Source organism: Neobacillus sp. S1115, assembly GCF_055385565.1.
The window spans coordinates 3,577,345-3,808,030 of record NZ_AP038275.1 but is presented as its reverse complement, the minus strand read 5'-3'; the positions used below and the strand labels follow the sequence as shown (position 1 = coordinate 3,808,030).

The following is a 230,686-nucleotide window of genomic DNA, read 5'->3' as shown; positions in this document are numbered from 1 at the left end:
CCATGTGGTGATACTCGATGAATACGGCAAGAAATTTCTCCATGTGCACCCGTCCAATGATACGGAACCGATTTTTGAAACTACATTTAGTAAGCCTGGTATTTATAAAATCTGGGCTGAGTTCCAACAAAATGGTAAAGTGAGAGCATTTCCGTTTGTGATTGAAGTGACGGAATAATAAATAGAATGTGAACCATGTGGAGGGGGAGGGCAGGCTAGACTAGACTCTCCCTTTCGTTAGTGCTGTGAAGAAAAAAACAAAAAATCTAGGAAGTGCACGAAAAGAGTCCAAACACGCAAGAATTTTGCGGTTCGCATAAAGAAATTCCAGTTAAACTAGGAGTAGAGGAGAAAACAGGTGGTGCTTTTATGGATAACAACCAGCAATTTTTTCAAACAATCCTCAATCATACAAGTGACGTAATCATGATTGTGGATCGGAATCGTCACATTTTATATATTACCCCAAATGTTTATGAGACTATGGGGTATCGACCTGAAGAATTACACAATCGAGACGGCTTTGACCTTCTTCATCCTGAGGATAGGGGACATATGCTGCAAAGGCATCATAACCTGCTGGTCTCAAAACAAAGTAATACCTCGGAATATCGAATGATTAGAAAGAATGGGGAAGTGCGTTATGGCGAATGTAAAACCACGCCGCTTCCCGACACAGAGAATTATCTTCAAGTTGTTTCGATTAGGGACATTACGGAACGAAAGCGGATGGAGCTAGAGCTTGCGTACCATAAGAACCGTCATGAAGTGTTGCAGAATAGCCTGAAGAACTTTTCGAATGATCTTTCTTTTGTGATGAAGCATGCTGACTTAGAAGAGAGACTAATCAAGGAACTCATAACCATTTTACCAAACTCAAATCCTACCATATTGAAAACTTTTCCAAAAGACATACAATTATCATTAGGAAAAATGGAGACGGCTTCTGACAAGGTCATGATTAAAATAGGCGGTCGGCAACAGAGCCCCTACATCCTGTCCATCAATGCAAGTGCCATTCGGGAAAAGATGGAATCCATTTGGCTGGAAACGTTGGCATATTATTCTATGATGGTTTTTGAAAATTTAAATATGATAGAGAATCTGATCCAGCAGCTGGAAACAGCCACCCGTAGTAAGGAAACGCCGCAATGGGTGCTGCGGTTAATGTTTAATCTGCAGGAACAGCAGCGATTGACGTTATCGAGTGATTTGCATGATACGGTTTTGCAGGATCAAATTGACTTATACCGCAGGCTGGAATCTCTTTTGAATCGTTATGAAATAGACAAGGAAGTCAAAACCAAACTTGTTGGGATCGAACAGGGTTTATTGGATATCATTCATGATATTCGGGTGACCTGCAATAACTTACGCCCACCGCTGCTAAGAGAGTTAGGATTAAAAAGATCATTGGAAAATTTGTTCGAGCATGTTCAAATTAGCTCCACCTATAAAATTACTTTTACGTCAGGAGATCTCTCCATGCTTCCGCTAAGCGAGGAGCAGACGATCGGGATTTACCGGATCGTGCAGGAACTCCTTAATCATGCAGAGGAACACTCTCGGGCGAATGAAATAAAATTTGATCTCTACTATGAGGATCATCAATTGAAGCTGGTGTACAGTGATGACGGAGTTGGGCAGAGTTCTTCTTCGGATCATTTGAGGTTAACAAATGTAGAACAAAGAGCGCAAAGTCTTGGAGGCAAGATGGATATCAGTTTGGAGCCGAGATGTGGGTTATTTGCTGCTTTACAGCTTCCGATTAACTTAGAAAGGAGTTTAGTATAATGGTGAATATTTTAATTGTAGATGACCATTTATCCATTATTGAAGGTACCAAAATGCTGTTGGAACAAGAACCGGATTTCAACATTACGGTTGAAAACAGTTCATTGAATGCGATGAATTTAATCAAGCTGCACCATTATGATGTATTGTTGTTCGATTTATACATGCCACACCTAAATGGGCTTGAGTTAGCAAAGCAAGCATTGGCATATAATCCGGATTTGACTGTATTGATTTATACAGGCTTCGATATCAAGCCTCATTTTAATTTGCTGGTTGAAGCAGGTGTTTCTGGTTTTCTTTCAAAAACTTCATCGCGGGATGAGTTAGTTGCAGGAATTAGGAGTGCCTTAAGGCAGCAGGTAGTTCTGCCGCTTTCATTGGTAAGAGAATTAAGAAGACCGGGGATAATATCGGATCAGTCCACTGCCAATGAAAAAGTGGTCCTAACCAGCAATGAAGAACAAATCCTGACAGAACTAGCTAAAGGGAAAAGTACCAGGGAAATCGCCTCGAATTTAGCGATGAGCCAGCGGTCATTAGAGTATAACTTGACCGCCCTTTACCAAAAGTTTGGCGTTCGAACAAGAGTCGATACCATTGCCAAGGCCAAGAAGCTTGGGTTGATTCCTGAGGAAGAATTGAAATAATAACATTCTTATTTGGCGTAACTATTGGAAAAAATAACTAAAAAGCAGTGGATTCACAATTAAAATCGCACTGATTTTAGCGTGTAATGGGGGTTCCTTCGGGAGCCTCTTTTTTGTGTATGAACGTAGCAAAAACAGAAAATACAAAAAGGTAAACAAAAAAGACATAAAATATTTTTTATGCGAATATTTAACATTGAATAGACAAAGGAACTATAAAGGGGGGAAACAGAATTGAATAATTTTTTAAGAGCAATACCATTGTCGTTACAACATTTGTTTGCGATGTTTGGTGCAACAGTCTTGGTGCCAGCTCTCACCGGCCTTGACCCAGGAAGTGCCCTTATTGCAAGTGGTGTAGGAACCTTGATTTTTCATCTTATTACAGGTGGAAAAGTTCCTACGTATCTAGGTTCGTCCTTTGCGTTTATTGCTCCACTTGCGTTATATGTGGGGAAGCTGCACTCGCCAGGTCAAGCCGTGGCAGGCCTTATCAGCGTATCCGTTGTTTATGCCATCGTATCGCTGATTATTGCCACAGTTGGCTTCGATAAAGTGCGAAAAGCCATTCCTCCAGTCGTCGTCGGTCCGGTTGTCAGCATTATCGGACTTTCCTTGGCAACAACTGCTGTCACCAATATGGCCGCGACACATTGGGACGCTGCCATTGTGAGCCTTCTTGCCGCTATCATCGCGACGCTTGCTGGCACGAAGGTGATCCGCCTCTTACCAATTATCATCGGTCTTATCGTCGGTTATGTTTATTCCGCTGTACGCGGGTATGTTGATTTTCAAAACATTGCAGATGCCCCTATTTTCGCGCTCCCTCATTTTGTGATGCCTGAATTCACATGGGTTGTCATCCTTGGTATGGCACCGATTGCACTTGTTACCATTATTGAAGACTTAGGTCATATGTTTGTATTAAACGAGATTACTGGAAAAGAAGTCACAAAAGATCCTGGCTTCGGGCGTATTCTATTGGGTAACGGTCTTGCAACACTTATCTCCGGATTCGTCGGCGGGCCCGCGCAAACAACTTATGCTGAAAACCTCGGTGTTCTAGCCATCACACGCCAGTTTTCCAGTAGGATCATACAAGGCGCTGCCGTCATTGCGATTCTCCTTGGCTTGTTCGGAAAAGTGGGAGCTCTCATCCAATCCATTCCAGTTGCAGTAATGGGCGGCATTTGTATCCTGTTATTTGGTATGATCGCCGCAATGGGGATCCGTCACCTCATTGAGGAAAAAGTAAGCCTGGCAAATATGAAAAATCTGGTCATCGTCGCTATCATCTTCATTATCGGAGTAGGATATGCTCATAACGGTATCGCCTACGCGACCATCGCCGGATTACTCATCCATTGGCTCGTACCCGATTTTACGACAAAGAATGAAGGTTAAAAAGAGACATAGGGACGGTTCTTGTGCATCAATTTTTAGTTCGCTCTTCTGTGAACCAAAATGAAACAAGAGAATCGTCCCCATGAACCATTAAAGCAGCGGCAGAACCGTTGCTTTTTTAATTCTACCTGTAAAATTAATCGCGCATGGCTCCTGCCTCACGGGAAGTCATTGCACCTTGTCCTGCACTGACATCTTTTTGAATTTGTTGTTTTACTTTTTGTGCATCAGTTCCGGCAAATTCTGGTTGCATCATGGAGCCCGCATTCCCTTTAGTTTGTTGATTCTGTTGCTGCATATTAATCCTCCTCGATTTTTATTTAACAATCGTATTATTTACATAAAGTACTCGGTAAATCCGCTCCAATTAAGGAGTAGAAAATAAATGCAACAAAATTGGCTGTTTCGACAGCTTTTTTCTTATGACTGGCATGTGAAAAATAGGTATAAGAAATGGCGCAGTTTAGTGAACTGCGCCATTTCTTTTTGCGATAATTAATCTTTAGCGGTTAGGACTGCGGTGTCACACGGAAAAAATGCGGCGGTCTTCAAAAAGAGTGCGGTTAGGGAAGCGGCTGAACTGAGTAATATGTGAATATAGAAAACAACAAACAGTGGGATTGACTAAATCCCATTAAGGAGGAAAATGACAATGACATTAAATCTATTATTCTTTACCGTTAGCATAAAAAAAAGATTAATCGCACCTGAAGAAGCCCTTCACGATGAAATGGTTGAAAAACTATATGAAGAGCATAAAGATCGGCTAATCTCGAATCATTATATGATGCATTAACAACTGCCAGGGGTTAATCCTGGCAGTTGTTTTTGCCTCATTATGGTAATGCGACAGTAGCAGCGGCGTATCCGCCAGTAAGAGCCCGTCATGCGACAGTAACGCAAGACTATTCGCCAGTAATGTTGGTTAACACGAGAGTATTATCTCGCTATCCGAGAGTAAACGTGCATTATCCGAGAGTAACGTCCCGCTATCCGAGAGAAACACAACCTTATCCAAGAGTAACCGCTCTCCTCACCCCAAAAACTTGCGGGCTGCCGCAAAATCCTGCGGAGGCACCTTAAAAAGAGTGCGGTGACCTCCAAAAAGACTGCGGTTTGGCAACATGCATTCATTACTACAATGAAAGTATAGAAAAACACAACATGCCATTAAATGGAGGGAAAAAATATGATATCAGTTTCAAATGTTTCGAAAATGTATACTTTGGAGTCGGGTGATTTTTTTGCACTAAAGGACACAGCAATGCAAGTCCGTAAAGGGGAATTTGTGGCCATCATGGGGCCCAGTGGTTCTGGGAAAAGCACATTGCTGCAGTTACTAGGGGGACTTGATCAGCCTACAACAGGAAATATCGTCGTAGATGGAATTGACTTAACCAAATTGAATGAAAAAGAACGCACATTATTCCGTCGTAAAAAGGTGGGCTTTGTTTTTCAAAATTATCAGCTCCTGCCGATGATGACGGTCGGAGAAAATATTGCCCTTTCTCTTACTGCCAACAACACTCCAAAAAATCAAATCAAAACGGTTGTGCAAAAATTGCTGTCAGAAGTAAACCTGCAAGGTAAAGAGTCAGCATTCCCTTCCCAACTAAGCGGAGGCCAACAGCAGAGAGTAGCCATTGCGCGGGCGTTAGCGATGAAGCCAAGTTTAATTCTAGCCGATGAACCTACCGGTAATCTTGACCAAAAAAATGGTGAAGATATTTTAAAGCTTTTATCAAAGCTTAACAAAGAGGAAAAGATTACGGTCGTCATGGTGACACACGACCAACAGGCAGCACAAGTGGCAGATCGAATCATTGTGGTAAGAGATGGAATGATCGTAGAGGAAGGAGGATATCGAAATGAAAAAGTGGCAAATCGCATGGCGTAATTTAATGCGGCGGAAGATGCGGACTTTTCTTACGATGTTATCAATCATAATAGGGGTTGCCTCCACATTTGGTGTGATTGCAGCTGTCAATACGGCAGAAAAAGCCTTTCCTATTTACTTAAAGGAGGCTATAGCAAAAGCGGATTTTAATATTGCCGGAACGGAAGCCTATTTTTCCGAAGATGTTCATAAGCAAATGTCTTCGGGTAAGGATTATGAATCCGTAGCAATGTTAAAGGAAAATACCAAGTTGATTACAAAAGAAAAAGGGATCTCTTCCATCCAGAAACGAGTCGTTCTCACCGGCTATAGCCAGCTTGATACCACAGTTACTGGTTTCAAAGTAATTGACGGTGATTTAAAAGCCAAGGGGGCCGTCATTACGGATCGAACAGCAAAGGTTTGGGGCTCTAAGATTGGCGACACGGTTTCATTTGATACAGACAAAGGTGTCAAAACAATTAAGATAACGGCCATTGTTAGATACACAAAAGACTTAATGGGCCCTTCCAGCTGGAATATGGCGAAATATCACCACTGGGCGGTCGCAGTTCCACTCCCAACAGTCCAAAACTGGTTTGATTTAAATGGAAAAATTCAAGCAATCCAGGTAAAAGCATCAAGCCCTAATCAGCTTGATGCCGTAGAGAATGAGCTGGATCAATTTGTGAAAAACAATACCGGTATTTATATGCAGCCTATGATTATTAACTTTGATACTGCCTTTAAAGATCTGAATACTTTCTTCTTAGCCCTGTATATTGCTGGTTTTCTGGGAATTGCACTGAGTGCCTTCATCATTTTTAATTCGCTCTATGTAAGCATTAAAGAAAGAAAAAGTGAATTTGCCGTGATGAAAACGATTGGGTATACACCTGTACAATTACAGGGTATGGTCCTGACCGAGGTATTATTGGTTGCCATTATCGGAACGGTGTTTGGGCTTACGGTAGGATATGGCCTTGCCCATGGATTGAAACTGCTCATCTTCATGGTATATGGCGTACAAAGCAACAGTTCCATGGAATTAGCAACCGGGTTGATCGTGTCAATCCTTGCCGGTCTGCTCGTTCCGATTCTTGCCTCCTGGTACCCGATTCAACAGGTTGGTAAGACTAGTGTGATTGACGTGTTAAAAGAGAACAAGGCAAAGCCTAGTGGTAATTCTAAGTGGTTAGGAATCGTCGGGGTCTTACTTATTCTATCAAGTTTCTTTATCAAGCATTTGATTTTAGTCCTGCCGCTTATGATTGGCATCACCCTAGTGTTTCCTTATCTTTTTAAACTGTTTAGTTTTGTTCTGAAAGCGTTCTATCGACTTGTATTCAAATTTTCCGGAGACGTCGCAATCCGTAATTTAAATCGAAATATTGGCCGCACTTCCATGACTTCCGTGATTCTATCTCTTGGGATTGCCATGATTGTGTTAATGAGTTCTCTAAATTCTGCCCTACTACAGTCGTATGAGAAAATGATTAACCAATCTTACGGCGGAAATCTCGACATCATGTTCCACCATATTGAGAAAGAGGATCTCGACATTATTAAAAATACAGACGGCGTCAAAGATGCAGCTACGTATTCGATGCAGGGAATCGTTTGGAATTTGGATGGCGAGAAGCGAATGCTCCCTGTATACGGAGTCGGGGCTGAATGGATTGACCGGTTCCCGTTGTTTACCGTAGCAAATGGTTCACACAGTGCATTAATTAAGAGCTTAAAAGACGATGAAATTATCCTTGATCAGGCCGCCTTTGCAACTTGGGGAGGAAAAATTGGCGAAAGCATTACGTTAGCTACTATTGATGGTGAAAAAAACTTTAAAGTGGCCGCCATGGTACACACAATGAAAAATAGTGGTTACGGGGCGTTTATGGGTGATGAGAACTTCAAGGAAAACTTCGGTGTGAAATATGAAAGAAATGCCTTAGTCATCAAGGAAGCACAAATGAGCCCACTCCAATTGAGAGAGAATATTTACTCCAAATTCGGAGGTAGAATTGAGGAAATGTGGGGTCCTGAGGATTGGGTTTCCATGATTGGCGGTACCATCACAGCATCTTTCAGTATGGTGAACGCACTTGTCATCCTTGGGATTATCGTCTCTGGTATCGGGATAGCGAATACATTGCTGATTAATATTATGGAACGGGTCCGGGAAATAGCGATGATGCGGGCCGTTGGTGTTACGCACCGTCAGATTATCGGGATGATTTTATTAGAGGGGTTTGGAATAGGGCTTGCTGCAACTGTCATCGGAATCCTGTTTGGCATTCTGCTAATCTATTTGACGTCTACGTTTATGCAAGTAAACTCACTAACCTTTGAATTCGGCGTCTCTTGGTTAATTATTGCGATAATAGCTTTGTTTGGGATTATTGTCAGCATCATTTCCAGCATCGCTCCAGCAACCAAAGCAGCAAAAATCAAGTTAAGTGAGGCGCTTCGATATGAGTAGAATCTTGTTGGTGCTGTTATTGCCGTTGTTATTGCTGTCTGCCTGCGGGGGATCGAATGAATCGTGGGAGAATGAGAAAGTTGCGGAAGTTAGTACCCGAATTGTCGCTGATGATGTTAAGGCGGAATGGAAGATTGAAAGTGTAGCGGGTGACGAGAAACGGATACAACTAAAGATTTTGCAGAATGACGGGAAACCGATTGATGATTTTGAAATTACACACGAAAAATTGTTGCACTTGATAATAGTCAGCAAGGATTTATCCTATTTCAATCACATCCACCCAGAGTATAAAGGGAACGGTTTGTTTGAGATCACAAATGAATTTCCAGCTGGCGGTCAGTATAAGCTTATTGCAGACTTCAAGCCAGCTGACGGCGATTCAATGACCAAAATGGCGTGGGTTGACGTTGAGGGAAGTGAAAAGGCTTCTGTTTCTGTCGTGGTTGATGATGCCCTTGTGAAAACCGTGGATGGCAATCGAGTAGCCTTAACATTGGATGCTTTCGAGGCAAACAAGGAGCTTACTCTTAAGTTTACATTAACGGACGAAGCAACAAATCAGCCGATTACTAACCTCGAGCCTTACCTAGGGGCGATTGGTCACGTGGTTGTTTTATCGGAGGACGGGGAACGTTACTTGCATGTTCACGCAGTTGAAGGGCAGGGAAGTGGTCCGGAGGCTCTTTTTGAAACAGAATTTCCAAAAAGTGGAGTTTATAAGATTTGGATGCAGTTTCAGAGAGATAACAAAGTATTTACAGTTCCTTATGTGATAAAGGTTCAGTAAGGGTGAAATAAGATTGAGAGGCAGATCGAGTTGGATCTGCCTCTTTTTATTTATTGGTCCATTCGTTAGGGATTATTGGTGATTTTTAAATAATCTACCATGGATTAATTGTTTAACGTCCCAATACTACGAGGGCGTTTATGTTTGGTAGTTAAGAACGGTTCATAACTCCCCAATTATTTGGAAGCGCCATAGTTCGGTAGATAAGAAGCGTTCATAACTCCCCAATTTCTTGGCCGCACCATAGTTCGGTAGATTAGAAGCGGTTCATAACTCCCCAATGGTTCGGCCGCGACTTAGATCGGTAGATAAGAAGTGTTTATAACTCCCCAATGACTTGGAAGCGCCATAGTTCGGTAGATAAGAAGCGTTCATAACTCCCCAATGACTTGGTTGTGACATAGTTCGGTAGATAAGAAGCGTTCATAACTCCCCAATGACTTGGTTGTGACATAGTTCGGTAGATAAGAAGCGTTCATAACTCCCCGATGGCTTGACAGCGCCATGGTTCGGTAGATAAAGAACGGTTCATAACTCCCCAATTACTTGGCAGCGACATAGTTCGGTAGATAAGAAGAGTTTATAACTCCCCAATTGTTCGGCAACGACATAGTTCGGTAGATAAGAACGGTTCATAACCCCCCAATGGCTTTACAGCGCCATGGTTCGGTAGATAAGAAGCGTTCATAACTCCCTTATGGATTGACTGCCCCATAGTTCGGTAGATAAGAAGCGGTTCATAACCCCACAATGGCTTGGCAGCGACAGAATCCTACTAAACAAACAATAACAAATAAGATGGCCTAAATGTTTGCTTGAAAGTCCGCGAAAGCGGTTTTTTTTTTGCATAAAAAGCATCCGCAATTATTTGCGGAAGCACTCAAAAAACCTGCGGTGTAGGTTCAGAAACTATGCGGTTAGGAGACTATTAAAACAACGTAGAATGAAACCATCCAATACATTAGAAAACTTCACTCGATAAGGCCGATGGATCAATTTTGAAAGGAGTATGATAAAATGAAAGATTTCAAGTTGTTTTTACCATATGTGAAACCGGTAAGGGGATTATACTTGCTTGGATTTGTCGGGAGCATCTTTCGGTTCCTGGTACCGCTGTTTGTTCCATTAATTTTAAAATATATTTTTGATTCTCTGCTGCAAAATGAGCAATTGTCGCGCACAGATATGCTTGAACAGCTCTTGACTATTGGGCTCGGCATGCTGGCCGTATTCCTGTTCATCCGAACACCGATGGAATACGTAAGGCAATTTTGTATTCACAAGGCCAATAATAATATTATGAAACACCTTCGCAAAGATGCCTTTAAGAAAGTTCATTCTCTTGATGCGAAATATTTTGTTGATAACAAAAGTGGAGAAATCGCTACACGATTTTTCGATGATATAGAAAAGGTAAAAGGTTTCTTGACAGCCTTCTTTGGGAACATCTGGATAGAAATGATTGTGCTCGTGTTCGTAGTGGCGGTCATGTTGACACTCAATGTAAAATTAACGCTCCTGTCCGTTTTCCTAGTTGGCTTACAGTTTATTCTTGCTCATATCCTGTCAAAAAGATTAAAAAAATCAACCCGCAACATGATGCAATATCGATCGGTAATGAGCGGGTTTATTTTTGAAAAAATCCAAGGTGCCTTCCTTTCGAAGTTGTTTGCTTCGGAAAAAAGAGACAAAGAGGAACTCGATCAACACTTAACTCAATTTGACAAATTAACAGATCGGCACGCCAAAATTAATGCGATCATGCTAGCGTTCGTCAATGTTTTAAGTGATATGACACCATTTATCGTCGCGATCATTGCCAGTTTGTTTGTGATTGATGGTAGGTTATCGATGGGAAGCCTAATTGCCTTCTTTGCCTATGTCGATAAAATGAGAAGTCCTGTTGCCGCTCTAGTGAATGCCTATCCGGCCATTACCGAAGGAAGTGTTGCTTTAAAAAGGATCTTTGATTTCTTTGGAACCCCTAAGGCAATTAAAGAAGTAGTTAACCCTGTTCAATTGAAAGAATTTAACGATTGCATCGAGCTTAATAACGTGACATTCTCCTATGATGGAAAGAAGAACATAATAGATAATGTTTCGTTGACCCTTGAAAAAGGAAAAACGTATGCGTTTGTTGGTGAAAGCGGCGGCGGTAAGAGTACCATCCTGCAGCTTTTGCTGAGAATGTATGATGTAACGAAAGGCGAAGTGTTAATTGATGGGGTCAATATCAAAGATTACTCAATTGATAATCTTAGAGAGCATATGGGGATTGTCACGCAGGATAACTTTTTATTCAGTACTTCGATTAAGGACAATATTAAGATGGCAAAGCTTGATGCGACAGATGAAGAAATAATCGCTGCCGCCAAAAAGGCCTTTGCACATGATTTTATCTCAGCAATGCCAAACGGCTATGATACAGAAATTGGGGAGAGAGGGGTTAAGCTATCTGGCGGCCAAAAACAGCGGGTGGCACTTGCCCGTATTTTCTTAAAGAATCCTTCGTTGATTTTCTTGGATGAAGCGACCAGCGCTCTTGATAATGAAAGTGAAAAGCTTGTTCAAGAGTCTATTAACCAATTTGATCAAGATAAGACCATCATTATGGTTGCGCACAGGCTATCAACGATTTTGAATGCTGATACAATATTTGTTTTGAAAAACGGTAGAATTGTAGAAAGCGGTAACCATAAGAGCCTGCTAAAAAGAAACGGTTATTACAAAGAACTTTATTCAAAGCAAAATACGACTGCCGAAGAAGAAATGAAATTGGCAGCGGGCTGAAAACAGATTGGGTAGCGAAATTGGTTGCTTATGTGCAGCCATTTCTTTTCGAAAAAGGTATTTATTACTTGGTTTGCTGGTTCGAGAGGATAAAGACCTTTATATGCGCCCGAACAATTCAAGGGTTTGCAAGTTCGGGAGTATATATCCTCTATATGAGCCATAATGCTTTAAGGGATTGCAAGTTTGGGAGGATATAAATTTTATATGCACCCGAATGATTCAAGTATTAGCTGGTTCGGGAGAATAAAGCCTCTATAAAGTTAAACGCTTGGATTTTCTTGGAAAGCCCAAGCGTTTTTGTGTATTATTTACATTGTGATTCAGCCGGAATAGGAATAAAAACCTTAAAAATTCATCTTCGATTGTCCGCCATCGACATTTATGCTGGCTCCAACAATCCAGGATGCTTTTTCAGAAGCAAGGAATACCGCAACATTGGCGATTTCCTCCGGGGTACCGAAGCGGCCTGCAGGAATTTCTTTATTCACAAACTCTTTAATGCCCTCAGGATCCTCGTTCATGCGTTTGATCCAATTGCCAGTCTCGTGCAAAATACTACCAGGAGCAATACTGTTCACACGGATACCATATGGAATCACTTCGTCAGCCAAAGACTTCGTAAAGCTGATAAGCGCCGCTTTTGCATTATTGTAGGTAACTTTACCGCCGCTTTCCCTACCATAAACAGAAGTAATATTAATAATGGATCCCGACCGCTGATTTTTCATAGGAAGGGCAGCTAGTTTACTCAGATGTACTGCGGAAAAATAGTTCAGTTCCATTGCCTGATAAAAAAGTTCCATATCGGTTTCAATTACTTTACTGCCATTACTGCCGCCGGCATTATTGATAAGTATATCAATTGATCCATTTTCCTCGGTATAAGTATGAATCAATTTCTCCCGTTCCTCAGGATTGGTAATATCGGTTTGAATTATAGCCACGCTGCCGCCAAGTTCTGCTTGTGTCTCTTCTAAGTAACCTAAGCCTCTGGCGGTAATCGTAACATTTGCTCCTTCATCAACAAATGCCTTGGCAATTGCCTTTCCGATTCCTTTTGAACCGCCGGTAATGAGTATGTTTTTGCCTTGTAATTGCAAGTCCATGTTCAAAGCTCCTTTATTTGGTTCATTTTTTGTTATGTATATAAATATTATAATGCAAACAACTAATAAAACTGAATGAGTAATTTTCCATTGGAACCATCTCGAGTTACCAACGTATATTAGTTCAAATAATTCGGTACATTGGAGAGGGAAATAAGCACGTCTGAAAAAGCTGTATAAAATGTGGAAGCATAGATGCAGGAACATAAGGGATGGTCTGTCTCAATGGCTTAAAATAAATAGAAGCAGAGGTTGTTAACAATGATACAAAAAAGAACAATACATATTCTAAATGGACTAGCTATGTATAATTATTACAAAAAGACAAATTTTCTTAATCAAGAATTGATGGTTCCTTTTAACGAGGCAATGTGTTATGGAAACACGTGTCCTAATCTATTTTCCGATGAATTCATCGAAATACGTGCAAAGGTTCATCATGTAACCCCGAAACAATATACTGAACACACACTAACATCATTGCAGCCGCTTTTCAGCGAGAATTTTACACATATTGCATTATGGTTTGATGCAGATATGTTTTGTCAAATCAATATTCTGACCATTCTAGCTTGGCTAGACCATGCAGAGTATACAGGTCCAATTGATCTTCATTTAGTTGGTGATCAGTTTGAGCTTGTGAGCCATTTTTCCCTAAAGGCGAAGGGATATTATGAAGTTTACAAACAAGTGTTGATTGATAAAACAATGCCTGAAAATATCAATCCTGAACCATTAAAGAAGGGGATAGAGCTATATTTGAATTACCTAAATAATTACAGCGATCTTATGCAGTATATTCAGAAGCACAGTAATGTACCAGAAGAAGAACTTATGTTGGTTTTACTGGAGAAATTTAAAGATTATGGGTTAGGTGATACCCAATATTTAGAAATTATAAAAACTCAACGGCAAAATCATTAATAAGAAACTATCTCCTTTATTTCAGGAGCAGAAGATTAATTCGTTTATTTTTCAGAAAATATAGAATACAATAACTTTAATCAGATTATTTACATACAACCCTAATTGGAAGGAGGACCAAAAAAATAACAAACAGGGATCGTAAGTGGACGTTCGTATCAGACGCACCGTGCGAATTAGCGAAACTGGAAGAGATTTATGAAACGTATCAGCAAATGTTTCAGCATTCCATTACAGGAGTGGTCATCACTGATCAAGACGGCAGGATTACCGAAGTAAATCCGGCATTTAAGGAACAAACAGGATTATCGGTAAGTGATGTGGTTGGCCGCAGGCATCGGGATTTAATAATCGAGGAAATCATCGACCAAACCGCCGAACTGCAGGTTTTTAAAGAAGGAAAACCTATTACCCAACTGACAAAACTCTATAATGGCAAGGAAGTTTTAGTAACCGCCATCCCTATTAAAAATAAACAAGGACAAATCATTAAAGTTGTCAGTCAGATGTTGGACGTAACGGTATTAAACCAGCTCAAGCATGAAATTTTTCAATTAGAGCAGGAGCATGAGGAAATCACTCAGCAGCTGGAAGAACTAAAATCCAATAAAACGGCCATTCATTCCATTGTCGCCTACGACTTGAAAATGAAGAAAGTCATCGACCGCGCCTTAAGAGTCGCGCAGCATGATTCAACTGTCATTTTATATGGGGAATCAGGAGTAGGTAAAGAGGTTGTTGTAAAATTAATTCATGAAAATAGCAATCGAAGCAGCCAGCCGCTTATCAAAGTGAATTGCGGGGCGATTCCCAATGATCTGTTAGAATCTGAATTGTTCGGCTATGAACCTGGTGCCTTTACTGGAGCCAGTCCTAAGGGTAAAGTTGGTTTATTTGAACAGGCCGCTAAGGGGACGATTCTCTTAGATGAAATTGGCGAAATCCCCTTACATTTACAGGTCAAATTACTAAGGGTGCTGCAGGAATTTGAACTTACCAGGGTCGGAGGAACAAAGCCAATCAAAATTGACACCAGGGTGATCGCTGCAACCAATCAAAATCTGGAAGATTTAATCAAAAAAGGAGGATTTCGAAAGGACCTTTATTATCGATTAAATATCATTCCGATTCATATTCCTCCGCTAAGGGAAAGACCCAATGATATCGTCCCGTTAACCTATCACTTTATCCATAACATAAGACAAAAATATGGCGTGAATAAGATTTTTTCAAAAGAAGTTTTGGATAGTTTTCAACGTTATCATTGGCCAGGTAACGTGCGAGAACTTCAAAACATAGTAGAGCGGCTGTGCATTATGATTGAAAAACCGATCATTACTGCTGAGGACATCAGAAATGAATTGTTTATACAGCAACATAACGAAAAAACGCAGACTGAACCAGTTAAGGAAAGTGACGAAATCAATCCAGCAACTGACAATGTAAGGTCCCTGAAAGAGCAAATGGAACATTATGAAAAAAAGCTCATCGATCGTGCCTTGAAAAATTACCCCAGCATTCGCGCGGCAGCAAAAGCACTAGACGTCGATGCATCCACGTTATCAAGGAAAGTACAAAAATATTCTAATTTCTAAAAACAGTGCGGAAATGCAACGTGTTGCAATTTTGCACTGTTTTTTTGTTGTGTTTTTGCATTATCGAAGGAATGGAGCCTAAATAACCTGTCAATTTAGTTTGGCACAGAAATTGCATTATAAAAGAATAATGACCAGGGGAGGGGCAATGGAATTGATTCAGGAAGAGATTCATATGGTTCGTCATTTTATCCGGTCTATTGCTGAAGATTGCTTTCTTCCTGTAGCAAAAGATGTGGACCAACTTCAAAGAATACCGGACACCCACGTCAGGAAGTTAGCAGAAAATAGATTATTCGGAACAAGTGTACCTACCAGTTTTGGCGGTGGCGGCTTATCGCACTTGAACCAGTTGATTATGATTGAAGAGATTGCTCGCTGCTGCGGTTCGACATCCATGCTGTTGACGAATCAGGAAATGGTGATGAACCCCATTCTTCTAGGTGGTACGGAGGAGCAAAAAATGAAGTATTTACCTCCTCTCACATCAGGTGACTTAATAGGGGCGATTGGTATTACGGAAGTGGGAATCACCAGCGATCTGGAAACGGTTAATACGACAGCTGAGCAAATGGGCGATTATTATGTTTTGAATGGCAAAAAGTTATTTGTGTTTAACGCTGGGGTAGCTGACACTTACATGATTGTGGCTACAATGGACCCCAGAATAAAAAATGCTGGAATCACCTATTTTATTGTCGAGCAAGGAACACCCGGACTAATAGTTGGAAGAGAAGCAGGAAAAATGGGTGTAAAAGGGATTCCAGCAAGAGAGGTTATTTTAGAAAATGTAAAAATTCATCATTCACAGCTAATTGGAGGGGAGGGCAAAGGATTTAAAATTTTAAAAGAAACGCTTAATCGGACGAGATTAAATGTGGCGGCTCTAGCTTTGGGGATTGCACAAGGCGCTTATGAAGAGGCAATAAAGTATGCCCATAAATTTATGCGCTCTTCGAGGGAGAGTTTGAGATTTCATAATACCCAGCTAATGCTGGCTGATATGGCAACAGAGATTGAAGCTGCAAGAAGATTGCTTTACTACGGTGGAGAATTACTGGACAGCGGATCAGGTGAAGTGGCAGGTACTGCCTCTATGGCAAAGCTATTCTGCTCGAATGTCGCCATGAAGGTGACTACGGATGCCGTTCAAATCTTGGAGGGCAACGGCTACACCGATGATTACCCTGTTGAACGAATGATGCGGGATGCGAAAATCACACAGATTCATGAAGGTTCAAATTTGACACAAAAGCTTGTCATTGCAAAACGGGTTTTAATGTAAATTTTTGAATTAAGGAGTTGTAAAATTGGTATCCGAGAATATGAGATGGCTGAAATTTTATCCTAAAGAAGTGAATCCAGATGTTGTGATAAAAGAAAAGTCTTTATATGAAATGCTCAACGATGCTGTTTACCGTTTCGATTCTGATACTTCACTAGAATACAATGAGGAACAATGGTCCTATAGGGATGTTCGGCAAATTGCCAATAGATTAGCTGGTGCTTTATATCAGCGTGGTTTTAAAAAGGGAGACCGTTTATCGATCATGCTTCCCAATTGCCCACAGTATATTTTTTCCGCCTTTGCTGTCTTTCGGCTTGGAGGAATTGTTGTACAGACAAACCCGATGTATGTAGAAAGAGAATTGGAATATCAGCTAAATGATGCAAATGCTGAAGTTATCATTTGTCATGCTTCCGTGTATGAAAGAGTAAAAAGAGTTCAAAGCAAAACACCCATAAAAAAAATTATCGTCGTGTCATTAGACGTTGTGGAGAATGGTTCTATAAGTGAGGAGGATTTCTATTTTGAGGATTTCCTAGCAACCTATCTGGAAGATGCACCATCTATTTCGATTAATCCAAAGGAAGATATTGCGGTATTACAATATACAGGCGGTACAACAGGCGTTTCAAAGGGAGTAATGCTTACCCATCAAAACTTTATTTCTCAGATTGAACAATGTTACGAGTATGTATTTAAGCGTTTTGATACACCCAGCATCAAAAACAGGACGGTTATAAGTTTTCTGCCTTTATTTCATATTTTTGGCTTTGCAAATGTGACGTTATCAGGCTTTCGCTTCGGATATAAGCAAATTATCATTCCTAAATTTGAAACGAAAACTGTGTTGGAATTGATCCGAAAAGATCCTCCATTTATTTTCTTTGGGGTACCAACGATGTTTACTGCCATGTTGCATTTTCCAAACGTAGAATCCTACGGTATTGAAAATATAAAAGGTTTTTTCTGTGGCAGTTCGCCATTGCCTAAGGAAATTTATGAAAGCTTTCAAAAGTTAATAGGAGAAGGCACCTATATTTCCGACGGTTATGGTTTGTCAGAAGCTACCTCAGGTACCCTGAGCAATCCGTACACAAGAAATAAAATAGGAAGTGTTGGAATCCCTTTTCCAAATACCAGGGTCATAATTGGCATTGATAATGATCAAGGAGAAATAGTAGAAGCACCTGTTGGAGTTAAAGGTGAAATACTGGTACGCGGTCCTCAAGTCATGAAAGGGTATTGGAAAAAGTGCGAGGAAACAGCCTCAGCAATGAGAGAAGGATGGCTCCATACAGGTGACATTGGTTACATGGACGAAGATGGTTATTTTTATGTTGTGGATCGAAAAAAAGACATGATTATTGCAAGCGGATACAATGTTTATCCCCGTGAAGTAGAAGAGGTAATCTATCAAATTCCAGAAGTAAGGGAAGTCATGGTGATTGGAATACCTGATGAATATCGCGGTGAGACAGTAAAGGCCTATATTTCATTAAAAAGCGGCAAAACAGCAGCAAAAGAGGACATTATCCAATTTTGCAAAGAAAAATTAGCTGCATATAAAGTACCTAAGCTGATTGAATTTAGAGATGAACTGCCTAAATCTGCGGTGGGGAAATTATTAAAAAGAGAGCTGCGGGAACAGGAATTGGCAACAATGCAAGGAAGGGTTTAAAAGGGACGAAAGAAATTCGAATAAATGATTAAAAAGACAAATATATTAGTGGGAGGATTATATGGATAAGCTGCCCAAAAGATTAATTGCTATTTTAATCATGGCCTTATTGCTTGTAGCTGGGTGTTCAAATAATAATTCGAGCTCCGGAAAATCACATGAAAACACAGCAGAAAAACAAACAGCCTCGACACCGAAAAAAGGTGGAAGTTTAACGATTGCTTTTGATACCGATATTAGCAACTACGACCCTCTTCTTGGAAACTCAGGTAATGACCATGCGTTACTGTATCCAATATATGATACCCTCGTTAATTTTAATGCACAGCTAGAACCACAGCCGGGATTAGCTGAATCCTGGGATATTCCGGATGACAAGACGATTATTCTTCATCTGCGAAAGGGCGTTACCTTTCATGATGGAACTCCATTTGATGCGGAAGCTGTAAAATTTAACATCGAACGGGCAATTTCTCCAGATTCTATGGTATCAGATTTAGGCAATGTTGAGTCTGTAGATGTGGTGGATTCCCATACAGCTAAACTAAACCTAAAACAGCCAGATTCCTCTATCATACTAGCATTATCAGACCGGTCCGGAATGATGGTATCCCCAACAGCAGTAAAGAAATTCGGTACCGATTTTGGTCAAAATCCAGTAGGTACAGGCCCGTTTAAACTGGAAAAATGGGTGAAAAATGCAGAAATCCAGCTGAAAGCAAATGAAAACTACTGGCAGGAAGGGCTTCCATATCTTGATCAAATGACATTAAAGGTCATGCCTGATGAAAATACAAGATTGAATGCACTGAAATCTGGACAAGTACAGCTCTACTGGAATGTATCTCCTAATAACATCCCGACCTTGAAACAAGATAAAAATATTGTCCTTAATTCAAAAATGAAGGTTGCTTTCCAAAATATGTACATTAATACGAAGCTGCCTCCATTAGACAAGAAAGAGGTTCGTCAAGCACTACAATACGCCATCGATCGAGAGACACTAGTTAAAGTATTAACGTTCGGAGAAGGTGAGCCAGCTTATCAAACATTCCCGAAGGAATATTGGGCTTCCAATCAGGATATTAAAATTCCATACGACATCGAGAAAGCAAAATCGTTATTGAAGGAAGCAGGGGTAGAAAGTGTTAGTTTTGATGTGTATGTTCCAAATCTGCCATTCTATCAAAGGATAGCCGAGGCGGTAAAAGGACAGGTCAAGGAAGCGGGAATCACGATGAATATTCAAACCACGGAAGCCAACAAAGGGAACACAATATATTTTAATGAGAAACGGGGGCAAGCCTGGTTTACGTTTTGGAGCGGCCGGCCTGATCCGCAGCAGACCATGAATTCTTTAATCAGCGGTAAAGCTTTTTATAATGCGGGCGGTGAATCAACACCGGAAAAAGAAGAGTTAATTGCAAAGGCTGCCGCCACCTATGACCAGAAAGAACGCGCAAAGCTATATGCCCAGATTAATAAGATTGCTATTTTAGATGAGGCAATGACCATACCTGTTTTCTTTGCGCCTGCAGCTGCCGCCATGTCTCCGCAGGTAAAAGGATTCGAAGGAACTTTATTAGGGAAACCAAAGTTTTCATTCCTATGGCTGGACAAATAGAATAGCTTTGAAATGGTTAGCTGAGCGAATGCTATTTGGCAAACCGGACGATAGGTTAAAAAATATAAAAGTTAATAGATGAATAGGGAGGAAAAAAGAATGTCAAAAAGAGATGCAGTAATCGTATCAGCAGTAAGAACCCCAATAGGAAGACAAGGCGGCGCCTTAGCCAGCCTGAATGCCCATGAATTTGGTGCAGTCGTGATAAAGGAAGCGCTAAATCGAGCAGGTGTTAACGCGAATCAGATTGATGATGTTATTTTTGGAAATGTGTTAAGCGGCGGCGGAAACATTGCCAGATTAACAGCTCTGCAAACCGGACTTTCTCTTGAAATACCTGGTTTAACCATTGACCGTCAGTGCGGATCTGGTATCAATGCCGTCGTTTTAGCTGCCCAGGCGATTAATGCCGGAGCAGGTGATATTTATGTGGCGGGTGGGACCGAAAGCATGAGCCGTGCTCCTTATTTAATGGATCGCGCAACAAAAGCGTACAGTGCAGCGCCGCCAAGTTTTCGCAAATCGCAGCTTTCACCAAAGGAAATCGGTGATCCGCCAATGGGAATCACCGCTGAAAATCTAGTAAAAAAATATAATATTTCTAGAGAAGAACAGGATGCCTATTCATTAAGAAGCCAGCAAAGAATGGCAGCCGCTATGGAACAAGAATTTTTCAAACAACAAATTGTGCCTATTGAAATTCCTGTTAGAAAAGGGCAGCCTATTCCCTTTGCAGTGGATGAACATCCGAGACCATCAACGACGCTTGAAGGATTAGCTAAATTACCGCCAGCGTTCCTTGAAGGAGGAACCGTTACAGCCGGAAGCAGTTCAGGGCTCAATGATGCAGCCAGCGCATTAGTGATCATGTCCCGTGAAAAGGCTGAAGAATTAGGCGTAAAGCCGCTGGCAGTTGTACGTGACTCTGCGGTAAGCGGTGTGGATCCTAATATTATGGGAATCGGTCCGGTACCGGCAACTAGAAAGCTATTACAACGGACAGGATTGAAGATCGATGATTTTGATTTAGTAGAATTGAACGAAGCGTTTGCTGCTCAGGTTCTTGCCTGTAACCGCGAGCTGGAAATCGACGAGGCTAAGCTCAATGTAAACGGCGGGGCAATTGCACACGGCCATCCACTTGGAGCAACAGGTGCCATTTTGATGACGAAAGCCGTTTACGAATTACAAAGAACAAATAAAATGCGGGCATTGATTACAGCTTGTATTGGCGGAGGCCAAGGCATTGCAGCGCTGATTGAGCGAGAAGGATAAGAATTATTTTAAGGCTGTTTTCGCAAATATTGGTGCTTCTTTCATAGAATTGACGTGGTGAAGAGTAATATTACATTTTTATGGAGGGTTTTCAGGTTTTATATGTGAACCCAGCACCTTTATTTGTGACTTTACGAGTTTTATTTGCGAATTTAGCAGTTTTATTTGCGAATTCAACTCTTTTATTGCGAATCCTTAATAGCAACAATCTTTAAGAAAGTATCGGAAGGAGTGAAATCATTGAATATACAGGATGTAAAACATATTTCGGTGTTAGGTGCAGGGTCGATGGGACACCAAATTGCCATGTTATGCGCGTTAGGCGGGTTTTCAACAACCATCTACGATATCCAGGAGAAGGCCTTGGAAAAGGCAAAGGAAGCCCTTGATTTTCAAATGGGAAAATGGGTTCAAAAAGGGAAAATCAGTAAGGAAGGCTTGGATCAGGCCTTCGCCCGGTTGTCTTATACTACTAATTTAGAAGTGGCAGTAGGGAATACAGACTTTGTCATTGAGGCTGTGGTTGAAAAGCTAGATGTCAAACGAGAGCTTTTCGCTGTTGTTGATCGTTTGGCACCTCCTCATGCCATTTTAGCATCCAATAGCTCCACAATTGCTAGTTCAAAAATTGCCGATGTTACCAGAAGGCCGGAGAAAGTCTGTAATATGCACTTCTTTTTTCCAGCTTTAGTGATGGATTGTGTCGAGGTCGTCATGAGTGAGACCACGTCTGAAGAAACGGCTGCAGTCACAATGGCTGTTTGTGAAAAAATCAATCGTACAGGCGTGTTGCTGCGCAAGGAAACATGGGGCTTTATAGCCAACCGGCTGTTGTTTGCCCTAAATAACGAGGCGCTCAAGCTGTATGAAGAAGGCATCTGCGATTATAAAGACATTGATACGATTGTGAAAAAAGCATTAAACCACCCGATGGGCCCTTTTGAACTGATGGATTTATCCGGCATTGATGTCGGCTACTATGCACTGGCGGAAAAATATAAAGAAACAGGAAATGAAGAGGATAAGCCGTCTGCAAGCCTGGAAGAAAAAGTGAAGGCTGGGACTCTTGGCCGTAAAACCGGCAAGGGCTGGTATGAATATGAAAAAACAGGAGTGAAGGCAAAGTGAATACGCAATTAGTAAAACTGGAAAAAAGTGATCATATTGCGGTTGTGACGATTGATAATCCGCCGCTAAATGTTTTAAGCGGGCAGGTAACCAGTGAGTTAAAGACTGTCTTTGATGATATTGCCAGCGATCACGACATTGTGGTGGTCATCTTGACGGGGGCAGGAAGCCGGGCGTTTATGGCGGGAGCAGATATTAAAGAGTTTCCTCAATCCATTGGCAAAGCAGGCATGAAGGACCGAGTATTGGAGCAGCATGCCGTCTTTAACCAAATCGATTTCCTGCCGAAGCCGACGATTGCCGTCTTAAATGGCCTGACCTTCGGCGGCGGCTGTGAGCTTGCCATCACTTGTGACATCCGGATTGCCGAAGAACACGCGCAGCTTGGCCTGCCGGAAATCAAATTGGGAATCTTCCCTGGCGGAGGGGGCACCCAGCGTCTTCCGAGAATAGTAGGAGAAGCAAAAGCAAAAGAGCTCATGTTTGTCGGTGACCCCATTTCGGCACATGAAGCGGTGAAGCTTGGACTCGTGAACAAAGTTGTCGCAACAGGACAAGGAATGAACGCGGCACTGGCAATGGCCAAGAAAATCAGCGGGTATTCTCTGCAGGCTCTTTCTCGGATTAAAAAAGCGGTAGATGAAGGAACAAATATGGAATTCCATGCCGGAATTGAAAGAGAAGCTGAACTGTTTGGAGAGGTCTTTTTAACAGAAGATGTGAAAGAGGGAGTTTCAGCATTTATCGAAAAAAGAAAGCCCGTTTTTGCCCATAAATAACTGGGTAACAGTGAACATGCCAACACTCGATTCAGGTCTATTGTACAATCTTAAATTTATCTAAAAACATGAAAAGGGGATGGATAGGATGAATTTTTCATATTCTGAAAAGGTTGTTAACTTGCAAAAGAGAGTAATTAATTTTATGGAGGAGTATGTTTACCCAAATGAAAAGTTGTATAAGGAGCAGCTGAATCAACAGGAAACACGCTGGTCTGATATTCCTCCGATTATGCAGGAATTGAAACAAAAGGCAAAAGCGGAAGGGCTATGGAATTTGTTCTTGCCGGAAAGTGAATATGGGGCTGGATTAACCAATCTGGAATATGCACCCCTTTGTGAGATTATGGGGAGATCCATGATTGGTCCAGAAGTATTTAATTGCAGCGCACCAGATACAGGAAACATGGAAGTTCTTGTCCGATATGGTACGGAAGCCCAAAAGAAACAATGGCTTGAACCGCTTTTGGCCGGCGAAATTCGTTCCTGTTTTTCAATGACAGAGCCAGATGTAGCTTCCAGTGACGCAACCAATATTGAAACAAGCATTGTCAGAGATGGCGATGAATATGTCATCAATGGCAGAAAATGGTGGTCCTCAGGAGCAGGGGATCCGCGCTGCAAGATTGCGATTGTAATGGGGAAAAATGATCCAACCGCAAAGCTGCATGAACAGCAGTCTATGATTCTCGTCCCATTAAACACACCAGGTGTGAAGATTGAACGAACCCTTTCAGTGTTTGGGTATGATGATGCCCCGCATGGTCACGCGGAAATTGTTTATGAAAATGTCCGGGTGCCTGCCGAGAATATGCTATGGGAAGAAGGAAAAGGATTCGCGATTGCCCAAGGGCGGCTTGGACCGGGACGGATTCATCACTGCATGAGATTAATCGGTCTTGCAGAACGTGCACTCGAAGACCTCACTAAGCGAGTGCTAAACCGGACTGCCTTTGGTAAAAAAATTGCCGAGCAAGGTGTTGTTCAAGAGTGGATTGCAGAATCAAGAATTGAAATCGAGCAAGCCCGTTTATTGACATTGAAAGCGGCCTATATGATGGACACAGTTGGAAATAAAGAGGCGAAAGCCGAAATCGCAATGATTAAAGTGGTTGCACCAAATATGGCACTTAAAGTGCTTGATCGTGCGATTCAAGCATTTGGTGCTGCCGGCGTAAGTGATGATTTCACTCTTGCCAATCATTGGGCGCAGGCACGTACATTAAGACTCGCCGATGGTCCTGATGAAGTGCATCGCCGTCAGATTGCCAGATTGGAACTTAAAAAATATCAAACTCCAGAATTATCAGCAGTACGGAGTTAAAATTAATATCCGAGTTCAGGTAATGGGGGGCAGTATTCCATTGCCTGAACTTTTTTTAAAAAGGGAGTGATTAAAGAAATGAAGGAAACCTTTCGTGACACGATTGATGTGAGAAAAGGGGAGGAACTCGATTATGAGAAGCTCCAAAAGTTTATTCAGGAACATATAGAGGAGGCCCCTGCAGGCAAATTGGAGATTGAACAATTTGGTGCAGGTAAATCCAATCTGACCTATTTAATAAGAGTTGGGGAATGGGAGGCGGTGCTGCGCCGGCCGCCGCACGGACCAGTTGCGCCAAAAGCCCATGATATGGGGCGGGAGTATACGATTTTATCGAATGTGCACCCGATCTTTCCAACTGCGCCTAAACCGTATATTTTTTCCAATGATGACTCCATTGTCGGCAGTTCTTTTTTTATGATGGAAAGAAGAAAAGGGTTAGTGCTAGATAATGAGTTCCCTGCACATGTTCCCTATCATCCTAGTTTAGGGTTAAAAATATCGGAAATCATGGTCGATCAATTAGTAGAACTTCATCAGGTCGATTACACAAAAACGGAATTACTAAAGATTTCAAGGCCCGATGGATTTATGGAGAGGCAAACAGGCGGCTGGATTAAACGGTATGAAAATGCCAAAACGGAAGAGGTTCCCGGTGTTGAAGAGTTAACATCCTGGCTGCAAAAAAATATCCCAGTTTCACCAAAACCCGCTATCATTCAATATGATTATAAATTGAATAATGCGATGTTTTCAGAGGATTTTTGCCAGATGACCGGTTTGTTTGATTGGGAAATGGCCACAATCGGCGATCCGCTGGCAGACGTTGGGGTGGCCTTATGTTACTGGCTGGAATCCGGCGACCCTGATGAATTAAAAGGCGGGCCAGGGAACCAACCCATCACAGCAAAAGAAGGCTTCTTTACTCGCAGAGAATTTTTAGAAAGGTATGCAAAGAAAAGCGGCCTGGACGTTTCAACTATCCCTTATTATCTTACCTTCTCGTACTTTAAATTGGCTGTCATAGCCCAGCAAATTTATTACCGGTATTTCAAAGGGCAGACCCATGACGAGAGATTCGCACGGATGAATCAAGCAGCTGCCAGCTATATTGAATACGCCTTGTTGTCGACCAAGGGGCTATAAATGATGCATGGAATAATGCATGGGGACGGTTCTCTTGCCTCAAAATGATTTGTTGAATTTGGGACGGTCATGGGGGATGGGTTTGGTGTCCCAAAGGTACCAAGAAATCCGTCCCTATGGCATTTTTTTAGGATCTTTTCTAAAGGCTGTTTTCGCATAGATTGTTGTTTTTTTACCGATTCTGATAGGACCTTGCTATAATTGCGTTTTAGGAGGCGGAAAAATGTTGGAAAGTATATTTCAAGGGTTTCCAGAATTAAGAGTAAGATTCTATTGGGGTACTCATAAACAAATATGGTAAAATGAGGATATGAATCCAGATGAATATTAAGGGAGGTTGAGTAATGACAATGAAGAAAAATGAAACGTTTGAATGGTTTAAAACAATATTGGGTGCTCTTGTTATCGCATTTATTATTCGCTCTTTTTTCTTTGCTCCTATTGTTGTTGACGGTGAATCAATGAACCCCACTCTCCAGGACAAGGACCGTATGGTAGTAACCAAAATTGGGGAACCGAAAAGATTTGATATTGTTGTTTTTCACGCCCCAGAAGGTAAGGATTACATAAAACGTGTAATCGGACTCCCGGGTGACAGTATTGAGTATAAAAATGATGTTTTATATATAAATGGGAAGGCTTACAACGAGCCTTACTTAGAAAAATACAAGAAATCATTAAAAGATGGAGGAACCTTAACAGACTCCTTCACTTTAAAGGAAACCGCTGTAGGGAGTGATACTGTCCCTAAAGATAGTTTGTTTGTAATGGGAGATAACAGAAGGCGAAGCAAAGACAGCCGTGATATTGGAGCGATACCAATGGAAAAGGTAGTAGGGACAACAAATGTTGTTTACTATCCAATAAAAGATATTAAAATGGTAAATAACTAATTGCAACTTGTGTATATTGTAGGACCGGTCTCTTCTTCAAAACCATCGGGTGCGTTGGTCCAGGACCACCTTATTTATTGAATTCCTTAATTAACAAAAGGGATGCATTCCTGTATTAGAGCTGAGATTGTGAAAAAAGGCACTTAAACTGATTAGCGCTTTAGTTGAATAACTACTTCCATATATAACATAGAAAACTCGCAAACGTAATGCGAGTTTTTTATTAGAGTAATTATATCTCTATGGGATAGCAACAATATTTACGAAAACAGCCTTTTTTTAAAAAGCCCTTTCAATAAACCAAACAAGTCCAAATGCTAAAATCGCTGCTGAGGTTCCGGGAATAACCCATTTAATTGGTTTCAACGTTAATTTTTTTATCCATAAAATAAGCGGGTATACCAACGATACAATGATAAGTTGGCCGATTTCGATCCCGATATTAAAAGATAAGAGGGACGCAGCCATATGGTTCGTATCTAATCTCATTTCTGATAAAATTCCTGCAAAACCGAATCCATGGATTAAACCAAAAGCAAAGGCAAGCCATGGCTGGTGTTTGGAGTCCTTATTAAAAATATTCATAAGTGCAACGTAGACGATGCTTAAAGCAATAGCGGATTCCACAAATCTGCTTGGCAGCTGAATAATGTCGAAAGTAGCAAGAGCCAATGTGATACTATGGGCAATCGTAAAGGCCGTGACTAAAGAAAGAATATGACGAAAGGTTTTTGCCCCAAAAAGTAAACTAATGATAAACAGGATATGGTCATAGCCTGTAAAAATATGTTCTAAGCCAAGAACGACAAACTGTTTAACATTTTGCAAAAGGCTTACCTCACCAATTTCTAATTCCCTCGATTCAAATGTAAGAATCTTTTCCTGTTGTTTCCCGTCCATTTTAATGGTTGCGAAATTGGCATGACTTGGATCGGAGTCGTCCATAAACATATTATATTCCATTACTAGTTTTTGGGGTTTATGTTCCATAGTATATGTCAAGTTAATGACCGCAAATGGTGTCTCGTTAATCATCTCTATATCTGATTTTTCCAAGCTTCCTTCAATAAGTTGACTATCCGCATAAAGTTTTATATGGGAATTTATATATTGCTCCACAATCTTATTGTTAATCAGTTCCTTTTCTTCTGTTCCCTTATTAAGGGCATGGCCTAGTTCTTCGAGATCAAGTTTCAACTTGTAATCTAGTGACTTTTCTTTGACTTCTATGGTAGAAAAACCTTCACTATTATTGGTATGGGCAGAGGATGGGGCAGGCAAAAGGGAACCAAATAAAAGTAAAAAGAATAAAGTAGGCAGCCATAGCTTTTTCATTCATTCCACGTCCATTTCAAATGTTTTCTCGCAATGTTGTTGATGATTAAAGATAACGGAAAGACGAGGAGTATAAAATGCCCCTCGTCAAAATCTCCTTGAATTCCTAATTATTTACTTGCTTTCATGAAAATTGGGTTTGAGTAGAACCAAAGATCATTCCATGGGTTTTCACCTTTAGGATCTTTTTCTGGTTCTAATTGATCAGTGTTAGTACCACGTAAACGAATGTAGCTATCTTTATCTACACCTTTTAAAGTATAAGTAATAGTGATGTATTCACCGTCTTGTTTCCAATCATTTTCAGTGAAACGCTTCACAACTTTTGTTGTCGGATTAGAAGCAGTTGAGCGGTCTTCCACTTTTCCATTAACTTCTCCCATAATTAAGTCAACACGTTGAACATTTGGCTTATCTCCATGAGAGTTCGCAGCGTTTGGATCTTTGATGCGAACTGTTACGGTTACATCAGATTTCTTACTAGGAAGTGTAAGTGTTTCACCGATTGATGCTGTATTTCCTTTTGCCTCTGCATGCAATGGTGTTTTCCCTACTGCTTGCACTTTAACATCAAGTTCAGAGATAAGGTCTCCCGTTGTAACAAATACATTACCTTTACGCAGGTTTTCCATTACATCCTTATAATTTTTCACTGCTTTTACGTATGTTTTAGAATATTCACCAGGCCAGAAGTCACTTCCTCCATCACGCCAGTTAACATGTGAGTCAGAGGTAGCAGTAATCCACCAATGTCTTCCTTCACCTAACATCGAATCCCATAAACCGCCAACGATAGCTGACATTTGGTCAAATCCACCCATTGTTGGAGCGTTTACGTTTCCATACGAACCACGGGATCCTTTAGGATCAAGAGAGCCATCTGGGTTAATAGCAGCCGCCTGGTGTCCAGGCGCACCTTCCATACCGATAGAAATGTTAGGTGCGATATCGTTCCAATTACGGAACTCTTGTGGAGTATCTTGTCCCCATACACCGACACCAGTAGCTGAGCGGGATGGATGGTGTGCGATAGAAATTGGAAGTTCATCCATTTGTTTCATATAGTTAAGAGCATCCATCATAGTTGATTCTGTATCCCTGCTTCCATCGTTTGGAAAAGGATCACGTTTATTGAATTTACTTTCAATATCGTAAAGCACTTGCGATTCATTTTCACCTTTTGGAATCATGAGAGTGCTGTGGTCAGCTGCTGGTGTGTCAAACTCCATTCCGTAGAATTGAAGAACTTCAGGAACAGCTGCACGGGATTTTAATAATTCAGGATAGGCTTGTTCTAAGTTAACCTTGGAATGATTAGGACCCCCATGATCTGTTGTCATCATCCAATCCAGTCCATACTTTTTACCATTTTCTGCATTTTTAGAGATTGGATAGATAGCATCCCCACCTCTAATAGCAGTCGGAGGATTTGTAGAATTGTCCCAGCCAACACTCCATTCACTATGCACGTGGTGGTCACCTGCAAGCCATGTAGCATCCTTCTTTTTCACATCTTCATTTGAGACTGACTGTGCTTCTGCTTTTTGATTACCACCCTCATTAAATAATGTTTGGGTTGTAAGTGCAGTTGTTGCAAGAACTGTTGTTGCAATGAAAGGAATAGCCTTCTTAAAACGAGTTTTCATTTTTCCTTTGCCCCCTTATTAATAAGCTTGCTCAACAGCTTAAATATTAAATAAGTTTTATTAGGGGAGAATGAATATTCTGTAAATGTTGTGTAAATTAGGAAAAATAATACAAAAGAACTATCTTTATCGAAATAAATAATAAAAAAATGGAAGGATGGCGGTTGATGCAGGTATAAAGGCTTAAGGTAAATGGAAGGATTTACTTTCCGTTACCATTTCATAAAAATAAAGAGAGGAAGGCAGAAAAAATTATTTTTAATGAAAAAATTTTAGGAAGGGAAGTGGTCGATAAAATGCTTTATATATGGGATATTGAGGAAATCATTAGTAAAACTCTAGAAGAGCACAAATTAGATATTAATTATGAGATGAACAATAAATTACCTGCACCGATGAGTTATAACGTATCAACGAATACTCTTAAGTTTAACTACCTGCAAATAAATGGATACATAGCGAATATTAACTTTAAAATTAAACAGACAGATGAAGACTGTGTCAGACTTATTCTTTATCGTCAACTCGGTTATTATTTAGATTTTAAGAAAAATAAACATGATTTAAGGACTATACATTATGGTGAGGATGAAGAAAAAGCACAGCTTCTGTCTCTAATAGAAAGGAATGCCTGGGAATATGGCCGAACCTTGGTACCTGAGAAACTATTAAATTCATATGATCAAGTACGTGAAATTGATAAAATGCTGATAAAAAATTATTAAGAAACGACGGGGATGGTTCTGCAGGCTTTTTTTAATTTGTAATCAATTTAAATTGCCATGAGAACCGTCCCTATGTTTCATTTTTGTTTAGCCTTTAACCGCTTTAATTTTCTTTTATGGGTTCTTATAGCGGTATCCTTATCTTTTAAACTCGTGGTAACCACTCCATTGCTTTCTATAACGACTAAATTATTATTTCCGCCTTGATAGTTTTTATAGGAAAAATTCATATATCATCCTTCTTTTATGAATAATATTTTTTGGTGCCATTCCATCTAGTTAGTAACGTTAATTGTAGACTTTCTTTTTTAAGGCTAGATTAAAAAGCCGTAATGTTTTCTTAAATTATTTCTAACGAATTGACCACTTTGGTGAAAGAAGGACAAAATGAAGGAGTTCCGGGGTGGAAATGTCCTTCATTCATTAGCGGGAATCCTATTAGCGAACTTTTTGAATCCGGCCATCAATGAAAGAGCGAATAGGTTGATTAAACTGTTTCAGGTATTCTTTAAAACTATCAACATCAATAGGTCCAATCTCTTTATTCGTCCCACTCCTAAAAGCAGTGAAATGATCACCGCCATTGGCCAGATAGCTGGTTACAGTCACGGAGTAGGTTTTATCAGGCACAACCAAGGTTCCGTCATCCGTATATAAATCGACGATTTTGTCGCTACCAGTTTTCCTCTCATCCCAAGTGTATTTCAAACCGGAAACCTGCAGCATCCGCACTTGGTCAAGTTGCCACTGCTGATTTAAAACCTGGCGGATTTGGTCGCCAGTCAACTGCATCTTCACCAAATGATGATGAAATGGCAATATCGTTAACAGCTTTTCATAACTGACAGGACCAGCTTGAAGTTCTGCCCGGATTCCACCTGGGTTCATAAAAGCAAAATCCGTATTCATCATGGAACGCTCAGAATCAGCAATCAGATTGCCCAAAGCGGATTCACCATTTTCGTTCCGTTTGCTAGTAATATCAAAAGCAGCCGTTCCAACAAATTCATCCACCACAGAGGAAACTTCTGTTTCGTATTTTTCAATCAATGCTTTCATCACTGGATCTGGCTTGATAGCGTCATGATAGGTAACAACAATCTCCGCTTTTTTACTCACAATGTCTTTCGTTGCTAGGTCAATCTCCAAATCCACATCGGAGAAGGCAGTCCCGTAGGATTCAGCCTGGACTAGCAGTTTTCCATCAACCTCCGTATTAAGGTAAGAATGGCTGTGGCCAGCAAACATGACGTCTACTTCATCATCCACCAGTTTTGCCATTTCAACGATCTCACCGGATGCGGCAGCGTTACGGGAAGCCTGTTTGCCTGCATTGTGGGCCAGAACTACGATTGCTTTTACGCCTTGGTCCTTTAATTCGGTAACAGCTTGATTAATGGCAGTTACCTCATCGATGAATATGACTCCTTCAATCGCGTTTGAATCCACCATGCTGGGTGTATCATCCGTTACCACACCAATAAATCCAATTGGAACGCCTGCTACTTTCATAATTTTATAGGGAGGGAAAAGGGGGTAATTTGTCTTTGAGTTAAGAACATTGGCACATAGATAGGGGAACCCAGCACCTATAAAATATTCGGACCTTTGGTTGAAGCCTCCGCGAATCAATCTGAGCATTTCCTTCGTGCCTCGGTCGAACTCGTGATTCCCTAACGTTCCGATATCAAAGCCGATTTTGTTTAACACATGGATTGCGGGCTCCTCTTGTAAAAGCGAAGAGGCGGGTGCGCTTGCGCCAACCATGTCACCTGCGTGAACTAACAGGGTGTTTTTGTTTTCCGCTTTTCTTTCTTTTAGATAGGCTGCGAGATAATCCCCGCGGCCAACTGGCCTTCCGTTTACTTCACGGGTTACATTTAATTGGCCGTGAAAATCATTAACCCCAAGCAATTGAACGTGAATGCGCGACTGACCAGTCTCGATGCTGCGAGAAATGCCTGTCGTTTCAGGTCTCCCTGAGTCTAAAACAAAAGCCGCTGAAAACACAGTCGTAAGGATCAAAGCAGGTACAGCTTTTCTGATGGCATTCCCATTCAATGCGCCTTTCACTTTTTTCCCTCCTAAACTATTTTTTAGGGTGCGGATAAAAATTTATGGTGGAATTTTTATGTAGAAAAGAGTGTGAGGATGGGTGAGAAGTATTGTGCTATGAACATAACTTGTCATTTTGTTAGTAATCATCCATAATGTTTTTTTCATTAAATCACCCTTTTTTATATTTTTAGTTTTCGAACAACCTGTTTGTATTGCTTCAAGGAATGCAATGTACCGATAAAGCAATTTTTTATTTTAAAATCAGACGAAATAAATAGGATGGCTAGAGTGGGAAAAAATTTTCTAGTCCGAAAACGAAGGTCCTTCCAATAGATGAGGTATCCATTTTTCCAAGAACGAACAAACGGAAAGGCATATTGGGTGCTAGAAAGAAAATCGGAAACGGTCGGGTGGTTTTGGCTATCTGAAACGAGTTCTGGAAAGTCTATTTCCTTTGAAAAAGTATGCTCAATGTGTAGACTTCCTTCGGAATAGACGCCAAATAAAAAGTCTGTTTTGGTCTCGATTAAGACGTCCCATTGAAACAAGAACGTACGTGGGATCAATTTTATTCGAAGGGAACGGATAAAGTGGTGCTCTAATTTTCTTTTTATCATAACTGCATAAATAGTCCGGACAACAACATATAGGAAGATAAAAAGATAGATAATCAGAAAGGTTTTTCCAGGTTTATAGAAAGGCAGCAGGCAAAATCCTAGGATATGTACGAATGAAATCGTTGGGTCAAATAATGGGAGGGAATCAAAGGCAATCCATTTGTTTGAAAAAGGAAGCAAAACTTGAGTACCATGCACATTAAACAAATCAAAGAAGACATGCAGCATAACGGCTAAGAAGGTCCAAAAGAATAGGTGGGATAAAGAAGGGACTGTTAATATAGAGTAAATAATACCGGAAACGGCAGCACTCCATAAAGGTAAAGCAAGTAGGGAATGGGACCATGCTCTGTGGTTTCGAAAGTAGCTGCCTTTTCCTTTCAAAAGATACATAAAGTCAAAATCAGGAGCATTGGAACCAATGACTGTACCCAAAACAACAGCTTGTGTCAGGGCAGCATCATTAGCGATCACAGGATCCATTTGAGCAAGAGCACTCAGTCCCAACCCCATTAAGATGTGAGAAGTTGTATCCATTTCATCACTCCTCTTAAAATGTCAGCCTCTACTTTATTATATTTGAAGTTGGAGTCTACTTTATTAAACTGATGTAAAAAGTATATATTGTTTTTGTAATGATGCACGGGGACGGTTCTTCTGCTTCAAAAGGAGAAGAGTAGTTATCAGGCAGCAGGGGCGTACTAAAAATCAAAGAAAAGCCCGGAAACGCATGTTTTCGGGCTTTTAGATTGTGCGCCCGGCATGGGTGCAGTCTCTAGGGTGAAAGTCCCGAGCCATGAAGGCAGTAGTAGTGGTTAGCTTAACGCAAGGGTGTCCGTGGTGACGCGGAATCTGAAGGAAGCGAACGGCAAACCTCCGGTCTGAGGAACACGAACTTCATATAAGGCTAGGTATCATTGGATGAGTTTGCAATCCAAAACAAAGTCCATACTGCCGAAGGTGGTACAGAGTAAATGAAGCAGATAGATGGAGGGAAAGACTGCACTCTTACCCGGGGAGGTCTGATTGACAAGCCAAGTACACTTGGTAACCTGTCTAGCAATGGATAGCTGAACAATCAGAAGTCAGCAGAGGTCATAGTACCATTCTAACTCGAGAATGAATGGGAAGGACTGAATTATTAAGAGAGAATGAAGTCTGTACATTCGGCAATTGCATTGAACACAGACAATCCGAAAGGACCTACCTAAAGGAGGAAGCGGTGAATCCGCTGGGGACTCTAGGAGGGTGGAGCAAGAGTCGGCATAAACAGAGCCTTCATTCACGTGGAAAGGAATATCATCATGTTAATGGAACGAATCTTGTCACGAGAAAATCTCTTAACTGCCCTTAAACGGGTAGAGCAGAACAAAGGAATTCACGGCATAGATGGAATGTCCGTAAAATTCCTACGACGACATCTCTATGAAAACTGGGATTCCCTTCGGGAAGCTTTGAGAACAGGTAACTATCATCCTTCCCCTGTTCGCCGTGTCGAAATCCCGAAACCAAGCGGAGGAATAAGGCTTTTAGGCATACCAACTGTGACAGACCGTTTCATCCAACAGGCAATTGCCAAGTATTAACCCCAATCTTTGACCCAACCTTTTCTGAAAACAGCTATGGTTTCCGTCCTAATAGGAGTGCCCATAATGCGGTAAGAAAGGCAAAGGGATTTATCAAGGAGGGTTTCCGTTGGGTAATTGATATGGACTTAGAGAAATTCTTTGATAAGGTCAATCATGACAAATTGATGGGGATACTCGCTAAAAGAATCGAAGACCGCATACTTCTCAAACTAATCCGGAAATATCTTCAATCAGGTGTAATGCTCAACGGTGTCGTTCAATCAACGGAGGAAGGTACTCCGCAAGGAGGACCTCTGAGTCCTCTCCTTTCAAACATAATTCTTGATAAACTAGATAAAGAATTGGAAACCAGAGGACATAAGTTTGTCCGTTATGCGGACGACTGCAACATTTATGTTAAGTCATTAAAAGCAGGAAAACGTGTAATGGAATCCGTTTCGACGTTTATCGAGCAGAAACTGAAGTTGAAGGTAAACAGGGATAAGTCGGCAGTTGACCGCCCGTGGAAACGGAAATTTCTTGGTTTCAGCTTTACTTTAAATAAAGAACCGAAGGTACGAATTGCGAAAGAAAGTATTAAACGCTTTAAGACGAAGATCCGAGAAATTACCTCTCGGTCAAAATCTTTTCCAATGGAAGTAAGGATTGAAATGTTAAACCGTTATCTAACAGGATGGAGTGGGTACTTCGCCTTAGCTGACACACCAAGCAAATTTAAAGAATTCGATGAATGGATAAGAAGAAGACTCAGAATGTGCAAATGGAAACAGTGGAAGAAACCTAAAACCAGAGTCAGGAAACTAATGGGTTTAGGTGTCCCTGATTACAAAGCATATGAATGGGGCAATTCCCGAAAGAACTACTGGAGAATCGCATGTAGTCCAATATTACACAAAACCCTCGATAACTCATATTGGAGTCAACGAGGGTTGAGAAGTCTATATAATCGTTATGAATTTCTACGTCAATCTTAATGGAACCGCCGTATACCGAACGGTACGTACGGTGGTGTGAGAGGTCGGGGGTTAGTCACCCCCTCCTACTCGATTTTCCTTCTAGTATTTGCTTGCGGGCTTGGACAGCTGTCAATAATTTATAACCTCTTAACGTAGGTATCATATTTTCGAGCAGTACAACCGCCTCTTTCTTTTTTCCTTCAAAAACGGCTTGATCGACTTCTAACATCTTTAAAAGGAACCTGTCATTTATCTTCCCTCTGTATTTTTTGAGTGATTCGGAGTCCTCTTCCTGAATAGCGATATCCGACAAAGCGTACCACTTTGTCTTATGTCCACTCATGTTCGCAAGGAGTTCTTTTGCTTTTCCATATTCATTCCGCTCCATTAAGAGCATCAATTCAGAGCCTTGTTTCGCTTTTTTCATGCGTATCTTGCCCAACGTATTCTCCGCCGCCGATAGGTCCCCTTGAAGAAAATGGTACAGGAATCGTAAATGCGGGGCTTTTGATTTTTTTATGTACGCCATTATCTTTTCGGGATCTTTTCCAAATACAAGCGGGTTACGAATGAAAATGAAAATAATCAAGACCGCAAATACGCCATACATAATCCAAATCGGAACCTGAAAAAACCCCATCACTATTGCAATAACAAAAACAAGCAACAAAAACCAAACCATAACATCCTCCGTCAAAACAGGTTTTATACTTATTTTACCACATTGTTTTCAGGCCCCCCGAAAGTTAGTCGAAAAACAACTTGATGGGGGGGAGTTGCGTCATGTGGTAGGGTACTCAATTTTGTAGCATTGTTTTTTAAGATTAGATTAAAAAAATTTGTTTTATCTCCACTAGAAAATTGTAAAAAAATAAAAGCCATTTGTGATTACTTAAACATCACAAATGGCTTATTTTTTAAAAAAGACCTGCTTCCCTGGCAGCTGCAATACTGTTTTCGGCAACCGTAAATGGATCCCCGACGTTCTAGTTCTTTATCATTATTGATGGTTTCAAGTGTCGGACTTACAAACTGATAGGATGGATCAATCTTTGAAAGTTTTTCAGAAATATACTTAATATAGGTCTTATATATAGCTTTAATGGCTGGAGGATTGCGAGGAGTTTGTCTGATACTTAGTCGGTCACTAAAACCATGAATATCTGGAGTATTTGTTTTCCCATGAAAATGTTCTAATTGTTTAAAGTTTTTTATTGCTTGTTCTGGCGACCACGACGAACCTAAAAGCCTTTCCCATTCTCTTAAGACTGCTGAAGTAGGTCTGACATACTGTTCTCCATTAATAGAGGATCCCCCGCCGGATAGCCGCCCTGTTGTCCATTCAAAGGACCTGTCATCAACCCCTTCTTGAGGGACACCTTCTCCTCGCCAAAAATATTCAGGGAAAAAATGTTCTTCAAGTTCAGGGGCAAATCTTGAATCCCTTATAGGTTGATCGGTATCATTATTTTCTCCTGCTTCCAGGACTAGAACTGAAGTTTTTTTATCATCTGTAAGTGTTTTGGCGATCACTGCACCAGCTGGTCCAGTTCCTACCACAATATAGTCAAATCTATTTTGGACTGGCTAGAAACCATTTTAAATTCCCCTTTCTCAATTTATTTATCTTATGAAAAAACGAGGGGAGGAAATAGGTAAAGACATAGGGAAAAACAATAATAATAATTGAAAAGGGCCTCCATAAATTGTGTTTCTTTATCAACATTTTATAAAACCAAAACATGAAATAGGCTCTTTATTTAGGAACAGGGACCTAATAGGAAACATAATTTGTTGAAGAGAGTACAAAAGATTATCTAATGTTTTGACACAAAACTGACAATCCACTGTTTTATTCTCTTTTCGGGTTTAATCTGTTTAGAATAAAGGGGAGGTAAAAAATGCAAAATTTTCAAAATGGCCTTCAAGGTTTGGGAATCGATCCTTTTCAAGTTGGTGTGCTAGCTCCAATCAATCCACAGAGCATGGATCCGCGCCTGCATGGCGGGATGCATTGTGGGGGAATGCATTGTGGAGGAATGCATTGTGGAGGTTTTCGCTGCGGAGGTTTTCATTGCGGAGGTTTTCACTGCGGGGGCTTTCGTTGCGGAGGTTTTCGCTGCGGAGGTTTTAACTGCTATAACTGCTATAACTGTGTCGGCGTTGTTGTTATTTAATCATTTCCAGAAAAATTTTATGAAAAGGATATGTCCCTGCAAATCTCGCAGGGGCATCTCTTTACATTTTATTATATAGGACGAAAAATCGTACTTAAACTATAATTCGCTAGTAGTACCTTTAGTTGTTTCTAGTTGTCGTTGCCGATAGTTGTAGAATATTCGAAGAAAAAAGCACCCTTCCTACAAAGGATGCCTTCATCTAGTTATTTCGTTCGGCTTTAACTTTCTTCTTTTGAAATTAATAGCCTGCCACTCTATTTTTTTTCCATTATTAAAAGTAATCATCACTAATTCATGCCCATTTTTAATACAGACGGGCTCCAAGTTCCTCTCTGAGTGTAATATATATTGTAATGTCGTCTTACATTCGAAAGGAAGTGTAAAAAATGGATAATGCCTTACCGATTTCAAATGCCTTACCAAATGCCTTACCGATTACTCCTCTTCCACAGCCATTGTCCTACTCCTATGCAGCTCCTGTTTATGCAGGCTGTTTTCCTGCACATGGGTACGGTGAATTTATACTCATTGTAGTGTTGTTTATTTTATTAATCATAGTTGGTGCTGTTTGTTTCTGTGGTTAAAAGATGTGACTGTATCTATTAATAATCCTCATCTATACGCAGATGAGGATTATTTTTCCTAAAACTCTCCTCCACCATTTATTCCTAAACAAGCAGCTGCTTCACCATTTGCTGTTTATCAGGAGCAATTAGGTTGTGCCTGTTTCGTAATAATCTTATATGGCTCATTAATCGTTGAGTTTAAAAAGGATTGCAACGGCGGCGATCCTTTTATTAATTTCGAACTGACAGGTAAGCATAGTAGGAACAAGAATAAATGTATTCCTCAATTGGAAATATATTATAAATCCTTCCTGAAGGTGGTTGAGATGAACAACTATACAAATGATAATACTGCCAGACGGTATAAAGCCCATGTTAGTATTTTTGGGACAACCCAATTGCATTTAAGAAATCCTTATATCATTGCATGGTGGTCCGCTGCATTTCCTGGATTCGGGCATTTGCTATTATCTAAATATCTTAGAGGATATGCCTTATTTATTTGGGAAGTGGTTGTTAATATTAAAGGACATGTTAATTCTTCCATGATTTATTCCTTTCAAGGGAATATTGATATGGCAAAAGAGGTATTGGACACAAGATGGCTTCTTATGTATATCCCTGTTTACCTTTTTGGTATTTGGGACAGTTACCGAACAACAGTAGATATGAATAAGTTCTATCTTTTAGCCGAGCGAGAGGAACACCGATTTAATTCATTTTCATTAGGAGCGTTAGAAATCAACTACTTAGATAAGCGAAATCCCTTACTTTCCGTTATGTGGTCCTTGTTTATACCGGGTCTAGGGCAGCTTTATATACATAGGATATTAACTGCTTTCTTTGTCATCGTATGGTTAGTGATATTTTATTATAATTCTCATGTTCAAGAAGCAATTGTACTTTTATTCTTAGGTAAAGTTAAAGAAGCTACCTCTGTTATAAAACCTGAATGGCTTCTCTTTATCCCTTCACACTATGGGTTTGCAACTTATGATTCTTATATGAATACGATTGAAAATAACAAACTATTTGAAAAAGACTTAAGGAATCATTTAACCGAGAATTATCAATCGGAGGGTTTCAAAATACTAAAAGGGCAAAAAGTGAAGTGATAAATATGCAGTTATTTTCAACATTTGAAACCACTGGATTTTTAGAAATGGCCATTTCAACTTTAGAAAAAAAAGGGATTAAAAAGGATAGCATATTTGCTGTCCCTCTGGATAATCGAGCAGAAGAACGTAAAATTTTTGATACCCTTCATCGCTCAGACGGTACAAGTTTGATTGATATTGGAATGGGACTTGCAACTGCTTTTTCAGTTATTGGGGCAAGTATTGGGTTTAAATTGGCTTGGGGACCAATTTATTGGGGACTGATCGGTGCATTTGTTGGATTTGTTCTTGGATTTGCTATTCGGCTTTTTATGGAATTGGTTATAAAGAAGAAGAAAAAGGTTTTAAAAGGAAAACATTCTGAAGTAATCTTAATTGTGGATTGTGAAGAATCACAAGCTGAGTTAGTAGAAGATATACTTTGGAGCCATTTTGCCTTAGGAGTAGCAAAAGTAAAATGATTCGTTATTTGTTGAACATATTTTAAAGCTAAAGACTGTGAAAGATTACAATTAAACTATCTTTTGCAAAAGAAAAATATTTTTAATTAATCCAAATCAGATGGTCTTTAATAAACCTCAAATTAATATAATGGCTTAGTTAAACTTAAGCCAGAGGTGGTTAAATTGGAGATATTTGGTTTGTCGTTCACGGTTCTTTTGGAGGTTATTTTAATCAATATTGTATTGAGTGGCGATAACGCGGTTGTGATTGCTATGGCGGCTAGGAATGTTCCAAAGAAACAACAAAAGAAAGCAATCTTTTGGGGCACAGTTGGAGCCATTATTTTACGATTAATTTTTGCAGTAGCAATAGTGTACCTACTAGAGTTACCATTCTTAACCTTTACTGGCGGCCTTCTTCTCGTATATATAGCCATTAAACTTTTAGTTGATGAGGGTGACAATCATCAGAGAGATGGAGGGTCAAGTTTAATTTCCGCAGTGAAAACCATAATTACTGCTGATGCAGTGATGTCCCTTGATAATGTACTAGCTATTGCTGGTGCTGTTGAAGGAAATTTAGCTGGGATTATAATCGGTGTGATGGTTAGTATCCCGATCGTCGTTTTTGGAAGCCAATTCATATTGAATGCCATGGAAAAGTTCCCGATGATCACCTATGCCGGTGCTGGAATATTAGCTTGGACAGCAGGTGAAATGATGGTCGGGGAACCAAAATTCCAGCCGATTCTCCCAAACGATTTTCACGTATTGGTACCAACAGCTATTACAGTTCTTGTTATAGGTTTTGGATATGTTATTTCAAAGATTAATACTGCTAAAGAAGGCTAAATAAAATATAAGGTTAAAAAGGACAACATTAGGAATTAAACTGTTGTCCTTTTTTGCTTGGTGAAATTATTTTTTGGGCCATTGATTACATATGGAACCACTGCCGTCATTAGTCTTTTTTTGATAAAAAATGTGGCAGTAAAGAAATCGTACTCTATCTGTAACATTATTCTCCACTATGTAAATACCTTAATAGAATTAGTATAATTGTTACCGAACCTTATAATGAAATGCCAAACCTTAGTGTTATGATAATGCAAAGCCAAATTTTTCAGGAGGTATTTTTTTGAAACCGAAAATAAAGGCAATGTTTCTTACTATAGCGATGCTTTTCTCTATCCCTTCGATTTGCTTTGCAGACGCATCAGAAGGAGACGTTATTGTTACATTAGGAGAAAACCTAACACAACAGCAAAAAAATGATATTTTAGCAGAATTAGGGGTACCGGAAAACGTACAAAGTATTACTGTATCCAATCAAGAAGAGCATGAATATTTAGGGGAGTTTATTCCCAAAGCACAAATAGGGAACAGAGCAATTTCATCAGCAAGTATTACGATTGGTGCCCAGGGTTCCGGGTTAAATGTTCAAACGAACAATATTACATGGGTTACAGACGATATGTATAAAAATGCCTTGATGACAGCAGGTGTTAAGGATGCAACAATCCAGATTACGGCACCATATTCTGTATCAGGTACAGCAGCTTTGACTGGAATTATGAAGGCTTATGAGACGACTACGAATAAAGAAATTCCTGAAGAAGTCAAAAAAGCGGCTAATGAAGAAATGGTGAAAACCGCACAGCTTGGTGATTCCATTGGAGCAGATAATGCCGCTGCTCTAATGGAAAAGGTCAAGGATGAAATTGCTAAAAATGATCCAAAAACAGAAGCAGACATACGTGAAATCATTCAACAAGCTGCCACGGGGCTTGGGATTTCTTTAACAAATGAAGAGTTAAATATGTTAGTAGATTTCTTCAACAAACTAAAGGGTATGGACATTGATTGGAACCAAGTAAAGAACCAGGTAAGTGACACAGCAGAAAAAGTCTCCACCTTTTTACATTCAGATGAGGGGCAGTCATTTTTACAAAAGCTGCAGGATTTCTTAAATCGGACAATTGAAGTGATTCGTGCCCAATTTAATTAATGGTTAAAATTTATTCTAGCCTGTTTCTAATCAAAAAATGAAAATGTTTAAAAGAGAAAGGCCTTCATTTGAAGGTCTTTCAGATATATGTCGTTCATGAGGGCAATGAAGAAGAAGCGAATGCAAATGTCGATTTTTACAAAAAGAAGTCGGAATATTTTGATTCTATCATTTTTGAACTTTTGCTACAATGAAAAAAATAGTCATAGATTCAATTGTGAAAAAGCAAAACTGGTTAATTCAAAAGAATATGGGGAGGTTTTTTCATTATGTTGAGATTGATACGTAATAATCATCACTTGCAGCAAAACCCAATTCATGATGATGAATACATCGAGAAAATGGCGAACTTTTATACCAGTGAAGCCGCAAAAACAATTTATCCAAATCTACACAAAATCCCTTTTTATGAGTGGCTTTGTCAGCAGCAAGACGATTTAAATCTTGAAAAAAGCGGATAATCCATTGAAAATTTTCAGCTAAAATAATTAAAATATCTTTTACATCAAAAAAGTGATGGGAATAAAAATCCTATCACTTTTTTATTTGTATGATAACCGTTTGTAATTTACTGAGCAAACCTATCATTCTAAACAAACAAGGTGCTCTAAAATTTTCCGCCTGATCAAAACCCCTTATTTTTACAAGGGTTTATTAAATTTTTGAAAAAAATACATCAGTCAATTGATCCAAAATTCCGAAACGATAAATCAATGTTAAAAAGTACGACAGTTCAGAATTAACAAATTAAAAAGCGTAAGTTCTGAGTAATTATTACCGAGAACTTACGCTTTTTAAGGATTTTTTTCAAAATTGTAAATCTGCTTAATTCAATTAACAAAATAAGTCTTTTGATGATGGATTTTTCAATCCGAATAATGGGCGAATATATAAAGCTACGAAAGTTCCAAGCATCGCCATGACCATCCAAACCCATCCGTGTAGACTGAAGGAAGAAATCCCTCCGAAATAGGCACCAATGTTGCAGCCGAAAGCCAAACGAGAGCCGTATCCCATTAACAGCCCGCCGATGATGGCAGCCCCAGCAACACCAGGTTTGATTTTTTTAGGCTTAAATGTACCTTGGAAAGAGGCAGAAATGAATGCGCCTAAAATAATCCCGAAATTCATGACACTTGTGGAATCAGCTAAAACGGTATTCCTGAGTGCAGCACCATTTGGACCTGCAAAGAAACCCCAGCTTGTAACGTCAACTCCCATACCCATAAGTGCCTTTCCGCCCCAAAGAGCAAACGCAGAGGTAATTCCCCATGGAGTTCCTCTAACCGTTAGGGTTAACGCATTCAATACTGCTAAGACAATTGATGCAGTAAATAATGGCCATGAACCACGGAGTGCCTTTTTCCAGCCTGTGGTTGTAGGAAGTGGTTTCATCATTGGTGGATTTTTCTTTTTTGCAATTTGCACTGTAATCAAGTAAATAACGATAAATACAATCATTTGAACCAGCCATGCCCCAAAGTACCCCAGGTTAGTGGATTCTGCTAAAGAAATAGCAGGCAGTGTTGGTGTCTCTTGCATCCAGAATGCGAAATGATAAGCACCTAAGGTGGAACCTGTAATAAAGGCGATCAGAGTCAAGATCATCGATGATGAACCCCCGCCTAAATTATATAACGTACCGGAAGCACAGCCATTTCCAAGCTGCATGCCGATTCCAAACAAAAAGGCACCGAACAGAACAGGAACTCCGACAGGTGAAACATAACCTTTTGGCGCAATCCCTGTAAAACTAAAACCGGAACTTAAAATAAGCGCAAATAATGTTGTAGAGATGGCAAACATCAGCATATGGGCTTGAATACCTTGAACATTTCCGATGGAAGCGAGACGGCGAAATGCAGATGTAAATCCAAAACGGGCGTACAGCAATGCTGATCCAAGCAACATTCCGATGATAAAAAGGATGCCTTGTGTCCAATTAGCCATTTGGACAATTGCTATTAACAGAATAACAGCTGCAAGAATTCCGATTGATACGAATTTCTTTTGCATCGGATTAAGATTTGTGACCATAGTGGTCGGTTTAAAATGCCATGCTTTATGATTCAACTGTGTTGTTTGGTCTATTGTTGTATGTGACAAGTTTTTTCACCTCTATAACCGATAGGATTAATGTGATTTATCAACAAAATTATACTAATATAATTTCGTTGGATAGTCAAGGGATAACTCCCTCCAATTATGGGTCAGTGCAATTGTTCCTAATTTTTCTCAAATTTTTGTATAAAAAACAAATATGTATCCACATTTACATGAATAAAAAATAATAGTCCACTAGTACTGAATAGTAGAATTTTTATCGTAAAATCTTCTTTTTGAGAAAAACAGTTAAGTTTTATAGGGAAATATATCTAATTTTATTTACTCTCTGTTTAAAAAAAGCTATCTGGCATTTAAACTTTATTTACCTATCTTCAATAAAATTATATATGGAATAATACAAATCCAAAATATAGATTATGAGATTAAAGGTGTGAATATCCTTGAAAAAAATGGTAACTCAGTTCATTGTACTTTTGTGCTTTATTACATTAATGTTTCCTTCGATTAACGCGTCAGCGCACACGGATAATAGTGAAGGATATTCGAAGATTACCAGGGACGGGGGGAACCTGAGAGTGGAAGTGCTTCTTGATTTCTTCGAACTGGGAAGGCTGATTGATTTCGGTGTTAAACCGGGTGCGCCGACTGAACAGCTGAAAACAGCATTAGAAAATCATCGTGGAGAGGTGAGTTCATACCTTTCATCCCATTACGAGGTATTCACAGATGGTGCGAAAGCGGACGGGAAGGTTATCGCTACAGACATTAAACGGAGAGTGGACCGGGATTATGCCAAGCTGGTCATGGAATATCCGGCAGTCACCTCCAATTCGTCAGTACAGGTACATTATAGTGTCTTCTTCGAAGATAATGACCCGATGCATCGAAATATCGCATCCTACGACCTTGATAAAAAACAGGGCCAATTTGTTTTCAATATCGAAGATCGTGAATTGAACATAGGTAAAGAAACATTAGGGGGCCAGGTTATCCGGTTTGTTCAACTTGGTTTCCATCATATCATGATCGGTTTTGATCATATCCTGTTTGTCATTGCTCTGGTATTAGGATCACGTCGGATCTCAGATGTTCTAAAGGTGATTTCTGTATTTACTATTGCTCACAGTATTTCCCTGGGCCTAGCAGCAATGAAGCTGGTCAATCTACCTGCCCAAATTATCGAACCGCTCATTGCATTAAGCATTGCGTATGCTGCGGTTGACAATTATTTTGGCTTTTCTTCCAAATACCGGTTCGCAGTCGTCTTTGGATTTGGACTTATTCACGGAATGGGATTTGCCGGCGCGTTGCAGCTGTCGGACGACGTAACCTGGAGATCTATTTTATCCATTGGTTCATTTAATCTCGGTGTAGAAGGTGGACAAGCTTTAATCATATTGCTGCTGTTTCCTATGCTGCTTTACATCCAACGATTTAAATGGTCGACTTTCGTCTACGGATCAGCAACCGCAGGGATTTTTGGGATTGGATTAGTTTGGTATTTTCAGAGGTTTCTCGGCTTATAAAATCTCACAGAATTCGTAACTAAAGGAGGTGGTGCGGTCGTCCTTACGCTCTATTAAATTTTTAAAAAAATGTATGTTAATTGGGGAGGAGAAAGCATGCAACCATTAAAAAACAAAGACAAGGGTATGAAACAAAAACTGAAACCCGTTGCTGCTGCAGCGATGGCCAGCCTTGCTCTGGCATCGATTGTGCAGCCAGCAGTTGCCGACAATACTACTGCTACTATTAAGGGTACGGTCTTCGCTGATAAAAACGGCAACGGGACCCGCGACGGGAACGAACAGGGAATTCCTAATGTTCGAGTGTCGGACGGTAAAAAAATCACCGTTACGGACGATTTGGGTAATTATAGCTTGGAAATAGACACTGATAGACGTCAGGAGGATATTGTTTTTGTAACGTCTCCAAGCGGATACAGCGTTCTGACTGACCAATACAAAACCCCGCAGTTTTACAAGCAGTTAGGGAATGTTCAGGCTGGAGAAACAAAAGAACAAAACTTTGGATTAGTACATACACCGGAAAGCAGCAATCCGAACTTTAGCTTTGTCAACATCGCCGATGTACACGTACAAGAGGGTACTGCCAATAATCGTGAGCGTTTTACAGACCAGTTGGCGCAAATTAATCAATCGACAGGAAATCCTGCCTTCATTGCCGTGAGCGGCGATTTAACGAACCGGGCAGATGATACGGAATATCGGGATTATAAGGCTAGTACGGCAACATCTTCACTTCCGGTTTACCCAGCGGTTGGAAACCATGATTTTGCCCCGGGCTCAAATTATCAAACAAGAATTGACAAATACCGTAAAAATCTTGGACCTGAGTGGTATTCCTTCGATTATGGCACTCGTCACTTTGTCGTATTGGAAAATACGTATGGATTCAGTGAGGCGGACCAGTATGAGTGGCTAAAGCAGGATCTTGCCCTTAATGCACAGGACGGTAAGGAAGTGGTTGTTTTTGTTCATAGACCTATGAATACACCACAAACGCCGTCACCGGATAAAACAAAACAATTTATAGACCTACTAAGTCAATATCATACCCGTTTGGTAATGGTGGGACATACACACGTTAACGATGTAGCAACGGATACGATTCCAGGCGCTGACCATGTAACAACTGTTTCGAGTGCGTACACAATTGACCAGATGCCGAATGGTTTCCGGATGGTTACATTCCTGGGTGACAAGCAGGAAGAGAAATTTAAAATGTATGACGTGAAGCAAAGTGGTGCAATCGTTCATCCGGCTGCCGGCAGTGAAGTTCCGCAAGACAAAATGGACATATTGGTAAACGCCTATAACACATCTAGTAATGTGGTGAAGGTTGAATACCGAATTGATGGGGGATCTTGGAGAAACCTTACTCAAAGCAGCGGAATGGCTTGGCATGACCAATGGGATGCCAGAAAATCTGTGAAAGGCCAGCATACCATCGAAGTCAAAGTAACGGATGATGGTGGAAAGGTTTGGGTTAAAAACAACTCCTTTACCATCGTAGATAGTGATCAGAGAATTAAACCAAGGAAAGGAAACGACTGGACGATGTTCCACGGCAATGCCCAGCACACTGGGGCAGCACAGGATACACTAGATGCTGGCCTTCGTCTTGGATGGACCTATAGAACACCTGGTACCATTCTTACCTCGTCTCCTGCGATTGCAAATGGAATCGTTTATATTGGTACACGTGATGAAGACGGCGGAAAGAATCATGCTATCCATGCTGTCGCCCTTGAGACTGGCAGCAAGCTTTGGGAAGTGAAAGCGGATGCCCAAGTACAAGCCTCACCTGCTGTGGCTGACGGGATTGTCTATGCATCTTCGATTCGCGGCACTCTTTATGCGATGAATGCCCAAACTGGAGAAATTGTTTGGACAAAAACGGTCGGACAAGATGAAGTACAAAGAGCCTGGATGTACTATTCTCCGACTGTAAAGGATGGAGTCGTCTACCAAGCATACAGCACAGGCAGCGGTGGTAAAATGATGGCCCTTGATGCCCATACGGGTGAAGAATTATGGAATGTTCCATTAGCAGGCGGCTGGATTGTTGAATCGACTCCTATCGTTCAGGACGGCAAGATTTATGTAGGAGGAGATGGCGGCTATCTTATTTCTCTAGATGCTTCAACAGGTAAGGAATTGTGGAGGAAAAAACCTGCAGGCGGCTGGATGCACTCCATGCCTTCTATCGCAGATGGTCGTGTATATATGGGATATGGCGGCGGCTTGGTTGTGGCTCTTGATGCTGCCACTGGCAAAGAGCTATGGCGTTACAAGAGCCAGGATAAATCCTATATTGCTGGTGATACCACGGGTTCCTCACCTGCGGTAGTGGATGGAGTTGTCTATATGGGATTCCCGGATGGAAACATTGCTGCATTGGATGCAGTCACCGGTACAAAGAAATGGAGCTATCGCACCAAGGGCGGAGTTATCTCTTCTGCTACGGTCAGCGGAGAAACAGTATTTATCGGATCGAACGACGGAAATCTTTATGCAATTGATAGGCTAACTGGACAACCTCTATGGCAGCACGAAATTGGAGCTTGGGTAGCTTCTTCTCCGGCCATTTCTGGAAATACGTTAGTAGTTGGAGCCCTAGATGGAAATCTATATGGTTTTACTCCTGGGGGTAAGGCTGCACAACGCTGGCCTCGTTTAACTGGTCAGGTGACTGACAGCTTAACAGGACAACCCGTTGGGAGTGCGAAGATTATAGTGAAGGACAGTGAGGGAAATCGTCAAATTTCCACTACCAATGCCGAGGGTAAATATCTTCTCGGACTGAATCCTGGCACTTATACTGTGACAGTACAGAGCAGGGGTTATCTTGGCGGTTCACCAGTTTCTGTAGAACTGGAGGAAGGAAAAAACCAAACAGTTGCTTTGCAAGTAAGTAAAGTTACAGAACCTGTTGCGGGATTATCACAGGAAGCACCGGACTTTAATTTTGGAAGCCCTAGATTGGACGCTGTCACCAGTAAAACGTTCCACTATGTTATGAATAACCGGATTCAAGCAACGATTTCCTCTGAGACTGCTGCCAACAACCAGCCAGGAACATTCCAGCCGGGATGGCTTGGGGACATCACCTTGCTTGACAACAATGCTCTGGAGACTCTCGATTGGAGCGAATGGATCCTGTCACCAGTCATGAACGATCCAAAACGTCCATGGGGACGTGATGGTGAGTGGTTATCTCTTCCAAATATCAAAGTGGAGGGTAATACAATTCAAGCATCCGGACAAGCGCAGATTGATCCAAATATCAAAACTTCAGTAACGTATCGTGCACTACCTAATGCACCGGTAGTCAAGTTTACACTTGAATTGGAGAATACGGGAACCACAGATTTTAATGGATATTTCCAATACCTGCTGGACCCAGATAGTTCAGATGATACGTCCATTGTTCCAGGAATCACGAAAATGAATCCAGGCTTCATGACCACAGGATGGACCGGAAACTATATTTATGACGGTCCGAAAACAGCGATTTCCAGCCCGGCCCATGGAATTGCCTGGTTAAATGACAAGCCTGCCGGATTAACGGCTTCCGGCTATATCTTTGGAGCCTCGTTTGATGCAAGTTTAAAAGTGGGAGAAAAACGGACTATCAGCTGGTACCATATTACTGATTATCCTGCTGAAGGAAGCAGTCCTGCAGCAAATATTGCTCGGTGGGCTTCCCAGCTTAATACCCTTGATCCGGATGCAATAAACTGATAGATTTTGAGAATGATTATTAAGGAAAATACCCATTAAAAAGCTTTTTAATGGGTATTTTCCGTTGAAGGCACCCTCAGAAAGACGGAATATTTATTCCATAAAAAACATCATTGATAGCATAGATCAATACGATAGGCGAAAGGACAAACAAGACGGCGGCAGCCGTCTTGTTCAATTTTGCCTGCTACTTTTCCTTATTGACCAGAATTGTCATCTTCACTTTGTGAACTGTTGTCTTGCTGTGAACCATCATCTTGTTGAGAGCCATCATCTTGTTGAGAGCCATCATCTTGTTGAGAACCATCATCCTGTTGAGATCCATCATTTTGTAAACTATCGTCGTTTTGTTCCGTGTTCGGGTCATCCGTTTTTGAACTGGCATTTGAGCATGCCGTTGCAGCTCCCAGTAACAACAATGCGGACATCAAAGCAAATAACCATTTTTTAAAAGTTTTCATCTTTCTTCCTCCTTGAGTTCCATATTGTCTTACAGTCCTATCATACAAGCCTTCAAGGAAAAAAGAAGGCATTTTTCCAATTCTTTACACAACTTAATCCTATCGAAAAATCTCTTTAATTTTTTGAATGGAAAATTAATAGACAATTAACGAAACCTACAACTTCTTTCACTTTACATGAGCCTTTATCAATTCCAAGTGTGAAGAAATAACTATGGGCAAAAAAAAGCTGGAAACTTTGGATTATCATGTTTCCAGCTTTATCACTTATTGAGTAATTGTTATAGAAGTTACACGGTTTAATGCTGGCGGTTCAATGACCTTCTGCTCCTTTAAATAGTTTAGGAGGGCCCAATAATCCACTTCAGTGCGAACTGGTTCGCGATATTGTGTAAATGTTTGGTACCCATCAGCTCCGATGACCATATACGCCAGTGCAGCTACCCTGTAGGAGCGGTTCAAATCTAGGGATTCCCCATTAATGATAACCGTCTTTGGATCGATTCTAACATTTATTGGTTTGCTTTTATCGTAACTATAATGGACGTTATAGGAAACAGCTAGCGGGTAAAAGCTTTCAGTACCGTTTGCATTTTTTCTCCACTGTTCTTCAATGATTTGTTTAATTTGCTGGCCAGTTAACGTTACGACTAATAATGGATTTTGGTATCCATGGGCTTGCCAGGCTTCTCCAAATAGAATCTGCCCGTCACTATCAGCAGCATTTGTTCCTTTTTTGTACAGTAAATCACCACGTAATGGACTGGCCGCAGTCAAAGCGAATTCGGCTGGATTTTCCGCTTTTTTACCAGAATAATAGTGAGCATCTGCAACAAAATCAGCAAGTGTACTTTCACCATTTGCATTACGTACTCGTGTCAAATCGCCTGTGAGTTTGGCAACTGGCTCCGCCCAGCGCTCCTTTCCCCGATCAACCCAGTAAGAAACCATCTTCTCAACCTCTGGGTCAGCTGGAATATCACGTGTAACCGGGTGGTTTGTAGATGTAGTTAAATTGCGAACAACATCCTTGGTTTTTGGATCAATCGACAAGTTGATTTCATTAAGAAGGCGTCCATGATTGGCGGCTTCTACAATGGGACGCGGGTTACCGGCGGGATCTTCGATAAAGGCATTAAACTTTGCATGCCAGTGTCCGGATACAATCGCATCAATTGCAGGTGAAGCTTCTTTTGCAAAATCGAAGATAGGACCAAAAGGACTGTCAGAGCCGTTAATGTCAGAGCCATCGCTTTTGGTCGACCCACCTTCATGGACGACAGCGATAATGGTTTCAACACCTTTTTCCTGCAATTCCTTTGCATACCGATTGGCGGCTTCTACGAGAGGATCTGCTGTTAGAACCCCTTCTTGAAACGAAGTGGACCCTGTTATGGTTGTCGGTGTGGTAAGAGCTATGAAACCGACGGGGATCGCACGACCCTTGCCATCATGAATCATTTTGATGGTGTAAGGTTTTAACACCAGTTCCCCAGTTTTTGCATCACGAATATTTGCAGAAAGATAGTCATAATCAGCTCCTTTGAATTTCTTTCCCGTAGAGTCAGTAAATGAACTATCAACACCCGGGACTCCAAAGCTTTTTCCCTTCATGATATGCTCCGTCAAGAACTCCTTGGAAGCATCAAATTCATGGTTGCCAGCCGCAGAAAATTCTAATCCAATCGCGTTAAGGAATTCGATTGTTGGCTCATTATGATGTGATGCCACTTCAAAAGGCCAACCGCTAAAATCGTCCCCAGCGGAAAAAAGGATTGAATTTTCGTGACCTGCTTTTAGGTTTTTGATATGGGCGGCCAAATACGCTGCACCTCCGACTGTAAGCGGCCCGTTTGTAGTCATGATTTGACCATTAGACTTGTCATTGAAGGCCTGAAGGTAGCCATGCAAGTCTGTCAAACTTAATAATTGCAAATTGACAAGGTCTTTGTTGCCCAGACCTTGATTGGACCCTGCTTGCCCAGCAGTATTGGATGCTAGAGTCTGTGAAGAGTTCATTAGAATTCCACCGCCAAGGACCGCGGCAGTAGTGACAGCAAATAGACGTTTGAACGACTTTTTCAATTTCATTCCCCCTAAATGATAAGTTACAAGAAAATGGTAGCAAATAATTGTTAAATGATAGTTAAGGAGGGATAAAGATATTGAAAATTCAATCTTTTTTTAATTTATTTATAGAATGCGAATGGAAGTACGCTGTTCATGGTTGTTCATAAAATCTTGGGGAACAAAACTGATTACTTTACCAGTTCTTAACAATTTTTAATGCGCTTTTTACGCGTCAGAAATCAATACTTCAAATTAATCAAGTAATATTTAATAGAAAGAGAACAAACAGGGAGAGATGAGAGAATGAAAATCGGCACAAAGAAAAGAGGGAAATGGATGCTAGGCCTTCTGTCTATGGCATTTTTTATGGTTACTTTAACAGGGGTGCAGACAAAAGCGGCAGGGATTGAAATGGAGTTTCCTAGAGGACAATCAGTCAACGTAAAGGTAATGTCTTATAACATCCATCACGCTGAAGGTGTTGACCGAATATTGGATCTGGAGCGAATTGCAAAGGTCATTGAGGATGAAGATGCAGATATTATCGGACTTCAGGAAGTAGACAACCACTGGTCGGAACGTAGTGATTTACAAGACCAGGCAAAGTGGCTTGCAGATCGTCTAGGAATGTTTTATGTTTATGCAGCTAACTTGGACAGAGATCCATTACATGAAGGTGAGCCACGCCGGCAGTATGGGACAGCGATTTTAAGCAAATATCCTATATTGTATTCTGAAAACCATCCCCTTACAAAAATAGGAAACACTGAACAGCGTGGTCTCCTTGAAGCGACTATTAATGTAAAAGGAAATCATCTTCATTTTTATAATACACACTTGGCCTTGACAACTGCAGAACGACAAATACAGATTAAGGAAATTATTTCTATAGCAGGTGAATCTGATGGACCAAAAGTGATAATGGGAGACTTAAATGCTGTTCCAGATAGCATTGAAATGCAGCCAATGTATGGTCAGTATCTTGACGTTTTTTATGATAAGCCTGAAGCATATACGTATTCCGCTGTAAATCCTACCAAACGAATCGATTTTATTTTTACATCAGCTGAAATTAAAACAGTAAAAAAAGAAGTTATAAAAACGTTAGCATCGGATCACCTACCCATAACTGCAGAAATTGTTTTGGAGAGAACAGAGCCATATGAAAATGGTGGAAACTAAATGCTTCCGAAGGAATCAGAAAATCCCGCTGAGCTGTAATGGCTTGGCGGTTATTTTTTTATATGAGGGGTTCAAATAGTTAGTTGAATGAAGTGAAGAAAGCCGCGGAACTTGTTATAAATGCCAAGTCCTCGTAAAATAAACATAGAATACATACAATAAACCAATAGAACAGTATGAAAGTTTAAATGGGAATTGGGGATTATCTGGGGAAGGAATGAATCGGTATATGCAACAAATTTATTTGGACTACAACGCCAGTACACCTCTGGCTCCTGAAGTAATTGATGCCATGATGCCGCTCCTACATGACTATTATGGAAATCCATCAGCGCTGCACTGGGCTGGGACACCAGTGAAAGAATTGTTACAGAAGGCAAGGGAACAGGTTGCCGGCTTAATTGGCTGTTCTCCCAGAGAAGTCATTTTTACTAGCGGGGGAAGTGAAGCCAATAACCAGGCATTAAAAGGCTATTATTTTAAGAATAAAAGTAAAGGGAACCATATTATTACATCAAAAATAGAACATCCAGCTGTGAAAAATCCATGCCAATTTCTCGAACAAATCGGGGCGAGGGTTACCTACGTAGGCGTGGATCAATTCGGGAGAGTGTCAGCCGAAGAAATTGAACAAGCCATCACGAAGGACACCATACTAATTTCGATTATGCACTCCAATAATGAAACGGGGACTTTACAGCCGATTCAAGAGATTGGGAATCTTGCTGAAAGGCACGGGATTGCCTTCCATACGGATGCTTCTCAATCAGTCGGGAAAGTGCCTGTTAATGTGAACGAGTTAAAGGTCGATATGTTGACCATCGCCGGCCATAAGCTATATGCTCCTAAAGGAATTGGAGCGCTTTATATAAAAGATGGTATCAAACTGGAACCGCTGATTCATGGGGCTGGCCATGAATTCGGGCTGCGGGCAGGAACGGAAAATACCTTGTTGGCAGTCGGATTAGGAAAAGCATGTGAAATCGCTGAAACCCACGTAGGAAATAGCGTACTAAAGGAACTTACCGATTATTTTTGGAGCCGATTAAAAGTAGAGTTTGGGGACCGCGTTCAGTTAAATGGACATCCTGAGGAGCGTCTGCCAAATACATTGAACGTAAGCTTTGTCGAAAAAATAGGACAAGATCTGCTGGCGGCAATCCCACAGTTAGCGGCCTCAACCGGTTCGGCTTGCCATGCCGGCAGCATCGAATTATCACCGGTATTAAAGGAGATGGCTGTCCCTGAAAAGGTTGGAATGGGGGCCATCCGCTTTAGTTTGGGCAGGTACACGACGAAGGATGAAATCGATCAGGTATTGAAATGGTTAAGGGGAACGATAGATTAAAGTTATCAGGGACAACAGTGAGATTCACTGTTGTCCTTTTATTTAATTCAGAATGAGACAAAAGCACCGTCCGAGACCACTGAAAAACAATTGTTTCGTTTTATTAAAGACAAAATCAGCCTTGCGAATAGGCAAAATGTCTTTTATACACCTTATTAAAGACAAAATCTCCCCAGCGGATGGCCAAAATGTCTTTTATACACCTTATCAAAGACAATTCTGCATTAACAGAAGGTAAAAATGTCTTCAATCTTCCTCTTAGTAAGTGTTTTTCAGTGCTCTCGATATCCGTCCCCATGCCTCACTCGTGAATAAGTTACACCTTTTCTAATCAAGTTAAGAAATATACTAAATTGGAAGAAGGTGTATTATGGCGAAGTATTGTTATCGGTCATTCACCATTATTTCGTTAAGCTTGGTCTTATTACTAATGTCATCGTGTAGTCAGTTACAAACAAAAGTGGAGGACAAAAAGGATAAAAATAAAACTCCTCGTGAAGTTTTAGGTTTTTACACTGAACAAGAAGGAACGTATCCAGGGTCACAGCCTACAGTAGACTCACAATTCAAAAGTTTAAGCAGCATCGCACCCTTTTGGTATAAGCTTGACGATAAAAGTCCGGGAAGTCTTATAAGCTCCGTTCCAGCAGATCATAAGACAAAGGTTATTCAGAGTGCTAATGAAAAAAACTTGAAGGTATATATGGTTATACATAATCTCTTCTATGAAACCGTGGAGAAGGGCAAGCAGGTAGCGAGTAATGTACTCGATAATGAAAAAAACCGCAATGTTTTTATTCAGAACCTACGCAATGAAGTAAGTCAGTTTAACTATGACGGTATTAATATTGACATGGAAAATTTGAATTTGACTGACCGAGAACCCTTTAGCCAGATGATAAAAGAACTGTCTGATACGCTGCATCGTGATGGAAAAGTAGTGACGGTTTCAGTCCCGGCAAACACAGGTGATTCCCGTGCTAATCCCTGGTCACCATGGTTTGATTACGAAAAGCTTGGACAATATTCTGATGGATTAATGATTATGACATACGATGAACACAACCCAAGAACAAAACCAGGCTCAACCGCGTCAGTCGATTGGACAGAATCAACGATTCGTTATGCTTTGAAACATAAAGTACCACCGGCAAAAATTTTACTCGGTATCGCTGGTTATGGATGGGACTGGGATACAACAACAGCAGGCAAAGCCGGGTATAGCTCCTATGAAGAGTTAATGGGTCAGAAAACAAAATATAAAGCTAAAGTTAAATGGGACTCCCGTTCACAAACACCTCATTTTAGTTACATCGACGAAGAACAGCATAGCCACCAGGTTTGGTTTGAGAATAGCGATAGCCTGCGGTATAAGCTAGACCTTGTAGAAAAATATAACCTACAGGGAATCGGGATTTGGCGGCTTGGTTTAGAGGACCCAGAGTACTGGAAGACGATACCCGAGAAAATAAAAGTAAAAAAAGTCAATGAAGAAAGTTGAAATCAAATTAACTTGATAATATTTAATAATTTTGAAAAAAATAGTCATAGGAAAGGAGGGATTACGAATGTCAGTGAATAAGTGGCTAACTGGATTGGCCGTTTTGCTTGCAATGATAGTGGTTCTGACACCTCTAGGCTCATACAGCGTTTATGCCGAAACCGGCGTCCTAACACAGCCTATTCAGTCAGCCAAAGCAATTGAGGTCGAGTTAAACGATGATTACTTTAAACCGAAAGACATCACTATTCCGAATGGAAGTACCACAACGTTACTATTGAAAAACAAAGGAAAGAAAAAGCACACCTTTACTGTAGAAAAGCTCAAAATTGATGTTGAAATCCTGCCAGGAACAGAAAAAACCATTACTGTGAAACCGACTATGTCCGGTACATATGATTTGATTTGTCGGTACCATTTACAGGAAGGAATGGCTGGAAAAGTAATAGTCAAATAGCAAGCAGGGCCAAATCGGGCCTTGCTTTTTTTATAGGTAACTTATTTTTTTCAACCCAATCATTTTCATAAATCTAACTCTCCATCACAAACAATATTTCTTTAAAAGGGGAATTTCATCGAAAATGGCGCAAATCAGGCTTGAATAGGAAAAATATATAAAAGGGGATAATAAAACCATCTGATACGAGAGAGTGAAGAAATTGAAAGCAAACTATCCAAGTTATGATGAAATTCGAAAAATAGAATATAAATTAACTGAAATGAAAAATGAATATTGGCTCCATCACGATTTGTTTACATTTCAATGGTGGCTGCTTTTGATTATTTTTATTCTTCCATGGATTGTATGGTGGAGGTACGTTGATAAAGGTAGATTAAAGGAAATTGTACTTTTTGGCACTTTATTAATGCTTTTGGTTGGACTGTTGGATGATATAGGTGCTAATGCTCACCTTTGGTCCTATCCCTATAAATTGTTACAGTTGTTACCAAGATTAGTCGCAGTTGATTACGGAATACTTATCGTGGCTCATATGACTGTTTATCAATTCTGCAAAACATGGAAATCATTTATCATTGTTAATTTAATCATGGCCACTATATTTACCTATATATTTGAACCTTTATCAGTTTGGCTAAACATTTATAAATTAGATAACTGGAAATACATCTATTCGCTTCCAATCTATGTTGCAAAGGCTGTACTTATAAAATGGTTAGTTCAAGTAATAAATCGAAAATCTAAATCTATGTGATAGGGTGGAAAATTCATGGTTAAACACATACCCAACATAACATCTGCCGAAATTTCAATGTTATGGAGTACCTATATTGGTGACACCATGTCTATGTGTATTCTAAAACATTTTTTTCAGACATGCGAAGATCCGGACGTTAAACCTATTATTAAACTTGCTCTAAAGTTTTCCCATGACCATGTGGCACAAATATCGGATTTATTTACAAAAGAAGGCATTCCTATTCCTAATGGATTTGGAGAACAGGACGTTAACCTGCAAGCAAAGAAGCTTTTTTCGGATATCACGTATTTGCGTTACCTACAGCATATGGGTAGAACGGGATTGAATTCCTATAGTTTGGCTAAGTCAATTTCTGCCCGTAAAGATGTCCGTGACTTATTCAAACAGTTTTACTCTCAGACCGAAATGTTATATGACCGAAATGCAGAACTGATGCAGGAAAAAGGGGTTTTTATCCGGTCTCCTTATATTTCTTATCCTGATAAAGTTGAGTATATAACAGAGAGAAAATTCCTCGGCGGTCTAATAGGTCATCGGCGACCACTCCTTGGAATAGAAATTGCCCATTTAGGAGTTAATATCGAAGTGGCAAATGTGGCGAAAACAATGCTTTTAGGATTTAGCCAAGTCGCTCAATCCAAAAAAATTAGTGACTACTTTAAAGATGGATATGAATTGGGAAAGAAAATGGTGGAAGATTTTATGATAAAACTAAAAGAAGATGATAATTCATATCCCTCTACATGGGATTCTACCATTACCAATAGCACTGACCCACCTTTTTCTGATAAACTAATGTTATTTCATACATGTGCACAAAGTGCCATTGGTATTGGAGATTTTGGACTTGCCATAGCTGCATCATTTCGAAAGGACTTAACGGTTAATTATGAAGGCTACATTATTAGAGTCGGGGCCTTTGCTGAGGACGGTGCAAAACTCTTAATTGATCATGGGTGGTTTGAAAAACCCCCCCAATCGATTGATAGAGAATCACTTAGAAATCAAAATATAATGAAAAGGTAGAATACTTCATTTTAAAAAAGAGCGTAAAAAAAAGAGCATTATGTTCAAATTAATGGTACAGTTTAGTAAGAAAATTTTAAAGATGAATAGGAGAACAACATGATTGAGATAAAAAAATCTCCACTAAGTGATGGAGAATTCGATAGAGGAGTATTTGCTACATGTGATATCAAAAAGGGAGAGCTTTTACACGAAGCACCTGTCATTGCTTATCCAAATGAGGAGCATCAACATATAGAGAAAACCCTACTTGCTGATTACGCTTTTGAGTATGGGATTAATCATTCTGCTATCCTCCTTGGTTATGGAATGTTGTTTAACCATTCTTATGAACCTAATGCCTTTTACGAGATTAATTTTGACAATCACACCTTTGAATTTTATGCTTACACAGATATAAAAGCAGGAGATGAGATTTTAATTAATTATAATGGTGAGGTTGATAACAAGGATCCACTGTGGTTTAATCAGGACTAGTTATTTTGATTCATTATTTTTTGGAAGAAATAAATAGGATAGAGATGCACAAATAAAAAAGAAATGGCTCTATTTTAATGAGTCATTTCTTTTTTATTCACAAAATCGCTGATAAATTAGATGCAATTATAACTGAATTTTAAAAAAACCTTAAACTTTCTAATTACAAACTTTTTCCAATTTCACGTATTGGTGCTTGCAATGGAACAGACGGTGGTGCCAAAAGTGGAGCGACAGTCTCTCCGATTGTCGTATATCCGACTGGAGTAGTTTTTGGAATCGTTGCAGCTGACCCCGTACCAATTTGCAAAATTCCCGCATTGGCGATAATCCCGATTTTCAAAAACCTGATTTCAAATGCTTGTTCGAGATAACGATCCATATCCATCACCCGAAATCATTATATGCTGAGAATTTAACTTTACGATTCCTTTTGGTTAAATTTTATTGATTTTGACCTATTTTATTAATGAAATAAACTACTTTTCAATAAATTGTCACTTATTTCTGTAAATTCAATATTAGTAATTATCTGAAAAAGGTTATAATGGACATGTGATGTTACTAAATTTTGTAAACCTCTGTTAATAGTAAAAAAGGAAGGTGAAATGAAATGAGTAAGTTACATGATCGAGTTGCGCTCATTACAGGTGGGGCAGGCGGAATTGGTAAGGAAACAGCCAAACGTTTTTTACAAGAAGGTGCAAAGGTTGTTTTAGTTGATTTGCTGTTAGAATCCCTAGAGCAGACAAAAGCAGAACTAAGTCAATTTGGCGATGTACTTATTGTTCAGGCAGACGTATCAAAAGAAACAGACGTACAAAACTATGTGAAACAAACAGTTGACCGTTTCAGGAAAATCGATATTTTCTTTAATAATGCAGGAATTGAAGGAAAAGTTCAGCCGATTATCGAAACGTCCCTTGAGGATTTTGAAAAAGTCCAGCGTGTTAACGTGAATGGTATTTTCTTAGGATTGAAACACGTGCTTCCTGTTATGACCAAACAGGGTTACGGCAGTATCATTAACACATCTTCTGTAGCGGGACTTGGCGGCACACCAGGTGTTGCTCCGTATGTCACAAGCAAACATGCGGTAATTGGCTTAACCAAAGTTGCCGCACTTGAGGCGGCGGGAGCGAACGTACGAGTGAATTCCATTCATCCATCGCCTGTTAATACGAGAATGATGCGTTCTTTAGAATCTGGATTTAGTCCGGAAAACCCGGAAGGTGCAAAAGACCAATTTGCCAAAAGTATCCCTCTTCAACGGTACGGAGAAGTAGCTGACATTGCTAATTTAGTTTTGTTCCTAGCTTCAGATGAGAGTGCTTTCATCACAGGTGCCCAATATCGCATTGATGGTGGGATGGGGGCACTTTAAACGAAAACAAAACCTCAAACTCAACTTGAAGTTTGAGGTTTGTTTTTTGAAAAGGAGAATTGGTGCCCGGAAAAGAGAAAAGTGGGCCGGTGCGGCTGCCAATAAAACCGAACAAACGAAGTACAGATTAAGTATCAAACAACGTTCCACTTAACGCATCAATATACCTGTCCGCTGACTTCTGAACGGCTATTTTGGCATCTTTTTTGATTATGCCATGAAAAGCATTATACAATCGGTCAAATTCCAATTCTTTTACGATATTGGCCATCTCACGCACTTTTGGTGCAGGCAGTGGGATCAGATTAGGGTAACTATACATAAAGCTGACCCAATTTTTATCGGCGACCACTTGGATGATATCACCTGACAGTAAAATTCCCTTTTGCTCATTCCCATTCTTCCATTCTAAAACTGATCCACCTTTAAAATGTCCGCCTAGACGGTGAATAATGACCCCTTTATGTAATTCGAGGGATTCACCTGACCAGAAAAGAATCTTATCGCTAGGCCTCATGACCCATTCTTTATCATCCTCATGTATATAAATCGGCACATCGAATAGCTCTGCCCATTCAACTTGTGCAGAGTAATAATGCGGATGGGATAGGGCAATTCCCTGCAGTCCACGCAAATCCTTCATCTTTTTAATGGTACTTTCGTCAATAAAAGTGATACAATCCCATAATAAATTGAAACCCGCACTTTGGACCAAATAAGCAGTTTGACCAATTCCGAACTTTGGAATAGTGGTTATGCTGAATAGACCTTCTTCCTCAAAAGTAAACCTATTTTGATAGCCTTCATTAGCCATTTTCTCCAACGTGGTCCACGACTGCCCATTCGGATTTACATACTGCCTTTCCTCATTACAAATCGTACATTGCTCTGGTTCTTTCATTAAACTTTCATACTGAACACCACAAGTCTCGCAAATATAATTTTTCAGAGGTATCCCCAACCTTTCCAAAAAAAGGATATACACAAAATTATATTTAAAGGATTTTTCGAATAGACATACACTTAAAAATCTTTACAAAATATTCCAGTTACTTTACTTTACTAGATAAACTTATCAATAAATTTATTATGTAAACTATAATAAATAACGAGAAAAATACCATGAAATGAATCTGTAACATAATTAAAATATGAATGTTCCAATTTTCAGAATATAATGTAACTACAATAGTTGCTAAAAGAAGTTGGTGGTTTTTAAGGACAAAACAGTGGAAAGGGGGCATGATCAATGGATATTTGTATTTCATGTGGTGAGGAATTGTCAGTAATGGAGAGAAATCGTGCGGAATGCTGGGAGTGCAAAGATAAAACATCGGAAGCATATACAGAAGGAGAATGACATGGTAATGGATATTTGTGTGATACTCTAAAAAGCCAGCTAGCCTTTTAAAGGTGCTGGCTTTTGCTTTTCACACCTGTAATAAAGTAACTATATTGTAAAAATAAAAACTCTATTTTTCCTCCTAAACTCCTTATTCACTCATACACATGAGATAAGGAGGTATTTCCAATGAATCCGCTAAAAATCATCCCACTAAAATTTATTTATCGTTCTGTCCTAGTTGTTCTATTAATGTTCTTCACTATTTCATTGGTTATTGTGTTAAAAGTAAATATTACTTCCCTAAAAATGAGTAATTCAATCGGAATCTTAAATGGACAGAAACTCTTTGTTGAATTTTTTAAATCGGAGAATCATTCCTTTTTCCGAAAATTGAATACTCCTGTTTTTACTATACCAAAAATAACAGATGTTGCATTCCAGATAGCAACCACCATCAAACCAACAGATATAAGAACGTACTTAGGCAATGAAATACCTGGATTAAGAATGCATGAAACAGAAATCGTCGTAGCAGGGGAGGGAACGAACCTAAGGAACCTTCCAAAAGAATCGGCTCCTCCAAATAGGGCTTTATTGAAGGAGAGACAAGCATCTGAAGAGAAATTAAAAGAAAATCAACGAACCGATGATGGCCGGCTTAAAAATCCCGAAAACAAAACCGTATTTATTTATCAATCCCACAGCTGGGAGTCATTCCTTCCGGTTTTAAAAGATGCAAAAACACCTGACGATGCCATTAGCTCAGATGAAAGGGTAAATGTCATTGGGTTAGGCAATCGATTAGCTCAAGATTTAATGAGTAAAGGTATCGGCGTGAAGCATGACAAAACCAATATGACTCAAGAATTGTTGAAAAAGGGATGGGAATCAACAAAAGCATATGTAGAATCTCGAGAGATTGTCGAAGCAGCCGCAGCCAATAACAATCAATTTAAATATTTTATTGACATTCATCGTGATTCACTAGGGAAAGAGACCACTACTAAAACGATTAATGGTACAAGCTATGCAAGGCTCTATTTTGTAGTAGGAAAAGAAAACAAAAATTACCTCGAAAATCTGGAGGTGGCGAAAGCACTGAACGGAGAGTTAGAAAAAAAATATCCTGGGATCAGTAGAGGGGTATTTCTAAAAACGTATAAGGATGGGAACGGTGTATACAATCAAGATCTATCAAATAACGCAATGCTGCTGGAAATTGGTGGTGTAGATAATAATTTGAATGAACTTCATAATACGATTGATGTATTTGCGGAGATACTTGCTGACTATTATTGGAAAACAAATGGATCAAACGAAGTGAATGGGAATGGCTAATTTAAGAGAAGTAGTTAATAAGAATGCCAGAAAACAGATCATCAAAATGATGGTCTGTTTTTTATCAACTTTTTACCTGAGATTGCTCTTTTCGTTCCTGTAAAATTCCCTGGATGATTTCGATATGAACGGAAGCCCAAGATTTTTCATGAAAGTGAAGAATCACGCTCATGGTAAGGATGAATATATAGGCGAAAGCGAAGTAAATCCAAAGTACACTTCCTTCTTTGAAGAGAAATTTTTGTAATTGCTCTGAAAAAAGAAGTAGCAGCCACGGGCCAGAAGATACAAGAATAGGTATGATTCCGGAGCCATTTTTCTCTTTTATCATGCAAAAATATATTTTTTTTAATGTAGGACTATCAAAAGTAATGTAAAAGCTCTGAATTTGTTCAATTTGGTCAATTTCCTTTACTGATTTAAATGATTGTTCATTGTTCAATGCCCTTTTTAGCTTCAGGTAAATTTTATGAGCATCTCCTCGAAATGAAAACATATGAAAACATTTTCCTCCATTAACATCAATACTAGAAGGCTTTACAAATATCGTTTCGTCTATTCATGTTCAATTACAACTATTATTTGAAGTAAAAACGGTGTATCAACTAATTCACCGTTTTTTTATTTAGAAAATACTTTTACTAAAAAAGGGAATTCTAACAAAAAGTTCGTGGAGTGAGACGGATGTCGTTTTTTTCAAAATTGAAAGGGTTGCAGCAAACCCAAAAGGAAAATAAAAAAGTTTTTTTAGGTGCGGATTTTGATGTGCGAATGGAATGGTTTAAAGAAACCTTCCAACAAAGTATTGACATCACCTTTCACGAATTAACAGCCAATCAAACGCGCTGCGGCATTGTATTTTTGCAGTGTATGGTGGATCAGCAAACATTTGATGAACAAGTGTTAAAATATATTGTTTCACCGCATTTTGCTTCCTCATCAAGTGAATTGATTCATAAAATACTTGATTTACAGTCCATTAGTACAATGTGTACCAGCATTCTTTCAGATATGGAGGAAGCAGCAGAAAACATTTTAGATGGAAAAATTATTGTTTTTTTCGAAGGTGACAGTCGGATGATCGCTTTTCCTTTAACAAACTTCGAAAAGCGAACCGGTAGTGAAACCACGAACGAAAATGTCATCAGGGGGCCAAGAGAGGCGTTTTTGGAGGATATCCATACGAATGTCACCATGGTTCGCAGAAGAATAAAATCCCCTGCCTTAAAAATGGAACAACTTGTCATCGGAAAGTATACAAAAACAAAGGTCATTATTAGCTATATTGAGGGGCTTTGTCGAGATGATTTAATAGCAGAAGTGAAACAAAGAATAAACAGGATTAAAATCGATGGTGTTTTAGCGAGCAGCTATATTGAGGAGTGTATTGACGATCGGCCATTATCACCGTTTCCTCAATCACAAAAGACAGAACGGCCGGATGTGGCGGCAGCAGCCTTACTGGAAGGCAGGGTGGTTATTTTTGTGGATGGTGACCCCATTCCGCTTATAGCACCTGTAAATTTTTACATGTTTCTCCAAGCTGCTGAAGATTATTATCAACGGTATTTCCTTACCAGTTTTATTCGCCTGCTTCGCTATGGCTGGTTAATCGTTTCGCTAACCTTTCCATCCTTTTATATAGCGATTACCACCTTTCATCCGGAAATGATTCCTACCAGTTTATTATTAAGTGTTGCTGCATCACGGGAAAATGTCCCGTTTCCAAGCATAGTGGAAGCCTTATTGATGGAACTGGCTTTTGAAGGTTTACGGGAAGCAGGGATTCGCACTCCAAAAGCGGTAGGGCAGGCGATTGGGATCCTAGGTGCAATTATCATCGGCCAAGCAGCCGTGCAGGCAGGGATTGTTTCGGCCATTATGGTGATCATTGTTTCGATTACCGGGATTGCCTCCTTCGTCATACCTGGTTATGATTTAGGATTTTCCGTCCGATTGCTTCGCTTTCCACTTATGTTTTTAGCTGGCACCTTTGGAATATTCGGTTTAATGATTGGTACCATTTTAATTTATATTCATGTCGTAAGCTTACGTTCGTTTGGCATGCCCTATCTTTCACCAACAGCACCGCTTAGAACTAGCGATTTAAAGGATATCTTCATCCGCGCTCCTTGGTGGAAGATGCAGCGCCGTCCCTCCTTTTCCGGGTCAAATGATCGTATTCGCTCCAATATCGAGAAATCCGCACTCGGGGATGATGAAGATTAATGAAAAGACTTAAAATGCTCATCTTGTTATGCCCATTGCTATTAACCGGCTGCTGGTCACAATATGAACTTAATGAGCGCGCTTTTGTCGCCGGCATTTACGTTGATAAGGCCGCAAATGGCCACATGGAGATAAGCCTATCTTTTTCCCTGCCTAATCGCCTTGTCCCTAGTGATCTCGGCGGTGCCGGTACAACCGGAAAACCATATTCGCTACAATCTGCAACTGGAAAAACTTTTACAGAAGCCTATAAGAAAATACAAGCCACCCTGACCAGAAATATTAGCTGGGGGCATACGCGGATCATTATCATCAGCGAAGAAATGGCGAGGGACGGTATCAGGGATATATTGGAATTTGTTCTCCGCGAACCAAATTTGAATATCAATCAAACTTTATTAATTGCACCAGGAAAAGCAAAAGATATCGAAGAATTGACTCCGATATTTGAACGATTTCCAACCACCATTCCCATATCATTTGCCCAAAGAAAGGTGACAGTCGATACAACACCAAAAGACTTTCTTGAAACATCTAACGGCGATATGATTGTCGGCATTTTAACAAAGAAAACAATAAAAATGCTTAGTGAGGGAGGGAAAAAAGGGCTTTTTGTCAGTCCTGGGGAGATGGCATTGTTTCATAATTATAAAATGGTCGGGAAATTAGACGCGAAAGTGGGCCGAGGGGCGTTCTGGCTTCGCAACCTGATAAAAGGTGCCGAAGTAACTATAAAAGCCCCGGCCGATCAACAGTTAATCAGTTTATTAGTCATGGACGCACATACAAAGATCCGACCTTCTAAAAAAGATCCGTTCACTTTTAATGTGGATATAAAAGCGGAAGGGAATATTTCTGAATCTCAATCCGATATGAGTTTAACAAATGAAAAACAAATGGCGCAACTTGAGCATGTAGCTGAAAAGCAAATCCGGAATAGAATTAAAGCCACTTTAAAGGCTTCTCAAGAGGTTAAAGCGGATGTTTTCCAATTCAGTGAATACTTATCCTGGCACAAACCAAAAATATGGAAAATGGTTAAAAAAGATTGGCCTGAATCTTATCATGAAAAAGTAAAAATGAATGTTCAGGTTGATTTGCATATTAAACGACTAGGTGCTGAAAACAATTCATTCTGGGAAAAGGAAAAAAGTTTATGATTTTAATTATTATCGGATTTCTCATTATCTTTGGATATGAGTGGACATATTTAAAAAGTAAAAAACGGAAAAAAAGAACCTATTGGATTGTCCTTTGTACCCTAGGGGTTTCTTGTATTTATTGCATTTCTACTGTATTATTCGAGCATATGCCCAGTCCAAGTGATTTGATTCAGTTCATTTTTGAACCGATTCAACAGAAAATTTTAGGTTAGGTGGACTCCTTTGAAGACAGAACAGATCACTCAAAATCAATTAATGCTTTTTTTCATTCTTTATTATTACTCCACATTGGTTGGATTTGCAGCGAGTCGCCTGATTTACCTATCTCAATACGATTCAGTGCTCGTTATTTTTATAAGTGGTTTAGCAGGAATTATTCTTGCCTATTTTGTCATAAAACTTGCGACCCGAAGACCAAACGAATTTTTCGTCCACTATGGTAGTGAGATACTTCCCAAATGGATTCATATTCCAATTATGGTGTTTTTTTTCGTCTCCTTCCTGCAAATTAGTGGAATCATTTTAAGAGAATATGAAGATTTCATCGTGCAGACCTATCTCCCTAGAACACCTAATTGGGCGGTTGGCTGCATGTTTGGAATGGTTGTAGCGGTCACAGCACGTTTAGGGTTTGAAAATTTATTCCGGATTGCCCAAGGGCTATTTTATCTTGTGATTCTAGGGAATATTGGAAATGCGATTTTTATTGGTAAGGAATTACAATGGGACCGCTGGATCGCTTTTGTTACGAACCATAGCGGACAAGGAATCTTTAACGGCAGCTTCCAGATTGCTCCAACTTTTGGAGAAGTCGTTATTTTACTCTTTTTATTTCCATATTTAACTCAAAAGCATAAAACACTAAAGTCAATCATGTGGGCGACTTTTTTTTCTGCTATATTTATTGGACAAAATATTATTTGGCTATTATTACTTTTTGGTCCGAATTTATCCAGTCATCTTACCTATCCGATGTTAGAGATGATTCGCTACATTCGAATCGCGGATTTCATTCAAAACTTGGATCATTTATTAATTTCGATTTGGGCAACAATGGTTTTTTTGAAAGTGACCGTTTTTTTTACGATTTCAGTTCAAATTCTTGCCCATCTATTTCGTTTAAAAGATCACCGCCCTCTGACGTTTTCGTTAGCAGCAGTTATGGTCGCTTTATCTATAAACACGTCAAGCGGATCTGCAGAAATATCTAGCTTTCTTTACTACGCATGGCCTACTTTTTTATACTTTTTAGAGTTCATACCTATCCTCTACTTAATGGTGGACACAATAAAACAATCCAATAAGAAAAAAACAAAGTTGGAAACAAATTGAAGACTTAAAAGTGGAAGGAAACCGAAACTAATACGGACGGTGGTCAATGGCTCACTTCTTAAAGAATTTTTTCAGGTAAGTTGAAACGTCCTTAAACATGGGTTGATATAGTTTATAGGTTTTAACTGCCTCATCAACCGTTTCCATGAGCAATATGATATCTACTTGGTTAAGAAGATGTTCAATTTGGTTGTACTGATTGTGAACCTGTGTGGGGGTCTCGGTACTGTTTGCCCCAAACAACCAAGGATCCCTTTGAGGTGCATGGGGAGGTTCATGGTGGTCTGGGAATTCTTCTGTTTGATTCGTAATATCTTCTTCGATGACTCTTCGTTTCTTCCCGAACATTAGATTTGTAAAGGGATCGCCATTATCCTGTGGAGGCTTATGTTCTTTCTCAAACTCCATAATGCTTTTATCTTCCTTTCTACCGTTTTCTCCTACAATAAAATATGATTTGTTTTTAATCAGGGTGTGGACAAATATCTGGGCCTTTCATTTGTGGCTATATTACTGGTGAAAAAACAAGATATCAATTGTTGGAATTTTCGAATTTATCTATACTGATATTAGTATTAAATTCGAGGAGGAGACCAGATTGGCAACAAAAGTAGGAGACATCATTAAGTTTGAACGGACATTCAAACAAGAAGATGTTGAAATGTTTACAAAAGTATCTATGGATGAAGGGAATCATCATATTACTCCAGATGAACAGGGGAGACTTGTAGTTCAAGGGTTGTTAACTGCTACATTACCGACAAAGGTTGGCGGAGATTACAACGTACTCGCTCGTACGATGAATTTTGAATTTTTAAGACCAGTTTTTACGGGAGATACGATAATTTGTGAAGTAACAATTGAGCAGTTTGAAAAGCAAGAGAATAATAGAACCGCCATTATGGCAACTTTCTTGTGCACAAATCAGAATGAGAAACTAGTGCTGAGAGGAAACTTTGCGGGCGTGATATTATAGAATTAATCTTTCTTCGAATAAACGGCCTAAGGCCATTGGAATTTGCGGAATGATATTTAAGATTATTTAAACTAGAAAAAAAGGATGGAGTCCTGTCTAGTGTACAGGATTCAATCCTTTTTTATTTTAACCAATCTGCGGTTAGGAAACGACCAACGTAGCTTCGAAAGGAGTATCTTCGCTGGAGGTACCAAGGTATACCGTGTATTCGCCAGGCTTCACTACAAAGTCATGTTCGCAGTAGTCCCACACACTCATCGGATGATTCGTCGCGGACGGATCAATCGTAATGCTAACCTCTTGTGACTGCTCCGGCTCAAGAAACACCTTCTGGAACCCGACCAGGCGCTTAGGCGGCTGCCCTGTGACGGGAATGCCCAAATAAACCTGGACGACCTCGGCACCTGCAACCTTCCCTGTATTGGTTACGGTTACCTTCACTGTGATCGGTGCTTTGCCATCCGATTGGGTCGCGGTTACCGAGAATCCAGAAAGCTCAAATGATGTGTAGGACAAGCCAAAGCCGAACGGAAATAGTGGCTTGATACCCTGAGACTGGAACCAGCGGTACCCCATGTTGAGCCCCTCGGAATAACGGATAACCGGGAAGCCATTGCCTTCGTCGGTGCCAGGATAGCGTTCAGGGTGGCCGGTGTATAAAAGATCGTCCTCGGATGCCGCATAGGTAGTAGGAACCTTGCCAGATGGATTGACAACACCGAAAAGCAGATCGGCAACGACGTGACCATCTTCAGTACCTTGATTCCATGCTTCCAGAATCACCGGAGCTTTGTTGATCCATGGCATCATCACGGGGCTGCTGTCTTTCATGACCAGAACTGTTTGCGGGTTGACTTCCAGAAGTTCGTCAAGCATGCGATTCTGATCGTTTAGCATGTTTGGACTTGGCAAATCGGCACCCTCGGATGCAACCAAGCCAGCCATCAGGATAACCAGGTCGGCTTCTTTGGCGGCAGACTTCGCCTCTTCCAGGTTCGACAGGTCTTTGGCGACGGTCACCTTGCTGACCTTCGCTTCCGAACCAAGGCCGTGCAAGACTTCCTGCATTCCCTCTACCGGTGGAACGGTGTAAAGCGGGTCAACCTTGGACGAGCCGCCGCCGCCATTGCAGGCATCGTCGACAAATTCGGATTGGCCGATGATCACGATGGTGCCGTAAGCTTTCGGGTCGAGCGGCAGCATTCCGCCTTCGTTTTTCAGAAGAACGGCTGTCTGGGAGCCGATTTTCCGGGAGATGGCACCATGGCCTTTAGCGTCGATGACGCCCGGGTTGTAAGGACGTTCGAACTGTCCAAAACGGAACATCTGGGTAAAGCGGCGAACCAACGCCCGGTCGACGGTTTGAATCTCGAGACTCGTGTCCTCGAGCGCATTCTTTACGTTGGTCTCGTTGCACCACTTGGCATCTGGCATTTCATGGTCCATGCCTGCGGTCAGCGACGCGGCAGTGGAGCGGCAGGACCAGAAATCGGACTGCACGTAGCCTTGGAAACCCCACTCATCCCGGAGAATGTCATTGAGTAAGTAACGGTTCTCGGTGGCGTAAGTGCCACGAACCCGGTTGTATGCGCTCATGATCGCTGCAAGGTCCGCGTCCTTGACCAGCATTTCAAATGGCAGCAGGTAGAGCTCGCGGAGCACGTGCTCATCCACTTCGACACTGGCACGGAAGCGCTCATACTCCTGATCGTTGACCACATAATGCTTGCCCATGGCAATAACGTTGTGCGCCTGGATTGCTTTGGCTACCTCAACACCCATCACTCCTGAAAGGTATGGATCTTCAGAGAAGTACTCAAAGTTGCGGCCGGCAATCGGGGTTCGGTGCAGACAAACACCCGGTCCTTCAAGCACGTGCTGACCCAGTGCCGCAGTCTCCGAACCGATTATGTCCCCGTAATCGCGGGCAAGCTTAGGATCAAAACCGGCAGCAAGACCAATGGTCATCGGCAATGCGGTAGCAGGTGGGCTCGGGTGCCCGTCACCCATCCCCACACCCACTGGGCCGTTGGTAATCCGAAAACGCGGGATACCAAGTTCCTCGATACCCTTTACATGGCGCTGCACTTGGATCTGGGCCATGAGCTTGTCATATTCCTCAGGGCTCATCGCATTCATTTCTTCCATTGACGGTAAGGCGTAGATGTTAATCGTCTCCATTGCTCCGTGAAGCTGGGCAATCTTCTGCTCCAAGGTCATGGCTGCTACGAGCTTCTCAGCACGTTCCCTAGGCGAAAGCGACTGATCCATCCACGGAAACGGACCATTGCCGTGAGAGCTGTGTACCGCCGCATCCAGTTCGGGCTCAAGAGTATGTTCGTTATTCATGGAAGAACTCTCCTTAAACAATATTTTTGATGCATGGGGACGGTTCTTGTGCATCATCTTTTTCTAGTTCTTAAAGAGAAGTGCTTTTGTAGGAACCAGAATGAAACAAAAGAACCGTCCGAGATCACTGAAAAAACCCTTAACAAGGTTCGGACACTTCTGACCTTTTTTCGAGCGATTTTGTCCGAAGGCTGTACAGGTTCGGACACTTCTGACCTTTTTTCGAGCGATTTTGTACGAAGGCTATACAGGTTAGGACACTTCTGACCTTTTTTCGAGCGATTTTGTCCGAAGACTGTACAGGTTCGGACACTTCTGACCTTTTTTCGAGCGATTTTGTCCGAAGGCTGTACAGGTTCGTATACTTCTGACCCTTTTTCGAGCGATTTTGTCCGAAGGCTGCACAGGTTCGGACATTTCCGTCTCTTTAAGAAGCCATGGTAGAGAGAGTTTCGCAGTGTTCTTGAACTGTCCCCATGAACCTACATAAACCTCGCACGTCTCCATAATCTTTACCATTTTCCAATTGATATATGTATGAGGCAAAACGACCACTGATGGACTTTTTACTCACCATTCCAACACTTAATACTCATTATTTACCATGTTCTGAAGCAAATTAAAGGATCAATACATCTGAAAAGAAGGGAAAAATAAAAAGGGTCCCTCTAATGATGAGATTGGAATGAAAGAAGGGATGAAAAATTAGATCTGATACTGGAATCTTTGAATTCGTTGGCATTGAGCCAGTAGGCCATTTGCTATTTGGAAGTGTTGGTTCACTCAATGAGGAAGCATATAGAGGGATGTTAAAAGAAGTTGAAGAAAAGATTGTTTCTTTATTCTCACAGCACGCTTTAGTTAAATAAATATATTGGCTCCCAAATAGGGAGCCGTCTTATTATCTTATAAGAAGAAATTCACTCACGAATCGTTACTAATTCTTTATTTCATTGTAAAGTGCAACAATAATATCAATGTTATTATCAATAAAATTCAGTCGCTCTCTTGAAACCTGTGACCACTCGCTAGATAAATGGCTTGCCGATAAAATATGTCTGATGCTAAATGTATAGGTGTGATGCAATTCTGAAATGAGATAGCTGATGCCTGCATGAGGGTCCTTACTCACAATGCTTTCGACATCCTTCTTTAACCAGTCTGGAGCTACCTCAACAGATTTCTTTAAAAGCAATTCATACTCTTCATTAAACATGACTTTTCTCCTTATATAAGTTTTCATCATGCATTTTATCATACAATATCTAGAGTCATATTGCTAATGGCGTGTCAGTAAGGGTTATTGGTCCCTTTTCAGAGAAAAACCTTGAGGGAACTGTCGCCAAGGGGAGGATTGGTTACACTTTCGAAGGATATTTGATTACGGCAACTGCTGCATTAAGGGAACCGGATATGTAAGTATTTTTGTTAAAGGGGATAGATACCTATGAAAAGACAACTATTTTAGGTTGTCTTTTTTGGCTGACCTTTAAGGCTAAAATGATGCATGAGAACCGTCCCCATGCCTCATCTTAAGAATAATAAATTTGTACGAGGTTTATTGGAGGAAATATTTTATGAAAAAAATACTATCAGTTTTCTTAACAATAGGATTATTAACTGGTTGTGGTAAAACAGCAACAGAAGAGGAGAGCTCAGAGCAACCAAAGAAAGAAAAAGTAGAAATGAAAAATGAAAAGATAAACGTGGTTAAAGAGGAAAAACCAGGAGAACCAGTAGAACAAAATAAACAAACACCTAATAATAATCAAACTAAACAACCAGAGCAAGAAGAAAATAAGAAAATTGAACAAACACCACAAATAACTCAAAAACCTAAAAATCAACCTGTAGAACAGCCAAAACCACAAGTAGAACAAACTCGACAAACAGAACAAAAACCGAATGTAGAACAGCCGCAGCCACAGGTAATAGAACAACACCCCGAACAACCTGCTCCAATTGAAAAGCCAGTAGAACAAGAGCCAGTAGTTCCTCAAAAGACCCAACAACAACTATTTAAAGAATATGTAGATAGTGGTCACTGGACATTAACAATTAATACAGACTATCTCAATAGTCATAAACTTTATGTATACGGTGTAGAAAGCGCCGAAGAAAACTTCGTAGGAAACTATGTAAAAAGGTATATCGAGCAAAACATTGCAGACAAACCAGTCACAGTAACAATCTATCAGGTAGGAAACGGAATAAAAACCTATAAATTCTCTTGGTGATGCATGGGGACGGTTCTCGTGCATCAAAAAAATTTAGATCCAGCGTTGCTCAAAATACAGGGTAGAATTTTGTTGGAATTAAATGATTTTTCAATGGAAATCATAAGTGAAAATGCGGGAAAAGGAGATTAGTGATGACCACGGATAAAGATTTAAATCCAATGAATGTAATGAAACCACTAAATTTAAATCCCAAAATATTAGATAAGACAAATCCTTTAACGACTTTTGAAGTTGGTAAACTTTGGGCTACCTATATGGGTAACAGTATGTCCATTCAAATCTTAAGTTATTTCCATCAACATTGTGACGATGAAGATATTAGGGTGCTATTGGAAAATGGTTTAGCTTTATCAAAGGATTTCATGCAGAGGATAGAAGGATTTTTTAATAACGAAAATTTTCCGATCCCAAATGGATTTACTAAAGATGATGTAAATCTTGGTGCCCCCCGTTTATACGCAGATGAATTTTATGTTCACTATTTAAAATATGCTGCTAAGGCAGGTTTGAGCCTTTATGCAGTTGCAGTTCCATTAGTAATGAGGGAGGATATAAGGGAGTTTTTTGTTTATTGTAATCAATGTACTACCGTCCTATTAGGGCAAGTTAATGATGTTTTAATGGGAAAAAAGTTCATTGCAGAACCTCCCATCATTCCTACACCGGTTGGTATAGAAAAAATTGATAAACAAAGTTACTTAAATGGCTTTATTGGTGATGTCCGACCATTACAGGCATTAGAAATCATCCATCTTTGGGATAACATTGAGAATAACACAACAAGTTTGGCATTATTATTGGGATTTCATCAGATAGTTCAAGATGAAAAGATAAAGGCTTTATTTAAACGAGGTTTAAACATGACTGATAAAGCGGTAAAGCAATATCAGGAAAAACTTCACGTTGAACACTTACCATCACCTGCGTACCTAAATCATTTGGTAACATCATCTACATATCCTCCTTTTTCCGATAAAATAATGCTGTTTCATAAAGTGGACATGTTTGCAATGAAGATTAGGTCATTCGGAAACTCACTGGCGGTAACGGCAAGAAGAGATATAGATGTGTTGTATGCAAGAACTCTAATAAACATAGGCTTATTTGTTGACGACGGTATGAATATCTTAATTGATAAGGGTTGGTTGGAATCACCGCCAACAGCGTATGACAGGGTTTAGCTGCTATTTCATCAAGCACTCTTTCATTTTTGGTGCATCGTGAGGTAACTTTATTTTACTTTATCCATCCCACGGCCAACCGCTCAAACCCGATATTTATGAATGACAAACAGGAATGTAAACTAGTAAGTACTGTTGTTTGATATGCCATTTATCATATTGATACATGAACAAATAATAATGAAAGGAGAGAAAGGGTGGATTCAATATGGTTAGAATACGCTTGGGCATTGTTAATTCTAATAGGATTAGAAGGATTGTTATCAGCTGACAATGCTCTAGTGCTCGCAGTTATAGCTAGACATTTACCCGAAAATCAGAAAAAAAGAGCTATAAATTACGGAATCATCTTAGCATTCGCTTTTCGATTTGCTGCACTTTTTGCAATTTCATTTATTGCAAATGTCTGGCAGATACAGGCAATAGGTGCAATTTATCTTCTTTACCTAGGATTAAAGCACATCATTCAAGCACGATTCGGCAAAGAAAATGAGAATATCCACAAGGACGATGCAAAGGAATCCGCAGGCAAAGGTTTTGGGCCAACAGTAGCGAAGATTGCAATAGCTGACCTCGCTTTTGCTATAGATTCGATTCTAGCTGCGGTGGCTCTTGCACTGGGTCTACCAGATTCACCTCTAGACAATTTCGGAGGGATGGATGGAGGACAGTTCTTAGTTGTTCTTATTGGAGGTGTTGCTGGCCTGATCTTGATTAAGTTTGCAGCAACCTGGTTTGTGCAACTTCTTGAAAAACGTCCAGCCTTGGAAACCACAGCCTATGCAATTGTTGCCTGGGTTGGTGTCAAACTGGCTGTAATCACTCTAGCTCATGAGGATATTGGTATCCTAAATCATGACTTTCCACATAGTACAGCTTGGACTCTGATTTTTTATGGAGTATTAGTCGCTATAGCCTTAATTGGTTGGTTTGCTTCTGGAAAAAAATCATTACAGGCGACGAACGCGCGCAACGAACCAGAACGTTGATAAAGAGGAGGAAGCGTCCGAAATCAGTGTAACCTTAGGACAAAACCGCTTGAAAAAGAGGGGAAAATGTCCGAAGCAGAGCAACCTTCGGACAAAACCGCTTGAAAAAGAGAAGGAAGTGTCCGAAGTAGAGTAACCTTCGGACAAAACCGCTTGAAAAAGAGGGGAAAATGTCCGAAGTAGAGCAACCTTAGAACAAAACCATCTAGTGAGTTGTAGGACGTCTAAGTTGATACTGAGGGGCACGGGGACGGTTCGAGACCACTGAAAAAGTTAGATAAAAGACATTTTTGCCATCAACCGGTGCGGTTTTGTCTTTAAGAAGCTGGATAAAAGACATTTTTGCCAACAGCCGACTCAGTTTTGTCTTTAAGAAGCCGGATAAAAGACATTTTTGCCATCAACCGGTGCAGTTTTGTCTTTAAGAAGCCGGATAAAAGACATTTTCTCCCTCGTACGAGGCAGTCTAGTCTTAACATGCCAAGTTAGGGGTGTTTTTCTGTAATCTTGGACGGTTCTGGTGAGACATTTTTTAACCTTCAGAATCGCTCGCTGGCTTCTTGGCTTTATTTATTTCTTCAAGAATCTGCTGAATGTAATAGGAGGGAACGGCTGCACCAATGATTTCTTTGGTGTCAATTTCCGGGTTTTGCAATGTCGCAAAAATGACTCCGATAACTTTGCCATCCTGATTAATTAATGGACTACCGCTATTTCCTTTATAGATCGGCGCCTCAATCATCATAACTGGAATATCCAATCCGTTCACGAGAACCGGGCTTATGAAGGTTCCTTCATTGGCAATCTGTGTAAAAGCTAACGGGTTGCCGATAAAAAGTATTTTCTCGCCTGCCCATTTCTCCCAATGCTCATTAGCAGCAACCGCTAGGACGGGTAGGTTTTTCGCCTTCTCAATGCTTACAATGGCAAGATCCCATTCCGGCCGCTTTGCAACTACCTTGCCTGGATAAGAGTCCCCGTTGCTAAAATGCACATTCACTCGATTTGTTTTATCAACAACATGTTCATTGGTGACAATTAACCCATCTTGATTGACATTAAAGCCTGTTCCTTTGACACCGTCCCATTCCAGTGTAACGACTGCTTTTTTGTATTCTTTCACTTCCGGTTTCTTCGAAAGCTGATTGGACACCTTGACAAAGCGAATGGCAGGCAGATTAAAAACATCAAACCACATCCCTAATCCGCTGATTAACATGGCGAAAACAACTAGTAAACTTACGATTTTAGCAGCAATTTTTTTTCGCTTTTTCCGCTTTACTTTATCCTTTTCCCATTCCTTTGCTTCTTCCTCAGTTAAAAAAGCTTCCCAATCCAGCTGTTCTTCATGAAAATCCTGATTTTCCTTGTCCATGTGGATCCTCCAAAAAAAGGTTCGGTATATTCCTATTATAGCGGTTTGCATATGAAAAATGGCATTAAGAATGGTTTCACGATACAATAGATTGGAATGTAAAGAACAAGGAGAATGAACATGAATAGGAAAGAAATCGAAGACGTAAAAGTCGATTTAAACCGTGTAAAGGAACAAAATCAGGAGTTATTCCAAACCATTGTTGAACCTGGGTTACACAGCAAGGTTCAGGAATTTTTAGATAGCTTTGAGGATTATTTTCGTGAAAGGGGCTTTGTGATTCGAAAAAAGAACGATAAGGTTAGAGTTTCTTTCGATGACCTTCATCTAAAAGCTTTTTCGGACGGCGGCCGGGATATTTTTATCATGAGAGGAAAAGAGCAGATTGCCTCTGTAACCGTGAAGTTAATTGGCGAAAGAAAGCCAGGTGGTATTGGCCAAATGGTAGATTCGTTGGACCAGCTGGAAAAGGAATTGGAAAAAGAAAAATCATTAACCAATGACCTAAAAAAACCTGTATTTTATTACACCGGAAGGGATTTTGGCCATAAATACGAAACTCCATTATCCGTTCTTGATAGCATTTTTGGGATATGACCAGCTGAAAACTTGAAATAATGGAACAAATGTGAAAGGACAACAGTCGTAATGAAACTGTTGTCCTTTCACGGATGGTTCCTTAATATTGTGAAATCACATTTTTAAAAAGCACTCTAAATTTCTCTCGATCTTCAGATGTAAAAGGTTTTGGCCCCTTTGTACGCTTTCCGCTTTTTCGAGCCATTGCACTTAAATAACGTGCTTGAAGTAATTGGTCAATATTTTCATTTGTATAGCTATACCCAGTATGGTGAAGGACTGTACACTCTTTTGCTAAACCTAGTGAAGCAAGACCATAATCTTGCGTAACAATGATATCTCCTTTTTCTGCTAACTTCATAATCCGATAATCCGCAGCGTCTGCTCCAGAATCAACATAAATGGTTTCCACACCTGCAGGTTGTTCCGCATTAGAATAATGTGAAAAGCTCGTAACAAGGATCACAGGAATATCAGCCTTCGTACCTTCTGAAATAATAATATCTTTTACCGGACAAGCATCTGCATCAACATAAATTTTCATCATATCCTCCAGAGTTTTGTTCCACTTGTACCATAATTTTGGTCACATAATGTTCCTTATGATTCATGACAACTGTATCATAAATATACTCTTCAAAAACATACTCTCCTAAGGCTAAATTTAAACGCTCCATTTCTGAAAAAAGCCGCTTATAGGTTTTATGTAATGTTTTCTCATCCCCAATATGATACCCAATAAGAAAATCACCTTTCACAGCCTGGAAATAGGGATATCCAACCTTTGGATGGGGCTGCTCAATATATAAGTAGCTATAATTAGAGAATTCTCCCTTCATTACATGCTCCCGTTTTGTTATACCACCAATTGGATACCCTGAATCAAGATGAGCTATGTTCAATTCATTTATAAAATCTGAAATAACCTCTACAAATTCTTCATCCGTTATATTTTCAATGTTTCTACTTAGATAAAGTGTTGCTTCTGGTAATTGTTTAAGCGTCATTTGTTGAAAATCAAGGTGCGACGCTTCTTCCATGATGGCTATTTTTGCATCGATCATTTTTTCCTTCATTTCAATCTCTTGACGCTTTTTAACAATCTCTTGTTTTTGTTGATACATTAACGATAAAAAACTTTCAGGCGATTTATGATTCATGTATTGTTGTATATCATTTAGCGACATGCCAAGATCCTTTAATAAATCAATAACAAAGAATAGCTCTATCTGGTGTATTGAATAATAACGATAGCCTTTTTCATTTTTCCATAGGGGAGACAAAAGTCCAATTTGATCATAATAAAAGAGTGTCTGTTTGTTTACTTTACAAAGCTTCGCAAATTCCCCACTAGTTAAATACTTGCCATTTTTTTTATCCATTTTTTACACACCGCCCTTGACTATATAGTAACTATATACACTAGGATGGAAATTGTAAACAAATGATAAACAAAATGAAGTGGATTGCAGTAGGTAGTTTTGTTAAGGAGAATGTAAAAAATGAAGAATAATAAAGTCACCTTAGGATTATTATTAATGAATTTATTCATCGCCTTTTTGGGAATTGGTCTTGTCATTCCAGTCTTACCGAAGTTGATGAATGAATTAGACATAACTGGAACAACAGTTGGATATTTAACAGCGGCATTTGCCATTGCTCAATTGATTGTTTCGCCATTTGCAGGGAAAGCAGCAGACATTTGGGGACGGAAAATGATGATTGTAAGTGGCTTATTTATTTTTGGCGTTTCGGAATTTTTATTTGGGATCGGCAAAGACATTCAAATGCTAATGATTTCTCGTCTTTTAGGCGGAATTAGTGCTGCGTTCATCATGCCAGCTGTGACAGCTTTTATTGCTGATATTACAAATTTGGATACCCGCCCAAAGGCACTAGGTTATATGTCTGCTGCAATTAGTACAGGATTTATTATTGGGCCCGGCATTGGTGGATTTTTAGCGGAATTTGGAACACGTATTCCATTCTTCTTTGCAGGAGCACTTGGTACAATTGCGGCTATACTCTCTATCCTTTTATTATCTGAGCCGAATCGTAATGAAGATAATCAAAAACACGTCACAGAGGGTAAGGTTGGTTTCAAACGTATGATTGACCCAAAATATTTCCTTGCTTTTCTGTTAATTTTTATTGCCTCATTTGGTTTAGCGGCTTTTGAATCGTTCTTTAGTCTATTTGTGGACCACAAATTTCAGTTTAAACCATCCGATATTGCAATAGTCATCACGGGCGGTGCTGTCCTTGGTGCAGTTTCACAAGTCGTATTATTTGATAGGCTAACACGAATCTGGGGTGAAATTAAACTGATTCAATATAGCCTCATTTTATCAGCCATACTTGTCTTTTTAATGACGGTTGTTCATTCCTATTTCTCTATATTACTTGTTACATTTCTGGTTTTTGTAGGATTCGATTTATTCCGTCCAGCAGTTACTTCATACCTTTCAAATATCGCCGGGAACGAACAAGGTTTTGTTGGTGGAATGAACTCTATGTATACAAGTTTAGCGAACATAAGTGGACCTATTCTAGGGGGGATCTTATTTGATATAGATATCAACTACCCATACTATTTTGCGACGTTGATCTTATCACTGGGAATAGTTCTTACATTATTTTGGAAGAAGCAAGCCAATAATTCTTCAAAAGAAGTGAAGGCTAGGGTGGCTAATTAATCATGTGTAAATTATTTTGTTTTCGGTTGTAGCTATATAGAATTGAGGCATTCATCATGAAAGACAAAGTTCAAAAAACTTATACATCATGATAAAAATTGTGGCTGGGTAGGGGCGAATGATATAATAAAAGTGTACAGCTGCATAGCGGGGTGAGCAGTGGCCGTGAACTTTCTTTTGTGGAAGGTGGTGGTATTAACCGACTTCCTCTGAAGGGGGGTGAGGCCGCTGATGGTTACTTTTGTTGAAGCAATGACTCTGATGTTTGGATTTGGAATGTTTATTCTAACATTTATCTCAGTGTTAATCGCTCTCTTCAAAAAGAAGTAACCTTCCCCCCGCATCTGCCAGTGTAAAAGGGTAATGGTTACTTCTTTGCTCATAATATAGCTTGGCGGTCACTGCACTTCATGCAGTGTGGCTGTATATTAGGGATGCTAGTTGGCGCTAGTATCCCTTTTTTATGCTATGCTTTATACCCTTATTATATGCAATAAATTGGTATTTTACAAATAAAAAGAGGATCTGTGGGGGTTCCCGGATTTGGAAAGGCAAAGCCTCTATGCTAATTCCGTATCCAGAATCAAGAGGGTCCTCACTTATCTTTTGGGGATTAGGTTAAGCAACCGAGCTGATAAATAGACGGAAAAATTCCGCTAAATTAGTAATTTATATTAAAAAAGGCTGAAATAGACGGAGAGATTCCGCCTATTGACTCGAAAAATTCAAAAATGGGGATTTTGCTACGCATAAACGGAAAAACTTCCCTTATTTCCCTCGAAACAAGCTTCATTCTGCATTTAACCGGAAATTCTCCGCTTAAGGTTGCTCACTGCTCACTCAACATTTTTTAGGTTATCGACTATTTTTACCGCATCCTTAATGGGACCTTTATAAAAAAATTTATAAACAAATCCATCACCTGAATCCCAAGCAATGTTTGTATATGCATCAAGCCTCGTGCCAATAACGTAGATATAGCCTTCACGAATGCCTTTGTTTTTTAGCCAATTGACTTTCTTCATCGCTTCAAACAAGTCATCTGCCTGCTGATACGGCTCATCTCCGTTATCCCCATCAAAATGCATAGCCCACGGTCCGCGCTTTGCGTAAATGACCGATCTAATCCAAGGCTGTATCCATAATTTGGCGCCGTCCTTCTTTTTGTAAAATACTAAACCACTCATTCGTTCGCCAGGTATCATAGTTCCAACATTTCCGGTTAATTCTCCGACTCGATTAGATTCAGGTGGATGATATATCGCCGGATCATTTGCTCGATAAGGTTTATCCGTGGATACAAAATAAATCGTGTACCCATTTTCATAAGCTTTAACAATAACAGACGTATGTTTTTTTGTCTTTTGCCCTTTCCAATAGGTGGGCAATAAGAGTGGGACATTAGTATGTTCTGAGAGTCCACTTACGATTGGTCGTAAAAATAGCACGACTTTTGGCGGCTTCTCCAATGCGGTAAGTAACATGATACAAATAAGAGATAGAAGCGTAAGCTTTTTCAATAAAAAACCCTCTTTGTACACATTTTTTATCATTATTCGCATTATGTGAATGATTTATTTATAGTAATATTGCAGCTTATTTCATTGCCAGTCGTGTTGGATGTATTTTCTTAATGATAAGTGATTGATCGCCTATTTCTTTGAGGAAAGGGGCATTCCCCATTTTTATTTTTCCTTAAAGAAGGCTTTCCGCTCAGTGGTAATCCAATTGTCCAGATCGTCTTGGCTGCGTCGGACAAGCCGGTTTACTAGCACATCGTGCCACACATAATCCTCTAATAAGTAAATATGGACAGGGTCATCTGTATAAAAAGCAACACTACGCTCCTCAATGGATGGTCCATAAATCATCTCTTTAGAATCTATGGATAAAATAAACCAACGCTCTGTAGAAGGAGTTTCAGTAAAAGTTGTGATGCGATGGACTTCTAGATTTTTAATAGGATTTTCAACATGTATGGTAATACCTTGCATAGTGACGTTATGAGACGCAGCCTCAGCCAGTTCCTCTTTCAACATCTCATACATATCGTCCCACATCGAAATAACAATACGGCTGTTTGCTTTTTTTATTAATGTCTGACAATAGCTAATAATGGTTTGATAGTCCTTTAAAGTAATGACTCGATTGTCTGTTTTTTCCGCAGAAGTTTCTAAATTTCTTAATGAATCACTTATTTCTGTATAAGTCGCTTGCCACTCTGATTGAGCTTTCTGCAAAAAAATTCCAACGGGCAATGGGGAATAACGAGTGGTATCATTAATTTCTTCCTTCAAGACAATCCCTTTTTCAACAAGATTACTTAACACTTCATAAATTCGTGCTCTTGGAACACCTGACTCTTTACTGACTTGGTAGGCTGTGACAGGGCCTTGTTTTACAAGAGATAAATAAGATTTAGCTTCGTATTCGTTAAAACCTAATTTTTTGAGCCGTTGCACAATGTCGTCCACTTTTTACGTCCTCCAATTTTCTTTCCTATATTTCAAATTTACAATACCTATTTACAATAAGCAATTGATTAGTTACTATTTTAGTAGTGACTATAAGGAAGGTTGAATGAAATGCATCTTGACTTAGACCCAACGTTATTAATTATTTTGATTCTTTTTGGATTTTTAGCATCTTTTATTGATTCGGTTGTCGGTGGCGGCGGCCTGATTGCATTACCTGCACTATTATTTACAGGGCTGAATCCGGCAGGAGCAGTAGCGACCAATAAACTAGCATCGACGATCGGTTCTTTAACGAGTACATTTATGTTTTATCGATCAGGTAAACTTGATATAAAGTCAGTTTATAAATTATTTCCGCTCACTTTTATTGGTTCGATGCTTGGAGCGTGGACGGTTCATTTGATAAATCCTGAAGTGCTTAAGCCATTAATGTTGGTCATGCTCGCCGCTGTTGCTATTTATACGATTTTCAAGAAAGATTGGGGCAGTATTTCAACCCCAAAGAAATTGTCCATTCAGCACTTCATTATTTTTACGATTGCCATTTTTTCAATTGGTTTCTATGATGGATTCCTAGGTCCTGGGACAGGCTCATTTTTAATTTTTTCTTTTTTATTGGTTGGTTTTGATTTTTTAAAAGCTGCGGGGAACGCAAAATTTTTAAACTTTGGCAGTAATATTGCCGCATTATTGATGTTCATGTTTCTAGGACAAGTAAATTACACGTATGGATTAATCATGGGAGTGGCACAGCTTGCAGGTGCCATTTGTGGCTCGAAATTTGCAATCAAAAAAGGAAGCAGCTATGTTCGTGCACTATTTATTGCCGTTACCTGCTTGTTGCTAGCGAAAAATATATATGATTATCTTCATTAACTTCAAAAATACTGTCTTCCTTAAAGGGGGACAGTATTTTTGGGCATCTTTTGTTATTGGTCGTGAATTTTTTAAAGAAAATTTAATTGATGAAATCCAATTAGCCATTGCACCGATTTTTTTGGGGAAAGGAATCTCTATTATTTCACAACTGGGGTTTAGTGAAAGATAAATAAAATTTAATCTCGAGAATTTAAAGGAAATGATAGAGTTTTATAGAAAATATTTAGAAAAATCCATTAGTTATTATAATCTACGAGGAGTATGAAGATGGAATTAGAGACAGAAAGACTAAAAATTGTTCCTTGCACAGATGAATTATTATCAACAATTTCACTAGAAGATTACAAAATAGGCCCTCATATAAAGATGTTTTTGGAGAAACTTAAAGAGGATTCTACTCAATTTGGTTGGGGTGTTTGGCTAGTTATCAATAAAGAAAACAATACGATTATTGGTGATATCGGATTTAAAGGTAAACCTAATTCAGAAAATACGGTCGAAGTAGGATATGGAATGATCCCCTCAGCACGAAACAAAGGTTATACAACTGAAGCCGTAAATGAAATTATTAAATGGGCATTTACGAATGATCATGTAGATAAAGTAGTTGCTGAGTGCCTACATGATAATATTCCATCCATTAGAGTGTTAGAGAAGTTGAAGATGAATAAAATTGGAACAGTGAATGATATGTTAAAATGGGAATTAAAAAGGCGAGATGAGATCATTGAATTGCGCTATAATTAAATTTTAAAGGGGGTGCGTACAAATGGAGAATCACGTTAGATTGTCTGGTACTTCTTTCACTCATGCAAAGCCAATTATTGGAAAGGCGATACTTTGCATGGGGCGAAACATTTAATTTTATCGCTGAATAAGCATTTCTAATATTTTGGCTTTGCACCTTATTTTAATCAAAATCAAATAAGGGGCGAGCAAAATTGAAGTATATTAATGCAAACAAAGTTTTACCCGGAAAGCTGATTGTGGAAATCCAAAAATATATTCAGGGGGAAACTCTTTATATTCCTAAACAGGAAACGGAGTATCGGAAATGGGGTACTTCAAGTGGAGGAAGACGGCTGCTTGACCGCCGAAATACCGCCATTAGAAATTCATTTATTAGTGGCAGCAGCATCCAGCAACTGGCTGAGGAGTATTATCTTTCACCTGAAACGATTAAGAAAATTGTTTATTCACATAAAAAGTAGGAGAACAGCACTGGTGATAATCCTTCATCAGTGCTGTTCTTATGTAAAAAACGTTTCTAAGTCATTTTATCCATTTTTGAAGTTCCATTTATTTTTTATAATAAGTGTAAAGAGACTTCAGCAAAATGAATGGAGATACGAGAAATGACCGAAAAATTTATTAAAAATGAACAATTAAATTTTATAAAAAAACAGATTGCTGTCATTAAGGACAGCACCAAAAAGAACGTACCTCAAAACGTTTTGACTGCTGTGATTGACTTAGCCAATGCCAAAATTTCCGACCTATTTCCAAATGCATCTTCGGAACAACAAGAAATGTTAGATCTTTCGAGACTAAAAACAGATAAAGAGTATGAGCAATATATCCAGCATCTTTCAGACTATTTGCTGCCCTTTCCAAGAATCACCGAACAGCAATTGAAAAAAATGTTTCCGAAACATAAAAAATTAAAAATGCCTGATTTATCAATTATCGACCACAACCAGCTGACCTATTTAAGCTGGAACGACCTAAGATCCAATAAAAAATTTATAGTATATGAACTTGAGGGGAAATTGGTCGGCATTGAATGCGAATTTGCACCGACTAGTAAAAAAAATCTTTGTTCCTTCTGCAATTGTTTTGGAGAGGTTGCCTATTTTTCCACCGTAACAAAAGCGAAAAAATCAAAGAACCCAGATTATTACAAGTCCATCGGAAATCTCATTTGTGCCGATAGCTTAGAATGCAATAAAAAAATAACCAATGTTGGATATTTAACAACTTTTCTAAAAGACTCACAAGGGATGTGAAACTTGACTATTAAATATTAGTTTCTTCACAAACAGATAAAGAGTAATACGATAAAAGTATACTACCGGGGTGGTCTAGTACGCTTCAGGTGGTATAAGGTCACCTCGATAACCTTCTCCTGCATCCCTATTGCAAAATGGCGAGATTGCCTCTATAACTAAAATATTTATGATTATATTCATAAATTCAAAAATACTGTCTTCCTTAAAGGGATACAGTATTTTTATTTTGCCTTCTATATATTGGAATAGGTATTATTTTAATATGATAGATAGTGGAGGATTTGAAACAGGATGCAATTTGACCAAAGGGGTTATATGAATGGTAAATGAAAATAAATTAACAAAAAAATTATATCGACGACTGATATTGCGATATTTATTTTTTGGAAATAAAAGCAGTTTGTTTATCCTTCTACTTTATGTCATGTGGTGGAGAATTCTGTACACCATTACAAAAATAGGACAATTGAAAACGAATATTCCGATTTTTTTAGGAATCAGCTTTCTGCTATTATTAATGTTTATCCATATTTTTGTTACCTATCGTAAGCTAGTGAAAAGAGAGATAAACGAATATTTTAAAATTTTTAAGCCTGTTCATCCAAACTTTTGGAAATGGACAGTTTTTCTCTATTCACTGGTTACGATGGTTGGAGGATATTATGTTGGATCAAACGCTGTCAATTTTAACGGGGCATTAGCCTGGAAAATCCAGGAGTTGAGAACAGAAACGCTTGTAAAGTTAGAGAATAATAATTTTTATACAACAAAGCTAGAGGGAATATTAGATTCTGTAAATACGAAGATGGAACTTGAACCGTATTTAATGACCAATGACTTAAAAATAGAATTTGATAAGGATGGGACGATCACAGAGATTTATATGTATCTTTACGGGTTTGACCAAAATCGGAAGCTACAATCAGGATATTTAATCTATTTTGATAAAACAAAGGACAATAAGGAAAAGATCCATAAACAAGATTGGAATGGGGAAGGAACAACGGTTTATGATCCGAACAATGATTTATCGATCGTCATCAATATGCTGAAATGGATACCCGTTAAAGAGGAAGTAAAACGGTGGAATGAAGGGCATTATGCTGTCCTGTATAAAGGAATAAGAAACTGGGGGATTACTAGGGATGGGATTCACTATATAGATGAAAAAGGCAAGGCTATTCCTTCCATAGCTGACCCAGGAAACTCAGGACCAACCATCTCCTTATACATTCCAGGCAAGGAGGATATGATTACTCCACAGCGTTATATATATAAACCATTTTTTCGTGAAGAATAAGTTTATATTTTGAATGAAGGATGAATTCCATTGAAAAAAACGAAAAGTAGGTTAATCCTTTTTAGTTCCATATTAATTGTTATCTTCATTATCTTTCAAATGTTTAATGGGATTCATGAAAATCCCAATAGGAAACCAGTTGAAGTAAAAAAGGTAGATATAAACAGTAAACTCCCTTACACAGTTCAGGTAGAAGAAAGTGATCAAAAACCAGAAACGATTGCTTACCGAATCTGGTTTGATTTCATGAATCAGTTAGTGAGTGAAGGAGCGATTACCAATAAGAGCTTTACTAGATTTACCAAGTTATCGGGAGATGAGAACTATTTTATTGCGGCCGTCGTTTTTCAAGTTCAGTTACCTGAAGGAACACAAAAAATTGATTACGGTTGGGGAAAGATGCAGGAGACCCGAGTCGTTCCTAATATCGTTTGGAAACTAAGCATTAAAAAGGAAGAAAATTTAACGTATACATTAACCAATATTGAAAGGACAACCGATACACAAATTGGGCTGCCACCTGTTGAAACGATGGAAGAATATCGAAAGAATGCCGGAGTTGAAGAGCCATCGAAAAAAATAAATTATGAGATTAAGGATGATAAGCTAAGGGTCACTTATAATAGCGGTAAAAGTTGGAAAGTAGTTCCTATTGCGGTTGAAGATTTATTAGGCAGTACGGATCAAAAATTGTTGGATGGCAGCTATGTGATTACACCGGAGATAACAGCATTTGTACTTAACAAAGGGTTGACGACGGTCCTGGTTAGTAGGGATAAAGGGAAATCCTGGGATGAGGTGTTGGTTTCGGACCAACTGCCTTCATTAAGGCTGCGAATACTGGGGTTCACATCGGACAAGGATGGTTATCTCATCGTGACAGGTGATAAAACGATGAGTTGGGAGGCACACTTTATTTTTAAAACCAACGATGGCGGAGAGAACTGGTATAACGTTGGACCGGTGAAAGACGTCTATTCCTTAGTAACGGACGGGGGTTTTATTAACGACCAATTAGGATTTATCTCCTTTGGTGAATTACGATATGAGTCACAACCCCCAATTCCCAATTTATATCGAACAATCGATGGCGGGGCAAACTGGGAACGTGTAGAGGTTCCGATACCGGAAGAATATCAGGGCTACTTCACAATAGCAGAGATTCCTACCTTCCAAGGAACGGAAGGAACTTTGTTGGTGAATCAAGGTCCACAAGGGGATTATTTGGGCGGCAAGGTATTGGCAAAGTTTACCTCACAGGATACTGGCAAAACATGGTCCTTTGCCGGTTTGGTCGATCCAGAGGGCGTGCTTCGTGCGAAATAAGTTTTCAAGAGCATTTCTTTGTATGGAGGAATGCTTTTTGTTTTGTCTGAAATTATTAATTAGACAATAAAAACATTATAAATTAAAATAAATATTTATTGAAAAACGATAAATGTTGTGTTAAATTCAAATTGACAATAAATAAGTGAGGTGCTTTTCATGAAAAGAGGATCAACTCTCTTTTTAAAGTTAACTGTTATTCTGATGGGAATCCCAGTTCTCGCTATATGCATCTTTTTGGTGCCTGAGTTAGGGGATTTTGCAGCCAAACTGCTTCCACAGTTTTCTTTTATTAAATACATCGTTTCCATCATTTTTTATGCATCAGCAATTCCTTTTTACTTTGCGTTGTATCAGGCTTTCAAACTTCTACGCTATATCGACAAAAATGAAGCCTTTTCGGAAATTTCTGTAATTGCATTAAAGAAAATTAAATACTGTGCCGTCATCATCAGTGCCTTGCATGTGCTGGTCCTGCCGCTCTTTTATATTTTTGCAGAGAAAGACGACGCCCCTGGTGTCATCTTTGTCGGATTACTTGTTCCCTTTGCTTCCATCGTGATTGCCGTTTTTGCTGCTGTTCTCCAAAAGCTTTTAAAAGAGGCGATTGATATAAAATCTGAAAATGATTTAACGGTCTGAGGTGAGAACAATGGCGATTATAATCAATATTGATGTGATGCTGGCTAAAAGGAAAATGAGTGTGACAGAACTTTCGGAGAGGGTTGGAATCACAATGGCGAACCTTTCTATATTGAAAAATGGAAAGGCAAAAGCGATTCGTTTTTCAACCTTAGAGGCAATTTGTAAGGCTTTAGATTGTCAGCCTGGAGATATTTTAGAATACCGAGCTGATGAAGACACCCAAGGTAAATAAAGTGGGACAATTTAACACTGTTAGGAAAAGAATTATTTCTATGACATCAAAAGGTTATATTTGGAGTGATTCAAATTGATTAAAAATATTAGCCTTATAAATGAGAAAATAAAAGATTTTTCATTACAAAAGATAGAGTTTATTGTCGGCTTCGTTTTGAACTTTCAAAATAGGTCTTTTAAAGACAATTGTTTACTCGACATCGATTTTATTATTAAGGATCAAGACAAGCAATATATTGCCTGCTTTCGCTTCAACAACCCTAATAGAATCAAATTTGAGAGTGGGGGTGTCTATCATCAAATGTCAATCGAGATTTTTGATATAAGGGATAGGGGCTGGGAGAATAAGAAATTTGAAGTGATCGACTATGAAGAAGATAGCTTGCATTTTTACTGTACAGACATTGAAGTTATGTCTATAAGAGAGATTCAAGATATAATTTAGACCTACGCTTTCCCAAAAGGATCGGCTGCAAAAGTGCAGCCTTTTTTTAATGGGCTAATTGGCGTAGGTTACAGTATGAGAATATTGTTAGTAGGCAATCCCTACACGTGATTTTATATAATCGCTGTTTTTGATCTGGCTAAATGCAAATTCGGCTGTATCAGGCACGGATATTTCTGCTCCACCCTCCGGCAAAAAATTACGTTCTACACGGCATTTACCTATACGTTCGCCATCAGGCAAATACGTAGGACAGACAATCGTCCAATCGAGAGAGGATTGTTGAAGCATCTCGTAAACCTTATGATGTTCAATCGCTGCACGGACTGATTTACGCTTTGATTCAGTTGACTGATAACGAAGTAAATGCGGGGTGGTTCTACTTTGCAGGATACCTGCAGTTCCTATAGTTATAATTCGTTGGATACCTTCGTTTTCCATTGCTTCGATCATTAGTGGCATGCTTTCTGTTAGAGTGGTTGTCCCATCAGTATTTAGTGCACTAATAACTACATCCATGCCATGCATTGCCCGTACGATATCATCTTTATTTAAAACGTTGCCTTGAAGTATTGTTAAACTTTCATTATTTATTTGAATCTTCTCTGGGGTGCGAACTAATACAGTAACATGATGTTTGTCATGAAGGGCATATGTAACTATTTTAATTCCAACTCATCCAGTTGCACCTAAAATTAAAATATTCATAAGAAGGAGCCTCCATTTTGCACAATATGAATATTTTACTATAAAATTATCAAAACGTGGCGTAAAACCCCTTGGATTTATCCATGGGGAGAAGTCAATTAGTGCACAAAATACAATTCCACTGTATTTAGGTTGAACGATGGTTTATGCAGTCGTTTTTTTTTGAGTGAAAGTATGTTTTAAAATTGATATCCCAGCTGATATGTCGATATAAGAAGATTGGTATGGGTATTAGTTCTCATTAATGAACAATCAATAAATATTATAATAGTTTAAAGTTAGAAAATTCCATAGTATGTAAAAAATGTTAATGTCTTGTATTGTGATGGTTAAATTTTCGTTAAACAAAAAGAATTAACTAGATGAAATGATAAGGTGTTGGTATACCCCTAGTACTTCCAACTAAGGGAAAGGAGGACAAATTCATAGATTTGGATGATTAATTGGAGGTACTACTTAATAGAGGGTAAAAATTAAAAAGATGAAAAGGAGGAACACACGTGGAGAGGCTTAGAAAACAGCTATTTGCGATAACGACAATGTTTGTCATGTTGATTAGCATGGTTCTCCCATTTCGAGCACAAGCGGCTGAACCTATAACGGTTGCTCAGGCAATTGCGAATAATTCAGGGACAGCCACTGTGACAGGTTATATTGTAGCTTATACGACAGGTGGCAGTGGTGGGAAAGCTACATATGATTTTGAGGCCCCATTTAGAGATGATTATAACTTCGCTATAGCAGATAGCCCAACCGAAAGAGACGCAACGAAAATATTACCCGTTCAAATCCCTAGTAGTTTCCGTGCAACCTTTGGATTATTTACAAATCCCTCGATCGTAGGTAAAAAGGTTTTTGTTACAGGTTCACTCGAAGTTTATTTTTCAGTACCTGGCCTAAAATCTCCAACAGCCATCTCGTTTGACGGCACTACAACACCACCTCCAGATGAACCTGGAGATGGCGAAACAGGCTTAAAAATTCGCAACATTCAAGGTCAATCACATACCTCACCCTATAAAGATAAAAATGTCGTAGATGTGCCTGGGATTGTAACCTATGTAGTAGACGGCAGCAATTTTTACATGCAAGATCCAAACCCAGACAACTACTCAAATACATCAGAAGGGGTCCTTGTCTACAAGCCATCCCATGGTGTGGCAGTGGGGGATAGCGTAACCGTTACGGGACTTGTAAAAGAGTGGGTGCTAGATGGATATGCAGAAAAGCTGCAAACCGATTTAGCGATGACCGAAATCAATGCCCAATCAGGTAAGGTTACTAAGGTTTCTAGTGGTAATCAGCTTCCGGCTCCAATCGTCATCGGTAAGGACGCGATACCGCCAACTTCTGTCATCGATAACGATCAATTTGGAACGTTTGACCCGGCAGAAGATGGCATTGATTTTTATGAAAGCCTTGAAGGTATGCTTGTTTCCATTGAAAATCCAACTATAACAGGACCACAGAAATATGGAGAAGTACCTGTCATTACGGGTCAAGTGGATGGAAAAGAATATACAAAAGAAGGAACTCCGCTTTTAACAAAAGAAAATCAAAATCCTGAGAAAATGCTTCTTCAGCTTGATGACCGCGAGTTTGTAACGAAAGCGGGAGACACTTTTGATGGAACTGTCACAGGAGTGGTCAGCTATACGTTTAGTAACTTTAAGATTCTAACAAAAGCAGCAGATTTGCCTAACCTAGTAGAGCGTCCAAGAACTAATGAAGTAACAACTATTCAAAAAGAAGAAGACAAACTAACCATCGCAGGCTACAATATCGAAAACTTTGTAGCAACAGACACTGCCAAGCGCGATAAGCTGGCAAAATCAATGGTCGAGAACTTAGGATCTCCCGATATCATTGGTCTTGTTGAGGTACTTGACGAAAGTGGGGAAACGAATAACGGTGTTGTCAAAGCTGATGCAAACTATAAGGCATTAAGTGATGCCATCAAAGGCTTTGGTGGACCAACCTATGCTTGGACAGAAATCGCTCCAGTGAACGGGAAAGACGGTGGGGTGCCGGGTGGAAATATTCGCGTAGGATATTTATACAATCCTGAGCGTGTGACGTTGAATAATGCACCAAAGGGAGATGCCACAACGGCTGTCGCTTACGAAAATGGTTCTCTTACATTAAACCCTGGCCGTATCGACCCAACAAATGCTGCATTTAACAGCAGCCGTAAGCCACTTGCAGCGGAGTTTACTTTCCACGGCGAAGAAGTAATTGTCATTAACAATCACTTCAACTCAAAAGGCGGAGATCAGCCGTTATTTGGAAAAAATCAACCACCATACCTTGAAAGTGAAGCACAGCGTGTGCAAATTGCAACGATCGTAAATAACTTTGTCTCGGACATCAAAGAAAAGAATGAAGACGCAAATGTAGTCGTATTAGGCGACTTAAACGATTTTGAGTTTTCTGCACCATTAGCGGTATTAAAAGGTGATGACTTAACGAACTTAGTGGAAACACTGCCTGCTTCTGAGAGATACACATACAACTATCAAGGAAATGCCCAAGTGTTGGATCATATTTTAGTATCCAATAATTTAGCTAAAACAGCTAAATTGGATATCGTGAACTTTAACTCACCGTATATGGAAGAACATGGACGCGCTAGTGATCATGATGCATTAGTTGCACAGTTAGTTTTAGCCGTAGAAAAAGGACCATTTTCGCTGTCACTTCTTCATACAAACGATACACATGCTTATGTAGAGCAATTTCCACGACTGATTACGGCTGTGAACGAAGTGCGTTCCGAGAAGGAAAATTCCCTGTTGCTTCATGCAGGGGATGTGTTCTCAGGAACATTATATTTTAGACAGTATCTAGGGCTGGCAGACTTGTATTTTATGAATCAACTAGGCTATGATGCTATGACTCTCGGTAATCATGAGTTTGATAAAGATTCGGCCACTCTTGCGAACTTTATCAAGCAGGCAGAGTTCCCAATTGTGTCTTCCAACGTAAACATGACAAAGGATCCTGAACTAGGGCCACTATTCAATAACTCAATTGGTGGAACGAATGAACAAGGAGAAATCTTCCCTGCCATTATTAAAGAAGTGGATGGAGAAGAGGTAGGGATCTTTGGATTAACAACAGAAGATACAACATTCCTGGCGAATCCTGGAGACGACATTGCTTTTGAAAATGCAGTAGAAAAAGCCAATGAGACGGTCGAAATGCTTGAAGCACAAGGTGTAAACAAAATTATTGCCTTATCCCACTTAGGCTATCAACCAGATTTGGATTTAGCCGAAAAGGTTGACGGGATTGACGTCATTGTTGGCGGGCATTCCCATACTAAGCTGGATACTCCAGTTGTTGTAGAAAAAGCGGAGCCGACACTAATTGTCCAAGCTAATGAGTATTTAAAATACCTTGGTGTTGTTGATGTAATATTCGACGAAAATGGTGTGATTTCTGATTACAGCGGTGAACTGAAGGATTTAAGTAAGTATACAGAGGATGCTGCTGCAAAAGCGAAGGTGGAGGAGTATAAAGCTCCGTTAACAGACCTACAAAAACACGTGGTAGGAAGTACATCTGTTGCATTAAATGGCGAACGTACTGATGTGCGCAGCAAGGAAACGAACCTAGGAAACTTAATTGCAGACGGAATGGCCGCTAAAGCAAATGAGTTCATCCCAACGTATATCGCTATGCAAAATGGCGGTGGAATCCGTGCCTCCATTGATCAAGGAGATATCACATTAGGAGAAGTGTTAACGGTATTACCATTCGGCAACAGCCTGGTCACTCTAGATCTAACAGGTAAAGAAATTCTTGCTGCATTAGAGCACAGTGTGAGCGCTCCTGGTGCAGGTGGATTCATGCAGGTATCAGGGTTAAAGTTCAAGTATGATCCAGCGAAACCAATTGGTGAACGAGTCTGGTATGTGGAGGCTTTAACAGCTGATGGCTATGAAGAACTCCAACTGGATAAAACGTATCGAATAGCGACGAATGCCTTCACTGCGGACGGCGGCGATGGATACGGCATGTTTAAAACCGCCAAGGACGAAGGACGTATCACAGAGTTATATATTGTGGACTTTGAAGTATTTACTTCCTATTTAGAAAAGTTCAATCCTGTTTCACCAATGATTGAAGGTAGAATCGTACAAGAAGTTGCGGACAGCGTAGCTCCAGAGGCTCCTTTTGTAAACGAAGTTTCTGACCAATCGACTAAAGTAACAGGTAAGGCAGAAGCAGGTTCAACTGTTGCAGTGTCTGCTGGTGGAACCGTTCTTGGATCAAGTACAGCATTAGAGGACGGCAGCTTTGTCATTGAGATTGCGAAACAAGCTGCTGGAACTGAATTAGCTGTTACGGCCACAGATGCGGCTGGCAATGTAAGTAAAGCGACAGTTGTGATAGTTAGGGATGTAACCGCACCTGATGCCCCACAGGTCGACCCTGTCATTCATAATGATACGATAATCACAGGAACAACAGAAGCGGGTGCAAGTGTTAAGGTAATAATGGGCACGGCGGAGATAGGTACAGCAATAGCAGATGCTAACGGTAAGTTTACGGTATATGTACCAAAACAAAAACACAAGAATGTTTTAACGGTGACGGCCACAGATGCGGCTGGCAATGTTAGTATGGAAACTGTTGTTGACGTATTAAAGAAAAACAAGAAGTAAGCGAGAAGGCAGGCTGCCCTTTGGGCAGCCTGCCTTAATTGATGCATGGGGACGGTTCTCGTGTTTCAAAAAGGATTACTGAAGTTAGTTATCAAAAAGGAAAGCTGTTTATCATGAATTGGGATAAGGAAATAAAAGAAAGGATAAAACCTCTCTCACGCTTCATAATAACAGGGAGGATGTGAATGGAATGAATAAAGACGAAATTGTCCTTGAGGAATTAAACACATTATTAAGAGGAACCTATATGGGAATCCATGCTTTTGAACACCATATTCAAAAGCTGAAGGATCAAGCCATAAAGCAGAAATTTCAATCTCTGCAGCAGGAGGCGAAGCAATCGGCTCAGGTGCTTGCCGAACGAATTCAAAATTTACAGGGAGTTCCTGCAGATAGTGAAGGGCTCAAAGGCAAGCTGCAAAGCTACATGCATAAGATGATAGTCCCTGACGAAACTGAAGGGATTATCCAGGATGCCTTAAAAGGGATGGATCAATATGGTGTTCAGTACTCGGAAGAACTTGTAAAAGGAGATCTGGACCCAGAAAGTAAACGAATCGTCGAAGAAATAATTGATACAAACCGCAGAATTGCACTAGAATTACGACAATTGCTGAATTGATGAGTGAGGCATGGGGACGGTTCTCATGCATCACTTTTGAGGCTAAATTGAGGCAAAAGAACCGTCCCCATGCCTCAGGAAACGGTAGTTGACGTATTAATGAAAAACGAAAAGTAAGAGAGATGGCAGGTGGCTGTTTGGGCTACCTGCTTTTTTGTACAAAAACATAATTTCAGAAACTGTATTTTCAAGTACCGAGAAGCTTAGTTTAAAAAAAACCCATCCGCATTTGTCATATATAATTTGAAGATTCAGGACGAATACCCAGGAATTTATTCCCAAAAAGCATATGCTCTAAGAAACACGAAATGAGGAGGATGAAAGTGAGTCCGTATAATCATATAAATTATATTGTCCATGTTCCAATTGATGAAAGAATAGGTTTGGGTGGACCAGGCTCGGGGGTAGGCTTTTCACCAGGACTTGGTTTAGGTGGACCAGGCTCAGGGTTAGGTTTTGGACCAGGACTTGGTTTTGGGGGACCAGGATTTGGACCTGGTTTTTATCCAGGTATGGGCTTAGGTGGTCCGGGTTCGGGCGTTGGTTTCGCACCAGGTCTAGGTTTAGGCGGACCAGGCTCAGGGTTAGGTTATTATCCTGGACTTGGGTTTGGCGGACCAGGCATTGGATATGGCCATCCGTACCCATATCCATATCACCAGCATTATTACCCCCATTATTAAAAATTGTTAATATAAAAAAATTAAACCCAATATGAAGTCTCTATAAATCAGGCGTTTCTACAATAAGTGGAGACGCTTGGTTTTTATTAAATTTAGACAAGAAGTCTTCATTGTATAAAGAAAATTTTTTAAACAGCAGGTCATACTAAAATTAAAAAGGAATCGAGTTATGACCAGAGCAGATATATCTATAAGCCTACATAGCAATCTAAAAGCTCTTTCAGAACGGTTTAATGGCTTATCAAGTTTGAAAATACGAAAATTAAACGTCGGAGATAAAACCAAAAGTGAAGCTGCCATTTTTTATTTGGATGGAATCACAAATACGCAAAACATCCAAGAAAATATTTTAACTCCATTATTGAACATGACAAAGATGATAAGTATTGAGTCTGTTATAAAAGATCATCTATCAATCATTGACGTTACAGTTGAGTCTTCAATCGATGAGATTGCAACCGCCTTAACAAAAGGAAAATGTTTGGTTTTAATTGATGGCTATAATCTGGGAATTCTTGCAGATGTCGCAAATTGGCAAACAAGATCCGTGTCAGGGCCTAATACGCAACAAACGATTAAAGGCAGCATGGTTGGATTTAATGAACAGCTGAAGGTTAATTTAAATCTGTTGCAGAATATGATTCAGACGCAGAAACTGAAAATTGAATCGTATCAAATTGGAAATGATTCAAAAACTGATGTGGCCATACTGTTTATGGAAGGATATGTCGATAAACAGGTACTTGAAAAAGTAAAAAAGAAAATTAATGGAATCGATGTAACATATTTATTGGAAGCTCGTGTCATTGAGGACGCATTAGAGGAGAAAAAAACGTTATTTCCCTTAGTTTTCACGACCGAGCGCCCTGATGTAACAGTATCGGCATTATTTGAGGGGCGAGTCGTACTTATTATAAATGGCTTACCTTTTGTATTGATTGTGCCTTGTCTCTTTATCCATTATTTTCAGCAGCCAGATGAATATAATTCAAAAGCTGGCCGTTTTGGCATTCGAATTTTTCGATTGTTCAGTTGGGTTTTGGCACTCCTATTACCTGCTATTTATATAGCCATTACTCGATTTCATACAAGTTGGTTTCCTTCTTCATTTGACAAAAAATTATTATCGAGTTCAGATACAATGCTACCGTTTGTATGGGAAGTGTTGTTTATCTTATTTATTTTTCATTCGCTTCTTGAAGCAACTTTACGAATTCCCAAAAATACCACCTTACTTGTTACTTTAATTGGAACAATCACGATCGGAGAGACTGCTGTTTTCGCCAAAGTCATTCACCCTTTAACAATGATCGTGGTCGGTGTAAACTTTTTGACAAGTATGCATATTGCAAGCGGCGGCTTATGGGGAGCTTTAAATTTACTGCGTCTTGCTTTTTTGTTAATTGGAAATTATTTAGGAATGACTGGAATACTGATCGGTTTTCTTCTATTAATTTTGTACATGGCATCGCTTAGGTCCATGGGTGTTCCCTATTTGTCTCCTTTCATCCCATTTAGCCTTCATGAAATGAAAGACTCCATTTTTAGGGGTGATTTAAGAAGACTGGTTAACAGTAAACATACCTATCCTCATAAAAATAAAAATGATAAGTGAACGATGTATAACACCATATTTACATAAAAAAGAGTATACGAGGGAGTTGCCAATTTGATTTTTAAGATCACTCCTGTTGAAATGTTTTGAACAGAAAAGTTATTTCGCATTGTCTATTTTTGTAACCCTTTTGATTAATTAAGGTTAAGTTACACCTGAATATGATTTGAATGGAGGAGAATACTAACTCAAAACTCGAAAAGGGAGATTTTTCTTAATGGAACCGCTAACGCCAATTAATATAAGTTCAGAAAAAACGGACCTAACTGAAAATCTTACTTCAGCAGAAATGGGCAAACTTTGGGCGACCTATATGGGTAACAGCATGTCAGGATGCATTATACGCTATTTCCTTCAACATGTTGAGGATCAAGATATTAAGACATTATTAGAGAACGCATTAAAATTAAGCACGGATTTTATGAAAAAAACTGAGGCAATATTCAATAAGGAAAATTTCCCGATTCCGAAAGGTTTTTCAGAAGAGGAAGATCTAAACGTTGGTGCTCCTCGTTTATTTGAAGATGAATACTATGTTCATTATCTTAAATATGCTGCCAAAGCGGGGTTGAGTATTTATCAAATTGCCATACCACTTGTTTATAGAAAGGATGTAGAAGAGTTTTTTATTTATTGTATGGATTCCACCATAGCTTTGATAGTCCAAATCAAAGAGATATTAATGGGTAAGGGCCTTATTATCAAACCCCCTATTATTCCTGTACCCGATAAAGTGGAATTTGTTCAAAAAGAATTTTTAAATGGTTTTTTAGGAGATGTACGGCCATTACACGCATTAGAGGTTACTCACCTTTACGACAATATTGAAAATAATGTAACAAGTAAAGCACTCATTATGGCTTTTAGCCAAGTGGTAAAATCGGAAAAGATTCGCGAGCTGTTTATTCGCGGGAAGAAAATGACGCATAAACATGTTGAAGCCTACATGGAAAAACTACATAAAGAAGATTTGCCTACGCCATCTTATCTTGACCATTTGGTTACAAAATCAACTTTTGCTCCATTTTCAGATAAATTAATGTTGTTTCATAAAATGGATATGTTCTCCATGAAACTTAGGGCATTTGGAAATTCTGAGGCAGTAAATGGTAGACATGATATTGGGCTTATGTACACAAAGTCATTATTGCGCCTCGCATCATTTGTTGAGGATGCAGCAGAGATTATGGTGGAGAACGGTTGGATGGAGCAGCCCCCGTATGCCATTGAAAGAAATAAGTTAGCAAAAAACGAGTAACCATCCCTTATTCCAAAAGCCTAACATCGTCAAAAATCTAAAAGAAAAAGGTTAGAAAGATTTGAATCCAAAAGAAAAATTGTTGTGGAGTATTGCACTCCCTGGATTTGGTCAATTACTGAATGGAAAATACCTTAAAGGAATCATATTTATATCATTAGAATTTCTTATTAATGGTCAATCTCATTTTAATGAATTAATCTTGCTTAGTTTTATCGGTGAAATTGAAAGAGCCATTGACAAGACAGAATACCAATGGCTAATGTTTTATCCGTGTGTCTATTTTTTTGCCATGTGGGATTCATTTAAAGATGCAGGTGGAGGTAAAGAACCTTATTCGTTCTTACCCTTTGTTCTATGTGCTTTTTTCGTTACTTTGGGCCTTATATATTCAGCAAAAGTAAGGTTATTTGGGGTTTCCTTGGGAACAGTTTGGTTTCCAATGGTATGCGTGATTCCAGGTGTTGTCATAGGTATAGTATTAAAAGCATTATTGAAAAAGGCAAAATTTCTTAGTAAAAGTGTACCTGATTAAGGTACACTTTTTTTGCGTTCCCTTTTTTAGTATTGGCGGCTTTTAATAGAAAGGATTTCATTCTGTTTCACAAATTCGCCATGTCAAAAAATTTTTTTCCTTCGACCCTTTCCTTTTTCGATTCATTTCACTAAATAAAGGGTGAAAACGGTTTATAAATTTGCCGGTGCGGGGAGGAGGGGAAGCTTAATGAAAAAGCAAATTGCCGGCATGACCCTTATCGCAGGAGCAGCCCTTCTGGCATTGCAGCCGGGATCACTAAAAAACGGAGGGAGCAGCGTTCAACAGAATAGGGAAACGACTCCAGCAATAGCCTCTGCGTTTTATACACAGAAGCGGGTACCGGCAGTTCTAGTAGAAACCATCGATGGAGATACAATCCGTGCAAGAGTAAACGGAAAAGTTGAAGCGGTTCGCTATTTATTGATTGATACCCCGGAATCAAAAAAGCCGGGAATGTGCACTCAGCCCTATGCGAAGGAAGCTTTTTCAAGGAATGACGAGCTGGTGAAGTCAGGCGGCTTGACTTTGGTATTGGAAGAGGGGAACACAAGGGATGCCTACGGTCGGTTGCTAGCCTATGTGTATGTTGATGGAAAGTCGGTTCAAGAAAGCCTGCTGAAGGAAGGATTCGCGAGGGTGGCTTACGTAATGAATCCTCCCTATAAATATCTTACTTTATTTAGGGACGATGAACGGCTAGCCATACGCAACAAAGCTAACATCTGGAGCAGTCCGGGGTTTGTAACAAAATGGGGATTTAATGGGTGTTTAGATGGATAAAATTTGGTTTCCGCTGCATTTTTTTCGAGTACATATCCATTTTTATTTACTTCGTTATATAAAATAAAGGAGCCCAATCCCCATAATTTGTTCAGCATGATTATTTACGAAAATATTAGATAAAGATTTTTGTATTTAAAGGAAACCATATAAAAAAAGGTCAACCAGAAAAATCTGGCTAACCTTATATTACGAAGGGGTGCTTTGCTTCAATATTGGAGCAAGGCACTTTTCTTATTGAAGTAACAATGCAGAATAGTTAAGGTAGAAAAGTAACCATTCATGAAAATGGTTACTTTATTTTTTGTGTATTGTTTTATAAAAAAATCTTGAAATAAATGTCATTACTAAATATCGAGAACTGGTAACTAAAAATTGGTTGATATTCATTTTTAAGATATTCATTTTAACCAAAGTTAGATCAATAAATATATGGCTTATTGGTAGTAGTATTCTATAAAGCAATCCAGTCTTTGAAGAAGTAATGGTAGCGATAAAGGAGAGTATCAAACTGTATAGAGGTACGATTTTAAAATGTTCAGTCCACGTATGTAAATTTCCTCGCCCAAATCGAATCAAACGTTTTATTGCAGAAATATACATAACAGTAATCCAAACTACTTCAATAGACAAGTAATGAGCAATGACCATTGCCCATCTTTTTTTGGTTGAAAGTGCCTTATAAAACCCATCGCTAATATAAAAAAATACATTGATTAAAACTAGAGTGTATATAGGTTTCCACCAATAATCTTTATAAATATTTAATTGTAAAAATAATTTTTCAATACAATAATAAAAAATGCTGAAATTTATTTTCCACTTCCAGTTTTTATTTAGTAGAGTTAGAAAAGTAGCTGTAATTGGTACATAAATTCCTTGAGAAAAGATTGCTCCCAAGACTGAGTCAAAAACACGCTTTTTCATTATTGAAGGTTTATATCTATAACCATTAAATAAGTTGAGAGTCGGATACTCAAATAAATAAGCAAATCCTATATTTGATAATAGTAAGATCCACACATCCTTTTGTTTTTTACGTTTTAACAATATCAATAACATTCCTAAGTGAATAACTACTAACAACAAAAAAGGAGTTGAGTTTTTATTGAAAAGTTTTTTCTTTTTTCTCATTCTTGACACCGTTTTACTTTTTGACATTTAGTTTTATTATTGTTCATTTGAAGGGAATTATTTATTAAACGAACGGATGCTTATGTTCAAAACGAGTTGGTACGATGAACCCGTTTTCTTATTAAACTAAAGGGCAGGATAGTTGAATAAGTGATAATAAAAAAGCTAAGCCTGAGGAATGATAAAAAAAACATTCTGGAGGAAGTTGGTTGAGATGAATAAAAAGAAAGCATTTTCGTTATATATGATAATCATTCCATGGCTTTCTGTTCTGTTTATGGATAAAAAATCACTTGTAAGGTATTTACCCGTAGCAAGTTTTATTAACTTATTTTTAAGTGTCTTTAGTGTCATCGGAAATAAGAGAAGATGGTGGATAAATAAAAATCCACTTTCCCCTGGTAATGTAGATTTCTCATACATATTAGGACCATATTTTGTAGCAACGCTATGGATTTTTAAACTAGCTTACGGTAATTTCCCAAAATACCTCGTTACCAATGCCATTGCGAATATTTTTAATGCTTTTCTACTTGGTTCTATGTGGGAAAAATTTGATATATTTAAATTTAAAAAAATAAATCATACCATTTGGTATTTTATTTGTGTATTATTATCAATTTTTATCTATGGCTATCAATACATTGTAGAAAAAATAATTACGAATGAAAATAAGATAAAATCAGTGTAATAATTGTTTTTCTACTTAGTTGTTCAAAGCAGTATTGTTAAATGTATTCTTTATTCAATTAACGGGTGCTTGTGTTTAACAAAAACTCGTAAGCTTCGACTCTTTTTCTTGTTCCACTAACGGAGCAGTTTAGTTGAAGAATGGAAATGGCTCTTTTATGTTTGTGCCAAGCAAGAATAGCCCCCTCCGAACAGATTGGAGGGGGGGTGTGCTATCTAAATTCATCCGTTATTTCCAAGCTCTTATTCTGACCAAGTAACCACTTGGGGACAGTTCAGACAAGTTGTATAGGAAAATTACCATTGGGGAATGATTTATAAGTTTGAAATAGCCTCCTGTGTCGTCCAAGTAGCACTGGCAAATGCTTTATAATTGGTAACGGCAGCTTGAAAATCCTCTTCACTAATTGTTGCGGTGGCATCGTATACAACAGCTGTTTCAAAACCAGTTTCGATTAGATGCCTCATATGGGACTCTACACAAACGTTGGAAAGCACCCCTGCAATAATTATCTTCTCTTTTCTATGTTGTCGTAACTGATATTCCAAGTCATTTGTTTGTGGGCTGGCAACTTTGTGAGGAGTTGCAATGACGGTTCTTCTATCAAAAATATAAGGTTTGAAAGAATGAACAAAATCAGCTCCAAATGAAGGTGGTGTGTACGCATTTGCCACTTGATACATTCTAAGACCTAATAGCATCTTTTGTTCATTTCCTGTAAATTGCCAGCCATAATCATGAGGGTATAAATAATGGGGCGATATGAAAAGTTGGTATCCCTTATTGAGGGCAGTTCTCATTAATAGTTCAAGTTTTTGTATGGTATTGTTTCGTTCAATAGTTCCTTTAGTCAGATGATAGCCTCTTCCCCCAGGACTCATAAAGTCATTTTGTGGGTCTGTGATTACAATAGCAGTATTATTGGGATGTGGTTTAAACGGCAAATTACTTACCTCCCTCGCAACATAAGTTTGCGGAAATGTTTGTTACCTGTTCAGGAAAGATAGAGAAGTTGTTTTTTAAAAAAATTCAGCATTGACACGACAGCCGCATCGAACAAGTTCATAGTCATTAAAAACTCTATAGGCATTTATATGTATTTGTAGTTTGTTTAGTTCACTTTGTTATAGAAAATTAGTGTGCAACTTTGACGAATGTTTCAAGAAGGTACTTGTTAAGCTAACGGGTGCAATAGTGAAAAGGCAGCGGAGTGTCCGTTGCCTTTTGCCAATCCATTTTAAAAATACTTTCTATAAAATTCTCTTCTTATGCTGCCACTTAATTGAGCATAAATCCTAGTAGTCTCACTTTTTTCGTGCCCAAGCAAACTTTGAATTACATCAATGGGAGCTCCGTTGTTCAATAGGTGTGTGGCATAGCTATGACGTAGTTGGTGTGGATGAATTTCTTTGTTGATCCCTGCACGGCTTGATATTCGTTTTATGATATACCTCATCTGACCAATACTCATTCTATGTGGGTGCCGTTCAGTAACAAAAATAGCTGGGTCATTATCTAGGCGAAGGTCTAAGTATCGCTTGAGCCAGATTTCACACCGTATATTAAAGTAGATCTCCCTTTCCTTGTCGCCTTTTCCACGCACAATGGCAGAATGATTTGACCAATTAATACTATTTTTATCTAGAGAAACAATTTCACCTATTCTACAACCTGTTGAAAACATAAATTCGAATAATGCCTTTTCCATTGGAGTAAAACACGATTCCCTCAAATGTTCAATTTCTCTCTCCGTTAAAAATTTTGGAATTCGTTTTCCTTGTTTAGGTTCTTTGATTTTGGCGGCTGGATTTTTGGATATATGCCCTTCCTCGTGTGACCACCGAAATACAGATTTAATAAATCGAATTCGATGAGCCAAACTTGATGGCTTCAGGTGTTCACTGGATTTTGCTAAGTATCCTTTCAGTTGATCAGTAGTCAATGTTTCAACATTCACATCGTTAAAGTATTGGATTAGTTGCTTAGATTGGAGCTTATACGCTTTTAATGTTTGATGAGAGAATCCTTCGATCCTTTTATCTGATTCATAAAGTTCCCAGGCTTTTGATAATAACAAAATAATTTTCTCCTTTTCATTTAAATAAGAGGAATTATTGCCTTGATTATTGAAATGGAAACGTGCAGATATTGAACTATCGGGGCAGGTTACTTTAAGAAGGAAAACATTTTCTTATAGCGAATTTACTATACATTCAATCAATTTTAGGGAGATAATTTTATGGTGGATATATTTAAAACAAGAGAAAAAATCATTGCTTTAGATGAATCAGATGCTAAAAGCATTGTAATGATGACCGCTGCTTATTTAGAAATGGCAACAGATGAAAAAAGTAATTTTACAAATGATAAATGTGTAGAAGCACTAATAAAGCTAATAAATAGAATCCCTGAACCAGATAAGCTAAAAGAGATGTATAAGAAAAAGCAAAAGGAAGATTAAACGAAAGTTCTTATTCAGCTAACGGGGTGCTTGAGTGCGGCGGTTTTTTGCTTGTTATGCTAACCTGGCAGTTTAATTTAAGCAACGTGGTACCTTTATAAATAGTCGGCTAGTAAAGGAGCATTATCCTGTGAATAGAGAAGAAAGAAAAAAGCGTTTAGAATATCTAATTCAAGAAAGAAAGAAACATGAAGAAAAATTGGAAAAAGAGCAACAAATTTCAGAGATGTTAGAGCTGTTCCCCGAAAAGGACAAAGTGGATATATTAGATGAGAGCGAAAGTGATAAGATTGAAAGTAATATGACAGATTGTTTTCCGATTGCATATTGGGGAAGAATTGATTGGGAAAAGGTGAGTAACAAAATTATTCTTACTAAAGAAGATATATTGAATATCCCAACCGTCCTATATAATCAATCTTTAGACACTTCAGTTCCTGTTTACCTTATTGTTGGGATATATAAATACCCATTGGTAAAGACCTCCTTATTTACAATACTAGAAAGCATTGAGGATATTATGGATATGGGACCGGACCAATGGATTTATAGTCCTTCGTTAAAATATGTAATTGAATTTTGTCATGATGATGAAATAACAATAGGTTGGATATGAGGTGCTTATTAAGCTAACGGGTACGTTACTGGAAGATCGGGCTGCTAATTGGCGGCTTTTTTTGTTATTCAACTAAAGGGGCAGTTGAAGATTTGTTGAAAAAATAATTAATTATTCGACAGATTCTACAAGTATTTATAGGAAAATTACGGTATACATTGAGTGATTTGTATTCTAACTATGCCTTAGTGGAAATTGTGATTTCGAGGCAATGATATTTGATACTAAGGGGGGAAACATGGGTAAATATAAAATGTCTAAAACGATTGGAATGATTTTAGGGACAATAATGATAATAGCTACCTTGGGGTATGGACTCCTATATTTACTAGGAACATCTTTAGGAAAAGCTCTCGGTTCCGAAATGGACACAACAGCCAGAAATCAGTTCACTTTAGTAATTTTATTTAGCATAGGCCTAGGTAGTGTAATAACAGGAGCAGGTTCTTTTGGAATCAAATTTAAAGGATGGAGATACTTTTACATTGGGTTTTGTATGTTAATTGGTGTCGTACTACTATTCACTTTTTTTATTTCAAGAGGTGCCATAGGAACAACGTATGAATTTCTGATTCTATGTTTAAGTATCTTGTATTTTTTATTAGGTTATTTAGTAAAAAAGGAGAAATGAAGTTCAAAAAAGTAACATTTCAGTCTTTATAGCCGTTCTGCTGCATGGGTGGCTAACGGGGGCAAGAGTTTAAGAGCCAGCTGCCATTTTTGGCGGCTTTTTTCTTATGCTAACTGGCAGGTTTGTTCAATAATTTCCCACAACAATTGGTATTTATTGTATAATGGTAATTAGGATACCTTGGGAGGGAAGTATATGATATTAAATACAATAACACCTATAGCAATATTAGCAGGACTTGTTATTCTTGGATTTCTAATGGTTAAGTTAGTTAAGGTGTTAAAAAAATAAGAGTGTACAAGTTAGATTATTCAAATATGAATAGTCTTTTTCTTATCCTTAACTTAAACTTTGTGAAGTATTACACTTAAACTAACGGGTGCGATTGTTCAATAAGAGCAATCGCTTTTCTCGTTCAGCTAAAGAGGGCAGGTTAATAGCAAAAAGAAAGCAAATCAGAACATGCAAAAAATAATTATTTATTTTTATAATTATTCTAAAATAATTTTGTAATGAGATTATCATATTGTTGTGATGAGTCTGTTATACCTTTCTAGTATAGTGAACCTATCAAATCACACTAGGAGGAAACAATCATGCTAAAGAAATTCATCGTAGCCTTTACCATTTTAGCTTCTTGTGGCTCTTTGTTCGCCGCCAAGGGTGATAACGCGGAAGCAGCAACTTATAATTATCATACAGCAGCAGTTTCGATTGCGAAATCTAATATCGGAGTTCCTTACCGATGGGGCGGGATGTCGCCAAGCGGATTTGACTGTTCAGGTCTTGTGAAGTATTCTTACGGAAAAGCGGGAAGAACACTAAATCGCACTGCTGCCCAAATGTATTATGGAAATGGATATCGACCATCTAATTTGCAGATCGGTGATTTACTGTTCTATGGACCATCCAAAGCAAGTGCCCCAACCCATGTTGCTATCTATATCGGATACGGGAAAATGATCATGGCATCCTCATCAAAAGGCGTCATTATCACCTACACAAGCAATCCATATTGGCATGCTAGATATATTGGAGTAAAGCGAGTATAAAGATCATCGGTGACGATGGTCTTTTTTCATTTAATAGTATTATTCTTAACTTACAAAACTACTCTAAAATAGGGTTCTTTGAAAGTAATTGAAAATCTTGAGGATTAAGCTCATATTAAACAAATGGGGTGCAAGTATGAAAATGAGCTAGCGATCTGTACTGCTTCCCAAAATTGAATTCTGACTTTTGGGGTGCTTACACGATTTGGGTTTTAAAGGTAACTAATACATACTATATGTAATTTATGGGGAAGGTATTTTTTAGTATATCTTTTTTGGAGGTTACTTATGGAGGAAAAAGGAAAACAGATCAGGCTAACAGCAGGTGAGATTGCCCAACTTTGGATTCAATACTTAAATGATAGCTCAAGCATATGTGTTCTTTCATATTTTTTAGAAAAAGCTGAGGATGATGAAATTAAGCCTATTATTAAATTTGCTTTAGAGTTATCTCAATCACATATTCAAAAAATTACAGCCATTTTAACAGAGGAAAAAAATGTTGTACCATGCGGTTTTAGTATAAAAGAGGATGTAGATTTATCCGCTCCTAGACTTTATTCTGACACTTTTGTACTTAATTTTATAAACCAAATGTCTAAGATTGGTCTTATTTCTTATGCTGGAAGTGTAGCGGCATCTGTAAGAAATGACATTAAAAGTTATTATATGGAATGCCTTACCGAAACAATGCAATTATATAAAAATTCAACGGAATTATTATTGTCAAAAGGATTATTTATCAGGTCTCCCAGCTTGCCAAATTTAGAAAAGGTTGAATTTGTGAAAAAGCAATGGTTTATGTTAGATGTGTTTGGAGAGAAAAGACCATTAACCGCTGCCGAAGTAGACGCTTTATTTGCCAATCTCCAAAGAAACGCTTTAGGAGTTGCGACACTTACTGGATTTAGCCAGGTTGCACAAAATAAAGATGTAAAACAATTCTTTTTAAAAGGTTTAGAAATTGGGAATAAACATATTAAATTATTTAGAGGAAAGTTAGAGGAAAGTAAACTCCCTGCACCTATGGCATGGGATTCAGAAATAACGAATAGTACAGCATATACATTTTCTGATAAACTTATGATGTTCTACACATCTGGTTTGGTTACTTTGAGCGTAGGGTATTACGGTACAGCTGTCAGCCAAAGTCCAAGAGGTGATATTAGTGCAATGTATAACAGGCTATCCTTAGAAGTGCAGTTGTTTGCTGAAGATGGAGCTAATATTATGATAAAAAATGGATGGTTGGAACAGCCTCCAATGGCACCGGATCGAGATGAACTAATTAGGAAAAAGAATCAATTATAAACATATTTAAAGTCCTTCTGTAAATAAGCCTAAGAACTTTAACAGCGAAAAAGGCTTCGGATTCATCGAACGTGAAGGTGGAGAAGACGTATTCGTTCATTTCTCAGCTATTCAAGGCGAAGGTTTCAAAACTTTAGAAGAAGGTCAAGCTGTGACTTTCGATGTTGAGCAAGGACAACGCGGCCCACAAGCAGCTAACGTTCGTAAGGCTTAAATATAATTCCAAACTTGAGCAGACTCTTTTTTAGAGTCTGTTATTTATTTTTCTTAGAAAAACAAATAGCCCCACTCAAAAATGAGTAGGGTACTTGAAAACAGTAAATCAAATGGTAAACCAAGTGTAGCACATACATTGTGGATCTCCTAATTTCTTTGTATTTTTTTACCAAGTGAAAAACTCTGTTGGCAACATAGAAACAGTCTGAAACAAATCAGGTGCGGTGCTTCAATAACCGTAGGATTACTTTTCTTATTCTATCGGGGCAATTTATTTCAACAAGGTCAATGATTTTACTAATATTACATGCATTTGAATAAATTTGGAATAATACTGTAAAGGAGGTGTGGTAATGTCTAATCCTTTTGAGGCGATTTGGAACACGCTTAAAATATCGATTGATACCACAAATGAGCCTAAATCACCGTTACATATCATTGAAGCTGGTGACTGTTGGACGTATTTAACATTAATGGAAGAGTTCATTCGTTATGAGGAAATGGGATTAAATACAACAACAGATGATGAAGTGAAAGAAATGTTAAAGGATGTTATTCAGGTATGTGAATCACAAGTGAAAAAATTAAGCAGTTTTATGAAAAAAGAGGGAATTCCCTTACCAGATGTCTCATCATCAAAACCAAATTCAGACCCAAATGATATTCCTTTAGGGGTAAAGCTGACGGATAACGAACTTGCAAATGGTATAGCATTCAAGGTAGTTACTTGTTTGCAAGCGTGTTCTAAGGGACAAGCTGATTCTGTTCGAAATGATGTCGGATTAATTTGGTTACAAAACTATCTAGAATGGGCAACGTTTGGAACAACCTTAAAAACACTTATGCGTAAACGAGGGTGGCTTAAAGTACCTCCATATTACTATCCTCCTGGTCTACCACGATAATAAAGACCAACTCAATCTTAAGGGTTGGTTTTTTAATTGTGTCTAAAATAGACCAGGATTTATAGTTTTCATATTCAACTATCGGGTGCCATTGTTAAATAAGAGTAGTCGTCTTTTTACTAAAATGGGAATTGAGTTTAATAAAATATTCAATGATAAAGGTGTTTGCCTCCAGAAAGCTAAAGGAGTTTTTTTCAGCATAAATAAATCTCTTTCTAAAATTATAATAGAAGAAATTACCGAAAGTTGGGTGTTAATATTATAACTTTTTATTTAAATAAGGTTCATTTGGCAATTCGAATTGGATAACACTCAAAAAGGATTGAACTGAAATATGTATTCATCGATTATTATTTCTTATGGGATTGTCATAACCTTAGAAATCTTACTCGTATTGATGTGTTCAATATTTATTTATAACAATATGGCATTCTTACTAACTTTAAATTATTCTCTAATAAATATCCCAGATCATAACAAAAATGGTTTGATGAAAGTGTTTTTTAAAACAAATAATCAAAATGCAACAAGTGAAAATTAACGTCTAAATTCTTAATAAAGGTAAGACGCTTAAGGAATGCGTCGTTTTTTTATTTACAAAATGAAAACAAGGGAGTAAGATTTGATTCATAAATTTAATTTGAAATCGCTGAGTTCCATAATGGGAACGGGGGAACCAAATTATAAAGGTTTTTGTATCGTAATGAAACAAAAACCTTTATGGGGTGAATCTTTTTAAATGCAAGTGTTAATTGCTTTAAAAGTAGGGCGACTCTTAGCACCCGAATCCGTCAGCTAACCTCGTAAGCGTTCTGAAGAGATTTTACAATTTCGTGCAGGCAGCATGTTTATTTCATGATGCATAAAAAGCCACGGAGAGATTTTATCTCTTTAGTGGCTTTTTATTATTATGGGTAAAATACCAATAAATAATTTGTACATTGAAAAGGTGAGGGGAATTGTGAATTCATCTGTTAAAAAGAATAATCTGATAAAATTGCACCCGGCACATATCCTAATTATTGGGTTTGGTAGCCTTATTTTAATTGGTACATTACTCTTGATGTTACCAATTGCTACACATGAAGAGGGAAAAGGTCTCCAATTTGTTGATGCCTTATTTGAGGCGACATCTGCTGTATGTGTTACAGGACTCGCTGTGGTGGATACGGGAACAACATTTACATTGTTTGGACAAATTGTTCTTTTAATTTTAATTCAAATTGGCGGATGGGGGTTTATGACCACTGGTATCTTAATGTTCATCATCCTTGGAAAGAAAATAGGTCTAAAAGAAAGATTGCTCTTACAGGATTCGTTGAACTTATTTTCACTTTCAGGAGTTGTTAATTTAGTTATTAAAATCATCAGTATTACATTGATTGTAGAAATGATTGGTGCAATCATTTTAGCGATAAGATGGTCATTTGAGATGCCATGGGAAAAAGCGATTTATTATGGTGTTTTTCATTCTATTTCTGCCTTTAATAACGCTGGCTTTGGACTTGAATCTGACAGCTTGAGTAAGTGGGTAGGCGACCCTACCGTAAATGTTGTCATTACTTTTTTATTTGTTACGGGTGGGATTGGCTTTACTGTAATAATGGATTTATGGAAAAAAGGAACCAATCGAAAATTGTCTCTCCATTCGAAAGTAGCTTTACTAATGACCTTAATTCTAAACGTAATTGGAACTTTGGTCATCTTGATTTCAGAGTATCATAATTCAGCTACAATTGGACACTTTGGGTTGGCAGATAAACTTTGGGCTTCTTACTTCCAGGGGGTTGTTCCTCGCACAGCAGGTTTTAATACGATTGATATTGGTCAGATGACTGTGTCTTCACAGGTTTTCATTATGGCGTTAATGTTTATTGGGGCTTCGTCAGGATCCACTGGTGGAGGAATAAAAGTAACCACTTTCGCCATCATTTTATTTGCTTTATGGTCTGTTCTTACAAATAGGGATGATGTCAATATTTTCAAAAGAAGGATTTCTTGGCGGTTGGTAAATAAATCATTGTCTATTAGTGTATCAGCGATGATATTTATTTTTACAATCTTCTTTTTACTTACCTATACAGAACATGTGGATACGAGGAAGCTCCTGTTTGAAACAATTTCAGCCTTTGGTACTGTTGGTTTATCCACTGGGATAACAGGAGATTTATCTCCTTTAGGAAAATTATTAATTACTATCATGATGTTTATCGGAAGACTTGGGCCTTTAACTATGGCCTTTGCTATCATGTTGAAACGAAAAGAATCCAAAGTAAGATATGCTGAAGAAAAAATACTGATTGGATAATTAAAGAAATGGACGAATTCTAAAGCATTTTAGAAAGAAAAAAGTTAAAAGAATTTTGACCTTTAATGGTAAAACTAAATAGACAGACGAAATTAAATGAAACACTGGGAGAGATAATTCTATGACAAAGCAAACGGCTGTAATCGGAATGGGGCGTTTCGGTTCAAGTGTGGCAATTGAGTTATTTAATGAGGGAGCAGAGGTTTTAGCAATAGATAAAAATGAAAAGAGAATTGATGAAGTTGCTAATGAAGTCACACATGCGGTTGTTGCAGATACAACGGATGAAATTGCGATAGGGGAACTGGGAATAAGGAACATGGAAGTAGTTGTTGTGGCCATAGGTGACGATATTCAAGCAAGTATAATGACCACCTTGCTCTTAAAAGAGGTAGGAATAAAAAAGGTTATTGCAAAAGCTGTTACAAAACAGCATGCAAAAGTTCTTACTCAAGTTGGAGCAGATCATGTTGTTTTTCCGGAGAGTGAAACGGGAATTCGTATTGCTAAAAACATTATGTCACCTAATGTGCTTGATTTTATTGAGCTATCCGAAGATTATAATATTGAAGAAATCATAGCTGCACCTTTTATGATTGGAAAGAGTCTTCGTGAACTAGATATTCGTGCTAAATATCAATTAAGCGTCATTGCGATTAACAGTAAAGGTAAAATGAACATTTCACCACTTCCAGATGATGTTATTCAGTCAAATGATATTCTTATCGTGCTTGGTGAAAAGAAAAATTTAAAAAAGTTTCAGACTGTAAACCACAAGATACTTTCTACACGTTAATTAATTTATGTATGATAATCTAATAAATATAAATAAACTTTGAACCCCAATACTGCAACCTAAAAATAAAAATACAAAATGAATTTGGAGGAGCCTGTCACCAAGGGATTATAATGCCCATTTTGAACAGGCTCTTTTCGTATTTTTGTCAGTTTAAATGCAAAGATAAGAATGAAATACATTTTGTATAAAAACTTATTTTAGAAAGGAAATCCAATTATGATAGAAGTTTGGATCATTCTTTTAGCAATAGCTGTTGGAGTTGCCTTCATAGCTGAAAAAATAAATCAACCTTACCCAACTCTGCTTGTAATTGCGGGTCTATTCATAGGTTTACTTCATATTCCTTTTTTGGAAGAAGTCAAACACCATGCAACAAACGATATTATATTTCAAACGGCAATTATTACGATTTTCCTTGCAGCCTTATTAGGAGATGCGACTTTAAAACTGCCATTTGAAGAACTAAAAAAGAACAAGAAACCAATTTTATTATTGTCACTTCTTGGAACGTTTCTAACTTTTTTATTGGTTTCTACATTCTCCCTTTACTTATTACGTTTGTCACTTCAAGAATCACTTATTTTTGGGGCTGTAATGTCAGCCACGGACCCAATTTCAGTGCTAACCATTTTTAAGTCAATGAAGTTAAACAAAAGATTATCCATTATTGTGGAAGGGGAAAGTCTAGGTAATGATGGTGTTGCCGTTGTACTTTTTAAAATTGCACTTGTTACCACTGTGTTGACTGCAGCGGGGGTTTTTAATGCTTCGGCTGAATTTTTAAAGGTTGTGGTAGGGGGAATAACTGTCGGGTCTTTACTAGGCTTTTTAGCTTCTCGGATAACTCGGCATATTGATCAGCATTTAATTGAAATTGGTTTATCCATTGTTCTTTTTTATGGTGCCTTCGAGCTTGCCGAGCATTTTCATTTCTCAGGTGTGATTTCAGTAGGTGTAGCTGGCTTAATTTTTGGAAACTACGGAAAGAGAATTGGGATGTCAGAGAAAACCCTACGGGAAATGGATTCGTTTTGGGAGACAATTGCATTTCTTGCGAATGCCATGATTTTTTTCATGGTCGGATTAGAGATTGCTCGGATTGGACTGGAAGGGAAGTGGGCAGTTGTTATCGGAAGTATTGTAATTGTAGTTATTTCACGGATTGTAGCTGTGTTTGTGAGCTTATCATTTGATAAAACAGTTCCACTAACATGGAGGACTGTTATTGGATGGGGAGGGCTGAAAGGCTCTTTATCCATTGCACTAATATTATCAATGACTCCAAATTTCAATGGGAAAGACCTATTATTAGCAATGACTTTTTGGAACGTTTTGTTCTCCTTACTAGTACAAGGAACAACTATAAAATTTCTTGTGAAAAAATTTAAAATTTAATCTTAAATTAAATCCAATTTTGCCAAAAAGCTTCAAGAGATATTGTTAAAAAGTTCAAAAAAAGGAAAAATCGAAACAATAATTATGATATAGTTTAAGTAATAAAATAGCGTGTTTTCTGGAGGAGCCTGTCACCATAGGATTTTTTATGTCCTTTTGTTACAGGCTTTTTTCTATAAAGTCGAAACAAAATAGTTATAAGAAAAGAGGGGTGCTAATGAAAACGAGAAACAAGTTATCTCGAACTAGAAAATTGCTTTTTATGGCCTTTATTATCTTCCTTCAAATCTATTGGTATAAAATTCGAAGAAAACCTAAAGACAAATGGGAAATACTATGGGGTGAAATTGGAGCACGATTTAGAAAAACCCTATTTGAATTAGAGGGACTGTTAATCAAAATCGGACAGTTTTTAAGTACCCGTGCTGATTTATTACCCAGTGCTTTTATTCATCAAATTGAAGATCTCACGGACCATGTTCCTCCTTCAAACTGGATTGAGATTAAGGAAATCCTTGAAAAGGAATGGGGGAATTCACTTAATAAAAATTTTATCTCAATCGAAAAAACGGCAATTGCTTCTGCATCGATAGGAGAGGTATATAAGGGGGTGCTGCAAGATGGAACAGAGGTTGCCATTAAAGTAAAACGCCCTAATATTGATTCGGTGATTCAAACAGATTTCCGTACATTAAGTATTATTATTTGGTTTGCTGATCACTTTGTTCCCATGCCAAAAGGGTTCATTAATTTTAAAGTTCTGTTTAAAGAACTTAAACAAGTGATTGAGCGTGAACTTGATTACTCAAAGGAATTAGACACAATTCTTTCTTTTAGAGAACGATTTAAGGATATGAATGTCGTGCAGATTCCTTCGGTATACCCAGAACTTAGCACCCCAAATGTCCTTGTAATGGAATGGGTTGAAGGTATAAAGCTCACTGATACGAAGGGGTTAGAGCTATTAACAGAAAGCCGAGAGGAGCTTGCCAAGAGGCTTTTCAAAGTATTCCTTCCTCAATGGCTTGAACCAGGTATTTTTCATGCAGATCCACATCCAGGTAATGTTTTAATATCAATGGAAGGTAAGATTATCTTGCTTGATTTTGGAATGGTGGGGGAGATTTCTAAACAGGATGCAGCTTATTTTCAAGGGTTAATCCAAAGCATACTTTCGAGAAATTATCCTAAAGCTGTTGATTGTTTGATCCATTTAGGATTTTTGCTACCTGATGCTGAGTCAAGAACAATTGAGCGTTTATTAGCTGAATTGATCGCCATACAGCCATCACAATTAAAAGAAATGGACCTATTTGCTTTAAAAATGGAAATGAATGATTTACTCCAAGCCTTGCCCATACAAGTCCCAACAAGATTTGTCTTTTTAGGCCGATCTTTTGTAACGATTGAAGGGATTATTCGAAATTTGACTCCAGATTCTGAACTTATTGATTTAATGAAACCTGTGTTTATTGAGTGGCTGGGGAAACAAGGGAATAAATGGTCCTTTGTTTGGCAATGGATTCAATCACAACCGATTTTTAAGATTTTCCATTCTGTTGTGGAATTTTTAGATGCACCTCAAAAATTAGAATTACTAAAAGAGATTGAACAAAGAAGACAGTTCCAGTTTACTATTTATGAAAATAATAAAAAGCAGTTATTTCAATTAACACTAATCGGATTCACAGGAATTGTACTAGGTATTTATACAGTTAGCTCTCTTATATGGCAGATCTCGTGTGGAGTAACCGTTGTGTCTTTTGTTGGGTATTTAATTTGTAGTTATAAACAGAGAAAATGGATGAAGTATATGCATGAAAAACGAAGATAGTAGAATAAATGATTTATGTTTTAAAAAAATTATTCTAAGTGATTGAACGAGATAAAACTTATTTGAATAGTTGGAACATGTAAATCAAGTCCACCAAAATGAGTGAGTTCCTGGTCATCAACCCCTTCACCAATTATTTTTAAATTATTTAGATCTTCTTGAGAATAATCACGTGTCTGGCTAAAGTCTTAGCTGTCAAATTTGATAAAAACACCTTTGACGTCGTAAAAACGGGCTTTTTTGACGAAAAGTTTTATTGACAAACGGCCCTACTCAGTAATACTATATACTAGTAGTCAGTAACACAAAATACCTGTGATACTGACTACTGAAAAAATATAAGTAAAATATACGCGGAGGTAAAAATTGGAAAATATAACAGAAATGCTGAAAGGGGTGCTTGAGGGGTGTGTGCTTGAAATCATCAGCCGTGGCGAAACTTACGGCTATGAAATCACGCAACAGCTGCGAGAACTTGGCTTCACTGATGTGGTTGAAGGCACAGTTTATACGATTACCATGCGGCTTGAGAAAAACAATCTGGTGGACATCGAGAAAAAGCCATCCACTATGGGACCGCCGAGAAAATTTTATACACTCAACGCAGCAGGTCAAGAACAACTTAAAATCTTTTGGAAAAAATGGGAATTCATCTCAGGTAAAATTAACGAACTCAAAACTAATAAAATCAAAAGGAGAGAAGTAAAATGAATATTTTTGAAAAAATTATCGGAAGTCTGGATGACAAGCGGGAATGGAGAGCGATGGAGGCACGTGCGAAGGCACTTCCAAGTGAATACCACAACGCTTACAAAGCTATCCAAAAATATATGTGGACTGCTGGTGGTGGTCCTATCGACTGGAAGGACAGCAGCCGTATCTTTTACGGCATTCTCGACCTCTTCGAGGAAGGTGCAGTGGAAGGCAAGAAAGTTACTGACCTCACGGGCGAGGACGTGGCTGCTTTCTGCGACGAGCTAGTGAAGGATGAGCAAACTTGGAAGGATAAGTTTCGCAAGAAGTTGAACGATACGATTGGTCGTGGCTAACGGCGAAATCCTAGTGGATTTTCGCCTAGCATCGATACTAACGGCGCAAACCACCACTGATGACGACTTGGCTTCCTTTGCCTACGAACTAGCGGCAAACGCTAAAACCTATGTTGAAAAGTATCGTGAAGATTTAAATCAGATTATCATGAAGGATTGGGAAAAAAGAAAATTCAATAGATCATACCGACTGAATAGCTGGTTACAAATGTAATGTGATCACCTTCACTATTCAGTTATATTTTTAACACGGTAGTAAGTAATACTGAATATCAGTCAGACTAAGTAGGGTAGTATTGGCAATCTAGCGCCTTGCTGCGCTTTTTATAAGGGGGAAAAAAGTATGAGCAATGGAGCGATTTCTGTAAAAGGGTTAAAAAAATCCTTTAAAGATAAGGAAGTCTTAAAGGGGGTGGATTTTGAGGTGCGGCGTGGCGAAATTTTCGCTCTGCTGGGCTCAAATGGAGCGGGCAAGACGACGACGGTCAACATCCTCTCGACGCTGATGAAGCCCGATAGCGGCGAAGTGGGAATCTGCGGCTTTGACATCCAGCGTCAACAGGATCATGTTCGCCAAAGTATCAGTCTGACAGGGCAGTTCTCTGCTTTAGACGGTATGCTCACCGGGAGGGAAAACTTGATGATGATTGCCAAGTTGCGGGGAGTTTCCAATCCCGCTCAAGTCGCCGACAACCTGCTTGCCAGATTCAGCCTCACCTATGCGGCCAACCGCCGGGCAGACCAGTATTCCGGCGGGATGAAGCGCCGCCTTGATATCGCCATGAGTCTGATTGGGAAGCCAGCAGTCATTTTTCTCGACGAACCGACCACAGGGCTTGACCCCGAAGCGCGGATTGAAGTATGGAATACCGTCAAGGAGCTTGCCGGCGGCGGCACGACCATCTTGCTGACAACCCAGTACCTGGAGGAAGCCGAACAACTGGCAGACCGTATCGCAATCCTGCATGGCGGAAAAATCATCACGACCGGTACCCTTACCGAACTTAAAGAAATGTTCCCGCCAGCGAAAGTGGAATACATCGAGAAGCAGCCGACATTGGAGGAAATTTTCCTCGCGATCATCGGCAAAAAGGAGGAGATGTAAATGAAAAGTAAAACATGGATATTACTAGGGCGCTTAATGCGCAACATCATGCGAAGCCCTGATACGATTATCACGGTGGCGATTACGCCGATTATGATGCTGCTGCTGTTTGTCTACGTATTTGGCGGCGCTATAGAGACAGGCACGGACAACTACGTCAATTATTTATTGCCGGGAATCTTGCTGATGGCTATAGCATCCGGCGTCGCTTACACTTCCTTGCGGCTGTTTACGGATGTAAAGAGCGGGCTGATGGCGCGTTTCATTACCATGCCCATCAAGCGCTCATCGGTATTGTGGGCCCACGTGTTGACCTCGCTTGTTTCCAATGCGCTTACTGTCGTGGTGGTTATCATCATAGCGCTTTTGATGGGCTTTCGTTCCAGCGCTGATATCCTACATTGGCTCGCAGTTGCTGGGATACTAGGGATTTTTACGCTGGCGCTGACATGGCTGGCGGTCATTCCCGGATTGAGAGCGGGGTCTATGGAAGGGGCGACAGCCTACTCGTACCCGCTGATTTTCCTGCCGTTTATCAGTTCGGCCTTTGTCCCCACCGAAACCATGCCTAAAATTGTCCGTGCGTTTGCTGAGAACCAGCCCGTGACTTCAATCGTGAATGCGATTCGTGCCCTCTTGTACGAAGGGTCTGTTGGCAACGACATCTGGATCGCGCTTGCCTGGTGCGTCGGCATCATGGTCATCGCTTACTTCTTCGCAAGTAAACAGTTTAAACGCCAATTAGGGTAAGTACACCATTATAGGATTAGTCAAATCAATAGTCAGCAGCTGCGATTAATGCATTTGCTATCACATGGAAGGCTGCTAAAATGCCGGGGAAACCATCGATTAAATCATGGAGAAACAGAGGTTTTTATACTCACTCATAACTTTATGTTCTACCCTGCCTACCGCTATAATAAAACTAAATAAAAATTGGTCAACCAGAAATATCTGGCTGAACTTATATTACGAAATGGGTGCTAGAGTGAAATAAAAGCACATTAGAATTAATAACGCTTGGGATTAGTTTGTTATTCGGTATGCTATTTCAAATGTGTATAATAAAACTTACTGTTATAGATTATCTGTATTAATTCTTGGGGTTTTTGGTTCAAAAGCCGCTGCTGCCCTAGCATTTTCATTATGTTGATGGTTTTTGTATATATCTAATTTACTGCATCTTTCTATGTGTTTGGAAGTTTTCTTTTTTGCCAGCCACCTTATCACCTCCTACGGATAATATGTCAAACGTTTAACTTGAAAATAAAAATGGTTGAAATTGGTTAAACTCTTAAACTGAATGTAATTTTTTCATTATTATCTCTACATTCTTAATGGAAGGATATAGATATTCATTATTATGAGACCTCAGGAAGGAGGGTTAGAAAAAGCCCGCCGAGGATGGTCCTAACATTTTGGGGCACGAGAACCGAACCAATGTTTCGTAATTCACAGTTGACAGGTAGGAATAATATGAATTATAATCCTGTTAATTAGAAAAATGGAAATGGTTGTTTAAGGAGGGGACGCGGGATGAAAGAACAATATCCTGTTTTGGCCGGAGCGGAGTCATTTTTTATTAAAGGGAACGATACGGGTATCTTAATTTCCCATGGATTTATGGGCACTCCTCAAAGTGTGCAATACTTGGGACAAGAATTTTCCAAACTGGGTTATACGGTTTATGCCCCAAGGTTAACAGGTCATGGAACGCATTATCGGAACCTAGAGAATACTACACATCATGACTGGTTTTCAGCTCTAGAAGCAGGTTACAAATTTTTAAAGGAACGATGCTCCACTATTTTTGTCATCGGTCAATCGATGGGAGGGGCATTAGCACTCTGGTTGGCAAATAAATATGCTGATATAGAGGGAATCGTTACCATAAACGCTGCTTTAAGTTTACCAGACTATGAATATTTGGTTGGAAAATCAAAACCAAGATTTCTTCCTGAAGGTACACCGGATATACGATTGGAGGGTGTTCATGAAATTACCTATAACAAAGTTCCAATTCAGTCCATTCATGAACTCCAAGCTCTGATGAAGAAAACGCCTGATTTCATCCCAACAATCACCCAGCCTATCCTTTGCTTTAAATCGCTGGAGGACCATGTAGTTCCTCACGAATGCACAGATTATATTTTCAATCGTGTTGGGTCTACTCAAAAAGAAGTGGTGACGCTTTACCATTCTTTCCATGTGGCATCCATGGATTATGACAGGGATGAAATCATTAAGAAAACACACACTTATATAAATAAAATTGCTGAGCAAAAAGAAGTACTAATTTAGACTAAAAGGCCCACTGTAGTTGGCAATAACAGTTTGGAACACGAGAATCGCTCGCGTGCATCCAACGGACAAAACCGGTGAAAAAGAAGAGAAAGTGTCCGAACTTAGGGGCAAAATAAACAAATACTCGCCGAACGTACCAAGGAAGGTCTGCCTTATACAAAATAAAAGGCAGGCCTTTTAATATAAAAATAATTTAAATAAGGGAAAGAATTGTATTGAATAATCAAAAGCGTCAAATGAGCATTTTTTTTATGGTTCCAGTCGATCAAGTATCATCTTGGAGACATCCTGATAGTCTTTCAGAAGAGTTCCCCGAAATTGGAGGGAGGTAGGCAGGATAATAATACTATCTCCATGTTTTCGCCTATTATGGATACTTTTATATTTGCTGATTTTATAAATATATAATATTATTATGTTAACCAATAAAATTTTACAATTTGATGAATTCGTTTAAAAAATATATATGTAAGCACTATAAATGGTTATAATAAATTTAAACTCGTTTCAATAATCTCCAATTTTCTCCAAAATCCTACACATCCACACTAGTACTCTTTCAATATGATTAGAAATGGCGTTACAAAAGAACTAAAATGAATCTATTTAAAGGTTTCGATTAAGCGGTAATTACCAAAGGTAAGAAAATGTAGTAGGAAGGGCAAAAATTATTATAATTTATTTATGGAAGGTGACCGGAATGGAACAGCAAATAGTTGAATTGTTAGTCAGAATGGATGAAAAACTTGAAGAGATGAATGAAAAACTTGGAGCCATGGATGAAAGACAGCAAAGAACGGAAAGTAAGCTTAACGAAATGGATGAAAGTCAGCAAAGAACGGAAAGTAAGCTTAATGCAATGGATAATAGACTGCATAGTACGGAAATTAAACTTACCGCAATTGATGATAAACTCGAAATGGTATATGCAACGGTAAAAAGGATTGAGACCTCCCAAACTGAAGATGTACTAGCTCTTTTGCAACTACAGAAAAAGAAACTCGATTTTGAAATGGAATAAATAATCAATAAGTGAACTGAAATGGACAAAAGAATAAATTTATCAAAACAAGTGCCAGAGATCCTCAAGAAAAAGTGGGGGAGCCTGGCATTTTGTGTTTATTTTAGCCTTAAATGCTTTAATATCCTATACACCTTGCTCCAATTAATTAGTAAATAGATTCAGTGAAGATTCAAAAAAGTCACACCTCTATTGGTGAAAAATGGTATATTAGTACTGGGTCATTATATCTAATATAAGGAGCGTGTTAATGTGTTTAATATGCTAGAAAATCAGATTGGTAATCGATTACTGCTGCCGGGTAATGAACGCTATGAGGAAACAAGAAAAGTTTGGAATACGGCAGTTGATAAACAGCCGGCAGCAATAGTCGTTTGTGAATCAGAGGACGACGTGATTGCAGGAGTACAGTTCGCAAAGGAAAATCAACTATCCATCTCCATTCGCGGTGGCGGACATCATGTTGGCGGCTTTGCGGTTTGTGAGGAAGGTTTGATGATTGATTTATCACAAATGCGGAACGTATCCGTGGATGAATCTAGACAAGTGGCACTCGTTGAAGGAGGCGCTAAACTTGGGGATATTGATCTTGAGACACAAAAATATGGGTTAGCGGTACCGACTGGCACTGTTTCTGAAACCGGTGTAGCTGGTCTCGCTTTGAATGGCGGACTTGGCTATTTAAGAGGAAAGCATGGTTTAACCTGTGATAATATCGTTGGTGCTAGAGTGGTAACAGCAGACGGGGCGGCCATTAATGTGAATGAAGAAAACCATCCTGACCTTTTTTGGGCGATCCGTGGAGGTGGCGGCAATTTTGGCGTCGTCACGAAGTTTGAATTTGCCTTACATAAAGTAGGACCAGAAGTATTTGCTCTAGACGTCATGTACGATTATAAGGATGCAAAAGTCATCATTCAAAAATTACAAGCATTCTTGGAACAAGCCCCTGATGAGGCAGTTTCTATTAATTTAACGGCAACCGTATTACCACCTGCTCCATTTTTACCAGAATTCTTACATTTTAAAAAGGTCATTATGTTTACAGGAATATACACTGGAGATGTATCAGAAGGGGAAACCATTCTACAGCCATTGCGCGAATTAGCTGAACCCATCATGGATCGTACAGGTGTGATGCCATTTGCAGAATACCAAAAGAAGCTTGACCCGATGGTACCTGAACACGTTCGTGTTTATGGAACCTCGTTGTACTTTGATCAACTAACGGACGAAATTATTGACCAGCTTCTATATAAAATCGATAATGCACCTGCTCCAAGTATTTTGGTACAGCTATGGGCACTTGGCGGAAAAATGAACCGAGTACCAGCAACGGCGACACCATATGCCATTAGGGATGCGAAATTTGTCCTGTTGGTTGATTGCATGGCTATGGCAGGGGATGACGACCTTTGTAAACAATGGATCGATTCTGTCTACGGTGGATTGCTGCCATTTTCACATAAAAAGGCATCCTATCTCAATGCAATTGGTTCAAATGAAGAGGCGACAACCAATGCATTCCAAGAAAACTATGCAAGATTGGTAGAGATTAAGGAAAAATACGATCCAGAAAATCTTTTCCGCCATAACCATAATATTAAGCCATCAAAGTAAGTAGCAAAATATGATTTGATAATAGTTTGAAAGGGATATAGGATTGATTTTCGAGGCTGCTTGCTACTCTTTGGCAACAAGGATTAACCGATTATGAGTTAATCCTTGTTGCATGTTAATAGGAGCATTTAAATATCATCGGAATATCTGAACGAAGTGAATCTTCGGACAAAACTGGTGAAAAAAACAGAGAAACTGTCCGAACCTGGGGCCCCTTCGGACAAAACTGGTGAAAAAAACAGAGAAACTGTCCGAACCTGGAGCCCCTTCGGACAAAACCGGTGAAAAAAGTAGAGGAACTGTCCGAACTAAGTAGAAATTCCGAAAAAATATCCGCGATTAGTGTTTTCGATAGTTTAATAGCCAAGGTGGGTGTTCCACGTGGGGAAATGGGTTAGAACAGGAACGATTGTATTAATTTTATTCGGACTCCTAATGATTTATCTGAAGGATATTTATTATCCTGCTCTTCCGATCGAATCAGTTTCAAAATCGGAAGTAATAAACAAGGTGAATAAATCGAATGGAAATATTGTTAAAATTACAGATGAAAACAGTTACCAGTGGTATATATCAGAAATGAAACAAGGAAGAGCGTATGAAAATTTAAAAAGATTGATGAAAGATAAAGGCTGGTTTTTTAAAGAACAACTAGGTTCGGGCTTTGTTTTTCAAAATGAACAAGGTGAAATAATGGTTTCAAGTGAAATGTGGACTAGAAAATATGTAATCTTGCATTTTCCAAAAGGTATTTAATGACCATGTTTCAAGATAGGTTAGCAACCAATAATTTTGTTATGTTAACTTAAAAACACCACTCAATAGTTTAAGTTTATTAGTTTACAATCTTACGAGGATAAAAAGAACACACTGAATCAGTGTGCTCTTTAACATTAATGACCCGCAACCTTCTCAAGTCCACCCGGCTTGTTATGAACGGCAATTTTATCAATAAGTTTATTGCTTTCTGTATTTAATCCTTTTAAATTCACTTTGACACCGTTTTGATGGTACTTAATGACTACTTTATCAATCGCTCCAACAGCCGAGTCATCCCAGAGGTGAGCATTTGATAAATCAATATCAATTTCATTAACAGCTTCTTTATAATCAAAACTGTTGACAAAGTCTGTTACAGAAGCAAAGAAGAGTTGACCAGAAACATGGTAAACCTTCTTATGAGAACCTTTTGCAGAAAGGCTGGTTACTTTTACTTTTGAAATTTTTGAGGCAAAGAAAATAGCACTTAATATAATTCCTACCAAAACGCCCAATGATAAGTTATGAGTTTTTACAACTGTCAATACAGTTACGATCATAACAATCGTGTCTGAAACCGGAATTTTTCTGATTGCTTTTAAGCTCGACCAATCAAATGTTCCGATTGAAACCATAAACATGACACCGACTAATGCAGCCATTGGAATCTGTACGAGGAACCCTTGCAGAGAAACAATAAGTGTTAATAAAAACGCACCCGCAACAAATGTAGATAAACGGCCTCTACCACCAGACTTAACATTAATGACTGTTTGTCCAATCATGGCACATCCAGCCATACCGCCGAACAATCCAGAGACAATGTTAGCAATCCCTTGACCACGCGCTTCTTTGTTTTTATCACTATCTGTATCCGTCATATCATCAACAATGGAAGCCGTAAGAAGGGTCTCCACTAATCCTACAACGGCGATGGATATGGAGTAGGGTAAAATAATTTGCAACGTCTCAAAGTTAAATGGAATGTCCGGAATTAAAAAAACAGGTAATTTAGACGCTAATTCACCCATGTCTCCAACAGTACGAACATCACTGCCCGTAAAAATAGCGATGGCTGTGATAACAATGATGGCTACTAACGGTGATGGAACAGCTTTCGTAAATCGAGGCAGGATATAAATAATCGCTAATGCTCCAGCAACCATCGCATACATTTGCCAAGATGCACCTTTGAACTGAACCAATTGAGCCATAAAAATTAAAATGGCAAGGGCGTTGACGAAACCCGTCATAACCGAACGGGGGACAAATTTCATTAAACGACCTAACTTCATAGCACCCATAATAATTTGGATGACACCCGTTAAAATGGTTGCTGCAAGCAAATACTGCAAACCATGGTCTTTCACCAATGTCGTCATCAATAATGCTGTTGCACCCGTAGCAGCTGAAATCATCCCAGGTCTGCCACCAACAAAAGCAATGGTAACCGCAATACAAAACGAAGCATATAATCCAACCATTGGGTCGACACCAGCAATGATGGAAAAGGCAATTGCTTCCGGAATTAAAGCCATAGCAACCACTATCCCAGAAAGAATATCTCCCTTGATATTTCCAAACCATGAATATTTAATTGTGTTTAAATTCAAACTGAGCACATCTCCCTTTATTTTGTTATTTTTTTTTGACTTTCAACTCTCATGAAAGTCGGGGCCGTTGTTAACAAAACAAAGTATAAGCGAATGTGACAAATTTGTGAAATCTCATGAAAACGGACACAATTTACTGATTCTTTATCATTCTCTATTTTTCTTTGATTTTCGTCACAACCACTACTTTTTAGTGAAAATTCAATGGAACATGAAGAAACATTTTTTTGCAGTATAATCCCAATAAGTATGTTTGATACGAAGGCGGTCAAACCAAGCCGCTTGCAGTTTGCAGACCGTACAAGAAGATACAAATAAATTTACCAAATTTCCCCTTAACCTGTTAAAATGAAAACATATACTACTAGTGAAACCTAAATGATGCTAACCCGGTGGATTGCCCAAGGAAAATGAGAAGGTGATAGGGGAGATATATAATGAAAAAGAGGTCAAGGTTGCGCAGACGTATTCGGGAATGGCTAGAGAAAAGGCGAGTGCGGAAAGAAGAAAACCCGCTCCCTAGTTTTTCAAACCGTAGTGCTAATGACCGTCAGCAGCAATTGAACAAGCCGGAAGAATTGTCTAATGATTAACCAACTAACCTAAGAAATGGCTGATATCAGTTCAAAAAAATAGGTCCAAACAAAAATGACGTGTGCTAATACACGTCATTTTGAGTTTTATTAAGTAATTAATGAATGAAAAATTAATAAGGTCAAATAAAAGAGGGGTTGCTTCGAGATTCAAGAAAAAATGGTGATGAATACTAGAGTTTATGGGAAATAAGCCTAAAAATAGCTATTGCTATCGTGGCAGCTTGAACAACAGAAATGGATTTGGTGTCATGCAAAAAGTCCATTCTTTTTGGCCTTTTCTTTATTTTGGAACAAGTGGCAAAATATTGGACATAGAGACAAAACATATAGTATTTTTATTTTGTGTCACGAAATTATTTGGGAGGGATAAACATGGAATACCGTCGTTTAGGAAAAACAGGACTAAAAGTGAGTGAAATAAGTTTAGGCAGCTGGCTTACATATGGCGGGTATGTAGAGGAACAAAATGCTACAGCTTCAATCGATAAAGCCTATGACCTTGGGATAAACTTTTTTGATACTGCCAATGTTTATATGCGCGGGGAAGCAGAAATTGTAGTCGGAAAAGCCCTAAAGAAGTTCGTACGTGATTCCTACGTTTTAGCCACAAAGGTATTCTGGCCAATGGGTGATGGGCCGAACGATCGTGGGTTATCCCGAAAACATGTAATGGAACAATGTCATGCGAGTCTTAAACGCCTGAACACAGATTATGTGGATATTTATTATTGCCATCGTTTTGATCAGGAAACGCCGCTGGATGAAACATTGCGGGCCTTAGATGACCTTGTACGCCAAGGAAAAGTATTATATATCGGGGTTAGTGAATGGACAGCTGAGCAAATTACAGAAGCGGTTCATCTTGCAGACAAAAAGCTCCTTGACCGAATTGTTGTGAATCAGCCACAATACAGTATGCTTCAACGGTATATTGAAAAGGACGTCATCCCAGTATGTGAAAAACATGGCATTGGCCAAGTCGTTTGGTCTCCTCTTGCCCAGGGTGTTTTAACTGGTAAATATCAGAAGGGTTCTCAGGCTCCTGTAGGAAGCCGTGCATCACAAGAAAAATACAGTAATCTTTTTGGATTACTCACTGAGGAGAATCTTGATAAAGTGGAACTACTAAAAGAGGTTGCCAAAGAGAATGACATGTCACTTGTCACCCTGGCACTATCTTGGATTTTACGACAACAAAATGTATCCAGTGCTCTTGTAGGGGCAAGTCGTCCTGAACAGATGGAGGAAAATGTAAAAGCATCAGGAGTAAAGTTAAATGCTGAAACCCTCGCTCGAATTGAGGACATTTTAAGATAAAGCTCCGTTAAGAATATATTTTTTCTTTGAAAAATTAGGAAGAAACACCGTAGAATTGGTGTTTCTTCTTATTCTAATATCAGTTAAATACCTTGCAAATATCCTCGTATTCTCACTTTTCTCATGACCTAATAAACTCTGAATGACTCAGTATCAGAGTTACGTGTGCAAAGCACGAGTTCAATTCCTACCTTTTCGGCAAGAACCGGCTGGTAGGCTTTTTTGGCAATATCGCCAAGTCCAATTATTCCAATTCTCATATTTTCCACTCCATATTATTTTTTCAAACTTTTTAGAGCATTTAAAAAAGTTTGATGACAGTAAGAGTTATTATAAATTGGTTAAAAATCGTCAAAAAGATGGTGTCGGTACCTATAATAATTCCGCATTTTAATGGGAATTATAACTGTATTTCATACAAGGGAATGGTTTCATATGTATATTTTAATTAACGCTATATTTGTTATAGCAGGAATAATTTGGGGTGATTGGAGAAATTGGAAACAATATTATTCAACCATTCTTTTCTTTATAATAGGGGATTTTTTACATAATTTTTTACTTTATCAAAAATCTATGTGGATATTCCATGATTTAATCTTACCTAAACATACAATAATTTCTCTTGTGCAAATGGTTTTTTCATACAGTGCGACTACGTTGATTTATTTAGGGAGATTTCCTAATAGCTTGGGAAAACAGTCTTTATGGTATTTGCTATGGTGTGGGATGTATTTATTAATTGAATATATTAATTACAAGTTAAAATTCATTACTTATCATCATGGTTGGAATTTTGGTTGGTCAGTTATCTTTACGGGCATCATTTTCTTTATTTTACCTATTCATCAAAAAAGGCCACTTTTAGCGTGGTTTGTATCCATTATCATTGTCTTATCTTTATTGGGTATTTTTAATGTGAAGATTAGCGATATGAAATAATGCGAGAAAAATTTAAACATATATATGTAATCAATATCCAGAGTTGGTGATATTCCAAGTCAAGAATTTATCCAGCATATGAGCAAGTCCAGAATGTAAAAAAAAGCGAAGGCGGCCAAATCAAGCCGCCCTCGCTTTTTTCTGAACAGTGTTGCGACAGTTGAAGAAATTTATTGTTTACTATTGTTGAGCCGCCTCGTCATTTTTATATTCCAAAATGTCTCCAGGTTGGCATTCTAATGCTTTGCAAATGGCCTCTAAAGTGGAAAAACGAATGGCCTTGGCCTTTCCATTTTTCAAGATGGAAAGGTTAGCCATCGTAATTCCGACCCTCTCCGAAAGCTCCGTTACGCTCATTTTCCTTTTAGCCAGCATCACATCAATATTAATTATGATCGACATGTTTTCACCTCACACTATTAAATCATTTTCAGATTTTATATCTATGACTACTTTTACAAGTCTTTGGAGGACGCCAACAAAGGTTGCGATTATGCTTGAAGCAAAAGTGAGCATAAATCCCAAGCTTATAATACCTGTTATGTCTTCACCTGTACCTGCACTCAATATAACGACAGATATGATTCCAGCTGCAATAAAAGCAATGATGGTAATCGCACAACGTTTGATTACCTTCAATGCCCTTAAAGATAATTCCGTGAAAGCATTGTTTTTATCAATGTAAACTAAAAGTTTAAATGCTTGATACAACGCGATGAAAAAGGGCGTAGAGAATAAATAAGCAGCTAGTAAAAAGGGATATTGCAAGTAAGCAGTTTCTGGATGTGCTTCTGCATCTCTACTGGCTATCTCAGGCAGCAAAAATATACACAAACCAACTGCCGCCATTCCGATAAGAATAATAACTCCCTTTAGGAAAAAAGTTGCCGATCGGTTCATAAAAAACACCTCACAAATGATTTGTAATACAAACCTAGACCGTTAAGTCATTTTCTGATTTGATATCAATTGCTTCTTTTAACAGTTTTTGAAGAACCGCTGCAAAGACGGCAATCACCATGGAAGCAAAAGGAACAACCAATCCGACAAAGATGACACCAGGGGCGTCGTCCTTCTCCGCAAACAGATAGAAGAGCGGCAAGACAAGCACATGTAAACAACTGATTGTTATGGCACAGTATTTGATTTTCTTTAATGCCTTAACAGATAAATCGGAGAAAGCAATATTTTTGTCAATATAGCGTAAAAGTTTGAAAGCCTGATACAAAGCAAAGTAAAAGGGGATCGCCGATGCATTAAAAACGATGGCAACCCCATATTTTATAAAAGCAAACCCAGGAAGCAACTTTACTGCAAGTTTCACTAACTCAGGCACCAAAAAGATGCACAAAGCAAGAACAGGGATCCCAATCAGAATAACAGCTATCTTTAAGAAGAGTGTTGATACTTGTTTCATAAACAGCACCTCACAAATTTATTGTTAATGTGAATGTAACACGGAATTTATTGATTATCAATAAATTTTTATTTTTTATTATGATATTTTTGCTGTTATAAATACATAGTTTTTAAAGCTTGCTCCAATATTTTCTTAGTATCATCATGATATTTATAGAATTAGCATTTTTTGGAATATAATAGTAATGGTTGAAACTATTCAGATTTTGGAGAAATAACGATGGCGAATATTTTATATTACTTGACCTTTGGAATGGTTGCGTTTGTTTTTACCATTTTTATATTCATGCTTTTTGGTTGGCGTTGGATCATGAAACGGATGGTGAAGCAAATGGGAAAGATTATTTTAACAGACAATTATCAAGAAAATGTGATGGAATTGATGCCAGGTCTCCGGCATATGGGCATTCAAAATATGCTCGAAAATAGCTTACGGGCGGAAACAGGCGATGTTCTTCACCGTCCGCTTGGCTCATCAAAAAAATGGCCGCATTTAGATTCGATTACCTTTATACCTGCCCAAACATCACCTTTTCCGATTGACAGTGAAGAAGATGTTGATGTGGAAGTAACCATTGGGTCCCAAGCGAAAAAACCGATGAAAATAAAAATCCCGTTAATGATCAGCGGCATGGCCTATGGGATTGCTCTCAGTGAGGAAGTGAGACTTTCATTGGCACACGCAGCGAATAATGTTGGAACCGCCATTAATTCTGGAGAGGGGGCCGTTTTGCCTGAAGAAATAAATGTCGGCGGAAAGTATATTTTACAGTTTTCCAAAACAGATTGGTCAAAAGAGGAAGAATTAATTAAGCAGGCCGATATGATCGAAATTAAGTTGGGACAAGGCGCATTATTCGGCACAGGTGGGAAAATCTCTCCAAAAAATTTAACGGGCCGCGCGCGTGAACTGATGGGGTTAAAGGAAAACGAGGATGCCGTGATTTATGATAATTTTGTTGTAGATCAAACGCTGGATGATTTGAAAGAACTTGTTGATGAGCTTCGGAGTATAACTGGTGGTGTTCCTATTGGCGTAAAAATTGGGGCGGGCGGGAAAATTGAAGAAGATATTGATCATTTAATCTATATGGGTGTTGATTATATAGCGGTTGATGGAGGTCAAGCTGCCACACTCGGTTCCCCCCCTATTTTAGCTGACGACGTAGGAATCCCAACTCTGCATGCGATTGTCAGGGCTGCTATTCATCTAGAAAAGAGAAACATGAAAGGAAAGATTAGTTTAATTGCCTCTGGCGGACTTCTCGTACCCGGGCATTTTTTAAAAGTGCTCGCTCTTGGAGCCGATGCCGTATATGTAGGCTCCTCTATGTTATTTACCGTCTCACATCCGCAATCATTGAATGCCCTTCCGTTTGAACCGCCGACACAAGTTATTTGGAATCAAGGGAAATACAAGGATCAATTTAAGATTGAAGTAGGGGTAAAATCCGCGGAGAAATTCTTAACAGCGTGTACAGAAGAAATTAAGATGGCATTAAGAGCAATGGGTAAGCGTTCTTTAAAAGAGTTATCAAAAAAGGATCTGGTATCCTATGATGAATTGACTGCCCAAATGGTGGGAATTCCGTTTTCCTTTGATCCATGGGAAGAAAAACAATTGGAGAACTGACTATGGCGAACATTTTATTTAATTTGACTTTTGCACTACTGTCCCTATTATTTGTCATATTTCTATTCATGCTTATTGGCTGGCGCTGGATGATGAAACGAATAGTGAAATTGGCTGGTAAAATTATTTTATCTGACAGTTATCAAGAAAATATTATGGAACTGATGCCTGGCCTTCGGCATATGGGCATTCAAAATGTGCTGGAAAATAGCTTGCGGGCAGAAACAGGAACGGTTCTTTTTCGCCCGCTCGGCGGCTCTGCAAAAAAATGGCCGCATTTGGAATCCATTACTTTTATCCCGGCACAAACGTCACCATTTCCAATTGATGGTGTAGATGAGGTAGACGTTACCGTTACCATTGGACCAAGGGCAAAAAAGCCAATGAAAATTAAAATTCCATTGATGATCAGCGGAATGGGCTTTGGTATTTCCCTTAGTGAACAAGCTAGACTTTCTTTGGCTAAAGCAGCAAATAAGACAGGAACGGCAATTAACTCTGGTCAAGGTGGAATTCTACCCGAAGAATTAAACGCTGCCGGAAAGTATATTTTACAAATTGCTAAAACAGATTGGGCAAAGGAAGACCACTTATTGAAGCGTGCTGATATGATTGAAATTAAATTAGGCCAGGGCGCTTTAGCGGGAATGGGCGAAAAAATTCCGCCCCAAAGGTTAACAGGCCGTGCCCGTGAAGTAATGGGACTTAAGGAAAATGAAGAAGCAGTCATTTATGAAAATTTTTTCGAAGATCAAACATTGTTAGATTTAAAACAACTTGTGGATGAACTTCGGGTACAATCTGGTGGAGTCCCCATAGGTGTCAAGATTGGCGCAGGTGGAAAAATGGAAGAAGATATTGACCATTTACTCTTTATGGGTGTGGATTTTATTACCATTGACGGCGGACAAGCAGGCATGCACGGGGCACCGCCTATATTATTTGATGATTTTGGAATCCCAACATTGCATGCTGTAGTGAGAGCTGTAAACCATCTGGAAAAAAGAAAGATGAAAGGGAAAATTAGTTTAATCGTATCAGGAGGCATGTTAGTCCCCGGACATTTCTTAAAAGTGCTTGCACTCGGAGCCGACGCTGTATATGTAGGCACCGCCATGCTGTTTGCTCTTGCACACGATCAAGTATTAAATGCCCTTCCATTTGAACCACCTACACAAGCAATTTGGTATGACGGCAAGTTCAAGGATCAATTTAAAACCGAAGACGGGGAAAAAACAGCGGAGAAATTCTTAACAGCTTGTACTGAAGAAATGAAAATGGCATTAAGATCAATGGGAAAACGCTCTTTAAAAGAGTTATCAAAAAAAGATTTAGTTTCCTATGATGAATTGACGGCTAGAAAGGTCGGAATTCCGTTTTCCTTTAGACCATGGGAAGACAAGCAAGTTGAGAATTAGTCATGATAGAAAAAGGTTAATCCCCCAGCCATTGGATGGGGGATTTTTTCGGGCGCCAACTTGCGGATAAGGTCCTGGAACTTGCGGATGAGGCCCCGCAACTTGCGAATAAGGTCCCGCAACTTGCGATGAGGCCCCGTAACTTGCGGATAAGGTCCCGCAACTTGCGATGAGGCCCCGTAACTTGCGGATGAGGTCCGCCAACTTGCGGATAAGGCCCTGCAACTTGCGGATAAGGCACACCAACTTGTGGATAAGGTCCACTTATCAACTAATAGATTGAATTAAAAATCCGGATACAACCATGGTATCCGGATTTTAACATAAGATTCCATTCATCTCTGATAATCCGTGGTAATAGATAACAAGATTTACTGTTCCTAATTATCTTGAAAAGTTTTCGATGATCGCAGGGATCATTTCATAAAAAATCTCAAGAAACATATTGACCAGCATGACGGCTGCGGGTATGACTAGAATGGCAAAGCTTATATAAGCAAGTTTCAGCCTGCCATTTGAATTCCCGATCCATTTGGTTATACGTTCGATGGACCATACTAGAAGAAAAGCCCCAATAAAAAACAATGCCGAAAACAATGAGATGCCTAATGGGGCTTGCGGTCCAAATAATTCGTTGTTTGGATTTGACAAAAACAAAGGGGTACCAAAAATAATTAAGCTAAGCAACCCAAAGTAAAATCCCTTTCGTCCCCAGCGCATTCTTGAGCTTTGAAAAAGAATCGTGTAAATGATACTGTTGGCCAGTGTTACGGCAATTCCTAATATAACGATCATCAATGTTCCGGAAAAATGGAATCCACTCGCCATATGCGGGAAGAAAAACGCAATGATTCCCATCACCAATCTCAATAAAAGCCCAAAAATAAAGCCAGTAAAAATGGCCCCAATAAAGGAAATACCCAGATTTCTCGTGATTCTTTTCCACCGCATTGAGGCGGTTTCCTTCACTGCTTCAGCGCTTTGCTCCCCCTTTATAATAATCACTCCTTGCTCAAATTTTATCATCAGTTTCTGCAATATTATGTTTATTCGGGGTTACGTGTCAGTACGATTGAAATTGTTAAAAAATGGGCCTTTTGCCGCATGCTAAGAACATGGTAATTCTAAAACTCAGAGTCCATGAAAAAGGGACGATCGTCCCGGTAGTTATTGGGAGGTTCATAACGCCTGAACTGTAGAAAAGGCCTTCGTCCCGTTAGTATTGAAGATTCATATCGCCCAAACTGTTGAAAGAGCGATCGTCCCGGTAGGTATGGAGGGTTCATAACGCCCGAACTGTAGAAGAGACGATCGTTCCGGTAGTTATGGAGGCTTCATAACGCCCGAACTGTAGAAGAGGTGATCGTCCCGGTAGTTATAAGAAGGATCATAACGCCCGAACTGTTTAGAGAGGGTTCTTCCCGGTAGTTATGGAGGGTTCATAACGCCTGAACTGTCAAAGAGGTGATCGTCCCGGTAGTTATAAGAAGGATCATAACGCCCGAACTGTAGAAGAGACGATCGTTCCGGTAGATAAGGAGGCTTCATAACGCCCGAACTGTCGAAGAGGTGATCGTCCCGGTAGTTATAAGAAGGATCATAACGCCCGAACTTTTGAAAAAGCTATGGCCCCGGTCATTATGAGAAGTATAAGGCCAGTTGTGCTGCTCACGACATGACCGTGATTCAACATGCAGCGAATTGATTCGGGAATACTTAGTTTTTATTAGGTTTACCATTTATGGTAAGCCTGTTTTTTTCTTTTGCGTTAAAATGGAAACAGGTTGGAAATTTAGTGGAAAGGGATGAAATTGGATAGGTTTGAAAAACTTATTATTTTATAAATTCACCATAAAGAGATTGTCCCTCTTTAACTGTTAATCTAATTAATTTTTTCAAAATACTAATTAAAAGGGGAAAGAAAAAGTATGAAAAAAATCACAAGTCTTTTTCTAGCGGCTATGTTGCTATTCTTAGTTTCATGTTCAGCTGAAAAAACAGACAAACAACCTAAGGAAACAAAAAAAACAAAAAGTGAGAACGTGAATGTTGATAAAGGACTATTGAGTGTCACAATCACTTTGCCGGCCAGCATGTTTGAAGATCAAAACGTTGACGAAGTAGTGGCAAACGCCCAAAAAGATGGTATTACAGCAACGAAAAATGCAGACGGTTCAATCACTTACAAAATGTCAAAATCGAAGCATAAAGAAATGATGCAGGAAATGAAAACGACTGTCATCCAAACAATCAATGACGCCAAAAGCGGTAAAGATTTTCAATCTATTAAAGACATAACCTACAAGGATGATTTCTCTGAATTTACTCTTGTAGTAGACAAAGCAGCTTACGAAAACAGCTTCGATGGATTCGCCGCACTGGGTCTTGGAATGTCAGGGATGATGTATGAATTATTTAATGGAGTTAAGCCGGAAGAATATAAAGTTACCATCAACATTAAAGACCATGCGACTCAAAACGTATTTGACCAAATCGTTTATCCAGATGCATTAGATAAAAAATAGAAAAGGGGAAACAGACATGAAAAAGATGGGGTTATTTCTAGTATCTTTAATAATCATTCTTGCACTATCTGCCTGCGGGCAAGACACGAAAGATGTGGCAGTCAAGGATACAGCCGCAGCAAAACAAGAGCAGCCAAAGAAGAGTGAGGAAAAGAAGCAAGAGCAAACGGTATCAAAACTAGGTTCTCGCACCAACCCCGTACCATTTCAACAAACGGCAACTGTGGATGATGAATTGTACAATGATGCAGGAGAGTCATTTCCTATCAAATTTGATTTAACGATGGAGGAAGTCACTCGTGGTGACGCAGCTTTTCAAAAATTAAAAGCAATGAACGAATTCAATGAGCCAGCTCCAGAAGGATATGAATGGGTATTAGTTAAAGCGAAAGTAAAATTCACTGAGTCAAAAACACAAGATTTATCCTTTAACATTGATGGAATCATGAATTTTAAGATGGTCAGTGAGAGTGGAGACATCTATTCTGGTGATGCATATGGTACAACTGATCCAGATTTTTCATTTGAAATGTACGTTGGAAATGAGAAAGAAGGGTATATTGCTGGACTTGTCAAAACCGGAGAGAAGGCGCAGCTTCGCTATGAAGAATTGATGGATGGACAGGTTTTCTTTAACTTACAATAAAGATAAGTCTTCAAAATAAATTCAGTAAGATATTGGTAAAGATGAAAGCGAAGGTGATTAAGCCTAAAAAACCGGATACGACTAGTGTATCTGGCTTTTTAGATTAGGAAGAAAAAGATTAAGGATGATGTAAAAGCAGTGCTATTTGTTGGTTCTTATTTTTAATGATATCTAAAGATCCTAATTAATTTTTTTAGCCAGAAGCAACCTGTGTATTCTTGGAAAAAATGATTTCCTTAAACATATCGACATTTTTATTCGCGTACAGGGTGGGTTTTGTCACCCAGTAAAATTTTTGCAGCATATTATGTCCGGAAATTCTCATGACTTTTAGAGTACCTTTTTGCACTTCATTTTTAACAGCCGAGTAGAAAACAATTCCTACTCCTAACCCATTTTCTACTGTCCGTTTCATTGCCTCAGTATCTCCGATTTCCATCGAATTCGAGGGGGTAAATTCTATCCCAAGCTGTCTCAATGTATTCTCCGCAAGCTTATGAGAACCGATCTCCATAATTATGAAATTTGCCTCAAGCAGCTCTTTGATCCCTAATTCATCGTCTTGCGCCCAAGGATGATCCGGTGAGAGGATGAACACAATCTCGTCTTCCGCGAATGGTTCTTCTATCAGCGAATTCATCTTTATTTCCTCCACGACAAGTGCCACATCAATTTCATCATTTAATAGTTTTCCAATAACTTCTTTTGTTCTCCCAACCTTCACTTGAATAACGTTATCTTCCATATACCTCTTACACTGGGAGATAATTCTTGGAAGAAAATAGGTACCTATCGTTAAACTTGTCCCAACTTTGATTGGGTTATTACTAGTCTGTTGTTCTTGGGTGGCGAGGAATGATTGGTCATATAAAGAGAGAATTTTCTCCACATAGGTTACTAATGTTACGCCTGCAGGAGTCAAGGAAATATTCTTCGAGCGAATAAATAATGGAACATTGTACAACTTTTCCAGGTTTTTAATATGTTGGCTGACAGCAGGCTGGGATATATGTAATTTTTCTGCTACTTTAGAAAAATTCTTATCCTTCGAGAGAGTTAAAAAAATACGATACATTTGCTCAATGTCCATAGGATTCCCTCTTTCTTATACCTATAAGCATTGACTTATAGGACATATAAAAAATCAGTATTTCCGTAATAACTTAATTTTAATTATAATCCAATTAATCGAATATTCAATATTTTTAAAGTTAAGGGGGAGAAAAGTGAAAATTATCTTAAACCTAGTAATAGTAGGGGCCATTCTTCTTATTTTTGGCTCCGATCACTCGGTATTAGCCGCTTGTACCATAATGGGAGCAACTGGTACAGCGACCCTTGGCAGGCGTGTGTTTCTGGCATCGACCAGTGATAACCCTTACCTCGAAGGTCCGAGGAAACCTGTCGTTGTCACCATCCCAAAAGATGGGGGATATAAATTTGTGCACACCCCTTGCCTGATTAAAGACGCTTCCGGGGAGCTGGTTGATATCGGTTCGGATAGGGGGATGAATGAAACAGGTTTTTCCTGGACGAGAGCGTGGGTAGTTCCGAAAGAAGGGGAAGATCCTGAAAAATTAAATGCAGTTGATTGGTTTTTAAAAATGGGAGCAACAGTTTCGACGGTTGATGAGGCTATCACATTTGTAAAAGAGAATCCAAAGGGATTCGGCACTCAGGGAAATTACCTTTTTGCGGATCGGAATGGGAACATGGCTGTGGTAGAAGTTGGCTATAAGACGGTTACAGTGGCCGAGACCTTCACGAGCAAAGACTTGGGAATAGCAGCAAGAGCCAATAGGTGGGAAACGGATCCGATGGTACCACTCGATGATAGCAAAAGAGGAAATACCATTCATTTTGATTCCTCTGAATTCCGTTATCATCGAGCGATGAGTCTCTTAAAAGAAAACGTATCACAAATTGATGTTGAAACGATGAAAAAACTAATTAGTGATCGAACTCCTGACCCAGGAGCAGCGCACGAAAAGTCGATTTCCAATCACGGTCTTCAAAGCGGGACAGTGAGTACTGAGATTTATGATCCACAAAATCTTACTTTCTGGTATACATACGGCTGGCCAGATGGTGAAGAGAATCACGTCGATTCTGCTATCTTTGGTGAAAATAAAAACACATGGGGCCAATGGATTCCGTTTGTACTAACTGAACTGGAAGAGGAAGGGTATTACACTGATTGGGCTGGGAACATCACTCCAATTGGGGCTAGATACTTAGGAAGTAAAATTGGCAATGTTGAGAGCGCTTTATTTTTAAAAAAATAAACCATAAATTACAGGAGGTAAATCAATTTGAACGAACCTAAAAAAATTGGAATGCTAACACCATCATCGAATACAGCTTTGGAGCCGATTTGCTCAAGGATGCTGCATGATGTTCCGGAGGTAACTTGTCATTATAGCCGTTTCGAAGTGACGAAAATATCACTGGAGCAGGATTCATTAAGTCAATTCAATATGGAACCCATGCTTCGGGCGGCAGAATTACTGGCACACGCCGAAGTCGATGTGATTGCTTGGAACGGAACATCAGGAGGATGGATCGGCTTTGATGTAGACCGAAAGCTATGCGAAGAGATTACGAAAAGAACAGGAATCCCGGCAACCACTTCCATGTTATCGCAAATAAGAGCATTCAAAGAGCATGATATTAAATCCGTCCACCTTGTCACTCCGTATATTTCTGAAATTAATAGATTAATTGCGGAACAATACAAAAATGAGTGTGGAATAGAAACGGTAAATAGTTCCGGACTCAATATTACACACAATCGTTCGTTTAGTTTGGTGCCCCAGGAAAGAATTGAAGAGCAAATTAACGAAGTGACCGTTTCTCCTGCAGATGCTTTAAGCATTGTTTGCACGAATTTCCCTCCAGTTGCTAGGGTTAATTATTATGAAGAAAAATACAAAATGCCAATGTACGACACGATTAATGTGCTTATTTGGGAATGTTTAAAAATGGTAGATGTAGATCCTGCCAAAGTAAAAGGGTGGGGAGCATTGTTTTCTAGGGCAACCGTAAACCAATAAATTAAACCATGCCGGTCATCTCTAGAAGATTAGTAAACAAGCTTATTGTCTGGGCTGATAGTGCAGCATAGAATGAAAACGCTTTATAAAGATGTATGAGCACATACAAGAATCAATGAGTTGCCATAAGAAAGTGGTGTGGATGGACTAGCAAGAACCCATATTTTACGGGAACTTCAGGTGGAATGAAATTCTCAACATAAATCTGGTCATAAGTATCGCTTTTATAAAATAAAGGGGGAGCTTTGATGACAAGTCCAGTAATTCAACCAAATCAAGAAAGTCAACCAATACAAGGATATGACATTACAGGAGTAGAAGAAAGTTTACGGCCAAATGACCCTGAAAAAAGAATCATGAGTCCACTAAGTTTTGGACTGGCGTTCACAGGGGATGGGGTAAGTTTAGGAAATATGGCGATTGGAACGGGATTGGTTGTGGCTGGAACCGCAACCATGAATTTCATGCAAACGATGGTTTCGTTGCTTATTGCAACAACTATTATCGGTGCTGCTTTTCTAATGAATGACAGTTTTGGCTATCGCAATGGTGTACCGTATGTCATTCATTTAAGAATGGCGTTTGGGATGAAGGGTGCCATTCTTTCGTCCATCTTGAGAGGCGTTCCTGCAATCGTTTGGTATGGGTTTCAGTCGTGGATTGGAGCAACCGGATTAAGTGAAATTATCAGAATTGCAACTGGTGGAAAAATTGATAGTATTCCTATTAGTTTTGTTATTCTTCTAGTCATCCAAATTGTTTTATCTTTAAAAGGTTTCCACACCATTAAGTGGTTGAACTCTCTAATTGCCATCGTCCTAATGTCATCATTTGTTTATGCGGCTGTAGTAGTTTTAAAAGACCATAGTGCAGTCATTCATTCAACCTGGGTAGAAGCAAAAGGAACATGGGGGCTCCCATTCTGGTCATTCACAATGGCCTTCCTTGGAAACTACGCCGCGCTTTTCCTAAGTGCATCTGATTATTCACGTGAATTAAAAGTAGGAGTAACAGCACCTAAACGGTTTCTAATGTACTTTACACCGGTTACGGTAACGTATTTTACGGTCATGAGTCTTGGCGTCATGCTTGCTGCTGCAACAGGCCTTGCGAACCCTGTTCAAGCATTCGCAAAAATTGTTAACAATGATTATATTACGTTCATCGTCTCCGTTTTCGTTGTTCTGGGAGCGGTTGCTGTTAACCTGATTGCAAACATTGTTCCGGCAGCTTACATCATTCAATTGTTTACAAAAGTAAAATATAAAGTTTCAGTCGTCATTGCAGGCTTGCTTGCAATGGTATCATTCCCTTGGAAATTGATTCAGCCTGGTTCATCAGATGGACTCCGAATCTTTATCCTTACCTATTCTGCCTTCTTAGCACCAATCACGGCAATATTAGTCGTTGACTATATCCTATTGCGGAAGAAAAAGGTAGATATTAATGAATTATACAATCCGAATGGTCAGTTCAGCGGGTTAAATATGGCTGCAGTGATCGCCATGGTCATTGGCGCAGCCAGTGCCTTTACTGTCGTCGATCTTGGCTGGCCGATTGGATTAGTGGTGGGCGGAATTTCCTACTACTTGCTGAATAAATATGGATTTAAACAATCTGTATTTAAAAAAGGAACCATTTTTGAAGAATAGATTTAACACCTAAAAGTCAATTGAACCGAACTTAAACTGCACCTCCATGGTTTTTGTTTAGGTGTTGGGATTACAAGTGTGGAAAACGAAATAGAGTAATAGAGTAGGGTGTTTTAACATTAATATAGGCTGTTTTCGTAAACTTTGTTGTTATGCAAAAAAGTAGTGGTTGGAATGAGCTTCACTCTGCGAAAAAGCTTGATTATGGGTTGGCACCCTTGGAAGTAATAAATAAGCGGACGTTTTTCCGTTATTAGCAAAATGGAGCTTATTTAGTAAAAATAAGCGGAGGTTTTTCCGTTATTCAATAAAAAGCTCCCGATTTTAGCGGTTTAAAATCAAATAAGGGAAATTCCTCCTTCTATTTCAGCTAATTTACATCCATTTTCCTAAATAAGGGGAAATTCTCCCTCTATTTTTTTTGAATGAGCCTTAAGCAACAATGTTTTAGAAAAGAGTCTTTATATAAATAGAAAGGATGAGGGGAAATGAAGTTTGATTTGGTGATCCAAAATGGAAGTGTCGTTTTAAAGGACTCTGTTGAAAAAGTCGATATCGGTATTAAGAATGGCAAAATTATCGAGATATCCCAACATATTAACGATTCTGCCAAAGAATATGTCGATGCAACTGGCCAATATGTCATGCCAGGGATGGTGGATGCCCACGTTCATCTTAGTGAACCGGGGAGAGATTGGGAAGGGTTTGAAACAGGAACAAAAGCCTTGGCCGCCGGCGGAACCACTTCTATTGTTGATATGCCTTTAAATGGACTTCCAGCTACAACAAATAAAGAAGCACTTAGAGGTAAATTAAAATGTGCGGAAAATAAAGCCTATGTGGATTACGCTCTATACGGGGGACTAGTACCCGGGAACATCGAGGACTTAGAGGATCTTTCCAACGAAGGAGTTGCCGCATATAAATGCTTCATGGCGACAACGGGCAGTGATGAAGTCGGTGACTTTAAAAACGTGGATGTTTACACCCTTTATCAAGGCATGAAGAAATTGGCTGAATTGGGGCATTTTTTATCGATACATGCGGAAAATGCTGAATTCACAGATCAATATGCCTTAGATAAAATCAAGCAAGGCAAGGTAACGATAAGGGATTATGTGGAGTCAAGACCTGTTATAGCGGAAGTTGATGCTGTAAGACAGGCGTTATTTTTAGGAAAAGAAACGGGATGCAAACTCCACTTTGTTCATATCAGCAGCAGGCAAGCGGTAGAGGAGATAATAAAAGCCCGCGAGGAAGGCCAGGATGTCACGTTGGAATCCTGTCCCCACTATTTCACGATGGATTTAGAAGCCTTTGAAAAAATTGGCCCTGTAGCGAAATGTGCGCCGCCATTACGCGAAAAAGCGGAGCAGGAGCAATTATGGGAAGCACTTTTGGAAGGGAAAATTGATTTCCTAACATCCGATCACTCCCCGTGTCCGCCAGAAATGAAGCAAAGTGACACCAACAATATTTTTGAAATCTTTGGAGGCATCTCGGGCTGTCAAAATAACGTTGATTTGATGTTTGACGAAGCGGTCAAGAAGCGCGGCTTATCGGTTCACCGTTTTGCCCAACTGATTGCCACAAATCCGGCTAAGAGATTTAACTTGAAACAAAAGGGCAGCATTGAATTGGATAAAGATGCGGATATCATCCTGCTTGACCCGAATCAATCCTATCAGGTAAGGAAGGAAGACTTATATTACCGTCATCAGCACAGTCCTTATATTGGCCGAACCATTGATTGTCGTGTCACGAAAACATTTGTGAGAGGACAGCTTGTATTTGATCTTGAAGAAGGAATCGTTGGTCGACCAGTGGGGAAATATCTTTCCGCAAATAGTTTAGTAGAAATTTAAATCCATATATTGTAATAAAAGAATGGTGTAGGAAGAATTCCTGCGCCATTTCTGTTTGGAGTGGGGATGCAATAGAGAGCGGAGCCGACTCTCCAGGGTTCATCTTGAGAAATGGTGATTACAGCCATAGAAATGTACAAATGTACCACTATTGACATAGTTCTTACCACTAAATGACAAAGAATGGACCAGTTAAGACAGGCTGTTTACCAGTTTGTTTTATTAATGATCAGTTAGGCAGTTTTTCCACTGGCAGTGAATCCTGTTGAGAGAGGTTAGTTCAATTAGGAATTACAAAATATTTACAGAAATATAATGATAGTATTGGAAGTTCCAGGGGGAATAAACGGAATGTATATAGGAGTTGGTATTCTCGCTTTAGTATTCATTTTTATTTCATTAATTCAGACTTTATGGAACAGGAATTGGAAATTAATTTACACTGCATACGGTAATGAGGAATACTTTAAGATAATTGCCATATTAAAAACAGAAGGAATAAAGTTAAAAATTGAGACTCCATACAGAGGCATTGATAGCCGAATTACTCGATTTAAGGATAATACACAATATGATATTTATGTAAAAAAAGATGAAGAACATTTAGCTGTTAAAGCGTTGCAAAAAAGAAATAATCTTTAATTAGTATAGGGTAAGCGCTGCCTATTCTTATTGAAAAGGGAGTTTAGTTTTGACAAAGTCCAATTTGATAATACAAAATTACCCAATTAGGGTTATTATTAATTTAATATATTCATTGAAGTAGGTGTGAAAATGGATTTACTGGTCGGATTCTTAATATTTGCGGGAATTTTTGCGATTTATGATGCTTTAAGAAAGGTGAATAATAATATCTTAGACCAAACAGAAGAGATAAAAAAATTACGCGAAGAATTAACAAAAGGTACTAAAAATTAGAATAATCAACTTAGGTATATCTGATCTTCTTTCTGCATCCGCTACAGCTTTTTGATTTCCTGCTTAACAAGTTCCGCAGCAATTAACTGGTGTTCCCTTTTAAAATTGCTGAACTTTGCAGCTATTCTATTTCCATCGAAGGGCTTTAGTAAATTGCCCATAATTTGTCGCGTTTCGAAACAGACGTGCGGTAACAGCGTCTATATTAGGTAAATTAAAGACTCTGTTAATAGTCATTGTTGATTTTCGTATAGGTACGAGAATTCATAGGCGGAGAATTTCCGGCTAAAGTATTAAGAGGAAGCTTAATAAGCAAATATAAGCGAAGAAATTCCGATTAACTGCTCTAAATAAGGTAAAATCCAAAGATTTGGATCAAATAAACGGAAAAACTTCCTTTATTTTTAAGGAAATAAGGGTATTTCCCAATTTAAACGGAATTTTTCCGTTTATTTTTCAAACACAGTAAAATCAACATTCAGTTATTTATTATTTTGGGACCCTTATTAAAGTAACTAGCAGGATAGTGGAATAGGAAATTTATAGGAATATACTGGTTCCAAATTTTAAGTAAATCTCAAATAACGGTTTTGACTAAGCTTTCATTATTTTGAAGCATACTATACAAAGCACTGTGATTTAATTAATGTTTAAGATGAAAAAGGATGGTGTAAGATGAAAAAGCAGCTTCCACCTGGCCAATTCGAAACAGAAAAATGGCCAATACTGCACACAGGGGATGTTCCCGAGTTTAATGAAATCACATGGAATTTCAGGCTTTTTGGTGAAGTGAAGGAAGAAAAGTCCTTATCCTATAAGGAAATCATGGAGCTTCCCAAGACCATATCAAGCGTTAACATGCATTGTGTTACCACCTGGTCTAAATTTGATACAACTTTTGAAGGAATTGCACTTAGAGAGTTATTGAAATTTATTGAAATTAATGAAGGTGTAAAATACATTAAGATTTACGGTTACTACAATGGGGACAGATTTGGTTATTCTGCAAACCTGCCGCTAGAGCCTTTATTAGGGGACGATTCTTTGTTTGTTTACCGTTGGAAGGATAAAAATCATGATTGGCAGGATATTGATCAAAAACATGGTTATCCACTAAGGTTTATTCCACCAGAAGTATTTTATCTATGGAAAGGCTCAAAGTGGGTTTCAGGGATTGAGTTTATGAAAGTAGACGAGGCTGGTTTTTGGGAAGAGCTTGGCTATTCGATGACAGCAAATCCATTTAAAGAAGAGCGGTACCGTTAACATAGGCTACGAAACAAAAAGGAGGGTGAGAAGTACTTAAACTTTTGATACTTTGCTTCTAATAAAAAAGCAAGGCCATTTTTTTGTAACGGTGCAGGTTAATGGAAGAAGAATGGATTCCAGTTATTCTGAATGGAAGAACGACAAAAACAAAAACAGAAAGAAAAACCGTAGTATTTTTCTCATTGAGGATCTATTTACATTGTTAATAAAGACTAATAGTTAATTCAAAGTCAATAGTGGACAGAAATTGAAAGAAAACAACTCATTTTGTTCACAAACGGGTGCAATAATGTAAAATGAGCGATCCTTAGAAGATTGCTTTTTTTTATTCGCTTACGTTACAGTTTGAATAAATTAAATGGGATAAAAGATACACAAGTTATTCGAAAAAAGGTTAAGTAAGGAAGATTTGGCAAATCATAAGTAGAAGGAGGATTTGAAATGAAATTTACTATTCGTCTTTTCTTCAGGGAAAACTTTAATAATTCAATATTTGAAAGAGAGCTAAAAAAATCTTTAGAGGAAATTAGTGTATCTGTTAAAAGTATTAATTTTAATCAATTTGAAGAAAAATACATACATAATAAAAGGAATATTATTGAGATAAATGTTGAAGTTGAAGGCGACTATATCGATTACAGAACCGTTTTTGGTTGTGTGTTTTTAGTATTAGATGAACTTTCTTTAAATTTATCTGGATTAGATATAAATGAATAATAGGCTTCCCTAAGTGCTTTTTTATTTCCAAATTTTCACAAAATCTGTTTTTTAAGGAGGAAATTATGAAAGAATTTATTATTTCATATATAGAAGATAATGAAATTGGTGGCCATAAAAAGGAAATCCTCGTTTTGGGCGAAGACTTTCAATCATGCTATGAAGAGCATATTCAAAAATATCCAACCATGGTAGGTATTGTTCAGCAATTTGATGAAGAGCACGAAACCATAAATTTTCTCCGACCTAACAATATTCAAATAGAAAAAGTTACTGACGAAATCTTCGAGGAAGAAGAGAAAAAAAGAGAGGTTTATGATGGATGATATATATCTACATTTCAGACTAAAGTGTTGACCATTTTGACAATGCTGCAAAATTCATAGCTAAAAATTATCGAAAATCGGGCTGTTAAATTTGGTGGCTAAGCTGTTTTGTTTAGAGTAAGAACCTAGTTTTCCCATAATAAGTGATGCTGAGACAGTCCCTCTCTTATAGATTGAGCTAGTCGCAAAACATCCTCATAATTTTCTTTAATTACTTTTGTATTTATTTGACCACGTAATATGGACTCTAATTTTGGATAATCGCTTGCCTTGTTTATTGTATATAGCTTTGAGTCTGATAGATCTCTTATCCTTGGAGCAATCTTAAATCCTAATAGATGAGTTAATCCAAAAATTTGATCAGTTTAGGCCACTTGTGTCTGAGAAATGCTCTTCTATGTTTAAATCAGTATAGAAAAAAGTACAAACAAGGATAAAACATCAACCACTGATAGTTCGCATATTTTAATGCATTGGCAATTTCTCTGTGAAAACTCATAAGTATAATCCGATTGAAATTGGATTGTATATTTATAAGAATTTCAAGTATTAATAAAACTGTGCCTTTTAATACTTACCGTTTAAATACTGTCCAAATCCAGGAAGTGCAATGCTCCACATTAATTTTTCAAATATGCTCTTATTCACTTAATACCCCAGCAATTATGCTTATTAGACTTCTTTGGCAATTTCTTCTCTGTTAGGAGCAAGTGAGGGTGTTCTAACCATTTTTTTGTACCATAATATTAAACCATTTCTTTGTTCGAGAAGATTTTTGAGATTAGTACCCTCATAAGCTGTCACAATGCCTGTACTCATGGCTGATGCTAGTCCTGCCCAATGATAGTTTTGTGCAGCTTGAAATAATAAACCGATATGATACATCATTAACTTACCGGAAAAAGAAGAGTATGTTGAAGTTGTAATTTCTGTTTCTCAAGATTTCGGAACTGGTAAGTTAATTGTTTATATTATTTTTGTAAATATTTTTATTTGGACCATCAGCCGTGTTCTGGGAATCAGTTAAGAACTTTTTTTATTCTTTTATTAGAGCGACTTGACTGAATACGATAGAAAGGGTTTTAGGCATAATGCTCTTTTTAGGTTGAAAGAAATACAAATGATTTCTTACGCTGCTAATTTTTAACCTTTTCCGAAAAATCCATCTGTGAAATCGCGGCTGTACGTCTGCTCACTTGGGGGGGCATGACGCTGTGAGTGTCGCCTATGGAATTCGTGTAACTTGCCTATGTGCCGAGAAGTTTCTATTTCTTGATTAACACCTGCCGTCGTTTCTATTTATGTGACCAATTAGACACAGGTGGTTCATTAAACCAATTTTTCCTTATTAATAACTTCAGCCCTTTTTCTGAGTAGTTTTCAATCATCTTGATTAGTTCCTTTAAAGAATCTATATGATCCTTTTTATAACTGGATACCATTGCATTTTGTAGATGGGTTATACTTACTGGATTAAGGAACATTATTAAGTTTGCCATTAATTTATCTGAAAAAGGTGATTCCTTTACTTTATTAACGTGAGCCTCTAGTCCAGTTGTAGTTGGAATTCCATTTTCTCTATAGATATCGGATAAAGAGGCTGATTGATAAAATGCTAACTTTTTCCCTTCTAGTATAAATTTCTTTGTGTCCATATCCTCTGCGACTTCGGAAAAACCGGTACAAAGAGCAATTCCAACATTGTTACATTGAAGGGCACCGAACATATTTGCCAATTCTACCGCATTAAGTGGTCGTTGCTGAGTTGATGCAACTTTGAATAGTTTCCCATCCCTTTCATCTGCTTTTTTATAAGAGAACGAATTATTTTGTAATAAATTTTTATCATTAAGCAATTTTAATAAAGATAGATCTAATTGAATTACATCAATAAGTAGTTTTTTATAAAAATTTTTTACTTTATAATCTGTTAATTCAACATATTGAACAGCAAGCGCTAGTAATCCATTACTCGTTATATGCTTTAAGATCTCTATAATTAATTGATCTGAAAATAGCTTTGTTGTTGAATTATATATATCATCTTCCCCGAAGAACGGTGTATCTTTATAACCTTCCTCAGACAATAAATGAGTAGCCTCTTGTTCTTGATATGTAGAGATTTCATATATTTCATTTAAAATATTCCTTAAATCGGTATCCTCAGAGGTTTCATTAAGATATTTTAATAAAAGATTCATCATATTTGAACTTGATTGTAAGTACCAAAGGAAACCTAATTCATTTACGTTCATTTTTTATACCCCCTAAAGACTCAAATTCTTTTTTTATTTTGTCAAAAAAAATTCTTGATTATTCATGAATCAGTAATTCTTCCTAAATACACTAGAGTTTCATTGTATGGGATTTAACCTTTCGAAAAGGAACAACATTTTATATATCCGACCAAACTGATGTTGGTAATATAATGATTCAAGAATATTGATGTTGAAAAGTTTGCTATTTACTGTCCCCATGAGTATCGGTCAATGGTACTTTGAAAAGAATTGTGGATTATTCAAATGGAATAAATGGACACCTTTCCACACTTTCGGATCGTGTACTTTCACAATGTTTACAATTAGAGTTTTTGTCGGACTTTTAAAGAAATTTGATAAATTAAAGGGTAACCTAAATAATTAGGGCTGCCAATTCTGACAGCTTTTCTTAGTAAAGTAACGTGGAGTGGTACAAGAGAGTTAAAAATCGAGTCCTATCTTTTATAGCACTTGACTGATATCGTGCATTTAACTTAATACAAGGGACAGTCTAACTGCCCCTTTTTATTCATGGAATTTAGTTTTAAAAAACCAGTTGTGAAAAGCTTGTGTTAAGTAATCAGTTATCCAAATTGTTATAAAACTCCAATACCAAGTCCATTTTTTATATTTAATTAATTTTGTATATTTCACTGCAATTATTTCAAAGATGACTATTACAGAAGTACTAATAAAGCAATGCAGGATTTTTAAAAGGTTAGATTTATTTTTTGGATAGTACAAACTAAATAAAGCGCACAGTCCAGGATATATAAAGTATTCAAATGAAAAAGAAGCTTTATTTGCTTTTTTGAAAAAAAAGCGATATGGATAGGAAATTAAGTTTTTTTCTGCCACTAGTAATCCAAAAATCCATGTTAGTACTTGTTTAAATAAAAATACAACTATTGATTCACGAATTTTATTTTTTGGTGTCAATATTATTAATAATAATGACACAATTATCCAGGATGAAATTTCGATAGTTTTCTCTGCTTTGTATTTCATTAATTATCCTCCTTTAATCAATAGTTTTTACTTTTAGAATTGATTAATTCAATTTTTGTTTAAGGTAAAATTGCCTTTTACAGGGACATGAATGGAATGCTCACCTTGTGGGTGCCTACCCAACTTATGGTAGAGGTACTGGTACAAGCGAGGTCTCTACTGCAACAGCAAAACGATGGCGTCGACCCCTTAGCGTCACAAGGCGCCCTAACTTTGTCCCGTGATGGACGTTTTCTACTTGCAGTTGTGGTAAAATCTTGTGGCCGTAATCAAATGGTTAATAGAATGCAAAAAAGCGGAGAATAAATTAATTCTCCGCTTTTTTGCATTCTAGTATTATTTTTAAGGCATCAATGAGCCCAGGGAGTTTTTCATAATTTGGTTGATCGTTGTTATTTATGATCTCATTGATCCTGTTTTGGATTCGGGTCTCTGCCTCCTCAATAGTAAACAGAACAACTATCTCCATTTTCCATCGTCCACCTCGAATCTTTTCATTAATATATGTGAAAAAATTGAAAGTGCTTGTACTTTTCCCCATTTTAAACGTAGGACCAAAGTTTAAGAATAGGCTACAACTTGTTTACATATTTTTCTTTTTTTAAAGAGAGTTATCAATTTAGTTAAGAGTTAATAATACCAGATAAATCGACATATTTTAATAGATTGCTTGTCTATAATGGCAACAGTCAAGGGGAACGGAGTAGAGATAATAATTTATCTGGAAAGGAGGGAAGTGATAGTAGTTTTAAATCAGTACAGTGATAAAAAAACGAGAATTAAAGAAAATAAACACAAGGCCGAAGCCAAATAAATTAAAAAATAATAGAAAGGGTTGATACTTTATGAAAAATCGGTTCAGAAGTCAAAAAAGGAAGTTTATAAAGGCTTGTTTGGCTAATAAACATACAGGGAACATAAAATTCCGTGTCTCAAACCTAATCATGATTGCCAGCTTCTTCTATAAATAGAGGTGATAAAAAATCGGAAATATACTACGAAACGCTGTTCAGTTAAAAAAGAAGCATTTAATTAACAAGCTCATTAAACAAGGAATTTATAAAAAAAATAACAAGCATCTATATGAGTTGACATTGAATGAGCTTGAAAAAGAGTATAAATTCTATGGGCATGAATGACCTTGTTTTTATTGTAGGCTAGGCGGAACCAATATAAAAACCATTCCAAGCGAGAACAAAGTACAATAAACCATTAATATCCAAATTGGTAAAGAAAATAATCCGCTCCAAACGTAATTGGGGCGGATTATTTTTATTTATCAACAGTTAGAAATTTCTACTATAAAAGCGAATAAATAAATTAAACAAAAAAGCGTTTCTGTACAAAGCAGAAACGCTTTTTCTTAAGCAAGAATAGAATTCAGTTTAAAATTCTATTCTATTAAGTCAATGATTAAAAAAACTCATTATCAATATTTATAAAACTAATTTTATTTATTATCTTAACTTTGTTAATATTCTAATAAATCAAAATACTATTGTCAAAATATCTTACATGACTCTAATTATTAACATTATTTTACTTATTTTTCAAGAGATAAGGAGAGGTTTTTCGTGAATGTCATAGATTTAAGAAGAGATTTTCATCGTTATCCTGAATTGGGTTTTACTGAATTCAGAACCGCTTCAAAAGTGGTTGAGGTCCTAAAGTTTTTAGGGTTTAACGTTTTATATGGCGAGGATGCAATCGATTCTGACTCTCGTCGTGGGGTTCCATCTAAACGAGAATTGGACGAGGCGTATACAAGAGCAATAGAATTCGGTGCCAATCCGGAAATAATTGAAAAAATGAAAGGCGGCAATACTGCAGTCGTAGGAGAATTAAAAGGAAAAAAGGAAGGGCCTACAGTAGCTTTCCGATTTGATATGGATGCATTACCTATTCATGAGAGCAGGGAAGAGGATCATTATCCGTACGCGGAAAAATTCTCCTCTGAAAACTCTGGAATTATGCACGCATGCGCGCATGACGGCCATACGGCCATGGGGCTGTTACTAGCTGAAAGATTAGCAGACCGAGAGTTTGCTGGTACCTTGAAACTAATTTTTCAACCTGCAGAAGAAGGAGGACGAGGCGGATATGCGATGTCCCAAAAAGGGATTGTCGATGACGTGGACTTTCTGTTTTGCTCCCACCTTGGATTAGATTTGCCACTAGGTGAAGTTCATGGAGGAAATTCAAAATTTTTAGCCTCTTCCAAAATGAAGGCCTATTTTTACGGTGTTCCATCCCATGCTGGCGGTACGCCTGAAAAAGGCCGCAATGCCTTACTAGGAGCAGCTACAGCTCTATTAAATATCCATGCCATCCCTCGTTTCAGCGGTGGGACCACTCGGGTGAATGTAGGAATATTAGAAGGCGGAACAGCGGCAAATATTATTCCGAGCGAAGCTTCCATGGTCATTGATGTCCGTTCTGATAAAGCAGAAATAAAAGACGAACTAGAAGAACGGGTGAAGTCCATTGTAGAACATAGTGCACTGATGCACGGATTAACATCTAAGATAGACATGATTGGCGAAGCGACTACAATCCAACCTGATTCAGAGTTGGTTTCGGTAGTGCTCGAAGAGGCAAAGCAAATAGAGGGGTTTACATCTTTCAAAGAAGATTGTGACATTAGCCTAGGCAGTGAAGATGCTTCTTTCCTTATTAATAGGGTTCAAGATAGAGGAGGAAAGGGAACTTACATGAATATTGGTTCCCCATTACCGGCGCCGCACCATCATCACAAATTTGATATTGATGAGGCTGTTCTGCCGCTAGCTGTTCAACTTTTAGTAAGAATTGGAAAACGGATGTTAACTTAGAAGAATAGTTCTAAATTCAACATACCGATTTCCGAATTTTTATATAAAAAAGGGGGTTTATTTATGACAAAAAGGTTTAAAAAGCTCAGTTGGTTAATCACAAGTCTGTTATTGCTCTCAATGGCCTTAATCGGCTGCAGTAGTGATTCAGACAAAGAAACGAAATCCGCTAGCGGTGAGGCTGTAACCAAAAAAGGGGGAGATCTTCACGTTGGGATTGATGCTCAGCCGCCAACATTAGATCCTCAAATCTCTACCACCACTGCTACCAAAGAAATCTCCAGACACATCTTTGAAACCTTACTAGTGTTAAACCCGGATTATGAAGTGCAACCGATGTTAGCAGAATCATATGACGTAAGTGAGGATGGTTTAACTTATACTTTCAAATTAAGACAAGGGGTTAAATTCCATAACGGTAAAGAGATGACAGCAGAAGATGTAGTTGCATCGATGAACCGCTGGTTAACCAAATCAACACGAGCTGCTAATGCGATTGGAAAAGGACAATTTGAAGAAGTAGATAAATATACGGTTCAATTAAAAATTGAAAAGCCGACCATTGGTGTATTAGATGTCATTGCTTCCACCAACCAGTTTGCAGCCATCATGCCGAAAGAAATTATTGATAATGCTCCAAAGGATGGGATAACCGACATTGTCGGGACTGGACCATTTAAATTTGTTGAATGGAAACAAGACCAATATATTAAAGTGGCAAAATATGATGATTACAAGCCTGTAGATGCACCATCTGATGGATTAGCAGGTAAAAAGGAAGCTTTGGTAGATAACATTGTTTTTGAAGTTGTTACAGATAGCTCTACTAGACTCGGTGGAATTACAACAGGTCAATATCAAATTGCTTATCAAATCCCTTCTGATAACTATGAACAAATTAGCAGTTCCACTGATATGAAACCAATCTTAAATTTATATGGGGGTTTGTCCTTCGTATTTAACAAAAAACAAGGGCCATTTACGGACGAAAAACTTCGTCAGGCAGTCAATACAGGTATTAATAATGAAGACGTATTGATTGGAGCGTATGGGAATAAGAAATTTTACCGATTAGATAATGGATTAATGTATAAAGACCAGAAGAAATGGTACACAGATGCAGGGAAAAAGTATTATAACCAAAACGATAAAGAAAAGGCTAAACAGTTACTTAGTGAATCAGGCTATAACGGAGAAGAGATCCGTATTTTAACAACCAGGGATTATGAGTATAGTTATAATTCTGCTGTTGTCTTGAAGGAAGAGTTAGAAGCGATTGGAATTAAGGTGAAATTGGACGTTGTAGACTGGGCTACATTAACTTCGAAACGGAATGATCCAGCTGCATGGGATGCATTTATTACTGGATTTTCCCCAGTATCATTGCCAACTCAAACGTTACCATTAGACCCTAATTACCCAGGCTGGCCGGTGGATGAGAAACTTCAACAATACACAGAACAAATTCGTACCGCTGCGTCTGATAAGGATGCTTTTGCCAAATGGGAAGAAATGCAGGAATATGCTTGGAAAGAGTATGTACCTTACATTAAAATCGGTGATTATTATACCTTCCATGTTTATCGAAATAACGAAATCAAAGGAAACACTTATTTTGAAGGTATGATCCTATGGAATACAAGTCTAACAAAATAATAACTTCTTGGATAACAAGAGGTTGACTAGTAAGGGGTGACCTCACGAGTAAAACAAAGACCGGAAGGGTATTCAAACAACTCAATCTGGAAATTGTGCAGTGAGGTTTGCCCTTTACTATTATAAACCCTGTTTGTTATCTTCCGTTACATACTCTGCAAAAGGAGGCTTGTTTGATTTGAAATCGTATATTTTAAAAAGAATTCTTTCTCTTATTCCAGTTCTTCTCATTGTTTCGATTGTCGTTTTCATGATTATCCATTTAACACCAGGAGACCCTGCAGCCGTGATACTTGGTCCTGAAGCAAGTCACGAAGATGTCAAGCAATTGCAAGAGGAGCTAGGACTAAATGACCCCGTTTACCAGCAATATTTCCATTGGGTTGAAGGTGTTTTCCAAGGAAACTTGGGAGATTCATTTTTTATGGATAAACCGGTAACGGAGGCGATACTAGAACATCTTGGTCCGACCATATCATTAGCCATTTTGTCTCAAATTACAGCTATTCTTATTGCCTTGCCTTTAGGAATTATGGCTGCTAGAAAGCGGGGAACTGCGACTGACCAAACGTTTATGGGTCTTTCCTTGCTGGGCATATCTATCCCCCATTTCCTCTTCGGATTATTTTTAATTATTATTTTGGCAATTAACTTAAGGTGGCTTCCGGTAGCCGGGTATCAGCCTTTGAGCGCCGGATTTTGGGAACATATTAAATATCTGATCATGCCAGCTATTGCCTTAGGTACCGGCCAAGCCGCACTTATTGCACGGATGACTCGGTCTTCCATGGTCGAAACGTTGAATTTAAATTTTATTAAAACGGCTCGATCAAAAGGACTTCATGAGAGGAAAGTCATCTATAAGCACACTTTAAGAAATGCGTTTATCCCAATCTTAACAGTCATTGGGCAAACCTTTGGAACGCTTGTTGCCGGAGCTGCCGTTACCGAGACTGTGTTTAATATTCCTGGCATTGGCCAATTAATCATCAATTCCGTTGAACGAAGAGACTACATGGTCATCCAGGGTACGGTTTTAATGGTTACTTTAACCTATGTTTTGATCAATTTATTAGTTGACTTACTCTATGGAGTCATCGACCCACGGGTACGACTAAAGAAAGAATCGTAAAAAATTTGCTCTGACTGGAGGGAATCGAATGGAAGTAGCTGTTGAAAAGAGACGAAATTTGATCGATTTTAGACGAGATATTAACCGAGAACGGAGACGTTTGTTTGTCCGCCGGTTTTTTTCCAATAAATTAACGGTCACCGGAAGTATCATTATCCTTTTTACTTTACTGGTTACCTTATTGGGCCCTTTACTTTCGTCCTATACTCCCTATGAAATGGTAGTAACTAGCAGATTAAAAGCTCCAAGTGCAGAACATCTTTTTGGAACAGATAACCTAGGTAGGGACTTATTTGCACGAGTCGTATATGGGGCAAGGGCATCTATGGGTGTTGGACTTTCTGTTGCCATCATTACATCGGTATTAGGCATGATTATCGGTTTATATTCCGCTTACTATAAGGTACTAGATCATGTTTTAATGAGGATTTGTGATGGATTAATGGCTTTTCCTGCTATTTTATTAGCAATCGCATTAATGGCAGCGTTAGGAACGAAAATTGATAATGTCATTATTGCATTGGCCGCAGTATTTACCCCTTATGTTGCTCGGGTAGTACGATCAGCAGCGTTAGTAGTAAGAGAACAAACCTATATTGAAGCGATGAAGGCACAAGGGGCTTCCTCCATGAGAATTATTTGGGGGCATATAGCACCAAATACACTATCCCCGTTAATTGTCTACTCTACTTTTATCTTCGCCGATGCGATTATTATTGAAGCCGGTTTGAGCTTTTTAGGTGTGGGTGTACCAGCACCGGACCCAAGCTGGGGCAACATCCTTTTTGATGGCAAATTGGTTATTTTTAATGCTTGGTGGATGACCTTTTTCCCAGGGTTGGCCATTATTTTAAGCGTATTAGGCTTGAACCTGTTTGGTGATGGGTTGAGAGACTTGTTAGACCCGCATACAAACCATGCCAAGAAATAATTGAACAAGCTAGGTTTGAAGAACTAGTTTTGAAAGGGGGATACGAATAATGGGAAACCACTTATTAGAAGTAAACAACCTTAAGACTCATTTCCGTACCGAAAGAGGAAAGGTTACCGCAGTCGATGGGATTTCCTTTCATGTCGATCGTGGTGAAGTATTAGCCATTGTTGGGGAATCTGGATGCGGAAAAAGTGTGACAGCACAGTCAATTTTGCGATTGTTTGAAGAAAAAGGGGTAACGACCTACGATGGTGAAATTAATTTTGAAGGAAAAAACCTTTTAAAAATATCGGACTCAGAAATGAGGAAGATAAGGGGAAATGACATTTCTATGATCTTTCAAGACCCCTTAAGTTCTCTCAATCCTGTGTTTACAATTGGCGATCAGATCATGGAGCCGATTATGCTCCATCAGAAACTATCGAAGAAAGATGCCTTTAAACGGGCAATTGAAATGTTGAAACTAATTGGCATTCCGGCACCTGAACAAAGGGTTCATGAATATCCTCATCAAATTTCAGGCGGGATGCGGCAGCGGGTCATGATTGCCATTGCCCTTGCCTGTCAGCCCAAACTGTTGATTGCAGACGAACCGACTACAGCATTGGACGTGACAATCCAATCACAAATTTTGGAACTCATTGACAGTCTGAGACAAAAATTAAATATGGGTATTATGCTGATTACCCATGATTTGGGTGTGGTGGCCCAGCATTGTACACGTGTAGCCGTTATGTATTTAGGGGAAGTGGTGGAAGAAGGAGATGTCGAATCCTTATTCGAAAATCCGCTTCATCCCTATACACAAGGATTAATCAGCTCGATACCCCAGCTTTCTGGCGATCGCAATAAAAAACTCTCCATTATTAAAGGAATGGTTCCGTCCCTAAATGAAATTCCAAAAGGATGCAGATTCGCTCCAAGGTGCCCCTTTGCAGATGCAAAATGCATGAATGAAAAGCCAGAGTTAGAAACGCTGGATGACAATAAAAAAATTAAGTGCTGGCATTATCAAACAATAAAGGGGGCTGTATCGAATGCAACATGAAGCATTGAAACTGGACAGAGAGAATGGGAACGGTTCTTATGGAACCGCCGCCTTTAAAGCCCAGCCAAGAATAGAGATTGCAAGAGAGAAGCTTCTTGATATTAAAGGAATCAAGAAATACTTCCCGGTGAAAAATTCAATTGGTGTCACCAAAAAATATGTAAAAGCAGTGGATGATGTGACCTTTCATTTATATGAAGGCGAGACATATGGATTGGTGGGCGAGTCTGGCTGCGGTAAAAGTACACTAGGCCGTACCATTTTACGGCTGACTGACCCTACGGATGGCGAAGTGTTTTTTGGGGGAACAGATATTTTTAAACTATCAAACTCAGAGTTTAGAAAACAACGGCAAAATTTACAGATGGTGTTTCAGGACCCTTATTCCTCGTTGAATCCTCGAAAAAGGATTGGAGACAGCATTGCAGAACCGATGGTGATTCACAATATTGGCAACAGTCAAGAACGGATGGAAAGGGTATTCGACATTCTCGAAAAAGTAGGCTTGCATGCAGACACTTATTATCGCTTTCCCCATGAATTTTCTGGCGGTCAGCGGCAAAGGATTGGTCTGGCGCGTGCATTAGTAGTGAACCCAAAGCTTGTCATCTGTGATGAACCAGTTTCGGCACTTGATGTATCCATCCAATCACAGATCATTAATCTTCTCGAGGATTTACAGGAAGAATTTGGGCTGACATACTTATTTGTCGCACATGACTTAAGTGTAGTAAGACATATTTCCGATCGAATTGGTGTCATGTACTTGGGGAAAATGGTCGAGGAAGCCGAAACAGATGAACTTTTTGCCAATCCGCTTCATCCGTATACCAAGGCATTGTTATCTTCCATTCCGCATCCAAATCCAAAAATTAAACAAGAAAAGATTATCTTAAAAGGAGAAATTCCTTCTCCTATTAATCCTCCTTCAGGGTGCAACTTTCATACTCGTTGTCCTTTAGCAACAGACATCTGTAAACAAGCAGTTCCAAAAAGAGTAGAGAAGGCACCAGGACATTTTGTGGCATGCCATTTACTAGATTAATCGCAACTAAAAAATTATCTGAAATGGGTGATGAAATGAACGCAGAGATTAATGGTTTAGTAGAAGAAATTTATTCTGAGATGCTGGAGTGGAGAAGGGATTTTCATAAATATGCCGAATCGGGCTGGCTTGAGTTTCGCACTTCTTCATTAGTTGCTGAAAAGCTCGAAGCATGGGGATATGATGTGAAGATTGGGAAACAAGTCATTGACACCAATGCAAGAATGGGTGTTCCACCAGAGGAGATATTACGGCAGCATGAACAACGGGCACTGAAGCAAGGAGCGAATGAAAAATGGCTGGAATATGTAAAAGGCGGTCATACCGGTGTGGTAGGTATTCTGGATACCAAGCGCCCTGGTCCAACAATTGGCCTGCGATTTGATATGGATGCGCTAGATTTAGTGGAAGCCAACGTTCCTGAGCATGTACCCGCTGCAATGGGATTTCGTTCGGTGAATGAAGGAATGATGCATGCATGCGGTCATGATGCCCATACCTCAATTGGATTAGGATTGGCGAAATTATTTTCGCAAATTCAGGATCAACTTTCAGGGAAAATTAAACTGATTTTTCAGCCGGCAGAAGAGGGCGTCCGCGGAGCAAAGTCAATGGTGGCGGCTGGTGTTCTAGATGATGTGGACGTTTTCCTTGCCAATCATATTGGCACCGGTGTGCCGTTGGGAGAGTATGTATGCGCAAATAACGGCTACCTATCCACCACGAAAATCGATGTTACCTTTACAGGAGTCGCTTCCCATGCAGGCAAATGTCCGGAAGAAGGCAGAAATGCCTTACTTGCTGCTGCATCGGCGGTCCTTAACTTACACGCAATTCCCCGCCATGGCGACGGTAATTCACGAATCAACGTTGGTGTCTTAAACGCAGGAACAGGAAGAAATATTATTCCGTCCTCTGCAAAACTTAAGATTGAAACCAGAGGTGATACCCCTGAAGTGAATGAATATATCTTAGCCAATGCCATCAATATTCTAAAAGGAACAGCAATGGCTCATCAGGTGGAGGTAAACATTGACATCGTCGGGGAAGCCAAGTCGGTAGATTGTAGTGAGGAATTGGCAGAATTTGTTCAAGAATCCATTCGAAATATAGAAGAAATCAATCAAGTTCATTTACTTTCAAATGAAAGTTCGGGCTCTGAAGATGCGACCTACATGATGGAAAAGGTCAAAAGCAACGGGGGATTGGCAACCTACGGTGTCGTGGGAACAACCATTGCAGCCGGTCATCATAATGAAAAATTTGATATTGATGAACTTGGTATGAAGATTGGCGTAAAGGCATTAGCCCAAGTGGTATTAAACTCTACTAAACTGAATGTTAAAAAGGCATTAGTATAAGTTTTTTCCTAACTAAGGATAAGGGGTGCCAAACGATGAAAAGTACGATTTCATTTGCAGCCACAGGGGATTATTTACCTACACGACGAATTCCAAGTTATCAGGAGGAAAGCTTTCAAGCGATTGAAAAAATTATCAAACAAGCGGATGGAAGAATCACAAATCTTGAAATTAGTATTTTGCAAAATGAAGGTACCCCTGGAGCCATTCCAGGCGGTACGCACATCCGAACGACACCCGATCGTTTAGATGATCTAAAAGCCTATGGCTTTAATCTTGTTGGCACTGCAAATAATCATGCATTTGACTATGGATATGACGGACTCGAAGCAACGAACCGTCATCTGGATAAAGCAGGCATACTTCATACAGGTACCGGAGAGAACTTATATGAAGCAGGAAAGCCGATTTTCCTGGATACAACCGCTGGCCGTATTGGATTTATTTCCGTTTCGGTTGTTTCTCATTTGACCCACATGGCCACAGAACAAAGGCATAATATCAAAGGAAGACCGGGAATTAATGGTCTTCGCCATGTTCGTAAACATATGATTAGCTCTGAAGAACTTGCGGTGTTAAAAAACATTGCCGATAAAACAGAGGTAAATGCCTTCACCCAAATGTCCATCAATGAAGCATTCATGCTTCCATTTCCTGAAGGAATTTTACCTTTTGGAAGAGATCAATACGGCTACCAGATGTTATTTGAAGTCGGGGAGGAACAGTGCCTCGTAACCGAACCTAATGAAAAAGACATGAAACGTATTGAAGGAGTGATCGATGATGCCCTAAGACAAGCAGATTATGTAATGGTTAACTTTCATGCCCATGAAATGAAGGGGACGAATAAACGAATCGCAGCTGATTTTGTAGGAAAAGCTGCGAAACGATTTATTGATGCCGGTGCCCATAGTGTCATTGGCCATGGGCCGCATACATTGAGAGGCATTGAAATATACCGGGGAAGACCGATTTTTCATAGTCTAGGAAACTTTATTTTTCAAAATGAAACACTGGATGCCCTGCCGCAGGATTTTTATGATAACCATAATATTCCTAATGAATATGGCGTGATGAAGGCAATGGACAAGAAATCCCATAACGGCACAAAAGGATTATTGAGTATACTGGAAATGATGGAGTCCGTCCTTCCCTTCTGGACCATGGAAGACGGAGAGTTAGTCGAAATAACCTTATATCCGCTTGAACTTTCTCATGGAAAGAAGCGCCATCAAAATGGATTCCCGGAAATTACAAAGAATGAATCCATCCTAAAAAGGCTTCAAGATTTATCGAAACCGTTTGGTACCAATATCATCATCGAAGATGGAATTGGCCGGATTTATGGGCAAGCAACCGCTGAGAGAGAGAAACCAGAAGTGAAATTTGTCTAGAAAAAATAGCGGTAATTGGAGGGAGAAGTGGTTTTGAAGCAAGTTGATTGGGTAAACGAATATTTCGACCAAACACAGGCGAAATGGAAGAAAATCAGTGACTTTATCTGGGAAAATCCTGAAACAAGATTTGCGGAATACGTTTCTAGTAAGTATTTATGTGAACAGTTAGAGAAGGAGGGATATAAGGTTACAAGCGGTATTGCAGGGATCGAAACAGCTTTTATCGGTGAATTTGGTCAAGGGAGACCAATAATAGGCTTCCTAGGCGAGTTTGACGCATTATCCGGATTAAGCCAAACATGTGATGTAGACTATCAGGAAGCCATTCAGGCTGGTGGCAATGGTCATGGTTGTGGTCATAATTTATTAGGGACCGGTGCATTAGCAGCAGCTTCCGCATTGAAAAAATATCTCGAAGAGAATCAATTAAAAGGAACGGTTCTCTTCTATGGCTGTCCTGGTGAGGAAGGCGGATCAGGAAAAACCTTTATGGCCCGTGAAGGGGTATTTGATGATGTGGATTTCGCCCTGACATGGCACCCGAATAGCCGTACCGGTGTTCAGGGGTGCAGTTCATTAGCCAACATCCAAGTCTATTTTAAGTTTAAGGGGAGAAGCGCTCATGCCGCAGCCACTCCCCACTTAGGAAGAAGTGCTTTAGATGCCGTGGAACTCATGAATATTGGGGCTAATTATATGCGTGAACATGTCAGCCAAGAAGCACGGATCCACTATGCCATCACTAACTCTGGCGGCATTTCACCAAATGTGGTTCAGTCAGAGGCAGAGGTGCTTTACCTTGTACGTGATCAGAATATGAACAAAACCAAGAAAATCTATGACCGTCTATGTAAGATTGCTAAAGGGGCCGCTTTAATGACGGAGACCGAAGTGGAGATTAATTTTGATAAAGCTTGCTCCAACTATAACCCTAATTATACGTTAGGAAAAGTGTTGGAACAATCTCTTCAAGAGGTGGGTATGCCTTCCTATACGACAGAAGAATATCAATTTGCCAAGCAGATTTGGAATACCTTAACGGATGCGGAAAAACAAAACGGTGAGTATTTTCAGGCAGTTAGTTCCAAAAGATTCCCGATTAATCCAGAAGGTCCTTTCCTCGCTGCTGAGCCTATTCCTTTTGACGGAAAGGGATTCCTCTCCGGCTCTACTGATGTAGGCGATGTAAGCTGGATTACCCCAACGGCCCAATGTATGTATACGACTTCTGCTTTGGGGACAGTGCTTCACAGCTGGCAAATGGTCACCCAAGGAAAGTCTTCCATTTCCCATAAAGGGTTGCTGCAGGTTTCTAAAGCATTGGCGCTAACAGCCATTAAAGCATTGGAAAATCAGGAAATCATCGAGCAAGCCAAAAAGGAATTACAAGCACAACTGGTGGAACACCCATACCAGTGTCCGATTCCTTCTGGAGTAATGCCTACTAAATTAAAGGAAGGGCTATTAGTATAAAGATGAGGGACTGCTTAATGATGATGAATTAAGCGGTCCTCTTTTATAGCTTGATAGAAATGATGCCATTAAATTTCTAAATGATTTCCATTAATATTATTAATTTCAGTTATCAAAAACAATCAAGTATGATGTTTTACAAGAACGAAAAAGAGATGGAGTGAGCCCTATGAAATACAGTTACATATCACATTTATATTGTCCTAAATGCAGCAACACCTACTCACACGAGCAGAAAAATCAGTTATGCACTTGTGGATCACCGTTATTAGTTGAATACGATTTAGCACAACTAGGCAAGGAACTTTCCAAAGAAGATTTAGTTGGCAGAGTATCAAGCTTATGGAGATATCATGAACTGCTTCCTGTTAGTGATGAGAAAGATGTCGTTACATTAGGCGAAGGGATGACTCCGCTTATTAAGATGCCTATTATGGGTGAAGATATGAAAATAGCAAACTTGTGGATGAAAGACGAGGGAATCATACCGACAGGAACATTTAAAGCTCGAGGAGCGGCAGTGGGAGTATCCAAAGCAAAAGAGTTAGGTGTAACAGAACTTGCCATGCCTACAAATGGAAATGCGGGAGCTGCTTGGTCACTTTATGCTGCGAGAGGTGGAATTCAATCTACCATCGTCATGCCTATTGATGCACCCAAAATTACTAGAAATGAATCAGCGATCTCTGGTTCAAACTTATATCTTGTTGATGGACTAATCAGTGACGCAGGAAAAATTGTGGCGCAGTCGGTCGCAGATCATGGTTTATTCGATGCATCGACCTTAAAGGAACCATACCGGATTGAAGGAAAAAAGACGATGGGACTAGAAATTGCCGAACAAATGGATTGGAAGATGCCGGACGTCATTTTATATCCAACAGGCGGCGGCGTAGGGATTATCGGTATTTATAAAGCACTTACTGAACTGAAAAAGTTGGGCTGGGTGGAAGGAGAACTTCCTCGCTTGGTCGCTGTTCAAGCAGAAGGCTGTGCCCCGATTGTTAAAGCATGGGAGGAAGGAAAGTCTGAATCAGAGTTCTGGAATGATTCTGAGACGGTTGCATTCGGAATTAATGTTCCAAAAGCATTGGGCGACTTTTTAGTCCTTGAGGCGATTTATCAAACAAATGGTTGTGCCATTGCCATTGAGGATGAGGCGCTATTGGAGGAGCAACAGAAACTAGCCAGCCTTGAAGGAGCATTTGTTTGTCCAGAGGGAGCTGCAACGTTTGTCGCAGCTCGCAGATTAAGAGAACAAGGCTGGATAATTGAGCAAGATATCGTGGTTGCCCTGAATACTGGAATGGGAATTAAGTATCCCGACACCATTTCCGTTGAGGTCCCGATCTTACAAAAAGGGGACACTATTATGAAGAGTATTAAATCATAAGCAAACATGCGGATAACTAAAATTAAACGAAAATGTCTAAGGTTGAGTAGTTTTCTAGAAAGGATAAAAATAAACTAACGGATCTAGGTTGAAGGTCCATCTTTGGGATGACATAGCAAAAATTACGAATAAGCGGGTTGTTCTTAATTCTTAAAGTATGTAAGGATTTGAGTTCCATTTCTTTACGAATGGTATGAATGGATAAAATAGAAATTCCTAAACCGGCTTCAACCGATTCTTTAATAATCTGAGAGCTTCCAAAGGAGCGAATTTCGGTAGGTGAGAGGTTATTTTCTGAGAAAAGTTGATTGATAGCTTGACGGGTCGCAGAACCTTTCTCCCGGATAATCCATGTTTCATCTTTTAAGTCCTGCAGTTCCACTTCTTGTTTTGAGGCAAGTGGATGCTTTGGAGAGACAATCAGGACCATTTCATCTTGGGCAAATGGTTGAATATGTAATTTAGGATTCTCTACGATCCCTTCAACAATGCCTAAATCCAATTCGCCACGAAGCAGCTGTGAAATAATTCGATGGGAGTTTCGGATGGCGATATTAGGCTTAATGAGAGGAAATTCATCTGTAAATTCTGAAATGATTCTTGGAAGTAAATATTCCCCAAATGTATAGCTAGAACCAATCGTTAGAATCCCGCTCGCTGAATGGGACAGTTCATCGATTAACCGATTCATCCGGTCATATAGGGATAGAATTTGCTTTGAATGCTGATACAAGATTTCCCCAGCCTTTGTCAATCGCACATATTTATTACTTCGGTCAAGCAGCTTTAACTCATATTGTTTCTCCAGTACTTTAATGGATAAAGTAACCGCAGATTGAGAAATATGCAGCGCCTCGGCTGCACGCGTAAAGTTTTTTTTCTCGGCAACAGTTACAAAAGTGAGAAGATGATAATCCATTGTTACCTCCTTTAGTCTTATTATCGTAAAAATTTACAGAATTTACATCCTATTTAGAATATTACAATACCAATTTTATGATAGGAATAGGTGAAAAGTCCTATAAACATAAATTTGAAAGGATGAAGATGTTGAAAAAATTATCAATTTTCATGGCGGTTTTATTGGTTTTACTGGCTGGCTGCAGCAGTGATCGTACTAGTAAAACGGGGGATAAAGCTGATACTGACGCCAAAACAGGAGGAGTTTTAAAAATTGCACTAAATGCCCAGCCTCCAACACTAGACACTCATTTAACGACACAAACCGTTGCCCTCGAGGTAACCAGAAATATTTATGAAACATTGGTTACCCAAAATGCCAAACAGCAGCCTGTTCCGATGTTAGCCGAGTCAATCGATAAGAGTGACGATGGTTTAACCTACACGTTCCACTTAAGGAAGGGTGTTAAATTTCATAATGGAAAAGAAATGAAGGCTGAGGATGTTACCGCATCGATGAATCGATGGCTGAAACAGTCATCCCGGGCAAAATTACTGTTAAGCGGTGCAAATTTCGAGTCGAAAGATGATTATACCGTAGAACTTAAATTACAATCGGTTGCATCAGATGTGTTAGATATTATGGCAGGACGAGGTCAATTTCCCGCCATTATGCCAAAGGAGATTATTGAATCTGCTGGAAAAGATGGCGTAACCGAATATATCGGAACCGGTCCTTTCGAATATGTTGAATGGAAACAAGATCAATATATTCGTTTGAAACGCTTTGATGATTACGCAGCAGTCGATGAGGAACCAAGCGGTATTGCCGGAAGAAAAACGGCCTATGTGGATGAAGTCTATTATTATATTGTAACGGACCCGTCAACTAGAATGGCCGGAGTCCAAACGGGCCAATATGATATTGCGACCTACATGCCCTATGACAATTATGAGCAGTTGAAAAGTGATAAAAATCTAAAAACCTATGTATCTTTTGATGGCGGTACATTAAACGTTTCCTACAACAAAAAGCATGGATTGTTCACGAATCAAAAAATGAGGGATGCTGTCAATACGGCATTGGATTTGAACGCTATCATGCTAGCGAGCTATGGAAATAAGGATTTATTCAAATTAAGTCCTGGTTATATGAATACGGAACAAGTAGACTGGGACACTGACGCAGGAAAAGAGTCTTATAATCTTGCCGATCCTGAAACAGCCAAAACCAAGCTGAAGGAAGCTGGTTATAATGGAGAGGAAATCACCCTGTATTCTACACGAGATTATGATTATATGTATAACTCGGCTGTTGTGATGAAAGAAGAGTTGGAGCAAATTGGGATGAAGGTGAAGCTAGAAATATTTGACTGGCCGACTCTTATCGAAAGAAGGGAGAATCCAGAAAACTGGGATATCATGGTTGTGGGAACAGGTTATGTCACCACTCCATCACAGTTATTGGTGGTGAATCCGGATTACGTTGGCTGGACCAATGACCCAAAAATTACGGACTTGCTTGCTAAGATTAGAACTTCAGCTTCACAAGAAGAAGCGAAAGGCCTCTGGGAAGAATTACAAACCTACATGTGGGATGACTATTTGCCGTTTACTCTATTTGGGCATTATTCAACCATCATGACTACCAGCAACAAACTTGAAGGCTTTACTCCGTTCCAAGGGGCTATTCCTTGGAACGTAAAAAAGAAACAGTAGAAGCTCCATAAGAGAAATACTCCTCCCATTTATCTATGCCAGATTTACGGGTGGAGTATGTCTCTAAACGGAATTATCCATCATTCCATAATTGTTAGGAGGAAACGTAATGATTAATCAAAACATATTGGATGACTTTTTAAATGTACCGGCAGCCTTAAAATCACAAATCATTCCTGGCAAGGGGAGATTTACATTTGTTTCTAATTTGACAGGCCTTCCTCAAGTTTGGACTCTTGATCAAGAGCAAAAGCCGGTGCCATACGTAAGCATGGAAGAGCGTACGCTAGGGATTTATCATGCACCTAATGGAAAAATGACGGTCATTGGAATGGACTGGAAGGGGAATGAAAAGCAGCAGTTATACCTATACCGTGAAGGTAGTTCATCGGTAGAAGCTTTGGTTCAATCGCCAGAGCATTTTCACAATGTAGGAGGGTGGTCACCAGATAATAAGTATGTTTCCTATACGAGCAACCGTCGTCAACCAGGCTATTTCGATGTTTTTATCGTAGATATTGAAACGAAGGAATCAAAGACCATCTTTCAATACGACGGAAATTGCGATGTACTCAGCTGGATTGATAATGAAAATATATTAATCAGCATCACAGAAACCAACCTTGATCATGCAATCTACCGATTTAATATGAGGACACAGGAAAAAACGCGAATTGGAAATGACAAACAAGCAGCTGGATACAAAAATGTAGTAATGAAAAAAAACGGAGATGGAGGGTATTTGTTAACAGATTTTGGAGCAGAGACCTATTATTTAAGCAGCTTTTCTTTTGCCGCCCCCGATAAATTAAACAAGCTTGTTCATTGGCCTGAAAGTGATATTGAAGAAATCAAGAAGTCTCCTGATGAACAAAGACTGGCCTTAACGGTCAACGAAGCAGGCTACTTGCGCTTATGGTTGTATGAACCTCATTCGAATAAAAAAGAAGAAGTTACAGGGTTTCCTGCAGGTGTGATTGAATCCATTTCCTGGATGAATAATGAGGAATTTATCTTTACATTGAAGACACCTTCTATGCCGGGAGACATCTGGAAATATTCGATATCCTCTCGAAGCGTTACACAATTAACGTATATCAGTGAATCTGAAACGGTTTCCCGCCACTCTGTTGAACCCCAATTATGTTCGTTTACCTCTTTTGACCAACTGGAGGTTCCTTACTTTTTCTATAATCAAGGGAATGAAAAAAATAAGCCTGCTGTTATTTATGTTCACGGTGGACCGGAGGGACAGACGAAAGCAGAATTTAACCCTGTGATTCAGTATTTGGCCAGTCAAGGCTTTGTGGTGGCGGCACCCAATGTCCGTGGCAGCAGCGGATACGGCAGGACTTATATACAGCTGGATGATGTCCGTAAAAGAATGGACTCTGTCAAAGACCTTATATGGCTGGTGAAGGATTTAATAGAAACCCATCAAGTCGACCCGGACAACATTGGTATTATGGGACGAAGTTATGGTGGATTTATGGTATTGGCTGCGATTACTCATTATCCTGATGTATGGGCAGCTGGCGTTGATATTGTAGGTATCTCGAATTTGCGAACCTTATTAACCAATACAGGGGCATGGAGGCGCAGGCTAAGAGAATGTGAATATGGATTTTTAGATCAAGACAGTGATTTCTTTGATGAAATTGCTCCTTTACATCATGCCCATAAAATAAAGGTTCCGTTGCTGGTATTCCACGGGCTGAATGATTCTCGTGTACCAGTCAGTGAATCAGAGCAGCTTGTGACGGAAATGAAAGCACGAGGTCAAGAAGTGGAACTAACTGTTTTTGATAATGAAGGCCATCAGACTGAAAAACGAGCGAATCACATTGTGATGCATCAAAATACCATCAAATTTTTCATCAAGCATTTAACAAAGTCAACCATGGCAAAGTAAGGGGGCGTTCTTTTGATAGAAGAAATCTATCAATATATTGAAGATCATAAAGAAATGTATCTAGAGTGGCTAATGGAAATTTGCAGGCAGCCAAGTGTTGCTGCACAAAACCGTGGTATTGAAGAAACCGTTAATCTAGTAGAACAGTACTTACAGCGATTATCCTTTGCAGTAGAGAACATACCAACGTCGGGAAATCCTATCGTTTATGGAGAATTAGATTCCGGCAAAGACAGAACCCTTACCTTTTATAATCATTATGATGTACAGCCGGAGGATCCAATTGAATTATGGGAAAGTCCGCCTTTTTCTCCGGAGATACGAGACGGAAAATTATACGCTCGAGGGACGTCTGATAACAAAGGGACCTTGCTTTCAAGGATATGTGCCATCCATGCTTATCAGCAGGTATATAAGGAATTACCAATCAATATCAAATTTATTATTGAAGGGGAAGAAGAGATTGGCAGTCCTCATCTTTCCGAATTTACCGAAAAGCATCCTGATAAATTAACAACGGACGGATGCATTTGGGAAAATGGCTTTAAAAGTACAGATGGGAGGCTGCAGATCACTCTTGGTTGTAAAGGAATGCTCTATGTGGAATTGCATGCAAAAGGGGCAAATGTGGATCTGCATTCAGCAAAGGCTGCAATTGTCACAAACCCTGCTTGGAGATTGGTATGGGCATTAAGTACGTTGAAGAATGAACAGGAAGAAATCTTAATAGACGGTTTTTACGATCGGATTCAAGAGATGACCATTGAGGAAAAAGAATTAACAGAGTCCATCGATTATAAAGAAAAGGAAGAATTAGAGCAGCTTGGACTCAAATCATATTTAAATAACTTAACAGGTTTCAATCTCAAAGAAAAACTAATCTTTCAACCTACTTGTACGATTTGTGGAATGGAATCAGGGTATACCGAACAAGGCGCAAAAACGGTATTACCCTCTGTGGCAAAAGCAAAAATTGATTTCCGGTTAGTATCTGAACAAGATCCTGATGAAATTTTGCAGCTGTTAAGGAAACACTTGGATAAACATGGATTTGAGGATATTGAAATCGTCCGCTTGAAAGGGCAGCGTGCTGCCTTAACAAAATTGAATGACGCTCTTGTTCAGAAAGTGGTCAGCAGTGCAGAGAAATTCTTTGAAAAGAAGCCGCAAGTGATGAGATCACAGGCAGGTACTGGTCCAATGTATACCCTTTGTCAAAAATTTGGTATACCAGCAGTAGGATTCGGAGTAGGTCATGCTGGCTCGCAAAATCATGCTCCCAATGAAAATATATATATCAATGATTTTATTGAAGGAATCAAATTTGCAGCACTTGTCATCCATGAATTTTAAATGAAATTAGCTCTTTTATTGGCTATAAAATGTAAGGAGTGGAGAAGTTGATAGATATAGTAAATGAGAAAATGGAGGAAATGCTGAACCTTTTAGAAAAGCTGGTCAATATGGATAGCGGCAGTTATTTTAAGCAGGGGATTGATGAGGTAGGTGCAGTTCTATCAAAAGAATATGAATCGCTCGGTTTTGATGTACATGTTGTTCCCCACGAGGAACGAGGAAATAATCTGGTGATTCGGCACCCTGATGCCACCAATCCAAAGGTGATGATTGTCGCCCATATGGATACCGTTTTCCCTAGAGGGACGACAGAAAAGCGGCCTTTTAGGATAGACGGAAATTATGCTTTTGGACCTGGTGTTGTCGATATGAAAGCAAGCTTGGTTTCTGTCCTATTTGCCATGAAAGCATTGGTGGAGAGGCAAGATGAGGCGTATAAGAATGTTGAAATTGTTCTCAATAGTGACGAAGAAATCGGTTCAAGACACTCAAGACCTCTTATCGAACAGATAGGAAAAGAAAAAGAGTATGCCCTTATCATGGAAGCTGCAGGGAAAGATGGTTCGATTGTTACGCAGCGAAAGGGTGGAGCAAGGTACAAAATTAAAGTAGAAGGAGTACCTGCTCATTCAGGGTCTGAGCATGAAAAGGGCCGCAGCGCGATTGAAGAAATTGCTTATAAAACGATAAAATTGCATAAAATCACTGATTATAAAAAAGGCATCACTGTCAATGTTGGATTGTTAAAAGGAGGAACTTCCGCTAATACAATCGCGCCCATTGCGGAAGCTGAAGTGGATGTAAGGATTACAACACTGGAGCAAATAAAAGAAGTAGAGCAGAAAATGAAGGAGATTTGCTCTGAACCAAACATAAAAGGGACAAAAGTCAAGCTAGCAGGCCAGTTAAATCGGCCGCCAATGCTGAAGACCAAAAAATCAATCGAATTGATTGGTTTAGTGCAGGACATTGGGAAAGAAATGGGGATTGAAATCAAAGAGTCATTTAGAGGAGGATGCTCAGATGGCTCTTTCACCAGCTCCATGGGCATCGCAACCGCCGATGGGCTTGGTCCAATAGGCGGGAACGGCCATAGGGATGATGAGTACTTAGACATTTCATCATTACCTGAACGAACGGCCTTGCTGGCAGAAACCATCAGCAGATTGACCCATATGCACCGGACTACACAATTTAAGGAAAAACAAAAATAATCCACCTTTGAGTCAGCGACTTGGATACTCATACTATTGTTGGTCGACTAGTGGAAAATATCTTTCCGCAAATAGTTTAGTAGAAATTTAAATCAATATATCGTGATAGAAAAATGGTGTAGGAAGAATTCCTGCGCCATTTCTGATTGTGCGCCCGGCATGGGTGCAGTCTCTAGGGTGAAAGTCCCGAGCCATGAAGGCAGTAGTAGTGGTTAGCTTAACGCAAGGGTGTCCGTGGTGACGCGGAATCTGAAGGAAGCGAACGGCAAACCTCCGGTCTGAGGAACACGAACTTCATATAAGGCTAGGTATCATTGGATGAGTTTGCAATCCAAAACAAAGTCCATACTGCCGAAGGTGGTACAGAGTAAATGAAGCAGATAGATGGAGGGAAAGACTGCACTCTTACCCGGGGAGGTCTGATTGACAAGCCAAGTACACTTGGTAACCTGTCTAGCAATGGATAGCTGAACAATCAGAAGTCAGCAGAGGTCATAGTACCATTCTAACTCGAGAATGAATGGGAAGGACTGAACTATTAAGAGAGAATGAAGTCTGTACATTCGGCAATTGCATTGAACACAGACAATCCGAAAGGACCTACCTAAAGGAGGAAGCGATGAATCCGCTGGGGACTCTAGGAGGGTGGAGCAAGAGTCGGCATAAACAGAGCCTTCATTCACGTGGAAAGGAATATCATCATGTTAATGGAACGAATCTTGTCACGAGAAAATCTCTTAACTGCCCTTAAACGGGTAGAGCAGAACAAAGGAAGTCACGGCATAGATGGAATGTCCGTAAAATTCCTACGACGACATCTCTATGAAAACTGGGATTCCCTTCGGGAAGCTTTGAGAACAGGTAACTATCATCCTTCCCCTGTTCGCCGTGTCGAAATCCCGAAACCAAGCGGAGGAATAAGGCTTTTAGGCATACCAACTGTGACAGACCGTTTCATCCAACAGGCAATTGCCCAAGTATTAACCCCAATCTTTGACCCAACCTTTTCTGAAAACAGCTATGGTTTCCGTCCTAATAGGAGTGCCCATAATGCGGTAAGAAAGGCAAAGGGATTTATCAAGGAGGGTTTCCGTTGGGTAATTGATATGGACTTAGAGAAATTCTTTGATAAGGTCAATCATGACAAATTGATGGGGATACTCGCTAAAAGAATCGAAGACCGCATACTTCTCAAACTAATCCGGAAATATCTTCAATCAGGTGTAATGCTCAACGGTGTCGTTCAATCAACGGAGGAAGGTACTCCGCAAGGAGGACCTCTGAGTCCTCTCCTTTCAAACATAATTCTTGATAAACTAGATAAAGAATTGGAAACCAGAGGACATAAGTTTGTCCGTTATGCGGACGACTGCAACATTTATGTTAAGTCATTAAAAGCAGGAAAACGTGTAATGGAATCCGTTTCGACGTTTATCGAGCAGAAACTGAAGTTGAAGGTAAACAGGGATAAGTCGGCAGTTGACCGCCCGTGGAAACGGAAATTTCTTGGTTTCAGCTTTACTTTAAATAAAGAACCGAAGGTACGAATTGCGAAAGAAAGTATTAAACGCTTTAAGACGAAGATCCGAGAAATTACCTCTAGGTCAAAATCTTTTCCAATGGAAGTAAGGATTGAAATGTTAAACCGTTATCTAACAGGATGGTGTGGGTACTTCGCCTTAGCTGACACACCAAGCAAATTTAAAGAATTCGATGAATGGATAAGAAGAAGACTCAGAATGTGCAAATGGAAACAGTGGAAGAAACCTAAAACCAGAGTCAGGAAACTAATGGGTTTAGGTGTCCCTGATTACAAAGCATATGAATGGGGCAATTCCCGAAAGAACTACTGGAGAATCGCATGTAGTCCAATATTACACAAAACCCTCGATAACTCATATTGGAGTCAACGAGGGTTGAGAAGTCTATATAATCGTTATGAATTTCTACGTCAATCTTAATGGAACCGCCGTATACCGAACGGTACGTACGGTGGTGTGAGAGGTCGGGGGTTAGTCACCCCCTCCTACTCGATTGAAGGAGATATATATGAAATTTTTAAAATTATTAATCTTATTTCTGATATTTGAGATACCAAAGTGGTAGATTACCGTTGATCTATTACGAATATTTTATGATAATACACTGCAGACAGGTTAGAGAGCATCTATTTAAAAAAGAGGTCAAACTTTCTTGCTTAGTTTTTATCATTTATTACTCGTAATACAAGAACATAAAGAAAATACAGTCCCAAATAAGCACCTGTCATAAGGAAAATGGGATTTAGAAATACCGCATGAATATTGGTCATAAAGACTTTATCATCTCTGATAATCTCAAAGATAGCGATTGAAGAAATATTTCCAAAAATAAGTGCAGACAGAATCGCCATTAAATCAAAAATGACCTTTATTATGGACCATTTTCTTCGAAGTACAACCATTAATATAGGGAGTACAATACTTCCGATTATTAAAAGGAGCTTCATCAGTATCACCTCGCTTATCATTCTTCACGAAATATAAGGGGATTAAACATACTAAGTAATGGGTGAAAAGTAAAGCCTTCAAGCGGTTTTTTCCATAAAAAGCAGTGATTGGCAGAAGGACAGCGCTTCTATAAATCCACTGAAACCTTTTCAAGCTGCCTTCGTTTTATAGGGAAACTAAATTGGTTATTTGTGGGAGGAGAACATGTATGTCTGAAAAAGGCTGTATAAAATGCGGAAGCAAAGATGCAGGAACAAAGGAAGTGGCGATGACGGGAACCGGTTTATCGAAAATCTTAGATATATAGCACAATACTTTTATAGTGGTGTATTGTAAAAAATGTGGGTATTCCGAGTTTTATAATAAGCAATCTTCAAATCGTCCCATATATTAGATTTATTCTTTGATAATTAAACATTAATAATTTTATTATGTAAATTGAACCAAAGATATTCATTAATTATCTTAAAGGCAGGAATCAAGGGTCAGTCCCCCAGTGCATTAAAGCTTTAACATAATAGGGGACTGACCCCATTTTAAAATTTATCATTGTAAATATCTGGGTATATTGGAAGAGTCCTCATTTAAGGTTTCAGTGAAGATATTGTCTTGTATTAATGTTTGATTGTTTGCGATCATTTGATGACCATTTTTAATCAATTGAATGAGGTTTTGAATATCTTCTTTTGTCGCAGGTTGTTTTTCTTTTTTTAATGTATATTCAATTGTCCACTAGTTTCAAGTGTAGCAAATTCAACGTCACTAATTGCAGCAATCCCTGATTGTCGTAGTCGCTCTTCTAATTTATCTACGGATAGTCGGAGTTTTCTTAAATTCTTTTCATTTAAGGTACCATGTTCAATTACCGGTATAGCTTTACCAGAAATGGCAGTCTCGGCTCCATCAAATTTTAATTGAATGTATTCCGTAAGGATTAGACTCAGTACCAATAATATTGCTACACCAAACGTTGTCCAAAATCCCTTCCCGGAGACCGGCTGAATAAGAAGTGTCCCAATTGCTATCATGATTAACGGTTTGGGGAATAGTCATCTGAGAAAGCGTTCTTCTTCCACTGATTCTTAAAATAAAAGTTCCTACGACAAAAATAAGAACTGTTTGCCATATCAAGTTAATATCCATGTCCACTCTCCTTACTTGTATTAATAGGAATATTGTCTTCAAGCCATGTAAAATTTACATACTATTTATTATCCATATAATTTCCTTGGATATGTATCATATACCAACGATAAACAAGATAGTCTGTATAAAAAAAGAAGTAAATCTCTTCGAATTTTTACCTCTTTAAAATCTTGAAAGCAGTAAACTACAATTGATGCTACTAATTTACATATTTTGGATTTTACCCTGTTTAACATAAAATATATATATTTTTATAATATTTATTATTTAAAGTAAGGGGAGAAATTGTAAAGGTCCATTTCTTTGTAATGAACGAAGCTTTTTTATTAAAAATAAATTAGGAACTCTGACATATCCCATTAAGGGTTTTTTAAATTAAACTGGTTACTCACAATATCAAACAAAATATGCTTGTTAATTCTTTAAAGTGATAACGGAAGCCGAGGAGACTGTTTAAGTGTTGATATAAGATGCTGCCCATGCCAAACAGCTGTGAAGTAAAATTTATCATTTGGAAATGTTTCATTAAATAAAACATCTGATATTGCTTTTTCCTCATTCCAATTGCGAAGTGATGACTCTAATAATAAAATATTTTGTATCCAAATATTCATACCTTCTTTTGTTAACGAACCAGATTTTTTCCACTCATCCATAATTTTGAAGAGGACCTCTATATCGGCATTCACTTTTATCAATGTTTTAAAAAGAAAATCTCCATCAATTATTTGTTGTTTACTTTTTTTTAACAAAGGGTTAAATTTTACACTTAATTGGGCTTGATTAATCTTTTTTTCAATTTCGAATATTTTTTTATGTAATTGATTAAATTCTTCATTGAAATAATTTTTTTGAGGTGCCCCTGCTTCCAACCAGGCACCCAAAAATTTCAGCATATTCGCTAATCTATTAGGCAGTTCCTCCACTTCTGCAATTGCACCTTTTGTAAGATTAGGAGGGTGAATAAATATAAGTAACAGCAAAGCTACCACTACTCCAATAATTGAATCTCGAATTCGATCCACCCCATATCCAGGGAGTTTATGTTCAAATTCAAGAACAAGTAAAACACTTAGCGCAATTTGATGAAGGCTTGTTGCAGTTGCACCTAAAATAAGTGGAACTATAAGACTGACCAACATTATTAAAGCGATTGACCATCCGTTTGCATGCAAAGAAGGTGCAAGAATGGAAACCGATACTCCACCAATTATCGTACCGATAATTCTTGCAATTCCAAATCTTATGGACTTAATAAGAGTTGCTTGTAAACACAAAATAAGTGAGATGGGAGCTAAATATGGGTAATTGGAACCGAATAAAATAGCTAATTCCCACGAAATGGATGAACCAATCACCATTTTAAGGCACAAACTTATTTTATGCTGGATCGATAGTTTTTTGTTATTCACATAGCTACCTCCTGGATAAAACCTTAGTTATTATTTTGTTTTTTGGAACACTATTTATACAGATGTTTGTTCTCACACTCGCAATTTTATGAATAACTTTAATTCTATTTGTGAACAATTTGCTAAAATTCTTAGTGGAAAAAGTACCATAAACCATGATGTTTGTTCGGTATCACTTCATCGCAATTTTAAAGTAATGGTTCAAGGGCGCCTGAGCAGATCTGTTGTACCAGCAGAAGTCACATTTGAATCACTGGATCAAAGCGGTAATGCGTTATGCTTGGCTGAAATTGCGATTCTAGAAGAAAGCAGCTATCCAGTTGCTTAGGTTTGTTTCACTAACGAGTGAAAAAACTGAGGATTGGTTTGTTACGACAGCCTTTTTGTTGTACCACTACCACCAAACTAATTGACAGGCACTAAATAAGATTCAAAATGGTAATTGGGTGAAAAGTAAAAGCTATCAAGCAGATTCTTTATGGTCCTAAATTGGACAGAGAGAGGAAGAAGGACAATACCTTTATAATTCCACTGAAACCTTTTTAAGCTGCCTTCGTATTATAGTGAAACTAACTTGGTTATTTGTGGGAGGAGAACAAGTATGTCTGAAAAAGGCTGTATAAAATGTGGAAGCAACGATGCAGGAACAAAGGAAGTGGCGATGACGGGAACAGGATTATCGAAGATCTTAGATATTCAACACAATACCTTTATAGTCGTGTATTGTAAAAAATGTGGTTACTCGGAATTCTATAATAAGCAATCTTCTAAAGGGTCAAATATATTGGATTTATTCTTTGGTTAATATAAATATTCTCCATAATTTTATTATGTAAACTGAAATAAAGAGTTAGTCCCCCATTGTATTAAAGCTTTAAGTATTAGGGGACTGACCCATTTTTAAGAAAAAAGATTTAGTGGTCCAAATTCGACTGTCTTGCCGCATAAAACCTTACAAAGAACTTCGTCAGCCCATAAGCAATCATTGTAATAACAATATCTATGAAAAATAGATGTACAATCGTAAATCCCTTATAGATGGAAACGAGACCCAGCCACTTTTCAATAGGTGCAAAAACAAAAGCAAGTATCGCACTTAGTCCAGTCGTCCATATAATGAAAGGTTTATCTTCATTCAAGCAATATTGATAGACAAGCATAAAGGAAACAGGGATAAGGGATGCTGTAATTCCTAACGCTTGTGGCAAGAATGGCGTTAGGAAATAACGATGGTCTACATAACCTTGTCTTATAAGTATGAGGTCTGTATATGTCCATAACATATGTACGGTGTAGCCAAAGAAAAGAATTTCAAGACTTTTATTTCGGTTAAGCTTAATTAGAAGCACAACTAGTGGAACAAGCAAGAAGAGTAGGATGACCCAGAACTGCCAGTTTCCCCAGTCAGAATGCTCACGCCAAAAAGAATGCATTAAAGATGAAACCCGTTCACTCTTATTGTTTATTTCTTTCCAATATTGTTTAACTGACATGCTATCAACCCCTCTATACGCAAAAAACCAGTTATAGATTAATCCCTTTTTTCCTGAGTAATCACCTGTTATTAAAATTGCCAAGCACTTTATTTTTATACAAAATAAGGGATTGCCATGGAAAATTTAAATGGTTTTAGAAAAAATGGAGGTGAGTTTGCATGTACGTAAAGAAAAAAACGATAATGCTAGTTAATTTGAACAAGCAGCCCTTAATTTAATAAATCATTATACAAATTAATGTAAGCAACGGTTTCTTGTTCAGGTGAACTGTATTCGCTGATCCATTCCTTTGCTTGTTGAGTCACTTTCTCCCGCAAGGCAACATCACATACAATGGATTGAACGGCCTTTTTAAATTCATCCATTGTTTCATAAAGCCAGCCTGTTTGTTCGTGGCGTATCAATTGGACATTTGCTTCATTTTTTCGCGCGATGACAGGCCGCCCTAATGCCATTGCTTCCATAAGGGCAAGCGACTGACCTTCAGATAGGGAAGTATTGATGACGATTTGGGCTTGTTCGTACCAAAACTTCATTACCTCATAAGGAACAACGCCAGCATAATTCATCCAATGGCGACGTTCTGCTTCCTTTTGTACAACTTTATAAACGTTCTCATCTAACTTTGCCCCAAGAATCGTGAATTCCATATTGGGGTATTCGCGAATTAACTCATCAAGTGCCGGAACTACATGCAAAACATCTTTTACTGGTCGTAATCCGGCAGGAAGTAGAATACGTGGAAACATCCCTCCTTTAATGGGGGAAATATTCCAAGGCAGCCAGATCCCTTGGGGAATGACGATGGTCTTATCGGTCCATCCAGGGAATAACCGTTTTACCTTTTCTCTTGCATCATCTGTAAAAACAGTAATAAAAGAAGCGTCATTTAAGAATGAAAATATTTCATCATTCATGCTTGCCTGTAAATCAATATTAATATCGGTTCCACCCATCGTGACCAGATAGGGGCGATTTAAAATAAAATTGACTTCTGTTTGCCATTGAATAAATCGGGTAGCATGTAAAATATGATAAATATCAGCATCTGAACGATGCCAATCATCTTCTTCCAAGTATGGGATAACGGAAGTATGAATATTTCCCTGCTGCAAAAAGTGAACAAGACGCTTTATGGTTGTAGAATTTCCTCTTGGCTGATTAAAATAAGGAGCAAAAAATAGGATATGCATACAGATCACCTGTCATTAATGTAAATAGAACCTGCAAATATACTTTATTGTTATCTCCTTATATTATAGATTGCTTACTTGCTTTTCCAAAACACAAAATGGCACCATTTTTCTTAACGGGTTTCCTTTCCTGTCGCAAAACCAGAAAATGCAATCGAAAATGTAGCCCAATTTGTATTGCCTTTTGTCCTTGTTTTTGCAATTAAAAATTAAATGGCTCATTTGACTGAGCCATTTTTGGTAAAAGAGGGGACCTCACAGAACCAGATGAGGGAATCAGCATGGTTTGATAAATAAGCGGAAAAATTTCCCTTAAATAGGAAATAGCACTGAAAATAGCTTAAATAGACGGAGAGATTCCGCCTTTTGATTCGAAAAACGTGAAAAAGGGTAATTTTGCACTGCTTAATCGGAAAACCTCCGCTTATATCCCCCGAACCAAGCTCTATTCTGCAGTCTAACGGAAAAATCTCCGCGTATTTTAAATATCACTGGTTACTCAATTAAGGATAAGACTTCTTATCTTAATATTTAATGTTTGCAATAGTTAACGGAAAGCGTGACAATTTTCTGGTGTTTTTTTGAGATGTCGATTATATGTTCCACAGTTTATGGTTTGAACATAAAATAATAAACAGTAACGGGAGAATAGGAGGGAATTTGGGTGGCTTCAATCGTTAATGTAGGAATGTTAAACATAAATTCTCCTCAACCTAGTTCCGCCATTTTTGTTGGTGAAGGTATTGTAAATGGGATGGATGCTAACAGGAAATACAATTTAAATACAGGGGGAATTTACGGTATTAACACCATTAATCTCGGAAATATAAATAATGTCGCGGATAGCTTTGAAATCATAGATGGGGTTATCTTTGATCAGGACTTTAAGCCGAGCATTCCAGTGAACGCATAAACAATCAGTAAGGCACGGCTTTTTAGGTGAGTGCACAACCCAAGATTCATGAACATAAATTAAAGCATTAAGCATCATTCATAATGAACTAAAGTGGTGAACCATAAATGGGTAAAACTACAGATTTTACTTTTGCAGGTAACATTCATGTCCGAACCATGGAGAGACAATGTGGTATTTTTATTGGGGAGCAAAATACAGCGATAGGTTGGAGTGCTCATGGCAAGCAAAACAGTGTGTTCGGAAGTATTGGCGGACAATCTAATATACTACTACACAATACTTCAATTCTAAATGACCCAGACGTAATAGATACCCCAATTGATGATCGGGACATCCATATTGCTCTTGATAATTCAAGTGATGAAAACGAGACAACAAATGTTAATCTTAATAGTATAAACGTTAATTCAATGTTGCCAAGCAGCGCGGTATTCGTTGGTAAAGGTCATGTCAATGGGATTGATGGCAACCAAAAACAAAATAGAACAATCGGCAATGTAAATGGAAATAACACTCGGATAGTGAGCAATTTCAATTTAAATGATGATCAAGATTGTGTAGATGGAATTATGGATGATCGTGATATCAAAATTGCAAACATTAAAACTGAATAATTAAAAAGGATGCTTCGATAATATTCGAACCATCCTTTTTTAATAGGCTTATATTAATACCCAGGCAAATAGATTAAGTCCTAACCCAAGCAAGATAGGTTCTTTCATTCGCCAAATGCTGCTGTATATATTTTGAATCAATGGTTTGCTGCTGTATATTTTTGGAGCTAATAGATTGGTTTCGATCTTCAGTCATACATTTACCTCTTAAAATTTAAATAAAGTCGTTATCAGCTAATAAAAAGTAACAGTTAAAACCAAATGTTAATTGCAGTCGAATTTATTATAACACCAATAGAAAGATTAAGGAGGCATTTGGTGAATATAAGCGAACTTTACTCAAACAATCTGATTTTAATGATTTTTTAATAAAACCAATAAACCATGTTTGTTATAATAAAAATGCAATCTTTTAAGAATAATTTGTTAATGAATGATAGTAAGAAGGGAGTCAGGTATGTTAGCACTTATTTATCCGTTTAATCCAATAGCGATTCATCTTGGACCTATTGCTGTGCATTGGTACGGTGTGATCATCGGTATTGGTGTTATTTTAGGGCTATTGCTAGCTGAAAAAGAAGGGAAGAAGAGAGGAATTCCTTCTGGAACAATTGGTGATTTAATTATCATTGCGTTACCAATAGCTATCATTTGTGCAAGGACATACTATGTCCTCTTTGAATGGAATTACTATAAAAATCATCTTAATGAAATCCCTGCTGTTTGGCATGGTGGAATTGCCATTCACGGCGGTATTATCGGTGCCGTTTTAACAGCCATTTGGTTTTGTAGAAAAAGAAAAATATCCTTCTGGAAAATGGCAGATCTATTAGCTCCTAGTCTGCTGCTTGGACAAGCCATTGGCCGATGGGGAAACTTTATGAACCAGGAAGCCCACGGGGGACCGGTATCTAGAAGTTTTCTGGAGTCACTCCATTTACCTGACTTTATTATTAACCAAATGAATATCAACGGTGTTTATTACCAGCCAACATTTTTGTATGAATCCATCTGGAGTTTCACAGGTGTTATTCTATTACTCCTTTTAAGAAGAATCGATTTTAGGAGAGGCGAAATATTTTTAACCTACCTGCTTTGGTATTCAATTGGAAGATTCTTTGTCGAGGGCCTTCGGACAGATAGTCTAATGTTGACATCCCATATACGAATTGCCCAATTAGTATCAATAGTTTGTGTAATCCTAAGTATCGTCATTGCCTTGTATCGAAGAAAGAAAGGTTATGCACTTTTAAGTTCTACCGCCGATAACTTTAAGTAATTTATTAACAAAAACCTTCCGTTATATCCATTTTGGAAGGTTTTTTGTTGTTTTCATTTAATCTCATGACAATGCCTCACATTAAAAACCCGAATATCTTCTGAAATCAGGAAATAATACTAGGGAGGTGAAAATATGGATACGGAAAATTTGAAATTGACATCTTCTGAAATTGGTTCTTTATGGGGCGAGTATGTAAACGGAACAGCGGTAGACGTAGTAAATAGATATATGTACTCCATTATTGAAGACAAAGCAATAAAGGCGATTTTTCATGATGCTCTCAAGACATTTGAAAAACAAAAGACTCAAATGATCACCTTTTTTGAGAATGAGGGGTTTCCTGTCCCAATTGGATTTAATGAATCCGACCTGTATGCAGGAAAACAGAGATTGTTTTCAGATGCATTCTGCCTGCATTATTTACACGTAATGACTTTACATGGATTATTAGGACATATCACCGCATTTAGCATTTCTGTTAGAAAAGACTTAAGGGACTTTTACGACTCTTGTGATGGTGATGCAAAAAGGATGTATCACCAAACGATTGAATTATTGCTTGACAAAGGGCTTTTTCAGAGAGACCCATTATTTTATGCATATGAACATCCTCAATTTATTTCAAGCACTGATTTCAAAGATGGTCTTTTTGGAAAGGGAAGAACTCTTGCTGCCACAGAAATCATTAGTATTTCTTTTAACCTGAAAAAAAGCATAATGGCAAAAACCCTTTCTATTGCATTCAGCCAGGTCGCGGAATCCAAAGAAGTTAGGAAATTTTTAACTGAATCTGAGGAAACAGCTGATGGACAAATAAAAGCATTAGCAAAACTACTACAAGCTGATAACTTACCAGTTCCAAAATCAATGGAAACTGAAGTGACAATTTCAACTGACTCTCCATTTTCTGATAAGTTATTAATGTACCACATGGGATTTTTGTTTCAAATTGCACAAACCTATCATGGGGCTGGTCTTGCAACAGCTATGCGAACGGACCTCGTGACCAATTATGAAGCAACTATTTTACAAAATCTTATGGTTACAAAAAACTGGTTTAATATTATGGTGAAAAATAAATGGCTAGAACAACCTCCACTTGCACCTAATAGAACAGAAATTGCAAAACAAAAATAACAAGAAATGCCCTTCAATCGGAAGGGCATTTTATTTATTAGAAAATCCTTCTTCAACTAAACTTCCTTTACTTCAATAAGCAAGGGAGTTACCATCACGACAAATCCTTCTATCGTTCAAGAACCGATTTGTTAAAAGCGTTAAGAAATATTTGAAAAAACTACCATTAATAATATCGCCAATGTTCCCTATCCTATAAAGGTAAATATGATGGGAGGAATTTTCATGGCGCAATTAAGAGATATCATGACATCAAATGTAGTTTCAGTTAAGGAAACACAGACCGTACAGGAAGCTGCAGCGTTAATGAGCGAATATAATATCGGAGCAATCCCAGTAGTAAATAACAACAAACAAATTGTTGGAATTGTAACAGATCGCGATATCACCCTTCGTACAACAGCTCAAGGTGAAGATGCACAAACACCAGTATCTGAAGTCATGACTGCACAGCAAATCGTCCAAGGTACACCTGAGATGGATGTTCATCAGGCAGCAAATTTAATGGCAGAGCAGCAAATCCGCCGACTGCCGGTAGTCGAAAATGGACAAATCGTAGGAATGGTTGCTTTAGGTGATTTAGCCGTACAAAATAAATATGCAAACGAGGCAGAAGAGGCATTACAAAGTATTTCAACTCCTTCTGCACCACAACAATAGTAAGGGGTTCCTTTTAAAAGCACAGACCCGAACCAGGGTCTGTGCCATTGCTTAAATAAAAACAGAGTATGGGAAATTCCCATACTCTGTTTTTATTATTATTCTAGCTACATCAGTTCCTATAGGCCTTATGTGTTTAAAACGGCTCGATGGCTTTCTCGTTTTTACCGGTTTGAGGCTGATTTTCAATACTTCTTGCTTCGACTTCCTTGGGAATTTCTTTAAGGTGATTATTTACTTCTTCTACTTGATTCGTATTTCTCATTTCATCCATTTTCAAAAACCTCAATTCATTTAAAATATTTTATAAATATAGTATGAGCAGTAACGAAGATTTTATGTCCGCTGAGTCAGATCCGTATGGTTTTGACATGTTGTCTTTGGCTGAATTTTTTATTTAGTTTTTTGTAGATCAAAATATTGCACGGTCTTAACATCACGAAAATATTTTCTTTGACAAAAAACTTTTTTATATATAAAATTATTAAAAATTGGTAATTTAAAGATCTCGAAAATACGATCAATTATTATTGTTTTACTTAGTGCCTATTATTATAAAATTAAAGGGGAATTTGAATGGAAGATAATAAGAATGGAATTGAAGAAAAGAAAAAGCCCAAATACAACGTTCCCGCTGTTGATAGTGCGTTTAAAATATTAACTTTACTAAGCCGAAAAAAATTTAGTAAAAGTAATTTAACTGAGATTTCTAAAGCGCTTTCCCTTACCCCAACTACTTGTTTTCGGATTTTGCAAAAGTTAGAGGAACTATCGATTGTTCGTTTTGATAAAAGTTCAAAGCGGTATAGTCTTGGCCCGTATCTGGTTGTCTTAGGAGAAAGAGCAAAAGAAAATCAATTTGATATCTCTGTCATTATTCCGTACTTGGAGAGTCTTTCAGAAAAAACGGGACTAACCGCTTTTCTTGTCAGCAGAATTGGTAAAAAACGCTCAACCATTATTGCTAAGTCTGAGGGGGAAGAGTTTGGAATTAATGTATCGGTAGGAAGGCATTTTTCAGTCATTGATGGTTCCTATGGTAAATGTTTATTAGCTTATATGGAAGAAGAAGATGCTGGCGAACTTTTACATACCAATGAAGGACTGCGAACAATGTCTTCAGAGGAGATTCAAGAACTGATAAAAGAATTGCCAACCATCCGAGAGAATGGATATGCCACAACCTTTGGAGAGTACATTGATGGAATCGTAGGGATCTCGGCACCTCTTTTTAATACTGACGGATCTGTGGATATGGCCATTTCAATTATTGGTATGACCGCCCAATTTAACGATAAAGAAATTGTAAAAATGGGCGAACTCATTAAAAGAGTTGGACAGGAAGTTAGTTTCAAAATAAGCGGTTATGTAAGTAAAAAATAAGTCTTTTTTATAAAAAATTTATATATCGAAATAATCATCTAAAGGAACGTATCCCCATCGAACGTTCCTTTTTTATTTTTTTCACTAAACTCCCTGGAAGAGCTAAATCGTAAAGGTCTTCCTTCCTCAGTATAACTAATGGCCTAATTTTCTAAAAATTAAAATATTTCATTGACGAAAAATTTTTTTACATATAAAATCTTGAATAGATTAACAAATGTTTCCTTTCTTTCATCATCTTAAAATAGGAGTGACTTGAAATGGAATTAAACGGAAAAATCGCGGTGGTAACCGGGGCAGGACAAGGAATTGGCAGAGAAATCTCGTTATTTCTAGCAAAGCATGGGGCAAATGTGGTGGTAGGAGATTTAAATTTAGAATCCGCCCTGCAAGTTGCGAAGGAAATTGAAAAACTGGGAACAAAAGGCTTAGCTTACCAGGTAGATGTTTCGCAAAAAGAAAGTGCTCACGGACTAATTCAAGCAGCGATTGACACATTTGGAGGTTTAGATATTCTTGTAAACAATGCCGGAATTACAAGGGATGCCATGTTACACAAGATGACGGAAGAACAATTCGATCAAGTAATAGCTGTACATATGAAAGGAACCTTCTTGTGTATGCAGGCGGCGGCCATTCATATGAGACAGGAGCAAAAAGGTAAGATCGTTAATATTTCATCGATCGCTGGGAAAGTGGGAAATATGGGCCAAGTGAATTATGCCGGAGCAAAGGCTGGGCTTGTCGGAATGACGAAGGCTGCAGCAAAAGAGCTTGCTAAATTCCAAGTAAATGTGAATGCGGTGCAGCCTGGCTTTATTGACACGGATATGACACGTGCGGTGCCAGAGAAAGTTCGGCAAATAAAGATTGCTGAAATCCCAATGAATAGAATCGGCGAACCATTGGACATTGCCAAAGCTGTGGTATTCCTTTGTTCCGATTATTCAGATTACATGACAGGCAATGTTTTAGAAGTGACTGGCGGCCGTTTCATGTAATAACAGAATAATAGAAGTATTTTAAGGATAGCAATGAACAATGAGGGAGTATTCAAGGTGTCAGGCACCTTTAAAGCTGTGTGCCATCAAAATATGAGCAATGAAAGGCGGGAAAGCTGAATGAATTTTGAGTACTCACAAGAGGCGGAGTCTTTTCGCGAGTCTTTTCGCACCTGGTTAGTGGCCAACTTTCCGAAGGAGTGGAACGATGAAGTAACTGGTGAGGAATTGGTGGAAAGACGAAGAACGTGGGGCAAAATGTTGGGTCAGGGAGGATGGGTAGCACCTGCTTGGCCAAAAGAGTATGGCGGCCTCGGATTAACGCTGGAACAACAGTTAGTTTATATTGAAGAATTAGTACGGTTCAATGCACCCGAAGTGTTAAATTCCAATGGAATTGGCATTTTTGGAATGACATTAATTCGCTATGGTACAGAAGAACAAAAGAAGCACTATCTACCCCGGATGCTTTATCATGACGACATATGGTGTCAAGGTTTCTCAGAACCGATTGCCGGATCGGATTTAGCTGGTCTTCAAACAAAAGCAGAACGTAAAGGAGACCATTATGTATTAAATGGTCAAAAAGTATGGACATCTTATGCTCCCTATGCAAATAAATGCTATATCTTGGTCCGAACGGGAGAATCCAGATACAAAGGCATTAGCCTGATGATCTTAGATTTGAAACAGCCAGGTGTCACAGTACGGCCAATAAAAAATATTGCCGGTGAATCAGAACTGGCTGAAGTTTTTCTAGATGATGCCGTTGTTCCAATCGAGGATGTCGTTGGAGAAATAAATAACGGGTGGGAGATGGCTAATTATTCGCTTGCCAACGAACGTGGAATTCATTTTGCGCAGCGCGCCTTAAAAATGCAGCAAGAATTCCAGCAGCTAGTTTCGCTTTTTCAAAATCAGATGAACAATGACAACTCGCAAGCAATCAGCTCCGTCCTGCAAAATAAATTAGTTCAGTCCTATTTATCCTGTGAAATATTAAAAAGTATCTCCTTACGGAATATTGCCCTTATTGCTCAAGGTGATGATAACGGTGCCATCCCCGCCATAGCCAAACTAGTTTGGAGTGAAAGTCATCAAGATTTACTTAATTTAGGCGTGGAAGTTCTAGGCGAAGAATCGTTAGTTAAAGGGGAACATGAAGTGTGGTTACAGAAATTTCTTATCTCACGAGCCGAAACAATCTATGCCGGAACGACACAAGTTCAAAAAAATATTATCGCTAAATCTCTGGGACTGCCTAGCTCAAAAGGGGGGAGAGCATAATGGAATACCGCTTTTCTGAACAGCAGCAAATGTTAAAAAAGGCTCTGCAATCATTGTTAAAAAAAGAGATGACACTAGAACATTTTAAAGAAATAGTCGAAAAGAAACATGGCTTTTCAAAGGATGAATGGAGGAAACTGGCAGATAATGGCTGGCTCGGAATACTGGCACAAGGAAAATGGCAGGTCTTTGAGGATATGACATCTCTTGACTTGATGTATCTGTCAGAATCGTTTGGAGAAAGACCTTTTCCTGGCCCTTATTTGTTAACAGCTGGATTAATTGTCCCGCTCCTAAGTCAATTAAAATTATCGTCTGTTCAACAACAACAATTAGACCTTTTGCTATCTGGAGAAAGCCTCATCACCACGGTCTTGCCTCAGTTAGCAAAGTCCCAAAACGGAATAGACTTCAATTGGCCATCTATCAAAATAGCAAATCGGGAAACCAACCGAATTCAATTGACAGGTGAAATCAAACATATCCCGTTTATCCAGCACGCAGATTTTTGTTTATTGCCTGTAAGAGACAATAGCGGGGGTGTTTCTCTAGCATTATTAAATACCAGCCTGGAGGGCGTAACGGTTTCAGCCGAGGAATCAGTGGAACTGGCCAAACCGCAAGGAACCATCCAGCTTGATCATGTTTGGATCAATAAAGTGGATTTTATTGAAGGATTCGACACTGACCACCAAGAGTTGTTAAATGAGCAAGTTATCCAGTATTTACTTTGTTCTAATGGAGAAATCATTGGCGGTGCAGACGAAGTATTAAAAAGAACCATTCATTATGTAACCCAGCGGAAGCAATTTGGAGTTCCAGTTGGATCCTTCCAAGCGGTGAAACATATGATTGCCGATATGCATGTCGCTATTGAAAAAGCGCGCAGCTACAGTTTTTATATAGCAGCTCAACAGGAAACAAATCAGGATAAAAACTTATTGAATGTTATGGCAAGCCGCTATTTTAGTACAGAAATGTATAAAAAAGTCTGTGAAGCTGCGATCCAGCTTCACGGTGGAATGGGCTTTACATGGGAAGAAAGCATTCATTATTGGTACAAATCTTCCATTTACCAGCTTTACCACATTACCCATCCATCGATCATGATTGAATTTGTCATGCAAAACTTGCTTTCACCTTCTGAAAAACCTCAAGGAATAACAATTTAATCTTTCACCAAATAAAGAAAAACGATTTCTATGCGTAACAAAAAAATAAAGGGCAGGTGAAAAGATGTCAATCAAACGGGCAGCTGCTATTGTCGGCGTTGGAGATGTTGAACTCGAGAAAGGAAAAGTAAAACACGGTCATTCGGTTTTACAAATACAGGCGATTGCTGCAAAAAGAGCATTAGAGGATGCCGGATTATCAAAGGATGATGTCGATGGGATTTTTGTTGCCGGACTTTGGGGATTACCTGGCATAGGTTCCTTTCCATCTGTTGTGGTATCTGAATACTTAGGGATTCAACCAAAGTATACCGATTCCACTCAAATAGGCGGATCAGCCTTTGAAGCGCATGTCGGCCATGCGGCTGCAGCCATTCAATCAGGATTATGTGAAGTAGCTTTAATCCTCTATGGAAGTACGCAGCGCTCTGAAAAATCCCGTACATTGGCTGGACGACCCCCAGTCTTAACGGCCCAATACGAAACTCCATATGGATTGCCGTCGCCTGCAGGTGCTTACGCTATGGCAGCCCATCGCCATATGCACCAATATGGGACAAAGCCTGAACAATTAGCGGAAATTGCAGTAGCTACCAGAAAATGGGCGCAATTAAATCCACACGCTACGATGCGTGATCCTTTAACGATTGAAGATGTTTTAACTTCACCCATGATCTGTGACCCATTACATTTACTGGATTGCTGTTTAGTTACGGATGGAGCGGGTGCGATTGTTTTGGTCTCAGCTGAACGGGCCAAAGACTGCCGAAAAAAACCGGTATGGGTTCTAGGACAAGGAGAGTCTCACAGCCACTGGTCCATTCAAGCAATGCCGGATTTAACAGTAACTTCAGCGGCTGTCTCAGGAAAGAGAGCATTTGAGATGGCAGGAGTCACTCATGATGAAATTGATGTTGTGCAAATCTATGATTCTTTCACGATTACTGTTTTACTTACACTAGAGTCTCTAGGTTTTTGTAAACCTGGAGAGGGCGGGGATTTTGTTTCGAATCAGCGGACAGCTCCAGGCGGGGAATTTCCTTTGAACACAAATGGCGGGGGGCTCTCCTATGCTCACCCTGGAATGTACGGAATCTTCTTGTTAATTGAAGCTGTGCGTCAGTTGAGAGAAGAGGCGGGAGAGAGGCAAGTGAAAAATTCAAAAATTTCTCTTGTGGCGGGAACAGGCGGAACGCTTTCCTCTACATCCGTGGTTATTTTAGGGAGGGATTAAAAATGATAGAAAAACCGCTGCCTATACCTGATGGAGACTCCTATGTATTTTGGAAAGGGTGTAAAGAGCATAAACTATTGATTCAAAAATGTGAGAACTGCTCCAGCTACATTTTTTATCCACGGGTCTTATGTCCAAATTGTTTTTCTGAAAAAGTCGAATGGGTGCAATCCTCTGGAGTTGGAAAGGTTTATTCCTTTACCATAGCAAGACGCCCAGGGGGCCCGGCATTTAAAGATGAAGTTCCGTACGTTGTCGCACTGATCGAATTAGACGAAGGGGTTCGTATGCTTAGTAATATCATTGATGTAGATGTAGATAAAGTAGAATGTGATATGCCAGTTGAAGTGGTCTTTCAAGTAGAAGGAGATTTTACATTACCGAAATTTAAACCAAGAGCTATCTAACATGAACACTAGGGGAACATCACATACTGATGCTCCTCTAGCCTTAAACCAAGAAGGCACGGAATCCAAAACGGAAATAGTTTTGGTATAAAGCGAAAACTATTCTATTAGTTTAAAAACCTCATCTGTTAAGATCCTTTCACAATGTTTCAACTTTGCAAACACTATGAGGAATTCCTATCAAAACGACCAATATCTCCTTTTTTCATTAGATGAAATATATGTTAACGGAAAATACTGAATTTTATAAAATTTCATTGACGAAAATATATTTTATATATAAAATAAATTTAGTAGAAATATGAAAACGGTTTCCTACCTAAAAAAAGTAATGATCTAACATCTTTTTCAGGTAGGAAGGCTTTAAACGAAGGGGGATTATGGATGTTGAAAAAACCGCTAAAATTCTTAATGGCTATCTTTTTACTCTCCATTTTATTGGTAGGCTGCAGCAGTAATGGATCACTGAAAAGCAGCGGAACTGAGAAAAAACCAGCTTCAAACAAAAGTACTTCCACAGCTTCTAGTACTGTCTCACTTCCCAAACAAATGACATGGAGTGTATACGATGTTGGGTCCGGTGGATACGCAGAAATGTCAGCAATTGCAAACACATTGACTAGTAAATATGGAACACAAATTAGGATGCTTCCATCCGCCAGCGGGGTAGGACGAATGCTGCCATTAAAGAGTAATCAAGCTTCTATTGGAAAATTGGGTGATGAAATTCAATTTTCTTTTGAAGCAATGGAAGAATTTGCAAAACCCGATTGGGGTCCTCAAGATGTAAGGGCCATTTGGGCACCAATTAGTCAATTTGGGTTTGCGGTTCGAAAAGATTCAGATATTAAATCGATTGCAGATTTAAAAGGAAAAAGGGTTCCTAGAATTACTGGTAATTCCTCCGTTAATATTAAAAACGAAGCAATATTGGCCTTTGCAGGTCTCACATGGGACGATGTAAAACCGGTGGATATTACATCCTATGCAGGACAAGGTGATGCTCTCCTACAAGGGCAAATCGACGTAGCCGGAATTAATCCAACCGCTTCCACCATGTTTGAAGCAGACAGTAAGGGCGGAATTCGCTGGCTTGAAATGGATCCTAAAGACAAGGAAGGCTGGGCACGTGTAGAAAAGACGGCATCATGGCTGTTCCCATATACAATGGATAACGGTGCTGGAATGAAAGGCGCAACAAACGTCTTGGGTCATGGATATCTTATCGGCGGTTATGCCAGCCAGGATGCAGATACTGTTTATCAGTTATTAAAAGCTATGGATGAAAACTTTAATGACTATCAAAAGGCGATACCAAACTTGGCCCTATATTCAAAAGATAAAGTGTTGACAGAGCCACGCGGTATCCCATTCCACGAGGGGACGATTAAGTTCTTAAAAGAAAAAGGTTTGTGGAGTGATGAAAAACAAGCGAAAAATGATGCATTGGCCGAAAGATATAAGAAACTAAAAACTGCCTGGGATAAGGTAGTCGATGAATCTAAAAAGGAAGGCATTTCTAATGATAAGTTTCCAGCCTATTGGTTAGAGAAAAAGGCTGAACTTATAAAATAAGTTTCTATATAAAAAAGAAAGTCAGCCGCTGAAAGCTGGCTGACATTCTTTTTTATTAAGATCTCAGCAACGGAGAGACTATCAAAAATTCGATAATAATAAGATTGGGGGATCTCGCTTGAAAACAGAAAGGCTTAATTTTTTTTGGAAGGTAGTCGTGGCAGTTTCCACTGTTATTGGTGTTTTACTTTCTATTAATATGTTGTTTTATATCCATTTGTTTGGAATTAACCCCATCCAGAATGCTTACCTCATCTATTTGCTAGGCTGTTTTATGCCGATTTCATTTTTAATTTTCCCTGCCAAGAAAACCCAAATATCCGTCAAATGGTATGATGTTGTCTTTTTTGCTGTTTCGGTCATAATTACTGTTTACCTTGGTTTACAAGGAAAGCGTATCATCGAAGAAGGCTGGGATTGGAACGCTCCAACCATTCCTACATATTTCAGTATTGTGTTATGGGCCTTATTACTTGAAGCACTTCGTCGAACTGCAGGCCTTGTCTTATCCCTTATTTGCTTGGTGATTTCCCTTTATCCCCTCGTTGCTTCCAATGTACCTATCAGTCTATTACAGGGTCAATCCTATGACTTTTTAACATTAGCTAGAAACCATATTTTAAGTTCCAATAGCGTCTTTGGGATTGCTTATACTACGATCGGAAACTTGCTCCTTGGTTTTCTTGTATTTGGCGTAGTGATCACTCGTACCGGCGGAGGAGATTTCTTCTTTAAGCTGGCACTATCCCTATTCGGCAGAACAAGGGGTGGTTCGGCAAAGGTTGCCGTTGTGGGAAGCGCGTTTTTTGGAATGTTAAGCGGAAGTGCTGTTTCAAATGCAGTAACCATCGGGGCCATGACGATTCCCGCAATGAAAAAGGCAGGATATAAACCATATTATGCAGCAGCGATTGAAGCAACTGCTTCAACAGGCGGAACGATTACCCCGCCAATTATGGGTTCGGCTGCTTTTATTATGGCATCCTTTTTGGCAACCCCCTATTACCATATCGCCCTAGCTGCTGCAGTGCCCGCCTTTTTATATTTCTTTGGATTATTTATTCAGATAGACGGATATGCTGCAAGAAATAATTTAAAAGGATTGCCAAAATCGGAAGTTCCCCCATTTTGGAAGACATTGAAAGATGGTTGGCACTTTATATTTGCTCTTTTCATCATGGTTGCCTTTTTAGGATTCTTAAATTCAGAAGGTCAGGCGCCTTATTTAGCAAGTATTGCTTTAATTCTACTAACGATGATCAAAAAAGAAACACGAATGAACAAGAAGCAGTATTTTGATATGGTTTTGGAAATCGGAAAAGTATTAGCCGATATCGTCGTGATCATTGCAGGAGTCGGTTTTATCGTCGGAGCTCTATCAGCGACAGGAGTATCCTTTTCCCTTTCAAGAGAACTGGTTGCTGCTGCGGGAAACAACACATTCCTTATCTTAATAGGCGGAGCGCTTACAAGTTTTATTCTCGGGATGGGGATGACCGTATCTGCCGTATATGTGTTTTTGGCCGTAATCATGGCGCCGGCATTAATCACTGTTGGCGTGGATCCTATTGCCGCCCACTTATATGTAGTATATTGGGCAACTGTTTCTTATATCACACCGCCTGTTGCTTTAGCAGCGTTTGCCACAGCAAGTATCGCAGGTGCCAGTCCAATGAAAACAGGTTTTCAATCGGTGCAGCTTGGTTCTGTTAAGTTTATCGTTCCATTCTTTATGATTTACAATCCGGCCATTTTAATTGGTCGCGGCGAGCCTTTTGAGACAGTTCTAAGCATAGTTCTTTCGATTTTAGGGATATTCATGATTGCTTCATCCATTGAAGGATACCTTTTAGGAGCAGGAGCGTTAAAGATTGTAGAACGGTTATTGTTATTTGCTGGAGGGTTATTGATGTTTTTCATGAATCTTTATTTGCTGATTATCGGACTCGTTATCTTGGGATTAATCTATCTCTTTAAAATTAAAGTTTCACTAAATGTCAACAAGGAAAAAGGACAGGAGGTTTAAAATATGTCAAAAATAAATGCGATTGACCGCTTTTTGAATCCCCAATCGATTGCGATTGTTGGTGTATCGAAGGACTTTACCTCTATAAGTGGTAAACCAATAAAAAACTTAATTCATCACAATTATAAGGGGAAAATTTATCCTGTTAATCCAAAATATGATGAAATTGAGGGAATTCCTTGTTATCCAAGCCTTTTAGATATTCCCGGAGAGGTTGATGTCGCCTTAATCGCAGTTGCCTCCAAACGAATGCTGCAAATTCTGGAAGAATGTAAAACGAAACAAATCCACCATTTGGTTCTATTCGGCTCTGGTTTTGCTGAGGTTGGTGAGGAAGGAAGAAAGCTGCAAGAGCAAGTTTTGAAAAAAGCTAAGGAAGCGGGGATTCACATACTGGGTCCGAATTGCGTAGGCTTATTAAACGTTAAAAAGACAATCCCTATGGGTTTTGCCACCTCTTTTGAAACAGAAAAAGGATTCCAACCGGGCAATGTTGGTTTTGCTTCCCAAAGTGGTGCGATCGGATTTTCCTTATTTGGATTAGCTCAAGAGGAGAATATAGGTTTTTCCTATATCGTCAATACAGGAAACCAAATGGATATTCATTCGCTTGATTGCATCGAATATATGCTCGAAGATGAAGATACAAAGGTCGTGGCAGGTTACCTTGAGGGTATACCTGATGGGGAAATGCTGATTGAAATTTCTAAAACGTCCAAACGGGTGAAAAAACCAGTCATTTTATTAAAGGCTGGCCGTTCTGAGATTGGAAGGCAGGCTGCCTTATCCCATACAGCTTCCTTAACAGGATCAGAAGAAACGTTCCAAGCTATTGCCAAACAATATGGATTCATTTCCGTAAATGATGTAGATGACGTGATTGATGCCATGAAGGTTTTTAGGAGAGGCAAGAAGACTGCTGGCAACCGTATTGTCACCATATCCAATTCGGGTGCAGCAGGAATTGCCATGGCAGATTATAGCGAAGTGTTAGGATTGGAAATGGTTCGTTTGTCTACGGAAACAGCTGCAGAGATAAAAGCCATTATCCCTCCATACGGTTCAGCGCTGAATCCAATTGATGTAACTGCTCAAGCACTAAAGGAACAGCATATTTTAACGGACACACTTGAGATTCTAATTAATGATCAAGACATTGATGCCATAGTCTTTCAAACTACGTTTGGCGGGGATCTGGGGAAGAAGATCTGTCAAAAAATAGCTGAGATTGATAAATTAACAGACAAGCCGATTCTTGTCACAATCACAGGAACCAGTGAGTTGACCGGTGAAGGAAGAGCCATTCTGCAAGAAGCTGGCGTTCCCGTTTTCTCTACCTCTTATAAAACAATGATGGCATTAAAATATTTAGTCGATTTTTCGGCCTTCTGCAGGCAAGAAGAAGCAGGACTGCAAGTTCCGGTAAACCAGCGTAACGTAAAGTCTGAAGACATGACATGGATTTGGACAGAGGAACGTGTCAAGGAAGAACTATCATTGTTAGGCATCCGCGTTCCAAAGGGCACGCTCATTAAAGATCACAGCCACTTAGAAGCAGTAAAAGAAAATCTCCAATATCCGGTTGTATGTAAAGTGATTTCCTGTGATGTTCTGCATAAAACTGACGCAGGCGGTGTGAAGATTAACATTCAAAATTCTCTTCAACTAGAGAATGCCTTTGACGAAATCTTGCAATCTGTTAAACAATATACTCCTGATGCAAAGATCGAAGGAATTCTAGCGGAGGAGATGTTTCAAGATGAAGGAATCGAAATGTTTATTGGTGTAAAACAAGACCCCCAATTTGGACCTTTAATTGTTTGCGGTCTTGGCGGGATTTTCATCGAAGTGCTAAAGGATGCTTCGATTCGCCGGGCACCAGTTAGTAAACAAGAAGCCTTTGATATGTTAAAAGAACTAAAGGGTTATCCTTTGTTAGAAGGAATCAGAGGTAAAAAGAAAAGAGATGTTTCTGCCCTGACGGAGGCCATTGTGCAGGTTTCACAGTTTGCGGCACAGCATAAGGAAAAAATTAGTGAGATGGACATAAATCCATTATGGGTGTTCGAAGAAGGGAAAGGCATTGCTGCCCTAGACGGAATTATTATCTGGAAAAACGGCGTGGAATCTACTGTTTCAGCAGGAACTATTTAATCCAAAACGAATAGGACAGGAGTTAAAAACATGCTAATGTGCTTCAAAAATATAAAATTTTGGGGGTATAGCTAACAATGGAATTTCAAACGAAAATTGGTAAATCAACCCGTGATCGAATTTTTGTTCACGGTTATGACCTAACAGAAGATTTAATCGGAAAAATTACTCTGGCTGATATGGCATTTCTCGGAGCGATGCATCGGAAACCGACAGAAAATGAATCCAAGATGCTTAACGCACTATTAGTAGCCATCTGCGAGCATGGATATACTCCAAGCTCTATTTCAACAAGGCTGACTTATTTAGGAGCACCCGAATCTGTTCAATCAGCCGTTGCGGCAGGGTTGCTTGGTGCGGGAACTGTTTATCTTGGGGCAATGGAATATGTTGCAGAAATGCTTCAGGATGCCTTTAAAAAATATGGAGAGGAAAGAGATCTGCAAGAAATCGCCTCTCTTGTCATTAATGAGAGGCAGGAAAGCGGAAAGCAGCTTCCTGGATTTGGTCATCCCGTTCATAAACCTGAAGATCCACGAACAATCAGGTTATTTGCAATCGCGGAAGATTTGGGGTTCAATGGAAAAAACTCACAGCTTCTTAAAGAGATTCATAGACAATTTTGCGAGAAAAAAGGAAAGACGGTTACCTTAAATGCTGTTGGCGCCATTGGCGCCATTATGGCCGACATGGGGATTGATTATCGGATTGTCAAATCGCTTGCGGTTGCTGCCCGGGCTGTCGGATTAGTCGCGCATATTGTAGAAGAAATAGAAGTGGGAAGAAAAGAAAGTTTCGGACAGCAATTGTTCGATTATATCGAAGAACATACGGACTATCGAGGTTAATGGAGGTTTTATTCTTGAAGAATAATCATTTACTAAGTCTGGAACCTAAGCTTGGAGGAATGCCAGAGACGGAAGGACTTAATTTTTTCCTTGATGATCCAAACTTAGATTTATTAATGCGTTTCTATGTTTCGAAGGATGAATATAAAAAAGCACTTCCACTATTATCAAAATTGGGGGATGTGGCAGGTACTGAGTTAGATGACTTATCCCGTGATGCGGACCAACATCCTCCGGTATTAATCCCTTACAATCGACAAGGGGAAAGAGTTGATATTGTAAAATATCACCCGGCCTATCAACGAATGGAGGAAATCGGTTATGGTGAATTTGGGCTAGTAGCCATGTCCCATCGCCCAGGTGTGATGGGGTGGCCGACTCCTTTTTCGAGAGTGTTAAAATATGCATTTTGGTATCTATTTGCGCAATCCGAGTTTGGACTTTGCTGCCCAATGAGTATGACCGATTCAGCGGCCCGAGTCATTGAACAATATGCAAGTCCTGAAATAAAGAACAAATACTTACCTCGAATGCTCAGTACCGATCCAAGTGAACTTTGGACTGGTGCACAATTCATGACAGAAAAGCAAGGAGGATCAGATGTAGGTTCCAACACTGTAACAGCTAAAAAGGCAGGTGACCATTGGGAGATTTGGGGGGATAAATGGTTTTGTTCAAACGTATCTGCGGATGTTGCACTGGTGCTGGCACGTCCAGAAGGATCGAGTGCTGGTACCAAAGGTCTGGCCATGTTTTTAGTGCCTAAAAAACTGGAAAACGGTGAGCAAAATCGATATCGAATCAACCGGTTAAAAGATAAGCTAGGAACAAGGGATATGGCCTCCGGAGAAGTTACTTTTGAAGGGGCGGTTGGTTATGTCATCGGAAATCTTGACAGTGGCTTTAAACAAATGATGTCAATGGTTAATTCCTCCCGGCTTTCCAATGCCGTCCGTTCTGCAGCCATGATGAGACGAAGTTTTACAGAGGCGCTGGTGACAGTAAGAGGAAGAAAGGCATTTGGTCAGGCCCTTATTGATTTGCCTTTAATGAGAGAGAGCCTGTTTGAACTGCTCCTTATGACAGAGGCAGCCTCATCGGCCATTTTTTACACAGCCCATGTCTTTGATCAGGCTGAGGATAATCACGAAGAATCAAAAAAATTGCTTCGGATTTTAACCCCTTTGCTTAAAGGGACTGTTTGCAAACAGGCACGATATGTAACTGCAGAGGCAATGGAAATTCGCGGGGGCAATGGCTACATTGAAGAATGGGTAAATCCAAAGCTCGTTCGAGATGCCCATGTCGGCTCCATCTGGGAAGGAACAACTAATATCGTGGCTTTGGATGTGTTAAGAGCCATTCACAAGGATGATGGCGGAAGGGCATTTATTAGTGATTTGGAAAAGCGGCTGTCAGGTTTAAAGAATGCTCATGTGCAACGTGCAGCAGAACTTTGCCGATGGAAATTGGAAAAATTCAAAGAACAAGTAGAGCAAATCGTCCATGGAAAATCACCTGAACAAGAAATTTCCGCGAAACGGTTTATGAACCGAATGTACCATCTTTTTACGGCAAGCCTGCTGCTCCAAGAAGCAGAATTTCTGCTTTCGTCGAACGGCGGTTATCGAAAATTATGTCTATTTATCCATTATTTTCAACGATACTTACACCTGGAGGATGAAACGGGTATTTTTGATAAGAACGTAAATGAATGGCTTGACGCGATTATCGATTGGGAGAGCATTCCTGAAAATATTATCGATCCATTATTGACCATGATGGAGAAGAATGTAAAAGTATCATCTAAAGCGTCAACTAAGTAAAAGAGTTGAGGATCCGCAATAAAGGCAAGAGAGAAGATAAGTTGATGCTTCGCAGCCAAAAATAGGTTCTATCAAAAAATATAATAGTCCCCATTTAAAAAGCAGCCAAAACTTCCAAGTGTTCCTAATGGGGGCTATCCCTATTATCAGTGATTCATTTCCTTAGTCACGCTGATGAAAAAGAAATTTTATTTGACGGAGTTGAAAAAATTGTTGCAAACCAGGTTAATGCCTAGAGCAAAAGAAAATATACATGTGAAAAGTTTACTAATCCTTGCCATGTGTTTGCTCTATATTCTTCACAATTTTACCCATTCCAATATCTTTGATTATTTCCTCGCAGCCCTCACCATCGTTGTTTTTTTATCCAACCTTAAACAAGCCCAGCCTCTTCCTCGTTATTTTAGTATTTGTATGCTTATGCTTGGATTTTTTATAAATATTTATAAAGGGGCGGCGATTGAGGGGACTGTGAAAGGCTTACTTTCCTATCTTCCTTTATTGAGTCTTATTATATTAGTTCCTCTGTTGACAATTCCTATGAAACTCGGAGGGTATCTTCATTCCATTCAATTTTTTGTAGAGAAATTAGCTTATCAATTAAGAAAATTATTTGGTAGCATATCAATCTTATTGTTTTGCTTAGGACCGGTATTGAATATCGGTACCATTCGAATCCTGCATGAACTGATTGGAAGTTTTAAACTTGCTCCTGAAATACTTGCAAAATCCTATCTGGTAGGGTTTTCATCTGTAATCTTATGGTCTCCCTATTACGCATCGGTTGCCCTGGTACTTTATCAACTGAAAGTTCCTATTTTGCATTACATACCGTTAGGATTTACCCTTGCCATTATCCAGCTAGTGACCGGGAATTTATTATTTTGGATTTGGTTAAAACGCAGGAAAGATAGTAAGGTCATTAGGCCTTGTGTGACACTTAGTGAAGAACAATATATTGATGTCCAACAAGGTAGAACTCATCAAAGAAATATGCTTAATTTAGCCGGACTGTTTTCTCTGATTATTGGAATGACCTTCCTTCTTGAATTTTTAACCAAGTGGTCAATGTTGTTTTTGGTGAGTTTAGTATCAATTACCTTTCCTGTTCTTTGGGCTGTAGCGAAAGGGAAATGGAGGGATTTTACAGAACAGGTTGTTATTTTTAAAAATACGTCTGTTGTTAGTATGAAAAATGAGATTGTTTTATTTATCAGCGCTGGCCTTTTTTCTAAAGCATTGACTGGAACAGCTGCGGCTGACAGTATTAAACTTTTCCTAACTCATACAGCTTCCATTTCTTTTTTGCTTTTTATCCTCGTTGTTGCCGGAACAATCCTGGTCCTTACCTTTATTGGGGTTCATCAATTGGTTGTCGTATCAGCCCTGGTCACACAAATGGACGCGAATATGCTAGGAACACGGCCCGAGGTACTGGCATTATTGTTGATGCTGTCCTGGTCTTTGTCTTCCGTATTAAGTCCAATTAATCCTATTAATTTACTTGTCAGTAGATTATTAGGGAAATCTAGCCTTTCGGTTGGGTTACGGTGGAACGGAGTATTCTTGTTAATCATGCTTATAATTGGATCAACATTTGTTTATTTGATTCATTAAAAGTAGAATTGGCTATTGCTGAATATTGGAAGTTATTAATACCAGCAGTGGCCGGATTGGGCTTGTTACATCTATAGACCTTTCGAAAAGCAATTGCAGATATTCCATACCAATTGGGAAGTAAGAAAGGACTCAGTAATTTTTACTGAATCCTTTAATAAGATATGACTGTAATGAACGGATTCAAGTTGAAACATCTAGATGCCAAGAGAAAAGTGAACGCCATTCAGTTGAATTTTATTATTTGGTTTTTCGTAAATCCAAATATTGAACCGTCTTACCATCACGATCAATCTGAACAATCAATTGGCTCTTATTAAATGTATAAATTATTTGTTCACAACTAGCACTCTCATAGCAGGTAACGTTCTTTATTTCATTTGGGTTTCCATAAGTATCGAGGATTTTGTTTTTGTCAGTGGGGATGGAAGTAGTTGTTAAAAATTCCGGATATACTTGCAGTTGTTCAATGGAATCATTGGCTGCATCAAAGGTTATACGGACCCCGGCACCTTCGTTTTGATAATAAAGCGACCTAGTATTCTTATCATCCTCTGTTTTGGTTGGTTGACCGAATTTTTTAAGGAGCTGATTGTAAGAAGATCCTAGTGTGATTCCATTTATTTGAAGAGGTTTTTCAGAATATAGATAAACATCTTTAATTCCGATATCCTTTACCTTCGTTTTCATTTTCTCCGCTTTAGATTTACTGGAAAAAACGCCCGCTTGAACACGATAATAGTTCTTTTCATTAATTACTTTTTTAACGACGATCGCGTCAATTCCTTTCTTTTTCAAAAAAGCAACTCGTTTATCTGCGTTCGTTTTCTTGCTAAATGATCCAGCAACGACAACATACAACGGTTTGGTTTGTTCAAAATCTGGAATCATTAACTTTTGGCCAGCAATAATCTTGTTGCTGGTTAGTTGGTTGTATTCCTTTAAATCTTCAACGGAAATATGGTATTTTTTCGAAATACTATATAGTGTATCTCCTTTCTTGATAACAATATAATTGTCCTTAGCGAATGTGTCCTCCTGACCGAAATAAAATACCGACCCGATCAATAATGTACATAGGACAGCCTGCAGGAACCGTTTAAATTTTTTCATTTATTTTCACCTCATATATACTGACGAGGGAAAAAACATTTTGATTCTGATAAATAAGCCCAATTATTATCGAAAAATAAAAAATGGGTAATTTTCACAAATTCTAAACAATTATCACTTTCACCAGCATATTTCCTTTGAAAAAAATTTTATAATGAAGATAATCGATTTTTTTTCATGGAAATGGAGTTGGCGAGAACATGAAGCATGTTGTCATCACGGGAAGTACAAGAGGAATTGGTTATGGACTGGCAAGGGAATTTTTACTGGCGGGATGCAAGGTTACGATAAACGGACAGTCTCGGGAAAGTGTCGATCGAGCATTGCAAAGCCTCAGAGAAATGAAAGCTGATACTGTTGCTGGATATGCGGGAGCAGTCGATAATCGGGACGAATTGGAACAATTGTGGAATTATGCTGAAAAACATTTTGGAAATATTGATATTTGGATTAATAACGCAGGAATTGACCAGGAACGAAAGTATTTTTGGGAAATGAGTGAAGAGGATTACGATCAAGTGATTCGAACGAATCTAAAAGGTGTTATGAATGGCTGCCATGTTGCCTACAATCATATGTTAAAACAAGGATCCGGCCAAATTTTTAACATGGAGGGCTTTGGCAGCAATGGAATGATGCGTGAAAAGATGACTTTATATGGGACATCCAAAAGTGCCGTCAGCTATTTTACCCGCTCGTTGGCGATTGAGGCGAAGCAGACTAATATAAAAGTCGGTACGTTAAGTCCCGGTATGGTCGCGACGGATTTTTTGCGGAAATCGCTTGATGAACACAACCGGAAAATCTACAACATCTTGGGCGACAAGGTGGAACCGGTAACGAAGTTCCTTGCCGCGAAAGTGCTTGAAAATCAAAACAATGATGCAAGAATCCAATGGCTGACCAAACCAAAAGTCATGTGGCGATTTGCCACATCTATGATTAGTAAGCGGGATATTTTTAATTAATTTATGCGAAGATTATACTGAATTACGATATCTATGGGCATGGCCAGAGAAAGAAAAAAACTGAGGCCTCTTCTAAAAAGGGGGTTAAGGACGAGCTTTACCTTTTGCCAGGGATTTATGTGAAGTATTCAACTACACTGAATGACTTTGCAAAAATCGTGGAAGGAGAAGAATACTGAAAACTTGATTCTAGAGGGCGGGAATTAATCGAGAAAAGGATGCTGTAAAAAAGTAAAAGGAGGCTTCCTCGTAATTGTAAAAAAGTGTTCACAATTAAGGACTACTTCCGATAAATAGGGAGTAGTCCTTTTTTTGCTGGTGTAATCAGCTTTTTGGTTTTTGTATTGATAAAATAGATTGAAATTGATTTATTTAATCGATATTAAAAGTGTATATAGGAAAAATAACCAATCTATAATAAATGAGAAGGTTAAAAAAGCAAATAGTTTAATATAGTTGGAAGGGAAAGAAAAAAATGGGACAGCCATATATACCACTATTGACATATGATGCGGGTCCAACAGGCTGCGGAGAGTTAATTATGAATTTGTTTCTAACAATGAAAAAGATGAATAGTGGAGAAATCATTGAAGTCATTTCCTATGACCCTGGTGCACGAGAGGATATTCCGGCATGGTGTCGATTGCAAAAGCACCATTTATTGCAGCGGGAGGATAATGGGAAAATTAGTCATTACTTTATTAAAAAAGGCTGAAATAGCCTTTTAAATATTAATAGATTATTAGGAGGAACTATAATGTCTGGAAAATTCTTAGTAAGTTTAACAAATGCAAAAAACGATCAGGATAAAGCGACCGTGGGTTTTGTTGTAGCCAATGCGGCTGTTGCATCAGGTCAAGAAACGGTTGTCTTTTTAAACGTTGAAGGCGCTTACTTAGCCTCTAAAGGCTATGCTGATGATATTCATGAAGAAGGATTTGCACCGTTAAAACAACTTATGGACCAATTCATAGAAGCTGGTGGTAGTGTTTGGGTATGCAGCCCTTGTTACAAAAAGCGTAATTTAACCGAAGAAGATTTAATTGAAGGTGCTACGATTGTGGGCGGAGCAAAAGTTGTTGAATTCTTAACCCAAGGCGCTGCGTCTATAACCTATTAATAATGAAAGCAATTTTGATATTTCGCTGTGGAATTAGGTGATTATTGTGGAGAACCCAAAAAGAGTTTGTGATGGTGGAGATTTAGATTGCGGTTCTGGTCTATTGCTTATTATTAAAAAAGCAATGGACCCTTTATTAGCAGGAGAAATCCTCGAGGTTCGCAGCCGTGAGCGCACGGTTGCAGATGATTTACCTGCTTGGTGCCGGATGGTTAATCATGAATTTCTAAATTCGGAGCCGGGAGATGGGACAACGAGATATTTCATACGAAAAGGCGGAAAAAAGGAAGAATTAGAGGCGGACTTAGAAGCTGCAAAAGGATATAAATGGAACGTCCGTGTGCAGGCTGAAAAAGCATTAAAGGCAAAAGTTCATTCACGAAACCACACGTTTGTGGTCGGTCAACCCGCCGATTTTGGTTCAAAAGTCGAAGCACCAAGTGCAATAGATTACCTGCTAGGTGCGCTTGCCTCAGATTTAACGGTTGGCTTTAAGGCGCAGGCCTCAAGAAGAAAGATTGAAATCGACCAATTAGAGGTGTCTATTAAAGCAGGGTTAGAAAATGTTTTATACCACCTGGAAATAGAAGATGAAGGCAGTCCGAGAATTCAAGAGATAAAAGGGAGTTTTTACGTCTCTTCACCACAGTCAGAAGATGATTTAGAAAAACTGTGGAAAAATACGCTTGAAAGATCTCCTATCTATCAAACTATCAAACAATCAATCAAGATTAAAATAGAATTTATGATTGTCTATTGAGGAGGTCATATGATGTTACCGAAGTTTCCTACCACCGTCATTGGCAGTTGGCCGCGTTCGAAAGAAGTACTACGGGCCATGAGAGATTTACGGGCAGGTCGAATGTGTGAAGAAGAATTTCAAAACGTTGCCAATCAAGCTGTATTACAATGTTTGAAATGGCAAGAAGAAGCAGGCATTGATATTGTTTCTGATGGTGAGCAGCGGAGAGATAATTATATTTCCTTTGTCGCTGAACATTTGAATAATGTTCGTATGTTAAGTGTTTCTGAATTACTAGATTATGTAGAAGATAAATCGAGTTTTGAAGAAATTCTAGGAACATTAGATGTTCCGGCTTTTTCAATGTCTAATCCGGCTGCAATAGGCAAGATTAGCCGCAAGAAACCACTGGCATTAAACGACTTTTTATTTTTAAAACAACATACTGACAAGGCGATTAAAGTGACGTTACCCGGTCCTTATCTGTTAACGAGGTCGATGTGGGTGGAAGGACTATCAGTTGATGCATACCCGACAAAAGAGGATTTGGCTGTTGATATTGTCAAGGTACTGCGTGAAGAGTTGGAAGACCTCATTGCTGCAGGAGTAGATTTTATACAATTTGATGAGCCTGTCTTAACAGAAGTGGTGTTTACGCAAAAGAATGCAAACAGAACCTTCATGTGCGGTGCGCTGACAGCAAAAGCGGATGCAGAAGAGGAGTTATCGTTTGCTTTAGATTTAATTAATCAAGTTACCGATGGAATGTTAGGAAGAGGTTCCACCATTGGCATTCATATTTGCCGTGGGAATTGGAGTACTGACGATGAAATTTTACTTCGTGGTCCGTATTTTCCATTAATACCTTATCTTGAACAGGCAAATGTAGACCAGTTAGCTCTTGAATTTGCGACACCAAGAGCAGGTGAACTTGATGCGATTAAGAGCATTGGCAGAAAATCATTAGGATTTGGTGTAATAAATCCAAGAACAGTTACGGTTGAATCTGTTGACGATATTGTCGCACGGGTAGAAGAAGTAAGGGTGATTCTGCCTGATGCTGAAATCTTTTTAAATCCAGATTGTGGTTTTGGTACCTTTGCACAACGACCAATGAATAGTGATGAAATTGCTTTTGAAAAATTAAAAGTCATGGCAGTTGCTGCTAAAAAACTTCGAGAAACGGTAAGTGTTTAAGAAAGGATGAAAATATGAGACAACAAATGACAGTAAAGGTACAAGGAATTGGAAATGGCATGAGGACAGATTCCGTTGCAGGCAAGCATAAAATTGCCATTGATGAACCGGTAACAATGGGCGGACAAGATTCTGCGATTGACCCTCTTTCAACTTTTCTAGCCTCACTTATTGGCTGTGAAAACGTAATGGCAAAAATCATTGCGAAAGAAATGAACTTTGACCTTCAAGGAATTTCATTTGAGGTTGAAGGTGATCTTGATATTAGCGGTTTAATGGGGAATTTAGAGGTAAAACCTTATTTTGAAAAGGTGGTCATTAAAGCCACTGTTGAAACATCTGAGTCTCAGGACAGAATAGATGAACTAAAAGAGGCAATAGATTTACGTTGTCCAGTCTTCCGTACCATTAAAGATGCAGGAATTCCAATAGAAAACCACTGGTTAAAAGCATCTGTGACAATATAAGAACTATAAAAAAGGTGATGAATCAATTAGGATTCATCACCTTTTTGTTCAACGTTTTTAATAAATGCTAACATATTGCTAACGTACACATTTCCGCACAGTAAATTCAGGTTAAAGATGTTATAATAAAATTCGGCAAAACGGTGATTCAAGACCTAATTCATAAGAGTAGTATACAATAGAGGTTGAAATATACTAGTCATGACTAATATATATCAACCTCTTATTTTTTTTTTTAATCACGTGCTTTAATGGAATATGTATAGTTAGTTCAAAACTTCATATTCATTCTAACTGTGAGTTAAAGAAACCTGTTATAAGAGGTTATGAAAAGGTAGAAAGGGGAATTGGAAAATGAAAAGAAAAAGAGCTACTGGAAATAAGCTGCGGATTTTTACGATTCTACTTTTAATGTTTGCCTTAATCATTGGAGTTTATTATGCAATCAAAGATAATGATAGCGAACAGACGCCAGGCAAAGAAGGCCCAATTATAACGAAGCCATCCGATACTAAAAAGGATAATCAGAATGCAAATGAGAAATTAGTAGACGAAACCTTTTCCTTATCCAAGGAAGGTAAGGTTCCGAACATTCCTTTTGTCACCGGTAAAACAGGATTGAAGGAAGTAAATAAAGAGTGGGGAAAATCAGACAATGTTTCGGAAACTGCTAAAGGCAGGTATGAGGAATACAAAAGTCATCATTCTACAATCGGCTATGCCGGTAACACTGTGAATGATATACGGGCTTATGACTCCGAACTACAAAAGATCACTTTAAATGAAATTAAGAAAACGGGTGGAGAACCCGATGATATACGATATTATAAAGATTCAACTCATGACCAAATGATACTTGTCTATCATGCAAACACGTCCACTGATTTATTATGGGTTTTGCCTAAAACAACAGAGCAGGAACCAAATCCTAAAGTTGACCATATCTCACTCTTTACACAGGTTGAAGAAACATCAAATCAACAAGAAAATCAAACCATTTCAAAAGTAATTTCTAACATGAGTTTAGATGAAAAAATAGGGCAGATGATTCTTGCTGGGATTTCCGGGACAACATTTGATACATACGGCCAAAAATTAATAAGCCAATTCCATGTCGGAGGAATTATTTTTTTCAAAAATAATTTTGAATCCCCTGAACAAACCGTTCAACTTGTGAATCAATTGAAGGCTGGAAACAGTTCGAATCTACCGCTTTTTTTAGGTATTGACCAAGAAGGAGGGAGAGTAACAAGATTGCCAGGAGGTCTTGTTAACTTTCCTCCAAATAATCAGATTGGAAAGGTAAATGATCCTGAGTTTTCTTATAAAGTCGGAACACTTTTAGGTCATGAATTAAAAGAATTTGGTTTAAATCTCGATTTTGCACCTGTTCTTGATATTAACAGCAATCCAAATAACCCTGTGATCGGGGATCGATCATTTGGGAACAATTCAGAAATAGTAAGCAAACTTGGAATTCAAACGATGAAAGGGATTCAGTCGCAAAACGTCATCCCTACAATTAAGCATTTTCCTGGACATGGAGATACATCGGTTGATTCCCATCTAGAACTCCCAATTGTAAATAAAAGCCTTGAGGAACTTAAAGAACTAGAGTTAATTCCGTTTGAACGTGCGATTGATGAAGGAGCAGATGTTGTGATGGTCGCACATATCTTATTGCCTGAATTGGATAAAACCAATCCTGCGTCCATGTCAAAAGCTGTCATGACGGATCTTCTTAGAAAACAACTAAGTTTCAAGGGAGTAATCATTACGGACGATATGACAATGGGAGCCATTACAGAACATTTTGATATTGGCAAAGCAGCGGTAGAATCAGTAAAGGCAGGAAGCGATATTATTTTAGTAGGACATGATTATAATAATGTTATAAAGATTACCTCTTCTTTAAAAACTGCTGTTGAAAATGGGGAAATTTCTGAACAAAGATTAAATGAAAGTATAGAAAGAATTATTCAACTAAAAAGGAAATATAGTATTAACGATATGAAAGTAGAAAATCCTAACATAGATGAAATAAATCAGTCAATCAATAGTTTACTAAATAATTATTTACATTAATTATTCATATAGGTTTGTAGAGATATAAATATATCGACAAATTCAAACGGATAGAAACAATAATTATATTATGTAAACAAAATTGATTTAATCGAATCAAATTAAACTAGAGTTGGATATTTGTATAGTTGGAGGGGAATCACAAATGCTAGATCACAAAGAGGAAACCCAAAAAAGCGAGCAGAAAGACAAAACATATACACTTCTAGGTCCGGATAAGAAACCTTATCAGAGTAAAATTCCAGGTACATATGGCGGCCACAGGAAAACCAAAGTCTACGGACGTATGGATTGCCCGGCGGCATTACGGGCGATTGCCAAAGGGGGCTATGTACAGAATCGCGTGTTTTTTGCGGACGAGGAGACCGCGATTGCAGCAGGATTCAGGCCATGTGCCTCATGCCTTCGAGAAAAGTATGCCGAATGGAAAGAAAGACAAAAGCTTCAGAATCCTAATCGATAAGGAGATTTTGCTATGCAATCACAAATCGAGGAATTGTTAGATTTCGAGGATAATTGGCTGGAGAGGGAAGGCCTGGACGAAGGTGACGAAAGGTACGAATGGCTGACGGAAGGGATCCGGTTATATACACGATTTCAGGAACTTGATAGAAAAGAACCTAGGTATTCCATTATGCTCGCCAATCTATACCTACAATTGGGACGCGATGAAAAAATGCGCAGGGGCAACTATCGGAGGGCCTATGACATCTTACGAAGGGCAACCCTTCATAGCCCTGACAAACCTGATGCCTTTTACCACTTATCCTTTATCTTGGCGGAAGAGGAGCGACAGTGGGAAGCCGTTTTATTTTAGGGTAAAGAAGCATTGGAAAAGGGAATAAACGGCAGCAAACGAATCAAGCTACTATGTAACCTGGCTTTAGCCTATACAAGAATGGGGTACCCGCGAAAAGGCGCGGACCTGATCAAGGAAGCAGTTACCTTGGATGTGAATAAAGAACAACTTTGGTTTATCGAACTATATATGGATAAGTTGAAAAGGAAACAAATGGAACCCATACTTTTAAAGGAAAATGACGAAAAACGCAAGAGAATCACCCATCATGATATGGATCAAATACTTGAAGATGCCATGGACGGAAAATATGTGGTTGTTAATCTGGCAGACTCTGAAAAGCTCGTGTATGGAAGCAGCGATACCGTACGGCTGGAGCCGAAACAGGCGGAACTGCTGGGTTATTTAATTGACAACAAAGGGATTTATTGCGATAAAAGCAGGATTGAAAATGCAGTATGGAATGATCAAGTGTTGAATCCGGCCATTGTCAAACGTTACATTAACGCCATTCGAAAAAAATTAGCACAGTCAATGGGCAGGAACGATATTAAAGACAGTGTATTAATAACAACCAAGAAAGGCGAATATGTCTGGAATGCCGATATCCCGGCAAAAGTCCTCCGCAAGGTATAAAAAACTACCGGTTACGACCATCGTAACCGGGTTTTTGTATATTTAAGGTGCAAAAGATAAGGGAGGATGATAAGGATGAACTTACTAAAATTAGAAATGATGACGGCGACAGAACGGATGGCAGAGGCACTAACAATGAGAGGTTTGTTTATTGAAACGAAAGATGATTTCATCGTACTGACAGATGAAAACACCAGCGCAGATATCATGAAAACACAAAGATTGCTCAACGACCTAGGAATACCGACGTTTTGGCAAGGGAACAAATTTCAGGTCTTGGTGAGCCGGTTTCCGATTGCGGCGATGAAGAAGATCATCAACGTACCAGGCAGGGAATTCCCAGTCCATATGGAAGGCTATCATTTCAAATGGAGAGCTTTTGCCCAGCGCCGATTTGGCATCAAAGTGAATGCCTTGGACCTCGATGCGAACATGGCCATGTTTGTCAAATCACTCAATTTGGCAGGGATTACGGCTCTTGCAGGCTGCAGCGGCCATCACCGTTACCCGCCAAATGTCCAGCTTTCCGGTGCCTATCAGGGAGCTTGGTTTAAAGTAATCCAGGAAAAATATTTAAATGGACTGAATCTACATTATACGTGGGAAGTCCATTTCGGTAACGGGTCAGGTTCCTGTATCAGGGCCGTAGAAACAGGGCGTTGGGACATGAGCTTGATTTATCAGGACACGGTGCAAATGGCTGAGGTGCTCCAAAAATACGCAACTGAGATTCGTGAACTCAAAAAATATTCTTTTAAACGCAGCAAAGAGATGAAGGAATTAGTCGGCAACCTACTGAAGGAAGGAAATTACAACGCATTAGTGGAATGGATGAAAGAACAAGCCGAAAAGGGTGGGCAATAACCGTGGTCACATTTTTACAGAATTGCGATCCTTTTTTTCTCGCAAGTAATAATTTGTGATATCAGATTTGTTTAGTGCACAGAAAAAATTAACGGAAAATTTTAAATTTTGCAGGATTTCGTGCGAAAAAGGATAATATATATTTTTATATAAGATTGGGACTTCTTAATAAAATGGAAAGGAGTAAATTACATAAAAGAAAAACAATCTTAATAAACACTATATAAAAAAGGAGTGGTAGAACTGTCAATTTATAAACTAGTTTTCCTCGCTATGGTAGGGGCACTGTCATTGATATTAATGTGGTTTGGCTTCCCAATTCTACCAGCAGCACCCTATTTGAAATTTGAACCTAGTGATCTTCCCTTAATGCTAGCCACCATTGCCTATGGACCGGTAGCAGGAATTATTGCTTTAATTCTAAAAAATTTGATGTTTTTCATTTCACATGGTGGAAATATTTTTGGGATATTTATGAACTTTTTCGCTTCAGGAACTTTTTTACTTGTGATGTCTTTGGTAAATAAAAAACTTAATTTTGTCGTTTCCGCTATTGCAGGTTCCATTGCGATGGCTTTGGTCATGATTCCATTAAATATGATCATTGTGCCTATCGAATTTGGCATCCCATTTAAAGAAGTCCAAGCACTTATACTTCCTGTGTATATTCCTTTTAACCTTATTAAGGGATTGCTAAATACATTCCTATTTGCAATCTTGTGGTCTCTCTTAAAAAACCGAGCGATAGCACAACTCAATTTCAAGAAGAAAAATATAAACATCTAATAATGGTTAAGGGAAATGATTTGCAATAAATATGGTGTCATAACTCTATAACAATCATTGCTCATAAAAATCTGTTGGACAGTATGTTAACGATCTTCACTCTAGGAAAGGGGGGAGAAGAAAGTTCATTCTGACCAGCAGATTTTTTTGCATGTCCTTTCGTCATCCAGATAATCACCATAAAAAAAAGCACAGTTCTCCGGCCTAGTATTTATTCTTGACCCCTAAACAGTAATGGGATTCAAGTTAAAAACTAGGTAGGAGATAACTATGCTTCTAAAAATTAGGAATAATAGGCAGAGTTTGATTTTCTAATGCTGCTTATCCAGATAACCTAAGGATTTTATTACTTTTAGGCGGCGATACATAGTTGCCCGTCCAATCCCCAAACTTTGTGCCGCCAGTTCTTTACCCTTTGTTGTCGTACCGTGGATTTTCAAGGCTTCTAGGATTTCCTGAATCTCATTTTCAGAAATTGTTTGAATTGCTTGGGAAGACATGTTTTCCAATTTGTTTGATTTACTTGGTGAAGAAAGATCTGAAGAAGACGATTTGTGTTTTGTTTCATCTAAATGTGGTTGTCTAGAAGTGAGATTTGTTGTACTTTGAGTTAATGTTTCCATTTGATTGATAGATTGAACAGATTTAATAATTCTTTCAGGTAAACTAGAGATATCAATCTTATCCATTACTGTCATACTGACTGCGTACTCTACTGCGTTCTCAAGTTCACGGACATTACCTGGCCAATGGTATTTGTAAATTGCATTGAGCGCCTCCGCACTCCAACGGATTGCACCTGTTCCTCTATTGTAATTAATCCGTTTTGTAAATAACTCTAATAGAACGGTAATATCTTCAATTCTTTCTCTAAGTGGTGGAATATCCAATGGTACCACGTTCAGCCTGTAGTATAGATCTTCACGGAAGGTTCCCTCAGCAATCATTTGCTCCAATGGTTTATTGGTTGCGGCAATGACACGAATATCCACTGGGATTGCTTGCGTTCCACCTACCCGTTCCACTTCTTTAAATTGTAGTGCACGAAGCAGCTTTGCTTGTAAAAACAACGGCATATCACCAATTTCATCAAGAAATAGGGTGCCGCCATTAGCAAGTTCAAACTTTCCTGGTTTTCCACCTTTTTTAGCTCCAGTAAATGCTCCTTCTTCATAGCCAAATAGTTCACTTTCCATGAGATTCTCCGGCAGTGCCGCGCAATTGATTGCGATAAAAGGCCCTCCTTGGCGAAAGCTTTCGGAGTGGATGGCGCCTGCAAATAGCTCCTTACCGGTTCCGCTCTCCCCTCGAATTAACACATTCAGTTCAGTTGCTGCAATTCGCTGCACCTTTTCTTTAATTAATGTAATGGCTTTACTAGTTCCTCTAATGTCGATTAATCCAAACCGTGGTTTCTGTTGCGAATTGCGTTTGTTTCCTTTCTCGGTTTTCGCTAAGAGCAGAACCATCCCTTGTAAATCCTTGTTTAAGCCGATAGGCCGGCCTTCCCAGCGTATACCCTCTACATCTATTATTTTAAATAAACGTCCTCCGCGAACAGCCTCTGTTACTTGATGTGGCACAATATCACTAATTTTCCGGCCTCTCAGGCTGTCTTTTGGCATATGTAGTAAAAATGCCGCAGTACCGCTCACGGCTGCAATCCGTTCATCAAGATCAATGACCAATGCTGATTCATTGCATATGTCAATAGCACTTTGCAAGTAGGTTTCTAATCTGTGAATTTGGTTATGTAAATATGGCCAATTTTGCCGAAGGATAATCAAAAAGCTAATTTGGCGGATCATTTCGGTGAAATAGGCTTGCTTTTCTATGATACGAAGAGCATCTTGAGCATTCCAGGATGAAAGTGTGATTACCCCGACACATTTCTGTCCATCAATGACCGGAGTCAATATTTCAATACTTAACAGACAATCAGAGGATAAAGAGCATTTAGTACAAAAAAGGTGTTCTCTAGGATTCTTAATAATTAAGGGATGGGCATGTTGAAGGACATGATCTACTGGGGTATTTTTACCAGCATTCGTATGTAAACGATTGCAATGAACCCCTGCACTTGCTACAAGTTTTCTTGATTGATTATACAATCCTATTGTAACGCCGGCACTCTCGGCAAATGGGAGGATTAGATCATTTAATTGTTTACTAAACTCTTCTAGGTCAACCATGTACTACTCCTTCCAAAAAAGGGATTCTATTTCAAAATAGTATTTATCATTATTCCTATTTTTAGAATATTATATAATTTTAGAAAATTCAAATCAAGGTGTGTGTTAGAAAATATAACTAAGAAATGAAAATTAAACTCCAAATATAGGGCTTAACACTTTTCTCAGTATGTTTTTTCTCAATGAGAAAAGAAATCTCTGTCGATTTTTTTCGGTAAAAATTTGATAAATCTACTATGTCATTATTTCTTTTCTTTTAAAAATTGTTAGAATAAAAAGAAAATGATGAAGAAAGGTGCGAAAACCAATCATGTTAACCGCAAGAAAACCTATTACAGTTAAAGAGGCAGTTAATCAAGTTTTAAAATATAAAAAACTCGGGCATTCAGAATATGTCCCTATTGAAGAAAGCGATGACAGATATTTAACGGAGCCTATTCTAGCTGATCATGACGTACCACCTTTTGACCGTTCTACAATGGATGGATTTGCTCTTACTGTAGCAGATATAAAGAAAGCTTCAATGGAAAGTCCAATTGAGTTAGAGGTCATTGAAGAAATTGGTGCTGGAATAGTTGCAAATAGAGAATTAAAAGAGGGGCAAGCCATTCGCATTATGACGGGAGCTCAATTACCTGTAGGAACAGCTGCCATTGTGACGCTTGAGTCTACAAAACAAATCACTAGAGAAAATAAAAAATATATTATCATTACCGAGCCTTTGAATACTGGGGACAATATTACATTTCAGGGAGATGATACAAAAAAGGGTACAATTCTTGTTGAACGCGGCAGGAGGATAGATCCTGGTGTGAAAGCCTTACTAGCCACTTTTGGTTATGCAAAAGTTCCTGTGATGAAAAAACCGGTGGTGGGTATATTTACGACTGGAACGGAGCTGTTAGATATACATGAAGAACTGCTGCCCGGGAAAATTCGTAACAGTAACTCTCATATGATTATTTCCCAAATAAAAAGGCTGGGCGCAGAACCAAAGAACTTTGGGATACTTGCAGATGATTTCGAGCTATGCTTTGAAGCAATGGTAAATGCTTTGGAAGAAGTAGATATTTTAATAACCACTGGCGGGGCTTCGGTGGGGGATTATGATTTTATACCGGAAATTTTTGATAAACTGGGTGCCAATGTTTTATTTAATAAAATTTCCATGCGCCCGGGAAGTGTGACTACTGTAGCTGAAGCAAATGGAAAGCTCCTTTTTGCTCTTGCAGGTAACCCTTCGGCGAGCTTTGTAGGTTTTGAGCTTTATGTTCGCCCATGGATTAGAACATTCCTTGGTTCGGCAAATCCACATTTGCAAAAAGTCCAAGCGGTTTTAGATACGGATATTCCAGGAGCGAATTCGTTTACCCGATTTGTTCGAGGAAAGGTGTCATATAAAAATGGAAAGTTGTTCGTTTCAACTTCCGGTGCGGATAAATCAAGCAATGTCACCATTTTAGCTAATACGAATGCATTGATCATACTGCCTGCTGGGAATGGTGGTTATCAAAAAGGAATAATGATTGATATTCTTTTACTGAACGAAGAAGGAAGCGACTGGCCATGGGACTAATGAAAAGTCCAGACAAATATTTTTTACCACCAATTATCCTCATCAATGATGGGGATTTTTATTTTTCATTTAAACAATATTTTTGGCACGAATTTTGCATATTACATTTAGTGAAAACCCAAGAGAAGGTAACTGAGACAAACAATGCCTAGACTAGCTATTGGCAGCATTTTTTGCTTATCTAACAATTAGGGGGAAAACAAATGACAAAATTACCGGTAGAAACGATTGTTACTCATATTTCTAAGTGTCCAGGGTGGAGACATGTCGATAATAACAATATTTCAAAAGTTTTTACATTTTCAAACTCAGAAGAAACTGGCCATTTTGTCTATTTGGTTAATAAATGTACAGATTTAACAGGGCACTATCCGCGAATAGGTATCAATAGTTTTGATGTGAGTATTGAACTTAATACCGTTGAAGTGAATGGAGTTACAGGCAAAGATTTATTATTAGCCCAAAAAATTAATCAAATTGAAAAAGAAGTTAAATTAAATGCTTAGTGAACATATATAGAGTTTTATTTTGGTATTTTGTAAAAGACTCAAATCGTCCCTTTTTATGAGAATTTTACAAAATAGATAAATTCATATATTATAAGTGAAAATAATATAAATTCTGAATCTTTAAATTTATTTTGCGGCAGTAGCACATAGAATGATTTCTTTTATTAAAACGAAAGAAGGGTAGGAAATGAGAATAGTAGCATTAGCTGGAGGGGTTGGAGGATCAAAATTCGTTAAGGGCCTTGCATCTTCCCAGTCCAAAGAACAAGTAACTGTTGTGATTAATACAGGTGATGACTTTGAAAGGTTTGGTCTGTATATTTCACCGGACATTGATATTAACCTTTATACTTTAGCGGGTCTGATTCATGAACAAGGCTGGGGTTTTAAAGATGAGAGCTATAACATGCAAAACGTTTTAAAAGATATTTTTGATCAAGATTGTTGGTTTAACTTAGGAGACAAAGATTTAGCTACACATATTTATCGAACCCATTTATTACGTAAGGATGTTACCTTAACTGATATTACTGAAGACCTAAGTAACAAATTAGGAATCTCTTTAAAAATACTCCCGATGTCGAATGATAGGGTTGCTTCGTATATTCATACCCCTGAAGGCCGTTTCCATTTCCAAGAATATTTAATACAGCGAAGAATGTCAGATGAAGTTTTAAAGATTGAGTATAACGGATCTGCCAATGCGTCTCCATCACCTGGAGTAATTGAAGCGATTAGCGAGGCTAATATTATCTTATTGGCTCCAAGTAACCCATTAGTAAGTATTGGACCAATTTTATCCATTCCCGGTATGAAGGACGCAATTCAGAAAAGTAAGGCTAAAGTTATTGCTGTCAGCCCAATTGTAAATGGCGGGGTAATAAAAGGTCCTGCTGACCGGATGATGCGGGATCTGGATATTGAAGTGTCTCCTGTTGGAATTGCAGATTATTATGGAGATCTATTGGATGGGATGGTCATTGATTCCCAAGATAAAGAGTATTCAAGTGAATTGGAAAAAAGAGGTTTGGGCGTTTTAGTCACTGATACCATCATGGATACAAATGAGAAAAAGGAAGCTTTAGCAAATCAAGTTGTAGAGTTTGCTGCCAATTTTGAAGATAAGGTTTTCAATTGAGGAGGACTCATTAATGAATTCCGTTGTGATCTTACAAAAACCGATGCATCAATCAAAGACACGGCTTAGCTCTTTTCTTACAGCTGAACAACGGATTGGTCTTGCTTATTCCATGTTGTATGATTTACTTACGGTTGTTTCCAGAGTCCCTTCCATAAATGAATTTTCGATTGTGACTTGTGACCCAAACGCCATTCAATTGGCCGAAAAATTTGGTGCAAAGCTGTATTTTGAAAGGAATGTATTGGGAATCAATCATGCCATCAAAACAGTAGTAGACTCCTTGGACACAACTGTGAAGGATTTATTGATTTTACCTTCCGATATACCTCTAGTAAGGGTAAATGAACTGAATTTTATTATGAAGCAAAAAAGAAAAGCACAGGTTACCATCTTCCCGTGTAAGAACGGAACGGGGACAAATGGGCTTTTATTATCTCCACCAAATGTAATGGTCACAGCATTCGGGGTTAATAGTTTGGAAAAACATTGTCAAAATGCGATAAAAGCTGGTTGTAATTACCACATCGGTTCTGCGCCATTTTTATCCTATGATATTGATACCATAACTGACTTAAACTCGATAAACGAATTGGGCAAAGGTACAAAAACATACGAATATATTGTTGAACAGAAAATACTTAAGAACTTAAAAATAAAGGAAGTTGTGTCATGATTGAACAATTGGGAATTTTCGGTGTTGAAGGTCTGCCTGCAGTGAAGGAAGGGGATGACCTGGCAAATCTTATCATTAAATCACTTGAACAGCAAGGAAAAAAATTAGAGCATAAAGATGTTGTTGTTGTTACATCCAAAATAGTATCAAAAGCAGAAGGATGTTTAGTAACAGTAGAAGATTACCAGCCTTCGGCATTAGCAATAGAGTTTTCAAAGGCTTCCGACAAAACGGCCAATGAAATAGAAATGATTCTAAGTGAATCCAAGAGTCCCATTAAAATGACAAATCGTGTCCTTATTATGGAAACTAAACACGGCTTTATTTGTGCGAACGCAGGGATCGATCGATCCAATATTGAGAACGAGCAAATGGCGTTATTATTACCAAGGGACCCGGATGCTTCTGCAGCAGGAATTAAAAAGACTCTAGAAGATTATTATAAGGTAAAATTGGCCGTAATCATTTCTGATACTTTTGGCCGTCCTTGGCGTATGGGACAAACCAATATTGCTATCGGTGTAAGCGGAATGCTGGCGATCAAGGATTATAAGGGGAATTTTGATCAATTTGGCAACCAGCTGAAAGTTACTGAAATTGCAGTGGCTGATCAGATTGCTTCGGCAGCCGAATTAGTTATGGGTAAAAGTGATGGGGTACCAGTGGCTATTATCAGAGGTTATTCTTATCCTGAAGGAAATGGAACAGGCAAAGATTTAATCAGACCAAAGGAAATGGATCTTTTCCGGTGATATTCAACTATGCATTTTTCTCATAAGAATAGTGAGAAAAATTGAGAAAGATAAATAGGAATTGAGAAAAAGGTGAGACTTTATTTTGTCTCATCTTTTTTTATTTTTTCTGGTAAAGGTTTTTAGGACAGATGAAACAGATTTATTTCTTGGCATGAAAATTGCATTATGAAATAGTGGAAGGTTTTGAATATTCTTGCTCCATTATTTTCAGGAGGTGTCACATGTCATTTATCTTTCATGAGCCTAAAACGGTTCAAGAGGTTATTGATCTTCTCGTTCAGTATGGTGATGAAGCGAAATTGCTTGCAGGTGGAACAGATTTGATGGTTCTTCTTACCCGATACAAGGTTGATCCAAAACATGTAATTAGTCTTAGCAGAGTCAAGGAGCTTACCGGAATCCGTAAAACTGAGACAGAAGCCCTTGTTTTCGGTGCTCAAGTGACACACAGGGAAATTGAAAAATCAGCACTGGTTTCAGACTCAATGAAGGCATTAAAACAAGCCTGTTCGATGGTGGGTGGTATCCAAGTACGGAATCTAGGAACGATTGGAGGAAATTTGTGCAATGCTTCACCTGCAGCAGATACTCCTCCAGTGTTATTAACATTAGATGCATCGGTGGCAGTAGCTGGTCCAAAAGGTACTCGAAGTTTACCATTGGAGCAATTTCTGTTAGGACCCCGCAAGGTTAATTTGCAGCCTGGGGAACTGCTTACGGAAATCCATGTACCTAAAATGTCACCTAGGACTGCAACGATTTTTTTAAAGGCCGGAAGACGGAAAGCGATGGAAATCTCTCTATGTGCCGTGTCTGCCCGCGTAACGCTAGATGAAAATGGCCTTGCCGATGTACGCATTGCTCTAGGATCCGTAGCACCTTCAGCTGTTCGTGCTCATAGTGCTGAGGCTTTATTGCAAGGAAAGGTAATCACAGAAGAACTTATTAAAGCTGCTAGTGCTGCTGCTGTAAATGATTGTAATCCAATTTCTGATGTCCGCGGCTCTGCTGAATATCGGCGAATGTTAGTCGAATCAATGGTACGGCGGTCATTAATCCAGTGCCTGGAGAACCTGCAGGGTTCAGGCTCTCATACAAAGATATCCTAAAAGAAAAAGGAGGATGTAGCATGTCGAAGGTTCCACTTAATTTAAAAATCAACGGGGCAGAATACGAGGTAGACGTAGAACCTCATCGTACCCTGTTGGATGTACTGCGAGAAGATTTGGGATTTACAGGTACTAAGGAAAGCTGTCGGGAAGGGGAATGCGGTGTTTGTACTGTTTTACTAGATAATAAATCTATTAATTCCTGCTTACTGCCAGCTGTTGCAGCTCGTGGTAAAGAAATTACAACTGTTGAGGGAATTGCAGACCATGAGCATCTTCACCCGATACAGAAGGCTTTTGTCGATTGTCACGGATTACAGTGTGGTTATTGTACACCAGGATTTATAATGTCGACAAAATCATTATTAGATGAGAATTGTAATCCAACAGAAGAGGAAATTCGTAATTACTTAGCCGGAAATCTCTGCCGTTGTACTGGTTATAATGGCATAGTCGATGCCGTACTGCAGGCAGCTTCTGAACTTCGTAAAGTCAGGTAAAGTGCAAGGAGGGGTGAATAATGATTACAAAAGAAAAGGTAATGGAAAAAGAAACCAAAGTCGTTGGTAAACGGCTAAATCGACTTGATGGACCGGATAAAGTAACTGGAAAATTTGTCTATGGGGCAGATTTGAATGCACCGGGTCTTCTGCATTGTAAGGTGTTTCGGAGTTCGATCCCTCATGGAAGGATTAAACGATTAGATTTTAGCAAGGCACTCGAACTTCCTGGTGTACGGGCGATTATGACAGCAGAGGATATTCCTTCACATATTCGCTATGGACATACGTTGAAGGACGAAGTGGTTTTTGCCCGCGATTATGTCCGCTACTATGGTGAACCGATTGCTGCATTAGCTGCTGATACGCGTGAAATTGCTGAAAAAGCACTAAAATTGATAGAAATAGAGTATGAATCATTACCTGTTATTACCGACCCAGAGGAAGCGTTGAAGCCTGAAGCTCCCTTATTGCATCCTGACTGGAAGAGCTATAAAGGAAACCCATCCTTAATTCGCTACGATAACGTTTGCACACACGTAAGTATCAATATGGGGGATGTTGAAAAAGCGTTTGCGGAGGCAGATTATGTTTTCGAAGATCGTTATACAAGCCATATGGTCCATCAAGGTTATTTGGAAGCTCGCGCAGGGATGGCCCATGTTGAAGCTGATGGTACGGTTGTGATCACGTCCAGTACTCAAAATCCGTTTGGAATTCTAGGGAATCTCTCTGAGATTCTTCAATTACCTACAAGTAAGATTCGCGTTATATCCTCCGGCGTCGGCGGCGGGTTTGGCGGAAAACTAGATTTAGGTGTGGAGCATTTTGTTGCACTCTTAGCTCGTAAAACCGGTCGTCCTGTAAAGTACCTTTGGGACAGAGAAGAAGAGATGAAAGCGGCGGCACCACGAGAGGGTTCTGTCATCTATGTGAAAACAGGAATTATGAAGGATGGAACCATTATTGCCCGCCAAGGAAAGGTTATCTTGGATGCAGGGGCTTACAGTGGAGATGATACCGTCATTGCCTCCGTGGCGGCTCTTTTAGTCCGGGGCTCATACAATATTCCAAACTTTAAGGTAGATTCGATGGCTGTGTATACCAACAAGGCTAATTGCGGTGCCTACCGTGGACCTTCTGCTCCACAAACCTATTATGCAATTGAAAATCATTTAGATAAGATTGCTAGTAAATTAAATTTTGATAAGGTGGAGCTGCGCAGGAAAAATGCCTTAAAGGATGGAGATTTAGGTCCAACCGGGCAAATCATCGAGACTGTTAGCTTACAAGAAACAATCACAAAAGTTGCCGATCAAATTGGGATGGACCAACCGCGTCCTAAATATACAGGCCGTGGGTTGGCTAGTGCTGTATGGACTTCAGCTGGCGGTTCATCATGTGCATACGTTCAACTGAATGATGACGGTACAGTTGTACTGATCACTGGAGGTAAGGAAATTGGTACGGGTGCCATTACTATGGGGGTGGCACAAATTGTTGCAGAAGAATTAGGGATAGACATAACCGATGTCCGTTTGGTTACAGGAGATACGCACTCAACGCCTTTTGATTTTGGGGCCCAAGGTGGCCGTACTACATTTAATGTGGGAAATGCAGCTCGAATTGCGGCTCAAGATGCTAAATGGCAAGTGCTTGAGGCTGCCTCTGATAAACTGAATGTTCCTGTCGAGCGATTAAAGCTTGAAAATAAAACAGTATTTGATTCAGAAAATCCTGCGGCGAGCATTACACTAGCAGAAATAGCTGCAGATCGGCTGTGGAATGGAGGCCCGATACTCGGTCGAGGTTCATTTATTATCAAACCTACCGAGTATGACACGAGCATGATTAAAGGAGGAGTATATCCTGTCTTTAATTTTCCATCATTCCATACCCATGCAGCTGAGGTTCAGGTGGATCCAGATACAGGAGAAGTTACGGTTTCACGCTATGTCGCAGCCCAGGATGTTGGCTTTGCCATCAACCCTACGGGAGCTGAAGGCCAAATGACTGGGGGGATCGTACAGGGCATCGGTTATACCCTATCTGAAGAGATTGTCTATAAAGATGGAATCGTTCTTAATCCTAATATGACCGATTACAAAATGCCAACCATCATGGATGTACCTCGGATTGAAACCATCTTAGTGGAAAGTCCGTCAACTGCTGGCCCTTACGGTGCCAAGGGAGTAGGAGAAGCACCGATCATTCTTCCAGCTGCAGCTATTGCTAACGCGGTAGCAGATGCCATTGGTGTTTATATTCATGATTTGCCAATCACTGCTGAAAAAGTCTTACGGGCTCTTAAAGAAAAGGAGAAAGAAGCAAGCAAATAACATGTCACCTCTTCCTCTCTCTAAAATAAGCAAAAGTCACATTTGGAGAGAGGATAAGCCCAAATGTTAAAACAAGGAGGAATTTTTGAGATGGTATATAAGGCATATTTTCTTTTTAACCTTGCAGCGGGTAAAACGGTCGAGGAGTATGAACATTGGTCTAAGGAGGTTAATCATCCAGCTGCTAAAAGGGTGGAATCCATTCTCGAATTTCACGATTTTAAAACGGTAGCAACTCTAGATGACAGCAAGCCAGCTTACCAAATTATCGAGGAAATTCTTATAGAAGATGTTGAAAAGTATAAAAAAGATATAAGTGCTCCAGAAATGGCTGGATTTAGTGCGGAATGGGGCAGCTGGGTGTCCGAGTGGATCTGTATCCTGACAGAGAGAATTGCTTAGACGGTGTTTTGACTACGTGTAGAATCTGTTTCAGCAGCTGAGAGGTAGAGTAATAGAAACTTTCATTGCAAGTTGGGACGAAAGGGAGGAGAAGAAGTGGGAATGGAATTTGGTGTTGGTCTATTGGGGAAATACCCTTACAAAACTTTAGTTTCGTTAGCACAAAGATGCGAGGAGATTGGCTATGATCAAATTTGGATGCCTGATGAGCGGTTTTATCGGGAATGTTATTCTCAGCTTTCGGTCATCGCACAGAATACAACACGGGTGAAATTGGGGACAGCTGTAACGGATCCTTATTCTCGTCACCCAGCCATGACAGCAGCAGCGTTAGCCAGCCTTGATGAGATTTCTGAAGGCCGTATGCATTTGGGTTATGGTGCTGGAGTCAGCGGCTTTGCAGAAATGGGTATTAAACGTGAAAAACCAGCCCGTGCTTTACGAGAAGCAATCAATATTATCCGCCCCTTATTGCAGGGGGAAAGAGTTACGGTAGAAGGAGAAGTCATCCAGGTAAAGGGTGCTAAGCTTGATTTTACTCCGGTCCGACCAGACATTCCTCTTTATATTGCCGGGGCTGCCCCATTAGTTCTGAAAACAGCAGGACGGGTAGCGGATGGAGTTATTCTCGGAGATTACGCTTCAACTGATGTCGTTCAATGGGGCTTAGATCAGGTTGAAAGTGGTGCAAAAGAGTCTGGACGTTCTGTACATGACTTATATAAAACCGTTTGGCTGCAGACCTTTATCCACCCAGATGGCAAGGTAGCACGAGACAATGCCAGATGGATGGTAGCATTTGTACTTTGGGGAACAAAAGGGTTTCATGACAAGCTGGGTATAGAGCTCCCTAGTGAGTTAAAGGATAATTTGAATTTTGATTATCATTTATCACCAGAGGCTGCAGGCGAGGTAGGGAAGTTAATACCAGATGAACTAGTGTATAAGTTTTCACTAGCAGGGAGTCCAGAAGAGATTACCGAACAAATTCATAAATTACATTCGATTGGGATTAATCAGGTAGCAATCCATCCGTGGTCCTTCGCGGATATGTCATCTGAACAGGGCATTGAGTTATTTGCCGAAAAAGTTATCCGTAACTTTCGATGAGAAATAATTTGAGAAAAAATGAGAAAAGAAGATGAGAAAAATCTCCTTTTCTCATTTTTTTTGATTTCCACTTTGAGAATCCATTGGTACCAACTCTTTATTACGACTAATTTATGAAGAAGCTTATAAATTAACAGTTAAAATCCTGCAATTTTAACTTATTAGCTTCAATTTTCTTAATCAAAAATGTTGGCACACTTCTTGCATAATTATTTAGAAAAAAAGATAGAAAATTATTTATATATCTTGAGGGGAGAGTAGGCATTTTGGCGACATTGATTGGGGAACAAGAGATTGAGGATTTAGCAATTGGTGCTGCTGTTCTTGGTACCGGAGGCGGCGGGGACCCTTATGTTGGAAAACTAATGGCGCAACGGGCCATTCGTGAATTCGGTCCAATTACCTTGCTGGCACCTCATGAGCTTCCAGATGATGCGTTGGTCATCCCGACGGCGGCAATGGGTGCTCCAACGGTCAGTATTGAGAAAATTCCCAACGGTATGGAGGGCTATAATGCTCTTCGCGTTTTAGAAAATTATTTAGGCAAGCGTGCCTTTGCCACAATGCCAATAGAGTGTGGAGGCGGAAATTCTACTATTCCGTTTGTCGTAGCTGCACAAGCTGGGATTCCTGTTGTAGACGCAGATGGAATGGGGAGAGCTTTCCCAGAATTACAAATGGAAACCTTCCATATCTACGGTATTAAGGGTTCACCTATGGTCATTCATAATGAACGGGGTGATCATTTCATATTGAATACAACAGACAACCTTAGTCTTGAACGCTTTGCTAGGGCAATCACGGTTAAAATGGGAGCAACCTCTCACTTAGCCGAATACCCAATGACTGGCTTAGAGGTAAAAGAAGTTGCGATATCAGGAACTATTTCACTTGCGATTCGCATCGGCCGAGCCATTCGTGAAGCGAGGATCCAAAAGGAAAACCCCATCGATGCGATTATTCACGTTACAGCGAATTCGATTTATGGCCCTGCAATTGTGCTCTTCCAGGGTAAAGTAACAGAGGTGGATCGTCAAACGAAAGATGGTTTTGTAAGGGGCAAGATCCAGATTGAAGGATTTGACGAATATCAGGGCAGTAACTTAGAAGTAGATTTTCAAAATGAAAATCTTATTGCACGAAGAGATGGAGAGATTGTCGCAACTGTTCCTGATTTAATTACCCTGTTGGACGTTGAAACTGGAATGCCAATTACTACCGAAAGTGTTAGGTATGGATACCGTGTCACTGCGTTGGGCATTCCAACACCTGAAATCATGAGAACCGCACAGGCACTGGAGGTCTGGGGGCCGCGTTACTTTGGCTATGACACAGAATATCGACAATTAGAAGATATTCATTCTGAATACTACAAGAAGACTTGTAAGGTCTTAGAGGAGGTGGAACAAAATGAGTTATAAAATTGGGATCGATGTTGGTGGAACTAATACTGATGCCGTACTCCTTGATCACCGTAACAATCTCTTAGGCGGAATCAAAACACCGACTACTAAGGATGTTGCAACCGGAATATTTAATGCCATTGATGAGGTTTTACAACAGGCTGGTGTTGATCCAGGGGCGGTCCATTACACCATGTTAGGTACAACGGCATGTACGAATGCTTTAGTGGAACGTAAAAACTTGTCTCGCGTGGGACTAGTAAGAATTTCTCGTCCAGCAGCCAGTTCCATCGAGCCTATGGTTACTTGGCCTCAAGATTTGCGAGAAACCGTTGGTGACCTTTGTTTTGAGATTCATGGGGGATATGAATATGATGGTTCCTTGATTAGTGAAGATCTCAATGAAAATGAAATAAACGCAGTAATACGCGAGCTTAAAGCTGCCGATGTGGAAGCAGTTGCCATCTGTGGTGTCTTTTCTCCTGTCCGAGCAGACCAAGAAAAATATTTAGCAGAGCGGCTCCAGGCAGCACTTGGTCCTGATGTTCCGATTACGATGTCTCATGAAATCGGGTCAATTGGGTTATTGGAAAGAGAAAATTCAGCAGGCTTAAACGCGGCATTAGTAAAAGTGGCATCTCAAGCTGCAAGTGGACTTGAAAAGGCCTTACAGGAGCGTGGAATGAATCCTAGAATCTTCTTCGCGCAAAATGACGGAACCTTAATGGACTTAGAATATGTTCGCAGGTTTCCAATATTAACAATTGGGTCGGGGCCGACTAACAGTATTAGAGGTGCAGCATTTCTCAGTGGACTGCGTGATTGTCTTGTGATCGATGTTGGTGGAACGACTACTGATATTGGCTTTTTAAATAATGGATTCCCTCGGACTTCAGGCATCGCTGTTGAAATAGGAGGCGTACGTACAAACTTTAGAATGCCGGATATTCTATCTATTGGGCTGGGCGGGGGAAGTGTTGTCCGCATCGAAAATGGAAAAGTAAGAATTGGCCCAGATAGCGTGGGTTATAGTTTAGTAGAGAAAGGGCTCGGTTTTGGCGGTGACACGCTGACAACTACTGATGTCATTGCTAGAGCTAGTTTGGATCAAGAAAAAATTAACCATCCAAGCTACGATGTCCAACGTGTATTACACATCCCGGAAACCGTGGTTACACAAGTTACTCAGAGAATTCGGGAGTTAACTGAAGCCTCTATAGACAAAATGAAAACAAGTAATAGAGACTTGCCAGCAGTACTGGTAGGGGGAGGCAGTATCCTAATGCCAGAAAAGCTGGCGGGTACATCTGAAATTATCCGTCCACTTCATTACCAATATGCGAACGCAATTGGTGCGGCCATTGCGCAAGTTTCTGGCGAGGTGGACAGAATGTGGAGTTTGGAAAAGACGACTCGCAGTCTGGCAGTAGAAGAAGCAAAAGCAACTGCCATTCAAATGGCTATTGATGCAGGGGCTGAAAGAAGTTCTGTATCGATTGTAGATTTGGAAGAGGTTCCCTTAGCTTATTTACCAAACCATGCGTTACGTATTAGAGCCAAGGCAGCGGGAACACTTAGCACAATAGCAAACTAGTTTTTATATAAAATTTTCTGAAAAGTATAAAAACTATTGAAATCATTAGGAGGAATCAAATTGAAGCGAACTTTCCGCAAGTTAATCCGCAATCTCCTTCCAGTTCTGAGCATCGGTGTCCTATTAACGGCATGTACCAATGACACAACAAGCAAAAGTGCTAGCTCACAGAATAACGCCAATAAGAAAAATATTATCCGTGTCACACTAGATTCAGATATTGATAATCTCGATCCGTTTGCATTTAAGTCTGATGCTGCACAGATTGTGACAGATGCTAACTATGAGACATTCGTAGATGTTGCTACTACTACGGACAGTGATGGAACTATCATTGCAAATACAGAAAGCGTAGTTCCAAATATTGCACAATACACGATATCTCCAGATGGAAAAGTAGTCAACTTGAAGGTAAATACTAATGCGAAATTCACAAATGGTGATCCTGTCGATGCCGATGCGGTTGCTTTTTCTATCAAACGTGGATTGAATAAACAATTTTATTCCTCATTACTTTGGAATATCATTTCACTTTCTGACGAGAGTCAAATAAAAGTAGATGGCGATACGGTTCAACTTACTCTTAAACAAGGTAATCCAATGACTCTTAAGGTTTTGCCTTTGGCGCTTAATGTTGTCATGAATCCAAAGGTTTCGAAAGAACATTCTACTGCCAGTGATCCATTTGCTAGTGAATGGTATAAAAATAACGTCCTTGGTACGGGACCATATGTTATCTCGAAGTTCAACCAAGGTGTTGAATATGGTTTAAGTCCAGCTCCAAATTACTGGAATAAAGATAAATTAAAGAATGATGGTATTCTTCTAAAAGTCGTGCAGGATGCGCAGCAGCGATTGGCATTATTGAAGCAGGAAGCTGTTGATGTAGCCATTGGTATTCCTCCTAAGAATCTAGCCGAGCTGAAAAAGGACCCTAACATCAAGATTCATGACTTCCAATCTACTAACACCAATTATTTAGTTATGAATAATAACGTAAAGCCGTTTGACAATCCATTAGTCCGACAAGCTGTAAATATGGCAATCGACCGTAACAACCTGATCGAAAATGTTCTATATGGATTTGCTCGTCCTTTAACTAGTCCTATTCCAGAAGGGATGCCTTCACATGTAGATGTTATCAAAGATAATTCAGCCAATATTGAAAAGGCCAAGGAATTACTAAAACAGGCCGGGGTAAAAGATTTGTCAACCGACCTCTATGTGAATTCAAGCAGAACCGAAGATCAGCAGGTTGCTGTTTGGATTAAAGATAGCTTAAGTAAGATTGGTATTAATGTAAATATCAAAACAGTATCGGATGCAGCGTATAGAGAAAATCAACAAGGTAATAAAATGCCAATGTTTATTGAATATTGGTTCTCTTGGGTAAACGATCCATTCTTCCAGTTGTTCTGGATGTTTGATTCAAGTAACAAACTAACAAACATGTCGCATTACAGTAATCCAGAGGTAGATAATCTCATTAAGCAGGGGATGTATGAGCAGGATCAAGCCAAACGAGACGAAATCTCCAAACAAATTCAACAGATTATTGTAAATGATTCACCAATTTCCTTCCTTTATCAACGTGACTATGTAGTCGCAGCAAACAAGGATATTAAAGGCATGAATCGTTGGCCAGACCAACACTTGCGCTTCTTTACCCTTTACAGATAGGAGGGATGAGGAAAAGTCGGGTGGCAACCACCCGGCTTTCCAACCTAAGAAAGGGGATATGATAAATGTCTGGGAATTTTTTTCGTTATTTTGCAAAACGAATATTATTGTCGCTTGTTACCATATTTGGAGTCCTGACTTTGGTCTTTATCCTAACGCATATTCTTCCTGGGAACCCGGCATTAGTTAAGGTAGGCCAAATGGCAGATAAAGACGTTTTGAAAGCAATGGAAAAACAAATGGGACTGGATAAACCGTTGGTCGTTCAGTATGCTGACTACCTTGGACAGGTCTTAAAAGGGAATTTGGGGGACAGTTGGACAACAGGACAGCCAGTCAACAATGATCTGGCTCAGCGTATACCAGCCACTGTTGAGCTTGCACTTTTCAGCCTTTTTATTGCTGTTTTGGTTGGACTGCCTTTAGGAATTTTTGCTGCAGTAAATAGAAAGTGGATTGATCGTTTTATGCAAGGCTTTAGTATACTTGGAGTTTCAACCCCAGTGTTCTGGTTGGGGTTAATGTTAATTTATGTTTTTTATTACAAGCTGAATATCATGCCTGCTCCAACTGGTCGTATAGATGACTTCACGAACCCGCCAACACAATTAACAGGACTATATACTGTTGACAGTCTATTAACCGGAAATTTTCCAGCATTTAAATCAGCACTTCTTCAGATGGTTTTGCCGGGAGTAACGTTGGCATTTGTTATTATCGCTCCGATTGCCAAAATGGCAAGAGACTCCATGAGTAAAGTGCTCCAAACTGAATATATCCAATCAGCAAGGGCGATGGGTGTGTCTGTAAAAGAGTATGTATTTAAAGATGCATTAAGAAATGCGTTAATTCCGGTTTTAACTACTCTGGGTATTGTCCTTGGATATTTGATGGCAGGCAGCGTTTTAATAGAAATGATGTACTCTTGGCCGGGTATCGGGATTTATGTTTATAACGCCTTGCTTTCTAATGATTTTAATTCTATTCAAGGTGTGGTTCTCGTTATTTCTGTCTCCTATGTTTTTATTAATTTGGTGATTGACCTTCTATATACTCTAGTTGATCCAAGAATAGGCCTTAATTAATCGCAAGGGAGGGAACCATCATATGAATACTCAAACTGATACAGTTAAGGTATCACCTTCTATAAGAAATAAAAGGTGGTTTCACTTTAATGGTATTTTTAAACACAATGTAAGCCTGACTACTGGTCTTATTTTTTTAATTATTATCCTATTGGTAGCCATTGTCGGGCCTTTTTTGACTAAGTACGCTCCTTATGAAACAAATCCTGGTAAACAGTTTATCGCACCTTCGCTTGCCCATCTATTTGGTACGGATGAATTTGGACGTGATATTTTAAGCCGGGTAATTCATGCCGCCAAAATGGATTTATTTATTGCCTTGACTTGTACTGTTATTACATTTGTTTTCGGTGCACTGGTGGGAGCAGTGGCTGGTTTTTATGGGAAATGGGTAGATATAGTTATTTCCAGAATTGTAGACGTAATGCTCTCCTTTCCAGCTTTCATCCTAGCCATGGGTGTCACAGCTATGCTCGGTAATAACCTGCACAATGTCATAATCGCACTAAGCATTGCCTACATGCCTTATTTTATACGGTTAACTCGGGCGGAGATGCTTAGACTTCGCAAAGCTGAGTTTGCAGACGCTGCTCGCTGTATTGGTACACCCAGGGTGCAAATTATGTTGGTACACCTTCTTCCTAATTCAATTGGACCAGCGTTGACTCAATGTACACTAACTATGGGCTGGGCAATATTGGATGCTGCCGGACTAAGTTTTATTGGAATTGGTATCCAAGCGCCAACTGCAGAATGGGGCGTAATGATTGGAAATGGGATCAGGGATATCTTTTCTGGTGAATGGTGGACAGCTTTCTTTCCCGGTGTCGCGGTAATTTTGACGGTTATGACTTTTAACCTGATTGCGAACGGGATTCGTCAGGTAAAGGAGGATTAAATAATGGAGTTACTTACTGTAAAAGGACTGAGTGTCACCATTCCACAAGAGGAACAAACCAATCGAGTAGTGGATGACATATCTTTTTCCATTCGAAGAAACGAAGTGATTGGTTTAGTTGGTGAAAGTGGTTCAGGTAAAACAGTAACTGCTACTGCGATCCTTCGTTTGACACGCCAGCCTGCGGAAATTAAAACCGGAAAGATTATTTTTCACGAAGAAGATCTCCTTACAAAAAAGGAGTCTGAGTTAGAAAAGGTTCGTGGAAGTCGAATCTCGATGATTTTTCAGAATCCACGTACTAGTCTTAATCCCTTGATGAAAGTTGGGGATCAAATAGCCAGAGCATTTAAAATCCACTCAAAAATGAAAAAGTCTCAAGCCAAGTCTGAAGCGTTAAAGATGTTAAAGCTCGTAGGCATTCCAGATCCCGAGGCAAGGTATGATGCTTATCCGCATGAACTGTCTGGCGGTATGTGTCAGCGCGTTATGATTGCGATGGCTTTGTCCTGCAATCCAGATTTGCTGATTGCGGATGAGCCAACGACAGGCTTGGATGTAACAATTGAAGCGCAAGTTTTTGATTTAATCAAGGAGCTGCAAAAAGAAATTGGCATGTCGGTGCTGCTTATCACTCATGATCTGGGTATAGTAGCGGAGACCTGTAACAGGGTCGCTGTGATGTATGGCGGCCATATAGTGGAGATGGCAGATGTCCAGACAATCTTCAGTGATCAAAAGCATCCTTACTCTAAACATTTACTAGGCTCTTTACTAGAGTTAGATCAGGATTCTAATGCTCATATTGATATTCAGGAAATGTCAGCGCCCATTGACTACAAAACTACTGGATGCAGATATGCAAATAGGTGTCCCAAAGCTTCTCCCATTTGTTATAAAGATAAACCGCCTATTAAAGAGGTGGCAGAAGGTCACACAGTGATGTGTCATCTGTATTCGGAGGTGAATTAACTTTGGTTCCATTACTTGAGGTGAAAGATATAAAAAAATGGTTCCAATCAGGGAAGGACACTGTGCATGCGGTTAATGGCGTATCATTAGAAATCCAACCTGGTGAGGTAGTTGCTTTAGTTGGTGAAAGTGGATGTGGGAAGTCGACAACAGCTCGGACGATTTTACGGCTTACTGATCCTACAGAGGGGCAAATATTTTTTAAAGGAACTAATATCAGCGATTTGCATGAGAAGAAGTTTCTTCCTTACCGCCGTCAAATTCAGATGGTATTTCAGGACCCTACGATGTCTTTAAATCCTCTATTTACCGTTCGACGTACTCTTTCGGAACCATTGCGGCTGCAAGGGGTGAAAGGAGCGGCAGAAAGAGAGGAAAGGATCATTAAAATGTTGGAAAAAGTCCAACTTGGTCCAGAGCACCTTAACCGTTATCCGCGCCAGCTCTCAGGTGGACAGCGTCAACGCGTAGGAATTGCACGCGCTCTGATTACAGAGCCTGATTTAGTCATACTGGACGAACCAACCTCTGCGTTAGATATGTCCGTGAAGCTAACGGTTATTAACCTATTACGTAAGCTTCAGCAGGAACTTAATACAGCTTATCTATTAATTACTCATGATATGAATACGGTAAAGCATTTATGCAGCCGGGTAATGGTTATGTACTTAGGGAGGATTGTTGAGGCCGGTCCGGTGTCTGAAGTTTTTTCCAATCCGCAGCATCCATATACAAGAGCGTTACTTTCAGCCATACCGGTAGCAAATCCAAATGCCAAAAAAGAAAGAATACGTCTAAATGGTGATACACCTAGTCCCGTGTCATTGCCGCAAGGATGTTCTTTAGTTGACCGTTGTCCTTTGGCAAAGCCCATTTGCAAAGAAAAGTACCCGCAAATTCGACATCTTCCTGAGGGGCACGATGTAGCCTGTCATCTTATAGAGTCCAATTGAGTTTCATTATTTAGAAGGTTAGCAGGTATGAAAATTAGAATCCAGGGGTGGAAATAATGATTGCTGAACGCGCCATATCAATCCCAAGCTCAGCTATTCGCCAGTTTTTTAATCTTGCACAAGGCATCGAGGATGTCATCGATTTGTCTATAGGTGCACCTGATTTTCAGACGCCAGAATATATTGTAAATTCTGCCGTTAAAGCTTCGAAGGAAGGGCACCATTACTATTCCAGTAACGCTGGTATTATTTCTCTGCGTCGAGCTATTTCCAAAAAACTTAAGCGTGAAAACGAAATTAGTTACGACCCTGATACGGAAATTGACGTGACGATTGGTGCCACTGAGGCGCTGGGCTTGATCATGATGACCCTTTTAAACCCCGGTGATGAAGTAATACTGGCCGATCCGACATGGCCAAATTACATCACCCAAATATTAATGGCTGATGGCGTTCCAGTACGGGTGCCTACGTTTGAAGAGAATGGCTTTTCTTTGCAGGTTAAAGATGTCGAGAATGCTATTACTGAAAGAACAAAGGCGATTTTAATTAATACTCCCAATAACCCAACAGGAGCATTGCTAGACGAGGAGGCTGTAAAGGGTTTTGTCCAAT

The 230,686-nt window shown here is 39.0% G+C and carries 211 protein-coding genes, 10 pseudogenes and 1 riboswitch (2 of these 222 running past the window's edge); of the genes and pseudogenes, 170 read left to right on the top strand and 51 right to left on the bottom strand.

Features of this window, described 5'->3' with window-relative positions:
- The 4 genes from ACZ5B7_RS18355 to ACZ5B7_RS18340 form a co-directional block, all read left to right on the top strand.
- On the top strand, nucleotides 1-178 hold the final stretch of the coding sequence (locus ACZ5B7_RS18355) for a hypothetical protein (RefSeq protein ID WP_464490478.1). Its footprint begins 749 nt before the window's first position; the window shows 178 of its 927 coding nt (coding positions 750-927); its start codon lies off the left edge, out of view; the stop codon is at nucleotides 176-178.
- A 191-nt stretch (nucleotides 179-369) separates the two neighbouring features.
- On the top strand, nucleotides 370-1,794 hold the full coding sequence (locus tag ACZ5B7_RS18350) for a PAS domain-containing sensor histidine kinase (RefSeq protein ID WP_464490477.1): 1,425 nt from the start codon (nucleotides 370-372) through the stop codon (nucleotides 1,792-1,794).
- Complete coding sequence (locus tag ACZ5B7_RS18345; RefSeq protein ID WP_213119199.1) at nucleotides 1,794-2,444, top strand: response regulator transcription factor; 651 nt, start codon at nucleotides 1,794-1,796, stop codon at nucleotides 2,442-2,444. The genes ACZ5B7_RS18350 and ACZ5B7_RS18345 overlap by 1 nt, the downstream gene beginning before the upstream one ends.
- Nucleotides 2,445-2,678: 234 nt before the next feature.
- Nucleotides 2,679-3,848, top strand: a complete 1,170-nt coding sequence (locus ACZ5B7_RS18340) for a uracil-xanthine permease family protein (RefSeq protein ID WP_464490476.1) — start codon at nucleotides 2,679-2,681, stop codon at nucleotides 3,846-3,848.
- Nucleotides 3,849-3,984: 136 nt separating this feature from the next.
- Here the strand turns inward: ACZ5B7_RS18340 and ACZ5B7_RS18335 are convergent, their stop codons facing one another.
- Nucleotides 3,985-4,146, bottom strand: a complete 162-nt coding sequence (locus ACZ5B7_RS18335; RefSeq protein WP_464490475.1) for a hypothetical protein — start codon at nucleotides 4,144-4,146, stop codon at nucleotides 3,985-3,987.
- A gap of 354 nt (nucleotides 4,147-4,500) precedes the next feature.
- Here ACZ5B7_RS18335 and ACZ5B7_RS18330 point away from each other — a divergent pair, with 354 nt between their 5' ends.
- The 5 genes from ACZ5B7_RS18330 (at nucleotide 4,501) to ACZ5B7_RS18310 (ending at nucleotide 11,783) form a co-directional block, all read left to right on the top strand.
- Nucleotides 4,501-4,644, top strand: a complete 144-nt coding sequence (locus tag ACZ5B7_RS18330; RefSeq protein WP_464490474.1) for a YrzI family small protein — start codon at nucleotides 4,501-4,503, stop codon at nucleotides 4,642-4,644.
- Nucleotides 4,645-5,037: 393 nt separating this feature from the next.
- On the top strand, nucleotides 5,038-5,745 hold the full coding sequence (locus ACZ5B7_RS18325; RefSeq protein ID WP_464490473.1) for an ABC transporter ATP-binding protein: 708 nt from the start codon (nucleotides 5,038-5,040) through the stop codon (nucleotides 5,743-5,745).
- A complete protein-coding gene (locus ACZ5B7_RS18320) occupies nucleotides 5,717-8,203 on the top strand; it encodes an FtsX-like permease family protein (RefSeq protein WP_464490472.1) in 2,487 nt (828 codons plus the stop codon). The genes ACZ5B7_RS18325 and ACZ5B7_RS18320 overlap by 29 nt, the downstream gene beginning before the upstream one ends.
- Nucleotides 8,196-8,993 (top strand): hypothetical protein, encoded by a 798-nt coding sequence (locus ACZ5B7_RS18315; protein ID WP_464490471.1) that lies wholly within the window; start codon nucleotides 8,196-8,198, stop codon nucleotides 8,991-8,993. The genes ACZ5B7_RS18320 and ACZ5B7_RS18315 overlap by 8 nt, the downstream gene beginning before the upstream one ends.
- 1,017 nt (nucleotides 8,994-10,010) lie before the next feature.
- The gene (locus ACZ5B7_RS18310; RefSeq protein WP_464490470.1) at nucleotides 10,011-11,783 is read left to right on the top strand and encodes an ABC transporter ATP-binding protein; all 1,773 of its coding nucleotides are present in this window, start codon (nucleotides 10,011-10,013) and stop codon (nucleotides 11,781-11,783) included.
- A gap of 347 nt (nucleotides 11,784-12,130) precedes the next feature.
- Here the strand turns inward: ACZ5B7_RS18310 and ACZ5B7_RS18305 are convergent, their stop codons facing one another.
- Entirely contained in the window at nucleotides 12,131-12,892 is a 762-nt protein-coding gene (locus tag ACZ5B7_RS18305) for an SDR family NAD(P)-dependent oxidoreductase (RefSeq protein ID WP_464490469.1), read from the bottom strand.
- 261 nt (nucleotides 12,893-13,153) lie between these two features.
- Between ACZ5B7_RS18305 and ACZ5B7_RS18300 the strand changes: the two genes are divergently transcribed.
- The 11 genes from ACZ5B7_RS18300 (at nucleotide 13,154) to lepB (ending at nucleotide 26,546) form a co-directional block, all read left to right on the top strand.
- The gene (locus ACZ5B7_RS18300) at nucleotides 13,154-13,816 is read left to right on the top strand and encodes a hypothetical protein (RefSeq protein WP_464490468.1); all 663 of its coding nucleotides are present in this window, start codon (nucleotides 13,154-13,156) and stop codon (nucleotides 13,814-13,816) included.
- Between the two features lie 125 nt (nucleotides 13,817-13,941).
- The gene (locus tag ACZ5B7_RS18295; protein ID WP_464494523.1) at nucleotides 13,942-15,411 is read left to right on the top strand and encodes a sigma-54 interaction domain-containing protein; all 1,470 of its coding nucleotides are present in this window, start codon (nucleotides 13,942-13,944) and stop codon (nucleotides 15,409-15,411) included.
- Nucleotides 15,412-15,559: 148 nt separating this feature from the next.
- Nucleotides 15,560-16,696, top strand: a complete 1,137-nt coding sequence (locus ACZ5B7_RS18290) for an acyl-CoA dehydrogenase family protein (protein ID WP_464490466.1) — start codon at nucleotides 15,560-15,562, stop codon at nucleotides 16,694-16,696.
- 25 nt (nucleotides 16,697-16,721) lie between these two features.
- A complete protein-coding gene (locus ACZ5B7_RS18285; RefSeq protein WP_464490465.1) occupies nucleotides 16,722-18,377 on the top strand; it encodes a long-chain-fatty-acid--CoA ligase in 1,656 nt (551 codons plus the stop codon).
- Nucleotides 18,378-18,438: 61 nt separating this feature from the next.
- A complete protein-coding gene (locus ACZ5B7_RS18280) occupies nucleotides 18,439-20,001 on the top strand; it encodes an ABC transporter substrate-binding protein (protein ID WP_464490464.1) in 1,563 nt (520 codons plus the stop codon).
- 99 nt (nucleotides 20,002-20,100) lie between these two features.
- Entirely contained in the window at nucleotides 20,101-21,276 is a 1,176-nt protein-coding gene (locus ACZ5B7_RS18275; protein ID WP_464490463.1) for a thiolase family protein, read from the top strand.
- A gap of 240 nt (nucleotides 21,277-21,516) precedes the next feature.
- The gene (locus tag ACZ5B7_RS18270; RefSeq protein ID WP_464490462.1) at nucleotides 21,517-22,404 is read left to right on the top strand and encodes a 3-hydroxyacyl-CoA dehydrogenase family protein; all 888 of its coding nucleotides are present in this window, start codon (nucleotides 21,517-21,519) and stop codon (nucleotides 22,402-22,404) included.
- Nucleotides 22,401-23,183: an enoyl-CoA hydratase gene (locus ACZ5B7_RS18265; protein ID WP_423798362.1), complete on the top strand. Its 783-nt coding sequence runs from the start codon at nucleotides 22,401-22,403 to the stop codon at nucleotides 23,181-23,183. The genes ACZ5B7_RS18270 and ACZ5B7_RS18265 overlap by 4 nt, the downstream gene beginning before the upstream one ends.
- Before the next feature lie 88 nt (nucleotides 23,184-23,271).
- Nucleotides 23,272-24,507, top strand: a complete 1,236-nt coding sequence (locus tag ACZ5B7_RS18260; RefSeq protein ID WP_464490461.1) for an acyl-CoA dehydrogenase — start codon at nucleotides 23,272-23,274, stop codon at nucleotides 24,505-24,507.
- A 78-nt stretch (nucleotides 24,508-24,585) separates the two neighbouring features.
- Nucleotides 24,586-25,653, top strand: coding sequence for a phosphotransferase family protein (locus ACZ5B7_RS18255; RefSeq protein WP_464490460.1), 1,068 nt, complete (start codon nucleotides 24,586-24,588; stop codon nucleotides 25,651-25,653).
- 344 nt (nucleotides 25,654-25,997) lie between these two features.
- The gene (gene lepB / locus ACZ5B7_RS18250) at nucleotides 25,998-26,546 is read left to right on the top strand and encodes a signal peptidase I (RefSeq protein WP_464490459.1); all 549 of its coding nucleotides are present in this window, start codon (nucleotides 25,998-26,000) and stop codon (nucleotides 26,544-26,546) included.
- A 279-nt stretch (nucleotides 26,547-26,825) separates the two neighbouring features.
- On the opposite strand, the gene ACZ5B7_RS18245 is transcribed toward lepB, so the two are convergent.
- A complete protein-coding gene (locus ACZ5B7_RS18245) occupies nucleotides 26,826-27,881 on the bottom strand; it encodes a HupE/UreJ family protein (protein ID WP_464490458.1) in 1,056 nt (351 codons plus the stop codon).
- Between the two features lie 110 nt (nucleotides 27,882-27,991).
- Nucleotides 27,992-29,527, bottom strand: a complete 1,536-nt coding sequence (locus tag ACZ5B7_RS18240; RefSeq protein ID WP_464490457.1) for a CehA/McbA family metallohydrolase domain-containing protein — start codon at nucleotides 29,525-29,527, stop codon at nucleotides 27,992-27,994.
- Nucleotides 29,528-29,811: 284 nt separating this feature from the next.
- On the opposite strand from ACZ5B7_RS18240, the gene ACZ5B7_RS18235 reads away from it, so the two are divergent.
- On the top strand, nucleotides 29,812-30,252 hold the full coding sequence (locus tag ACZ5B7_RS18235; protein WP_464490456.1) for a hypothetical protein: 441 nt from the start codon (nucleotides 29,812-29,814) through the stop codon (nucleotides 30,250-30,252).
- Nucleotides 30,253-30,329: 77 nt separating this feature from the next.
- On the opposite strand, the gene ACZ5B7_RS18230 is transcribed toward ACZ5B7_RS18235, so the two are convergent.
- From ACZ5B7_RS18230 to ACZ5B7_RS18220, 3 genes are all read right to left on the bottom strand, one after another.
- On the bottom strand, nucleotides 30,330-30,482 hold the full coding sequence (locus ACZ5B7_RS18230; protein WP_464490455.1) for a hypothetical protein: 153 nt from the start codon (nucleotides 30,480-30,482) through the stop codon (nucleotides 30,330-30,332).
- Nucleotides 30,483-30,690: 208 nt separating this feature from the next.
- Nucleotides 30,691-32,325: a bifunctional metallophosphatase/5'-nucleotidase gene (locus tag ACZ5B7_RS18225; protein ID WP_464490454.1), complete on the bottom strand. Its 1,635-nt coding sequence runs from the start codon at nucleotides 32,323-32,325 to the stop codon at nucleotides 30,691-30,693.
- Nucleotides 32,326-32,489: 164 nt separating this feature from the next.
- A complete protein-coding gene (locus tag ACZ5B7_RS18220; protein WP_464490453.1) occupies nucleotides 32,490-33,464 on the bottom strand; it encodes a metal-dependent hydrolase in 975 nt (324 codons plus the stop codon).
- A 767-nt stretch (nucleotides 33,465-34,231) separates the two neighbouring features.
- Between ACZ5B7_RS18220 and ltrA (ACZ5B7_RS18215) the strand changes: the two are divergent.
- Nucleotides 34,232-35,490, top strand: a pseudogene (ltrA, locus tag ACZ5B7_RS18215) (group II intron reverse transcriptase/maturase).
- 55 nt (nucleotides 35,491-35,545) lie between these two features.
- Here ltrA (ACZ5B7_RS18215) and ACZ5B7_RS18210 read toward each other — a convergent pair.
- Nucleotides 35,546-36,154 carry a hypothetical protein gene (locus tag ACZ5B7_RS18210; protein ID WP_464490452.1) on the bottom strand — a complete coding sequence of 203 codons (609 nt, stop codon included), beginning with the start codon at nucleotides 36,152-36,154 and terminating at the stop codon, nucleotides 35,546-35,548.
- 419 nt (nucleotides 36,155-36,573) lie between these two features.
- Nucleotides 36,574-37,035 (bottom strand): annotated as a pseudogene (locus ACZ5B7_RS18205) (GMC family oxidoreductase N-terminal domain-containing protein); the annotation flags it as partial.
- Nucleotides 37,036-37,373: 338 nt separating this feature from the next.
- Between ACZ5B7_RS18205 and ACZ5B7_RS18200 the strand changes: the two are divergent.
- From ACZ5B7_RS18200 to ACZ5B7_RS18170, 7 genes are all read left to right on the top strand, one after another.
- A complete protein-coding gene (locus ACZ5B7_RS18200) occupies nucleotides 37,374-37,649 on the top strand; it encodes a heterocycloanthracin/sonorensin family bacteriocin (protein WP_464490451.1) in 276 nt (91 codons plus the stop codon).
- 389 nt (nucleotides 37,650-38,038) lie between these two features.
- Nucleotides 38,039-38,236, top strand: coding sequence for a YjcZ family sporulation protein (locus ACZ5B7_RS18195; protein WP_464490450.1), 198 nt, complete (start codon nucleotides 38,039-38,041; stop codon nucleotides 38,234-38,236).
- Between the two features lie 308 nt (nucleotides 38,237-38,544).
- Nucleotides 38,545-39,333 carry a hypothetical protein gene (locus ACZ5B7_RS18190; protein WP_464490449.1) on the top strand — a complete coding sequence of 263 codons (789 nt, stop codon included), beginning with the start codon at nucleotides 38,545-38,547 and terminating at the stop codon, nucleotides 39,331-39,333.
- Nucleotides 39,334-39,338: 5 nt separating this feature from the next.
- Nucleotides 39,339-39,797, top strand: coding sequence for a hypothetical protein (locus ACZ5B7_RS18185; RefSeq protein WP_423798350.1), 459 nt, complete (start codon nucleotides 39,339-39,341; stop codon nucleotides 39,795-39,797).
- 165 nt (nucleotides 39,798-39,962) lie between these two features.
- Nucleotides 39,963-40,631: a TerC family protein gene (locus ACZ5B7_RS18180; RefSeq protein WP_464490448.1), complete on the top strand. Its 669-nt coding sequence runs from the start codon at nucleotides 39,963-39,965 to the stop codon at nucleotides 40,629-40,631.
- Between the two features lie 307 nt (nucleotides 40,632-40,938).
- A complete protein-coding gene (locus ACZ5B7_RS18175) occupies nucleotides 40,939-41,787 on the top strand; it encodes a DUF1002 domain-containing protein (RefSeq protein WP_464494522.1) in 849 nt (282 codons plus the stop codon).
- A 269-nt stretch (nucleotides 41,788-42,056) separates the two neighbouring features.
- A complete protein-coding gene (locus ACZ5B7_RS18170) occupies nucleotides 42,057-42,248 on the top strand; it encodes a hypothetical protein (protein WP_464490447.1) in 192 nt (63 codons plus the stop codon).
- Between the two features lie 373 nt (nucleotides 42,249-42,621).
- On the opposite strand, the gene ACZ5B7_RS18165 is transcribed toward ACZ5B7_RS18170, so the two are convergent.
- Nucleotides 42,622-43,824 (bottom strand): YeeE/YedE family protein, encoded by a 1,203-nt coding sequence (locus ACZ5B7_RS18165; RefSeq protein WP_464494521.1) that lies wholly within the window; start codon nucleotides 43,822-43,824, stop codon nucleotides 42,622-42,624.
- A 605-nt stretch (nucleotides 43,825-44,429) separates the two neighbouring features.
- Between ACZ5B7_RS18165 and ACZ5B7_RS18160 the strand changes: the two genes are divergently transcribed.
- Both ACZ5B7_RS18160 and ACZ5B7_RS18155 read left to right on the top strand, forming a co-directional pair.
- Nucleotides 44,430-45,380 carry a HupE/UreJ family protein gene (locus ACZ5B7_RS18160; protein WP_464490446.1) on the top strand — a complete coding sequence of 317 codons (951 nt, stop codon included), beginning with the start codon at nucleotides 44,430-44,432 and terminating at the stop codon, nucleotides 45,378-45,380.
- 96 nt (nucleotides 45,381-45,476) lie between these two features.
- On the top strand, nucleotides 45,477-49,121 hold the full coding sequence (locus ACZ5B7_RS18155; protein ID WP_464490445.1) for an outer membrane protein assembly factor BamB family protein: 3,645 nt from the start codon (nucleotides 45,477-45,479) through the stop codon (nucleotides 49,119-49,121).
- A 197-nt stretch (nucleotides 49,122-49,318) separates the two neighbouring features.
- Here the strand turns inward: ACZ5B7_RS18155 and ACZ5B7_RS18150 are convergent, their stop codons facing one another.
- On the bottom strand, nucleotides 49,319-49,582 hold the full coding sequence (locus ACZ5B7_RS18150) for a hypothetical protein (RefSeq protein ID WP_464490444.1): 264 nt from the start codon (nucleotides 49,580-49,582) through the stop codon (nucleotides 49,319-49,321).
- Nucleotides 49,583-49,849: 267 nt separating this feature from the next.
- A complete protein-coding gene (locus ACZ5B7_RS18145; protein ID WP_464490443.1) occupies nucleotides 49,850-51,667 on the bottom strand; it encodes a bifunctional metallophosphatase/5'-nucleotidase in 1,818 nt (605 codons plus the stop codon).
- Between the two features lie 288 nt (nucleotides 51,668-51,955).
- Between ACZ5B7_RS18145 and ACZ5B7_RS18140 the strand changes: the two genes are divergently transcribed.
- From ACZ5B7_RS18140 to ACZ5B7_RS18110, 7 genes are all read left to right on the top strand, one after another.
- A complete protein-coding gene (locus ACZ5B7_RS18140) occupies nucleotides 51,956-52,834 on the top strand; it encodes an endonuclease/exonuclease/phosphatase family protein (RefSeq protein WP_464490442.1) in 879 nt (292 codons plus the stop codon).
- Nucleotides 52,835-53,063: 229 nt separating this feature from the next.
- A complete protein-coding gene (locus tag ACZ5B7_RS18135; RefSeq protein ID WP_464494520.1) occupies nucleotides 53,064-54,182 on the top strand; it encodes a cysteine desulfurase family protein in 1,119 nt (372 codons plus the stop codon).
- A 370-nt stretch (nucleotides 54,183-54,552) separates the two neighbouring features.
- A complete protein-coding gene (locus ACZ5B7_RS18130) occupies nucleotides 54,553-55,683 on the top strand; it encodes a glycosyl hydrolase family 18 protein (RefSeq protein WP_464490441.1) in 1,131 nt (376 codons plus the stop codon).
- Between the two features lie 67 nt (nucleotides 55,684-55,750).
- The gene (locus tag ACZ5B7_RS18125; RefSeq protein WP_464490440.1) at nucleotides 55,751-56,140 is read left to right on the top strand and encodes a cupredoxin domain-containing protein; all 390 of its coding nucleotides are present in this window, start codon (nucleotides 55,751-55,753) and stop codon (nucleotides 56,138-56,140) included.
- Nucleotides 56,141-56,342: 202 nt separating this feature from the next.
- Nucleotides 56,343-56,897 carry a CBO0543 family protein gene (locus ACZ5B7_RS18120; RefSeq protein ID WP_464490439.1) on the top strand — a complete coding sequence of 185 codons (555 nt, stop codon included), beginning with the start codon at nucleotides 56,343-56,345 and terminating at the stop codon, nucleotides 56,895-56,897.
- Between the two features lie 15 nt (nucleotides 56,898-56,912).
- The gene (locus ACZ5B7_RS18115; protein WP_464490438.1) at nucleotides 56,913-57,929 is read left to right on the top strand and encodes a DUF3231 family protein; all 1,017 of its coding nucleotides are present in this window, start codon (nucleotides 56,913-56,915) and stop codon (nucleotides 57,927-57,929) included.
- Between the two features lie 99 nt (nucleotides 57,930-58,028).
- Nucleotides 58,029-58,406: an SET domain-containing protein gene (locus ACZ5B7_RS18110; RefSeq protein ID WP_464490437.1), complete on the top strand. Its 378-nt coding sequence runs from the start codon at nucleotides 58,029-58,031 to the stop codon at nucleotides 58,404-58,406.
- A gap of 163 nt (nucleotides 58,407-58,569) precedes the next feature.
- Here the strand turns inward: ACZ5B7_RS18110 and ACZ5B7_RS18105 are convergent, their stop codons facing one another.
- Nucleotides 58,570-58,788 (bottom strand): hypothetical protein, encoded by a 219-nt coding sequence (locus tag ACZ5B7_RS18105; protein ID WP_464490436.1) that lies wholly within the window; start codon nucleotides 58,786-58,788, stop codon nucleotides 58,570-58,572.
- Nucleotides 58,789-59,019: 231 nt separating this feature from the next.
- Between ACZ5B7_RS18105 and ACZ5B7_RS18100 the strand changes: the two genes are divergently transcribed.
- A complete protein-coding gene (locus ACZ5B7_RS18100) occupies nucleotides 59,020-59,790 on the top strand; it encodes an SDR family NAD(P)-dependent oxidoreductase (protein ID WP_464490435.1) in 771 nt (256 codons plus the stop codon).
- A gap of 127 nt (nucleotides 59,791-59,917) precedes the next feature.
- Here the strand turns inward: ACZ5B7_RS18100 and ACZ5B7_RS18095 are convergent, their stop codons facing one another.
- Nucleotides 59,918-60,739, bottom strand: a complete 822-nt coding sequence (locus ACZ5B7_RS18095; RefSeq protein WP_464494519.1) for an MBL fold metallo-hydrolase — start codon at nucleotides 60,737-60,739, stop codon at nucleotides 59,918-59,920.
- Nucleotides 60,740-61,321: 582 nt separating this feature from the next.
- Between ACZ5B7_RS18095 and spoIIP the strand changes: the two genes are divergently transcribed.
- The gene (gene spoIIP, locus ACZ5B7_RS18090; protein ID WP_464490434.1) at nucleotides 61,322-62,473 is read left to right on the top strand and encodes a stage II sporulation protein P; all 1,152 of its coding nucleotides are present in this window, start codon (nucleotides 61,322-61,324) and stop codon (nucleotides 62,471-62,473) included.
- 64 nt (nucleotides 62,474-62,537) lie between these two features.
- On the opposite strand, the gene ACZ5B7_RS18085 is transcribed toward spoIIP, so the two are convergent.
- A complete protein-coding gene (locus ACZ5B7_RS18085; RefSeq protein WP_464490433.1) occupies nucleotides 62,538-62,969 on the bottom strand; it encodes a hypothetical protein in 432 nt (143 codons plus the stop codon).
- A 188-nt stretch (nucleotides 62,970-63,157) separates the two neighbouring features.
- Between ACZ5B7_RS18085 and ACZ5B7_RS18080 the strand changes: the two genes are divergently transcribed.
- From ACZ5B7_RS18080 to ACZ5B7_RS18070, 3 genes are all read left to right on the top strand, one after another.
- Complete coding sequence (locus ACZ5B7_RS18080) at nucleotides 63,158-64,702, top strand: spore germination protein (protein ID WP_464490432.1); 1,545 nt, start codon at nucleotides 63,158-63,160, stop codon at nucleotides 64,700-64,702.
- Nucleotides 64,702-65,862 (top strand): Ger(x)C family spore germination protein, encoded by a 1,161-nt coding sequence (locus tag ACZ5B7_RS18075; RefSeq protein ID WP_464490431.1) that lies wholly within the window; start codon nucleotides 64,702-64,704, stop codon nucleotides 65,860-65,862. The genes ACZ5B7_RS18080 and ACZ5B7_RS18075 overlap by 1 nt, the downstream gene beginning before the upstream one ends.
- A 225-nt stretch (nucleotides 65,863-66,087) precedes the next feature.
- Nucleotides 66,088-67,197, top strand: a complete 1,110-nt coding sequence (locus tag ACZ5B7_RS18070; protein WP_464490430.1) for a GerAB/ArcD/ProY family transporter — start codon at nucleotides 66,088-66,090, stop codon at nucleotides 67,195-67,197.
- A gap of 51 nt (nucleotides 67,198-67,248) precedes the next feature.
- Here ACZ5B7_RS18070 and ACZ5B7_RS18065 read toward each other — a convergent pair whose 3' ends face one another.
- Nucleotides 67,249-67,605 carry a hypothetical protein gene (locus tag ACZ5B7_RS18065; RefSeq protein WP_464490429.1) on the bottom strand — a complete coding sequence of 119 codons (357 nt, stop codon included), beginning with the start codon at nucleotides 67,603-67,605 and terminating at the stop codon, nucleotides 67,249-67,251.
- 190 nt (nucleotides 67,606-67,795) lie between these two features.
- On the opposite strand from ACZ5B7_RS18065, the gene ACZ5B7_RS18060 reads away from it, so the two are divergent.
- Nucleotides 67,796-68,173, top strand: a complete 378-nt coding sequence (locus ACZ5B7_RS18060) for an FAS1-like dehydratase domain-containing protein (protein WP_464490428.1) — start codon at nucleotides 67,796-67,798, stop codon at nucleotides 68,171-68,173.
- 141 nt (nucleotides 68,174-68,314) lie between these two features.
- Here the strand turns inward: ACZ5B7_RS18060 and ACZ5B7_RS18055 are convergent, their stop codons facing one another.
- Nucleotides 68,315-70,522 carry a glycoside hydrolase family 3 protein gene (locus tag ACZ5B7_RS18055; protein ID WP_464490427.1) on the bottom strand — a complete coding sequence of 736 codons (2,208 nt, stop codon included), beginning with the start codon at nucleotides 70,520-70,522 and terminating at the stop codon, nucleotides 68,315-68,317.
- 937 nt (nucleotides 70,523-71,459) lie between these two features.
- Nucleotides 71,460-71,738 (bottom strand): hypothetical protein, encoded by a 279-nt coding sequence (locus ACZ5B7_RS18050; RefSeq protein ID WP_464490426.1) that lies wholly within the window; start codon nucleotides 71,736-71,738, stop codon nucleotides 71,460-71,462.
- Between the two features lie 361 nt (nucleotides 71,739-72,099).
- Here ACZ5B7_RS18050 and ACZ5B7_RS18045 point away from each other — a divergent pair, with 361 nt between their 5' ends.
- The 3 genes from ACZ5B7_RS18045 (at nucleotide 72,100) to ACZ5B7_RS18035 (ending at nucleotide 74,932) form a co-directional block, all read left to right on the top strand.
- Nucleotides 72,100-72,759 carry a hypothetical protein gene (locus ACZ5B7_RS18045; RefSeq protein ID WP_464490425.1) on the top strand — a complete coding sequence of 220 codons (660 nt, stop codon included), beginning with the start codon at nucleotides 72,100-72,102 and terminating at the stop codon, nucleotides 72,757-72,759.
- A 134-nt stretch (nucleotides 72,760-72,893) separates the two neighbouring features.
- On the top strand, nucleotides 72,894-73,943 hold the full coding sequence (locus ACZ5B7_RS18040; protein WP_464490424.1) for a DUF3231 family protein: 1,050 nt from the start codon (nucleotides 72,894-72,896) through the stop codon (nucleotides 73,941-73,943).
- A 197-nt stretch (nucleotides 73,944-74,140) separates the two neighbouring features.
- Entirely contained in the window at nucleotides 74,141-74,932 is a 792-nt protein-coding gene (locus tag ACZ5B7_RS18035) for a TerC family protein (RefSeq protein ID WP_464490423.1), read from the top strand.
- A gap of 532 nt (nucleotides 74,933-75,464) precedes the next feature.
- Here ACZ5B7_RS18035 and ACZ5B7_RS18030 read toward each other — a convergent pair.
- On the bottom strand, nucleotides 75,465-76,307 hold the full coding sequence (locus tag ACZ5B7_RS18030) for a S1C family serine protease (protein WP_464490422.1): 843 nt from the start codon (nucleotides 76,305-76,307) through the stop codon (nucleotides 75,465-75,467).
- A 120-nt stretch (nucleotides 76,308-76,427) separates the two neighbouring features.
- Between ACZ5B7_RS18030 and ACZ5B7_RS18025 the strand changes: the two genes are divergently transcribed.
- On the top strand, nucleotides 76,428-76,904 hold the full coding sequence (locus ACZ5B7_RS18025; protein WP_464490421.1) for a hypothetical protein: 477 nt from the start codon (nucleotides 76,428-76,430) through the stop codon (nucleotides 76,902-76,904).
- 82 nt (nucleotides 76,905-76,986) lie between these two features.
- Here the strand turns inward: ACZ5B7_RS18025 and ACZ5B7_RS18020 are convergent, their stop codons facing one another.
- Together ACZ5B7_RS18020 and ACZ5B7_RS18015 are read right to left on the bottom strand one after the other, a co-directional pair.
- A complete protein-coding gene (locus ACZ5B7_RS18020) occupies nucleotides 76,987-77,430 on the bottom strand; it encodes a YaiI/YqxD family protein (RefSeq protein WP_464494518.1) in 444 nt (147 codons plus the stop codon).
- Nucleotides 77,414-78,268 carry a MerR family transcriptional regulator gene (locus ACZ5B7_RS18015; protein ID WP_464490420.1) on the bottom strand — a complete coding sequence of 285 codons (855 nt, stop codon included), beginning with the start codon at nucleotides 78,266-78,268 and terminating at the stop codon, nucleotides 77,414-77,416. The genes ACZ5B7_RS18020 and ACZ5B7_RS18015 overlap by 17 nt, the downstream gene beginning before the upstream one ends.
- Nucleotides 78,269-78,388: 120 nt before the next feature.
- On the opposite strand from ACZ5B7_RS18015, the gene norA reads away from it, so the two are divergent.
- Together norA and ACZ5B7_RS18005 are read left to right on the top strand one after the other, a co-directional pair.
- Nucleotides 78,389-79,582, top strand: a complete 1,194-nt coding sequence (gene norA / locus ACZ5B7_RS18010) for a multidrug efflux MFS transporter NorA (RefSeq protein WP_464490419.1) — start codon at nucleotides 78,389-78,391, stop codon at nucleotides 79,580-79,582.
- 231 nt (nucleotides 79,583-79,813) lie between these two features.
- Nucleotides 79,814-79,912 carry a putative holin-like toxin gene (locus ACZ5B7_RS18005; protein WP_378582383.1) on the top strand — a complete coding sequence of 33 codons (99 nt, stop codon included), beginning with the start codon at nucleotides 79,814-79,816 and terminating at the stop codon, nucleotides 79,910-79,912.
- Between the two features lie 506 nt (nucleotides 79,913-80,418).
- Here ACZ5B7_RS18005 and ACZ5B7_RS18000 read toward each other — a convergent pair.
- Both ACZ5B7_RS18000 and ACZ5B7_RS17995 read right to left on the bottom strand, forming a co-directional pair.
- Nucleotides 80,419-81,102, bottom strand: coding sequence for a hypothetical protein (locus ACZ5B7_RS18000; RefSeq protein ID WP_464490418.1), 684 nt, complete (start codon nucleotides 81,100-81,102; stop codon nucleotides 80,419-80,421).
- A gap of 165 nt (nucleotides 81,103-81,267) precedes the next feature.
- Nucleotides 81,268-82,056, bottom strand: coding sequence for a TrmB family transcriptional regulator (locus tag ACZ5B7_RS17995; protein ID WP_464490417.1), 789 nt, complete (start codon nucleotides 82,054-82,056; stop codon nucleotides 81,268-81,270).
- 111 nt (nucleotides 82,057-82,167) lie between these two features.
- Here ACZ5B7_RS17995 and ACZ5B7_RS17990 point away from each other — a divergent pair, with 111 nt between their 5' ends.
- From ACZ5B7_RS17990 to ACZ5B7_RS17945, 10 genes are all read left to right on the top strand, one after another.
- Nucleotides 82,168-82,935 carry a TSUP family transporter gene (locus ACZ5B7_RS17990; protein WP_464490416.1) on the top strand — a complete coding sequence of 256 codons (768 nt, stop codon included), beginning with the start codon at nucleotides 82,168-82,170 and terminating at the stop codon, nucleotides 82,933-82,935.
- Entirely contained in the window at nucleotides 82,919-83,107 is a 189-nt protein-coding gene (locus tag ACZ5B7_RS17985) for a dihydrofolate reductase family protein (protein ID WP_464490415.1), read from the top strand. The genes ACZ5B7_RS17990 and ACZ5B7_RS17985 overlap by 17 nt, the downstream gene beginning before the upstream one ends.
- Before the next feature lie 98 nt (nucleotides 83,108-83,205).
- The gene (locus ACZ5B7_RS17980; RefSeq protein ID WP_464490414.1) at nucleotides 83,206-83,685 is read left to right on the top strand and encodes a GNAT family N-acetyltransferase; all 480 of its coding nucleotides are present in this window, start codon (nucleotides 83,206-83,208) and stop codon (nucleotides 83,683-83,685) included.
- 194 nt (nucleotides 83,686-83,879) lie between these two features.
- Nucleotides 83,880-84,149, top strand: coding sequence for a CD3324 family protein (locus tag ACZ5B7_RS17975; protein WP_464490413.1), 270 nt, complete (start codon nucleotides 83,880-83,882; stop codon nucleotides 84,147-84,149).
- 144 nt (nucleotides 84,150-84,293) lie between these two features.
- The gene (locus ACZ5B7_RS17970) at nucleotides 84,294-84,944 is read left to right on the top strand and encodes a FusB/FusC family EF-G-binding protein (protein WP_464490412.1); all 651 of its coding nucleotides are present in this window, start codon (nucleotides 84,294-84,296) and stop codon (nucleotides 84,942-84,944) included.
- 322 nt (nucleotides 84,945-85,266) lie between these two features.
- Nucleotides 85,267-86,247 carry a hypothetical protein gene (locus ACZ5B7_RS17965; protein ID WP_464490411.1) on the top strand — a complete coding sequence of 327 codons (981 nt, stop codon included), beginning with the start codon at nucleotides 85,267-85,269 and terminating at the stop codon, nucleotides 86,245-86,247.
- A 30-nt stretch (nucleotides 86,248-86,277) separates the two neighbouring features.
- Nucleotides 86,278-87,573 carry a WD40/YVTN/BNR-like repeat-containing protein gene (locus tag ACZ5B7_RS17960; protein ID WP_464490410.1) on the top strand — a complete coding sequence of 432 codons (1,296 nt, stop codon included), beginning with the start codon at nucleotides 86,278-86,280 and terminating at the stop codon, nucleotides 87,571-87,573.
- A 159-nt stretch (nucleotides 87,574-87,732) separates the two neighbouring features.
- Nucleotides 87,733-88,215 (top strand): DUF2975 domain-containing protein, encoded by a 483-nt coding sequence (locus ACZ5B7_RS17955; RefSeq protein ID WP_464490409.1) that lies wholly within the window; start codon nucleotides 87,733-87,735, stop codon nucleotides 88,213-88,215.
- 10 nt (nucleotides 88,216-88,225) lie between these two features.
- Nucleotides 88,226-88,450: a helix-turn-helix domain-containing protein gene (locus ACZ5B7_RS17950; RefSeq protein ID WP_464490408.1), complete on the top strand. Its 225-nt coding sequence runs from the start codon at nucleotides 88,226-88,228 to the stop codon at nucleotides 88,448-88,450.
- A gap of 75 nt (nucleotides 88,451-88,525) precedes the next feature.
- On the top strand, nucleotides 88,526-88,897 hold the full coding sequence (locus tag ACZ5B7_RS17945; RefSeq protein WP_464490407.1) for a hypothetical protein: 372 nt from the start codon (nucleotides 88,526-88,528) through the stop codon (nucleotides 88,895-88,897).
- A gap of 87 nt (nucleotides 88,898-88,984) precedes the next feature.
- On the opposite strand, the gene ACZ5B7_RS17940 is transcribed toward ACZ5B7_RS17945, so the two are convergent.
- Nucleotides 88,985-89,566, bottom strand: coding sequence for an NAD(P)-dependent oxidoreductase (locus ACZ5B7_RS17940; RefSeq protein ID WP_464494517.1), 582 nt, complete (start codon nucleotides 89,564-89,566; stop codon nucleotides 88,985-88,987).
- A gap of 539 nt (nucleotides 89,567-90,105) precedes the next feature.
- On the opposite strand from ACZ5B7_RS17940, the gene ACZ5B7_RS17935 reads away from it, so the two are divergent.
- The 7 genes from ACZ5B7_RS17935 to ACZ5B7_RS17905 all read left to right on the top strand — a co-directional run bounded on the left by ACZ5B7_RS17935 (nucleotide 90,106) and on the right by ACZ5B7_RS17905 (nucleotide 99,771).
- Nucleotides 90,106-94,275, top strand: a complete 4,170-nt coding sequence (locus ACZ5B7_RS17935) for a 5'-nucleotidase C-terminal domain-containing protein (protein WP_464490406.1) — start codon at nucleotides 90,106-90,108, stop codon at nucleotides 94,273-94,275.
- Between the two features lie 190 nt (nucleotides 94,276-94,465).
- Nucleotides 94,466-94,897 (top strand): DUF2383 domain-containing protein, encoded by a 432-nt coding sequence (locus ACZ5B7_RS17930; RefSeq protein ID WP_464490405.1) that lies wholly within the window; start codon nucleotides 94,466-94,468, stop codon nucleotides 94,895-94,897.
- Nucleotides 94,898-95,220: 323 nt separating this feature from the next.
- Nucleotides 95,221-95,580, top strand: coding sequence for a hypothetical protein (locus tag ACZ5B7_RS17925; RefSeq protein WP_423798309.1), 360 nt, complete (start codon nucleotides 95,221-95,223; stop codon nucleotides 95,578-95,580).
- Between the two features lie 169 nt (nucleotides 95,581-95,749).
- Entirely contained in the window at nucleotides 95,750-97,195 is a 1,446-nt protein-coding gene (locus tag ACZ5B7_RS17920) for a spore germination protein (protein ID WP_464490404.1), read from the top strand.
- A gap of 217 nt (nucleotides 97,196-97,412) precedes the next feature.
- Nucleotides 97,413-98,453, top strand: a complete 1,041-nt coding sequence (locus ACZ5B7_RS17915) for a DUF3231 family protein (protein WP_464490403.1) — start codon at nucleotides 97,413-97,415, stop codon at nucleotides 98,451-98,453.
- Nucleotides 98,454-98,514: 61 nt separating this feature from the next.
- Nucleotides 98,515-98,988, top strand: coding sequence for a hypothetical protein (locus tag ACZ5B7_RS17910; protein WP_464490402.1), 474 nt, complete (start codon nucleotides 98,515-98,517; stop codon nucleotides 98,986-98,988).
- A gap of 189 nt (nucleotides 98,989-99,177) precedes the next feature.
- Nucleotides 99,178-99,771: a thermonuclease family protein gene (locus ACZ5B7_RS17905; RefSeq protein ID WP_464490401.1), complete on the top strand. Its 594-nt coding sequence runs from the start codon at nucleotides 99,178-99,180 to the stop codon at nucleotides 99,769-99,771.
- A 297-nt stretch (nucleotides 99,772-100,068) separates the two neighbouring features.
- Here the strand turns inward: ACZ5B7_RS17905 and ACZ5B7_RS17900 are convergent, their stop codons facing one another.
- Nucleotides 100,069-100,905, bottom strand: a complete 837-nt coding sequence (locus tag ACZ5B7_RS17900) for a hypothetical protein (protein ID WP_464490400.1) — start codon at nucleotides 100,903-100,905, stop codon at nucleotides 100,069-100,071.
- A 214-nt stretch (nucleotides 100,906-101,119) separates the two neighbouring features.
- Between ACZ5B7_RS17900 and ACZ5B7_RS17895 the strand changes: the two genes are divergently transcribed.
- Complete coding sequence (locus ACZ5B7_RS17895) at nucleotides 101,120-101,596, top strand: hypothetical protein (RefSeq protein ID WP_464490399.1); 477 nt, start codon at nucleotides 101,120-101,122, stop codon at nucleotides 101,594-101,596.
- A gap of 314 nt (nucleotides 101,597-101,910) precedes the next feature.
- On the opposite strand, the gene ACZ5B7_RS17890 is transcribed toward ACZ5B7_RS17895, so the two are convergent.
- Nucleotides 101,911-102,540: a cysteine hydrolase family protein gene (locus ACZ5B7_RS17890; RefSeq protein WP_464490398.1), complete on the bottom strand. Its 630-nt coding sequence runs from the start codon at nucleotides 102,538-102,540 to the stop codon at nucleotides 101,911-101,913.
- A gap of 293 nt (nucleotides 102,541-102,833) precedes the next feature.
- The gene (locus tag ACZ5B7_RS17885; RefSeq protein ID WP_464490397.1) at nucleotides 102,834-103,673 is read right to left on the bottom strand and encodes a tyrosine-type recombinase/integrase; all 840 of its coding nucleotides are present in this window, start codon (nucleotides 103,671-103,673) and stop codon (nucleotides 102,834-102,836) included.
- A 162-nt stretch (nucleotides 103,674-103,835) separates the two neighbouring features.
- Between ACZ5B7_RS17885 and ACZ5B7_RS17880 the strand changes: the two genes are divergently transcribed.
- The 19 genes and pseudogenes from ACZ5B7_RS17880 (at nucleotide 103,836) to ACZ5B7_RS17790 (ending at nucleotide 122,979) form a co-directional block, all read left to right on the top strand.
- Entirely contained in the window at nucleotides 103,836-104,057 is a 222-nt protein-coding gene (locus ACZ5B7_RS17880) for a hypothetical protein (protein ID WP_464490396.1), read from the top strand.
- A gap of 130 nt (nucleotides 104,058-104,187) precedes the next feature.
- Nucleotides 104,188-104,673, top strand: a complete 486-nt coding sequence (locus ACZ5B7_RS17875) for a CDI toxin immunity protein (protein WP_464490395.1) — start codon at nucleotides 104,188-104,190, stop codon at nucleotides 104,671-104,673.
- Nucleotides 104,674-104,911: 238 nt separating this feature from the next.
- Nucleotides 104,912-105,304 (top strand): hypothetical protein, encoded by a 393-nt coding sequence (locus ACZ5B7_RS17870; RefSeq protein ID WP_464490394.1) that lies wholly within the window; start codon nucleotides 104,912-104,914, stop codon nucleotides 105,302-105,304.
- 596 nt (nucleotides 105,305-105,900) lie between these two features.
- Nucleotides 105,901-106,356: a C40 family peptidase gene (locus ACZ5B7_RS17865; protein ID WP_464490393.1), complete on the top strand. Its 456-nt coding sequence runs from the start codon at nucleotides 105,901-105,903 to the stop codon at nucleotides 106,354-106,356.
- 288 nt (nucleotides 106,357-106,644) lie between these two features.
- Nucleotides 106,645-107,667: a DUF3231 family protein gene (locus ACZ5B7_RS17860; protein ID WP_464490392.1), complete on the top strand. Its 1,023-nt coding sequence runs from the start codon at nucleotides 106,645-106,647 to the stop codon at nucleotides 107,665-107,667.
- A 25-nt stretch (nucleotides 107,668-107,692) separates the two neighbouring features.
- Nucleotides 107,693-107,881 (top strand): annotated as a pseudogene (locus tag ACZ5B7_RS17855) (cold-shock protein); the annotation flags it as partial.
- Between the two features lie 355 nt (nucleotides 107,882-108,236).
- Nucleotides 108,237-108,788 (top strand): DUF3231 family protein, encoded by a 552-nt coding sequence (locus ACZ5B7_RS17850; protein ID WP_464490391.1) that lies wholly within the window; start codon nucleotides 108,237-108,239, stop codon nucleotides 108,786-108,788.
- Nucleotides 108,789-109,425: 637 nt separating this feature from the next.
- Nucleotides 109,426-109,613, top strand: a riboswitch (cyclic di-AMP (ydaO/yuaA leader).
- A 133-nt stretch (nucleotides 109,614-109,746) separates the two neighbouring features.
- Complete coding sequence (locus tag ACZ5B7_RS17845; RefSeq protein ID WP_464494516.1) at nucleotides 109,747-111,096, top strand: TrkH family potassium uptake protein; 1,350 nt, start codon at nucleotides 109,747-109,749, stop codon at nucleotides 111,094-111,096.
- A gap of 121 nt (nucleotides 111,097-111,217) precedes the next feature.
- Entirely contained in the window at nucleotides 111,218-111,892 is a 675-nt protein-coding gene (locus tag ACZ5B7_RS17840) for a potassium channel family protein (RefSeq protein WP_464490390.1), read from the top strand.
- A 219-nt stretch (nucleotides 111,893-112,111) separates the two neighbouring features.
- On the top strand, nucleotides 112,112-113,290 hold the full coding sequence (locus ACZ5B7_RS17835) for a cation:proton antiporter (RefSeq protein ID WP_464490389.1): 1,179 nt from the start codon (nucleotides 112,112-112,114) through the stop codon (nucleotides 113,288-113,290).
- 217 nt (nucleotides 113,291-113,507) lie between these two features.
- Nucleotides 113,508-115,124 (top strand): ABC1 kinase family protein, encoded by a 1,617-nt coding sequence (locus tag ACZ5B7_RS17830; protein ID WP_464490388.1) that lies wholly within the window; start codon nucleotides 113,508-113,510, stop codon nucleotides 115,122-115,124.
- Between the two features lie 366 nt (nucleotides 115,125-115,490).
- On the top strand, nucleotides 115,491-115,835 hold the full coding sequence (locus tag ACZ5B7_RS17825) for a PadR family transcriptional regulator (protein ID WP_464490387.1): 345 nt from the start codon (nucleotides 115,491-115,493) through the stop codon (nucleotides 115,833-115,835).
- Nucleotides 115,832-116,387 (top strand): annotated as a pseudogene (locus ACZ5B7_RS17820) (DUF1048 domain-containing protein). Before ACZ5B7_RS17825 ends, ACZ5B7_RS17820 begins: the two are co-directional and overlap by 4 nt.
- A 129-nt stretch (nucleotides 116,388-116,516) precedes the next feature.
- Nucleotides 116,517-117,278: an ABC transporter ATP-binding protein gene (locus ACZ5B7_RS17815; RefSeq protein WP_464490386.1), complete on the top strand. Its 762-nt coding sequence runs from the start codon at nucleotides 116,517-116,519 to the stop codon at nucleotides 117,276-117,278.
- Nucleotides 117,279-118,028, top strand: coding sequence for an ABC transporter permease (locus ACZ5B7_RS17810; RefSeq protein WP_464490385.1), 750 nt, complete (start codon nucleotides 117,279-117,281; stop codon nucleotides 118,026-118,028).
- A 786-nt stretch (nucleotides 118,029-118,814) separates the two neighbouring features.
- Nucleotides 118,815-119,579 carry an alpha/beta hydrolase gene (locus ACZ5B7_RS17805; protein ID WP_464490384.1) on the top strand — a complete coding sequence of 255 codons (765 nt, stop codon included), beginning with the start codon at nucleotides 118,815-118,817 and terminating at the stop codon, nucleotides 119,577-119,579.
- Nucleotides 119,580-120,282: 703 nt separating this feature from the next.
- The gene (locus ACZ5B7_RS17800; protein ID WP_464490383.1) at nucleotides 120,283-120,603 is read left to right on the top strand and encodes a hypothetical protein; all 321 of its coding nucleotides are present in this window, start codon (nucleotides 120,283-120,285) and stop codon (nucleotides 120,601-120,603) included.
- 261 nt (nucleotides 120,604-120,864) lie between these two features.
- On the top strand, nucleotides 120,865-122,223 hold the full coding sequence (locus ACZ5B7_RS17795; protein WP_464494515.1) for an FAD-binding oxidoreductase: 1,359 nt from the start codon (nucleotides 120,865-120,867) through the stop codon (nucleotides 122,221-122,223).
- A gap of 381 nt (nucleotides 122,224-122,604) precedes the next feature.
- A complete protein-coding gene (locus tag ACZ5B7_RS17790; RefSeq protein WP_464490382.1) occupies nucleotides 122,605-122,979 on the top strand; it encodes a hypothetical protein in 375 nt (124 codons plus the stop codon).
- Nucleotides 122,980-123,116: 137 nt separating this feature from the next.
- Here ACZ5B7_RS17790 and ACZ5B7_RS17785 read toward each other — a convergent pair whose 3' ends face one another.
- Complete coding sequence (locus tag ACZ5B7_RS17785; protein ID WP_464490381.1) at nucleotides 123,117-124,595, bottom strand: SulP family inorganic anion transporter; 1,479 nt, start codon at nucleotides 124,593-124,595, stop codon at nucleotides 123,117-123,119.
- A gap of 437 nt (nucleotides 124,596-125,032) precedes the next feature.
- Here ACZ5B7_RS17785 and ACZ5B7_RS17780 point away from each other — a divergent pair, with 437 nt between their 5' ends.
- On the top strand, nucleotides 125,033-125,188 hold the full coding sequence (locus ACZ5B7_RS17780; RefSeq protein ID WP_464490380.1) for a hypothetical protein: 156 nt from the start codon (nucleotides 125,033-125,035) through the stop codon (nucleotides 125,186-125,188).
- Nucleotides 125,189-125,563: 375 nt separating this feature from the next.
- On the top strand, nucleotides 125,564-126,508 hold the full coding sequence (locus tag ACZ5B7_RS17775) for an aldo/keto reductase family protein (protein WP_464490379.1): 945 nt from the start codon (nucleotides 125,564-125,566) through the stop codon (nucleotides 126,506-126,508).
- Between the two features lie 128 nt (nucleotides 126,509-126,636).
- Here ACZ5B7_RS17775 and ACZ5B7_RS17770 read toward each other — a convergent pair whose 3' ends face one another.
- Nucleotides 126,637-126,768, bottom strand: coding sequence for a hypothetical protein (locus ACZ5B7_RS17770; RefSeq protein ID WP_464490378.1), 132 nt, complete (start codon nucleotides 126,766-126,768; stop codon nucleotides 126,637-126,639).
- Between the two features lie 175 nt (nucleotides 126,769-126,943).
- Between ACZ5B7_RS17770 and ACZ5B7_RS17765 the strand changes: the two genes are divergently transcribed.
- On the top strand, nucleotides 126,944-127,450 hold the full coding sequence (locus ACZ5B7_RS17765; protein ID WP_464490377.1) for a CBO0543 family protein: 507 nt from the start codon (nucleotides 126,944-126,946) through the stop codon (nucleotides 127,448-127,450).
- A 180-nt stretch (nucleotides 127,451-127,630) separates the two neighbouring features.
- Here the strand turns inward: ACZ5B7_RS17765 and ACZ5B7_RS17760 are convergent, their stop codons facing one another.
- Genes ACZ5B7_RS17760 through ACZ5B7_RS17750 form a run of 3 tightly spaced genes read right to left on the bottom strand, consistent with a single transcriptional unit; the run spans nucleotide 127,631 to nucleotide 128,867 of the window.
- Nucleotides 127,631-127,852, bottom strand: a complete 222-nt coding sequence (locus tag ACZ5B7_RS17760) for a helix-turn-helix domain-containing protein (protein ID WP_464490376.1) — start codon at nucleotides 127,850-127,852, stop codon at nucleotides 127,631-127,633.
- 9 nt (nucleotides 127,853-127,861) lie between these two features.
- On the bottom strand, nucleotides 127,862-128,350 hold the full coding sequence (locus ACZ5B7_RS17755; protein WP_464490375.1) for a DUF2975 domain-containing protein: 489 nt from the start codon (nucleotides 128,348-128,350) through the stop codon (nucleotides 127,862-127,864).
- 34 nt (nucleotides 128,351-128,384) lie between these two features.
- Nucleotides 128,385-128,867: a DUF2975 domain-containing protein gene (locus ACZ5B7_RS17750; RefSeq protein WP_464490374.1), complete on the bottom strand. Its 483-nt coding sequence runs from the start codon at nucleotides 128,865-128,867 to the stop codon at nucleotides 128,385-128,387.
- A 222-nt stretch (nucleotides 128,868-129,089) separates the two neighbouring features.
- Here ACZ5B7_RS17750 and ACZ5B7_RS17745 point away from each other — a divergent pair, with 222 nt between their 5' ends.
- On the top strand, nucleotides 129,090-130,502 hold the full coding sequence (locus ACZ5B7_RS17745; RefSeq protein ID WP_464490373.1) for an FMN-binding glutamate synthase family protein: 1,413 nt from the start codon (nucleotides 129,090-129,092) through the stop codon (nucleotides 130,500-130,502).
- 2 nt (nucleotides 130,503-130,504) lie between these two features.
- Nucleotides 130,505-131,920, top strand: a complete 1,416-nt coding sequence (locus ACZ5B7_RS17740) for an FMN-binding glutamate synthase family protein (RefSeq protein ID WP_464490372.1) — start codon at nucleotides 130,505-130,507, stop codon at nucleotides 131,918-131,920.
- 384 nt (nucleotides 131,921-132,304) lie between these two features.
- Here ACZ5B7_RS17740 and ACZ5B7_RS17735 read toward each other — a convergent pair whose 3' ends face one another.
- Nucleotides 132,305-132,946, bottom strand: coding sequence for a hypothetical protein (locus tag ACZ5B7_RS17735; protein ID WP_464490371.1), 642 nt, complete (start codon nucleotides 132,944-132,946; stop codon nucleotides 132,305-132,307).
- A gap of 902 nt (nucleotides 132,947-133,848) precedes the next feature.
- Between ACZ5B7_RS17735 and ACZ5B7_RS17730 the strand changes: the two genes are divergently transcribed.
- Together ACZ5B7_RS17730 and ACZ5B7_RS17725 are read left to right on the top strand one after the other, a co-directional pair.
- Nucleotides 133,849-134,445 carry a hypothetical protein gene (locus ACZ5B7_RS17730; protein WP_464490370.1) on the top strand — a complete coding sequence of 199 codons (597 nt, stop codon included), beginning with the start codon at nucleotides 133,849-133,851 and terminating at the stop codon, nucleotides 134,443-134,445.
- A 16-nt stretch (nucleotides 134,446-134,461) separates the two neighbouring features.
- Nucleotides 134,462-135,091, top strand: a complete 630-nt coding sequence (locus ACZ5B7_RS17725; RefSeq protein ID WP_464490369.1) for a hypothetical protein — start codon at nucleotides 134,462-134,464, stop codon at nucleotides 135,089-135,091.
- 193 nt (nucleotides 135,092-135,284) lie between these two features.
- Here ACZ5B7_RS17725 and ACZ5B7_RS17720 read toward each other — a convergent pair whose 3' ends face one another.
- A complete protein-coding gene (locus ACZ5B7_RS17720; protein WP_464490368.1) occupies nucleotides 135,285-136,181 on the bottom strand; it encodes a LysR substrate-binding domain-containing protein in 897 nt (298 codons plus the stop codon).
- Nucleotides 136,182-136,317: 136 nt separating this feature from the next.
- Here ACZ5B7_RS17720 and ACZ5B7_RS17715 point away from each other — a divergent pair, with 136 nt between their 5' ends.
- The 9 genes from ACZ5B7_RS17715 (at nucleotide 136,318) to ACZ5B7_RS17675 (ending at nucleotide 144,891) form a co-directional block, all read left to right on the top strand.
- Nucleotides 136,318-137,376 (top strand): carcinine hydrolase/isopenicillin-N N-acyltransferase family protein, encoded by a 1,059-nt coding sequence (locus ACZ5B7_RS17715; protein ID WP_464490367.1) that lies wholly within the window; start codon nucleotides 136,318-136,320, stop codon nucleotides 137,374-137,376.
- Nucleotides 137,377-137,403: 27 nt separating this feature from the next.
- Nucleotides 137,404-138,144, top strand: a complete 741-nt coding sequence (locus ACZ5B7_RS17710; protein WP_464490366.1) for a maleate cis-trans isomerase family protein — start codon at nucleotides 137,404-137,406, stop codon at nucleotides 138,142-138,144.
- A 248-nt stretch (nucleotides 138,145-138,392) separates the two neighbouring features.
- Nucleotides 138,393-139,796, top strand: coding sequence for an NCS1 family transporter (locus tag ACZ5B7_RS17705; protein WP_464490365.1), 1,404 nt, complete (start codon nucleotides 138,393-138,395; stop codon nucleotides 139,794-139,796).
- Nucleotides 139,797-140,284: 488 nt separating this feature from the next.
- Nucleotides 140,285-141,661, top strand: coding sequence for an allantoinase AllB (gene allB, locus ACZ5B7_RS17700; protein ID WP_464490364.1), 1,377 nt, complete (start codon nucleotides 140,285-140,287; stop codon nucleotides 141,659-141,661).
- A 351-nt stretch (nucleotides 141,662-142,012) separates the two neighbouring features.
- Complete coding sequence (locus ACZ5B7_RS17695; RefSeq protein WP_464490363.1) at nucleotides 142,013-142,303, top strand: hypothetical protein; 291 nt, start codon at nucleotides 142,013-142,015, stop codon at nucleotides 142,301-142,303.
- Nucleotides 142,304-142,435: 132 nt separating this feature from the next.
- Nucleotides 142,436-142,579 (top strand): hypothetical protein, encoded by a 144-nt coding sequence (locus ACZ5B7_RS17690; RefSeq protein ID WP_464490362.1) that lies wholly within the window; start codon nucleotides 142,436-142,438, stop codon nucleotides 142,577-142,579.
- Nucleotides 142,580-143,254: 675 nt separating this feature from the next.
- Nucleotides 143,255-143,845 carry a molybdopterin-dependent oxidoreductase gene (locus ACZ5B7_RS17685; protein ID WP_464490361.1) on the top strand — a complete coding sequence of 197 codons (591 nt, stop codon included), beginning with the start codon at nucleotides 143,255-143,257 and terminating at the stop codon, nucleotides 143,843-143,845.
- Nucleotides 143,846-144,289: 444 nt separating this feature from the next.
- On the top strand, nucleotides 144,290-144,565 hold the full coding sequence (locus ACZ5B7_RS17680) for a hypothetical protein (RefSeq protein ID WP_464490360.1): 276 nt from the start codon (nucleotides 144,290-144,292) through the stop codon (nucleotides 144,563-144,565).
- A gap of 65 nt (nucleotides 144,566-144,630) precedes the next feature.
- Nucleotides 144,631-144,891 (top strand): hypothetical protein, encoded by a 261-nt coding sequence (locus tag ACZ5B7_RS17675; protein WP_464490359.1) that lies wholly within the window; start codon nucleotides 144,631-144,633, stop codon nucleotides 144,889-144,891.
- Between the two features lie 96 nt (nucleotides 144,892-144,987).
- On the opposite strand, the pseudogene ACZ5B7_RS17670 reads toward ACZ5B7_RS17675, so the two are convergent.
- The 5 genes and pseudogenes from ACZ5B7_RS17670 to ACZ5B7_RS17650 form a co-directional block, all read right to left on the bottom strand.
- Nucleotides 144,988-145,302: pseudogene (locus tag ACZ5B7_RS17670) on the bottom strand (Tn3 family transposase); the annotation flags it as partial.
- A gap of 4 nt (nucleotides 145,303-145,306) precedes the next feature.
- Nucleotides 145,307-145,512 (bottom strand): annotated as a pseudogene (locus ACZ5B7_RS17665) (hypothetical protein); the annotation flags it as partial.
- Between the two features lie 51 nt (nucleotides 145,513-145,563).
- Nucleotides 145,564-145,779, bottom strand: coding sequence for a hypothetical protein (locus ACZ5B7_RS17660; protein WP_464490358.1), 216 nt, complete (start codon nucleotides 145,777-145,779; stop codon nucleotides 145,564-145,566).
- A gap of 407 nt (nucleotides 145,780-146,186) precedes the next feature.
- Nucleotides 146,187-147,146, bottom strand: a complete 960-nt coding sequence (locus tag ACZ5B7_RS17655) for a DUF3231 family protein (RefSeq protein WP_464490357.1) — start codon at nucleotides 147,144-147,146, stop codon at nucleotides 146,187-146,189.
- A 528-nt stretch (nucleotides 147,147-147,674) separates the two neighbouring features.
- A complete protein-coding gene (locus ACZ5B7_RS17650; RefSeq protein WP_464490356.1) occupies nucleotides 147,675-148,157 on the bottom strand; it encodes a CBO0543 family protein in 483 nt (160 codons plus the stop codon).
- Between the two features lie 69 nt (nucleotides 148,158-148,226).
- Between ACZ5B7_RS17650 and ACZ5B7_RS17645 the strand changes: the two are divergent.
- Nucleotides 148,227-148,403: pseudogene (locus ACZ5B7_RS17645) on the top strand (lactonase family protein); the annotation flags it as partial.
- 61 nt (nucleotides 148,404-148,464) lie between these two features.
- On the opposite strand, the gene ACZ5B7_RS17640 reads toward ACZ5B7_RS17645, so the two are convergent.
- Nucleotides 148,465-148,626 carry a hypothetical protein gene (locus ACZ5B7_RS17640; protein WP_464490355.1) on the bottom strand — a complete coding sequence of 54 codons (162 nt, stop codon included), beginning with the start codon at nucleotides 148,624-148,626 and terminating at the stop codon, nucleotides 148,465-148,467.
- A 514-nt stretch (nucleotides 148,627-149,140) separates the two neighbouring features.
- On the opposite strand from ACZ5B7_RS17640, the gene ACZ5B7_RS17635 reads away from it, so the two are divergent.
- The 11 genes from ACZ5B7_RS17635 to ACZ5B7_RS17585 all read left to right on the top strand — a co-directional run bounded on the left by ACZ5B7_RS17635 (nucleotide 149,141) and on the right by ACZ5B7_RS17585 (nucleotide 162,427).
- On the top strand, nucleotides 149,141-149,296 hold the full coding sequence (locus ACZ5B7_RS17635; RefSeq protein WP_464494514.1) for a Fur-regulated basic protein FbpA: 156 nt from the start codon (nucleotides 149,141-149,143) through the stop codon (nucleotides 149,294-149,296).
- A 435-nt stretch (nucleotides 149,297-149,731) separates the two neighbouring features.
- Nucleotides 149,732-150,988: an amidohydrolase gene (locus ACZ5B7_RS17630; protein ID WP_464490354.1), complete on the top strand. Its 1,257-nt coding sequence runs from the start codon at nucleotides 149,732-149,734 to the stop codon at nucleotides 150,986-150,988.
- Between the two features lie 63 nt (nucleotides 150,989-151,051).
- On the top strand, nucleotides 151,052-152,644 hold the full coding sequence (locus ACZ5B7_RS17625; RefSeq protein ID WP_464490353.1) for an ABC transporter substrate-binding protein: 1,593 nt from the start codon (nucleotides 151,052-151,054) through the stop codon (nucleotides 152,642-152,644).
- Nucleotides 152,645-152,822: 178 nt separating this feature from the next.
- Nucleotides 152,823-153,776: an ABC transporter permease gene (locus tag ACZ5B7_RS17620; protein WP_464490352.1), complete on the top strand. Its 954-nt coding sequence runs from the start codon at nucleotides 152,823-152,825 to the stop codon at nucleotides 153,774-153,776.
- Between the two features lie 28 nt (nucleotides 153,777-153,804).
- Nucleotides 153,805-154,707: an ABC transporter permease gene (locus ACZ5B7_RS17615; RefSeq protein WP_464490351.1), complete on the top strand. Its 903-nt coding sequence runs from the start codon at nucleotides 153,805-153,807 to the stop codon at nucleotides 154,705-154,707.
- Nucleotides 154,708-154,756: 49 nt separating this feature from the next.
- The gene (locus ACZ5B7_RS17610) at nucleotides 154,757-155,758 is read left to right on the top strand and encodes an ABC transporter ATP-binding protein (RefSeq protein WP_464490350.1); all 1,002 of its coding nucleotides are present in this window, start codon (nucleotides 154,757-154,759) and stop codon (nucleotides 155,756-155,758) included.
- Nucleotides 155,748-156,803: an ABC transporter ATP-binding protein gene (locus ACZ5B7_RS17605; protein WP_464490349.1), complete on the top strand. Its 1,056-nt coding sequence runs from the start codon at nucleotides 155,748-155,750 to the stop codon at nucleotides 156,801-156,803. The genes ACZ5B7_RS17610 and ACZ5B7_RS17605 overlap by 11 nt, the downstream gene beginning before the upstream one ends.
- The gene (locus ACZ5B7_RS17600; protein WP_464490348.1) at nucleotides 156,785-158,164 is read left to right on the top strand and encodes an amidohydrolase; all 1,380 of its coding nucleotides are present in this window, start codon (nucleotides 156,785-156,787) and stop codon (nucleotides 158,162-158,164) included. The genes ACZ5B7_RS17605 and ACZ5B7_RS17600 overlap by 19 nt, the downstream gene beginning before the upstream one ends.
- Nucleotides 158,165-158,199: 35 nt before the next feature.
- Nucleotides 158,200-159,558: a CapA family protein gene (locus ACZ5B7_RS17595; RefSeq protein WP_464490347.1), complete on the top strand. Its 1,359-nt coding sequence runs from the start codon at nucleotides 158,200-158,202 to the stop codon at nucleotides 159,556-159,558.
- A gap of 33 nt (nucleotides 159,559-159,591) precedes the next feature.
- Nucleotides 159,592-161,034 carry a M20 family metallopeptidase gene (locus ACZ5B7_RS17590; protein WP_464490346.1) on the top strand — a complete coding sequence of 481 codons (1,443 nt, stop codon included), beginning with the start codon at nucleotides 159,592-159,594 and terminating at the stop codon, nucleotides 161,032-161,034.
- Between the two features lie 169 nt (nucleotides 161,035-161,203).
- Entirely contained in the window at nucleotides 161,204-162,427 is a 1,224-nt protein-coding gene (locus ACZ5B7_RS17585) for a threonine synthase (RefSeq protein ID WP_464490345.1), read from the top strand.
- Between the two features lie 22 nt (nucleotides 162,428-162,449).
- Here ACZ5B7_RS17585 and ACZ5B7_RS17580 read toward each other — a convergent pair whose 3' ends face one another.
- Entirely contained in the window at nucleotides 162,450-163,346 is an 897-nt protein-coding gene (locus ACZ5B7_RS17580; protein ID WP_464490344.1) for a LysR family transcriptional regulator, read from the bottom strand.
- Between the two features lie 128 nt (nucleotides 163,347-163,474).
- Here ACZ5B7_RS17580 and ACZ5B7_RS17575 point away from each other — a divergent pair, with 128 nt between their 5' ends.
- The 5 genes from ACZ5B7_RS17575 (at nucleotide 163,475) to ltrA (ACZ5B7_RS17555) (ending at nucleotide 171,489) form a co-directional block, all read left to right on the top strand.
- Nucleotides 163,475-165,046, top strand: a complete 1,572-nt coding sequence (locus tag ACZ5B7_RS17575) for an ABC transporter substrate-binding protein (protein ID WP_464490343.1) — start codon at nucleotides 163,475-163,477, stop codon at nucleotides 165,044-165,046.
- Between the two features lie 109 nt (nucleotides 165,047-165,155).
- The gene (locus tag ACZ5B7_RS17570) at nucleotides 165,156-166,958 is read left to right on the top strand and encodes a S9 family peptidase (RefSeq protein WP_464490342.1); all 1,803 of its coding nucleotides are present in this window, start codon (nucleotides 165,156-165,158) and stop codon (nucleotides 166,956-166,958) included.
- Nucleotides 166,959-166,970: 12 nt separating this feature from the next.
- Nucleotides 166,971-168,311, top strand: a complete 1,341-nt coding sequence (locus ACZ5B7_RS17565; RefSeq protein WP_464490341.1) for a M20/M25/M40 family metallo-hydrolase — start codon at nucleotides 166,971-166,973, stop codon at nucleotides 168,309-168,311.
- Between the two features lie 47 nt (nucleotides 168,312-168,358).
- Complete coding sequence (locus ACZ5B7_RS17560) at nucleotides 168,359-169,528, top strand: M20 family metallopeptidase (protein ID WP_464490340.1); 1,170 nt, start codon at nucleotides 168,359-168,361, stop codon at nucleotides 169,526-169,528.
- A 701-nt stretch (nucleotides 169,529-170,229) separates the two neighbouring features.
- Complete coding sequence (gene ltrA / locus ACZ5B7_RS17555) at nucleotides 170,230-171,489, top strand: group II intron reverse transcriptase/maturase (protein ID WP_464490339.1); 1,260 nt, start codon at nucleotides 170,230-170,232, stop codon at nucleotides 171,487-171,489.
- Between the two features lie 236 nt (nucleotides 171,490-171,725).
- Here the strand turns inward: ltrA (ACZ5B7_RS17555) and ACZ5B7_RS17550 are convergent, their stop codons facing one another.
- On the bottom strand, nucleotides 171,726-172,016 hold the full coding sequence (locus tag ACZ5B7_RS17550; RefSeq protein ID WP_464490338.1) for a transposase: 291 nt from the start codon (nucleotides 172,014-172,016) through the stop codon (nucleotides 171,726-171,728).
- A 209-nt stretch (nucleotides 172,017-172,225) separates the two neighbouring features.
- On the opposite strand from ACZ5B7_RS17550, the pseudogene ACZ5B7_RS17545 reads away from it, so the two are divergent.
- Nucleotides 172,226-172,431 (top strand): annotated as a pseudogene (locus ACZ5B7_RS17545) (zinc ribbon domain-containing protein).
- 296 nt (nucleotides 172,432-172,727) lie between these two features.
- Here the strand turns inward: ACZ5B7_RS17545 and ACZ5B7_RS17540 are convergent.
- The 3 genes from ACZ5B7_RS17540 to ACZ5B7_RS17530 form a co-directional block, all read right to left on the bottom strand.
- Nucleotides 172,728-172,967 (bottom strand): YetF domain-containing protein, encoded by a 240-nt coding sequence (locus tag ACZ5B7_RS17540; protein ID WP_464490337.1) that lies wholly within the window; start codon nucleotides 172,965-172,967, stop codon nucleotides 172,728-172,730.
- Nucleotides 172,921-173,160, bottom strand: a complete 240-nt coding sequence (locus tag ACZ5B7_RS17535; RefSeq protein WP_464494595.1) for a hypothetical protein — start codon at nucleotides 173,158-173,160, stop codon at nucleotides 172,921-172,923. Before ACZ5B7_RS17535 ends, ACZ5B7_RS17540 begins: the two co-directional genes overlap by 47 nt.
- A gap of 425 nt (nucleotides 173,161-173,585) precedes the next feature.
- Entirely contained in the window at nucleotides 173,586-174,575 is a 990-nt protein-coding gene (locus ACZ5B7_RS17530; protein WP_464490336.1) for an FUSC family protein, read from the bottom strand.
- An 88-nt stretch (nucleotides 174,576-174,663) separates the two neighbouring features.
- Here ACZ5B7_RS17530 and ACZ5B7_RS17525 point away from each other — a divergent pair.
- Both ACZ5B7_RS17525 and ACZ5B7_RS17520 read left to right on the top strand, forming a co-directional pair.
- Nucleotides 174,664-174,888, top strand: a pseudogene (locus ACZ5B7_RS17525) (DUF1259 domain-containing protein); the annotation flags it as partial.
- A 288-nt stretch (nucleotides 174,889-175,176) separates the two neighbouring features.
- Nucleotides 175,177-175,380, top strand: a complete 204-nt coding sequence (locus tag ACZ5B7_RS17520) for a zinc ribbon domain-containing protein (RefSeq protein ID WP_464490335.1) — start codon at nucleotides 175,177-175,179, stop codon at nucleotides 175,378-175,380.
- Between the two features lie 109 nt (nucleotides 175,381-175,489).
- Here the strand turns inward: ACZ5B7_RS17520 and ACZ5B7_RS17515 are convergent, their stop codons facing one another.
- Together ACZ5B7_RS17515 and ACZ5B7_RS17510 are read right to left on the bottom strand one after the other, a co-directional pair.
- Nucleotides 175,490-176,068, bottom strand: a complete 579-nt coding sequence (locus tag ACZ5B7_RS17515) for a hypothetical protein (RefSeq protein WP_464490334.1) — start codon at nucleotides 176,066-176,068, stop codon at nucleotides 175,490-175,492.
- Nucleotides 176,069-176,280: 212 nt separating this feature from the next.
- Nucleotides 176,281-177,264, bottom strand: a complete 984-nt coding sequence (locus ACZ5B7_RS17510; RefSeq protein ID WP_464490333.1) for a glycosyltransferase — start codon at nucleotides 177,262-177,264, stop codon at nucleotides 176,281-176,283.
- Nucleotides 177,265-177,928: 664 nt separating this feature from the next.
- On the opposite strand from ACZ5B7_RS17510, the gene ACZ5B7_RS17505 reads away from it, so the two are divergent.
- Together ACZ5B7_RS17505 and ACZ5B7_RS17500 are read left to right on the top strand one after the other, a co-directional pair.
- Entirely contained in the window at nucleotides 177,929-178,177 is a 249-nt protein-coding gene (locus ACZ5B7_RS17505; RefSeq protein ID WP_464490332.1) for a hypothetical protein, read from the top strand.
- Between the two features lie 107 nt (nucleotides 178,178-178,284).
- Nucleotides 178,285-178,794 carry a hypothetical protein gene (locus tag ACZ5B7_RS17500; RefSeq protein WP_464490331.1) on the top strand — a complete coding sequence of 170 codons (510 nt, stop codon included), beginning with the start codon at nucleotides 178,285-178,287 and terminating at the stop codon, nucleotides 178,792-178,794.
- 76 nt (nucleotides 178,795-178,870) lie between these two features.
- Here the strand turns inward: ACZ5B7_RS17500 and ACZ5B7_RS17495 are convergent.
- Nucleotides 178,871-178,990 (bottom strand): annotated as a pseudogene (locus ACZ5B7_RS17495) (DUF202 domain-containing protein); the annotation flags it as partial.
- Nucleotides 178,991-179,251: 261 nt separating this feature from the next.
- Here ACZ5B7_RS17495 and lgt point away from each other — a divergent pair.
- From lgt to ACZ5B7_RS17480, 3 genes are all read left to right on the top strand, one after another.
- Complete coding sequence (gene lgt / locus ACZ5B7_RS17490) at nucleotides 179,252-180,073, top strand: prolipoprotein diacylglyceryl transferase (RefSeq protein WP_464490330.1); 822 nt, start codon at nucleotides 179,252-179,254, stop codon at nucleotides 180,071-180,073.
- A gap of 135 nt (nucleotides 180,074-180,208) precedes the next feature.
- Entirely contained in the window at nucleotides 180,209-181,213 is a 1,005-nt protein-coding gene (locus tag ACZ5B7_RS17485) for a DUF3231 family protein (RefSeq protein ID WP_464490329.1), read from the top strand.
- Between the two features lie 225 nt (nucleotides 181,214-181,438).
- A complete protein-coding gene (locus tag ACZ5B7_RS17480) occupies nucleotides 181,439-181,873 on the top strand; it encodes a CBS domain-containing protein (protein ID WP_464490328.1) in 435 nt (144 codons plus the stop codon).
- A 136-nt stretch (nucleotides 181,874-182,009) separates the two neighbouring features.
- Here ACZ5B7_RS17480 and ACZ5B7_RS17475 read toward each other — a convergent pair whose 3' ends face one another.
- The gene (locus ACZ5B7_RS17475; protein WP_213119391.1) at nucleotides 182,010-182,147 is read right to left on the bottom strand and encodes a hypothetical protein; all 138 of its coding nucleotides are present in this window, start codon (nucleotides 182,145-182,147) and stop codon (nucleotides 182,010-182,012) included.
- Between the two features lie 302 nt (nucleotides 182,148-182,449).
- Here ACZ5B7_RS17475 and ACZ5B7_RS17470 point away from each other — a divergent pair, with 302 nt between their 5' ends.
- From ACZ5B7_RS17470 to ACZ5B7_RS17415, 12 genes are all read left to right on the top strand, one after another.
- The gene (locus ACZ5B7_RS17470) at nucleotides 182,450-183,256 is read left to right on the top strand and encodes an IclR family transcriptional regulator (RefSeq protein ID WP_464490327.1); all 807 of its coding nucleotides are present in this window, start codon (nucleotides 182,450-182,452) and stop codon (nucleotides 183,254-183,256) included.
- A 260-nt stretch (nucleotides 183,257-183,516) separates the two neighbouring features.
- Complete coding sequence (gene fabG / locus ACZ5B7_RS17465) at nucleotides 183,517-184,257, top strand: 3-oxoacyl-ACP reductase FabG (protein ID WP_464490326.1); 741 nt, start codon at nucleotides 183,517-183,519, stop codon at nucleotides 184,255-184,257.
- A gap of 120 nt (nucleotides 184,258-184,377) precedes the next feature.
- Nucleotides 184,378-185,544 carry an acyl-CoA dehydrogenase family protein gene (locus ACZ5B7_RS17460; RefSeq protein WP_464490325.1) on the top strand — a complete coding sequence of 389 codons (1,167 nt, stop codon included), beginning with the start codon at nucleotides 184,378-184,380 and terminating at the stop codon, nucleotides 185,542-185,544.
- Nucleotides 185,544-186,716 carry an acyl-CoA dehydrogenase family protein gene (locus tag ACZ5B7_RS17455; RefSeq protein ID WP_464490324.1) on the top strand — a complete coding sequence of 391 codons (1,173 nt, stop codon included), beginning with the start codon at nucleotides 185,544-185,546 and terminating at the stop codon, nucleotides 186,714-186,716. The genes ACZ5B7_RS17460 and ACZ5B7_RS17455 overlap by 1 nt, the downstream gene beginning before the upstream one ends.
- Nucleotides 186,717-186,780: 64 nt before the next feature.
- Complete coding sequence (locus ACZ5B7_RS17450; protein WP_464490323.1) at nucleotides 186,781-187,950, top strand: acetyl-CoA acetyltransferase; 1,170 nt, start codon at nucleotides 186,781-186,783, stop codon at nucleotides 187,948-187,950.
- A 2-nt stretch (nucleotides 187,951-187,952) separates the two neighbouring features.
- Nucleotides 187,953-188,357 carry a Zn-ribbon domain-containing OB-fold protein gene (locus tag ACZ5B7_RS17445; protein WP_464490322.1) on the top strand — a complete coding sequence of 135 codons (405 nt, stop codon included), beginning with the start codon at nucleotides 187,953-187,955 and terminating at the stop codon, nucleotides 188,355-188,357.
- A gap of 384 nt (nucleotides 188,358-188,741) precedes the next feature.
- Entirely contained in the window at nucleotides 188,742-189,932 is a 1,191-nt protein-coding gene (locus ACZ5B7_RS17440; RefSeq protein ID WP_423798233.1) for a TAXI family TRAP transporter solute-binding subunit, read from the top strand.
- Between the two features lie 118 nt (nucleotides 189,933-190,050).
- Nucleotides 190,051-191,958: a TRAP transporter permease gene (locus ACZ5B7_RS17435; RefSeq protein WP_464490321.1), complete on the top strand. Its 1,908-nt coding sequence runs from the start codon at nucleotides 190,051-190,053 to the stop codon at nucleotides 191,956-191,958.
- A 3-nt stretch (nucleotides 191,959-191,961) separates the two neighbouring features.
- On the top strand, nucleotides 191,962-194,112 hold the full coding sequence (locus tag ACZ5B7_RS17430; protein ID WP_464490320.1) for an acetate--CoA ligase family protein: 2,151 nt from the start codon (nucleotides 191,962-191,964) through the stop codon (nucleotides 194,110-194,112).
- 77 nt (nucleotides 194,113-194,189) lie between these two features.
- Nucleotides 194,190-194,960: a citryl-CoA lyase gene (locus ACZ5B7_RS17425; protein WP_464490319.1), complete on the top strand. Its 771-nt coding sequence runs from the start codon at nucleotides 194,190-194,192 to the stop codon at nucleotides 194,958-194,960.
- A 14-nt stretch (nucleotides 194,961-194,974) separates the two neighbouring features.
- The gene (locus tag ACZ5B7_RS17420; RefSeq protein ID WP_464490318.1) at nucleotides 194,975-196,786 is read left to right on the top strand and encodes an acyl-CoA dehydrogenase family protein; all 1,812 of its coding nucleotides are present in this window, start codon (nucleotides 194,975-194,977) and stop codon (nucleotides 196,784-196,786) included.
- A 210-nt stretch (nucleotides 196,787-196,996) separates the two neighbouring features.
- Nucleotides 196,997-198,403, top strand: coding sequence for a hypothetical protein (locus ACZ5B7_RS17415; RefSeq protein ID WP_464490317.1), 1,407 nt, complete (start codon nucleotides 196,997-196,999; stop codon nucleotides 198,401-198,403).
- Nucleotides 198,404-198,643: 240 nt separating this feature from the next.
- Here ACZ5B7_RS17415 and ACZ5B7_RS17410 read toward each other — a convergent pair whose 3' ends face one another.
- Nucleotides 198,644-199,516: a LysM peptidoglycan-binding domain-containing protein gene (locus tag ACZ5B7_RS17410; protein ID WP_464490316.1), complete on the bottom strand. Its 873-nt coding sequence runs from the start codon at nucleotides 199,514-199,516 to the stop codon at nucleotides 198,644-198,646.
- Between the two features lie 200 nt (nucleotides 199,517-199,716).
- Here ACZ5B7_RS17410 and ACZ5B7_RS17405 point away from each other — a divergent pair, with 200 nt between their 5' ends.
- The 12 genes from ACZ5B7_RS17405 to ACZ5B7_RS17350 all read left to right on the top strand — a co-directional run bounded on the left by ACZ5B7_RS17405 (nucleotide 199,717) and on the right by ACZ5B7_RS17350 (nucleotide 209,180).
- Complete coding sequence (locus ACZ5B7_RS17405) at nucleotides 199,717-200,484, top strand: SDR family oxidoreductase (RefSeq protein WP_464490315.1); 768 nt, start codon at nucleotides 199,717-199,719, stop codon at nucleotides 200,482-200,484.
- A 475-nt stretch (nucleotides 200,485-200,959) separates the two neighbouring features.
- Complete coding sequence (locus ACZ5B7_RS17400; protein ID WP_213145749.1) at nucleotides 200,960-201,199, top strand: sulfurtransferase TusA family protein; 240 nt, start codon at nucleotides 200,960-200,962, stop codon at nucleotides 201,197-201,199.
- Nucleotides 201,200-201,241: 42 nt separating this feature from the next.
- Nucleotides 201,242-201,604 (top strand): DsrE family protein, encoded by a 363-nt coding sequence (locus ACZ5B7_RS17395; RefSeq protein WP_464490314.1) that lies wholly within the window; start codon nucleotides 201,242-201,244, stop codon nucleotides 201,602-201,604.
- Between the two features lie 46 nt (nucleotides 201,605-201,650).
- The gene (locus ACZ5B7_RS17390) at nucleotides 201,651-202,364 is read left to right on the top strand and encodes an OsmC family protein (RefSeq protein ID WP_464490313.1); all 714 of its coding nucleotides are present in this window, start codon (nucleotides 201,651-201,653) and stop codon (nucleotides 202,362-202,364) included.
- Between the two features lie 9 nt (nucleotides 202,365-202,373).
- A complete protein-coding gene (locus ACZ5B7_RS17385; protein ID WP_464490312.1) occupies nucleotides 202,374-203,543 on the top strand; it encodes a vitamin-B12 independent methionine synthase in 1,170 nt (389 codons plus the stop codon).
- Nucleotides 203,544-203,557: 14 nt separating this feature from the next.
- Nucleotides 203,558-204,010, top strand: a complete 453-nt coding sequence (locus ACZ5B7_RS17380) for an OsmC family protein (protein ID WP_464490311.1) — start codon at nucleotides 203,558-203,560, stop codon at nucleotides 204,008-204,010.
- Nucleotides 204,011-204,364: 354 nt separating this feature from the next.
- Complete coding sequence (nagZ, locus tag ACZ5B7_RS17375; RefSeq protein WP_464490310.1) at nucleotides 204,365-206,095, top strand: beta-N-acetylhexosaminidase; 1,731 nt, start codon at nucleotides 204,365-204,367, stop codon at nucleotides 206,093-206,095.
- 145 nt (nucleotides 206,096-206,240) lie between these two features.
- The gene (locus tag ACZ5B7_RS17370; RefSeq protein WP_464490309.1) at nucleotides 206,241-206,558 is read left to right on the top strand and encodes an Ada metal-binding domain-containing protein; all 318 of its coding nucleotides are present in this window, start codon (nucleotides 206,241-206,243) and stop codon (nucleotides 206,556-206,558) included.
- A 12-nt stretch (nucleotides 206,559-206,570) separates the two neighbouring features.
- Nucleotides 206,571-206,912, top strand: coding sequence for a tetratricopeptide repeat protein (locus ACZ5B7_RS17365; protein ID WP_464490308.1), 342 nt, complete (start codon nucleotides 206,571-206,573; stop codon nucleotides 206,910-206,912).
- A 12-nt stretch (nucleotides 206,913-206,924) separates the two neighbouring features.
- Entirely contained in the window at nucleotides 206,925-207,530 is a 606-nt protein-coding gene (locus ACZ5B7_RS17360) for a winged helix-turn-helix domain-containing protein (protein WP_464490307.1), read from the top strand.
- A gap of 75 nt (nucleotides 207,531-207,605) precedes the next feature.
- Nucleotides 207,606-208,394: a hypothetical protein gene (locus tag ACZ5B7_RS17355; protein WP_464490306.1), complete on the top strand. Its 789-nt coding sequence runs from the start codon at nucleotides 207,606-207,608 to the stop codon at nucleotides 208,392-208,394.
- A gap of 234 nt (nucleotides 208,395-208,628) precedes the next feature.
- On the top strand, nucleotides 208,629-209,180 hold the full coding sequence (locus ACZ5B7_RS17350; RefSeq protein ID WP_464490305.1) for an ECF transporter S component: 552 nt from the start codon (nucleotides 208,629-208,631) through the stop codon (nucleotides 209,178-209,180).
- Between the two features lie 311 nt (nucleotides 209,181-209,491).
- On the opposite strand, the gene ACZ5B7_RS17345 is transcribed toward ACZ5B7_RS17350, so the two are convergent.
- Nucleotides 209,492-211,372, bottom strand: coding sequence for a sigma-54-dependent Fis family transcriptional regulator (locus tag ACZ5B7_RS17345; RefSeq protein WP_464490304.1), 1,881 nt, complete (start codon nucleotides 211,370-211,372; stop codon nucleotides 209,492-209,494).
- A gap of 310 nt (nucleotides 211,373-211,682) precedes the next feature.
- Between ACZ5B7_RS17345 and ACZ5B7_RS17340 the strand changes: the two genes are divergently transcribed.
- The 18 genes from ACZ5B7_RS17340 to ACZ5B7_RS17255 form a co-directional block, all read left to right on the top strand.
- Complete coding sequence (locus tag ACZ5B7_RS17340) at nucleotides 211,683-212,948, top strand: molybdopterin molybdotransferase MoeA (protein WP_464490303.1); 1,266 nt, start codon at nucleotides 211,683-211,685, stop codon at nucleotides 212,946-212,948.
- 203 nt (nucleotides 212,949-213,151) lie between these two features.
- Nucleotides 213,152-213,454 (top strand): 4a-hydroxytetrahydrobiopterin dehydratase, encoded by a 303-nt coding sequence (locus tag ACZ5B7_RS17335; RefSeq protein WP_464490302.1) that lies wholly within the window; start codon nucleotides 213,152-213,154, stop codon nucleotides 213,452-213,454.
- Nucleotides 213,455-213,644: 190 nt separating this feature from the next.
- Nucleotides 213,645-214,595, top strand: coding sequence for a 2-phospho-L-lactate transferase (cofD, locus tag ACZ5B7_RS17330; protein ID WP_464490301.1), 951 nt, complete (start codon nucleotides 213,645-213,647; stop codon nucleotides 214,593-214,595).
- A gap of 13 nt (nucleotides 214,596-214,608) precedes the next feature.
- On the top strand, nucleotides 214,609-215,271 hold the full coding sequence (gene cofC, locus ACZ5B7_RS17325; RefSeq protein ID WP_464490300.1) for a 2-phospho-L-lactate guanylyltransferase: 663 nt from the start codon (nucleotides 214,609-214,611) through the stop codon (nucleotides 215,269-215,271).
- On the top strand, nucleotides 215,268-216,023 hold the full coding sequence (gene cofE / locus ACZ5B7_RS17320) for a coenzyme F420-0:L-glutamate ligase (RefSeq protein ID WP_464490299.1): 756 nt from the start codon (nucleotides 215,268-215,270) through the stop codon (nucleotides 216,021-216,023). The genes cofC and cofE overlap by 4 nt, the downstream gene beginning before the upstream one ends.
- Nucleotides 216,024-216,247: 224 nt before the next feature.
- Complete coding sequence (locus tag ACZ5B7_RS17315) at nucleotides 216,248-217,135, top strand: FAD binding domain-containing protein (protein ID WP_464490298.1); 888 nt, start codon at nucleotides 216,248-216,250, stop codon at nucleotides 217,133-217,135.
- Nucleotides 217,136-217,155: 20 nt separating this feature from the next.
- Nucleotides 217,156-217,635 (top strand): (2Fe-2S)-binding protein, encoded by a 480-nt coding sequence (locus tag ACZ5B7_RS17310; RefSeq protein WP_464490297.1) that lies wholly within the window; start codon nucleotides 217,156-217,158, stop codon nucleotides 217,633-217,635.
- Nucleotides 217,636-217,655: 20 nt separating this feature from the next.
- Nucleotides 217,656-219,974: a xanthine dehydrogenase family protein molybdopterin-binding subunit gene (locus ACZ5B7_RS17305; RefSeq protein ID WP_464490295.1), complete on the top strand. Its 2,319-nt coding sequence runs from the start codon at nucleotides 217,656-217,658 to the stop codon at nucleotides 219,972-219,974.
- Between the two features lie 90 nt (nucleotides 219,975-220,064).
- Complete coding sequence (locus ACZ5B7_RS17300) at nucleotides 220,065-220,376, top strand: hypothetical protein (RefSeq protein WP_464490294.1); 312 nt, start codon at nucleotides 220,065-220,067, stop codon at nucleotides 220,374-220,376.
- Nucleotides 220,377-220,478: 102 nt separating this feature from the next.
- Nucleotides 220,479-221,486 (top strand): LLM class flavin-dependent oxidoreductase, encoded by a 1,008-nt coding sequence (locus tag ACZ5B7_RS17295; RefSeq protein ID WP_464494513.1) that lies wholly within the window; start codon nucleotides 220,479-220,481, stop codon nucleotides 221,484-221,486.
- A 266-nt stretch (nucleotides 221,487-221,752) separates the two neighbouring features.
- Nucleotides 221,753-222,907 (top strand): DUF917 domain-containing protein, encoded by a 1,155-nt coding sequence (locus ACZ5B7_RS17290; protein WP_464490293.1) that lies wholly within the window; start codon nucleotides 221,753-221,755, stop codon nucleotides 222,905-222,907.
- A complete protein-coding gene (locus ACZ5B7_RS17285) occupies nucleotides 222,897-224,483 on the top strand; it encodes a hydantoinase/oxoprolinase N-terminal domain-containing protein (RefSeq protein ID WP_464490292.1) in 1,587 nt (528 codons plus the stop codon). Before ACZ5B7_RS17290 ends, ACZ5B7_RS17285 begins: the two co-directional genes overlap by 11 nt.
- 60 nt (nucleotides 224,484-224,543) lie before the next feature.
- Nucleotides 224,544-226,163, top strand: coding sequence for an ABC transporter substrate-binding protein (locus ACZ5B7_RS17280; protein WP_464490291.1), 1,620 nt, complete (start codon nucleotides 224,544-224,546; stop codon nucleotides 226,161-226,163).
- 65 nt (nucleotides 226,164-226,228) lie between these two features.
- Nucleotides 226,229-227,248 carry an ABC transporter permease gene (locus ACZ5B7_RS17275; protein ID WP_464490290.1) on the top strand — a complete coding sequence of 340 codons (1,020 nt, stop codon included), beginning with the start codon at nucleotides 226,229-226,231 and terminating at the stop codon, nucleotides 227,246-227,248.
- Between the two features lie 22 nt (nucleotides 227,249-227,270).
- Nucleotides 227,271-228,146, top strand: a complete 876-nt coding sequence (locus ACZ5B7_RS17270; RefSeq protein ID WP_464490289.1) for an ABC transporter permease — start codon at nucleotides 227,271-227,273, stop codon at nucleotides 228,144-228,146.
- Between the two features lie 3 nt (nucleotides 228,147-228,149).
- On the top strand, nucleotides 228,150-229,118 hold the full coding sequence (locus tag ACZ5B7_RS17265) for an ABC transporter ATP-binding protein (protein ID WP_464490288.1): 969 nt from the start codon (nucleotides 228,150-228,152) through the stop codon (nucleotides 229,116-229,118).
- 2 nt (nucleotides 229,119-229,120) lie between these two features.
- A complete protein-coding gene (locus ACZ5B7_RS17260; RefSeq protein WP_464490287.1) occupies nucleotides 229,121-230,071 on the top strand; it encodes an ABC transporter ATP-binding protein in 951 nt (316 codons plus the stop codon).
- A gap of 56 nt (nucleotides 230,072-230,127) precedes the next feature.
- Nucleotides 230,128-230,686, top strand: partial view of a pyridoxal phosphate-dependent aminotransferase gene (locus ACZ5B7_RS17255; RefSeq protein WP_464490286.1) — the 5' portion only. The gene runs 608 nt beyond the window's last position; the window shows 559 of its 1,167 coding nt (coding positions 1-559); the start codon lies at nucleotides 230,128-230,130; its stop codon lies off the right edge, out of view.

Bases quoted from the DNA above. Each gene is read 5' to 3' on its own strand.
- ACZ5B7_RS18350 (WP_464490477.1), top strand. From the start codon at position 370: ATGGATAACAACCAGCAATTTTTTCAAACAATCCTCAATCATACAAGT.
- ACZ5B7_RS18345 (WP_213119199.1), top strand. From the start codon at position 1,794: ATGGTGAATATTTTAATTGTAGATGACCATTTATCCATTATTGAAGGT.
- ACZ5B7_RS18335 (WP_464490475.1), bottom strand. From the start codon at position 4,146: ATGCAGCAACAGAATCAACAAACTAAAGGGAATGCGGGCTCCATGATG.
- ACZ5B7_RS18330 (WP_464490474.1), top strand. From the start codon at position 4,501: ATGACATTAAATCTATTATTCTTTACCGTTAGCATAAAAAAAAGATTA.
- ACZ5B7_RS18325 (WP_464490473.1), top strand. From the start codon at position 5,038: ATGATATCAGTTTCAAATGTTTCGAAAATGTATACTTTGGAGTCGGGT.
- ACZ5B7_RS18320 (WP_464490472.1), top strand. From the start codon at position 5,717: ATGAAAAAGTGGCAAATCGCATGGCGTAATTTAATGCGGCGGAAGATG.
- ACZ5B7_RS18315 (WP_464490471.1), top strand. From the start codon at position 8,196: ATGAGTAGAATCTTGTTGGTGCTGTTATTGCCGTTGTTATTGCTGTCT.
- ACZ5B7_RS18310 (WP_464490470.1), top strand. From the start codon at position 10,011: ATGAAAGATTTCAAGTTGTTTTTACCATATGTGAAACCGGTAAGGGGA.
- ACZ5B7_RS18305 (WP_464490469.1), bottom strand. From the start codon at position 12,892: ATGGACTTGCAATTACAAGGCAAAAACATACTCATTACCGGCGGTTCA.
- ACZ5B7_RS18300 (WP_464490468.1), top strand. From the start codon at position 13,154: ATGATACAAAAAAGAACAATACATATTCTAAATGGACTAGCTATGTAT.
- ACZ5B7_RS18290 (WP_464490466.1), top strand. From the start codon at position 15,560: ATGGAATTGATTCAGGAAGAGATTCATATGGTTCGTCATTTTATCCGG.
- ACZ5B7_RS18280 (WP_464490464.1), top strand. From the start codon at position 18,439: ATGGATAAGCTGCCCAAAAGATTAATTGCTATTTTAATCATGGCCTTA.
- ACZ5B7_RS18275 (WP_464490463.1), top strand. From the start codon at position 20,101: ATGTCAAAAAGAGATGCAGTAATCGTATCAGCAGTAAGAACCCCAATA.
- ACZ5B7_RS18260 (WP_464490461.1), top strand. From the start codon at position 23,272: ATGAATTTTTCATATTCTGAAAAGGTTGTTAACTTGCAAAAGAGAGTA.
- ACZ5B7_RS18255 (WP_464490460.1), top strand. From the start codon at position 24,586: ATGAAGGAAACCTTTCGTGACACGATTGATGTGAGAAAAGGGGAGGAA.
- lepB (WP_464490459.1), top strand. From the start codon at position 25,998: ATGACAATGAAGAAAAATGAAACGTTTGAATGGTTTAAAACAATATTG.
- ACZ5B7_RS18245 (WP_464490458.1), bottom strand. From the start codon at position 27,881: ATGAAAAAGCTATGGCTGCCTACTTTATTCTTTTTACTTTTATTTGGT.
- ACZ5B7_RS18240 (WP_464490457.1), bottom strand. From the start codon at position 29,527: ATGAAAACTCGTTTTAAGAAGGCTATTCCTTTCATTGCAACAACAGTT.
- ACZ5B7_RS18230 (WP_464490455.1), bottom strand. From the start codon at position 30,482: ATGAATTTTTCCTATAAAAACTATCAAGGCGGAAATAATAATTTAGTC.
- ACZ5B7_RS18220 (WP_464490453.1), bottom strand. From the start codon at position 33,464: ATGGATACAACTTCTCACATCTTAATGGGGTTGGGACTGAGTGCTCTT.
- ACZ5B7_RS18210 (WP_464490452.1), bottom strand. From the start codon at position 36,154: ATGGTTTGGTTTTTGTTGCTTGTTTTTGTTATTGCAATAGTGATGGGG.
- ACZ5B7_RS18200 (WP_464490451.1), top strand. From the start codon at position 37,374: ATGCAAAATTTTCAAAATGGCCTTCAAGGTTTGGGAATCGATCCTTTT.
- ACZ5B7_RS18195 (WP_464490450.1), top strand. From the start codon at position 38,039: ATGGATAATGCCTTACCGATTTCAAATGCCTTACCAAATGCCTTACCG.
- ACZ5B7_RS18190 (WP_464490449.1), top strand. From the start codon at position 38,545: ATGAACAACTATACAAATGATAATACTGCCAGACGGTATAAAGCCCAT.
- ACZ5B7_RS18185 (WP_423798350.1), top strand. From the start codon at position 39,339: ATGCAGTTATTTTCAACATTTGAAACCACTGGATTTTTAGAAATGGCC.
- ACZ5B7_RS18175 (WP_464494522.1), top strand. From the start codon at position 40,939: ATGTTTCTTACTATAGCGATGCTTTTCTCTATCCCTTCGATTTGCTTT.
- ACZ5B7_RS18170 (WP_464490447.1), top strand. From the start codon at position 42,057: ATGTTGAGATTGATACGTAATAATCATCACTTGCAGCAAAACCCAATT.
- ACZ5B7_RS18165 (WP_464494521.1), bottom strand. From the start codon at position 43,824: ATGGTCACAAATCTTAATCCGATGCAAAAGAAATTCGTATCAATCGGA.
- ACZ5B7_RS18155 (WP_464490445.1), top strand. From the start codon at position 45,477: ATGCAACCATTAAAAAACAAAGACAAGGGTATGAAACAAAAACTGAAA.
- ACZ5B7_RS18150 (WP_464490444.1), bottom strand. From the start codon at position 49,582: ATGAAAACTTTTAAAAAATGGTTATTTGCTTTGATGTCCGCATTGTTG.
- ACZ5B7_RS18140 (WP_464490442.1), top strand. From the start codon at position 51,956: ATGAAAATCGGCACAAAGAAAAGAGGGAAATGGATGCTAGGCCTTCTG.
- ACZ5B7_RS18135 (WP_464494520.1), top strand. From the start codon at position 53,064: ATGCAACAAATTTATTTGGACTACAACGCCAGTACACCTCTGGCTCCT.
- ACZ5B7_RS18130 (WP_464490441.1), top strand. From the start codon at position 54,553: ATGGCGAAGTATTGTTATCGGTCATTCACCATTATTTCGTTAAGCTTG.
- ACZ5B7_RS18125 (WP_464490440.1), top strand. From the start codon at position 55,751: ATGTCAGTGAATAAGTGGCTAACTGGATTGGCCGTTTTGCTTGCAATG.
- ACZ5B7_RS18115 (WP_464490438.1), top strand. From the start codon at position 56,913: ATGGTTAAACACATACCCAACATAACATCTGCCGAAATTTCAATGTTA.
- ACZ5B7_RS18110 (WP_464490437.1), top strand. From the start codon at position 58,029: ATGATTGAGATAAAAAAATCTCCACTAAGTGATGGAGAATTCGATAGA.
- ACZ5B7_RS18105 (WP_464490436.1), bottom strand. From the start codon at position 58,788: ATGGATCGTTATCTCGAACAAGCATTTGAAATCAGGTTTTTGAAAATC.
- ACZ5B7_RS18100 (WP_464490435.1), top strand. From the start codon at position 59,020: ATGAGTAAGTTACATGATCGAGTTGCGCTCATTACAGGTGGGGCAGGC.
- spoIIP (WP_464490434.1), top strand. From the start codon at position 61,322: ATGAATCCGCTAAAAATCATCCCACTAAAATTTATTTATCGTTCTGTC.
- ACZ5B7_RS18085 (WP_464490433.1), bottom strand. From the start codon at position 62,969: ATGTTTTCATTTCGAGGAGATGCTCATAAAATTTACCTGAAGCTAAAA.
- ACZ5B7_RS18080 (WP_464490432.1), top strand. From the start codon at position 63,158: ATGTCGTTTTTTTCAAAATTGAAAGGGTTGCAGCAAACCCAAAAGGAA.
- ACZ5B7_RS18075 (WP_464490431.1), top strand. From the start codon at position 64,702: ATGAAAAGACTTAAAATGCTCATCTTGTTATGCCCATTGCTATTAACC.
- ACZ5B7_RS18065 (WP_464490429.1), bottom strand. From the start codon at position 67,605: ATGGAGTTTGAGAAAGAACATAAGCCTCCACAGGATAATGGCGATCCC.
- ACZ5B7_RS18055 (WP_464490427.1), bottom strand. From the start codon at position 70,522: ATGAATAACGAACATACTCTTGAGCCCGAACTGGATGCGGCGGTACAC.
- ACZ5B7_RS18050 (WP_464490426.1), bottom strand. From the start codon at position 71,738: ATGTTTAATGAAGAGTATGAATTGCTTTTAAAGAAATCTGTTGAGGTA.
- ACZ5B7_RS18045 (WP_464490425.1), top strand. From the start codon at position 72,100: ATGAAAAAAATACTATCAGTTTTCTTAACAATAGGATTATTAACTGGT.
- ACZ5B7_RS18040 (WP_464490424.1), top strand. From the start codon at position 72,894: ATGACCACGGATAAAGATTTAAATCCAATGAATGTAATGAAACCACTA.
- ACZ5B7_RS18030 (WP_464490422.1), bottom strand. From the start codon at position 76,307: ATGGACAAGGAAAATCAGGATTTTCATGAAGAACAGCTGGATTGGGAA.
- ACZ5B7_RS18025 (WP_464490421.1), top strand. From the start codon at position 76,428: ATGAATAGGAAAGAAATCGAAGACGTAAAAGTCGATTTAAACCGTGTA.
- ACZ5B7_RS18020 (WP_464494518.1), bottom strand. From the start codon at position 77,430: ATGAAAATTTATGTTGATGCAGATGCTTGTCCGGTAAAAGATATTATT.
- ACZ5B7_RS18015 (WP_464490420.1), bottom strand. From the start codon at position 78,268: ATGGATAAAAAAAATGGCAAGTATTTAACTAGTGGGGAATTTGCGAAG.
- norA (WP_464490419.1), top strand. From the start codon at position 78,389: ATGAAGAATAATAAAGTCACCTTAGGATTATTATTAATGAATTTATTC.
- ACZ5B7_RS18005 (WP_378582383.1), top strand. From the start codon at position 79,814: ATGGTTACTTTTGTTGAAGCAATGACTCTGATGTTTGGATTTGGAATG.
- ACZ5B7_RS17990 (WP_464490416.1), top strand. From the start codon at position 82,168: ATGCATCTTGACTTAGACCCAACGTTATTAATTATTTTGATTCTTTTT.
- ACZ5B7_RS17985 (WP_464490415.1), top strand. From the start codon at position 82,919: ATGATTATCTTCATTAACTTCAAAAATACTGTCTTCCTTAAAGGGGGA.
- ACZ5B7_RS17980 (WP_464490414.1), top strand. From the start codon at position 83,206: ATGGAATTAGAGACAGAAAGACTAAAAATTGTTCCTTGCACAGATGAA.
- ACZ5B7_RS17970 (WP_464490412.1), top strand. From the start codon at position 84,294: ATGACCGAAAAATTTATTAAAAATGAACAATTAAATTTTATAAAAAAA.
- ACZ5B7_RS17965 (WP_464490411.1), top strand. From the start codon at position 85,267: ATGGTAAATGAAAATAAATTAACAAAAAAATTATATCGACGACTGATA.
- ACZ5B7_RS17955 (WP_464490409.1), top strand. From the start codon at position 87,733: ATGAAAAGAGGATCAACTCTCTTTTTAAAGTTAACTGTTATTCTGATG.
- ACZ5B7_RS17950 (WP_464490408.1), top strand. From the start codon at position 88,226: ATGGCGATTATAATCAATATTGATGTGATGCTGGCTAAAAGGAAAATG.
- ACZ5B7_RS17930 (WP_464490405.1), top strand. From the start codon at position 94,466: ATGAATAAAGACGAAATTGTCCTTGAGGAATTAAACACATTATTAAGA.
- ACZ5B7_RS17920 (WP_464490404.1), top strand. From the start codon at position 95,750: ATGACCAGAGCAGATATATCTATAAGCCTACATAGCAATCTAAAAGCT.
- ACZ5B7_RS17915 (WP_464490403.1), top strand. From the start codon at position 97,413: ATGGAACCGCTAACGCCAATTAATATAAGTTCAGAAAAAACGGACCTA.
- ACZ5B7_RS17905 (WP_464490401.1), top strand. From the start codon at position 99,178: ATGAAAAAGCAAATTGCCGGCATGACCCTTATCGCAGGAGCAGCCCTT.
- ACZ5B7_RS17900 (WP_464490400.1), bottom strand. From the start codon at position 100,905: ATGAGAAAAAAGAAAAAACTTTTCAATAAAAACTCAACTCCTTTTTTG.
- ACZ5B7_RS17895 (WP_464490399.1), top strand. From the start codon at position 101,120: ATGAATAAAAAGAAAGCATTTTCGTTATATATGATAATCATTCCATGG.
- ACZ5B7_RS17880 (WP_464490396.1), top strand. From the start codon at position 103,836: ATGGTGGATATATTTAAAACAAGAGAAAAAATCATTGCTTTAGATGAA.
- ACZ5B7_RS17870 (WP_464490394.1), top strand. From the start codon at position 104,912: ATGGGTAAATATAAAATGTCTAAAACGATTGGAATGATTTTAGGGACA.
- ACZ5B7_RS17865 (WP_464490393.1), top strand. From the start codon at position 105,901: ATGCTAAAGAAATTCATCGTAGCCTTTACCATTTTAGCTTCTTGTGGC.
- ACZ5B7_RS17860 (WP_464490392.1), top strand. From the start codon at position 106,645: ATGGAGGAAAAAGGAAAACAGATCAGGCTAACAGCAGGTGAGATTGCC.
- ACZ5B7_RS17850 (WP_464490391.1), top strand. From the start codon at position 108,237: ATGTCTAATCCTTTTGAGGCGATTTGGAACACGCTTAAAATATCGATT.
- ACZ5B7_RS17840 (WP_464490390.1), top strand. From the start codon at position 111,218: ATGACAAAGCAAACGGCTGTAATCGGAATGGGGCGTTTCGGTTCAAGT.
- ACZ5B7_RS17835 (WP_464490389.1), top strand. From the start codon at position 112,112: ATGATAGAAGTTTGGATCATTCTTTTAGCAATAGCTGTTGGAGTTGCC.
- ACZ5B7_RS17830 (WP_464490388.1), top strand. From the start codon at position 113,508: ATGAAAACGAGAAACAAGTTATCTCGAACTAGAAAATTGCTTTTTATG.
- ACZ5B7_RS17815 (WP_464490386.1), top strand. From the start codon at position 116,517: ATGAGCAATGGAGCGATTTCTGTAAAAGGGTTAAAAAAATCCTTTAAA.
- ACZ5B7_RS17810 (WP_464490385.1), top strand. From the start codon at position 117,279: ATGAAAAGTAAAACATGGATATTACTAGGGCGCTTAATGCGCAACATC.
- ACZ5B7_RS17805 (WP_464490384.1), top strand. From the start codon at position 118,815: ATGAAAGAACAATATCCTGTTTTGGCCGGAGCGGAGTCATTTTTTATT.
- ACZ5B7_RS17800 (WP_464490383.1), top strand. From the start codon at position 120,283: ATGGAACAGCAAATAGTTGAATTGTTAGTCAGAATGGATGAAAAACTT.
- ACZ5B7_RS17795 (WP_464494515.1), top strand. From the start codon at position 120,865: ATGCTAGAAAATCAGATTGGTAATCGATTACTGCTGCCGGGTAATGAA.
- ACZ5B7_RS17780 (WP_464490380.1), top strand. From the start codon at position 125,033: ATGAAAAAGAGGTCAAGGTTGCGCAGACGTATTCGGGAATGGCTAGAG.
- ACZ5B7_RS17775 (WP_464490379.1), top strand. From the start codon at position 125,564: ATGGAATACCGTCGTTTAGGAAAAACAGGACTAAAAGTGAGTGAAATA.
- ACZ5B7_RS17770 (WP_464490378.1), bottom strand. From the start codon at position 126,768: ATGAGAATTGGAATAATTGGACTTGGCGATATTGCCAAAAAAGCCTAC.
- ACZ5B7_RS17765 (WP_464490377.1), top strand. From the start codon at position 126,944: ATGTATATTTTAATTAACGCTATATTTGTTATAGCAGGAATAATTTGG.
- ACZ5B7_RS17760 (WP_464490376.1), bottom strand. From the start codon at position 127,852: ATGTCGATCATAATTAATATTGATGTGATGCTGGCTAAAAGGAAAATG.
- ACZ5B7_RS17755 (WP_464490375.1), bottom strand. From the start codon at position 128,350: ATGAACCGATCGGCAACTTTTTTCCTAAAGGGAGTTATTATTCTTATC.
- ACZ5B7_RS17750 (WP_464490374.1), bottom strand. From the start codon at position 128,867: ATGAAACAAGTATCAACACTCTTCTTAAAGATAGCTGTTATTCTGATT.
- ACZ5B7_RS17745 (WP_464490373.1), top strand. From the start codon at position 129,090: ATGGCGAATATTTTATATTACTTGACCTTTGGAATGGTTGCGTTTGTT.
- ACZ5B7_RS17740 (WP_464490372.1), top strand. From the start codon at position 130,505: ATGGCGAACATTTTATTTAATTTGACTTTTGCACTACTGTCCCTATTA.
- ACZ5B7_RS17735 (WP_464490371.1), bottom strand. From the start codon at position 132,946: ATGATAAAATTTGAGCAAGGAGTGATTATTATAAAGGGGGAGCAAAGC.
- ACZ5B7_RS17730 (WP_464490370.1), top strand. From the start codon at position 133,849: ATGAAAAAAATCACAAGTCTTTTTCTAGCGGCTATGTTGCTATTCTTA.
- ACZ5B7_RS17725 (WP_464490369.1), top strand. From the start codon at position 134,462: ATGAAAAAGATGGGGTTATTTCTAGTATCTTTAATAATCATTCTTGCA.
- ACZ5B7_RS17720 (WP_464490368.1), bottom strand. From the start codon at position 136,181: ATGGACATTGAGCAAATGTATCGTATTTTTTTAACTCTCTCGAAGGAT.
- ACZ5B7_RS17705 (WP_464490365.1), top strand. From the start codon at position 138,393: ATGACAAGTCCAGTAATTCAACCAAATCAAGAAAGTCAACCAATACAA.
- allB (WP_464490364.1), top strand. From the start codon at position 140,285: ATGAAGTTTGATTTGGTGATCCAAAATGGAAGTGTCGTTTTAAAGGAC.
- ACZ5B7_RS17695 (WP_464490363.1), top strand. From the start codon at position 142,013: ATGTATATAGGAGTTGGTATTCTCGCTTTAGTATTCATTTTTATTTCA.
- ACZ5B7_RS17690 (WP_464490362.1), top strand. From the start codon at position 142,436: ATGGATTTACTGGTCGGATTCTTAATATTTGCGGGAATTTTTGCGATT.
- ACZ5B7_RS17685 (WP_464490361.1), top strand. From the start codon at position 143,255: ATGAAAAAGCAGCTTCCACCTGGCCAATTCGAAACAGAAAAATGGCCA.
- ACZ5B7_RS17680 (WP_464490360.1), top strand. From the start codon at position 144,290: ATGAAATTTACTATTCGTCTTTTCTTCAGGGAAAACTTTAATAATTCA.
- ACZ5B7_RS17675 (WP_464490359.1), top strand. From the start codon at position 144,631: ATGAAAGAATTTATTATTTCATATATAGAAGATAATGAAATTGGTGGC.
- ACZ5B7_RS17660 (WP_464490358.1), bottom strand. From the start codon at position 145,779: ATGATGTATCATATCGGTTTATTATTTCAAGCTGCACAAAACTATCAT.
- ACZ5B7_RS17655 (WP_464490357.1), bottom strand. From the start codon at position 147,146: ATGAACGTAAATGAATTAGGTTTCCTTTGGTACTTACAATCAAGTTCA.
- ACZ5B7_RS17650 (WP_464490356.1), bottom strand. From the start codon at position 148,157: ATGAAATACAAAGCAGAGAAAACTATCGAAATTTCATCCTGGATAATT.
- ACZ5B7_RS17640 (WP_464490355.1), bottom strand. From the start codon at position 148,626: ATGGAGATAGTTGTTCTGTTTACTATTGAGGAGGCAGAGACCCGAATC.
- ACZ5B7_RS17625 (WP_464490353.1), top strand. From the start codon at position 151,052: ATGACAAAAAGGTTTAAAAAGCTCAGTTGGTTAATCACAAGTCTGTTA.
- ACZ5B7_RS17615 (WP_464490351.1), top strand. From the start codon at position 153,805: ATGGAAGTAGCTGTTGAAAAGAGACGAAATTTGATCGATTTTAGACGA.
- ACZ5B7_RS17610 (WP_464490350.1), top strand. From the start codon at position 154,757: ATGGGAAACCACTTATTAGAAGTAAACAACCTTAAGACTCATTTCCGT.
- ACZ5B7_RS17605 (WP_464490349.1), top strand. From the start codon at position 155,748: ATGCAACATGAAGCATTGAAACTGGACAGAGAGAATGGGAACGGTTCT.
- ACZ5B7_RS17600 (WP_464490348.1), top strand. From the start codon at position 156,785: ATGCCATTTACTAGATTAATCGCAACTAAAAAATTATCTGAAATGGGT.
- ACZ5B7_RS17595 (WP_464490347.1), top strand. From the start codon at position 158,200: ATGAAAAGTACGATTTCATTTGCAGCCACAGGGGATTATTTACCTACA.
- ACZ5B7_RS17585 (WP_464490345.1), top strand. From the start codon at position 161,204: ATGAAATACAGTTACATATCACATTTATATTGTCCTAAATGCAGCAAC.
- ACZ5B7_RS17580 (WP_464490344.1), bottom strand. From the start codon at position 163,346: ATGGATTATCATCTTCTCACTTTTGTAACTGTTGCCGAGAAAAAAAAC.
- ACZ5B7_RS17575 (WP_464490343.1), top strand. From the start codon at position 163,475: ATGTTGAAAAAATTATCAATTTTCATGGCGGTTTTATTGGTTTTACTG.
- ACZ5B7_RS17570 (WP_464490342.1), top strand. From the start codon at position 165,156: ATGATTAATCAAAACATATTGGATGACTTTTTAAATGTACCGGCAGCC.
- ltrA (WP_464490339.1), top strand. From the start codon at position 170,230: ATGTTAATGGAACGAATCTTGTCACGAGAAAATCTCTTAACTGCCCTT.
- ACZ5B7_RS17550 (WP_464490338.1), bottom strand. From the start codon at position 172,016: ATGAAGCTCCTTTTAATAATCGGAAGTATTGTACTCCCTATATTAATG.
- ACZ5B7_RS17535 (WP_464494595.1), bottom strand. From the start codon at position 173,160: ATGGATATTAACTTGATATGGCAAACAGTTCTTATTTTTGTCGTAGGA.
- ACZ5B7_RS17520 (WP_464490335.1), top strand. From the start codon at position 175,177: ATGTCTGAAAAAGGCTGTATAAAATGTGGAAGCAACGATGCAGGAACA.
- ACZ5B7_RS17515 (WP_464490334.1), bottom strand. From the start codon at position 176,068: ATGTCAGTTAAACAATATTGGAAAGAAATAAACAATAAGAGTGAACGG.
- ACZ5B7_RS17510 (WP_464490333.1), bottom strand. From the start codon at position 177,264: ATGCATATCCTATTTTTTGCTCCTTATTTTAATCAGCCAAGAGGAAAT.
- ACZ5B7_RS17500 (WP_464490331.1), top strand. From the start codon at position 178,285: ATGGGTAAAACTACAGATTTTACTTTTGCAGGTAACATTCATGTCCGA.
- lgt (WP_464490330.1), top strand. From the start codon at position 179,252: ATGTTAGCACTTATTTATCCGTTTAATCCAATAGCGATTCATCTTGGA.
- ACZ5B7_RS17485 (WP_464490329.1), top strand. From the start codon at position 180,209: ATGGATACGGAAAATTTGAAATTGACATCTTCTGAAATTGGTTCTTTA.
- ACZ5B7_RS17480 (WP_464490328.1), top strand. From the start codon at position 181,439: ATGGCGCAATTAAGAGATATCATGACATCAAATGTAGTTTCAGTTAAG.
- ACZ5B7_RS17475 (WP_213119391.1), bottom strand. From the start codon at position 182,147: ATGGATGAAATGAGAAATACGAATCAAGTAGAAGAAGTAAATAATCAC.
- ACZ5B7_RS17470 (WP_464490327.1), top strand. From the start codon at position 182,450: ATGGAAGATAATAAGAATGGAATTGAAGAAAAGAAAAAGCCCAAATAC.
- fabG (WP_464490326.1), top strand. From the start codon at position 183,517: ATGGAATTAAACGGAAAAATCGCGGTGGTAACCGGGGCAGGACAAGGA.
- ACZ5B7_RS17460 (WP_464490325.1), top strand. From the start codon at position 184,378: ATGAATTTTGAGTACTCACAAGAGGCGGAGTCTTTTCGCGAGTCTTTT.
- ACZ5B7_RS17455 (WP_464490324.1), top strand. From the start codon at position 185,544: ATGGAATACCGCTTTTCTGAACAGCAGCAAATGTTAAAAAAGGCTCTG.
- ACZ5B7_RS17450 (WP_464490323.1), top strand. From the start codon at position 186,781: ATGTCAATCAAACGGGCAGCTGCTATTGTCGGCGTTGGAGATGTTGAA.
- ACZ5B7_RS17445 (WP_464490322.1), top strand. From the start codon at position 187,953: ATGATAGAAAAACCGCTGCCTATACCTGATGGAGACTCCTATGTATTT.
- ACZ5B7_RS17440 (WP_423798233.1), top strand. From the start codon at position 188,742: ATGTTGAAAAAACCGCTAAAATTCTTAATGGCTATCTTTTTACTCTCC.
- ACZ5B7_RS17430 (WP_464490320.1), top strand. From the start codon at position 191,962: ATGTCAAAAATAAATGCGATTGACCGCTTTTTGAATCCCCAATCGATT.
- ACZ5B7_RS17425 (WP_464490319.1), top strand. From the start codon at position 194,190: ATGGAATTTCAAACGAAAATTGGTAAATCAACCCGTGATCGAATTTTT.
- ACZ5B7_RS17410 (WP_464490316.1), bottom strand. From the start codon at position 199,516: ATGAAAAAATTTAAACGGTTCCTGCAGGCTGTCCTATGTACATTATTG.
- ACZ5B7_RS17405 (WP_464490315.1), top strand. From the start codon at position 199,717: ATGAAGCATGTTGTCATCACGGGAAGTACAAGAGGAATTGGTTATGGA.
- ACZ5B7_RS17400 (WP_213145749.1), top strand. From the start codon at position 200,960: ATGGGACAGCCATATATACCACTATTGACATATGATGCGGGTCCAACA.
- ACZ5B7_RS17395 (WP_464490314.1), top strand. From the start codon at position 201,242: ATGTCTGGAAAATTCTTAGTAAGTTTAACAAATGCAAAAAACGATCAG.
- ACZ5B7_RS17385 (WP_464490312.1), top strand. From the start codon at position 202,374: ATGATGTTACCGAAGTTTCCTACCACCGTCATTGGCAGTTGGCCGCGT.
- ACZ5B7_RS17380 (WP_464490311.1), top strand. From the start codon at position 203,558: ATGAGACAACAAATGACAGTAAAGGTACAAGGAATTGGAAATGGCATG.
- nagZ (WP_464490310.1), top strand. From the start codon at position 204,365: ATGAAAAGAAAAAGAGCTACTGGAAATAAGCTGCGGATTTTTACGATT.
- ACZ5B7_RS17370 (WP_464490309.1), top strand. From the start codon at position 206,241: ATGCTAGATCACAAAGAGGAAACCCAAAAAAGCGAGCAGAAAGACAAA.
- ACZ5B7_RS17365 (WP_464490308.1), top strand. From the start codon at position 206,571: ATGCAATCACAAATCGAGGAATTGTTAGATTTCGAGGATAATTGGCTG.
- ACZ5B7_RS17355 (WP_464490306.1), top strand. From the start codon at position 207,606: ATGAACTTACTAAAATTAGAAATGATGACGGCGACAGAACGGATGGCA.
- ACZ5B7_RS17345 (WP_464490304.1), bottom strand. From the start codon at position 211,372: ATGGTTGACCTAGAAGAGTTTAGTAAACAATTAAATGATCTAATCCTC.
- ACZ5B7_RS17340 (WP_464490303.1), top strand. From the start codon at position 211,683: ATGTTAACCGCAAGAAAACCTATTACAGTTAAAGAGGCAGTTAATCAA.
- ACZ5B7_RS17335 (WP_464490302.1), top strand. From the start codon at position 213,152: ATGACAAAATTACCGGTAGAAACGATTGTTACTCATATTTCTAAGTGT.
- cofD (WP_464490301.1), top strand. From the start codon at position 213,645: ATGAGAATAGTAGCATTAGCTGGAGGGGTTGGAGGATCAAAATTCGTT.
- cofC (WP_464490300.1), top strand. From the start codon at position 214,609: ATGAATTCCGTTGTGATCTTACAAAAACCGATGCATCAATCAAAGACA.
- cofE (WP_464490299.1), top strand. From the start codon at position 215,268: ATGATTGAACAATTGGGAATTTTCGGTGTTGAAGGTCTGCCTGCAGTG.
- ACZ5B7_RS17315 (WP_464490298.1), top strand. From the start codon at position 216,248: ATGTCATTTATCTTTCATGAGCCTAAAACGGTTCAAGAGGTTATTGAT.
- ACZ5B7_RS17310 (WP_464490297.1), top strand. From the start codon at position 217,156: ATGTCGAAGGTTCCACTTAATTTAAAAATCAACGGGGCAGAATACGAG.
- ACZ5B7_RS17305 (WP_464490295.1), top strand. From the start codon at position 217,656: ATGATTACAAAAGAAAAGGTAATGGAAAAAGAAACCAAAGTCGTTGGT.
- ACZ5B7_RS17300 (WP_464490294.1), top strand. From the start codon at position 220,065: ATGGTATATAAGGCATATTTTCTTTTTAACCTTGCAGCGGGTAAAACG.
- ACZ5B7_RS17295 (WP_464494513.1), top strand. From the start codon at position 220,479: ATGGAATTTGGTGTTGGTCTATTGGGGAAATACCCTTACAAAACTTTA.
- ACZ5B7_RS17285 (WP_464490292.1), top strand. From the start codon at position 222,897: ATGAGTTATAAAATTGGGATCGATGTTGGTGGAACTAATACTGATGCC.
- ACZ5B7_RS17275 (WP_464490290.1), top strand. From the start codon at position 226,229: ATGTCTGGGAATTTTTTTCGTTATTTTGCAAAACGAATATTATTGTCG.
- ACZ5B7_RS17270 (WP_464490289.1), top strand. From the start codon at position 227,271: ATGAATACTCAAACTGATACAGTTAAGGTATCACCTTCTATAAGAAAT.
- ACZ5B7_RS17265 (WP_464490288.1), top strand. From the start codon at position 228,150: ATGGAGTTACTTACTGTAAAAGGACTGAGTGTCACCATTCCACAAGAG.